The following is a 200,155-nucleotide window of genomic DNA, read 5'->3' as shown; positions in this document are numbered from 1 at the left end:
ATATTCATACACAGTAACATTTTTCAATAAAACTGTAATGCTTTCATTCTTGGTTTCAAAAGATTTAACCTCACCCAAAAATGTAAGATTGATGTTCAGATCTGTTATATATATCTTTTTTGTAATGGACTCACTCATTAGTTTAAATATTGGCGCAAAGAAAATAAAATTTTATGTCAATCTTTTTTCAGATAAAAAGAAAATGATTGTTTTTGGATATAATCTTATGTGATTGTTATTTAACGATATATAGGCTACAAATTACGTGTTCAATAGTAACCTCTGCAAAACCTGACCTGTGTGAAACTAATATTTATTGACGATGAGCCAATTCAACATTTTATCATTCAGAGAATGATCGAAACTTATTTATCATATCTGCCATTAACTAAGTTTTATTTTGATGCAACAAAAGTTCTTGAATTTTTAACTGAAAATAAAGCCAATATTGATGAGTTGCCCGATATGATTTTTGTTGATATTAACATGGATGTCATGACCGGTACAGCATTTCTTCATAAATATAGCAAGCTGAGAGGCCGTTTAGCTAAAAAAATAGATGTTTATATTATGTCATCGTCAATTGATCCGTCAGACCTGGCCCTATCAAAAAAATACGATTTTGTTTTAGATTACATAATAAAGCCCTTAACCAAAGTTACGCTCCGAAAAATACTGGAGCCTGCATAACTGAAGCCGCCGTTGTATAACAACATGGAACAATCCCGTCGATAAAGATCTTATCCTTGCTTTTCTTTAAGGTTGTCTCTTGCAAACTAAATAATGGAGTCGAAGAGGAATAATCGTAAACTTCAATATTTAGCAGGGTGGCAGTAACATTGTCGTTCACTTCTTCATACGATTTAAGGAAGCCCACATAGGTTAGGTTTAGTTCAAGATCGGTTAAGTAAATTTTCTTTTGAGAGGCTAACATCATCGCAAATAAGCTTGTGAATAAAGAATAAAATGTATTTGTGTAGCTATACGATTTTCGCCCAATAATGTTGCAACAAATATTTTATCATTTAACGTTGCTGTTCACCTATCCATACCCTGCTATCAGCTAATACCTTTTTAAAGGCGCCGGAGGAAATACTCACGGCCCATCTTTTTAAGAAATAATTAAAATCAATTATGATGAAAAATCAATTATTAACAACTTTTTTAGTTTTAATGGTGCTGCTTACGTCTTGTGCCAGCTACAAGGAGAATATTTATTTTCAGGGGCTGGAAAGAAATCCGGAGATGAGTTATAAGATCACCAACTTTTCGCCCCCGACAATACAACCTGGCGATATTTTGGCATTAACTGTTAAGAGCTTAAATTCTGATGGGTCAGCTATTTTTAACAGCGGTTCTGGAAGTACAACTTCGGCTAAAGGTAAAGATGCCGGTAGTTCTTCGCCATCAGGAAACGATGGATACCTTGTAAATAAAGACGGTGAAATCCAACTTCCTTTAGTGCATGGCGTTAAGGTTGGTCAGCTTTCACTTGAAGAAGCGGCCGCTGCTATTAAAAGTAAAATTTCGCCGTACCTGAAAGAGCCGGAAGTAATAGTTACTCTGCTGAATTTCAAAGTTTCGGTATTAGGCGACGTAGCGCATCCCGATGTGCTTGCTGTTACTGAAGAACGGTTTTCAATCACCGACGCACTCAGTCGTGCCGGCGATTTAACTTCAACAGCTAACCGTAAAAATATTCTATTGGTTAGGGAAGTAGACGGCAAACGGAAATATATAAATATTGATATCACCTCTCCAAGGTTATTCGAATCACCATATTATTATCTAAAAAGCAATGATCTTATATACGTTGAGCCTGGAAAAGAAAAGTTTGCAAACCAAAGTACTGTGTTTAAAGTACTGCCTATTGTGCTTTCAATAGCATCGTTGATATTGGTTACCTACCAGGTTAGTAAATAAGTACGCTAAAAGTTATTTAAAAATAAAATATATTATATGGAGGTTGTCAATTCTAATGATGCAGGATCGGCCAAGGTCAGGATCTTTTTTAACAAGATCTTGTTTCATTGGCCTTTATATCTAATCTTCCTGGTTTTGTGTTTAGGGCTCGCTGTTTTTTATCTTAGATATAAACGTCCTGTTTACCAGATATATGCCAAAGTGATGGTTAAAGACCAGCAAAAAGAAGCAAACAAGGCCGCCCTCGAAGCAATTAATTTAACGGAAGCTCAAACGGGTATCGATGAGCAAATGGGCTTAATGAGTTCAATTCCGGTAACGAAGCAGGTAGTAGAGGATCTGCAGTTATGGACTACTTACCTGGAGCAAACGCCATATTATTCATATAAAGATATTTATAGCACTACACCTGTTGATTTCAAATTAATCAGCCGCGGAAAAGGTTCATTAAATTCAATATTTGATATTGTTATTGAAAGTGACAGTACATTTTTAATAAAACAGCCAAAGGAAAAATCAGTCAGGTTTGCGTTTCGAAACAATTTAGTCAATAGTTTTGGAACATGGAGGCTTGATAAATCACCCAATTTTGATCACTATATAGGTAAAACTATAAGGATAAAGTTACGCGAGGTAGATGATGTGGTTGGATTTTATCAAGGTGCCATTCACGAATCGCCAATAGCTAAAAGCTCGATGGTTGCCATTAGGCTTGAAGATGAGGTGCCTGAGCGGGGCCGTGAAATTGTTGACGACCTAATAAGGGTTTATATGGCTGCTTCGGTAGAAGAAAAACGCCGTTCCACCCAAAACACCATCAAGTTTGTTGAAGAACGCTTAGGCTCCATTACCCAGGAACTGAATAACGTAGAAAACAAGTATACAGGATACAAAAGTGTACGTGGCATTACCGAAATAGCCGATCAGTCATCACAATATGTAGGTGGGGCTCAATCAAACGAAAAACAGCTTAATGATATCAAAATTCAGGTAAGTGTTTTGGATGGCGTTGATCGTTACCTCAACTCTGATGATGGCAAAGGCAACACTCCGTCAACATTAGGCATAAGCAATCCTTCAATGCAGAGCTATATTGACCGCTTAAACGATTTACAGTTGGAGCGCACTAAAATGCTATCTACATTACCAGAAAGTAATCCCTTGTTCAATCCCATAAACCAGCAGATAGCTTTAACAAGGGCTGCCCTGAGAGAAAATTTAAAAACAACGAGATCATCTTTACTGGCCACTCAAAAAAACCTTCAAAGTGTTGGCTCCTCGTACCAATCAACAATACGTAGCCTACCCGGTCAGGAAAGAGACCTGAAGGACATTGACCGTATGAAAGGAATAAAGGAAAACTTATTTGTTTACCTATTACAGAAAAAGGAAGAATTAAGCCTGGACTACGCCTCAACAATTTCTGATGCTGCTATAATTGATCAGGCGCATAATGGGTCGCAAAGCGCACCAATTCCCGGATCTGTTTATGCAATGGCACTTTTATTCGGGCTTGTTGTGCCTACAGGTATGATTTACGGAAGGGATGCTTTTAAAAATAAAATCTCAAGCAAAAGCGCCATCATCGAAGGTACAGGTTTACCTGTATTGATCGAGATCACAGACTCCGATACTACAGATCCTATTGTAGTACTAAATCAAAAAACCTTTATCGGCGAGCAATTCAGGGATTTGCGCACCAAGCTGAGTTATTTACACAATAACAATAATAACCCCGGCAAAACCACCCTTTTTACTTCAAGTATTTCGGGTGAGGGCAAAAGTTTTGTATTAAGTAATTTGGGCGCGGTTTTAGCGATTGCCGGAAGGAAAACAGTACTTGTTGAATTGGATTTGCGGAACCCAACCCTGGCTAAGCGATTTAAATTGAAAAACTCAACCGTTGGGTTAACAGATTATATCATTGGTAACGCAACTCAGGCACAAATAATCCAAACATCCGAAATTTCGGATGATCTGCATATCATTTGTGGCGGCGCTGTGCCTCCTAACCCTTCAGAGTTGCTTGAAAGCAAGCAACTTGCTGACCTGATTGCCGAATTAAAGTTGAAGTATGATCATATCCTTATTGATACTCCGCCGGTTCATATTTTAACAGATGCGATGATCATTTCTCCAATGTGTGATTTATGCCTGTACGTGATCAGGCAGGATTATACACCAAGTCAGGAACTTGGCTTCATAAATGAATTACGGGAGGAAAATAAACTGCCAAGAATGAAACTGATTTTTAACGCTGTTAAAAGCGAACTGCATGCCAATAGCTATATCTATCAAAAAAATAGCTATATCAAGGAACCAACCAGGAGCATGAAAAGCAAATTGAAAAAGTTTGCGAGCAGGTTTTAATGCTATCCTTCAATAAAAACAGCCGATATCTAACTATATGCATTTATGCATGACTTCCCTAATTTACTGCCTGCTATATGAAAAGTTTAACAAGTAACATTTCTTTGAATAGCAACCGGTTCGAAAAATTCCAGCAATGGACAAAGCTTATTGCAGTTACCTTATCGGCCCAGGCGATAATTCAACTATTAGGTCTGTTATCAGGTATATTAATAGTACGTTTATTGCCAACAACCGAGTATGCCTTTTATACCTTAGCCAACACCATGCTGGGAACAATGACCGTATTAGCCGACGGCGGTATTTCATCGGGGGTTATGGCACAGGGAGGTAAAGTATGGCAGGACAAAAACAAATTAGGTGTTGTGGTAGCAACCGGCCTTAAACTCAGACGTAAGTTTGGTATATTTAGTTTGCTAATATCACTGCCTATTCTTGTTTATCTGTTGTTGAGTCATGGTGCAAGTATTGCAACTTCCATTTTTATTGCGTTGGCAATAATACCATCGTTTTTTGCAGCGCTTAGCGATAATCTTCTTGAAACCGCCCCTAAATTACATCAGGGTATAAAACAATTGCAAAAAAATCAGTTAGCTGCCGGTATAGGTCGTTTTATTATGATGACCGGTTCTTTGTTGATATGGCCTTTCACATTTATTGCAATCCTTGGGAATGGTATTCCCAGAATTTGGGCAAATATCCGCTTGCGAAAAATATCTGCGGAGTATGCAGATCCAACGCAGAAACCTGACCCGGTTATTCAAAAGGAAATCCTTTCTATGGTAAAGCGATCGCTGCCTGGCGCGATTTACTATTGCGTAGCCGGGCAAATTCCTATTTGGCTGCTATCGTTTTTCGGATCTACCCAGTCAATTGCCCACGTTGGCGCGTTAAGCAGGTTATCCACTATTCTAACGGTTTTCACCACGTTGTTTAGCACAGTTATTGTGCCGCGTTATGCCCGGTTACCTGCTATAAACAAACTCCTTGTTTCACATTTTGTTAAAATTCAACTGGGGCTGATATTGATTTGTGTTGTAATTGTAAGTTTAGTTGGCTTTTTCCCTAAACCCTTGCTTTGGATATTGGGTAAGGATTATGCAAACTTAAATACAGAAATGATATTGGTAACTATTTCAAGCTGTATAGCATTGCTGGCCGGATTAACATACTCCATTGTAATTTCACGTGGCTGGATAATAAATCCAGTAATAAATATCTCGATAAATATCTTCTTTCTGCTGATACTCGTGTTATTGTTAGATCTTTCGAAGGTTACCAATGTATTGTTGTTTTCAATTGTAGATTGTTTACTTGCCTACATTATTTTGGTCATCTACTTCTTCTACAAAATTTATCACAAGGCAGCTAAGTCACAATTATGAAACCAAATTATTTTGCTTTGGTCAGGCATAAACTGGCCGGATTACAAGAATATTTCAGAATTGCATATTATAAGTTTTTAGGAATGCGCTTAGCAAAGGGTGTTAGCCTGGGTAAAATTGACTGCGCATGGCCAAACAAGGTTTTGGTTGGTATAGATTGTGAAATAGCAAATGGCGTGGTATTTAAAGGCGGCCAGCCATTTTTAGATAGTAACTATATAAAAATAGGTGATCGTTCATTTATTGGCAACCGTTGCTTTTTTAATTGTACTACAATGATATCAATTGGTCAGGATTGCTTAATTGCAAGCGATACTACTTTTGCTGATATCGGTCATGGTATAACCTTAGGCGAAAAAATAAATAAACAAGCAACAAATTATAGCCCAATTATCATACAAGATGATGTGTGGATAGGTACAAATTGTGTAATTCTTCAAGGTGTTACAATAGGCAGGGGGAGTGTAATAGGGGCAGGATCGATGGTAAACAAATCTATTCCTGAATATCAAATCTGGGCTGGTTCACCAGCCCGCTTTATTAAAAACAGATAACATTTTTTTCATGCAATCAGCTATTTGTACACTTTTTGAAGGGCATTATCATTATGGTGTCGCGGCATTGGTAAATTCACTTTGTAAAAAGGGCTATAAAGGAGATATATACGCGGGTTACCTGGGCAATTTGCCAGAGTGGGCCAAAACAGAACAATCGTTTAATTATGATGGAGCTGAAATAAAAGTTTTTAATGTTAACCAGGATGTAACTATCAAATTTGTTAAACTCACAACAAATTATCACCTCACAAACTATAAACCCGACTTTTTAGAGTGGCTTGTAAAGGGCCCTGCCAGTGAGGTTGAAAATATTTACTATTTCGATCCCGATATTGTAATTAAATATAGCTGGTCGTTTTTCGAAGAATGGGTTAGTTCAGGAGTTGCTGTTTGCGAAGATATCAATTCGCCCCTTCCATTGAACCACCCCCGTCGAATGGCTTGGAGCAGGTTTTTTTCAGACTTTTCAATGCCGCTTAACTTTACAGAAGGTTATTATGCAAACGGGGGATTTATAGGGTTAAATAAAAAAGATTTTGGATTTTTACCATTATGGATCACCATACAGGAAAAGTTTGCGCCACTTATTGGTGGGCTCAACAAATCATCGCTGCCGGGCAAAGGCGCACTGCTTGCGGAAGAACACATTGGTGATTATGCGCCATTTGGTAAAACTGACCAGGATGCATTGAACATAGCCGTTGGCGCATGGGAAGGCCCAACAAGTTTTATTGGGAAAGAAGCAATGGCTTTGGGCCCTGGCCCGGCACTGATGTTTCATGCTTTAGGCGTTCCAAAACCATGGAAGTTTAATTTTCTTGCGCAGTGTTTAGTAGGCTCTTGTCCAAGGCACGTCGACAAAATTTATTGGCGCTCTGTTGATAGCCCGATAAGATTGTTTTCTCCGTCATATATATTCAGAAAAAACCTGGCTATCAAGATCGCCATATTTATTGGCCGATTTTATAAAAGATAACCATCCACACAATGAAATTATTAATTGTATGCGGATCGCTGGAACAGGGTAAAGATGGAGTAGGAGACTACTCACGAAACCTGAAGCGGGAGTTTGTGAAGCAAGGACACCAAGTATTCCTTTTTGCACTAAATGATCGTCATGCGGATACTTTAATTGAGAACGCGGCAGAGAAAGAGATTTCAGAAATTCGCCTTCCTGCTTCCATGGAAGCCCGTGAGCGCTTTACAAAGTTGCAAAATATAACAGAGGTTTTTTCCCCTGATTGGATAAGCCTGCAATTTGTAGGTTATTCGTTTCACAAGCGCGCTATTGTTTTTGATTTAGCCAAACAGCTCAGGCACTTAAAGATTAACGCTAACGTACATGTCATGTTTCACGAGATCTGGCAAGGCGAATCAAAAGATAGTACATTGAAAGATAAGATCATCGGATTTTTTCAAAAGAGATCGGCTATCGCTGTTGTAAAGGCATTAAAGCCCAAATGCATCTCTACTACAAACGGATATTATCAAAAGAGCCTTCTAAAAGCAGGCATCAATACCAATAAAATACCGGTATTCAGTAATATGCCTTTGGGTGATCGTACCCGGAAAAGAATCTACGAAAAATTACCTTCCAATTTTAAGAATAACAGTACCGATTATGTTTTAGCCTGTTTTTTTGGGGGCTTTCATCAACATGATTTACTTGCCGCAAGGATAGAGCAATTGTCGGCAAGTATTAGCAATCAGCTTAATAAAAAACTGTTAATTACACATGCCGGTAAAAGTTCGGGAATAAAAGAACAGTTTGCCGAGCTACATGAAAAAACAGGTATCCCGATGCATGTATTGGGCGAATGGCCCGAGAATGATATAGCAGATTATTTGGGTACCTGCGATGTAAGCTTGTCCAACCATCCTAAAGTTTTATTCGAGAAAAGCGGCAGTATAGCCGCTGCCTTATACAATCAATGTCCGGTGATCATTTTACGCGATGGATTTGCAGATGATGATCAAAAAAGGGACGAGATAGAAGAGTTGAAATATATAAACGATATAAAAAAATTTATAAACCAGGATACTGGTTTTGCTAACAGTTACAGTCCCCATAGCGCTGCTGAACAATACAGCGCCATGTTTAAATTGAGTGTGAAATCATGACCGTTGGAATAATAACTACTAATTATAACACCATGGAGATGACATCCAGGTGCATCGATCACTGTTTACGTTATGCAGATGATAAGATCGATCAGTTCACTGTTGTTGACGATTGCTCAACCGAGTTATTTGAAAACAAGTTTAACAATGTACAATTGCTTCGAAACCCGCAAAATTTAGGTTTGGTTAAAAGCTTAAATCGGGGATTGAATGCAACTGATACCGATCTCGTGATCCTGTTTGACTCTGATGCGTGGCCGCTGGAAGAATACATCCTCAAAACAAAAGCATTTTTTGAGGCTAACCCAACCATTGGCATCGCAGCTTACAGCACGGAAAATGCCGAAGGAAACCCGGCAGTAGCCTTTGAGCCTGAGCCGGATGCCATGAGTGTAATACTTGGCCAAAAGTTACACGGTTACTATCAAAAATATTTTAACAAAACGCCAAAGCAAATAACCGTATATACCTGTGCTATGGTAATAAGAAAAGAGGTATTGCAGCAGGTTGGTGGGTTTGATGAAAATTATGACTGGTTGGAGCTTGACCATGATATCTGCATGAGCGCCATTCGTAAAGGATGGGGTATCGGTTTAATCCCCGTTCGGGCTTTTCATAAAGGTAGCGGCACACCGCAAAAAGTAGGAAGGCGTGTTATCCGTTTTTACCAAAACAGGATAAAACTTCTTAAGAAATTTGGTAAATATCCTGCAAGACCACTTTTAAATTCACTAATCGTTGGCCGTTTGGCAGTGGAGTACTTAGCTATAAACACCCTGGGCCGCATCAAAATGAGCAACGAAGTAAGGGCCGACAAATCTTATTCAAGGTCAAGTCTAATAGGTATGTTTTTTACCGGGAAAATTTAATTGCGCAAAACAATGAGTTATTCAATAGCACCTAAAAAGATAGCCGGCGGGACAAGCATTTTTATGGATAGCCTGCGCATTGTGGCCGCGCTGGTTGTTTTTTTAGGGCATGGTTATGCGCAGTGGTTTACTGCCGTCGGTTATAATTATAATGGTGTGGATTGGGGGCATATGGCAGTTGTCATATTTTTCGCACTATCCGGTTATGTTATAGCATATTCAACTACAGCAAATAACCGTGGACTTTTACAATATACCCAGGCCAGGTTAAGCAGGTTATATTCGGTTGTGATCCCAACATTGCTGATCACCGCATTGATTGAAATTGTTGTTAAGTTTTCTGACCCGGCATTATTAGCTCATTATACCAGGGGCTTTTCATGGCCGCGATATATCATATCGGGTTTGTTCCTTAATGAAGTTTGGTTCTTATCGGCTTCGCCTCCTATAAACGGGCCATTATGGTCGCTATCATACGAGTTTTGGTATTATGTAGTGTTTGGACTGTTCTTTTTCAGAACTAAAGGTTGGAAAGGGTTATTGCTACCATTAGCAGCCTGTTTAATAGCTGGGCCCAAAATTTTATTGATGATGCCGATCTGGCTTTTAGGAAATTGCGCTTACCGTTTAAGGAATCCAATAAGAAGTCATGGATTATCGTGGTTATTAATCACAGTAATGGTAGGCACAGCGATAACCTTATTTTGTATACTGCCTGGCTACCCGCTCCATTTAGGTAAAGCCCCGCTGTTTTTTGCCGGACAGTTTATAACCGATTTCGTCATTGGTGTTTTTGTAGCACTGGCATTATGGATGTTGCCACAGTATGATAACAAAGAGGTTAAAAAGCCAAGCCCGGTTGTAAATTTCATCAGGAAATTCGCCGACCTTACATTTCCATTATATGTATTGCATGACCCCATGCTGGTATTGGTGCGGTCAATATGGAAAACGAGGCTGTTTGATGTTACGCAATTTACAATAGCCATGCTGATTGTATTCACCGCTACCATGGTGATCGGTTACATCATGGAAGAAAACCGGAAACACTGGACAAGCTTTTTTAAGAAAGTATTACAAAAGGGAAAAACCTTATCACTGGCAAAAGCCAATACCTAATATGGCTCAATCTCTGAAAGTATTATTACTCACACATAAGTTTTACCCAGATTTGGGCGGAACTGAAGCGAATGCCGAGTTTTTGGCAAAAGCATTTCATAACTACGGGGTCGAAGTGCACCTGCTCACATGGACACAACAATCAGGCACCAAGGTGTTTCCCTATAAAGTTGTCCGCAATCCCGGCTTAAAACAATTATTGGCCGAACATAGCTGGGCCGATGTGGTTTTTGAAAATAGTCCTGTTTTGAGAATGTCATGGCCCGCTGTTTTTTTCAGGAAGCCATTGGTTGTTTCGCTAAATACTTGGATAAGCAATGAGGATGGTTCAAAATCCATCGCGGCAAGAACAAAGTACCTGTGGTTAAGGAAGGCTTCAAGCGTTATTGCTGTAAGCAATGCGATCAGGCAAAAATGCTGGCCAGATGCGGTTGTAATTGAAAATGCTTACAACGATGAGCTTTTTGTACAAACAATAGCTAACGACAGTAAACCTAAAAGCTTTGTTTTTTTAGGAAGGTTAGTATCCGATAAAGGAGCTGATTTAGCAATAGAAGCAATAGCGCAGTTATATAAAGAGTACAAAGAAGCAAATGATGATACCTCCGAAATTTCACTAACAGTAATTGGAGAGGGGAAGGATTTTGAAAAGCTAAAACAATATGTTATAGAGGCTGGCATCAAACAGATTATCAGGTTTGAAGGCAGCTTAACCGGCGAAAAACTGGTTGACTGTTTAAATAAGCATAAGTATATGCTTATCCCCTCAAGGTGGCAGGAGCCATTTGGAATAGTTGCTTTGGAAGGGCTTGCATGTGGTTGTATCCCGATTGTATCTGACGGCGGCGGCTTACCTGATGCCGTTGGCAAAGCAGGACTGGTATTTAAAAGAGGTGATTTGCAGGATTTGGTAAACACGATTAAAAGCCTCCTGACCGACGAATATTTACAGAAGAGGCTAAGATTTGAAGCTGATGCCCATTTGAAGGCGCACAGCAGTAAAGTGATTGCCAAACAATATTTTGACATCGTTAATGCCGCAGTGCAATAACAAAATATATGAAAGTAATTTATACTTCGCCTAACCGGAGCCATCACTACCGTTATGCGCTTGCACTTCACCAGGCAGGGATCCTTCACAAGTTTGTAAGCGGATTTTCGCGCTGGAGCCCACGTGCTGCATTTACTGAGATAGGGGACAAGTTAGTCCGCAGTGATAAAATTCAAAGCATTTATTTGGCAAGCTTGAAATTTAAAGCACCTAAATCAATCAGTACACAACTGGCTTATTTAGCCAAAATAGAACAGGATAACGCCTGCATAAAATACCTGGACGACGCGGATATTTTCATGCACTACAATGGCAGCGGGCTCAACGCCAGCAAAAAAGCCAAAAGCAAAGGGAAAATAGTTATCGTAGAAGCGGTAAACAGTCATGTAGAGTACCAGGAAAATTTAATGAAGCAAGAGTACGAATCATTAAAGCTACAATGGCAACCTTTTCATGATAAGGAAAAAGCACGCCGTATTGAAGAATACCACATTGCCGACTACATACTGATGCCCTCAAATTTTGTGAAAAGAAGCTTTATTGAAGCCGGTTTTCCTGAGCGCAAACTGATCAGGGTGCCATATGGCTTTAATCAGTTAGCCGGTAACACTGAAGTGTTAGGCAATATTGCTCATGATACGTTTACCATTCTGTATGTTGGGAGCATTTCGGTACGTAAAGGTTTAAGATATCTAATTGAAGCTTTCAGGTTATTAAATCATCCCAACAAAAAATTAATAATTGTAGGCCCTGAAAATAACCCTAACGGTTTAGTAGATGTAGTTATTCCGGATGGGGTGGTGTTTACAGGTATATTAAAAGGGGAGGAGCTGGAAGCTGCTTACAAAAGTGCCAGCGTTTTTTGCCTCCCTTCAATTGAAGAGGGCTTAGCGTTGGTTTTAGGCGAGGCATTGTCGTTCGGGGTTCCTATTATCGCTACAGAAAATACCGGGGCCGATGATATCATAACTAATGGAGAAGAAGGGTTTATAGTTCCTATCAGGAACAGTAAAAGTATTGCCGATAAGCTGCAATTATTAGCTGATGATGAGCAGCTTTACAACACAATGAAGGCAAAAGCTGTTAAAAAAGCTACAGGACTAAAGGGCTGGGATGAAACCGGCAGGTTATTGATAGCATCGCTCAACGATGTGTTTGCAGCTAAAAAATAAAATTAACCAAAGTTTAGATGGATAATCAGCAGGAGAAATTACGGGTTTATATCAAAAAGCTGCTTTATGTGTTGGTATTTGTACTCATTTTTGAGGGCCTGCTGCGTAAAGTGCTCCCTTCTGCTTTAGGGCTTTTGGTGTTCTTTTTAAAAGATATTTTATGCATCATGGGCATATTCGGTATCAGTAAGGCAAAATTGAAAGGCTTAGCATTAAAGCTCTTCAAAAACTGGAAAACAGTGATGCTGATATTTATTCCACCAATGGTATTCACTGTTTTTCATGACCCTATCTTGAGCATTTTCGGGTTAAAGCAATACCTGTTATACATGATTGTTGGTGTAATGATGCCTTTTGCATTTCCTCCCGATAAGATGGATGAGTTTAAAAAATTTGTTGTTTGTATTTGCCTGGCGCTAATACCAACAACGGGTGTTGCTGTATTACAAAATAGCTTGCCGGCCAGTCATTGGTTAAACCTAAGTGTTGATGGCGGTTCATTAGAGGGCTTTTCGGCAGCGGGCCGACTTAGGGTAAGTTCTACATTTTCCTTCACTGGTCAGTACTCGTGGTTTTTAAATATGGCATGTGCATTTTTAGCCATGAGTTTTTTCTGGCCAAAAGCGGAGGTTAAAGGAAAAGCAAAGAATTGGCAGATCATCTATTTCATTGCTACCGGGGTATCTTTAATGATAGGTGTATTTATAACAGGCGGGCGTTCGGCGGTATTAGGCTGCGGACTTTGTCTGGTAATTGGCTTTGCCTTTGCAGCGTTTAAATCTCCCGGGCAAATTATGTCAAAAGGGTTAATATGTATCGCTGTATTCATCTTATTGCTCGGAGGTGTCCGTGCCGTTAAGCCCGAGTTTTTTGCGGCATATGACGAGCGATCAAGCGATAATGATTCTGGGGCACAATCGGCAGAGATGGTGGACAGGATTCAGGGAAACTTTTTTAACTGGACTAATTGGGTTTTTGAACAGGATATTGTTGCCATCATGTTTGGAAATGGCCTGGGAGTAATGAGCAATGGCTCCGAAAAGATCAGCCAATACGCATATGATTTAAAATTTGAGGAAACCGGTACCGAAAGCGATTTTGATACCACTGTTTATGAAGGAGGATTATACCTTACAGTAGTATGGTATGCATTCAGGTTATGGATGATCATATTTTGCTTTGGTATCTGGCAAAAAATCCGGCGAAAAGAATGGGCGGTATTGCTTTCATTTTTGCTGAGTTATGTGATCCTCAACGCGTCAATAGGGGCTGTAGGTAAAAACCCGCCCATTAATATTTGGCTATGGCTGGCAATGGGCAGCGTTTTAATCATCAAAAATTATAATGATCAGCAGGATAAGTTGCTGAAAGAGTCTGCAGCCAAATCGGTTCTTGCAGCATAGATATTATCAACAAAATCTTATGTCAAACAATAATTTCAGGGTAGCCATCATTGTATCGCATCCAATCCAACACTTTTGCCCGCAGTACATCAGCTTTACAAAAATGAAAGGTGTAGATGTAAAGCTATTTTTTGCCTCGATGCTTGGCTATAAAAAATACATAGATAAAAATTTTGGCCAGGAAATATCATGGAACAATCTGCGACTGGATGAATTTGATCATAAATTTTTAAACGGTGAAGAGGTGTTACCGTCAACTAAAGAACTTGATGCCCCCTCGGTAACTGAAGAATTGGATTCGTTTAACCCGGATGCTATTATTACCTATGGGCACTTTCAAAAAGTACAGCGTAGAGCACATAAATGGGCTAAAACCAACCATGTGCCTATTGTGTACATCACTGATTCTGAAAATCGTCAGCGCCGTAAATGGTATAAACGTTTAGCCAAGTTCTTTTTGCTGAGGCAGTATTATAACAAAGTGAATTACTTTTTTACAGTTGGTGATGCAAATGAAGCGTACTTTAAGCTTTACGGTGTGCCCGAAAAGAAATTCATCAGGATGCATTATCCTATTGACGTTGATGTATATGCCGATGCTTATCAAAATAAAGCAGCATTAAGAAGCAAGATCCGTGAGCAATATGGCATCCCCGAAAGCGATTTTGCCATAGCGGTTGTTGGTAAACTGGTAACCTGGAAAAACCAGGAACACCTGATAGACTTGCTGATAGATCTGGAAAGCAAAGGACATAAAGCCCATGCCTTCATCTTAGGTTCGGGAAAAACGCTTGACGGCTTAAAGCAAAAGGCCGAACAGTTAAAAGTAAATAAAGTACACTTTACAGGTTTTGTCGATCCACTGGAGTTGCCTTCTTATTATGCTGCTATTGATGCCTATGTGCACCCGGCCAGTATCGAACCACATTCGTTAGCTATCAGCGAAGCCATATATATGGGATGCCCGGTAATTTTGAGCAGCACATGCGGCAGTTATGGCGATACTGATGATGTACAGATCAACAAAAATGGGTTTGTATACAACTTTGGAGACATTAGCGAACTCTCTGAAAAAGTTGTAAAGCTGCTTAATGATCAGCAATTGCGTCAGCAATTCAGCGATCACTCCCGTAAAATCTCTTTAAAATTTCAGCAGCGCGCCCATAGGGAATCAATGCTGGATCTGATTAATAAAGTAAATAAGCTAAAACGCAGGTCTGTATCTGTTTAATTATAACCATGCGAATTGTCTTTTTTACCCACCCTCCGTTTTTAGGCTCGCAAAGCATGCCCCGTTTTGCTGCAATGTTAGCAAAGGGTATGGAACAACGCGGGCATCAAATTGAGGTTTGGACGCCTGAAGCTTTTTTTTACAAGCTATCGGCACCAGGCAGTTTAAAAAAATGGTTGGGATATCTTGATCAGTATCTGATGTTTCCCGCTCAGGTTCGTAAACGGATAAAATCATACCCTGCTCAAACATTATTTGTATTTACTGATCATGCCTTAGGACCCTGGGTCCCCTTAGTAACTAACCGGCCGCATGTAATTCATTGTCACGATTTTTTAGCGCAGCATTCGGCCTCCGGTAAAATAAAAGAAAACCCAACAGGTTTAACCGGCCGTTTGTACCAGCAGTTTATACGCAAGGGATATTCAAAAGGGAAGAATTTTATATCAGTTTCCAATAAAACCAGTCGCGACCTTCAGGAGTTTTTGACAAAGAAGCCCCAGTTATCAGATGTAGTTTATAATGGCCTGAACCGTGATTTTAAACCGCTGGAAACTGATAGAACCCGGAAATTATTTGGCGAGGCAATTGGGGCAGACCTTTCGCAGGGATATATTTTACACATAGGCGGTAACCAATGGTATAAAAACCGGGTAGGTGTAATTGAGATCTATGAATCATGGCGGAAGCTTGATAACAGCAAATTACCCCTGCTGCTGATCGGCAAAGAACCAACAGTGGCACTGAAAGACAAGCAACAGCAATCAGCTTACGCTAATGATATTTTTTTCCTGACAGATATCAGCGATGACCAAACACTATTGGCATATACAGGCGCAACTTTACTGTTATTCCCATCCCTTGCCGAAGGGTTTGGTTGGCCAATAGCCGAAGCAATGGCGTCAGGTTGCCCGGTAGTTACTACCGATGAAGCACCGATGACAGAAGTTGCCGGAGATGCGGGTTTCCTGATTAAAAAACACGATGATCAAAATGGTAGCGTAAGTTCTTGGGCAGATGAATCGGCGTTGGTTGTTGATCGTGTTATCAGTCTATCGGCTGTCGAACGCAAAAACGTAGTTGAAAAAGGCATAAAAAACTCCAGAAGGTTCCAAACCGAAATTATGCTTAACAGCATCGAGGAGATTTATAAATATTTGACAAAAAGCTTTGATATCAGGCTTGAAAAATAGCCCTTTCACCATTAATAGGATCAGCAATCATCTATTATTTCATGCAAACAGATCTTTCAAAGTTTACAATCGGCGATTATCAAAACGGCAGCAAAATAAAAGTGACGGTTTGGTATTTTATCAACTACTTCATTTTTAATAGTGCGTTCCCCTGGCCATATAAATTCAAAGTGGCTTTACTTCGCCTTTTCGGCTCAAAAGTGGGCGATGGCGTCGTGATCAAAACAAAAGTTAAAATAAAAAATCCGTGGCGGCTCACCATCGGCGATAATACCTGGATAGGCGAGTCGGTATGGATTGATAACCTCGAGGATGTGAGTATCGGAAAAAATGTTTGTATCTCACAGGATGCCATGCTGCTTACAGGTAACCATGATTATACCAAAACAGATTTTCCGTACCGCCTCGGTAAAATCACACTTGATGATGGTACCTGGATCGGTGCAAAAAGCGTAGTATGCCCGGGAGTTGTTTGCCGCAGCCATTCTATTTTAACAGTTAACTCCGTGGCCACTAAAGACCTTGAGCAATGGAGTATTTATTCAGGAAACCCTGCCTCATTTGTACGGGTTAGAAAAGGCATAACCGATTAATACTGCAGTTCAGGGAAAATGAGTGAAAAGATCAATTTAGTTTGCCTGCCTTTTGCTGGTGGAAACAAGTATTCGTACAGGCCGTTATTTACCGAAAGCTCAACTGTATTCAATACCTCCACGCTTGAATATCCGGGCAGGGGGACGAGGATTTTTGAAGACCTTACATCAGATATTGATAAGCTTGTTAATGACCTGTTTAACCAACTGAAGCCGATAATAAGCAAAGGGAATTATGCAATTTACGGGCATAGTCTGGGTGGGTTGCTTGCTTACCTGCTTGCAGTGAAAATTCGCGAAAACAAAGCTGAGCTGCCTAAGCATATTTTTATTACAGGTGCTTCCGGGCCTTCCGCTCCATCGCGCTTAACAAAGAAGTTTCATTTATATCCTCAAAAAGAATTTATAGATGAGATCATTATACTTGGCGGGATGCCCGATGAGATTTTGCAGGATAACGCTATGCTGGAGTTTCTTGAACCAATTCTCCGTAACGATTTTAAGGTGAGCGAAACCTATGTGCATAAACCTGCTGAGCCGCTGAATGTACCTTTTACGGTGATTACAGGTATTGATGAAGATCTTACAGCCGAAGAAGTTTTATTATGGCAAAATGAAAGCATCCCAGCAGTTGATTTTATACAACTGGAAGGTGATCACTTTTTTATAATGCAACACAAGGATTTTGTTATCAATACCATTTCTGAAAAGCTGATAAAACAATTAGAAAAATTTTAGACATGAACGAGGAACAATTATATCTGAAACCCAATGTGGTAATTGAGCCACTGGTAGATAAATGGTACGCCTGGAGCCACCTGATTTCTCCGGCAACTGCCGCCATGAATATAGTTGGAAGGCATTTGGCAATTATTGAATCGTATTTGATGGCACCGGCCATTCATGCCAATGCTGTGCTTAACCCTAAAATGAAAGGCGGCCCCTTTATGGATTTTGGTGGCGGGAGAATTGACGAAGTAACAGAATTGGAGAAACAGTCGCTTGAAAAGCAAAAGAAAGTTATTGAGTTTGCCAAAGCGATAAAGGCATTGGATAAATTACTGGATAGCGAAGCAACCGGCTATGGTTTAGAAGACCTGTACACTAAAGTGCCCGAAATTTTAAGAGGTTACGTTGAGCTTTATTACGATAGGAATAATAATCCCGGATTCAGGTTTTTTGAGTCGCTTTTATACCAGAGTGAATTTTATAACAAAAGCTCCCAAAGCCTGGCTATGTGGATCACCAACAATGACGAGCGCCCTTTTTGCCTCAGTACACCACGCCTTACCGAACCTGATGTGTTAAGCCTGGATGTGCCGTTCGACCATGCCTGCATTGATGCTTTGGCTAAAATGAAGCGCACATCTAACAGCTACACTGCCATTAAAGAAATCTGCGGTATCCCTGCTGAGCAGGAGCCTCTGTTTAAAACCTTTTTTACAGAAACGCCTCCGCCTCCCTATGAAAAATATACAGGTGATAAGATCAGAATGCGGTATTTTGGCCATGCCTGTATCCTGGTTGAAACAAAGGATATCAGTATCCTTGTCGATCCGCTGATCAGTTATTATGGTTACAGCTCAGATGTTAAGCATTTTTCGGATGTTGACCTGCCGGATACTATTGATTATGTGCTGATCACTCACAATCACCAGGACCATATATTATTTGAAACCCTGCTGCCTTTAAGGCATAAGATCAAGAACCTGATTGTTCCGCGTACATCAAGCGGCAAACTGGAAGATCCTGATCTGAAATTAATGTTCAACAGCATTGGCTTTAATAATGTGATGGATATCAGCGAATTGCAAACCATTCATTTTAATGATGCCATTATTACAGGGTTGCCTTTTATTGGTGAGCATAGTGATATGAATATCCTTACAAAAGCTTGCTACCTGGTAAAAATAGGTGATTTTAAACTGCTCTTTTTAGCCGATTCAAGAATTGTTGAACCTCGCTTATATGAGCTTGTTCACAAACTTATAGGCGATGTAGATGTACTTTTTATTGGTATGGAGTGCGATGGCGCACCATTGACATGGCTATACGGGCCTTTGCTTACCAAAAAGTTGCCAAGGGATATGGATGGAAGCAGGCGCCTTGCCGGTTCTGATTGCGATAAGGGTATGGCCCTCATCGATATTTTCAATCCTAAAGAAGCTTACGTGTATGCCATGGGACAGGAACCATGGGTTGAATTTATCAGCAGCATTAAGTATACCGACGAATCAAACCCCATTGTACAATCTGACAAGTTGGTAAAGCTATGCACAGACCGGGGTATAATTGCCGAGCGCCTATATGGCGAAAAAGAACTCTTGTACAATAAGCAGGTTGATAGTCTTATTGAACAATAACTATCAAACCATTTAGCGTTTCAGAAAATAACAGCATGTCGTCAAGGCTCCAGTTTCCTCTTCATCCGGCACAACGTGAAGTTTACGTTGATCAGCTTTTACATATGAATAGCTCACAATATAATATTGGAGCCTATATCATATTAAAGGGGGATTTGGATGTGGAAAAACTTCATGCTACGATAGGTTCGCTCCCGCAGGTATTTGATGCCTTTAAAATGCGATTTGACTTAAAGTCGGCTGATCTTGTTTATCAATTGGACAGCGATTTTAATGAGGCTGAATTGATTGAAGCTGATTTTAGCAACCAAACAGATCCGCAGGCAGAAGCTAAAGTATGGATGCGCCATATTTTTAGTACTCCGTTCAAACTAGCCGGCGATGTTGCTCCATTTGAACATTACCTGGTAAAAATTGCTGAAAAAGAACATTGGCTTTTATTAAAATATCATCATTTAATTATTGATGGCTACGGTTTTATAGTAAGTATCCGGTACCTGTCCGAAAAATATAGATCACTTATTACCGGTGAGCCGCTTATTTTAAATGCACCGTCATACCGCGCCGAAACGGTAAGCGCTAACGAATATTACGATTCTGATAATTATAAAAAGGACGGCGACTATTGGAAAGGCAAATTTGCAGTTAAGCCCGAAAAGCTGCTTGCAAAAAAATATCCTCAATACAACCGGGAAAACAGTATTGGTGCTACTTATAGTATCGATCTTACGGATAACAGGAAAATACAGCTGGAACATATCCAGAGTGTTTGCGGCGCAAGTTTACAACAGCTCACTATTGCTGCTTTGCTTATTTATTTCGGGAACATTACGCCATTAAATGAGTTTATATTTGGTACCCCGGTTCACAAAAGGGGATCAAGACAGCAACGAAATACAGTAGGTGTTTTCACCGGCGCCCTGCCATTTAAAGGGAATTATAACGCTGCACAAACATTAAGTGATTTGCTTGGCGAAATTAAAAACACACAGAAACAGGATTATCGTCACTATAATTACCAGGTTGAAGATTTGGGCAGAGCCCTTAAAGTTAATTCGGCAACTGATAACTTGTATGACGTAGTTGTCAATTACGAGCCCTTTGATTTCGATTTAAATTTTGATGAAAAAATAGAATCGGATCTTTTGCGCTTGCCAAACGATAGCGAACGTACGCCTTTGCAGCTATGCTGGCGCGATTATTATAAACAGGAGCGTTTACAGCTGCAAATCCAATTTTGCTATGAATACTTCACACAGGAAGAAATTGAACTTCTGGGCGAACGTATTTTGTACATAATAGCACAATTCCCTCAATCACTCAACAAAATTATTGGTAGTATCGACATTTTACCGATAAGGGAACTTGATCAGCTATCCGCATTCAGCGCATCCGATCAGGAACTTAACGAAGATATTGCCCGAAGTAAAACGATAATTGAAGCCTTTGAAAGCCAAATAACTGTTATGCCTGAGGCTATCGCATTGACGTTTGACGACGAAAAAATAAGCTACGAAGCACTGAATCAAAGATCAAACAAAATAGCGAACTATCTGAAAGGCCTGAGCGTCGGGAATGAAACGCTGGTGGCAGTTTGCATGGAGCGCGGTACTGATATGATTGCCGGCATCCTGGGAGTCCTTAAAGCAGGCGGCGCTTATGTGCCAATTGATATCGATTACCCCAAGGAGCGGATCAATTATATTCTCAATGATACTGKCGCAAAGATCATCCTGAGCAGCAGTACAGGCAGTGCGTTATTGCGTGATTTGGATGCGATGATTGTTGAACTGGATAACGAACCGCTCATAGAATTTCAAAGCAGCGAAAATTTAAATACCGTTATAAACCAAAATCAACTCGCGTATGTAATGTACACCTCTGGCTCAACCGGTAAACCCAAAGGGGTAATGATTGAGCACGGGGGAGTTGTGAATCTTGCCGCCGGGCAGGCTGTGGCATTACGGTTAGTGCCTGGCATGCGCACGCTGCAGTTTGCATCTATTGGTTTTGATGCCTCCTGCTATGAGATTTTCAATACGCTGCTAAGCGGCGGTTGCTTGGTGTTGTGTAAAAAAGAAGCAATCCTATCAGCAGAAGAATTTAAAAGACTACTTGATAAGCAAAAGGTTGAATTAGCAGTGATCCCGCCTTCATTTCAGCAGGCCATAGCCGACTCTTTAGGAACGCTCAAAACAATAGTTTCAGCAGGCGAAGCCTTAAATGAAACAACCGGAAGGTATTTGCAATCGCAAGGGGTAAGGTTAATCAATGCTTATGGCCCAACCGAGAGCACGGTATGCGCAACCTTAACCGATGAACCTATCCGAACTGATAAATTAATAACCATCGGCAGGCCGATAGCCAATACGCAGATCCAAATCAGGACAGCGTCGGGCGAGTTAAGCCCAATCGGCGTACCGGGCGAAATCTGCATTGGCGGCGTACAGGTAGCAAGGGGATACCTTAACCAGCCTGAATTAACAAAAGAAAAGTTCATCACAGACAAGTATAGTGAAGAGCCAAACGCAAGATTGTACCGCACCGGTGATCAGGGCAGATGGCTTGCAGATGGTAACATCGAATATTTAGGCCGGATAGACGACCAGGTAAAGATCCGTGGTTACAGGATCGAATCGGGCGAGATCGAACAGGTGTTACTTCAAAACGCAAACGTAAGGCAAGCGGTAGTACTGGCGAGGCCGGACAAACAGGATGTTAAACGCCTGACTGCCTACGTGGTAATGGACGTAGCAGCCTACAATAAACAGGAACTCCAAAACTACCTTGGCGAACGTTTACCAGAATACATGGTGCCAAGGCTGTGGGTGAACTTACCAAGCTTGCCATTAACCCCAAACGGTAAAACAGATAAACGTGCATTGCCCGAAGCAGAAGCAGGTAATGAAGACATTTATACTGCGCCGCAAACAGCAACAGAAGAAAAACTGGTAAAAATCTGGGAAGATTTGCTGGGTGTTGAAAAAATCGGGACAAAGGATAATTTTTTTGAATTGGGCGGTCATTCGCTACTGGCTATGCGGGTAATCTCGCAGGTAAGGAGGGAACTGAACAAAGAACTGAAGATCCGTGACCTGTTTGTGTATTCTACCATTACGGAACTTGCAAAACAGTTGGAGAATGAAGAAACTGAGACGGCAGGCGACATAATAAAAAGCATCAATCCAAGACCTGAATATATCCCGCTATCCTACAGCCAGGAACGGTTGTGGTTTATCGACAGGCTGGAAGGCAGCGTACAATACCATATCCCTGCAGTACTGAAATTGGAAGGTGAAGTAAATATCCCCGCCCTTGAAATTGCACTGAAAACATTAGTAGAACACCATGAAGTGTTGCGCACGGTGATCAGGGAGCAGGAAGGCGAGGGCTACCAGTATATAAAAGCAAACAGCTGGAGCTTAAAACAAAGTCAATCAAGCGAGAGCGAAGCCGAACTGAAAACATATATCAGCAAAGAAGCAGGCAGACCGTTCGACCTATCACAGGATGATATGCTGCGTGCAGAGCTGATAGCGATAGGAGCAGACAGTTATGTTTTGCTGCTGGTGCTACACCATATAGCGGCCGACGGCTGGTCGATGCCTGTATTGGTATCGGGATTAAGCAAACTTTATAACAGCTTTAGTAAAAACGAAGCATCAGAACTACCAATTCCAGAAATTCAGTACGCTGATTATGCAATATGGCAACGGGAATACCTTGACGGGGCAAACCTGCAAAGCAAACTGAGCTATTGGGAGGAAAAATTGTCAGGCACAGCCACATTAGAATTGCCAACAGATCATATGCGCCCGGCTGTACAAAGCAGCAAGGGATCGGTATATGAATTTACCATAGCAAAAGTACAGGCAGACAAGCTCCAAAAGCTGAGCCTTGAACAAGGGGCAACGCTGTACATGACACTGCTTTCAGTATTCAAAGTACTGCTTTATCGCTATAGCGGCCAGGAAGATATCTGTGTAGGAACCGCCGTAGCAAATCGCGACAGGGAAGAAACGGCAGAGCTGATCGGCTTTTTTGTAAACACGCTGGCGCTAAGAACTGAGGTGAACGGCGATGACGCATTTACCGCACTATTATCTAAGGTAAAACAAACTACACTGGAGGCTTATGGCAACCAGGATGTACCGTTTGAAAAAGTAGTAGAAGCGGTAGTAAAAGAAAGGAATCTAAGCCGGAGCCCGCTGTTCCAGGTAATGTTTGTGCTGCAGAACACAGGAACTATACTGGCACTGGAACTGGGTGATCTCAAAATCACAGGAGAAAGGGCTGGCGATGTTTCGAGTAAATATGATCTGAACTTTAATGCAGAGGAAACCAAAGACGGGATCAGCTTTGTAGTAGAATACAATACCGACCTGTACGAAGCGGCAACCATCGCAAGGATGGCAGGCCATTATGCTGAGTTGATCGCTTCGGTAATAAAAAAACCGGGAACAACAGTTAATAAACTGCAGCTACTTAATAAAGCAGAAGAGCGGGAACTTAACTCGTTCAATGAAACAACGGCAGAGTATCCTAAAGAAGAAAATATTGTCAACCTTTTTGAGGCACAGGTACAAGCTACTCCGGAAGCAGCTGGTTTAATATTTGAGGGGGAAACAGTAAGTTATCAAACCCTCAATGAACAATCAAACAGGATAGCAAACTACCTAAAGACACAAGGTGTAAGCAAAGAAACACTGGTAGCGATTTGTATAGAACGTGGCATTGGAATGATGGCAGGTATCCTCGGCATCCTGAAAACGGGCGCAGCTTATGTACCTATTGATATCGACTACCCAAAAGAACGGATCAGCTTTATATTGGAAGATACAAAAGCAAGCATTGTCTTGAGCAGCAGCACAAACAAGGCGATATTACAGGATCAAAATATAAACATCGTAACACTCGATCATAACCTGGAAATACAAGCTCAAAGCAGTGGGAACTTAAATATCAGCATCCGTCCAAACCAGCTGGCGTATATCATGTATACCTCAGGTTCAACAGGTAAACCAAAAGGGGCGATGGTGGAACATGGTAATGTTGTAAGCCTGGTGAAAAATGCTGGCTACTTTGACGTTGATCATAACGATACGTTACTGGTAACCGGCTCACCATCATTTGATGCTACCACCTTTGAGTATTGGAGTATGCTGCTTAATGGCGGGCAACTGGTACTTTGCAATGATAAAGACCTTTTCAATAGCACAACGCTTAAAAACCTGATAACTCAGCATAAGGTAACCGTAATGTGGTTTACTTCAAGCTGGTTCAACCAGCTTGCAGATGATGCTCCTGAAGTGTTGAACGGATTAAAAACCATATTAGTTGGCGGCGAAAAACTTTCGGTGCCGCATATCAAAAAGATCAGGGCAACATACCCGGATTTGAAGTTAGTGAACGGCTATGGTCCAACGGAAAATACAACATTCTCACTGACTTATCCTATAGCAGAAATTAATAGTGACGGAATAATCCCTATAGGCAAGCCTTTAAATAACCGCAAAGCATATATCCTGGGTCCGGCACATCAGTTAAATCCTGTGGGGGTGTTTGGTGAAGTATGGCTTGGTGGTGATGGTGTATCGCGCGGCTACTTAAATCAGCCTGAGTTAACCAGCCAGAAATTTGTTAAAGATCCGTTTGCAGATGCCAATACACTAATGTATAAAACCGGCGACGTTGGCAGGTGGCTTGCAGATGGTAACATCGAGTACAGGGGAAGGGTAGATGACCAGGTTAAGATCAGGGGATACCGTGTTGAGCCGGGCGAAATAGAAAATGTTTTATTGCAAAGTGGCCTGGTAAGCCAGGCCATTGTACTGGCCCGTCCTGATAAAAGTGGTGTTAACCGCTTAACAGGATATTTTGTTGCCGATGCCGCCTGCGATAAGCAAAAACTACAGGACTATCTGCACAGCCAGATGCCCGATTACATGGTGCCCCGCTTATGGGTACAAATGGAAAGCTTCCCGCTTACAGCAAATGGCAAAGTAAATAAACGTGCGTTGCCTGAAGTCGAATTATCGGCCGCACAGGGTTACGTGGCTGCACGCAATGAGATAGAAAAACAGCTAACAAAGATCTGGCAGGATTTGCTCGGCGTAAACCCGATAGGGATCCATGACAACTTTTTTGAACTGGGCGGCCATTCTGTTTTAGCCATGCGGGTTGTTCATTATATCGAAAAAGAACTTTCAATAACCATCCCCATTAGTATCCTGTTTCAATTTGCCTCCATTAACGAACTAAGTAAATATATCACAGTTCGTAACAGTAATAAACAAACCAATCAAACATCATCATTTACCATAGTTGACATATAAGCACAAAAACCTATTCCAGCTCCCTCCAAACCCCTATTTTCAAAGAAAGCTTGCATGAAAGAACTGTTTACTAAAGCTATTGATATTTTATACCTGGCCGAACAAAATGATGTAAAAATCATCTTGAACGGAGATCGTCTGCAACTTCAGGTCCCTGAAAATGTTGTAGTTGATCCGCTGCTTATCGATGAAATAAGGGAAAATAAAGAAGCGATCATTAATTTTTTAAAACAGGATAGCTGGAATGCAAAAACTGAGGGAAATGATAAAATAGCTCCTTTCGACAGAAGCGCTGTTTCGGAAATTCCTGTGTCATTTAGCCAGGAGCGTTTGTGGTTTATCGACCGCCTGCAGGGCAGTTTACAATATCATTTATCCGAAGTGCTTTTATTGAAAGGACATTTGGATGTTGATGCGCTGGAAAATACTTTTAAAACCATTGTTAACCGCCATGAGGTGCTCCGCACTGTGATCAGGGAAAAAGATGGAACAGCCTACCAGGAAATAAAAGCAGCTGATGGCTGGCGTTTGGGCCGTGATCTTTTAGGTGGCTACATGAACGGTACCGAAAAGTTAAAAGCACACATCAATTCACTTATCGAAAAACCTTTCGATTTGGCTGCCGATGATATGTTGCGTGCAGATGTGATTGGTCTTGAAGACGCTACGCATATATTAGTGATCACCATGCACCACATTGCTGGCGACGCATGGTCGATGCCAATATTGGTACAGGAAATTGCTGCTTTATATCAAGCCTACACTAATAAAGAAGAGCTTGAGCTGCCTGCATTGCCGCTACAGTTTGCCGATTTTGCCCTATGGCAGCGGAATGCACTGCACGAGCAGCAGTTGGAAAACAAACTGGAGTATTGGAAAACAAAGCTTACAGATGTTGAGCAACTACAGTTGCCGGCAGATAGCATCAGATCATCAGCTGCAGTTGTTAACGGATCTACATTAACATTCAATATAGGTAATGACCTTACCTCGGCGCTGCACAAGTTAAGCCAGCGGAACGGGGCAACATTATATATGACGTTGCTTACCGCCTTTAAAGCATTACTTTACCGTTACAGCGGGCAGGAAGATCTTTGCGTTGGTACCTCGATAGCAGGTCGCCCGCAGCAGGAGCTTGAGCAGCTGATTGGCTTTTTTGTAAACACCCTTGCACTTCGTGACCAGGTAAACGGCGAAGCTACATTTAACCAGCTGCTGGCGCAGGTAAAGCAAACCGTGCTTGACGCGTTTACCCACCAGGATGTACCCTTTGAGCGCGTTGTAGAAGCAACGGTAAAAGAAAGAGAGGCCGGCGTTAGTCCGCTTTTCCAGGTAATGCTGGTTTTGGGCAACACACCCGAAATACCTGCCATAACCCTTGGTGATTTGGAATTATCAGGCTACGGGTTCGAGCATAAAACAGTAAAGTTTGATCTTACCTTTTTCGTAACAGAAACAAAGCATGGCTTAAAATGGGCTGTGCAATACAATACCGATCTTTATAACACCGCACGAATTAGGCGCATGGTTAAACATTTCGAAACTTTACTGATCTCTATCGTAATGAACCCGGATGTTGAGATCAGCAAGTTAAGATTGTTAAGCCGCAAAGAGGAGTTATGGCTGGTGAAAAACGAACGCAGCCACTGTGCATATATTACCAATGAAACCATAATTGAATTGTTCCTTGCCCAGGCATTGCACAACCCTGATGAGCAGGCGGTGGTATTTGATGGTAAGGCCTTAACCTATCGCGCATTGCATGTGCGCTCCAACCAGCTTGCCCATCATCTGCAACGCTATGGTGTAAAAGCAGGCACACTGGTGCCAATTTATATGGAACGCGGCATGGATATGATCGTAGCCATTTTAGGTATCCTAAAATCGGGTGGTGCATATGTTCCTGTCGATACCGATTTTCCATCTGATCGTGTAAAACACATCCTGGATGATACCCGTGCTGGCATCATCGTGAGCAGCAGTAAATTTGCTGATCGCGCAGCTGCCATAACTGAATTTCAGAAAGTTTTGGAGCTGGATAATATGGAGTGGGAACTTTCTATCGAACCGGAAAGTGATCCCGAAATATTCCCGTCATCAAATCATCTGGCATATGTGATTTATACTTCCGGCTCGACCGGCAAACCAAAGGGGGTATTGATAGATCATGATAGTCTGCTTGATTATGCATATGGTTTAAACGAGCGTACAGGCATCAGCGAATGTGAAACTTTTGGTTTAATGTCGACCATCGCGACAGATTTGGGCAATACCGTATTATTCAGTTCACTTGCTTATGGTGGTACACTGCATGTTTTCTCTAAAGAAATAGTGAGCAATGTGCACCAGATCCATCGCTATTTCGCTGAGCACCGGATTGATTGTATCAAAATTGTACCATCACACTGGAAAGCGCTATCTCCCGAAATCGATGCGCCCTTACTGCCAGCCAAACTGCTCATCTTCGGTGGAGAAACTTTGCCGAAGGAATTGGTAACACGGATTGCCCGTTACGGCGATTGCCGCGTGGTTAATCATTATGGCCCTACCGAAACCACTATCGGCAAGTTATTATACGAAGTATCTGATCAGGTGATTGAAGGTTCCCGTATTCCTATCGGTCGCCCGTTTTCAAATACCATCGTTTATGTTCTGGGTAAAGAAATGGAGCGTAGCCCGATAGGCATCCCCGGCGAGCTTTACATTGGTGGCCGCGGCCTGGCACAGGGATATCATCGTCTCCCTAAACTAACAAAAGAGAAATTCATTGCCGATCCATACCGCAGGGAAGGGTCGCGGATTTACCGTACTGGTGACCGTGTGGTTATGCGTGCCGATGGTAACATCGAATACCTGGGCCGCATGGACGATCAGGTAAAAATAAGAGGATACAGGGTTGAACCCGGTGAAGTTGCACTTGTACTTGAGCATAGCAAATATATCAGCCATGCCGCAGTGCTGGCTTTTGATGATAAACTGGGCAATAAACAACTGGTGGCTTATATTGTACCATCGGCAAAGTTTGACCCGGTTGGTTTGAATCTTTACCTGAAGGAGCATCTGCCCGATTATATGCTGCCCGCGCATCTTGTCCAGCTTTCGGCAATCCCGTTAACGGCTAATGGCAAGATAGACCGTAAGGCACTGCCACATCCCGAAGTACAGGCATCTGGTAAGGAATTTACAGCTCCCCGTAATAAAGTTGAAAGTAAGCTTTCAGAGATCTGGCAAAATATCCTGGAGATAGAGGAAATAGGCATCAACGATAACTTTTTTGAACTGGGCGGCCATTCGTTACTGGCGGTAAAGTTAATATCTGAAGTTAGAAAAGCCTTTGGACAGGACCTTTCTATCGGCGAGGTATTCGATTATCCAACAATCGGTTTATTGTCTTCACGTTTAGGTCGTGCAGAACAAAATATATCAGTAGGCATCATCGCAGGGCCTCGTCCTGAACTTATCCCGCTGTCATATAGCCAGGAACGTTTATGGTTTATTGACAGGATGTCGGGCAGTGTGCAATATCATGTACCTGCCGTATTTAATTTATTAGGTACGTTAAGTATCGATGCCCTGCAAAATACGTTTCGTGCAATTGTAAACCGCCATGAAGTATTGCGTACGGTGATCTTCGAACGTGACGGACAAGGATATCAGCATGTAAAATCTGCAAACACCTGGGTGTTAAAACAAACTGATGCGAAAGAATACGAGGATCAGCATTTGTCGCTTGAACAATATATCAGGCTACAGATAGCGCAGCCATTTGATTTGTCAAAAGATGACATGCTGCGTGTCGAACTGATAAAAGTTAACGAAAGCGAATCTACCCTTGCTTTAACCATGCACCACATTGCTTCAGATGGTTCTTCGTCGGCAATATTGGTAAAAGAATGGCTTGATTTATATAATGCTTTTTCAAATAACAATGAACCGGCGCTGCCTGTATTAGCAGTGCAGTATCCTGATTACGCTATCTGGCAAAGAGCCAATTTACAAGGCGACCTGCTGGCTACAAAATTGGCTTACTGGCAGCGGAAATTAGCCGGTGTTACCACACTGCAGTTACCGGCTGATCGTCAGCGCCCGGCAGAGCAAAGCACTAACGGTGCATTATATGAATTTGGTATAAGTGAAGATGTTACTAAAGGATTGCATGTGCTGAGTGTGCAAAACGGTGTGTCACTTTACATGACGCTGCTATCTACCTTCAATGTTTTATTATTCCGTTACAGCGGGCAGGAAGACCTCTGCGTAGGCAGCCCGATAGCAAACCGTAATCAGCCCGAAATAGCTGATTTGATAGGTTTCTTCGTAAATACCTTAGCCATCCGGAGCCACCTGGGTGCAGAAATGTCATTTACAGCACTTTTGGCGCAGGTAAAACAAACCATGCTGGAGGCTTATGAGCACCAGGATGTACCGTTTGAAAAAGTAGTTGAGGTTGTTGTTAAAGAGCGGGATTTGAGCCGGAGCCCGCTGTTCCAGGTAATGTTTGTATTGCAGAACACTGCGCGCATACCCGAATTGCAGCTTGGCGATTTGACCCTCCAGCAAACTCAGGATGCGCATCAAACGGCCAAATTTGATATTACGCTATTTGTAATTGAATCAGAAAATGGCTTACGTGCCGGGTTAGAGTACAATACAGATATTTATGATGAACCGACCATCAGCCGTATGGCCGGCCACTACAGCCAATTGCTGAACGCTATAGTTGATACCCCTCATGAATCGGTTAGTCGTTTGAATATGATTGGTGAGGCTGAAAATAACCAGCTTGAAATATTTAACGCTACAAACGCTGATTATGCCGGGAACGAAAACGTTATCAGCCTGTTTGAAGAGCAGGTTACAAAAAATCCCGACGCAATAGCAGTAGTTTTTGAAAACGAAGAATTAAGCTATAGGGCTTTAAATGGACGCTCAAATCAATTAGCAAGGTACCTGCAAAAGCAAGGGGTAACCAATGGAACTTTGGTGCCTGTATGCATAGAACGCGGTTTGGGAATGATTATCTCCATTCTCGGTATTTTGAAAGCCGGCGGCGTTTATGTACCAGTTGATCCGGATTTCCCGCAGGAAAGGATTGATTATATGGTAGCCGATACCGGTGCATTGGTGTTGGTGAGCAGCAGGCAAAGCAGCAAACGCATCTTAAATTCAAATGCGTTAGTAATTGAGATAGATGGAAAACAGGAACAGGATATTGCTAATAAAAATAAAGTCAACCTTGGTGTAGGCATCGATGCTGAGCAGTTAATCTATATCCTTTATACTTCGGGTTCAACTGGTAAGCCAAAAGGCGTAATGATGCCGGGGCGGGCTATGTTTAACTTATTAAATTGGCAGGAAACTCAGTTTAAAAATAAAAACCGCAGGGTTCTACAGTTTGCGGCTTACACGTTTGATGTAAGCTTCCAAGAGATATTTTCGACACTTTGTTTTGGAAATACACTTTGCCTTATTGATGGCGATAGCCGTAGGGATATGGTTGCCTTAATTGATCATATTGTTAAATATGAACTGACACACTTGTTTTTCCCGGTGATTGTACTGCAAAATTTGGCAGAGCAGATCATTTCAGATCCAAAAATTTCACTTTTGGTAGAGGAGATCATCGTTGCCGGTGAACAATTAAAGATCACGGATGAAGTAAGGACCTTGATCCGGAATACCGGCATCAAAGTGATCAATCAATATGGCCCTACAGAGGCGCATGTGGTTAGTAGTTTTACTGTTGATGGTTCAACCATTTCAGTTTTGCCATCCATCGGTGCCCCTGTATCTAACACGCAGATTTACATCAGAAGCGTATCCGGCGAATTAAGCCCAATTGGCGTACCGGGTGAGATCTGCATCGGCGGCGTACAGGTTGCAAGAGGATATCTGAACCAACCTGAACTGACGAAAGAAAAGTTCATCACCGACCCTTACAGCGAAGAAACAAATGCAAGGCTGTACAGAACTGGTGATCAGGGCAGATGGCTTGCGGATGGCAACATCGAATATTTAGGGAGGATAGACGACCAGGTAAAGATCAGGGGATACCGAATTGAACTTGGTGAGATCGAACAAGTGTTGCTGCAACATGAAAATGTAAGGCAAGACGTAATCCTTGCGAGGGCAGACAAACAAGGCACCAAACGCCTGACTGCTTACGTGGTGATGGATGAGGCAGCCTACGACAAACAGGAGTTGCAGAACTACTTAGGCGAACGTTTACCTGAATACATGGTGCCCCGGCTTTGGGTAAGATTGGAAAGCTTACCGTTAACACCTAACGGCAAAACAGATAAACGCTCACTGCCTGAAGCAGAAGCAAGCCACGAAGAAAGCTACACCGCACCACAAACAACAACAGAAAAACAATTAGCCAAAATCTGGGAAGAATTGCTGGGTGTAGAAAAGATTGGCACACAGGATAACTTTTTTGAGCTTGGTGGTCACTCACTGCTGGCCATGCGGGTGATCTCGCAGGTAAGAAGAGAGCTCAACAAAGAACTGAAAATTCGCGACCTATTTGTGTACCCAACCATTGGTGATCTTGCCAAACAACTGGAAGGCGAGGATACAGAAACAGCAGGTGGCATCGTAAAAAGTGTAAACCCGAGACCTGAATATATTCCGCTGTCCTACAGCCAGGAGAGGTTATGGTTTATTGACAGGCTGGAAGGTAGCGTGCAATATCATATCCCTGCTATACTGAAATTGAAGGGCGAAATAAATATCGCAGCTCTTGAAAACGCACTGAAAACAATTGTAGAACGCCATGAAGTGCTGCGTACGGTGATCAGGGAACATGAAGGCCAGGGTTACCAGTACATCAAAGCGAACAGCTGGGCATTAAAACAAAGCCAGTCAAACAATAACGCGGAGCTAAAAGATTACATCAGTAAAGAAGTATCAAAACCGTTTGACCTGTCACAGGACGATATGCTGCGTGCAGAACTGATCGCAACAGGAGCAACCGAGTATGTACTATTACTGGTGCTGCATCATATCGCGGCCGATGGCTGGTCGATGCCTGTATTGGTATCGGAGTTCAGCAGTCTTTACAGCAGCTTTAGCAATAACCAAACTTCAGCATTAAAAAGCCCGGAGATCCAGTATGCAGATTATGCAATCTGGCAAAGGGAATACCTTGATGCAGTAAACCTGCAAAGTAAACTGAGCTATTGGGAAGAAAAGTTAGCAGGGACAACTACGCTTGAACTGCCAACAGATCACATGCGCCCTGCGGTACAAAGCAGCAAAGGATCAGTATATGAATTTACTATAGCAAAAGAACAAGCGGAAAAACTGCAGAAGCTAAGCCTTGAACAAGGTTCAACGCTATATATGACTCTGCTATCAGTGTTCAAAGTATTGCTGTACCGGTACAGTGGCCAGGAAGATATTTGTGTAGGCACACCGGTAGCCAACCGGGACAGGGAAGAAATAGCAGAGCTAATCGGCTTTTTTGTGAACACGCTTGCGCTAAGGACAAACCTGAACGGTGAAGAAGCATTTACAACATTACTCTCCAAAGTAAAACAAACTACGCTGGAGGCTTACGGCCACCAGGAAGTACCGTTTGAAAAAGTAGTAGAAGCGGTAGTCAAAGAAAGAGATCTGAGCCGGAGCCCACTGTTCCAGGTAATGTTTGTGCTACAGAATACTGCAGTGATCCCAACCCTGGAACTGGGTAATATCCAAATCACAGGAGAAAGGGCTGGCGATCAGGCAAGCAAATATGACCTGAGCTATAATGCAGAAGAAACCAAAAACGGGATCCGGTTTGTAGTAGAATACAATACAGATTTGTATGAGGCTGAAACTATTGCAAGAATGGCAGGCCATTATGCAGAGCTTATCGTGTCGGTGACAAAAGAGCCTGCAACAACAATCAATAAACTGCAATTGCTGAGCAAATCAGAAGAAGAGGACCTAAGCTCATTCAACGAAACAGCGGCAGAATATTGGGGAACTGAAAACATTGTCAGCCTTTTCGAGGCACAGGTACAAGCTACACCAATAGCAACAGCACTGGTATTTGAGGGAGAAACAATAAGCTATCAAGCCCTTAATGAGCAATCAAATAAAATAGCACATTATCTAAAAGAACAAGGTGTAAAAACCGAGAGCTCAGTAGCAGTTTGTATAGAACGGGGTACCGCAATGATAGCAGGTATCCTGGGCATCCTGAAAGCAGGCGCAGCTTATGTACCTGTTGATATTGATTATCCCAAAGAGCGGATCAGTTATATCCTGGAGGATACTAAAGCAACCATTGTTCTGAGCAGCAGCACTGGTAAAGCGAATCTCGGGAATATAAATGCTAACGTTATCGAACTCGATAATAACCAGGAAATAGCAAATCAAAGCGCCGACAACTTAAACATCACCATTGATCCAGACCAGTTGGCGTACATCATGTACACTTCAGGCTCAACCGGTAAACCCAAAGGGGTAATGGTAGAGCACCAAAGCATCACCAACTACACTTATGGTTTTGTGAACTATTTCGGGATCACGGCAGCGGATACAGTTCTTCAGCAATCATCCGTATCATTTGATACCATGTGCGAAGAGGTTTATCCTGCACTGACCAGTGGTGCAAAAGTGGTGATCGTAAAAGAAGGCGGTAAAGATGTGGATAATATCAAATACCTGCTGGCTACTGAAGCAATAACAATATTAAGTGCCACGCCAACGATAATCGCTTACCTGAATAAAGAAGCAGGCAATAACAACGTCGACATTAAAAACCTGCGCTATATTATCAGTGGTGGCGAACTGCTGCAACCTGGTTTTATAGATAATCTGTATCCAACAGTAACAGTAGTTAACAGCTACGGCCCGACCGAGGGAACTGTATGCGCAAGCTATTATACAATAGACAATATCAATAAAGCATCTCTAATCGGTGCTCCAGTATCCAACACGCAAATCCATATCAGAAGTGCGGCCGGCGAATTAAGCCCAATCGGTGTACCGGGTGAGATCTGCATCGGCGGTGTACAGGTTGCCAGAGGATATCTGAACCAACCGGAATTAACGAAAGAAAAGTTCATCAACAACCCTTACAGCGAAGAAGTAAACGCCAAACTGTACAGAACCGGTGATCAGGGCAGATGGCTTGCAGATGGCAACATTGAGTATTTAGGCAGGATAGATGACCAGGTAAAGATCAGGGGATACCGTATCGAACTTGGTGAGATTGAACAAGTGTTGCTGCAAAACGAAAATGTAAGGCAAGCCGTAGTATTAGCAAGAGCTGATAAACAGGGCACCAAACGCCTGACCGCCTACGTGGTGATGGAAGAAGCTGCTTACGATAAACAGGAATTGCAAAATTATCTTGGCGAACGGCTGCCGGAATACATGGTGCCTCGGCTTTGGGTGAGATTGGACAGCCTGCTATTAACGCCAAACGGCAAGATAGATAAACGCGCCTTGTCCGAAGCAGAAGCAAGCCACGAAGAAAGCTACACCGCACCGCAAACTCAAATGGAAAAGCAATTAGCCAAAATCTGGGAAGAGCTGCTGGGTGTAGAAAAGATTGGTACAAAAGATAATTTCTTTGAGCTTGGCGGTCATTCACTGCTGGCCATGCGGGTAATTTCGCAGGTAAGAAGGGAACTGAATAAAGAACTAAAAATTCGTGACCTGTTTGTGTACCCAACTATTGGGAATCTTGCCAAACAACTGGAGGATGAAAAAACAGAAACAGTAGGCAGCACGATAAAAAGGATAGCGCCAAGACCTGAATATATCCCGTTGTCTTACAGTCAGGAGAGGCTTTGGTTTATCGACAGGCTGGAGGGCAGCGTACAATACCATATCCCTGCAATATTGAACCTAAAAGGCGAAGTAAATATCGCTGCATTGGAAAACGCACTGAAAACTGTAGTAGAACGACATGAAGTGTTGCGTACGGTGATCAGGGAGTATGAAGGTCAGGGCTACCAGTATATCAAACCAAACAGCTGGACTTTAAAACAAAGCCGGTTAAGTAATAACGCAGAACTAAAAGCGTACATCAGCAAAGAGATAGAGAGGCCGTTCGACCTGTCGCAGGATGATATGCTTCGTGCCGAGCTGATTGCAATAGGAGAAAACGAATACGTGCTGTTACTGGTGCTGCACCATATTGCGGCAGATGGCTGGTCGATGCCTGTACTGGTATCGGAGTTCAGCAATCTTTATAGTAGTTTTAGTAATAACCAAACTTCAGCATTAAAAAGCCCGGAGATCCAGTATGCGGACTATGCAATCTGGCAAAGGGAATATCTTGATGCAGACAAACTGCAGAGCAAGCTGAGCTATTGGGAAGAAAAATTAACAGGCACGGCCACGCTTGAGCTGCCAACAGATCACATGCGCCCTGCAATACAAAGCAGCAATGGATCAGTATATGAATTTACGATAGTAAAAGAGCAGGCAGAACAACTGCAAAAGCTAAGCCTTGAACATGGAGCAACATTGTACATGACCTTGCTATCAGTGTTCAAAGTATTGCTGTACCGCTACAGCGGACAGGAAGATATTTGTGTAGGTACACCTGTAGCCAACCGGGACAGGGAAGAGATTGCAGAGCTGATCGGTTTTTTTGTAAATACGCTGGCGTTAAGGACAACTGTAAACGGCGAAGATGCATTTACAACATTACTATCCAAAGTAAAACAAACCACGCTGGAGGCTTATAGCCACCAGGAAGTACCATTTGAAAAAGTGGTAGAAGCAGTAGTAAAAGAACGTGATCTGAGCAGGAGTCCGCTGTTTCAGGTAATGTTCGTATTGCAGAATACTGCAGTCATTCCAACACTTGAACTGGGTAATATCAAAATCACAGGAGAAAGAGCAGGCGACCAGGCAAGCAAATATGACCTGAGCTATAATGCAGAAGAAACCAAAGAGGGAATCCGATTTGTAGTAGAATACAATACCGAATTGTATGAGGCAGAAACCATTGCAAGGATGGCAGGCCATTATGCAGAACTGATCGCATCGATAATTAAAGCGCCTACAAGAACAATCAGTAAGTTGCAGTTGTTAAGCAAAGCAGAAGAAGAGGAGCTAAGCACGTTCAACGAAACAGCGGCAGAATATCCGGGAACTGAAAATATTATCAGCCTTTTCGAGGCGCATGTACAAGCTATTCCCGCCGCCACTGCACTGGTATTTGAACAAGAAACGGTAAGCTACGAAGAGCTGAACGCGAGGTCAAACAGGATAGCGAACTACCTAAAGACACAAGGTGTAAGCAAAGAAACCTTAGTGGCAATTTGTATAGAGCGAGGGATATCGATGATTGCAGGGATCCTGGGTATTCTTAAAGCAGGAGCGGCTTATGTACCCATTGATGTTGATTATCCAAAAGAGCGGATCAGTTATATCCTGGAGGACACTAAAGCAACTATTGTTTTGAGCAGCAGCACAAGCAAAGCTAATCTTGAAAACATCGATGCTACTGTTATCGAATTGGATCATAACCAGGAAATAGCCAATCAATGCGGTGGTAACTTAAACATCACCATTGATCCAAACCAACTGGCTTATGTGATCTATACTTCAGGCTCAACCGGTAAGCCAAAAGGGGTAATGGTGGAGCATGGCAACCTGATCAATTATCTCGTAAATAATAAAACAAAATATATCAGCGGCGGCAACACCCAATCAGGTACTTTTATTCATTTATCTCACACGTTTGATGCCTCTGTTACAGGTTTGTTCATGCCATTGATCAATGGCAGGTCGGTAGTGATAGCAGGTACAAAATATGATAACGTATTTGAAGATGCTAACCTGCTAAAATATGCGCCTTACGAATTTATAAAACTAACCCCGGCACACATCGGTCTGCTGCAGGAAGCAACAACCAGTGCAGACAGGAGCATCCTTACCGATAGGTTGGTAGTTGGCGGAGAGGCCCTCCGGTTAAACCATTTTGACGGTTATAACACAGGTACTTGTACTACGAAGATCATCAACGAATACGGTCCGACGGAAGCTACGGTAGGTTGCAGTGTTTACAGTTTCAAACTGTCAGGTAATCTTGAAAATATTCCTTCAAACACCCCTATTGGCAAGCCCATCTCCAACACAACACTGTATATTCTAAATGAGCAGGGTGACCGGCAACCGGTAGGTGTAAAAGGCGAACTATACATTGGTGGTGAAGGTGTGGCCCGCGGGTACTTAAACAACGCTGATCTGACTTCAGAGAAGTTCATTGCCGATCCATTCAAAACGGGCGGCCGGCTTTACCGTACAGGTGATAGCGCCCGATGGTTGCCTGACGGGAATATTGAATATCTGGGTCGTCAGGATGATCAGGTGAAAGTCCGCGGTTATAGGATAGAATTGGGCGAGATTGAAAGTGTGCTGTTGCAAAATCCTAAAGTAACCCAGGCAGTAGTGCTTGCCCGGGCCGATAAGCAGGGAACTAAACGCCTGACTGCTTACGTGGTAATGGATGAAAACGCCTACGATAAGCAGCAATTACAACAATATCTGCAGGAGCGCCTACCAGAATACATGGTTCCGCGCATTTGGGTTAGGATGGAAAGTTTACCCTTAACCATAAACGGTAAAATAAATAAGAAAGCATTACCCGAGGCAGAAGTAAGCGAACTGATATCAGAAATACAGGTTTCACCGCGCAATCAAATCGAAGAACAACTGGTAGAGATCTGGCAGGAATTATTAGGCCTGGATCAGATCGGCATCTATGATAATTTCTTTGAGCTTGGTGGCGATTCTATTTTAACAATACAGGTAGTAAGCAGGGCGCGTAAATACGGGATAGAAATTCAGCCGAGAGATATCTTTTACCACCAGGTAATTGCCCGCCTGGCCGAAGCCGCGCAGAAAGACGGTATCAATAAAATTAAAACCGAGCAGGGAACCTTAAGCGGCTATGCAGGCTTACTGCCAATTCAGCAATGGTACCTCGACAGAAACGAAACAGAGATCTCGCACTATAACCAGGCTGTATTATTAGCTATAGATAAAAATATCAGCGCAGCTACCCTGCAAAGGTGTTTTGATGTTTTAGTTTCATATCATGATGCTTTAAGATTCCAATACACCAATTTCAATGGTATCTGGGAGCAACACTATGGTAATGCCGGGGTAAAGATATTGGTTGAAGATTTGACCAATGTTCAAGATCTAAGTGCAGGCATTAGTGTATACACTAATGAATATCAGCGCAGTTTATCAATTACCGAAGGCAGGCTGATCAATGTGGTTTTGATAAAAACGCCGGACAGCGAAGCTGCAAACAGGCTTTCAATCGTGGTACATCATTTGGCTGTCGATGGCGTATCATTGAGGATCATATTAAACGATCTAAATACCCTGCTTGACAATATTGCCGCAGGCGAAGAACTTAATTTAGGTACTAAAGGAAGCTCATACAGGCAATGGCATCAGGCTTTAACCCAATATGGCGAAAGCAAAAGGCTGCTGGCACAGGAAAAATACTGGGAGCAGATCATGAAGAGCTTTGAACCATTACCGGCGGATACGGAATTTGCCGGTAAAGCGCAGATGAGCGATATGACTAATATCCGTGTAAAACTTAACGCCGAATATACTGCTCAATTGCTGCGCGAAGTGCCTAAAGTGTATCACACGGAAATAAACGATCTGTTATTGGCTGCTTTGGCTAATACCTTATGCGGTTGGGCCGAAAAACAAGAGGTTGTTATAGGGCTTGAAGGCCACGGTCGTGAGCCGATAACTGATGAAGTCGATATCAGCCGCACCATGGGTTGGTTTACCAGCCTTTACCCGGTAAAACTCAAGGCCGAAGCGGATGCAGATAAATTGATAAAAGAAGTGAAGGAAGATTTGCGGAAAGTAGCTGATAAAGGCCTGGGTTTTGGTGTTTTGAAACACATAAACAAGGCAGATACCTTGCAGGGAGGTGACCCCTGGGATCTGATGTTTAATTACCTGGGGCAGTTTGATCAGGCAGTAAATTCAGGGCCTTGGTTTAGTTACGCTAATGAAGATAGTGGCGAATCTGTAAACAAAACACAGTTTTCGCCTGTTAAGATCACAATAAATAGCTATATTATTGCCGGAGAACTAATAATAAACTGGAGTTTTAGTAACAAGCATTATATTGAAACAACGATTAATGATTTGTCGCTAAAGTATATAACCTGCCTTTCACAATTAATCGACCACTGTTTGGAACAAGCTAAATCAAAAATAATATTTACGCCCGCCGACTACGGCTTAGGGACCGAGATAAATTATCAGGAACTGGACAGATTCCTGGATGATAATGATACGGACAACATTATGAGTTTTTAAGTACCAGGTTTTATGGAAATAGGTGAATTTTTATCAAACCTTGAAAAAATGAACTTTTCACTATCGGTGGATAATGAAAAGCTGAATTTAAATGCTAATAAAAACAAGGTTACCAAAGAGCAGATAAACGCTGTTAAAAATAACAGCGAGATCATTAATTATATTAAAACTCATAAAGATGAATTAATTCAATATATCTCTACTCTTCCAAAAATATCGGCAGGTAACCAAAAAAATGTAATTTCCATTTACAGGTTGAGTGGCTTGCAGGAAGGTATGCTGTTTCATAGCCTGTACAATGAACAATTTGGTAGCTATATCGAGCAGTTCACTTGCGATATTATTGATGCAGATCTGAATGTGCTGAAGGCTGCCTGGGCTGAAATTATTGCGAAGCATACTATTTTACGCACCGGTTTTTACTACGAGTCGTTCAGTATCCCTGTTCAATGTGTTTACCGGGATGTAACCCTTCCTGTAATCGAAATAGATTACAGCGAGTTAGATTCGGCATCTCAAACAATAGCATTTGATGATTTCTTAATTGCTGACAGAGAAAGGGGCTTTGATTTTAACCTGCCTCCTTTAATGCGGGTCACTTTGGTTAAGTTAGATAATAGCCGTTACAGGATGTTATGGAGTTTCCACCATATCCTGTTCGATGGCTGGTCGCTGCCCGTATTAATGAGTGAGTTTTTAGAAGCTTATGAACTTTTATTGCAGGGTCAGATTGTAGTCCCAACACAGGAAGATAAATATGAAGATTTTATCCGTTACCTGGAACGCAGGGATAAGTGGGCCGAAGAAAGCTACTGGCGTAATTATTTGCAGGGAATAAGCGAAGGAACTTCTTTGCCCTTTGTTAAAAAAGCAAATGCAGCGCTTTTAAAAGCCAGGTTTCTTTCTGTTAACAAAGTATTTGATAAAGATGCCTCGGCGCTGATCTCTGCTTATGTAAAAAAACATCGTATCACCCTAAATACCCTTATGCAGGGCATATGGGCATTGTTACTTAACAGTTACACCGGTAATCCGGATGTATTATTTGGTGCTGTAGTATCCGGTAGGCCCGATGAATTACCCGGTGTTGAACATCGCGTAGGGCTGTTTATCAATACTATTCCATTCAAAGCCTCTTTTGATAACCAGGAAATAATTAACTGGTTGCAAAGCTTGCAGGCTGATCAGGCTACTTCAAGAAATTATCAGCATGCCACACTTCAAAGTATCAAAGAGTGGACAGGCATAAAAGCCGATTTGTTTGATACCTTGCTGGTTTTTGAAAACTATCCTGTAAATAAAGCTCTAAACGCCAAACAATGGTCGTTAAAAGTTGAGAACGCCAATACTTACGAACAAACTAATTACCCTTTAACTATTTTAATTGCCGATGCCGATGGTTTGAACTTTACTTTTAATTACAATGCCGATCTTTTAGAAACAACCTATGTACAGTCTATCGTTGATCAGTTTGCTTACGTATTATCGCAGGTAACTGAAGGGGCTGTAAAAACACTAAACGAAATTTCGATTCTTACTCCTGCCGGGGCATCGATCTTAAAAGAATTTAATAATACAACTGCGCAGTACCCGACAAATGAAAATCTGGTAAGCCTGTTTGAAAATCAGGTGAAAAAAACGCCTGATGCCACAGCTGTAAAGTTTGAAGATCGTTCACTTACCTATCTTGAACTAAACGCGCGTTCCAATCAACTGGCACGCTATCTTCAGTTGCAAGGTGTTGCTAAAGAAACACTTGTGCCCGTTTGTCTCGAGAGAAGTTTTGAAATGCTAATTGGCATATTGGGCATATTGAAAGCTGGCGGCGCTTATATTCCGGTTGATCCTGAATATCCTATTGATAGGATCACTTACATGCTTGATGATAGCACCGCAAAAATAGTATTAAGCAGTGCAGCAGGCATCTCAAAATTGCAGGGGAATAACTTGCAGGTGATTGAGTTGGATAAGGATTGGGAATTAATTTCAAAACAAGATAACAGCAATCTTGATACAGTTATCGCAGCTGATCAATTGGCTTATGTGATCTATACCTCCGGATCAACAGGCAAACCTAAAGGTGCCATGAATGAGCACGGCGGTGTGGTTAACAGGCTCAATTGGACACAAAGCTATTTTGGGTTAACTGCTGCCGATACCGTTCTGCAAAAAAATACATTTAGCTTTGACGTATCTGTATGGGAACTTTTATGGCCCATATTAACAGGTGCTAAACTGGTGTTTGCCAAACCCGGCGCCCAGGGCGATAGTCTTTACCTGAAATCAGTAATAGAAAGTCAGGACATAACCCTCCTTCATTTTGTTCCGTCGATGCTGAGCGTGTTTTTGCTCGATATTGAAAAAGGGGATTGCCCCGAATTGAAGCATATGCTGTGCAGTGGTGAAGCTTTGACCACCGCGCAAGTTAAACTATTCAGGAGCAAGCTGCCTCATGTAGCTTTACATAATTTATACGGCCCTACCGAGGCCGCTATCGACGTTACCTATTGGAGTGATTTAGAGAAAGACGCGGATCTTGAAATTGTACCTATCGGCGCACCAGTGTCGAATACGCAGATCTATATTAGAAGCACATCGGGGCAACTAAGCCCGATAGGAGTACCGGGTGAGATTTGCATCGGCGGTGTACAGGTAGCAAGAGGTTACCTGAACCAGCCGGAGTTAACCAAAGAAAAGTTCATCAACAGCCCTTACAGCGAAGATGTAAATACAAGGCTGTACAGAACCGGTGATCATGGCAGATGGCTTGCAGATGGCAACATTGAATATTTAGGCAGGATAGACGACCAGGTAAAGATTCGTGGATACCGGATCGAACTTGGCGAGATCGAACAAGTGCTGCTGCAAAACGAAAATGTAAGGCAGGCCGTAGTATTGGCGAGAGCAGATAAACAAAGCACTAAGCGTCTGACCGCTTATGTGGTGATGGAAGAAGCTGACTATGACAAACAGGAGCTTCAAAATTACTTAGGCGAAAGATTACCTGAATACATGGTGCCCCGGTTATGGGTAAGAATGGACAGTCTGCCATTAACACCAAACGGTAAAACAGATAAACGCGCACTACCAGAAGCAGAAGCAAGTCACGAAGAAAGCTATACCGCACCACAAACCCAAACAGAAAAGCAATTAGCCAAAATCTGGGAGGAGCTGCTGGGCATAGAAAAGATCGGGACAAGTGATAACTTCTTTGAATTGGGCGGTCATTCACTGCTGGCTATGCGTGTGATATCGCAGGTAAGAAGGGAATTGAACAAAGAACTAAAGATTCGCGACCTGTTTGTTTATCCAACCATCGGCGATCTTGCCAAACAACTGGAAGAGGAAGAAATAACAGCAGCAGGTGGCATAATAAAAAGTGTTAACCCAAGACCAGAATATATCCCGCTGTCCTACAGCCAGGAACGGTTATGGTTTATCGACAGGCTGGAAGGCAGCGTACAATACCATATCCCTGCAATACTGAAACTGGACGGTGAAGTAAATATCCCCGCACTGGAGAGCGCACTGAAAACAGTGGTAGAACGCCACGAAGTATTACGCACTGTGATCAGGGAACATGAAGGGCAAGGCTACCAGTATGTGAAAGCCAACAGCTGGACATTAAAACAAAGCCAGTCGAGTAATAACGCAGAGTTAAAAGATTATATCAGTAAAGAAGCAGCAAGGCCATTTGATTTGTCGCAAGATGATATGCTGCGGGCAGAGTTGATTGCAACAGGGCAAGACGAATATGTATTGCTGCTTATGCTTCACCATATCGTTGCCGACGGCTGGTCAATGCCGGTACTGGTATCGGAATTCAGCAAGCTTTACAATGATTACAACAATAACAAAACACCAGAACTAAAAGCACCGGAAATCCAGTACGCGGATTACGCGATCTGGCAAAGGGAATATCTGGATGCAGCGAAACTGCAAAACAAATTAAACTACTGGACAGGGAAATTAACGGGAACCGCGACACTGGAGTTGCCTACAGACCATATGCGTTCTGCAGTGCAAATCAGCAAAGGTGCTGTTTATACGTTTGTGATAGCGAAAGAGCAGGCGGCAAAACTGCAAAAGCTAAGCCTGGAACATGGAGCAACGCTGTATATGACGCTGCTTGCAATATTCAAAATGCTGCTGTACCGCTACAGCGGCCAGGAAGATATTTGTGTAGGTACACCTGTAGCCAACCGGGACAGGGAGGAAATAGCAGAACTGATCGGCTTTTTTGTAAATACGCTGGCGCTAAGAACAATCGTAAACGGGGAGGAAACATTCTCTGATTTATTAAACAAAGTAAAACAAACCACACTGGAGGCTTATGATCACCAGGAAGTACCGTTTGAAAAAGTAGTAGAAGCAGTAGTAAAAGAAAGGGATTTGAACCGGAGCCCGCTATTCGAGGTGATGTTTGCGCTGCAGAACACAGCAGTGATCCCGACGCTTGAACTGGGCGATATTAAAATCACGAGCGAGCGGGCAGGCGACCAGTCGGGCAAATACGATTTGGGTTATAATGTAGAAGAAACAAAGGACGGGATCCAGATCGTAGCGGAATATAATACCGACCTTTACGAACCGGATACCATTGCAAGAATGGCAGGTCATTATGTTGAACTGATCAAAGCAGTAACAGAAGAACCTGAAACTATAATCAATAAGCTGCAACTATTAAGCAAGGTAGAGGAGCGGGAGTTAAGCACGTTCAACGAAACAGCGGCAGAATATCCGAAAGAAGAAAACATTGTCAGCCTTTTTGAAAAACAAGCATCAGTAAGGCCAGAAGCCACAGCACTTGTATTTGAAGGTGAAACAGTGAGCTATCAAGCCCTTAACGAACAATCAAATAAGATTGCGCACTACCTGAAAGAACAAGGTGTAACGAAAGAAACACCTATAGCAATTTGCGTAGAACGTGGCACAGCGATGATTGCAGGGATATTGGGTATCCTGAAAGCAGGAGCAGCTTATGTACCCATTGATATCGATTATCCCAAAGAGCGGATCAGCTATATCCTGGAGGACACTAAAGCATCGATAGTGCTAAGCAGCAGCACAAGCAAAATAAACATAGCAAATGCACTGGTCATCGAACTTGATAATAACCAGGAAATAGCCAATCAAAGCAGCGATAATTTAAACATCGCCATCGAACCAAATCGGTTGGCGTACATCATGTACACCTCAGGTTCAACAGGCAAACCGAAGGGGGTAATGGTAGAGCATCAAAGCATCACCAATTACACTTATGGCTTTGTAAACTATTTCGGGATCACTGCAGCAGATATAGTTCTTCAGCAATCATCCGTATCATTTGATACCATGTGCGAAGAGGTTTATCCCGCACTGATCAGTGGTGCAAAAGTGGTGATCGTAAAAGAAGGCGGTAAAGATGTGGACGACATCAAACACCTGCTGACTACCGAAGCGATAACAATATTAAGTGCCACGCCAACGGTAATCGCTTACCTGAATAAAGAAGCAGGCAATAACAACGTCGACATTAAAAATCTGCGCTATATTATCAGCGGCGGTGAACTGCTGCAACCTGGCTTTATAGATAATTTGTATCCGACAGTAGCAATAGTGAACAGCTACGGCCCAACTGAGGGAACAGTATGCGCCTCCTATTATACGGTAGATAGTATTGACAAGGCCTCGCTTATCGGCACACCTGTGTCCAACACGCAGATTTATATCAGAAGCGTTTCAGGTGAATTAAGTCCAATCGGTGTACCGGGTGAGATTTGCATCGGCGGCGTACAAGTAGCAAGAGGGTATCTGAACCAGCCAGAGCTGACGAAAGAAAAGTTTGTTAACGACCCTTACAGCGAAGAAGCAACCGCAAAACTATACAGAACCGGCGATCAGGGTCGCTGGCTTGCAGATGGCAACATTGAATACCTGGGCAGGATAGACGACCAGGTAAAAATCCGTGGATATCGCATCGAACCTGGCGAGATCGAACAAGTATTGCTGCAAAACCAAAATGTAAGACAGGCTGTAGTATTGGCGAGGTCAGATAAACAAGGCACCAAACGCCTGACCGCTTACGTGGTAATGGACGAAGCCGCTTACGATAAACAGGAGCTTCAAAATTACCTCGGCGAACGTTTACCTGAATACATGGTGCCCCGGTTATGGGTACAAATGGACAGCCTGTCGTTAACACCAAACGGCAAAACAGATAAACGCGCACTGCCCGAAGCAGAAGCAAGCCAAGAAGAAAGCTACACCGCACCACAAACAACCACAGAAAAGCAATTAGCCAAAATCTGGGAAGAATTGCTGGGCGTAGAAAAGATTGGTACAAAGGATAACTTCTTTGAGTTGGGCGGTCATTCACTGCTGGCCATGCGTGTAATCTCGCAGGTAAGAAGGGAACTGAGCAAAGAGCTAAAAATCCGTGACCTGTTTGTGTCCCCAACCATTGGCGATCTTGCCAAACAACTGGAAGGCGATGACACAGAAGTAGCAGGCAGCACGATAAAAAGTATCAGCCCGAGACCGGAATATATCCCGTTATCATACAGTCAGGAACGGCTTTGGTTTATCGACAGACTGGAAGGCAGCGTACAATACCATATCCCCGGTGTTTTAAAACTGGAAGGTTATCTTGATGCCGTTTCTCTGGAACAGGCAATAAGGGAAGTTGTGAACCGTCATGAGATATTGCGTACAGTGATCAGGGAACACGACGGTCATGGATTTCAATTTGTGAAACCGGTAGGTCATTGGGGATTAGCACAAACCTCATCTTTAAATGAAGCGGAGTTAAAATCATATATCGGCGCACTGATAGAGCAACCGTTTGACCTGTCGGCAGATGATATGCTGCGTGCAGCGTTAATCCGCATAGCTGATAACTCACATGTGCTGGTAATGGTTATCCACCATATCGCTTCCGACGCCTGGTCGTTACCTATCATAGTTGATGAAATAGCAACTTTATATAGTGCCTACAGCAACGGCAACCAGCTTCGTTTAGCCGAACCCACATTGCAGTTTGCCGATTACGCTATATGGCAGCGCGATAACCTGCTTGAAGAAAAAGTAGAAGAAAAGCTGCAATACTGGAAATCGAAATTACAGGATGTAACTCCGTTACAATTACCTGCTGATTTTGTACGCCCCACAAACAATAGCAGCAAAGGGGCAACCTTAACATTTAATATCGATCAACAGCTTAGTAATAATTTACAACTGCTGAGCCAGCAGCAAGGCGCCACACTTTATATGACGCTGTTATCAGTATTCAATATACTGATGTACCGTTACAGCGGCCAGGATGATATTTGCGTAGGTACATCCATCGCAGGCCGGCCTAATCCTGAATTGGAAAGGTTGATCGGCTTCTTTGTGAACACACTTGCATTACGCAACCAGGTTAATAGCGACGAGTCATTTATAAAGCTGTTATCGCAAGTCAAACAAACCACGCTTGATGCTTATGAGCATCAGGAAGTGCCGTTTGAAAAAGTGGTTGAAGCTGTTGTGAAGGAAAGGACAGCAGGTATTAGTCCACTGTTCCAGGTGATGCTGGTACTTGGCAATACGCCAACTGTACCCGAATTAAAGCTGAGCGGCCTGGAACTTATCGGGTTCGATTATGAGCAATCTGCAGTAAAATTCGATCTTACATTTTTTGTGAGCGAAACTCCTGAAGGTCTTCAGTGTGCAGTACAATACAGAACCGATATCTTCAGCGCAGTTCGAATTGAAACCATGGTTGGGCATTTTTGCACCCTGCTCGCTTCGGCAGTAACAGCGCCTGAAATGCAAATAGGCAAATTGCAAATGCTCGACCAACTGCAAAAAGAGAATTTGCTAACCCAGGGCAGCAGTGTTTGCTTATATCCATCGGATAAAACTATCGCAGATGTTTTTGAAGCAGCAGTATTAAAATCTTCCGAAACAAATGCCGTTACGTTTGAGGGCCAGTCAATCAGTTTTGACGAATTGAACAAACGCTCAAACAGATTGGCGAACCACCTGCGGCGTTATGGCGTTGGGGCAGACACAATGGTGCCGCTTTATATCGAACGGGGCATTTCAATGATCGTCGGCATTATGGGCATCTTAAAAGCCGGTGCTGCTTACGTACCCGTTGATACTGATTATCCGCTGGAAAGGGTGAATTACATACTGGAAGATACCAACGCAAAGATTGCAGTAAGCAGTCCCAAATTTGCCGGCAACCTTGCTGACATCTCCGAATGGTTAAAAGTTGTTGAACTTGATGAGCAAAACTGGGAACTGGCTGCTGAGCTTGAAACTAACGCGATAAGAGCCATCTCACCTGATAACCTTGCTTATGTGATCTACACATCGGGCTCAACAGGCAAACCTAAAGGCGTACAAATAACGCAACGAAATATTGTAGACTATGTTCACGGTTTGGATGACCGTACCGATATCAGCGCCTGCAAATCTTTCGGTTTAATGTCGACCATAGCAACCGATTTGGGCAATACAGTTTTGTACAGCTCATTATTGTTCGGCGGTACGCTGCATGTTTTCTCTAAAGAAACCTTGAGCCATATCGAAGCCCTGCATACTTACTTTGAAGAGAACCGGATTGACTGTATCAAGATTGTACCCTCGCATTGGAAAGCACTATCGGCAGATGAGCCTTTGGTACCTGCGCGGATGCTGGTTTTTGGTGGGGAGTCATTATCAACCGAAATAATATCTAAAATAAGGCAGTATAGTGATTGCCGCATCATCAACCATTACGGTCCAACCGAAACCACGATTGGCAAATTATTATATGAAGTAACGGATGCAAACCATAACATAATCCCGATTGGCCGCCCGTTTTCAAATACCCAAACCTATGTATTGAATAAAGACCTGCAACAATGCCCGGTGGGCGTTCCGGGTCAATTATTTATAGGTGGTACAGGATTGGCGAAGGGATACCAAAACCAGCCTGAGTTAACACAAGATAGATTTATTGCCAATCCTTACGGCGATGAAGGAACCCTGATATACCAAACCGGTGATGCTGTACAATATAATACTGAAGGAAACATTGAATACCTGGGCCGCGTAGATGATCAGGTAAAGATCAGGGGTTACCGTGTTGAACCGGGAGAGGTTAGCCGCATCCTTGAACAAAGCAAACTGGTGAGCCAGGCTATAGTAATGGCCCGCCGCGATAAGCAGGGGAATAATCAACTGGTGGGATATGTAGTAGCTTCTGGTGAATTTGACCGCTCTGCTATTATTAGCTGGTTAAAAGAGCAGTTGCCCGAGTATATGGTACCAGCTTACCTGGTTGAACTCAAAGAAATTCCTTTAACAGCAGCCGGTAAAATAAACAGGAAGCAATTGCCTGATCCGGAAGTTGAGGTTTCGGCAAAAAATGATGAAGAACCTGTAAGCGAAACAGAATTAAAACTTGCTGCCATCTGGCAGGACATCCTGGAAATAGATTCGATAGGCGTTCATGACGATTTCTTTGAACTTGGCGGGCATTCACTGCTGGCTGTACGATTGATTTCGGCGGTACGCAAGGCATTTACGGTTGAATTGCCGATCAGTGATGTATTTGATTATCCTACAGTAAGCAAACTAAGCGCCCGTTTAAATATCAGCGAGGTCAGCGAAGAAATTACAAGTATCGGAATGCAGGCACGCCCGGAGCATATTCCGCTGTCATTTAGCCAGGAACGCATGTGGTTTATCGACAGGTTGGAAGGCAGCGTTCAATATCATGTTCCGGCGGTATTGCGTTTAAATGGTAATTTAAACATTTCGGCGTTAACTCAGGCTTTCAGACAAATTGTTAACCGTCATGAGGTTTTACGCACGGTAATAAGGGAGTATGAAGGCCGCGGTTATCAATACATAAATCCGGGCGGGGATTGGCTGTTGGAGCAAACATCACAGCAAGAAATTGAGGCTGCAGGTATCAACTTACAGGATTATGTTCAACGGCAAATAAACAGACCTTTTAATTTATCGCAGGATAACATGCTGCGCGGCGAGCTGATTCAAACAGGCAATGAAGCGTATGTTTTGTTACTAACCATGCACCATATAGCATCCGATGGCTGGTCAACCTCCATTCTTGTGAGAGAGTTGGGCGTTTTATACAGAGCATTTGCAGCAGGAGGGGAAGTTAAAACTTCAGAACTGCCAGGTTTGCCAATCCAATATGCAGACTACGCTATCTGGCAAAGAAACCATCTTCAGGGCGACCTCCTGGAACAAAAACTCAGCTATTGGAAAGATAAGCTTGAAGGTATCTCAACTATCCAACTGCCAACCGATTACCGCAGGCCTCTGATCAGAAGCAACCAGGGCTTAACTGAAGCTGTATTTGTGAACAAAGAATTGGTTGACAGGTTAAATGCCTTAAGCCGCAAACAAAGAACAACCTTGTACATGACCTTGCTTTCGGCATTTATGGTGTTGCTTCACCGCTATAGCGGGCAGGAAGATATCAGTGTAGGCACGCCGGTTTCAGGCCGCAGCCACCAGGAAATTGAAGGTTTAATAGGCTTTTTTATCAATACTTTAGTTTTACGGAACAATGTACAGGGCGGTCAGGCATTTACTAAATTACTCGAACAGGTAAAAAGTACAACACTCGAGGCGTATAACCACCAGGAAGTGCCTTTTGAAAAAGTGGTGGAAGCTGTCGTAAAGGAAAGGGACATGAGCCATAGTCCGTTGTTCCAGGTGATGTTCACGCTTCAGAATACGCCAGAGATACCCGAGCTGAAATTGGCCGATGTAACATTAAGCGCAGAAACAGCCGAGGATACTACATCTAAATTCGATATCAGCTTAAACCTTGTGGAAACTGCTGATGGCCTGGTGGGAGGGTTGACCTATAACACCGACCTCTTTAAAGCAGAGACCATGGAACGCATGATAGGTCATTTTATCTCCATTTTGCAATCTGTTGTTCAAACCCCAACCGAAATAATCGGGCGTATTAACATGCTGACTGCGGTTGAAGAGGAGAAGCAGTTAAAAATCTTTAATGCAACGGATGCAGATTATCCTATCGATAAAAGCATTTTGGATATTTTCAGGCAGCAAGTAGCGGAAACGCCCAATGCTGTAGCCGTAACGTTTGAGGATGAAACAATAACCTACAGACAGCTTAATGATAAAGCAAGTAGCCTTGCAAAATACCTGCAGGTTCAGGGCGTAAAAACAGAAACCGTAATACCAATTTGTACAGAGCGCAGCATTGAAATGATCATTGGTATACTGGGAGTGATGAAAGCCGGTGGAGTGTACGTGCCTTTTGATCCTGAATATCCGCAGGACCGTATCGACTACATGCTGAAAGACACGGCGGCCGGTTTGGTAGTTAGCAGCAGCGCTTGCAGTAACAAATTTGCAAAAGCAAATATTCAGGTAATTGAGCTTGACAAGCACTGGGCCGAAATTGAAAAGTATAGCAATGCAGAACTAAACGCGTCTGTTAATGCAGATCAGCTCGCCTATATCATTTACACATCAGGTTCAACCGGCAGGCCCAAAGGGGTAATGATTGAGCACCGCGGTGTAGTTAACCTTGTATTGGCTTATAAGCGTGATTTGAACTTGCAGCCTGGCTCACGGTTCCTTCAATTTGCATCTTTCGGTTTTGATGCCTCGTGTGTTGAGATCTTCAGTACGCTTTTGACGGGTGGCTGCCTGGTAATGTGTACCAAAGAATCGCTTTTATCTGCCGATAGCTTTGAACAGCTTTTAACCAGGCAGCAGGTTGAAATAGCCATATTACCACCGGCGTTTCAGCCGTTTATTGAAAATGTGCCCGATACGCTCAAGATCATCATATCTGCTGGCGAAGCACTAAATGAAGCAACGGGTAAGCTTATCCAATCTAAGGGGATAATACTGGTTAACGGCTATGGGCCAACCGAATGTACCGTTTGCGCGTCGCAAACACATAATCCTATAAGGCCCGATGGGATTATAACCATAGGTAAACCGATAGATAATGTAAAGATCTATATCCTGAATAAGGAAAATCAATTGGGTCCGGTTGGGGTAAGCGGAGAGATCTGCATTGGCGGTATCCAGGTGGCAAGGGGCTATTTAAATCAGCCGGCATTAACAAACGAAAAATTTATAAAAGATCCGTTTTCTGAAGATGAAGGCGCAAGGTTATACCGTACCGGCGATTTAGGACGTTTGCTGGCCGACGGTGATATTGAATATCTTGGCCGTATGGACGACCAGGTGAAAATTCGTGGTTTCCGTATCGAATTAGGTGAGATCGAAAATGTATTGCTTCAAAGCGGATTGGTATCACAGGCCATTGTATTATCCAAACCTGATGTTAATGGTGTAAACAGGCTGATAGCCTATATAACAACCGAAGGAATTTATGATAAACAGGCCCTGACATCGTACCTTACCGCTCAGTTACCTGAATATATGGTGCCCAAATTGTGGGTGCTGCTTGATAAATTCCCGGTAACAACACATGGTAAAGTTGACAAACGCGCACTGCCCGACGTTGATATGGCCGAACAATTAACCTACAACTATGTAGCGCCGCGTAATAAAACAGAAGAAGGGTTGTCGGCTATATGGCAGCGCCTTTTAGGGATCGACAAGATCAGTATCCACGATAATTTTTTTGAATTGGGTGGTCATTCGATATTGGCTATGCGGTTGATAGCAGCGGTTAAGAAGGAGATGGCAATCAGCATTACTATCAGAGATTTGTTTCTTCATCCAACGATAGCCAAACTCTACAGGAGGTCACAAAATCAAAATATTGATCTTACACAATCGCTTATCCCTATAAAAACTACCGGTAATAAAACACCACTTTATATTGTTTGCGGGGCTGGTGGTACAGCTTTTAAATTTAAGGAATTTGTAAAACTGCTTGATCCTGAGCAGCCTGTTTACGGATTGCAGCAGCCTTTGCACATTAGCAACCCTGCCGATTTTCCGGATACTATTGAAGGAATTGCTGAAAGGTATGTAGCAGAAATGTTATTAGATAACCCTTACGGCCCTTACGCCCTGGCCGGTCATTGTCTGGGCGGTATGATAGCGGTTGAAATGGCCGGTCAACTTCAGGCCATGGGCAAAAAAATATCAATGCTTGCTATGTTTGATGCGGATGCAAAGCCATTGGTGAATGCGGTTGCCGATACTGCACGCCACAACAATAACTTGCCCTCTTTAGTTAAAAGATCTGTTTCGGTAATCTCTACCAAATTGAAATTTGAGATTTTCCTGTTAATGAAGCACCCTAAACAAGCCCTAATGTATAAGGTACGGAAAATAGGTCCGCTGTTTAGCAACACCGAATCAAAGCTGGCAAATATTGATCAGGATATTTTTGACAGGATTACCCTTCAAATAAAAACAGCGGCAGACAATTACCAGATAAAACCTTACCATGGCGAGATAGTTTTATTTAACGCTACACAGCAATACTACTTTATTGATAGGGTTAACAAAATCATTTACAAGGAGCTTGAAGTTAATTCTGAAAACAAACACGCCTGGAAAAACTATGCCCAATCAATTAAAATTCATGAGGTTAAGGGCGAGCACTCTACAATTTTTGACGAGTTAAATGCGAGGGAATTTTCTGAAATATTACAGCATTATTTAGGTTAACAGATTATAAAAGCATGGGATTAACAGTTCGGGACAGATTGGTTGCATACCGTAATCTTCCAAAGTTTTTTAGCCTGGTTTGGAAAGTTAGCCCCCGGTTAACTTTAACTAACACCCTGATAAGGGTTTTACAAGCAGTTATTCCGCTTGGTTTGCTTAATGTTGGTAAGTATATAATTGATGAGGCCATCGCTATAGCTCATAACAAGGCCTTGCCGTATGATCATCTCTGGAAATTAGTTGCCATTGAGTTTGTACTGATCCTGTTGTTAATTATACTTGGGAAGATCACCTCGCTTATTGATGAACTTTTAGGCGAGCGCTTAACAAACGATACTACCAACATGATCATGCAGCACGCTGCAAAGCTGGACTTGGTGCAGTTTGAAAATTCGCAGTTTTATGATAAACTGGAAAGGGCCAGGCAACAAACCACGGGCCGGGCTATTTTACTAACCCATGTGTTTAGCCAGGTACAGGATTTGATCACTATTACCTCATATGTAGTGGTGCTGGTTGCTTTTAATCCATGGGTCATTATAATCCTTTTGTCGGTTGCCATACCTTCATTGCTTGGCGAATTTTATTATAACAACAAAAATTATACTTTACTACGCAGCCAAACCCAGGCCCGGCGCGAGCTGGATTATTTGAGCCTCGTTGCAAGTAGCGATGTTGCAGCTAAAGAAGTAAGATTGTTTGACCTCTCGCGCTTTTTTATAGATAAATTTAAAAAGATCTCCTACAACCTTTACGATGCCAAACGTAAGTTTGGTGTTAAACGGGTTATTGTAAGTTCTTTAATAAGCATTCCCGGAGTTGTTGGATTTTATGTGGTATTCTTTTACATTGTTCAACAGGTGCTGCAAGGCAGCTTAACAATTGGAGGGCTAACACTTTTATTGGGGACTATAAGGCAACTGGGTGGTTTAATGCAAAATAGTGCCAGGCGGTTTAACGCAGTTGCCCAGGGGGCTATCTACCTTACCGATTTCTTTGATTTTTTCAAGATCATGCCGGCTATCACCATCCCTAACAATCCGCGGCCGTTTCCTGATCCTATTGTTTTAGGCTTTACTTTTGAGGACGTCGGATTTAAATACACTAATTCTGATAAGTGGGCCAACAGGCACTTGAATTTTACCCTTCGCCCGGGTGAAAAACTTGCTTTAGTAGGTGAAAATGGCGCAGGTAAAACTACGCTGGTAAAATTACTGGTGAGGTTGTATGACCCAACCGAAGGCCGCATAACGCTTGATGGTTATGATTTGAAAGAGTATAACATAGACGACATCAGGAAACAAATGGGCATCATCTTTCAGGATTTTATTAAGTATCAAATGCCGGCTTCGGTAAATATTGCAGTTGGGGACATAGGCGAGGTTGATAGAGAAGATCTTATTACCAATGCTGCGAGGCAAAGCCTGGCTCATCCAATAATCGACAGGATGCCTAACAAATATCAGCAAATGCTGGGCACTCATTTCGATACCGGTGTTGAACTTTCAGGCGGCGAATGGCAGAAAGTCGCGCTGGCCAGGGCTTATATGCGAAATGCGCAGATTGTGATCCTGGATGAACCTACAGCCGCTTTGGATGCACGCGCGGAATATGAGGTATTTAAACGTTTTTCGGATATCACCGAAAAAAAGACCGCCGTGCTCATCTCTCACCGCTTTTCAACCGTACGTATGGCAGACAGGATCATTGTGCTTGATAAAGGTGAAATCCTGGAGATAGGGAGCCATGAAGAGCTTTTACAAAAAGGTGATCGCTATGCCGAATTATTTGAATTGCAGGCAGCCGGGTATAAATAAAGGCTACTTGCTAAAACCTTAAATCAATAAAGACATTTACCTAAATAAATAATATAACATTAGTAAGATGGAATTAACCTCATCAACTTTAATTACCGCGTTAATTTTAACTAAAAACGAAGAGCCTAACCTTAAGCGTGTTCTTGACAGGCTAACCTGGTTGCAAAGGGTTGTCATTTTAGATAGCTTTAGTACAGATGCTACGCTGGATATTGCAAATTCCTATACCAATGTTGAAGTTTTTCAACGCAAATTTGATACGCACGGTAATCAATGGAATCACGGGCTTTCATTACTTAAAAGTAAATGGGCGCTAACACTTGATGCCGATTACGTACTTACGCCTGAGTTTATACAGGAAACAAAAAATATAATTGCCAATCCGCAAGATGTAGCCTATGAAACCTCTTTCCGGTTTTTGGTTTTCGGTAAAAAACTTTTGGGCGATAATACAACACCTCGCCCCGTTTTATTTGACATCGATAAATGTATCTATTTTGATGACGGACATACCCAACGTTTAAAAGTGAATGGTACGACAGGCAAATACAAATCTTATATCTTGCATGACGACAGGAAATCCCTGTCACGATGGTTAAGTAACCAGGATGGTTATGCTATTAAGGAAAGTAAAAAGCTGGTTAGTGAGTCGGGCGCCGGAATGCCGATAAGTGGTAAGATCCGGAAGACGAAAGTCTTAGCACCATTTTTAGTGTTTTTTCATTGCCTGTTTGTTAAAGGGTTGATTTTTAGCGGATGGGCCGGGTGGCATTATACGCTTCAGCGCACAATGGTTGAAATATTGCTTGCTTTACGCTTGATTGAAGACGAAAAGCTTGCTGAAAAGCCCGAACCCTCACCAACTTTAACCATTGTTCAGGATGATTTAAAATCACATTTGGCTAAATAATCCATTAACGTTGCATATTTGCATCGTTACAGCTAACACTACTTTATGAAAATACTGCACATTATACCTGCTTATAAACCTGCTTACGGATACGGAGGGCCAACTGAATCGGTATCACGGCTGTGCGAGGGATTGGCGGCTAACGGGCATGATGTTGATGTTTATACTACCACAGCCAACGGTAAAACCGAATTGGATGTTACCCCCGGAGCTGTGATGAATGTAGAAGGGGTGAATGTAACTTATTTTAAACGCATCACCGGCGATCATACTCATGTTAGCCCTGCATTATGGCGAAGGCTTATGAATACAGCTAACCATTATGATGTGATCCATATCCATTCGTGGTGGAGCATTTTAAGCGTGGTAGCTGCACGGATAGCTTTATTCAGTAAAACCAAAGTGATCCTCGCACCACGTGGTATGCTAAGCGAATATGTGTTTGAAACCGGGAACAGCAGCTATAAAAAACTGATCCATAAACTTGGCGGGCGCGTAATTTTAAAGAAATGTGTGCTGCACGCTACAGCCCAGTCTGAGTATATTGAATGCCGGAAACTGATCCCGGGATGGGAAGGTTTTGTTTTACCCAATATTTTATCATTGCCCGATATTGAAGTAAAGGAAACCAACAATGAGTGCTTCACCATTATTTTTATGTCGCGTATTCATCATAAAAAAGGGCTTGAAAAACTATTTACTGCTATAAGTCAGCTTTCTTTTAACCTGAAACTCGTTATTGCCGGCGACGGCGATGATGCATATGTGCAGCAATTAAAACAACTTGCAGATGAGTTGAATATAGCTTCAAAAATTGACTGGATAGGCTGGGTAAACCGGGAGCAAAAATTTGAGCGCCTTAACCAATCAGATCTGTTTATCCTGACATCATTAAATGAAAATTTTGCAAACGTTGTGGTTGAGTCACTGCATATGGGCACTGCCGTTCTGATTTCCGAAAATGTAGGTCTTTCCGATTTTGTTAGTGAAAATAACCTGGGCTGGATCTGCACATTGGATACTGAAAGTATCATTGAAAAGTTGAACGAAGCTTATCTTGGCAAGCAAAAATTAGATTACATCCGCAAGCACGGCCGTGAAATTATCAGAACAACATTTCATGAGCAGGTTCTCATAACAAAGTATTACGAAGAGTATTTAAAATAGACCTCTTTTCTCAATAAAGTTACCATTTCGGGTAACCAGTCACCACACTTCAATTTAGGTGACTAATATATTCTTGTATCTATAAAAACTAAAAATTTAAAGTAAAAAATCATGAAACCAACCTTACTTATCCTGGCCGCAGGTATGGCCAGCCGCTACGGCAGTATGAAACAAATCGACGGTTTTGGCCCTAATGGTGAAACTATAATTGATTATTCTATCTACGATGCAATTAAAGCTGGTTTTGGGAAAGTATGCTTCATTATCCGCGAAGAATTTGCTGATAATTTTAAAGCCATATTTGAACCCAAATTGCAGGGGCTCGTCGAAACTGACTATGTTTTTCAAAGCTATGATCTTAAACCTTTTGGCATTGATAAAACCGTGGAGCGTGCAAAACCATGGGGCACCGCGCATGCTGTTTTAGCTGCACGCGATGCGGTTAAAGAACCATTTTGTGTGATCAATGCCGATGACTATTATGGTTATGATGCATTTGAAAAAATGGTTGGGTTTTTAACTACCGAGGTTGCTGAAGATCAGTATTCATTGATCGGTTATCAGATCAATAACACACTTTCTGAAAACGGGTCAGTATCGCGTGGGGTATGTAAAGTAGACGAAAACGGTAATATGGTGCAGATAAATGAGCGTGCCGAGGTCTATTTTAAAGAGAACGGTGGTATAGCCTACAAAGACGAAACAGGCGAACACGATTTACCGGTTGATACCCGTGTATCAATGAATTTCTGGGGATTTACACCAGCTGTGTTTGAACAAAGCAAGCCAATGTTTGCCAGGTTTGTACACGCAAATGAAGATAAACCCAAAGCTGAGTTTTTTATTCCACTGGTTGCCGATGAGTTAATTAAAACGGGGGCTGCAACCTTTAAGGTTATACCAACCAAATCAAAATGGTTTGGTGTAACTTACGTAAATGACAAAGCTATTGTTCAGGAAAGCATCTCCAAGCTGGTTGAAAACGGCATTTACCCATTAAACTTGTGGGCCGAAAGGTCATTGATTTCATTATAACATATAAGCTAAAAAGTAACAGATTTTATGACAGAAAGAAAAAGGATCCTGATCACCGGAGCAGCCGGCTTTTTAGGCTCGCACCTGTGCGACAGGTTTATTAAAGAAGGTTACCATGTAATAGGCATGGATAACCTGATCACAGGTGATTTGAGAAATATCGAACATTTGTTCAAGCTGGAAAACTTTGAGTTTTATAACCATGACGTATCCACGTTTGTATATGTACCCGGCGAATTGCACTACATCCTGCATTTTGCCTCGCCTGCAAGCCCGATCGATTACCTTAAAATCCCGATCCAAACATTAAAAGTAGGCTCATTGGGCACCCACAACCTGCTTGGGCTTGCCCGTAATAAAAAGGCAAGGATGCTGATCGCATCAACCTCAGAAGTATACGGCGACCCGAACATCAGTCCGCAGCCTGAAGAATATTGGGGCAATGTAAACCCTGTAGGCCCGAGAGGGGTATATGATGAAGCTAAAAGGTTCCAGGAAGCCATCACTATGGCCTACCATACTTTCCACGGGGTCGAAACGAGGATCGTAAGGATCTTCAACACTTATGGCCCAAGGATGAGGCTTAACGATGGTAGGGTATTGCCGGCCTTTATTGGCCAGGCATTGAGGGGCGAATCGCTGACAATGTTTGGCGACGGTTCACAAACCCGGTCGTTTTGTTATGTAGATGATTTGATAGAAGGCATTTACCGTTTACTGCTCAGCGATTATGCCCAGCCGGTGAACATTGGTAACCCAGATGAGATCACGATAAAGCAATTTGGTGAAGAGATCATCAAACTTACGGGCACTGATCAAAAGTTGATCAGCCTGCCGCTACCTACAGATGACCCGAAACAACGTCGTCCGGATATCACGAAGGCCAGGGCCATACTGGGCTGGGAGCCAAAGGTATCCAGAAGTGAAGGTTTGAAGATCACTTTAGAATATTTCAAATCATTACCCGAGCAGGAAATACATCATAAAGACTTTACTTATTACAATAAGTAAAGAGGCTAAATTAGACGGTATAACTACCCCTTAAATAACGAGTAAACGAGGCTGTTTTCGAAAGAGAACGGCCTTTTTTATTGCTGCTTTGCTTGTTTAGATAGAGATTTCTTTAAGTGCATAGGTTGCCGCCCTGCTGGCCGTTAACAATTGCCCCGCCTGGGATACCTTTGCCGGATCTGCAGGATATATTGGTTTTCCGATCCGTACGTGTAAGCACATCCCTTTTTTATTGAAAAGTTCGGCAGGTAGCATAGCGGTTTGCAATGATTTATGAATATACCGGAGTAAACTGAACCCGATACCATTATCGCCATAAAAGTAAACCGGTAATACTGGTACTTTTGCGCGTTCCATGATTTTCCCTACCACCGGGTGCCATTCCCTGTCGGTAATCTGCCTGGTTTTAAAGTCAAAAGCCGAAACCTCACCTGCCGGAAATATGGCCACAGGAACACCCGAGCGCAATTTATGCAATGTGGTTTTTAGCCCTGTAATGCTTGACGTATCTTTAATACTGTCAAAGGGGTTTACAGCAATAACATACTGTTGAAGGTTGGGTACTCTTTTTAGCAGGAAATTACCCATGAACAAAGTTTCGGGCCGGGCTGTAACCAGCAAGCTGAGTAATGCAAGCGATTCAATAGCACCAAACGGATGGTTAGCTACCGCAAGGAAACTGCCCGTTGCGGGAATCTGTGCAAGATCTTCAGGATCAACTTTAACGGTAATACCTAAAAAATCAAGTACGAACCGGCTGAAATCAACACCTTCCAAATCACCGGCCTCATCCATCATGCGGTTGAATTTATCTATCTTCATCAGCCGCATAATAACCGAGCCCAAAAAGGGAAAATTCCCGGTACCCGTTGCTGCCATTACATCACTTTTACTAATCACCGCCATTTGGTGAAGATAGTGTTATGGTGTGAACTTATGACTACATCCGGGTTAACCTTTAATACCCATTGTAAACATGGGCAATCTTTACTTCAGTAAGCCGGCAAAAAATGGCTTAAGCTGTTCCGCTAAGATCTGATGCTCAGCTACACTGGGGTGCCCCGAACAACCATGTGGCTCCATCGGTTCAAAAAAGAATGTAGCTGCAGGTTTATCAGCCGGATAATTTGCATCAATAGTCGTTTTTATTCTGCTCAAACATCTCTGCAATATCTCTCTTGAGTTTCCTTTGATCATCGGGCTTGAAAGCAGGGCGATCCGTGCTTTAGGATATTTTGATTTTACCAACTGTACAAACTTTACGTAATCGTTAACAAAACGTACGGTATCAAAGGCCGCCCTGGACGTACCATCGCCATTGCTCATATCATTAGTGCCTAAGGCAATACTTACAATTTTAGGTTGGTAGGTTTTAAAATCCCATTTCAGGGAATCTTTAACCTGGAAATTTGCGTTTTCGTATACCAACGGCATGGAAGGGGAATCCCTGTTCCAGGTGCGGTAAACGCCTATCCCGCTAACACTTGATAAGATGAAGTTAGCATTCAGCGCTCTTGCTACCCTTGGCCCATAAGCCATATAGGCATTGTGATGGTCCTGGTAATCACCGGTTCCGCAGGGGATCTCTGAGTCATCGGCTGCTGCCCCGCAGGTGATGCTATTACCAATAAATTCTATCAGCGGGAGTTTGGGTGCAGGTAGTGCTTTTATACTGTTTGCAGCTATCTTTGAAAAGATCAAAGCGCCGGTTTGTGCTTCCGTTGCTTTATAGATCCAGATATGGTGGGTACCAGCGCCATCGGTTTTGATGATAATAGGTTCTTTTAAGTTCCCATCTACCCTGATCCTTTTTTGATAAGCGCCGTCCAATTCGTATTGAAGATAATTATGGCCTCCAGCATCTGCAATGGATACATATATAGCACACTCACTCCCTTTAAAACTAAAACCGAAATGTGCCCCTGAAGTGATCAGTGCTAAGTTATGCTGGCTGTTTATGAGTGTGCGTCCTATTGGCCGTAGATTGGCAGAAAAAATGGTGTCAATTTTGCTTTTTGCGTTGCTTTGCAATATGCAAAAAACAGATAAGATAAAAGTAACTAATAGCCTGTTTTTCATAGTATCGCAAGATTACCGATATGGCCGCCGGAATCCAAATACATAAAAATTAATCAGTATAAAATGTTGTAAAAGTATCAGAACAACACAGGCTACAGAAATAAGCTGGTAGGTTAAAGGGCCAAACTATTGTTGGCCCTGCTGGTACTTATAATGTAAATTCTTCAGTGTTTCGATAGTTGCTTCATCTGTAGAGATCCCATAACCTGTTACTAATGTGCCTTTAACACCTTCGGCCGATGCAAGGGCATATACAATAGCTTCGTCGGCAGGGTCGGAGGGGCCTTCGTAACGGTACAAATCGACAATTTTAAATTCTTTTACGGCAAACGTTTCTTCGCCTGCCTTGAGATGATCACCTTCCAGACTAAAATCATGGGTATAGCCTTGTTCTTTTAACTTGGTTATTGCTTCGGTTACTGTTGCGTAGTGAAATTTTTGTTCTTGCATGAGGTAGGATGTTTAGTTATGTTATAGCTAATATACAATTAAAGTACGCTGCCTGTTTCAGTAATTTCTGCCGAAAATGTTTCGGGTTGTACCAAAACAAAGCGTACCAAACTAAACTCCTGCTTAATACAATCGCGGATGCGGTCGATAGCTTCATTGATCTGCTGTGTATCAAGATCTTCTTTGAAAGCCACTATCAGCATCAAAATAATCTCATCGGGAGATTGATAGGTAGAAAGCATGTGCATTACTTTCAAAACAGCGCCGTCACGTTCAACCAGAGCAGCGATCTTAGCACGCGATTCGGATGATATCCCTTCACCCATCAGCAAACTGCGGCTTTCCCTGGCTAAAATGGCAGAAACAGCAACCAGGATCAACCCAACCAATAAGGAGGCGATGCCGTCGAGAACGGGGATATTATAACGATGGTTCAGGAACATGCAAATGCCTACAATAAACAAACCTGCAACGGCGGCACTATCCTCAAACATCACCAAAAAGGTTGAGGGGTCTTTGCTTTTAACTACGGCATCCCACCAGGTTTGATTACCTCTGATTGTGTTAAATTCTTTCAGTGCGATGATGAGCGATGAGCCCTCAAATATGATCGATAAGCCCAAAACGACATAGCTCATAGTTGGATCGCCCAGTGGTTCGGGTTCGCGGATGTGTAAAATGCCCTGGTAAATGGAGAGCCCTCCGCCCAAACCAAATATCATGATAGATACAATGAACGACCAGAAATACAACTCCTTACCGTAACCAAAAGGGTGCGTTTTATCCGGTTCCTTACGTGCCCGGTGCAGGCCAAGCAATAGCAGTAATTCATTGGCTGTATCAACCAGTGAATGGATGCCCTCCGAAATCATAGACCCACTTCGCCCGATAACACCTGCGATAAACTTGGTTATCGCTATCAGCAGATTGGCAATAAGAGCGCTGTATATCGATTTTTTTGATGAGGCCATTTCGCTTAATGGGCTATTACTTCAGCATCGCCAAGTTTTTTAACGTATAGCTCGTCGACCAAAATCACAATAATAGCTACAATAGGCACAGCTAATATGATGCCCAATACACCTGAAAGTGTCCCCATAACTACCTGGCTGATAATAGTAAGAGCCGGCGGCAGGTTGATCATTCGGTTTTGTACTATAGGCACTACAATATTGCTTACAATGGTTTGTGATACTATATAAATGAGCGCTACAATAATTGCCGTATTAGTGCCCATGGTAAGCGCCAGCAAAACACCGGGAATCATCGCTATAGCAGAACCCAAATTGGGGATGATCTTTAACATACCCGCAAATAAGGCCAATATTAATGCAGCTGGAATACTCATAATGCTTAAGCCCGTAGTAAGCAGCACGCCCAGCAATACCATAGATAACAGCATCCCTTTAAGCCAGCCTTTTAGGGAAATGCTTATCCTGTCCATAATATCCTGACCTAATTGCTTTTTTTTATCGGATAGTAAAATAAGGATGCCGTTTTTATATACATCAGGATTGGCGGTAAAAAAGATAGTTAAAAATAAGATGATATAAATATCGCCAAGCACGCCAAAACTGGTACTGAAAAAGTGCTGTACCGTAACCACTACTTTATCAGGATCATTATCGCCCGAAAAATAGTCAAGGATCTGTTGCCCTGTTGGGTTTGATGCCAGTTTAGTCTTAAAATTATTAACCGTATGCGGAAGGGTATCTTTAAGTAAGGCTATTTGATGCTGTATAGTTGTCCCCATCAGATAAAACAAGCCTGCTACAATCAAAAACGAGCCAACTACCGATATAATCATGGCGTACCTTCTGCGCATTTTGGTGTTACGCTCTATAAGGTCACCCAGGCCATGAAAATACGTGGCAATGAGCGCGCCCGACAGGATCATAAGCAATACATTAAAGGCAACGCGCGCTATCAATATTACTACAACCAGCAAAGCGACAATGGCTACGGTGTGCCATACTTTTTCAATATAGGTAAGTTCTTTTTCTTTTTTTGGGGTCATACAGCAGGTGTTTGTTCCATAAACACGTTAATGTGCCCTAAATGTTTTGATTAACTGTAATTTAAGGTTAAGGAGATATTAAGAGAATGGTGATATCGATTGTTTTATGACTTCTTAAAGTATTTTAAAAAGAAAGTGTAACAATTTAAATAAGTTTGTGTAAAATTATCTCACCAACGGATTTTTAACGATATTAGTTAACACCGAACCAAAACTATAACCTTCCAGTTGATGAAAAAAAACTACTACATCGTAACGCTGATTATGCTTACGTTTTTTGTTATTTCATTTTTAACCAATATCATCGGCCCGCTATCTCCCGAGTTTATTAAAGATTTTAAACTGAGTGATGCAATGGCTGGTTTGCTACCCTTCGCTTTTTTTATTGCCTACGGGGTAATGTCAATTCCGTCGAGCATGCTGGTTCAAAAGTATAACGAGAAAACCATCATGGTAGCGGCTTTTGTGGTTGCGTTCTTTGGCTCTTTGCTATTAGCCGTTTATCCTAACTATCTCACCGCAATTTTGTCCCTATTTTTAATTGGTTGTGGTATGGCGATGTTGCAGGTGGTCATTAACCCGTTGCTTCGCACATCGGGCGGGGAGGAAAACTATGCTTTTACATCGGTGTTGGCACAATTGATATTTGGTGGGGCATCGTTTGTTAGTCCGCTGGTTTATTCTTATATGGTTAAAAACATGGGGAGCAGCAAGGGTGGCATTTTTCCATTGCTTGAGGCTCATGTACCGGTAACCATGCCCTGGATCTCGCTTTACTGGCTGTTTGCAGTGATATGTTTGGCCATGTTCGTGATCATGCTGGCCTCCAAATTTCCGAAGGTGGAGCTGGCCAGCGACGAAAAGGCCGGGCCGTGGAAAACACATGTTGATCTTTTTAAAAAGCCGGTTGTTATAGCCTACTTCATAGCGCTGTTTTGCTATGTGGGCAGCGAGCAGGGGGTATCTTACTGGATGTCGGAGTTTTTGCAGAGGTATCACAAATTTGATTCGCGAACTGTTGGAGCCGATGCGGTAGCCTACTTTTGGGGACTGATGACAGCCGGTGGTATTTTAGGTTTGTTTCTGCTTAAACTGATGGATAGCCGTAAGCTACTGGTGATCTTTACCATACTGGCACTTATCTTCCTGTCGCTGGGTTTATTTGGCGGCCCGCAAACCTCGTTGTATTCTTTTTCAATAGTTGGCTTTTTTATGTCTGTAATGTATCCCATCATATTTTCGCTGGCCTTAAGTTCAGTGAGCGAAGATCATGGCTCGTTTGCAGGCATCCTGGTTACGGGCATTATTGGCGGGGCGGTTGTTCAATTGCTGATAGGCGGACTTGGAAGCTGGCTGGGTTTACGGCAAGGGATGTGTTTCCTATACATCACTTTCGGCTATATGCTCTGTATCGGCTTTTGGGCTAAGCCGCTGGTTACCAACAAAACTATTTTTGATAATAAAGCATAAATATATACATGAGCAATATAAAAGTTATAGGTATTGATCTGGGTGCTACCAACATCCGCGGCGCTGTAGTTGATAATAATGCGATTGGAAATATCATATCGCAACGGATAAAAAGCGATGGAAGTGTTGAAGATGTGTTAAATGATATTTACACCGTTGTTGATGCCTTATTGAAAAGCGATACTGCCAATGCTATAGGTATTGGCGTGCCCAGTGTGGTTGACGTAGCCGAAGGCATTGTTTATGATGTGCAATACATCCCCTCGTGGAAGGAAGTACATCTGAAAAAGCTGATGCGGGAGCGTTATAACATTCCGGTATATGTAAATAATGATGCTAATTGCTTTGCCGTTGGCGAATTATATTTTGGAAAGGGAAAAGGTGCAGACAGTATGGTTGGGGTAACCCTGGGTACCGGACTTGGTACAGGTATTATTACCAATGGTAAATTATATGCCGGCCATAATTGCGGTGCCGGTGAGATCGGTTTTTTCCCTTACATCGATAATATCCTGGAGTACTATTGCAGTGGCTCATTCTTTAACAATGTTTATGGACTGGATGGCGTACAGGTATTTAAAGATGCGCAAACCGGCGATGAACAGGCCTTGAAGTTATATGCCGAATTGGGAACCCATGTAGGCAACGCCCTAAAAATGGTTATGTATGCCTATGATCCGGAACTGATCATTTTGGGCGGATCAGTAAGTCAAGCTTTTGACTATTTTAAAGATACCATGTGGCAACAGGTGAAAACTTTTGCGTACACAAAAACGCTTGAACGTATTAAAATTGAGATCTCGGAACTGCAAAACAGTGGCATTATCGGTGCTGCTGCCTTGTATTACGATAACCAGAAATAAACCTGATCCCATGAAAAAAATATTATTAACGTCGGCAATAATCCTGCTCAGTGCTGGAGTATTTGCGCAGGAGCGGCAGGAAAATTTTAACCTGCTATTAAAGGATGACTGGCAGATGCAGTCGGTAGTGACAGCGCCTGCTACGGCTGTCGAAATCTCTAAAGAGAAATTCGATACACAGGGCTGGTATAAGGTTAGCGTGCCTTCAACTATTTTAGCGGGTTTATTGGCTAACCACGTATATAATTTCGATCCGTTTATGGGCAAGAACCTCGAAAAGCTGGCTGATCCGAAACTGGATAAGCCATGGTGGTTCAGGAAAGAGTTCACGCTGCCCGCTGCCGAAAAAGGCAAGAATGTGATCCTTCGCCTGCATGGTATCAATTATAAAGCTAACGTTTGGTTCAATGGCGTTAAGATAGCCGATTCAACCCAAATAAAAGGCCCGTATCGCATCATTGATCTTGATCTCACTAAAAATATCAGCTATGACGGTACCAATACGGTGGCTATTGAAGTGCTCAGGCCGTTCACCCCAAACAAGCGTGATGGCGACCTTGCCATTGACTATGCCGACTGGATCCCGTACCCGCAGGATTATAACGGTGGTATCATCAATAACGTAGAGGTGAAAACTTACAACAAGGTAGGCGTAAAATTCCCGCTGGTTACTACTGATTTTGATTTACCATCACTTGCTGTAGCACATTTAACTGTAGATGCCCAGGTTACCAATTATACCAATAAACCACAGGATGCAGTGATCAAAGGGAGGATCAACGAAAATATTTCCTTCGAGAAAAAAGTGCACCTGCTGGCTAACGAATCAAAGAATGTTAATTTCTCGCCTTTAGAATTTAAGCAGCTTAACGTTAAAGATCCGTCCATTTGGTGGCCCTGGCAGTACGGCAAACCAAACCTGAACCGCATCGAAGTTTCAGCTGTGGTTGATAAAAAGCTGAGCAATTCGGTGTCCGAAAATTTCGGGATCAGGGAGTTTACGTCTAAAATTATTGATGATAACCAGTCGCGCGAGTTTATTATTAATGGCAAGCCCATTATGCTGAGAGGCGCGGCATGGTCGCCGGATATTTTTCAGCGCCGTTCGCCCGAAAGGCAGGAGCAGGAGATCCATTTGGTACGTGATATGAATATGAACATTGTGCGTTCCGAAGGTAAAATGGAAGATGATAATTTTTATGACCTATGCGATAAATATGGCCTGATGGTGATGAATGGCTGGATGTGCTGCGGTACCTGGCAGCACCCCGAAAAATGGGATGCCGCAGAACGTAAGGTTGCCATGGCATCTGACAGTAGTGTAATGTACTGGCTGCGTAATAAAGCCAGCTTGTTTGTGTGGCTCAACGGCAGCGATATGCCGCCTACCGATACTTCTGTTGAGCGTGATTACCTAAAAATTGAAAAGCAATTGAAATGGCCAAACCCGTTGCTGGCAACGGCTAACGAAAGTAAGTCAAAAGTATCAGGATATAGCGGTGTAAAAATGGCCGGCCCGTATGAGTGGGTACCGCCGATTTACTGGGAAACTGATGCTACCAAAAAGTTTGGCGGTACTTACAGCTTCGCAACCGAAATTTCACCTGGCCCCTCAATTCCACCTTATGAAAGCCTGGTGAAATTTATTCCTAAAGATTCATTAAACGTAACCTCTGCCGATTGGAATTATCATTGCGGTACAGGTTCATTCGGGACAACTAAAGTATTTACCAAAGCGCTTTATGGCCGTTACGGCGAAACTGCATCCATCAAAAATTATGTTGCCAAGGCACAGGCTCAAAACTACGAAGCCCACCGCGCCATGATGGAAGCATACGGATTAAACAAGTACCAAACCGCCACCGGTGTAGTACAATGGATGCTGAGCAACCCATGGCCGGGCATCATTTGGCATACATACGATTATTATTTGTACCCTGCAGGCACTTATTTCGGTATGAAAAAGGCCATGGAGCCGTTGCACGTGCTGTATTCGTACAAAACAAATGAGGTAGCGGTGATCAATTCATACTTGAAAACCTTCACAGGTTTAAAGGTTAAGGCAGATGTTTATAATTTGGATGGTTCAAATAAATTCAGCAAAACCGCCACAGCTGATATCGGCGCCGATGGATCAAAAAGATTATTTGTCCTGCCGGCTGTTACAGGTTTATCTGATACTTACCTCTTACGCCTTGAACTAAGCGATAAAAACGGCGAAACCAAAAGCATCAACTGGTACTGGCTGTCAAAGAAGGGTGATGAGTTGAACTGGAAAAAATCAAACTGGTTTACTACGCCGCAATCTGCCTATGCAGATTATTCAGCATTGCAATCTTTGCCTAAAACCAAATTGGCCTTTAGCCAAACCAGTAAAGCCGAAGGGGATAGTACTTCATACACCGTAACCATTAAAAACATCGGCAGCGCCGTAGCTTTCTTTGTACACCTTCGTGCTTTGAAAGGGCAGAGCGGTGATGATATTTTACCGGTGATTTTCAGTGATAATTATATCTCATTAGCCCCGGGTGAAAGCCGAGTAATTAAATCTACTTACAATAATAAAAATGCAGATGGCGCTACACCATATTTCCTAACCTCGGCCTGGAATTTGGATACAACCGGGAGCACAGGTGACAGCGGATTTGAGGATGGACTGCCGAAAGAGTAGTTTTTAGAAAGATCGTATATAAAAACGGCCAGGCAATTTGCCCGGCCGTTTGCTTTCTTAGGGGAAAGGGTTTTATTTTAATTCAAGTGTTACTACAGATTTGGCAGGCAGGCTAACCACTAACTTGTCGCCATCTTTCTTAGCACCGGTAAAAGCGTTCAGATGGATTTTGTTGGCATCTTTAAATGTATTAACATCAGTTAAATTAGCTGAGGTTAGCACCTGTCCACTAACAGTTTGCCATTTTACATCGCTGAGGGCGGTTGTAATGGTTATGCTGTTGTGAGGGTCAAGGTTCACTAAAGAGATATGTACCTTGCCAGATGCATCCTGTGAGGCAGAGGCATTTACTGCTTCAATCTTTTTACCGTCAACTTCATAATCAGGTACGCTTAGTTTAATAGGCAGGTATTTGGCATCCTGGTGCACCTTGTACATATCAAATATGTGGTAAGTAGGGGTAAGCACCATTTTCTCTTTATCGGTTAAAATCAATGCCTGTAATACGTTAATGGTTTGGGCAAGGGCAGCCATTTTAACACGGTCACTATGGTTGTTGAATATGTTAAGCGTTGTACCGGCTATCAAAGCATCGCGTAAGCTGTTTTGCTGAAAAAGGAAGCCGGGGTTTGTACCCGGTTCGGCATCTGTCCAAACACCCCACTCGTCAACAACAAGGGCTACTTTTTTCTCCGGGTCATATTTATCCATAATGGCCGAATGCTTGGTAACCAGTTCTTCCATTTTAAGGCAGTTAACCATAGTGCCAAAGTATTCTTTCTCACTAAAATCAGTTGCCGAACCTTTTTTACCCCAGTTACCTGTTGGTATCGTATAATAATGTAACGACAGGCCTGACATCATCCCGCTTGGAATATTTTTCATACAAACTTCTGTCCAGCGGTAATCATCGGCATTTGGTCCGCTGGCAATCTTATTGAGTTTAGCGCCAGGGTAATCTTTGGCAAACGAAGCATAGCGTTTAAACAAATCGGCGTAGTACTCAGGAGTCATGTTACCGCCGCAGCCCCAGCTTTCGTTACCAACACCCCAAAAAGTTACTTTATAGGGTGCCGGGTGCCCGTTTTTCTTACGCAGCTGCACTACAGTGCTGGTGCTGTTTGAGTTTAAGTATTCAATCCATTTTGACATTTCATCAACCGTACCGCTGCCTACGTTACCTGCAATGTATGGCTCGCAACCCAGCAAATCACAAAGTTCCAGGAACTCGTGTGTGCCAAAGCTGTTATCTTCGGTAATGCCACCCCAGTTCGTGTTTACCATACGCGGACGTCCGGCAGGAGCTCCAATGCCATCGCGCCAGTGATATTCGTCGGCGAAACAGCCGCCGGGCCAACGCAGGTTAGGGATTTTTATCTTTTTGAGGGCATCAACAATATCAAGCCTGATGCGATCCTGCTTTTTTACCGGCAGGGTTTTATCAACCCAAAAACCGCCATAAATGCCGTGACCGAGGTGCTCAGCAAACTGGCCATAAATGTGTTTGCTGATGGTGGTTTTTGAATCGGTACTGATATTAAGTGTACCTGTTTGCCCGAAGGATGCCGAGCTTAATAAGGACAAAGCGATAACGCCGAGGTGTAAAAACGGGTTCTTTTTCATTGAAACTTAAGTTTGCTAATTGTACAGTAAAGAAAAGAAAAATTTTATTAATAAGTGTTAAAAGAACAATAAAAAATAATGAACCATGATTAGCTTGATTTAAGGATTACCTTGAATTATAAGCATGTTGGAAATGAAAACCAATGATTAACCTCAAGATCAGCGTTATCATGAAATCCTTAAATCAAGCTAATCACGGTTCCTTATAAACTCTTCAAACTTTTTACTGCTGTAATCCGCCGCGCCGGAGTGTTTGTAAATGAGCTTGCCATCTTTACCAAATACCAGGGTAGTGGGGATGGTACCATCAAGCAAAGTAACGGGTACGTTGCTCATTTGGGTATATAAAGGCAGGTGGTAGCCATTTTTAAGCATAAAAGCTTTGGCTTTGAGGAGGTCGTTATCTACATCAACCAAAAGGAAGGCGACTCCTGGGTCGTTCCTGAACTTTTTGTAGAGGTCATTAACTTTAGGCATTTCGGCAATGCAAGGTGGACACCAGGTTGCCCAATAATTGATAAATACTACTTTAGGTTTTAAGGCGCTTAACGCTATAATACTGCCGTTGGCATCTTTAAATTGAATGTCGGGAATATTGGTAAAGCTTTCCCGGTGTTTAGCATATCCCTCAGCATCTGGCTGGAAAAAGCCAACTGACATTAAACCTCTGATCAGATAACCTTTGGCATTTGGATAAAAAATAATAAGCAGTGCCAATGCCATAATCAGCGTACTGAAAATGTTTGAAACCGATATCTTTTTCCGTTGGATCATTATAAGATATTAAAATGCTTTTTAATAGAGTATTAAATTTTCGTTTCAGGCCTTGTGTTGTTGGTATCTAAATCTAAGTGCTCCTGCTTTTGCTATTCGACATTTTTCGTTAGGCGAGGAGAATCTATATATTATCTTGTAGCACCTGGACAATTCGCAGTGCTTTCACAACAATTACTACGCGTACAACTATCTACTATGCGCATAAATTTAAATACACTGTCTTTAGTGCTATAACTTAATTTTTTCTCTGTTTCGAGATAAATCAAATCTGTTTTATATAGCCGGAATAATCTGTTCACTTTAATAAATTGACTATCACAAACCTTTAAGGCGCTCAGAAAATCCTTTTGAGCGTCATTTTGTTTCATACAATCACAATAATTTGATGCAAATTCTTCGGCATCGGTTATTTCTTTTAATCCCGTATTGTTTCTGCAAGAAACTAACATAATATATAAAATGATAACAGCTGCAGTTGCTGAATTTTTCATTAAAATAACCGTTTATTGATTTATTAAAATTGAGACATATCTATGAATCTTTTCGTCTTAGCATTGGATTAACTCACTGCGGCAATTTCTCCCTTATCGCTCCATAAACCCAGGTACCTAAAATAGCACTCAAAAGTGTAATGGAAGTAACCAAAAAACCGCTGCCTATCTGCGCAAACAGCGGACCCGGGCATGCGCCAGTAATGGCCCATCCCAAACCAAATATCAGCCCTCCATAAACATTGCCCCAGTTAAATTTTTTATCAGGAATAGCAATGGCTTCTCCCGAAAGGGCTTTAATTTTGAAACGTTTAATGATCAAAACGGAGCTCATCCCTACAACAATGGCGCTGCCAATAATACCGTACATATGAAACGATTGCAGTCTGAACATTTCCTGGATCCTGAACCAGGAGATCACCTCCGATTTTACCAGCACTATGCCAAAAAGCAGACCTGCAAACAAGTATTTGATATTACGCATATTATAAATGTAAAAGGTAAGGTAAAATAAACCAGGTCATGATAAAGCCGCCGGCCATAAAACAGCAGGTAGCCACCAATGATGGCCATTGTAGGTTCGAAATGCCCATAATAGCATGCCCGGATGTGCAGCCGCCGGCATACCTTGTTCCAAAGCCTACCAAAAATCCGCCAACCACCATAAAAATGAAGCCCCTTAAAGTAAGCAACTGATCAAAACTGAAAACATCCTTTGGTAGTAAACCATTAAAATCTTTAATACCTTGTTGTTTAAGCAGGGTATGGGATTGCGGGCTAATATTAACCTGATGATTGGCCGAAAGAAACTGAGTAGCTATAAACCCGCCCAAAACAATGCCGGCAACAAAAAACAGATTCCAGCTTTCTTTTTTCCAGTCGTATTTAAAAAATGAAATATTAGCAGGGATACATGCTGCGCAGATATGCCTCAATGACGATGAAATGCCAAAGGTTTTATTGCCGATGATGAGCAGTGCTGGCACAACGAGGCCTATCAGCGGACCAGCCACATACCAGGGCCAGGGTTGGGTTATTAAATCCATAGTCTACAGGTTAATAAATAGCAAATATATCCAATGTAAATTGGCAAATTATCAATTTCATTCCTGTTAAACTGTGATTTGTACAATTTAAATTTTTATTTGTTTTAACAATATTGTTACATATATTTACTGTTGATTATATACCCTAACAGTAATTTCTTTTGGTGAAAAAGTTTATAGCAATACTATTGTTGAATGTACATCTGTTCAATTTGGGCGGGTACAATTTGGCATTCCAGTATTTTATTCACCGGTCTGAAGTGCAAATTGTAAAAGAAATTTATGAAAACAAGGTTGATGCTACCAAGCTTGTTGAGATCAAGATCCCTGTACATCTTCCCCAAATCCACAGCTGGGCTGGCTATGTACATGATCAGGGGCAATTGCAGTTAAAAGGCGTATACTATAATTATCTGCGTTATAAGGTTACGCAGGATACGATGTCGTTCATTTGTATAGCCAACAGTGTTAAAACACGTTTGGTTAAAGCTAATCTCATTATTGCTAAAGAAATAAGCGATGTGCCCTTAAGTAAAAAGGGGCACGATCAATCGCAGAAAAAAGCAAACACCGGAAGCGAGTATAGCTTCCAGGTTATGCACTACCAATTCTTATCTTACGGAAGGATATTAAAGGTACATTCACGCCCTATAGCCTACCATGTAAATTCACCCTTCATTGAGTCACCCGGCAAACCGCCAAACTCTGTATGCTGATTGTTGCCTGTAAATTGTGAAATAAATTGATTTGTGTGCCTGTAGTTTAAGGATACAAACCGTTTTTATCATTTTGCTGTAGGAAGTAACCGGGTTCTTTTCCATGTTATATAAAACAGCTTCTGTTTACGGCTTTGATCTGCTCCTTAAAGCTGATGTATTGTCAACCATCGCCATTAAGCGGTTGTAGTTGATAATGTTGATCCGGCTTGTTAACCATTGTATTATTAATTATTACCCTTTATTTAAACGTAATGAAATTTATGTCGCTGTATTTTTACAGATGTTGTATTGTAGTTTCTTTTTTATTGGCTGTTGTGCAAAGTGCCAAAGCCCAAACCGATGCTGATGCATTGATGATCCCTAAAAATTATTTTTGTGCTGCCGCAGTATACACCCATGGGAGTTGGGACCATTACTGGGAAGGTACATTTAAACGGGATAATCAAAACTTAGGCACCGTAAGCACAAATGTTTACAGTCTGGGTGGTAACTATGGTCTTTCAAACCGGATCAACCTGCTGTTTATGGTTCCTTATGTAACCACAAACGCATCTGCTGGTACTTTACGTGGCGAAAGGTCATTTCAGGACCTTACTCTTTCGGTTAAATGGATGGCTGTGAAAGAAGAGATAGGCCGTGGCTTATTCAGTGTTCATGCTATCGCAACAGGTACTTTGCCTTTAGCCAATTATCAAGCCGACTTTCTGCCTTTATCTGTAGGTTTGCACAGCAAAAACGTAGCGTTGCGTGCTTTGCTTAACTATCAAACAGGGAGGTTCTTCGTAGCCGGTTCGGGTCAGTATATCCGTCGTGACAATATTACTATCGACAGAACTTCATACTATACTACCGAAATGCACTACACCAATGAGGTACAACTGCCAAACGCCACTAACTTTATGTTTAGCAGCGGTTACCGCAGCCTTAAATTTAATGCCGAAGCTACATTTACTAAAATTACAAGTACAAGTGGTTTTGATATCCGTAAAAACGATATGCCTTTTCCAAGTAACCGTATGAATAGTACTGCTGTTGGTTTAATACTTAAATATAGCTTACAATCGGTAAGCGGGCTTGAGTTTACTGCCGGTGGTAACTATGTTTTGGATGGACGAAACGTTGGCCAAACACGGTCGGGATATGCTGGTGTGTACTATGTATTTAGCACCAAAAAGGAGAAGTAATAAGAGGTTGGACAATCAATGATCAATGAAATGAAAAAAACTATACTTAATATATTTACAATCACAGCACTGGCCGCGGTAACTTTCAGTTCGTGCAGGAAAGATATTTTAGACCGCACTTCGCTTTATCCTGCGCTTAAGCCCTCAAATCTGGATCTTGCTGCCGATACCTGGAAACCGGTACTGATCACAGATTTTAGTACCTTAAACGTGGTTACGCCGGATGCGCTGACATCGCCTGCCTACGTGGCCGATCTGAACGAGATCAAAGCTTTGCAGAAAAACCTGAGCAGTGATCAGCAGGCAAAGATCCAATACTGGAGCGCAGGTTCCGTATTAAGATGGAACGAGATACTGCGCGAACTGGTAGCCAAACATAATGTGCCACCGTATCAAAATCCTGATGATACTTACCCGGCGCCAAACTCTGCCAATCCGTTCAGTTACCCGGAGTTTCCGTTCTCGAATCCGCCGTATGCCGCACGTGCTTACGCTTATGTAAGTGCTGCACAATATGACGCGCTGGTGGCTGCTTGGCATTTTAAAAATACCTATAAACGTACTGCGCCATATAAAAACGACTCGGGTATTAAAGCGTTGATCCCGGCATCAGAACTTCCATCATATCCAAGCGAGGACGCAGTAGTATCCGGTGCCACATCCGAAATCATGAAACTGTTATTCCCAACCGAAATAGCTTACATACAAAGCAAGGTTGATGAAGAAAGGTTGTACAGGATCGCATCAGGAGCTAATACCCGTGGCGAATTTACCGCAGGCGAATCATTAGGCAGGCAGGTAGCTACCGTATTTGCGGCCCGTGCCCGTGCCGATCGTGCAGGTAAAGCCATTGGCACACCAGCTATCTGGAAGAGCTTTGAAACTGTTACCGCAGCAAAAGGCGAACAGTTTTGGGTGAGCCTGGAAACACCCAAAAGGCCGCCAATGCTGCCGTTGTTTTCTAAAGTTCTTCCTTTTTTATTCGATACACTTACCGTAGTTGCTATCAGGCCTCCTGCACCATATGCAACCAACTCGCCTGAATTTAAAAAGGAAACCGAAGAGGTACTTTCATTTAGTAAAGACCACAGCCGTGACCACGAAGAGCTTGTTGCTTTTTGGGCAGATGGTGTTGGCACCTATACGCCTACAGGTCACTGGAACGCCATTGCTGCTGATGAATTTGTAAAACAAAATTACAGCGAAGTACGCTGGGCACGTAACTTTGCATTGTTAAACATGGCCGAAATGGACGCCGCTATTGTTTGCTGGGATACCAAGTATTTTTACTTTAACCAGCGCCCGTCGCAGGCTAACCCTAATATTAAAACTTTAACAGGGGTGCCAAATTTTCCGGCGTATACATCAGGGCACTCTAACTTTAGTGGTGCGGCTGCTACCGTGTTAACTTATTTGCTGCCTGATAGGGGAAGTAAATTTACTGATATGGCACATGCCGCGGCTATGTCAAGGCTTTACGGAGCAATCCACTACCGCAGTGATTGTGAAGTTGGCTTAACTACCGGTAATAAAGTTGGTCAGTATGCGGTTAACAAGGGTAAGGCTGATGGAGCCGACGCAAAATAACAGGGATGTAGAATTGAGGACGAATAAACAATGCGCAGTTTAACAAACGATCAAAAAATATATTATACGCTTCGCCTGGCATTGGCCATGTGTTTTATTGGCCATGGTTGCTTCGGTATTATCACCAAACAAATCTGGTGTAACTACTTTGGTGTTTTTGGTATAGGCAAAGATATGGCCTATACCCTGATGCCTTATGTTGGTACCGTTGATATATTAATGGGCATTTCCATGCTGGTTTATCCAACTCGTGCCATAGCCGCTTGGCTGGTGGTGTGGGGATTGGCTACAGCTTCCATGCGCCCATTATCTGGCGAACCTTTTGCCGAGTTCATTGAACGTGCCGGTAATTACGGTGCACCGTTTATATTGCTGTTGATGCAGGGCGGTTTCAGGATAGAGAAAAAACAATGGTTTGCCCGCATGGATGATAATGTTAGTGTCAATGCCGATACCCTGGCTAAAATTATCACATGGCTAAGGGTATTTGCATTTATGCTGCTGATAGGCCATGGTTGGCTTAACCTCATCCAAAAACAAGGCTTATTAAATCAATACCATGCGCTTGGTTTTGGTGATCCGGCTAAAACGGCTCAGTTTGTCGGCTTATTTGAACTATTAGCTGCGTTAATGGTGCTTATTCGTCCTTTTAAAAATATACTCCTCGTTTTTATCATATGGAAAATATCCAGCGAGCTCTTTTATCCCAAATACGAAATGTTTGAATGGATAGAACGCGGCGGAAGCTATGGTGTACTGATGGCCTTGTGGTTTGCAGTTAAAAGAGCGCCTGCCGGATATATGCTTTGGCCTTTTAAACAAACAACACATTTAAAAGTAAGCTAAAAATCAAAACATATAAAACCTTATTGTGCAGGGCGAAAATCACCCTACCCTGTAAATCTATTATCTAAACAGTTGCAAATGCTAAAAAATACTAACCCCAATATTATGAAAAACTTTACTTTTAAATTTCTTTGCGCTATCGCAATCGTCATATGTGCTACCTATGCAAAAGTAAATGCACAGGGCTGCGTTGCTATCAAAGCCGATGGCCCGTTCAGCAACATGGAGCATACTACGCAGGATACTACTTATAAAGGCTGGGAACTTACTGCTTCATGGCGTTATTTTAAATCGTTCCGTCACTTTAAGGGTACTGACGAGCAAAAGCAACGCCAGGTTATCGGTAACGAGGTGATCAATCATCAGCATACAATTGATATAAACCTTACCCGTAATTTTAACCAGTATTGGTCAGTATCTGTTGGTGTGCCGTATCTTGTCAATACCCGTTCGTCATTATATGAGCATGGCGGTAAAGAACGTCATAAGTCATATTCGGATGGTATAGGCGATGCCCGCATTGTTGTTAACAGGTGGTTATTTGACAGCCGTAAAACCAATGGTAATATCCAGGTTGGTTTAGGTGTGAAGCTGCCTACAGGCGATTTTAATTACAAGTCGCATTTTTATAACGTGATCCCATCCGAGCGTCCTGTTGATCAATCTATTCAGTTAGGCGACGGTGGTTTGGGCATCATTGCCGAAGCGAATGGTTACCTGGGCTTTGGCAGCGGGTTTAGCGGTTACAGCAATCTGTATTATATGAGCAATCCCCGCAACACCAATGGCACCCGTACTTACCGCGAAACATTAAGCGCTACATTAGCTAATGAGGCTATTTCAAGTGTGCCCGATCAATACCTTGCCCGTTTAGGTGTTAACTATACCATTGCGCATGTGTTTACCATATCGGCAGGTGGCCGTATAGAGGGGATCCCTGTTCATGACCTTATCGGTAAAAGTAACGGTTTCCGCCGCCCGGGTTATATCATTTCTGCCGAGCCTTCTTTAAGTTATGCGTTCAAAAGGATGAATATTTTTGCCAGTGTACCTATCGCCCTGAAACGCGATCGTACACAAAGCGTTACCGATAAAGAAAATTCGATAGCTACCGGTACCTATGTTATCGGCGATGCGGCATTTGCCGATTATGCTATCAATTTTGGCGTGTCGTTTAAATTTTGAGATAATATATTCTACTTAGTTGATTTTGGATGAAGCCGGGAGTGAGATCCCCGGCTTTTTTATTGGCACTAATTTTCGAATTGAATCTAATTACACGAAACCTGCCATTTGAGCTGCAATTTTGAATGCGAATTTTTGAATTGAACTAATTACATGAATTGTTTTAGCTATCCCAATTTGTGTAATTCGAATAAATTCTCTCGGACACACAGCATTCGTGTAAAATTATTTTTTATGATACTTTTTTGTTTAAAAACAATAGTTTTATGCCCATGAACACTCCCGAAGAAAACTTTGCAGCGCTGGGTTTAAACCTGCCGCCTGCCCCAAAGCCACTTGGCGTTTATAAACCATGTTTAGTTGATGGAAAATACCTTTACCTGTCAGGCCACGGCCCAGTGCAGGATGATGCCTCGTTGATCATCGGTCGCGTTGGTGATACGGTAAGCCAGGAAGATGGTAAGCTTGCAGCACAGCAGGTTGGTTTAACTATGCTTGCTACTATTAAAGCCAACATAGGCAGTTTTAATAAGATAAAGCGTGTTATAAAAGTGCTGGGTATGGTTAATTGCACACCCGAATTTGAAAAACATCCTTTCATCATCAACGGCGCAAGTGAACTTTTCGCCAAAATCTGGGGCGAAGAGAACGGTATCGGTGTACGCAGTGCCGTAGGTATGGGCTCATTACCCGATAATATCCCCGTTGAGATTGAAGCCTTGTTTGAATTAGAATAGGCTTATATTAATTTTTAATGTAGGCGTATCACATACGTCTTCAGTCATACGGGGCCGTATTAAAAGCGGGCGCCATGCAAACGAGAGACGCATGTGATGCGTTTCTACAAAAAATTCAGAACTTAAGACTTCCATTTTAAACCATGACCCCTAACTGGTATAATATACAGGATATTGATAAGCTGGATACACCGGCGTTGGTTATTTATCCGCAAAGGGTTAAAACAAACATTGCAACGCTTACCGGCATGATTGATGATGTTGCCCGTTTGCGCCCGCATGTTAAAACCTATAAAAATGCCGAAGTAACCGGTTTGCTGCTGGATGCCGGTATCCGTAAGTTTAAATGCGCTACCATTGCCGAAGCCGAACTGCTGGCTATGAGTAAAGCGCCTGATGTTTTGCTGGCTTATCAGCCCGAAGGCCCTAAGCTGCACCGATTCATCAGGCTTATCCATGCTTATCCGCAAACTCATTTTTCATGTTTGGTTGATAATTCGACATCAGCAACTGAGATCTCTGATGCCGCGGTAAGGTTTAAAACAAACATTGATGTATACCTGGATCTGAATGTGGGCATGAACCGTACTGGCATAGCGCCGGGTTTTGAAGCTTTGCAGCTTTATATGGACTGCGGCGTACTGCCGGGCATTAACCCGGTAGGTTTGCACGCTTATGACGGCCACATTCATGATATTGATCTGCAAAAACGAGCCGAACGCTGCGATTTTGCATTTGACCCGGTCCTTAAATTGCAGCAAACCATCAAAAGTAAAGGCTATCCCGAGCCGGTTATTGTGGCTGGTGGTTCACCAACTTTTCCAATCCACGCCAAACGTAAGTATGTTGAATGCAGCCCAGGTACATTTGTTTACTGGGATAAAGGTTACCAGACGGAGATGCCTGAGCAGGACTTTTTACCTGCCGCCCTGGTTATTACACGGGTGATCTCCCTGCCGGGACCAACAAGGCTTTGTTTGGATGTGGGGCATAAGTCGATATCTGCAGAGAACGAACTGAGCAAACGCATTTACTTTTTAAATGCGCCCGCACTTTATCCTGTTAGCCAAAGTGAGGAACATTTGGTAGTTGAGGCAGGTGCTAACCACCAATATCAGGTGGGAGATATACTCTATGGTATTCCGCACCATGTTTGCCCAACAGTCGCGCTGTATGAGCGTGTTTATACTATTGAAAACGAAAACATCAGCGGCGAATGGCTTAACAAGGCCCGCGACCGCAAGATCACCATTTAAATACCCCAACACATGTTTGTTATAGATGCTCATTTGGATTTAAGCATGAACGCCCTGGAGTGGAACCGCGACCTTACGCGTCCGCTGGCTGAGGTAAATCAACGCGAAGAAGGTTTAACCGATAAACCCGACCGCGCTAAAGCTGTTGTTACCCTGCCCGAATTGCGCAAAGGCAATATCGGCCTGGTAGTTGCCACCCAGATAGGACGTTACGTAGCCCCCAACAATCCTTTACCGGGCTGGCACTCGCCTGAGCAAGCCTGGGCACAAACCCAGGGGCAGGTAGCCTGGTACAAAGCCATGGAAGATGCCGGGGAAATGGTGCAGGTAAATGATCTGCTGTCGCTTGAAAAACATTTGAAGCTTTGGAATGATGGTACACCGACAGAAAAGAAGCCGATAGGCTATATTTTAAGTTTGGAAGGAGCTGATTCAATAGTGACTGTTCAGCATTTGGAGCGGGCATATAATTACGGGTTGAGGGCTGTTGGTCCGGCGCACTATGGTCCCGGCAGGTATGCACAGGGTACAGATGCAACAGGTTACATGGGGCCAAAGGGACATGAACTGCTTAAAGAAATGGAACGTCTGAATATTATATTAGATGCTACCCACCTTTGCGATGATAGCTTTTGGGAGGCGCTCGATCATTTTAACGGGTATGTTTGGGCAAGCCATAACAATTGCCGCGCGCTGGTGAACCACAACCGCCAGTACAGCGATGAAATGATCAAAGCCCTGATTGATCGGGGGGCTGTAATTGGTGCTGCACTTGATGCCTGGATGATGGTGCCGGGATGGGTGAGGGGTGTGTCTACTCCAAAAGGCATGAACTGCAATATGGAAGTTATGGTTGACCATATCGATCATATTTGCCAGATAGCCGGGAACGCCCTGCATGTAGGTATGGGTACCGATCTTGACGGTGCTTTCGGCAGGGAGCAATGCCCTTATGACCTGGAAACCATTGCCGATCTGCAAAAAGTTCCTGATCTGCTAAAGAAACGCGGTTATACTGATGAGGATATCCAAAATATGATGCACGGCAACTGGCTGAGGTTTTTAAGGAAGGCCTGGGCGTAAGTTCAGTTGGCAGTATCACTTTAAAAAACGTCATTGCGGGGTACGAAGCAATCGCGAGCTGTACAGAGCGGCTCTGCTCATTGGGGATTGCTTCGTGCCTCTTAAACTGGTCGAAGTTTAGCGATAGCGTAACTTCGTCCTAAAATCATAGAAGTATCCTGCTTCCGTATTAAGGTTGTAAGCTAATGGATGCAAATCGTCATCTGCTATTACGGTTAAGCTGAAAGCTTAACTCATTTTGGGACGAAGTTACGCTATCGCTAAATTTCGACCAGTATTGGGGCATGGCCTGAGTTTTTAATCTATTACTTTTCATTGATATTTTATGAAACAACTTTTCCTGCTGATCCTTGCTGTTGTATTTGTTAGCTGTAATAAGCTTACACCAGCCGGATTCTGGAAAAGTTTTGACAGCGATCATATCATTAAAAGCAGCAGCGATCAGGGGCCTTGGGGTGGGCACCGTACCATTACATGGAAAAACCAGGCAAACATTTATAATAGTGCAGATATAATCAGGTTTGCAGAGCGTAATGGCTGGAAGTTATTGGACATGAAAACCATTGATACAATTGCAAATAGAAATGTTTCTATAAAAAATGAAAGTAATAAATCGCCGGAAAATGCAGATTTGGCTATTTATGGGGGTAATACCGAAGCTAATTTAAGCTTTTCGGATTGCGTGAATGATGGTTGCACATTATATGAGTTTGATTCGGGTTGGACGAGGGTAGAGGAAGGGGAAACAATAAGTGCAAAGGGCTATATTTTGATCAATGCCAATAAAACCCGGATGACGATGTTCCATTCATGGGGTGAATAACAAAGATTAATTTTGTGTTAGGGATAATGGCGCTACTGGCTAATGTCATTAAGTTAAGGAATTGATAGGTTGCACCAGAGGTGCAAAAGTTTGTAGAAATGAAGTAAAAGAATTTCTTAGTGTGCCAGAGGTACGCAACCTATCCTGGACAAAGTTACGCTATTGCTAAACTTCGACCAGAAAGCAAAGTGTTTTAAGATGGCATTATCCTGTCGCTATTCAATAGACCATCTTCATTTTCGCTTATTCTTCATAATATGGTAAAACAAACCTTACGTTGCTGTATTTTTACCGAATTAAATCTACTTTGCGAAACGCTTACCTTAAATCGGGGATAGTGTAAATTGCCATCTATACTATGAATGCAGAACAATCAAGGTTAAAGGATACAGGTTGGAAAAAGTGGGGGCCTTACGTGAGCGACCGCCAGTGGGGTACCGTGCGTGAAGATTACAGTGCCAATGGCGATGCCTGGAATTATATAACCCATGATATGGCCCGCAGCAAAGCTTACCGCTGGGGCGAGGAAGGTATTGCCGGCATTTGCGACCGGCAGCAATACCTTTGCTTTGCAATTGCGTTGTGGAACAAAAAGGATCCTATCATTAAAGAGCGTTATTTTGGCCTTAGTAACCCGGAAGGTAATCATGGCGAGGATGTAAAGGAGATGTACTACTACCTGGATAGTACGCCTACGCACTCGTACATGAAAACGCTGTACAAATATCCTCAAAATGAATATCCCTATAGCTGGCTGGTTGATGAAAACAAACGCCGCGGCCGGCAGGACCCGGAGTTTGAACTGATGGATACCGGGATTTTTGATCATAACGAATACTTTGATGTTTTTACCGAATATGCTAAAAGCGCCCAGGAAGACATCCTTATCAAAATAACCATTCATAACCGCAGCGATAAAGATGCGCCGGTTAATGTGATGCCCACCTTATGGTTCCGCAATACATGGGGCTGGGGGTATGATTCGCGTAAACCTGATCTTTCTGCTTCTTCAGACAAAGTGATCAGCATTTTTCATAAAGACCTTGGCCAGATGTGGTTGCATACTGAGGGCAATGGCGAATTGCTGTTCTGCGATAATGAAACCAACTCGCGCAAGCTTTATAATTATGACGACGGCCGTAAATATTATAAGGATGGCATAAATGATCATATTGTTCACGGAGAGGATTCCGTCAACCCTAAGAACATGGGTACCAAGGCAGCGGTGAATTACGATTTGACTATCCCGGCAGGTAAAAGCGTGACCCTACGCCTGCGCCTGTCTGAAGACGCCAATTATAGTTTCGAAGATTTTGATGAGGTTTTTGATGTTCGTAAAACGGAGGCTGATCAGTTTTATAATGACATTCATGGCGCTACCATGAACCCTGATCGCCGCCTTATTCAGCGGCAAGCCTTTGCCGGCATGTTGTGGAACAAGCAGTTTTTCTACACCGATGTCCGTCACTGGCTTAGCGGTGATAAAGGGATGCCGCGTCCACCTGCTCAAAGGCTAAACTCCCGAAATAGTAAGTGGAAACACCTTAATACAAGGGACATTGTTTCGATGCCTGACAAGTGGGAGTATCCCTGGTTTGCTGCCTGGGATTTGGCTTTTCACTGCCTTCCCCTGGCTACAGTTGATATGGCTTTTGCCAAAAATCAGCTGATCTTGCTTACACGTGATTGGTATATGCACCCTAACGGTCAGTTGCCTGCCTACGAATGGGATTTTGGCGACGTAAACCCGCCTGTACATGCCATGGCTGTATGGAACGTTTATAAAACGGATAAGGAAAACAATAACGGCAAAGGGGATACTTATTTTTTGGAGCGTGTTTTTCATAAATTGATGCTCAATTTTACCTGGTGGGTTAACCGTAAGGACCAATCGGGCAATAATATTTTTGAGGGTGGTTTCCTGGGGATGGATAATATCGGTGTGTTTGACCGAAATATGCACTTGCCCTCGGGCCAACATCTGGAACAGGCCGATGGCACCAGTTGGATGGCCATGTATTCGCTTAACCTGCTGCGGATTGCTACTGAGCTTACTGAAACTGATAACGCCTACGCCGATATCGCTTCCAAGTTTTTTGAACACTTTATTTACATCGTGGATGCGATGTCGAACCTGGGCGAAAACAATGAAGGGCTTTGGGATGACGAGGACGGCTTTTTTTACGATCAGATCCGTTTTCCGGATAATGGTTCAGTAAAAATGAGGGTACGGAGCATAGTAGGGCTTATCCCATTGTTTGCTACCGAAGTACTGGATGAAAAAGACATTATGGAAAGCCCGGTTTTCAAAGACCGCATGAAATGGTTTGCAGAAAACCGCCCTGATCTTGCATCGCTGGTTTCGCGTTGGAACGAGAAGGGGAATAATGGTAAACACCTGATTAGTTTGCTCCGCGGTTACAGGATGAAATCATTGCTCAAATATATGCTTGATGAAAACGAATTTTTGAGTGACTACGGCATTCGTTCACTTTCAAAGTACCACCTTAAACATCCCTATCATGTTTCGGTAAATGGCGTTGAATTTGGTATTACCTATGTGCCCGGCGAGAGTGACAGCGGTCTTTTTGGAGGGAACAGTAATTGGCGTGGGCCAATCTGGATGCCGATCAATTACCTGATCATCGATAGCCTGCACCGTTTCCACATGTTTTATGGCGACGAATTTAAAATAGAATGCCCAACCGGTTCGGGTAATTTTATGAACCTGAAGGAGGTAGCCAACGAACTTTATGCCCGGGTTTCCAAACTGTTTATGAAAAATGAAAATGGTGAGCGACCGGTATATGGCAAAAATTCAAAGCTGCAAACCGATCCGCATTTTAAAGATCATATCCTGTTTTATGAGTTTTTTGACGGAGATACTGGTCTGGGCTTAGGTGCGTCCCATCAAACCGGCTGGACAGGTTTGATAGCTAATTGTTTATATTTGGAGTAGGGGCTTATGTGTAAGTGGCAATCTCGCCACTGCGCTGTGAGCTTTAACCTTAAATACCCTAAATTCATAGGGATAAAATGAGACTGATGACAGACCAGGAAACGCTGCCACAAAAAGCTACGGAAGTGGCAGATATAGATGTAGGTATTGAGACCCTGCTGAAGGTTACCGCCAGTACCGATCAGCGCCTGAGTGATATGGCCGATAACAAAGCACAGATCCTGATCACGGTTAATTCCATCATCATTTCGGCCATTATCAGTTTGTTACTGCGGAAGCTTAAGGATAATTCGTTTTTGGTATTGCCATCGTATTTGTTGCTTACTGTTAGTCTGGCAACCATGATCCTGGCTATTTTATCAACCCGGCCGTCGATACCACGAGGGAGGTTCAGCACCAAAGACGTTGAGGATAAAAAGGTTAACCTGTTATTTTTTGGTAATTTTTACCGCATGAAGCTGGACGATTTTGCAGCCGGTATGAAAAACGTACTGCACGATAAAGAGTACCTGTACGATAGTCTAATCAAAGATATTCATACACAAGGAGTAGTGCTCGGACGCAAATATCGCCTGCTCAGGGCTGCCTATAATGTTTTTATGTTCGGGCTGATCATTGCTATTATAACATTCATTGTATCGTCAATGGTGCATAACAGCTTGCCTGAAATTGTTTGATCAATGACTTTATAATAGATAATTTATTATTTTGATCTGTTTTTTGCGTTAGATAGTAGCGGATACCGGCCAAGAGCGGAATGCCTGCAGGCGTATGAGCGGATAGCCCGGCCGCAGGCAACGCCCGTAAAATCATTTTTTTGAGGGTAGTATTATAAAATCGAGCCTTTTCAATCTATTTAAGTTGTGTACCTCCGGTACACTGAAAAAATGATTTGTTTTATTTTTACGAACTTTTTGCACCTCTGGTTCAATCTATTGGGGTTTAATTAATGCTCCCGTATAGTAAACTAATTATTACGGCCCGCCAGCGAATATAACTATTCCTCACATGTTAGTCTTACCTTTCTACTTCACATCTTTGCCAGCTTTGAGCTTTGGGCATTATGCTTTGAGCTTAAAGAAATTTTATTGTGTAAAAAAGACACAATAAAATTTCTTTGCTCATCATTAATTAATTAGCTTTACTGTACCAGTTAATTATTAACCATATCAAGCATGAATTACAGCAGAAGAAATTTTATTAAAGGCACCGGTGCATTGGTGCTTGGCGGCATGGCCTTATCGGGCAAAGCTGCAAGCTTTTTGAGCAATATGGATCATCATCCTGTTGGACTACAGTTGTTTACTTTTTTCGGCATTATTGACGAAGATGTTAAAGGTACGCTCAGCAAAATCGCAGCTATCGGCTACAAGGAGATGGAGTCGGCTTTTAGCAAAAAAGGCGGTTACTATGGCATGAAACCTAAAGAGTTTAAAGCTACGGTAAACGATCTGGGCATGAGCTGGACATCGCACCACGTGCTTGGTGCTCCGTTTAAGCTACCTCCGGGAGCAAAAATGCCTGTTGGTGCCGATGGCAAACCGATGGTGCTGCCCCCTGTACTGAACCTGCGCGATAATATGCAGCAAGTAGTGGATGAAGTTGCAGAAGGGGGCGTTAAATACCTTGTTTGTGCCAATTCGCCTACGGCTACGCTTGATGAAATAAAAGCTACCATTGAAGTGCTGAACAAAACAGGAGAAGCTGCTAAAAAAGTGGGCATCCAGTTTGCATACCATAACCACGATATGGAGTTTCATGCAGTTGACGGTAAAGTGCCGTATGATCTGTTGCTAAGCGAAACCGATGTCAATAATGTGAAAATGGAGCTTGATTTGGCCTGGGCTGTTAAGGCCGGTAAAAATCCAGTTGAAATGTTTAAAGAACACCCAGGTCGGTTCCCGCTTTGGCACGTGAAGGATTTGGATGCCAGCAGGCAAAATATACAACCTGTAGGTGGCGGTACCATTGATTTTAAACCAATTTTTGCAGCTGCAAAATCAGCTGGGATGCAACACTTTTTTGTAGAGCATGATATGCCAAAAGATGCTTTCGCCAGTATAACTGCCAGCATGGGTTATTTGAAAGATAAGTTGATGGTGTAAGTTGAAACTATCTCCCTGTCATCCTGAACGATAGTGAAGGATCTTCTGCATAAGGCACAGCGAAGATGCAAAGTGAAGAAGATGTTTCACTATCGTTATCCACATAATTAAAATAGGGGTCGTGCTGAGCCTGTCGAAGCATGGCGGGCAGGCCTCTGCGCGCGAGTCTTCGACAGGCTCAGACTGACCGGCCTTTTGTTATTTATTCCCTTAACAATTCCATAACATTCGCCAATTTTGATTTAACCCCATGTTTAAGTAATTTAAGGGGCGAATCATTTTCCTTAACGGAGGCTTATGGCGGAAACATCTACAGAACATTTAAAACGGGTTTTAAAACCGATCCATTTATGGGCCATAGCCGTAGGGCTGGTCATCTCGGGCGAATATTTTGGATGGAATTTAGGCTGGGCCGTATCGGGTACCATAGGTTTACTGATAGCCACCCTGGTTATCACTTTAATGTACATTACCTTTATTTTTAGCTACACCGAGCTTACCGCATCCATACCTCACGCCGGCGGTGCTTTTGCCTACGCATACCGGGCAATGGGGCCGTTTGGGGGCTTAATTGCCGGTTATGCCACCCTTGTTGACTTCCTTGTAGCTACGCCTGCTGTAGCCGTATCTTTAGGGAGTTACCTGCATTTCCTGTATCCCGCCATTCCTATAACAGAGGCCGCAATGGGCTTTAATATCCTCTTTATTCTTCTGAATATGCTTGGCGTAAAGGAATCGGCAACTTTTTCGGTGTTTATTACCATACTTGCCGTGGTTGAGCTGATGCTTTACCTGGGTATTGTATCGCCGCATTTTAAGATGGTAAACTACCTCACCAACCCGATGCCTTTTGGCTGGGCTGGCGTATTTGCGGCCTTACCTTTTGCTGTTTGGTTTTACCTGGCTATCGAGGGTGTTGCCATGGTAGCGGAAGAAGTGGAGAACCCTAAAAGAAACATTCCACGCGGCTATATTTCGGCCATAATAACCCTGGTTGTACTGGCTTTAGGTGTAATGATCATAACCGGAGGACTTACCGACTGGCGCATTTTAAGTAAGCTTGATTATCCCTTGCCCGAAGCCATTGGGATAGTATTGGGTAAGGGTAGTGGTTTAACCAAAATATTTGCCAGCATAGGTTTGTTTGGGCTGATAGCCTCGCTGCATGGTATTATCCTTGCATCATCGCGGCAAGTGTTTGCCATGGCACGCAGCGGTTATTTACCCCGGATGCTGTCAGATATTAATCACAAGTTTAAAACACCACATTGGGCGCTTGTGGTAAGTGGTGTGGTAAGTTCCATTTTTATTTATAAGTTTAAAACTGACCAGATCATCATGCTATCGGTGCTTGGTGCTGTGGTTATGTATATCATGAGCATGCTAAGCCTCTTTATATTACGCAAAAAGGAGCCGCGCTTAAGCCGCCCGTTTTTGGCCCCGGCATACCCGGTTTTCCCGGCAATAGCTTTGATAATTTGCATAGTATGTTTAATTGCAACAATATATTTTAACCCTGATATGAGCCTCATTTTTGCTGGAGGATTGGCCATTGTATTGCTGATTTTTATAGCCATGGGCAAACATAAAGTTGCGTTAACCGAAGACATGATGAGTGCCCCTGCTGAAGAAGTCATTAATCATTAGGTCATTGAGTCATTTATTTGACCTCTATGCAATAATGACCTAATGACGCAATGAAATAATGATATAAAAGAATGTACCGCCACAACATACATCACCGGGTTTACAAGTTTCCCGATCTTAAAACATTGCTGGGGAAGGCTTCGCCTTACCGCTCGGGCGATGAACTGGCCGGGCTTTGCGCCGGCGGGTATGAAGAACGTGTGGCTGCACAAATTACACTGGCCGACGTGCCGCTCAAAAACTTTTTGAATGAGGTGGTGATCCCTTATGAGGATGACGAAATTACCCGCCTCATCATAGATGATCATGATCAGGAGGCCTTTAGTCATATCAGCCATTTAACTGTTGGTGAACTACGCGACTGGCTGCTAAGCGACGAAACCGACTGTGCAACATTGACAACCATAGCTCCCGGCTTAACACCTGAAATGGTAGCGGCAGTATCCAAACTGATGCGCAACCAGGATTTGATAGCTATGGCTAACAAATGCCAGGTAGTTACCCGCTTTCGCAATACCATTGGGTTAAAAGGTCATTTCAGTACCCGTTTGCAGCCAAACCATCCAACTGATGATCCGCGGGGAGTGGCGGCCAGTATTATTGATGGTTTGTTGTTTGGCAGCGGCGATGCGGTTATCGGCATTAATCCGGCAACTGATAGTCCGGCGGCAGTAAGCAGCTTACTTACGTTGATGGATGAGTTAAGGCTCCGGTTTGAGATCCCTACGCAAACCTGTGTGCTAAGTCACATTACTACCACATTGCAATTGGTGAACGAGGGTGCCCCGGTTGATCTTTGCTTTCAATCCATAGCAGGCACAGAAAAAGCCAATGCAAGTTTTGGGGTTAATTTAAGTTTGATTGAGGAGGCCTACCAAGCCACGCTGTCGTTAAAGCGGGGCACGATAGGTAGTAATGTAATGTATTTTGAAACAGGACAAGGCAGTGCATTATCGGCCAATGCCAATTTCGGTGTTGATCAGCAAACCTGCGAGGTGAGGGCTTATGCTGTTGCGCGTAAGTTTAATCCGCTGTTGGTAAATACAGTGGTGGGTTTTATCGGCCCCGAGTATTTATATGATGGTAAGCAGATCATCCGTGCTGCGCTCGAAGATCATTTTTGCGGTAAACTTTTGGGCTTGCCCATGGGCGTTGATGTGTGCTATACCAATCACGCCGAAGCCGACCAGGATGATATGGATAACCTGCTTACGCTGTTGGGTGTGGCAGGCTGTAATTTTGTAATGGGGATCCCCGGTTCGGATGATATCATGTTGAATTATCAGTCAACCTCGTTTCATGATGCGTTATACCTGCGCAAAGTGTTGGGATTGAAGCCTGCACCTGAATTTGAAGCCTGGCTGATAAAGCAGGGAATTGTTGATGATAAAGGGAACATGATGCCGGTTAGTGAGCATGGGTTATTGGGAGGATTTTGATTGAAGGTGAAAGGATAAAGGCGAAAGGTAAAAGGTTTTTTGAACTTGCGAAAAATAAAATAGGATGTCATCCTGAACTTGTTTCAGGAACCCACAGGACAGGCTAACACTATGCAAACGCTGGCTTAGCGTGTGAGGTGCCGAAATAAATTCGGCATGACCGAAGAAGATAACAGACTGCAAATTAATGAAACGAAACGTCCCACATGAAATTGGGCCATTGAAGGCTTTGCAGGAGTTTACTTCTGCGCGGATAGCTATTGGCAGGGTGGGGACGAGTATCCCATTAAAACAGTCGCTTGAGTTTAAATTGGCGCATGCGCACGCAAGGGATGCTGTATACTCTGAATTGGATTTGGGCAAGCTAACCGACGCTCTCAAGTATTTCGATGTTCCGGTTTTACACTTGCATAGCAGGGTAACAGACAGGCGGCAATACCTGCAACGGCCCGACCTTGGGCGTAAGCTTAATGAAACTTCGCTGAGCGAATTAAATGGTTATAGTGCAGAAAGCGATGTTGCTATCATGATAGTTGACGGACTTTCGGCGACAGCGGTAAATGAAAATGCTGTGGGGTTGCTGGACGCACTTATCCCATTATTGGTTGCCAATGGTTTAAAGCTGGCGCCGATAAGCCTGGTTGAGCAGGGAAGGGTAGCCATTGGCGATGATATTGGTCACGGACTGAATGCTAAACTCTCACTGATCCTTATCGGCGAACGCCCGGGCCTAAGCTCGGCCGATAGTTTGGGGGCTTATCTCACCTATAACCCTAAACCCGGCTTAACCGACGAATCGAGGAACTGCGTGTCGAATATTCGGCATAAGGGGCTAACCTATAAGAAAGCCGCAAAAAAGATTTTCTATTTAATCAACGAAGCTTTCAAACGGAAGTTATCAGGGGTGGAGTTGAAAGATAATGCGGGTCTTATAGCTGAAAGCTAAAAGCCGAAAGCAAAAAGCCCAAAGCGTTATGCTCCGGGCTTTTCTTATATTGCTTTTAGCCTTCGGCTTTCAGCTGTCGGCTCATCTTACTTGCTTTCGGCTTTAAGCCTTCTGCTTTCAGCTTTTCGCTCATTTCCTCCTCGCTTCAATGTATCCATTAAATGATATTGGGTCGCGATTGGAGCTGGTTACTTGTAGTGAACCATAACCATCTTGAGAGATACTCAAGTTGAATGTTTGTACATCGCGCCAGTCGGATATGTTTTTGTCCTTGGGTTTGATAGTGATATTCCATCTGCTTCCCTTCTTTACCGACGAGTAGGTGAATTTTGTAGTATTTACCTTAATGCCGCCATCAGTTGTTCCTGGAGGTGGGGCTACATAAGCCCGGCCAAAATAGGGCAGAAATGATACAATGGTATCTTTACTTATTGTAAGATCATAATCAGAAGTAAGCGATCTGCTGCCGCCCCGCATTGGTAACGCATAGTTAGCTTTAAACACAAAATTTTGATCCTCCACCATTTGTTTTATTTCAGCCTGCTTAGCTGCCTTTTTTTCGGCTTTAGTCTGTTTGGTTTGAGCATTGGTTACATTAACGCCTAAAAATATGAATGCGGCCAGTAAGGCTATTTTATTTAATATTTTCATGATATAAATGTTTAAGTGGTTAGACGATAGCAGGTTATTTAGGTTTAACTACAATCAAATTTAAGCAATCTTTTAAACAAAAAAGCCATCCGTTTTGGATGGCTTTTGAAGGGGACTTAGTCATCCTGAACTTGTTTCAGGATCCCACCAGATATTAGCGTCGCAAAGACAATCGGATGACCTTGCACGTGGGGTGCCGAAATAAATTCGGCATGACGTTGTGGAATTTATATTAAACTAACGCTACGTTTAACAAACTCAGTCAGCTCAGCGCCGGTTAATAGGCCTTGTGATAGCAAGGCCAGATCAAATGCTTGTTTTGAAAGCTGTGCTTGCACGGTTTCGTCTTCTTCCTGTAAAATGCGGCTCACCAGTTTGTGGTTGCCATTCACAATAACTTTGTAGTTATCAGGCATGTTACCATAGAAACTCATGCCGCCACCCATTGCTGCCATATCTTTCATACGGCGCATAAACTCGTCCATAGTTACAGTAACCGGTAACTCGTCTGGGTTTAGGCTTTCAATTTGAACGCTGTAAGCTGGTTTGTTAATGGCTTTATCAAAAATGCCTTTTACTTTGGTTGTTTGCTCTTCGGTCAATACAATTTCAGGGGCATCATCCTTTTTGATCAGCTTGTCAGCTACATCAGCGTCAACGCGTTTTAGGGAAGTTTTTTCTAATTTTTGCTCCAACTGGCTGATAAAGTGATTATCGATAGGTGAGTTCATCACCATTACATCATAACCCTTTTTATTGGCCGACTGGATAAACGAATCCTGTTTTGCCGGATCATTGGTGTAAATGTAAACCAGCTGACCGTCTTTATCTGTTTGGTTGGCTTCAACTTTATCTTTGTATTCAGGAAGCGTAAAGTTTTGTTTATCGGTATTGGTAACTAAAACAAAATCTTTGGCTTTGTCATAAAACTTGTCTTCGCTCACCATACCGTATTTAACAAACAGGCCAATATCAGTCCATTTTTCTTCGTAAGCTTTACGGTCGGCTTTGAAAAGTTCTGACAATTTATCAGCTACTTTTTTGGTAATATAGCTGTTGATCTTTTTAACGTTGCTGTCGGCCTGTAAAAAGCTACGCGATACGTTAAGCGGGATATCCGGTGAATCAATAACACCGTGTAATAGCATCAAAAACTCAGGAACAATATCTTTTACCTCGTCGGTAATGAATACCTGGCGGCTGAATAATTTGATCTTGTTTTTCTGGAACTCAAAGTCGTTTTTCAGTTTAGGAAAATACAGCACACCAGTAAGGTTGAAAGGATAATCAACATTAAGGTGGATCCAGAACAATGGATCTTCGCTGAATGGATAAAGCTGTTTGTAAAAGTCGAGATAATCCTCATCTTTTAATTCAGACGGTGCTTTTGTCCAAATAGGGTTGGTTGTGTTAATGATATTATCAACCTCAACTGAAGTATATTTGGGTTTACCCTCTTCGTCAACGCCATCTTCTTCAGATTCTGTTTTAGTGCCGAATTTGATTGGAACCGGTAAAAACTTGCAGTATTTATCCAGGATCTCCTGAAGCCTGTGCTCGCTTAAAAACTCAGCTGATTCATCATTGATAAACAGGGTGATCTCGGTGCCGCGTTCTTCTAAAATGCCATCCCCAATTTCAAACTCGGTACTTCCGTCACAAACCCAAAAAGCGGGCTCCGCGCCTTCCTGGTACGATAGGGTTTGAATTTCTACCTTATCGGCTACCATGAAAGCCGAGTAAAAACCTAAACCAAAACGCCCGATGATTTCATTGGCATCCTTAGCTTCCTTGAATTTCTCCATGAACTCGGTAGCACCCGAAAAGGCGATTTGGTTGATGTATTTTTTAATCTCTTCTGCGGTCATACCAAGACCGTTATCACTAATGGTGATGGTCTTTTTGTCGGCATCAAAAGCTACCTCAACACGGAGGTCACCAAGCTCGCCGTTGTATTGGCCTAATGAAGCCAAACGTTTAATTTTCTGGGTAGCATCTACCGCGTTTGATACCAGCTCGCGCAAAAATATCTCGTTATCAGAGTATAAGAACTTCTTAATGATCGGGAAAATGTTCTCGGTGTGGATCGAAATGCTGCCTTTTTCTTGCATAACTATATTTTAATATGGTTGATTTAATGTTTGTCGAAACTGTACCATCAATGTATGTTCCAATTGTTATACTATTGTCAAATTGGCAGGGGAGGGATATTAATGCGGTCAAGTATGCTGTTTGTATAAGGAGCGTGAATAAGGGAGTTGAAAAAAAACGTCGGCTATAAAGGTAATGACAAAAGAAGGTCTGTCAGTCTGAGCTTGTCAAAGACTCGCGCGCAGAGGCCTGCCCACCATGCTTCGACAGGCTCAGCAGGATACCCATTTTAAACATATCACGGGTAGGTACTAAGTAATCTGATTTACAGAACCGCGATGTATAGTTAGGATTGCTTCGTACCTTGCAATGACGGTCTTTTGATAAGACTATTCTTAACAGCCTCTGAGACAAAAAATAAGGGATAAACATTTAGCTTATCCCTCACCATATAAAAATTGATTATATCGTTAATTGGACATCATTTTAATAAATGAAGCTAGTTTTTCTTTCATTTCTCTCCTGTCTACAATAAAATCAAGGAAACCATGTTCCTGCACAAATTCGGCCGTCTGGAAACCTTTAGGAAGATCTTTTTTGATGGTTTCTTTAATTACCCTTGGGCCTGCAAAGCCTATCAGTGCGCCAGGTTCGGCAATATTGATATCGCCTAACATAGCGTATGACGCTGTTACGCCGCCTGTAGTTGGGTCGGTAAGTAAAGAAATGTACGGAACTTTTGCCTGTGCCAGTAAAGCCAGTTTGGCTGATGTTTTAGCCATCTGCATTAATGAAAACGCAGCTTCCATCATACGTGCACCGCCCGATTTGGAGATCATCAGGAACGGCACCTTGTGCTGGATAGAATAATCAATAGAACGAGCTATCTTTTCACCAACAACCGATCCCATTGATCCGCCTATGAAGTTAAAGTCCATACAGGCAATAACAAGGTCCTGGCCGTCAATTTTACCAACACCGGCCCTTATTGCGTCTTTTAAGCCTGTTTTGTTTTGAGTTTCTTTAAGTCTGTCTACATATTTTTTTGTATCCTCAAAGTGAAGCGGGTCACCCGAAGTAAGATCAGGGAAAAGTTCTGTAAACTCGTTATTATCAAATAGTACCGAAAAATATTCTTTTGAACCTATGCGCAGGTGGAAGCCACAGTAATGGCACACATATTGATTTTCTACCTGTTCTGAATAGTGTAGAGGTTTCTTACAATTAGGGCATTTATTCCAGATGCCATCGGGGGCTTCTTTCTTTTCCTCAGTGGTCGTAATTATCCCTTTCAACTCTCGTTTAAACCATGCCATATCTGTGTCTAACTCTTTCAATTGGGTACAAAGAAACAAAAAATATTAAACATGTGGTGCCGGATATAAAAAGTTATGGCAGGCTAAATTGTTTGCCGGAATCTAAAATACTTATTTAATGCTATTTTTGTAATAAAAGGATTGGATTATTAATGAATTATATCATATTCTTAAATTAAGCCTATTTTTACTACCGTTTTGATATACTTTTAAGATTGCATATCTGTTTTAAAGAAATTTTATAACTTCGAGCCCCAAATAAACGCTAATGGATTTAAAAAATTATAGAGGTGTTCTGCACGGCGATCAGGTGCAGGAACTATTTGAAGCAGCAAAAAAGCATCAGTTTGCTTTACCGGCAGTAAACGTTATTGGTACTAACACTATCAATGCAGTTATGGAAACAGCTAAAGCTGTTAATTCTCCGGTTATTATTCAGCTGTCAAATGGCGGTGCACAGTTTTACGCTGGCAAATCATTGGATAATTCAAAGCTTCAGGCCTGTATTTTAGGTGGTGTATCTGCTGCAAAGCACGTTCACCTTTTAGCTGAGCACTATGGTGTAGCAGTTATCCTGCATACCGACCATGCTGCTAAAAAATTATTACCATGGATTGATGGTCTGTTAGATCATGGCGAGAAATTTTTTGCTGAAACTGGCAAACCACTGTTCTCATCGCACATGCTTGACCTTTCGGAGGAGCCTATTGAGGAGAATATCGAAATTTCGGCCAAGTACCTTGAGCGCATGGCTAAAATGGGTATGACCCTTGAAATTGAATTAGGTGTAACCGGCGGTGAAGAAGACGGTGTTGACAATTCTGACGTTGACAGCTCACGTTTATATACCCAGCCTGAAGAAGTGTCCTATTCATATGAGCACCTGTTAAAGGTAAGCCCTCGTTTTACCGTAGCTGCTGCTTTTGGTAACGTACATGGTGTTTACAAACCGGGTAACGTTAAGTTGCAACCGGTTATTTTACATAACTCACAGGAGTATGTTAAACAAAAATTTGGTTTAACTGCCGAAAAACCAATCAACTTTGTATTCCACGGTGGTTCTGGTTCAAGCCAGGAAGAGATTCGCGAAGCTATTTCATATGGTGCTATCAAAATGAATATTGATACCGATATGCAATGGGCTTACTGGGAAGGCATTAAAGATTACTACAAATCAAAAGAAGGATACCTGCAAAGCCAGATTGGCAGCCCGGATGGCGAAGATTCTCCAAACAAAAAATATTATGACCCACGCGTTTGGTTACGCAAGGGTGAAGAAAGCTTTGTAAAAAGGCTATCTGCTGCGTTTGAAGATCTTAATTGTATCGACGTTTACAGCAAATTATAATATTCATCAAAAACTAACAAAGCGCCTGTACATTTGTTGTACAGGCGCTTTGTTGTTTATAGGCAGCGGGCAACCATACACAAAAAATACAACCTGCTACCATGGTTAAAATTAACAAAAAGAAGAAGAATTTATTTGAGCGCTTTGCCAACTGGGCTACCATAGCTACCGGCAGTTCAGGCGCATTTATCACGGCGTTTGGCGTTATTATTGTTTGGGGCATCACCGGGCCTTTATTTCATTATTCGGATACCTGGCAGCTGGTTATCAATACGGGTACTACGATAGTAACCTTCCTGATGGTTTTTTTGATCCAAAAATCGCAAAATAAAGATTCAAAAGCTATACATTTGAAACTGAATGAGCTGCTTGCATCGCACCAGGGGGCGAGTAACCGCATGGTTGATATTGAGGATATTACCGAAAAGGAGCTTGATCAGTTGCACAAATTTTACGTAGAACTGTCTGAGCTTGCCGAACAGGAAGATGATATTACCTGTACGCACTCAATAGATGCTGCAAGGGAAAACCATACTACTAAGCTTAATAATTTTAACACAAAACCGCATTACCTTAATGCCCGCAAAAACCATAGTAAAAAAAGCAACGGAACAAACTGATCTTGATGTTGTACATGCCATAAGGCGTGAAGTATTTGTTGTTGAGCAGAGTTGTCCCCCAGAACTGGAATATGAACACGAAGATGTTTCACATCATTTTCTAGCTACTGTTAATGGCGAACCCGCTGGTGCCTGCCGCTGGCGCAAAACCGAGAATGGCTACAAACTTGAGCGCTTTGCTGTATTGAAAGCTTTCAGAGGGTTTGGCATAGGAGGAGAGCTGGTGAAAGCTGTGTTAGCCGATTTGCCGGTTGATGCTGATTATATCTACCTTAACTCACAAACTCAGGCTGTTCCTTTTTATGCAAAATTAGGTTTTGAAGCATCAGGGCCGGAATTTGAAGAGGCGGGCATCAAGCATTATAGAATGGTGAAGAAGTAAAAACATTGTCATTTCGACGAGCCCGGTTGAGGTATGCGCGTTGGAGGAGAGGAGAAATCTTCTACACCATGTAAGCCGCTCTGTATAATTCGCTGAGCATGGCGTACAAGATTTCTCACTCGTTCCTCGTTTCGAAATGACATTTTCTTTTATTTGAATCAAAGGAGGCAAATATTATAGGCACGGCTACTGTTTTTTACTTTTCCTCTTTTTAGAAGCCTCGGCCAGCGGGTTAAATTCAAGGCACAGGTTAATCCAGTAGTTTAAATCTTTGCTGGTTTGCAGATTGAAGTCCTCAACATATACATAGCCTTTCATCACCCGCTCACCGCTTAGCATCTGATTGCAATTGCCTTTTTCAAGTTCAAGCTGTGCTTGCTGTTCGCCTATACGACATAAAATATCGTTGTTACGTACGCAAACGCAAAGCTTGTCATCGACCATAAAACAAACTCCCTGAAACATTTTCTTTTCTTCCACTACGGGCAGATTCATTAATGCCTCACGGATGCGATCGGCCATCTTTTCATTGTAAGCCATAGCGTATATTATTTCACGCAAAGGCGCTAAGCCGCAAAGTTTAATTGACTACGGCGCCTTTGCGTGATGTAATTATTGTTAGTTTTTATCAACGAATTTATAATTAGCCTCATTGTACCTGTCGCCGGTGTTGGGGTATTTGGCTAAAACAGTTTCAATGTCCTGTAGGTCAGTCGCTGTTAGTTCCACATCAACCGAGCCTGCGTTATCCAGCAGGTATTTTCTTCTTTTTGTTCCGGGGATGGGGATAATATTATCGCCCTGGGCCAAAACCCATGAAAGTGCTAATTGAGCTGGTGTACAATGTTTTTGAGCGGCAAGCTGTGCAAATTCATGAGCCAGGCCCATATTGTTTTCGGCATTAGCATCCTGGTAACGGGGAAGGCTTTTCCTGAAATCATTATCGGCCAGTTTAGTTACATCCAATGCATTGGTCACCAAACCGCGCACCAGCGGACTAAACGGCACAAATGAAATCCCGAGCTCTTTGCAAACAGGTAATATTTCAGCCTCAACATCGCGGGTTAATAATGAATATTCGCTTTGCAAAGCGCTGATAGGATGTACTGCATGTGCGCGGCGAACAGAGTTGGCAGAAGCCTCAGACAAACCAAGGTATTTTACCTTACCTTCTTTTACCAAATCGGCCATAGCGCCAACCATATCTTCAACGGGTACGTTCGGATCTATACGGTGGGCATAGTACAGATCGATCACATCTGTTTTTAAGCGTTTAAGACTTTTTTCAACTGCTGTTTTGATATAAGCAGGAGAGCCGTCAAATTCGGTTAACCTGCCATCGGTACCGGCCCGGAAACCAAATTTGGTAGCGATGAAGATCTTATCACGATTAGGTGCCAAAACTTTTGATATCAGTTCTTCATTACGGCCATTGGCATAAACATCGGCAGTATCCCAAAAGTTAATACCTATTTCTATCGATTTTTCGAGGGTTGCTATTGATTCATCATCATCCGGCTGGCCGTAGGCATGGTTCATACCCATACAGCCCAACCCAATGGCCGAAAGTTCAACTTCAGTGTTTCCTAATTTCCTGTATTTCATAGTTTGGTAGTGTTGTTATTATATCAAAGTACGTGAAATAACAAAAGCATATCAACCTCCATTTATAAATATTATGTAAGGTTATGCACTGCCGGCGGTAAAATATTTGTTATGCCGATTAAGTTTTTCTGAGTAATTTGAAAAAAAATCGCACGCTTGTCCAATTCAAGCAAACCTGATCGTCTTTTGGTTTTTAACCATTAAATTCAAAAAAACATGAACGAGTTCTTATTGATCTTCAGAAGAGATGTAGAAGCCAGCGCGGCACAGCGGTCGCCAGAGCAAATGCAAACCATGATGAATTACTGGCGCGAATGGATTGGCGGTATTGCCGCACAAAACAAGCTTGTTGCTGTTGGCAACAGGCTTGATACCAATGGCAGCGTGATAAAACCGGACAATGTGGTAACAGATGGCCCTTATGTTGAAGTTAAAGAAGCCATAGGTGGTTACAGTATTATCAAAGCGTCATCGCTGGAGGAAGCAACCGAGCTATCAAAAGGCTGTCCGATATTATCGGTAGGGGGCAGCGTTGAGGTACGCCCCATCATACCTATGGAAGTATAAATTATTTGCAGCCTCCCATACGCGGGAGGCTGCTTGCTTTATGATGCAGCAAGATCAGCTTTTACCACATTTGTTCCGCTCCGAATATCAAAAGATAATAGCGGTACTATGTCATTATTTCGGTTTTGAACATATAGAAGCCGCCGAAGACATCGCCAGCGATACTTTCCTCACAGCTGCCGAAACATGGGGGATCAAAGGATTGCCGGATAATCCTAAAGCATGGCTATATACCGTGGCCCGCAACAAAGCAACCGATTATGTACGGCGCGGCACAAGGTTTAACCAAAAGATAACTGAAGGATTTGTTGCCGAGGATAATTACGAAGTTGAGATCGACCTTTCCGACCAAAACATCAATGACAGCCAGTTACAAATGATGTTTGCCATTTGTAATCCGGTACTCCCGGTCGAGGCGCAGATTGGCCTTGCGTTAAGGATCCTCTGCGGTTTTGGGATCGAGGAAATTGCGGAAGCCTTTTTATCGAACAAAGAAACCATTAATAAACGCTTGTTTAGGGCTAAGGAGAAGCTGCGGGAACAAAAAGTAAAGATCGTTTTTCCGGAGCCGGTCTATATTGTTAACCGGTTGGGCATTGTATTGAAAACTCTGTACCTGTTATTTAATGAAGGTTATTATTCCAGTTGCCAGAGTACCACGTTACGTAAAGACTTGTGTTTAGAGGCTATGCGGCTCAACTATCTCCTGATTGAAAATAAGCAAACCAACCTGCCCGAAGTAAACGCTTTATTATCGTTGATGTGTTTTCATGCCTCGCGCTTTGATGCTCGGATAGATGACAATGGCGAAATGATCCGCTATGATGATCAGGACAGAATGCTTTGGAATGATGAGCTGATAGCAAAAGGAAAGCATTATCTCAACGTTGCATCTAAAGGGAACGAAGCCGGTAAATACCATATTGAAGCCGCCATTGCTTATTGGCATACGGTTAAAACAGATACTGCCGAAAAATGGGAAAATATATTAATGCTATATAACAGGTTGCTTATTACCGCTTACTCACCGGCAGCGGCATTGAACCGGGCTTACTCCTTAGCAAAGGTAAGAGGGAAGGAGAACGCCATTATTGAAGCCGAGAAATTAAAGCTGGATAGTAATCACCTGTACCACGTATTATTAGGTTATTTGTACACTGATGTCGATAATGAAAAAGCGGTGTCACATTTGCAAACCGCCTTAAAACAGGCAAAGACCCCGGCAGATAAAAGCAGGATATGGAAGGATCTGAACGGCTTGTTATCAAATGAGCATAAGTAGCCGAAGCCTTGGATTTATATTCTATTCATCAGGCGTTAAATAAAAAACGTCATTGCGAGGCACGAAGCAATCCCAAACTGTACAGGGCGGACCTGCTAATAGGTGATTGCTTCGTGCCTCGCAATGACGCTTTTTTCTTTAAAGACGCTTTCGAACAGCTTCTTAATTAACTACCTTAAAATCAGCAGTCAGCTTTTCATCTTGTGAGCTGCTGCCCAATACCAGCTTGTAGCTACCAGGATAAAGTTTCCATTTATGAGTGGCCAGATCCCATTTTTGCAGATCCTGAACAGGGATCTTTAAGGTAACTGAACCTTCTTTATCCTGCTCCAGGCTGACGCGTTTAAAGCTTTTTAACTCTTTAACCGGCATTCTGTCGATGTTGGGATACTTGATATAAGCCTGCACCACCTCATCGCCATTAAACTTGCCGGTATTTTTAACATTTACAGTCACAGCAACGGTATCAGCTTTTTTATAAGTAGTTTTCAATTTGCTGCCAAGGGTGTAGTTAAACGTTGTATAACTTAAACCAAAACCAAAAGGATACTGTACGGGGCCAGTGTAATAGCGGTAAGTACGGCCTTTCATATTATAATCGCTGTAGTCGGGCAAATCGCTCATATCTTTATAAAAAGTAAGCGGCAGGTGACCTGACGGCGAAACATCGCCAAAGATGATATCAGCCAATGCGTTACCACCTTGTTCGCCAGGATACCAGGCAAATATAATGGCATCGGCATAAGGCTCAATGGCCGATACATCAACATCGCTGCCCGCAGTAATTACGGCTACAAGTGGTTTGTTTTTTACGCTTTTGCGTAGCTCTTTCATAAATGCAATTTCGCTGGCAGGCAGGCTCAAGTTCTTTTTGTCGCCGCCGCTCTCAGATAGGAAAGCATCACCTGCTTCACCCTCTAAAACAGGGGAGAGACCTATCACCGCAATGGTAGCATCGGCGTTACCGGCTGCCCAGGTCCCACCCAAGTGGGTGGTATCTTTATAATCACAGCCCAGGTCATATTCTACGCGGGTAGCTTTGTCAACCGCGCCGGTAATGCCTTCAACAAAGTTGATCACCTTGCTGCTGGTGCCATGATAGTTGGCTATCATAGCATCAAGTGAAGCAGCGTTTGGTCCAACCACCATAATGCTTGAGTAGCTGCTTTTTTTGAATGGCAAAACATTATTGTTGTTCTTCAATAATACCATGCTTTGCTGTGCTACTTTACGGGCTAATACTAAATGCTGATCATTATGAACACTATCGGCGCCGTAACCATGATATGGGTTAGCTGCCGGATCATCATAAAAGCCCAGCTTAAATTCGGTACGTAAAATGGCACTCAGGGCCTGGTCAACATCTTTTTCAGTAAGCAGGCCCTGTTTAATTGCTTTGATGCCATCGTTTTGCAAAATAGATGAGCAATCCAGGTCAACGCCGGCTTTGATAGCGGCTGCAGCTACTTCAACTGCGGTTGGCAGTGTTTTGTGGGTAAGGTAAACATCATCCAACGCACCACAATCGGTAACAACATGGCCGTTAAAACCCCATTCTTTCCGCAGGATATCGGTAAGCAGCACTTTATTGATAGAATTTGGTACGCCGTTAACACGGTTGTATGCGCTCATTACCGATTCAACGTGGTTTTTAACTAACTCGTGAAAAGCATACAGGTAAGTTTCGCGCAGGTCTTTTTCATCAACTTTTGCGTCAAATTTATCGCGGGTGGCTTCCGGACCGCTGTGTACAGCAAAGTGTTTTGCTGTAGCTGATGCTTTCAGGTATTTAGGATCATCGCCCTGTAAGCCTTTAACAAAGGCGGAGCCCATGCGACCGGTTAGGAAAGGGTCTTCGCCGTAAGTTTCCTGTCCGCGGCCCCAGCGTGGATCACGGAAGATGTTGATGTTGGGTGTCCAGAAGGTGAGTCCCATGTATTGCAGATGCCTGTCCTGCGCAATAGCCAGGTTATATTTTGCACGTGCTTCGGTTGATATGGCAGTTGATACCTGCTTTAAAAGGTCTTCATTAAAGGTAGCCGACATGCCAATGGCCTGCGGGAATATGGTTGCCTCGCCGGCACGGGCTACGCCGTGTAAAGCTTCGTTCCACCAGTTATAGGCCGGAATGCCCAAACGGGGCACAGCCTGACTACGGTAGCCTAACAGGGAGATTTTTTCTTCAAGAGTTAATTTCGATAAAAGGTCTTTTACACGTAAATCAATCGATTGCGAAGCGTCTTTGTAAAAAGAAACCTGCGCATTTGCGGTAGAAAATTTTAGTAACGCCGCAAGCGCTACTAAACAGCATAGGAGTTTGTGTTTTATGGTGGAAGCCATCTTGTATTTATTTATTTATTTTTTGAGTTTAAAGTTAACATTTATTCCGTAAGTATGCGTTGGCGGAAGGCTTGCCCCCTCAATTCCGGCATATTTTATATCCGGAGAAAAGCCCGATTCAGGGTCGATATTATCTGATCTTTTCATGATCGTCCAAAGGTTTCGGCCTACTAATGAAAAGGTTATGCCCTCAAATGGCGTTTTATTTAAGAAGCCCTTTGAAAATGTATATCCAAAAGTAAGCTGTCGCAATTTAATGAAGCGGCCATCTAAAACATTCAATGCCGAAACACTTTGGGCAAGCGCCTGGTAATAGGTTTGCGCGGGCACAACAACCGTGTTTTTATCACCATTGGCATTTACACCATCACCAATAACACCGGTTTCCCTCCCCGGCAGGGTAAGCTTATTAAAGCCCCTGTAAATGCTGTTGTAATTTGTGGCCGAAAGTATTTTGTTCCCAAACCTGTAATCAATCAAAAACGACAGATTGAAATTTTTATAAGTGAAATTGTTATTGAACCCGCCGTAAATGTTTGGTACTGCGCTGCCCATCGGTACCCGCGGACCAGCCTGGGGTAATCCGTTACCATCAAAAATGATCTGGCCTTTATCGTTACGGAGGTATTCATTGGCCATAATTTGCGGGCCTGGTAAGCCTTTAACCAATGCTGTGGCTGCATTAAGCGGGCGGTAAGTGCCAAAACTTATGTTAGCCGATTCAGCAGTACCATCTGTTTGGAGGATCTTATTTTGTACGTAAGTGAAGTTAAACGATGGCGACCAGTTAAAATTGGGAGTTTTAAAAGGTGTGCCGTTTAGCGAAACTTCAATGCCGTTATTTTGGGTTGAGCCTGTTGGTATAAACCGCCGGGCAAAGCCCGTTGCCAGGTCAAGATCACCCTTAATAATCTCATTCCTGGTTTTACGATGGAAGTATGCCACATCAATACCCAACCGTCCGTTCAAAAATTTCAGATCGGTACCAATCTCAGTTTCTGTAAGTGTGTACGGTTTCAGGAAAAGATTTGGTAAGCTGTCGTTAAAACCACCAGAAGGTACACCATTTACAGGATTATTAATGGTGTAATATTGCGATGTGATATATACATCGGTAGGTTCACCGCTGGTTTGGGCATATGATAAGCGGAGTTTTCCAAAATCAAGTCCGGGTACGTGTACAAGATCTGAAAACAGGATACTTGCTGATACTGATGGCGTAAAAATGCTACGGTTTTCAACTGGGAGGGTTGAATAAGTATCATAGCGGCCGGTGGTGGTTAATGTCAAAAAGTCCTTTAACGAAAAATCAACCGAATAATAAGTTGAATGGGTTTCGGAACTTTTATAATCATAGCTGCTGTTTTTGGTAGACAAATTGGTATAGCTATAAAAATCGGGTACGATAAACGGGCCTCCGAAAAGACGCGTATATTCATAGCTGTTTTTACGAAGATTGGCCCCTGCAGATAAGTCAAAGCTGAGCATTTTTTTTATAATATCGTGTTTAGCACCTATCAACAGGTCGGCATTTAATTCAGAACGTACTGTAGATGATTGTTCATCCATCGAACCAGCTCCTCCGGGCGAATAGGCCGTGCCGGTAGGGGTAATCGTTAATCGTTTATCGTATAGCACATCATCGCCTAAACGTGCCTGGGCATACAGCCAATCTTTAATATTGTAGCGTGCGGTTATGGCCGATATGAGACGGTTGCGGCTTATATTATTAACAAATTTATTTACAGCAAAATAAGGATTGGTCACGAATGTATCTCCTGTCCATCGTAGTTCGTCGCCATTTGAATCATAGCCCGGCACCAGGGCTGCCTGGTTTTCGTTGGCAGCAAGGTATTGAATGTTATTGGGGTTAAGGGGGCCATCGCTCAGATTGGGTTTAAGATTTGATGACTCGTCTATATAATTAGCAATAACGCTAACATTGAATTTATTGGTAATTCCCTGTGTCGCAGTTAGGTTTACCGTTTTGCGATTAAGTCCGCTGTTGCGGATGATGGAGCCGTTTCTGAGATCGGAAACAGACAGGCGGAAAGCCCCCGTTTCATTACCGCCATTAAAAGCTACGGTATTGGTATATGTATACCCGCGACGGTAAAACATATCAATATTATCGGTAACTGCCGAGTAGGGGTAGTATTTGCCGTCAAACTGGATAGTTGGTTTGCCATCCAGTTTTTCGCCCCAGCCAAAATTACCAGATGTTATAGCGTTATTCACGCTTGCCGGTCGTATGCCATACAAACCTTGTCCGTAAACTGTTTGGTAATCAAAGGTGTTGATAGCTTTATCTGTTTGGTAGTTGGTATTAAACTCAACGCCAAACCCTGAGTTTTTTTTACTGGTTTTAGTAGTGATCAAAATAACACCGTTAGCAGCTCTTGCCCCATATAAAGCCGATGCTGCCTGGCCTTTCAATACGGTCATACTTTCAACATCATCGGGATTGATATTGCTTATGCCATCGCCAAAATCGGCGCCGCCCCACTCATTGGCCGCCCCGCGCTGAGTGTTATCAATGGGAACGCCGTTAATAATAAAAAGCGGAGCGCTTGCACCAAAGCTGGTAACCCCCCTCAGCAGGATCCGTGCTGATGACGCGGGCCCGCCATTAACACCGCTGATACTTAAACCGGCTACGCGGCCTTCCAATGAGTAAGCCACGTTTGATTCTTTGGCTTTGTCAAGTACATCGCCGCCGATGGTTGTTACCGAATATCCAACTTTTCTCTCTTCTTTTTTTATGCCAAGAGCGGTTACCACAACCTCGCTTAAAATATTGCTTGTGGTAAGTGTAATTTTAAGTGGAATTGTGCCTGATAATTTTACATCTCTGGTAACGTATCCTATAAAGCTGATTATCAGTGTTGATTGATCAGGGGCTTCAAATGAAAAGGCACCTTGCAAATCGGTAGAGGCACCCATGGTTGAACCTCGCACCCTAACCGTAGCGCCGACAAGTGGTGCCCCATTTTCATCAACAACAACACCTGTTACTTTAACTACATTAACTATTTCATCAACCGGGGCAATTACTATCAGGTGATTGGCAAGCTCGGTATAAGCAAAACCTGAGTTGGCTAAAATTTTATCCAAAACGCTTTTAACATCTTCGTTATCAACGTTTATGTCAACTTTGTTTAACGCGGGAATTTTCCTTTCACTGTAAACAAAATGATAAATGCTTTGATGTTCGATGGTTGATATTACCTTTTTAAAATCGGCTGATTTTAAATTAATAGTGACACGGGTTTGGGAATATACAGTTAATATAGCCAGTAAATTGAAGAGTAATATTAACGTAAACCGTATTTTCATTTATACCGATAACCTAAACCTGTCGCCAACATCCATTGGGGATGCCTAAATTTACATAAATTTTATAATTAGCACAGGTAATAGTGCAAAATGAACGGATTGATGTGTAACAATTATAAATATTGCAAATAATATCCGGAGGAATTGAGAAAAGACGGTACGTTTTGGCGTATTACTGTAGTAGATGATTAGTAAATGTAAATGATGGAGTTTTTAATTTTATAATGAAAATCCTCAGTAATGCGTAACGCATCAAGTGCCTGGTTAATGGTTTCCTTTTCATAAGTGCCGGTGAAACGGTACTTTTTCATTTCATCATTTTTAAATTTGATCTCAACACCATACCAGCGTTCCATGCGGGCCGCAAGATCGGTAAAGCTTTCATCTCTGAAAATGAGCTTATTCTGCGTCCATGAAGTTTCTAAAACAGCATTGTCGTCCTGGTGAAGGCGGGTAAAGCTGGTTAAAACATACTGCGTACCCGCACCACTGTCGGTAGCCGGAGTAAGCTTCGTTTCTTTTTTACGAACTGTAGTGAATGACCCCTTTTTTACAATGAGCTTTTCACTTGGCTTTAAAATTATCCTATCCGAAGGGCGATCGTCAAGTGTAACTTCAATAGCGCCCCTGATCAGGGTAGTTTCGCTCGATGGATCATTTGGATACGATCTAACATTAAAAGCAGTACCCAGTACCTTAATGTTCATTTTTTCAGTATGGATAATAAACGGATGTTCATGGTCTTTGTGTACATCAAAAAACGCTTCGCCGCTTAAAAAAACTTCGCGGGTTTTGCCTGTGAAGTTTGTGGGGTACTTTAATGAACTTTTTGAATTAAGGGTAATACGCGTACCGTCAGATAAAGTGATGGTTGATTTTTCCCGGACGAAAGTATTTTTATTTTGCCAGGCGCTGGGTGATGCATTTGCCATTTCGTGACCCGAAGCAACCATCTTTGTATAAAAAAGATAAGAACACCCTGCTATTAAGGCAACTGCCGCCGCAGCGCGCCAAAGGTAATATATAGAGCCCTTTTTAGTAGTAGTTGCTATGGTTGTTGCAGGTTCGGTAACCTCCTGGGCCTTAATTTTTGATTTTATTTTTTGAAAGGCAAGCGCATTATCTGCATATGCTGCATCGTTATGTTTCCAATAAGCAGAAAGGGCTTCGTATTGTTCACGAAGAGAAGCGTCATTAGCTAAGCAATGCAGAAGTTCGTTATTTTCATCAGAGCTGATCTCGTTTGACAGTTTTTTGCCTGCCAGCTCTATAAATTTATCATTGCCCATCGTAAAATTGCATCCTTTTTATGATAGGACAACTTATTTAGGTTAATTACCTACAAGTGTAAAAAAAATAATTGAAAAATCACAATTATAGATCCTAAAATGTTGATTACATTGGTTTTAGGCGTATTTTCGTTATGTTTATTATATTGTGTTAAAACGACACTAAGTTTCTTGATTGCTCTGAAAAGCTGGGTTTGTACCGTACGGGGCGAAATATTAAGGATTTCGGCTACCTCTTTATACTTCATTCCATCTTCTTTTATCAGCCTGAAAACAATACGGCATTGTTGCGGCAAACCAGCTATCGCCTGGTCCATCCGGAAGATAAGTTCTTTGTTTTCTATTTCCTTTTGCGGGTTATAAGTATTTACAAATTCAACCGAATTGGTTTCATCAATTTGTACGAGGTGAATGGTGGAGTATTTTTTGATGTGGTTTAGCGATTGGTTTTTTACCGCTACAAATAAATAGGTTTCGGGGTTTTGAATTTCGGTGAGGTTTTTACGGTTAAGCCAACACTTTACAAACACGTCCGAAACTATTTCTTCGGCAATCTCCCGCTGATGCACGTACAACACGCAAAATTTAATTAGCGAGTTGTTAAGGACATGGAAAARGAGCTCAAAGGCGTTCTCATCGTCATTGTTGCAAATGAGTTTCCATAATTTTAGCGTATCAACTTTTCTGTCTCTCAAAACCGAAGATTTTTAATTAATCAACTAAATTTAAAACTTAATAATGGTGTAACAATAATAACATATTAAAACCGAAAAATAAAATTTTATGATGTAAGTTGCGATGTTTTTTAAAAAATTTTAAAAAGTGTGTAGGCAATACACCATATAATATTGTCAGTAATTTATAAAATAAAAGCTTGATGAAACGATTATTTACGGTATTTCTTTTGGTTTTTGGATGCTTTGCAGTGGTTGCTCAACAACACAATATGTCAAAGCAGTATGTTCCTGCCGGCGACCCGGCGGTTGAGCAAAAAATTGCAAACTGGCAGGATCTTAAGTTCGGTTTGTTTATGCATTGGGGTACGTATAGTCAGTGGGGCGTAGTTGAAAGCTGGAGCATTTGCCCTGAGGATGAAGGCTGGACACAACGCCGCGGTCCGTATGGAGCTACTTATAATGGATATAAAGCGGCGTACGAAAATTTGCAAACCACTTTTAATCCAACCAAATTCAATCCCGAAAAATGGGTGAAGGCCGCCAAGGATGCCGGTATGAAATACGTGATCTTCACTACTAAGCACCATGATGGTTTTTGCATGTTTGATACTAAAGAAACCGATTATAAGATCACAAGCAGCAAAACGCCTTTTTCAACCAATCCAAGAAGTAACGTAACTAAGGAGATCTTCGACGCTTTCAGGAAAGATAACTTTATGATAGGGGCTTATTTCTCCAAGCCCGACTGGCATACCGAAAATTACTGGTGGCCTTATTTTCCGCCAAAAGACCGTAATGTAAACTACGATCCTAAAAAATACCCGGAACGCTGGCAAAAATTTAAAGATTTTACCTATAACCAGATAGGCGAACTAATGAGCGATTACGGTAAAGTTGATATTTTATGGCTTGATGGGGGATGGGTACGTCCTAAAAGCAGCGTTGATACAACTATCGACTGGCAGCGTGGGATAAAGTTTGACCAGGATATTGATATGCCAAAAATAGCTGCCATGGGCCGCCAAAAACAACCGGGACTTATTGTGGTTGACCGCACCGTGGCTGGCAAATATGAAAATTACACCACACCCGAGCAGGAAGTGCCCGAAGTGCCGCTTGATCATCCCTGGGAAAGCTGCATAACCATGGGTAACTCATGGAGCTACGTTCCCGGCGATCATTATAAATCGGTACAGCAAATTGTACAGTTATTAGTGAAGATCGTATCGCGCGGCGGTAACCTGTTGATGAACATCGGCCCCGGCCCTGACGGCGATTGGGATCCTGTAGCTTACGAACGTTTGCAAGGCATCAGCCGTTGGATGAAGATCAACGGCGAAGGGATTTACGCAAGTCAGTCCGTTGCGCCGTATTCAACAGGTAATATATACTATACAAAAGCTAAAAACAGCAATACGATCTATGCCTTTGCTCTGAGCGATCAGGAGAAAGTAGTTTTGCCTGCTACAGTATCTGTAAAACTAAAGGATATCAAAAAGGTAAAAAAAGTTACCCTGCTTGGCAGCACACAAAGCCTTAAATGGAAACAGGTGGCTGATGGTATTGATATCAGCATCCCTGCAAAGCTGCAACAGGCAAGCGGCCTTAATGAAGCGGCAGGTTTTAAAATAGTATATTAAATAAGTTATTTAGATACTTTGATTATAAATGTCGTTGCGAATACCTATCAGGGAAATTCTGGAAAAATCGTGATGACGTGTAAAATATATTTTAGCGATGCTGTGCGGGGGCGCGTTAGTGATAGGAGCGGATACCGGCCTTGTGGCTAATGCCTGTGCAGTATGAGCGGATAGCACGGGCCGCAGGCAACGCCCATGTTTGTAATTAATCAATTAAATGTATTTAATAATCAATGACTTATAATTACGTCATAATAAGGCACGAGGCAATTCTCGAGTACCAGGTCCGCCCCGTATAGTTCGCGATTGCTTCGTCCCTCGCAATGACGGACGTTTTAACAGACAAAATACCACACAAAATAGCCAAGTTTTTACAGCTAAATTGATTTGGCAGTTTTTAATTTTGATCATTCATCCAATCCAAATAAATGACAACAACCCGTTTTGCAGGCAGATCTGCATTGTTTAAATTTTCATTAGTGTTATCAATCATTGCTTCAGGCGTTTACCAGAACGCGGAGGCGCAAACCGGTTATGAGCTTAACAGTGGCTGGAAATGCACCTCAATGAATAGTGTTAAGGATAACGGCACAACTATATCCCAACCAAATTATGATTTGGCTGCCTGGAACCCTGCGGTTGTTCCCGGCACTGTGCTTACAACCCAGGTGGCTAATAAACAAGTGCCTGACCCTTTTTATGGGATGAACAATGAAAAGATCCCTGATATTTACAAAGTAGGCCGTGATTATTATACCTACTGGTTTGCTAAGGATTTTAAAGAAACTGCACCAACAGGCAGCAACCAAACATACCTTAACTTTCGTGGTGTAAACTACAGTTGTGATGTTTTCCTGAATGGGCACAAACTAAACAGTAAGCTACATAAAGGCATGTTTTTGCGTCAGAGCTATAACATTACCAAATGGTTGAGCAAAAACGGCAATAACCGTTTGGCGGTAGTTGTTTATCCTCCCGATGTTGTTGGTAACCCCAACGGTGGTCAGGGCGGCGATGGTACCATTGCCCGTGGCGTAGGGATTCAATACACCGCCGGTTGGGACTGGATCCAGCCTATCCGCGACCGTAACACCGGTATCTGGGATAAGGTGACCATTGAACATACAGGTGCTGTTGTCATTAAAGACCCGCATGTGGTTACGCTGGTACCAGGTGTTCGCCAGCCGGAAGGCGCACAGCAACCTGCTATTGTACAGGTATCAGCCGAGCTTGAAAATGCTACAAGCGCTGCTGTTAGCGGTACTTTACAATATAATTTAGATGGTAAGCTGGTATCTCAGCCTGTTACACTGAAAGCAAATTCAAAACAGGAAGTTAAACTGGCCGATTACAGCCTTAAAAATCCTAAGCTTTGGTGGCCAAGTGGCTACGGTCCGCAAAATTTGTATAAGCTTAATTTGCAGTTTGTAACTGGTGGTAAAGTATCCGACCAAAAAAATATTGAAGTTGGTGTACGCCAGATCACTACCGAATGGAATAGCAAAACCGAAAGCCGCCAGGTTAATGTGAATGGGCAAAAGATATTTATTAAAGGTGGTAACTGGATCATATCCGATCAGATGCTCCGCTTTACAGATGCCCGTTATGATGCCGAAGTTCGTTTTCACCGTGATATGAACCTGAATCTGATCCGTGTTTGGGGTGGTGCGCTGATTGAGCGCCCAGAGTTTTATGAGGCTTGCGATAAATACGGGATGCTGGTTTTCCAGGATATGTGGGGATCGGGAGATTGTAATGGCCGTTGGACAGATCCGATGAAATTGGACGATCAATGGACCCGCCGTAAATATCCTGATGACCATGATCTTTATTTAAAATCAGTTGCCGATCAGGTTAAACTGGTACGTAACTTCCCGTCGCTGGCTATCTGGTGTGGTGGCAATGAGATCACTCCGCCTGAAGATATTTTTGCAGCCCTGCGCGATACGATTATGCCTAAGCTGGATAACACCCGCTGGTTTATCCCTTATTCAAACTCCGAAGAAATGTCGCGCAATGTACAGGGCGGCAATGGCGATGGTCCTTACGGTATCCAAAGCCTTACAACTTTTTGGGATTATAAAACTTATCCCTTCAATTCGGAAGTGGGTTCGGTTGGTGTAAGCGATTATGAATCGTTAAAGCGCTTTATCCCTGCCGAAAACATGGTTCTTCCTCAATATGATGCCTCAACCGGGAAAACAACAATGGATCCGGTTTGGGATTATCATAAATATATTGGTTATGATGGCTCTATCGATAAATACGGTAAAGCAAAAAATGTTGAAGACTTTGCAACCAAGGCTCAGCTGGTAAACTATGATCAGTACCGTGGCCTTATGGAAGGCTTTAGCTCACATATGTGGGATTGGTACACCGGTACTATTATCTGGAAAACCCAAAACCCATGGACAGCCATGCGCGGCCAGATGTATGATTATTATCTTGACCCTAACGCCTGCCTTTACGGTTTACACAACGGCAGTGAACCTCTGCACATCATGTATAATCAAACAGATGGTATGGTGATGGTAGCCAACAACACCTTTAAAACGCATAGCAATATGCTGCTGGTAGCCAAAACCTATGATATGGATGGCAAGGAAAAGGTATTAACACAGGTTTTTGCAGATGTAACGCCGACTACCACCAAAAGATACCTGTCGCTTAAACACGAGATTGAAAAGGAAGCTAAGGACAAAGGCCTATTTCTTTGCCTGCAATTGCTTAAGTCGGACAAAGAAGTGATCAGCGAGAATATTTACTGGCTGCCTGATGCTAGAGGTGATTTTTCTGGTCTGCAAAAAATGCCTGCCGGTAATTTAGGAACCACGGCTAAATACCTGAAAAATGGTAAGGTTGAAGTAACCCTGACTAACGAAGGAAACGGCGCACTGGCATTTTTTAACCGCCTGTCATTAGTTAATGCCGAGAGCAAACAACGGATCCTTCCGGCGTTTTATAGCGATAATTATGTAACTGTATTACCGGGTCAAACCAAAAAAGTGGTTATCGACCATAATCCGGGTGCTGATAAAAACCTTGCGGTAACCATTGGCGGCTGGAACGTAACTGAAAGAACTATATCTATCGACAAATAACAAACAGAAGAGAATGAAAAGTATTTCAAAATATTTGTCGGCTGCGGCGTTGATGCTTGCCTGTGTCGGTAGTGTTGATGCCCAGGAAACAGCGGCAAAATTTCCGTTAATTCCATATCCTGCACAGTTAACTGCCGGCGAAGGCTCGTTTGTCATCAACGCACAAACCGGGATTGTAACCTCCAATGCTTTTAATACGGAAGCTTATGCCCTGAAAGATCTGCTTCGTAAAGGCTTAGGTAAACCCGTTGAAGTGAGCAAGGTAAAAAAGGCGCATGCCATTAACCTGGTTTACGATGCAAGCATAACTACCCCCGAAGCTTACCGGATGAGTGTTACTCAGGAGCAGGTTGTGATCCGTGCAAAAGACCCTGCCGGTGTATTCCACGCGGTAGAAACCATCCGCCAATTATTGCCTGTTGGTATTGAAGCTGGCGTTGTGCAAAAGCAGCTTTCGTTGCCTGTTGTGGTTATTGAAGACGCACCGGTTTATGAATGGCGCGGTATGCACCTGGATGTATCGAGGCATTTCTTTTCGGTAAGCTACCTCAAAAAATTTATCGACAGGATGGCTTTGTACAAGATGAACAAGCTACACCTGCACTTAACTGACGACCAGGGCTGGCGCATCGAAATAAAAAAATATCCGCTGCTTACTGAAGCCGGTGCATGGCGCACTTTCAACAACCAGGATTCGGCCTGTATGAAAAAGGCCAAGGACAATCCTGATTTTGTGATCGATAAAGAGCATATCATCCAAAAAAATGGTAAAACCATGTATGGTGGTTTTTATACCCAGGAGGAAATGAAAGGCGTTGTAGCTTATGCTGCTGCACGTCACATTGACATTGTTCCTGAAATTGATATGCCGGGGCACATGATGGCGGCCATTAACTCGTACCCGTTTTTAACCTGCGATGGTGAAAATAAATGGGGCGACCTGTTTACCAAACCTATCTGCCCTTGCAACGAAACAACCTTCGAATTTGCTGAGAATGTATTCAGCGAGATCATGCAGATCTTCCCGTCTAAATACATTCACATTGGCGGCGACGAAGTTGACCGTACCAACTGGGGGAAATCGGATGCCTGCAAAGCCCTGATGGCCAAAGAAGGTATCAAAGACTTGGCCGGATTGCATAGCTATTTCATTAACCGCATGGAGAAATTCTTTAACTCCAAAGGGCGTAAACTGATTGGTTGGGACGAAGTAATTGAGGGTGGCATCAGCCCAACGGCTATTATTATGTACTGGCGTACCTGGGTGCCTGATGCGCCGGTAAAGGCTGTAAAGAACGGTAACACTGTGATCATGACACCGGGCGAACCGCTTTATTTTGATAACCAGCCTGATCAGTATTCGATAAGCAAGGTTTATCATTTTAACCCTGTGCCTAAAGTGCTGAACGCCGAAGAAGCAAAATCAATTATAGGCGCCCAGGCTAATCTCTGGTCGGAAATGATCCCTTCCGAAAAACGTGCCGATTACATGTACATGCCACGTTTAACCGCTTTGTCCGAAATGCTGTGGACGCACAAGGAAGGTGAATATGATTCATATCTTAAGCGTTTGACAGAGCAATACAAAAGGATGGATGCGCTGAAGATCAACTATCGCCTGCCCGACCTGCCTAACCTGCTTAACGAGTATGTGTTTACAAATGAAGGCAAACTGAGCATAACCTCACCACTGCCAAGCCTTGCCATTCGTTATACTACAGATGGTACTTTGCCGGATGTTAAATCGCCGGTATTGCCATCGCCGTTAACTATCACGAAGTCAGAATTGGTAAGGGTTGCCGCATTTACACCGGCCGGTACCCGTGGTGATGTTTACAACCTGAACTATACGCAACAGCAAATGCTTGGCCCGGTAAAAATTGCCCCGCCAAAACCTGGGTTGAATGCCACTTACTACAAAGCGTTTTTTAAACAAACCGCTTTGATGAAGGATGCAAAAGTTGACAGCACATTTACAACCGATAAAATTGAAGTGCCAGCAACAGTAAAAGCCCCATCATTTGGTATCACTTACAAGGGTTACATAGATGTGCCAACCGATGGTATTTACAGCTTTTACCTAACCTGCGATGACGGCGGTGTGCTGTACATTGGCGATAAAGTTGTTGTAAATAACGATGGCAACCATTCGGCCCAGGAACGCAGCGGACAAGTTGCACTAAAAATGGGTGCGCATCCGTTTAAGCTTGATTTTATTGAAGGTGGCGGCGGCTTTAAGTTGTTGCTGAAATATAGTGTTAATGGCTCGGCCCCGCAGGATGTGCCGTCGTCATGGTTTAAAAACTAATAACCAATTATGAAAAAATTTACAGGCATTGCCTTATTGTTATTAACCGCCGGCTTAAATGGCTTTAGTCAAACTGCTCCTAAACCATATGGTGTATTGCCCACGCAGGGGCAGCTTAACTGGCAGGAGACGGGTATGTATTGCATTATCCACTATGGTGTTGATACGTATACCAACAAGGAATGGGGCTACGGCGACGAAGACCCCAAGATCTTTAACCCATCACAATTCAGCGCACTGCAGATCGTAGCTGCGGCAAAGGCCGGTGGCTTTAAAGGTGTTGTAGTGGTTGCTAAACACCACGATGGTTTTTGTATCTGGCCTACCAAAACTACTGAACATAATATCAGCAAAAGTCCTTACAAAAACGGTAAAGGTGATATGCTGAAAGAATATCGTGAAGCTTGCGATAAGTTAGGCATGAAACTGGGCCTTTACTGCTCGCCATGGGACAGGAACAATCCAAACTACGGCACCGCCGAATATGTAAAGATCTATCGCGAACAGCTGAAAGAATTATACACCAACTATGGCCCGCTGTTTATTTCATGGCATGATGGCGCCAACGGTGGCGATGGCTATTATGGCGGCAAACACGAAGTAAGGAAAATTGACCGCTCTACTTATTATGGTTGGGATACTACCTGGGCCATTACCCGTAAGCTGCAACCCAATGCGGTATTATTTGGCGATGTTGGCCCCGATGTGCGTTGGGTAGGCAATGAGGAAGGTCATGCAGGCGAAACTTGCTGGGCTACCTATACCCCTCATGCACCGGACGAAGGCAAGATCCCTGCTAATGGTTATGTAAAAGATTACGAAGGCACTGAAGGTACCCGTAACGGTAAATACTGGATGCCTGCGGAATGCGATGTGTCGCTGCGTCCCGGATGGTTTTATCATAAAGCACAGGATGAAGGCGTAAAATCGCCTTACACCTTGCTCGATCTTTACTACAAAAGTGTAGGTCGCGGCGCAGCGCTCGATTTGGGTTTATCGCCCGATCCGCGTGGTATTGTTAACGAGATAGATGTTAAATCATTAACTGAGTTTGGTAACCTGCTGAAACAAACCTTCGCGGTTAATTTGGCGAAAGGTGCAACCTTAACTGCAAGTAATGTACGTGGTGGTAACAAAGCCAAATTCGGTCCGCAGTTTTTACTGGATGATAGTCGTTACAGCTATTGGGCTACTGATGATAAGGTAACCACGCCAACTTTAACCATCGATCTGCATTCGCCAAAAACATTCAATGTGATCCGCCTGCGCGAAAATATCAAGCTTGGGCAGCGTATTGAAGCTGTTGTTGTGGATGCTTATGTAGATGGTAAATGGGAGCAGATCGGGGAGGCTACCAGTATTGGAGGCAACAGGCTGATCCGTTTAACACAAAATATAACTGCAAGCAAACTAAGGTTGAGGATCACCGCATCGCCGGTGGCTATTGCTTTGAGCGATTTCGGCATCTATAAAGAACCTGTTCATTTAACAGCGCCAAAAATCTCACGCAACAAAAAGGGCGAAGTAAGCATCACCACCGAAGCCCCTGTAAGTGCTATCCACTATACGCTTGACGGACATGAACCAACGCTGAGCTCACCTGTTTACAGCAAGCCATTTACGATGAATGAAGGCGGAGTGGTTAAAGCCCGCAGTTTTGAGGGTAAAGATCAGCAAAGCGAAAGTGCTTATGTTTCTTTCGGCTACGCTAAAACCGATTGGAAGGTACTGGATGCTACTGCTGCTAACGATGGCTGGGGAAAAACAGAAAACGCTTTCGACGAAAATACAGGCAGCCTTTACAGTACGCTGAAAAAAGAAGATGCGCAATTCCCGCAGCAGATCAGTGTTGATCTGGGTAAAGAGCAAAAGATAAAAGCATTCGGCTATTTACCAAGGCAGGACAAACAGGCCGACGGTATAGTGGACAGCTATGTGTTTTACGTTAGCAAAGATGGCAAAACCTGGGAAAAGGTAGCTTCGGGCGAGTTTGCCAATATTAAATCGAACCCTATTGAACAGCCTGTTGTTTTAAAGGAGGCTATCACGGCAAGGTATTTTAAATTTGAAGCCGCACATGTAATTGCAGGTAATGGAATTACCGTGGCCGAATTAAGCGTATATTAATAATCTATTAAGTATTGAGGTTTACTTTGCAGGCAATATAAACCTCAATACGTCATTTAAATAAAGAATGAAAAAACAACTCGTTTTGGCCGGCTTGCTGGCCCTGGTTAATTTAAGTTCCCAGGCACAAAGGCATCAATCGCAGCCTATGAAAAAGGCCGGCGGTTTAACACAATATGTCGACCCGTACATCGGCACCGGTTTTCACGGGCACGTTTTTGTTGGCGCAAGTGTGCCATTTGGGGCAGTGCAGTTGGGCCCAACAAATATTTCTGAAGGCTGGGACTGGTGCTCGGGCTATCATATTTCTGATTCAACCATCATCGGCTTTCAGCATACGCATTTAAGCGGTACAGGTATCGGCGATTTGGGCGATATCTCCTTTATGCCAACAACAGGACCTATCAACGTGTACAAAGGCAGCAATAAAAACCTTAAAAGCGGCTATGTATCGCTATTCAGCCATAAGGATGAGGTTGTAAAACCCGGCTACTACAAGGTAAAGCTTAAAAAATACAATATCGGCGTTGAGCTTACCGCCAGTACCCGTGTTGGGATGCATAAATATACTTTCCCTGCAACGAAAGATGCACATATCCTCATCGATTTGCAGGAGGGGATAGGCTGGGACAGGCCAATGGATACCTACATTAAACAGGTGGATAAGAATACCATTTGCGGCTATCGTTTTTCAAAAGGCTGGGCAGATGATCAGCGGATTTATTTTACCGCTGTATTTTCAAAGCCTATTAAGACGTTTGCGGTTTACGATAGCACGGCTAATGTAAAAGGTACTGAGCTTAAAGGCGTAAAAGTGAAAGGTGTTATCAGCTTTGCTACCACCAAAGGTGAGGTTGTTTATGCTAAAGTGGGGATTTCGCCGGTAAGCGCTGAGAATGCCATGCTTAATATCAAAGCTGAAATACCGGGCTGGGATTTCAATAAAGTAGTTACTGATGCAGACGCAGCCTGGAATAAACAGTTGCAAAAGATCACTATCAAGGCAGATTCATTATCACAGATGAAGAAGTTTTATACGGCCTTTTATCATACTATGATAGCGCCATCTATCTTTAATGATGTTAACGGCGAATACTGGGGAACCGATAAAAAAGTACACAAGAACGAAGGTTTTAACAACGTAACCACGTTTTCATTATGGGATACCTACAGGTCAAATAACCCGCTGTCAACTATCATCCACCCCGAGCATGTGAACGATATGATCAACTCTATGCTGGCTATTTACCAGCAGCAGGGCAGCTTACCGGTTTGGCATTTAATGGCCAATGAAACCAATTGCATGGTGGGTTACAGCGCGGTACCTGTTGTTGCCGATGCTTTGTTAAAAGGTTACAAAGGTTTTGACGCTAATTTAGCCTACGAGGCTATGAAAACCACCGCCATGGGCGATGAGCGCGGGATCAAATACGTTAAAAGATACGGCTATATCCCGGCAGACAGCAGTCGCGAATCAGTATCAATGGGCCTTGAATATGCCATTGACGACTGGAGCCTGGCGCAGGTAGCTAAAAAAATGGGCAAGGCTGAGGATTATGCTTATTTCAGCAAACGTGGTGCCTACTACAAAAACTATTATGACGCGAAATCTGGCTTTATGCGTGGCCGTTTATCGCAGGATGCATGGCGTACACCTTATAGCCCGTTCATTTCTATCCATGAAACAGGTGACTTTACCGAAGGCAACGGTTGGCAATACACTTTCCTTGTTCCGCAGGATGTGGAAGGCCTGATCAATATGCTGGGTGGGGTTGATAAGTTCAATACAAAATTGGATTCATTGTTTATCGCCCAGGGCGATATGGGTAAATTTAAATCGCCTGATGTATCAGGTTTAATTGGCCAGTACGCTCATGGCAATGAGCCAAGCCACCCGATGAGCTACTATTACGCCTACTCAGGCAAACCATGGAAAACAGCTGAAAAGGTGAGGTTTATCCTGGATGATTTTTATACCGATAAACCGGATGGCATTATTGGTAATGAAGACGTAGGGCAGATGTCGGCCTGGTATGTGTTATCAGCTGTTGGTTTTTACCCGGTTAACCCGGCTAACGGTCTGTATGTATTCGGTAGCCCGGTAGTTAATGAGGCTACATTGCAATTACAGGGTAATAAGAAATTCCATGTAGTGGTTAAAAATAATGGACCTAAAAACAAGTATATCCAAGCTATGACCCTTAATGGCGCTGATTACACCAAAACTTATATTAAACATACCGATGTGATGGCAGGCGGCGAATTAGTTATTACCATGGGCGATAAGCCTGGAACCGTTTGGGGTGTTGGGGAGGCTAATAAAGCGGTTTCGGTGCTAAAGTAAAAAGAAATACATATTCCTTCCTGTCATTTCGACGAACAGTGGGTAGGGAGATCCTTGGGGCGAGGAGAAATCTTCTACGCGTGATTTGCAAACTGCTAAGTCGCGCATAGAAGATTTCTCCTCGCCCTTTCTTTTAGCCTACGCTTCATTCGTCGAAATGACAGGGGAGTGAAATATCTTCATACTATAAATCCCTAATTAAAACTTAATCTCCTCTCCGCATGTTATCTTCCCATGAACCGTCTCCTCAAAAAGCTCGAAAAAATTGGCCGCGACCCCAAGATTACCGCAAAAGCGGTTGGCCTGCGCTATGTGTCCGACTCATCTCCGGGTTATACCCGCAAAAAATCGGGTAAAGGTTGGAGCTATTATGATGCGGACGGCGCTTTGGTAAAAGATAAAGATCTGATTACAAGGTTCAATAAACTGGTGATCCCGCCGGCGTATACCAATGTTTGGATCTCGCCCTACGACAACGGGCATCTGCAATTTACAGGTACGGATGTTGCCGGGCGCAAGCAATACCGGTACCATGCCCATTGGAACCAGATCCGGAACCAATCCAAATATCACAGGATGCAAACCTTTGCGGCGCACCTGCCTGCCATTCGCGAGCAGGTGGATAAAGATCTGGCGAGGCGTAATCTCGATCATGAAAAGGTGGTTGCGCTGGTAGTACGGCTAATGGAACTCACCAGTATCAGGGTAGGGAATGAATCGTACAAAAAGCTTTATGGTTCATTTGGTTTAACCACGTTGCAAAACAGACATGTGAAGGTTGAAGGCTCAAATCTTAGGTTTGAGTTTAAGGGTAAAAAGGGTGTTTTTCATAAAGTGCAGTTACAAAGCCGCAAGCTGGCCCGGCTGGTGAAGCAATGCAGGGATATTCCCGGGAAGGAGCTTTTTCAATATTATAATGAAGATGGTACCAAATGCAGCGTAGGCTCGGGGGATATCAATAGTTACCTGCATGAAATTACCGGTGAAGATTTTACGGCCAAGGATTTCCGTACCTGGGCTGGCAGCGTAAGTGCGCTATATGCGTTTAAAGAGGCCGGAGAGTTTGGCAGCGTTACAGAGTGTAAAAAGAAGATAGTAAGTGTTTTGGATGAGGTAGCTATTAACCTGGGGAACACGCGTACTGTTTGTAAGAAGTACTACGTGCACCCATCGGTTATTAAAAGTTATGAGGAAGGAACCATTTTTAAATATATCAGCGGGCTTGATGAACGCGAAGATGTAAAAGCCGCCGAACTTAATATTGCAGAGAAAGCTTTACTCAACCTGCTGGAAACGGAAAAACTGGCCGAGGCCAGTTGACAGTTGATTGTGTTTATGGTTGCTTAAGAGAGTGGTTATTTCTATTTAACAATTAACTGATCTTACTGAAATAAAACTACTCACATAATCCAACCTAATCAACCAATTACTTTTTACGGGTGCCTATAACAACTACACCGTCTTTAGCTTTATCGCCATATTTTTTTGTGGCATCATCGCCTTTGAGTATGGAAATGCTTTCCACTTTATCAGAATCCAACTTTTTGAGTGCATCCATTGTGCTGTTTTTGCCATCTATAATCACCAGCGGGTCTTTACCGCCATTAGTTACAATACTCAATCCATTCACCTTGATTGCCTTGACATTTGCTTTTTTGCCGTAACCGGTAACAACAACATCACCGCCTCTGGCTACTACATCATCATCGTCGGATGTTATGCTGTACGACATAGTTGTCGGTTTTGCTTTTACACCATTAATAGTTACTGTACTACTATTGCTGCTACTTGCCGTGCTGCTGAGCGCTTTCACTACAACAACGCTTTTAATATTCTTCACATCAACGTTTTTAGTAACCGGAGCAACAGTTACTACATTAATATTGTCATTAAGTACAGTATAGCCGTTTAGATTGGTACTAACTTTTTTAAAAACAATGCTGGGGACGTTTTTCTCGAGCTCATCCTTATTGGGGGCGTCTTTAGTAATTATGTAAGCCACTTTAACTGGCATGTCCTCTTCAGTTTTTGCAAACTTCCGTGCGTTATCACCTGTCAGGATATACATGTTTTCGATTTTTGTTGGGTCGAGGTTTTTACCGGTAGATACCACGCCATTTACAACAAATACCAATGAATCTTTTTTAACGTCGCTTATTATCCTGAGCTTTTTGCTGGTGTCATTTAACGCGGTTAATGCAGCAGCAGGGGTAAGCGGAGCTAATGCTACTTTTGGAAGTACTATCGGTGCAAGAGTAATTGCAGCTTTAGTAGACTTAGTTTTTAAAGCCGCTTTTGGAGTTTTGGCGGTTTTGGTGGCTTGTTTAACAACCTCGTCGGGGTTGATGTTAATGATCCTGGCCAACGGCTGCACTGCATTGGCAAGGGTGATCCTCACGGGTTTGGCAAAATCAGCTTTTGAAATGCTGAATACCAGTAACAGGGCCATTACGGCCGGCACTACGAAAGCGTAGCGGGTGAGGTTAAGTTTCGACGATCTTTTCGCGTTCATCATGATTATCCGTTTTTTTATAGTTGAAATATTGAAATGGTTTACAATGCCGGGTTGAGTGTTGCTAAAGCTCACGTTCACCAAACTGTATTGGTAAGTTTTACTGTCCACACCGTTTTTAAGGATTTTGCGGTCGGTGATAAACTCAATGTTTTCCCTTACCGCCCTTTTAATAAGCCAGATGCCGGGGTTAAACCAATAAAAGATACTGCTTAGTTCAGCTAACAAAATATCAGCAGTATGCCATTGGTTCACGTGCACCTGTTCATGCAGCAGGATTGATTTGAGATCGGCAGGTTCATGTTTGGCCGGGTTTACATAAATGCTTCGCCAAAAAGAAAATGGTGCCGCATCTTTGTCCATTACCCTAACTAAATGTTCGCCTATGTATTGAGGTTGTGAGTTTTTATACAATCGTAACAAGGATAAAAGCTGTAAAGCCAGGCGGATGAATAGCAAACCGGCACCTGTCCAGAAAATAACACTCAGCCAGTACCAATAATCAATAGCCTGGGCAGGCTGGTTAACCAGTTGTGCCGTCGATTGCCAGTTAATGGCGATCTGCTGGATAGGTTTAACAAGTTCTTCGTGCCGCTGTACAAAGGCCGAGAAATTGATTTGCGGGTAAATGCTTGCAAACAAGATGGCTGCAAGCAAATAGATCCGGTTAAGTGTATAAAAGGTGAGGGGCCTCAGCACCAGGTAATAGCCCGCACAAAACAACAACAGGGCTATGTTAACTTTTAATAAAAAAACAAATGTAGCCGGCATGATCGTGAGGTTTATTGTTTTTCAATGAGTTTAATGATCTCTTTCAGGTCGGTAGCGCTGATCTTTTTTTCGTTGGCAAAAAACGTTACCAAATCTTTATAGGAGTTTTGGAAGTAGTTGCTTACAAAACCGCTCATAAAGCGTTTTTTATATTCCTCTTCCTGTATCACTGGCAAGTAACGGAACGAGTTGCCTAATTTTTCACTTTTTAAAAATCCTTTGCGCTCCAGGTTTTTTATGGTAGAGGCAAGGGTAGTATAAGGGGGCTTCGGTTCAACCAACTGATCTAAAAAATCCTTAATGAATCCGGCACCTGATTGCCACACCGCCTGCATTGCTTCTTCCTCTTGTTGCGATAATTTTTCCATTGTATTTACGATTGTTTCGTAAATCTACGAACTATTCGTAGTAAAGCAAATTTATTTTTAGTTTTTAACAGAATTTAACATTGGAGGTTAGAGGTTGGAGATTACAGGTTAGGTTTGTCTGAACTCGAATAAAGCGAATTTTAAGAATTTATCAAATTTGCTAAGTATTCTGTTAATTCCTTAATTCCAAAAAATCGAGTTCAGACAAATAACTGCGGATAGCAATTCACGCAGAGGCGCTAAGCCGCAAAGTTTTTCTTCTTAGCGCCTCTGCGTCTTTGCGTGCTAAAAAAAAATCCAAACAACCTAACCTCTAATCACCACCATATCTTAACATAAATCCATTAGCCGCTTAAAAAATCCTGTTAATTTTATATAAACACCAATAAAAGTTGATTTTGCCTTAATATACCATTCAAAGAAAAAGTTATATTTAGGGCTGAGTTGATTGTAAAACATAAATACGCGCTTATTGAAAACTATTACCCGCAGGGACTTTTTAGGTAAAGGGGCCATGCTGGCTGGCGGGGCATATCCTGCCATGCTTGCCCTTGGCTTACTAAAACCATCGCCGGCACATGCCTTTAATCTTGAAGGCAGCGGCAAAGGCAAACACATTATTATTTTAGGAGGCGGTTTGGCCGGTATGGCCAGCGCCTATGAGCTTGGTAAACTCGGCTACCAGTGCACCATTCTGGAGGCGCGGCAGCGCACCGGTGGACGCTGCTTCAGTATCCGCAACGGCAGCACCAATACTGAAGTTGATAAGCCAACTGCTACCGCCCATTTTGATGCCGGGCAATATTTCAATGCTGGCCCTTCGCGCATTCCGCACAATCATGAACTTACGCTGCATTATTGCAAGGAACTGAGTGTGCCTATCCAGGTTTATAATAACGTAAACGAAGGCGCTTATTACTTTGCCGAAGGTAAAGGGCCTTTATCAAACAAAAAGATAAAGGTTAGGGAGGTTCATAATGATATCCGCGGTTACATGACCGAAATGCTGGCTAAAAGTATTGACCATGGTGGCCTCGACAGCAGCTTTACCAAAGAGGATGGTGAAAAGATCATCGAATACCTGCAAGCCGAAGGAGGTCTGGATATCGACAAACTTTACAAAGCATCGGCACGCCGTGGCTACACCGAAGGCCCTGGTGCCGGCGACAAACCCGGCAAAATAGCCGATCCGCATAAACTGGCCGAACTGCTGCATTCGGGTTTGATGGATCCCGATTTTTATAATGTAGCCGAATATACTTACGAGCTACAGATGACCATGTTCCAGGCCGTTGGTGGTATGGATCAGATAGCCAAAGCTTTGGAAAAAAAGGTAGCACCATCCATAAAAATGGGAGCGGAGGTGACCGCTATTAATAATGTAGCCGATGGAGTTAAGATTACTTATAAAGATGCCACAGGCGAGCATGTATTAAATGGCGATCTCTGCATCTGTACCATCCCGTTGCCAGTTTTGAGTAATATCAGCAATAATTTTAGTGGTGATGTTAGTCGCGCTATTGATTATATCAGCTATAACCAAACCGGGAAGATCGGCCTGCAGTTTAAACGCAGGTTTTGGGAAGAGGATGAGCATATATATGGTGGTATAACGCACACTAACAATGATTTAACGCAGATTTTTTATCCATCCTATGATTATTTAGGAAAAAAAGGTATCTTGATTGGATATTATAACTTTAACGAAAAAGCGCAGAAGATCGGCGCTTTAGGTTACGCCGAAAGGGAGAAGTTCGCGCTGGAAAAAGGCAGGCTCATCCACCCGCAGTATGACAAAGAGTTTGAAAACTCGTTTTCGGTAAGCTGGCATAAAACCAAATATAATTTAGGCGGATGGGCGGTGTACACTACCGAAACCCGTAAGACACAATACCCGGTACTATTAAAACCCGATAAGCAGGTATATTTTGCAGGCGAGCATTTAACATACCTCAATGCCTGGATGGCCGGGGCATTTGAATCGGCCAGGAGTACAGTTGCTGCCGTACATGCAAGGGTTACCGGGCAGCGTGAGCAATATCCTATTCAAAAATAAAGCAACGTATAGAAAAAGCATTAAATACCACCACCATGTCAAGTACAATTAACCGCAGAAACTGGATAAAATCCAGCGCATTTATGGCCGGAGGACTGGCCTTCTTTTCAGGAACAATTGGTAAGCTGGCTGCCATGCCCGCACGTGTATTTAAACCATTATCCCGCAGTATAACCGACCAGGAAGCTGTTACCAATGCCGGCTTTGACCTAAAAGCCAGGCTGCTGGCCAACGAAAACCCCTTCGGCCCATCGGCTACAGTAAAAAAAGCCATTCAGGATGCCATTGATAAAAGTTATCAGTACCCCTTTATGCAGCTATCACAGATCTACGGCAAAATTGCCGCGTATGAAGGCGTGAAATCAAATAATATACTGATGGACGCGGGTTCAACTCCGCTTTTGCTTGCCGCTGCCATGCATTTTACTAAAGGAGGTAAAAGCGTGATCACAGGCGACCCTTCATACGATGACCTACCAGGCAGGGCACAGGAGCTTGAAGGAAAATGGGTAAAAGTACCCCTTACTGCAGATTATAAGCTTGATCTTGATGCCATGGAAGCTAGGGTTGATGATAACACTGGTTTAGTTTATATCTGCAACCCTAATAACCCAACTGCTACTGTTGTTGATACCGAAAAGTTAAAGGCTTTTTGCGAGCGTGTATCAAAAAAAACAACCGTTTTTGTTGACGAGGCTTATATCGATTATCTGCCCGACCCACAGGCCGCAAGTATGATCAGCTCTATCAAAGCGGGCAATAATGTGATAGTTGCACGTACCTTTTCAAAACTCTACGGTTTTGCAGGGCTAAGGCTTGGGTATATTATATCTCAGCCTGATACCATCAAAACATTTGAAAAATATACCACCCAATCATGGAGTATCAGTGCTACCACACTCGCCGCTGCCATAGCCGGTTATCGTGAGGAGGCATTTTTGAAAGATGCTTTACAAAAAACGCTGGCTTCAAAAGAGTATTTATATGCTGTACTTAAAAAAGAAGGTTATGAATACATCCCCTCGTCGGCAAATTTTGTGATGTTCCCGCTTAAAATGGACGGCAAAAAATTTGTCGGCGAAATGATGAAGCGCGGCGTCGGCGTTCGTAACTGGCAATTTAACGGTAAAGACTGGTGCCGCGTAAGTATTGGTCGCATGGACGAAATGGAAGCCTTTGCAGACGCGTTTAAACAGTTATCTTAAGTTGAAGAAGCACGAAATCAAGAGTCAGGAGATAAGAAGGAAAGCTTCTCGCTCCTGACCTTAAAAATTGTGCTAACTTCTTGACTCTTGACTCCTGATATCTTGAATCTTTTCTAAAATGAGAAAACTCACATTAACACTACTACTAACTTCGTCTCTTTATTTTGCCAAGGGGCAAACAGTAAACCCTCGTCCGCTCACTATGGATGAGTATAAAAAGGCACAGGCTTTCACTATTGCCAATTTGGATAACGATACCTACGTTAAGTTTGAAAATGCTTATGTATTGGATCGTTACGAAAGCCGTAAGCCCTATTTTATAACCGGAGCTGACGGGTTAAAGAAACGCATCGACCTGTACAAACTGATAGCCAAAGAAGGTATGCAGGAAATAGGCCTGATGGTATTTTATACCAACGAAAAGGGCAAGCTGTATAAAGCCCTTGTTCCTGATTTTACCGCCGATGCGAAGGTTTGGGAACAGTATTTCCAGGATATTGACAACATCAATAAAGTGGAGCAGAATTTTATCCTAAAACTATCTTATGTACTGTCAAAAGAAGTCAGCTTTCAGCAGTATAAGGTACTTAATGGTGGCAAGGACCTGAAAGAGGAAGCAGCTACCTATGGCAATGATATATGTTTCCCCGGTGAAGAACTTGTAACCATGGCTAATGGCGATAACAAGATGCTGAAAGCTGTGAAAAGCGGTGATGAGGTGATTTCGGTTGATCCGGCTACTAAAAAGAATATGGTAGTTAAGGTGAAAGAATTAACCACTCATGAGGCTAAAAACTATGCTATAACCCAACTGGTGCTGGTATCAGCCAAAACGAAGAATACAAAAGAAGGTAAAGAAGTTAAACTGAATAGCAAAGTTTTACAGGCTACACCCAATCATCCTATGTTAACCAAACAGGGTAATATTAAAATAGGAGAGGTAGCAACCGGGCAGGAGGTGCTTTGCCTTAATGAACAGACAGGTAAATATGAGGCTTTTACCGTATTGCAAAAAACAGAACATGCCGGTGGTGTGCAAAAAGTATATAATATTGTTGCCGATGGCGGCAGTACATTACTGATGAATGGAGTAATGGTGATGCAGAAGTAACCTGCTTTATGATCTTCAGCTAAAACTTACGAAGTTTTTAAAACTTCGTAAGTTTGGACGAGGGCGATAAGACCAAAGTAAAAACTCCATTACCCAGGCACGTATGCAACAGAAATTGGTATCTTGCTCATCTATATCTCCTGCATAAAGATTTATGCCTATAAAAACAACAGTTATCACGGGGGCTACCTCCGGCATTGGGAAAGCAACTGCGATGGCGCTTGCTGCACAGGATCACGCGGTTTACCTGCTGGTTCGTAACATTATTAAAGGCGAAGCGGTTAAGCAGGAGATCACTACACAAACCGGCAATAAGCATATTTATGTAATCAAATGCGATCTGGCCGATTTGCAAAGTGTTAGTGAGGCTGCGGCCGAACTCTCGCAAAAGCTGATGGCTATCAATATTCTTATTAATAATGCCGGAGCTGGTTTTAGTGAAAGGCAGGTAAGTAAGGATGGGTTTGAAATGACATTCGCCACCAATCATCTCGGACATTTTTTGTTAACTACCAGTTTGATACCATTACTTGAGCGCGGACAAGCGCGTATTATCAATGTAAGTTCTGAAGGGCATAAATTAGGAAAACCCAATTTTGATGACCTGCAATCGGCACAAAAATACTCGTCTGTTAAAGCTTACGGTATGGCTAAGCTTTTCAATGTTTACTTTGCACAGGCGCTTGCACAAAAGTTTGGTGATAAGGGGATCCTGGCTTTTTCCCTGCATCCCGGCGTTGTAAACAGTGGCTTTGCTGATAAACTTAAGGGTTTTGAAAAGATAATGATGAAACTGGCCCGGCCGTTTATGATCACATCTGAACAGGGCGCTGAAACATCCATATATCTTGCAACGGCGCCCCGGCTTGATCAATTTAATGGCCGCTATTTTAAAAAGAAAAAGGTTGCTAAAACAGCTGCTATAGTACAAGACGATGCTGCGCAGGAAAAACTCTGGCGGATAAGTGAGAAACTGATCAGTAAATCAATGGTTTAAGTTTTACAGGCCATTGGGCAATTATGAATTTACCGTGAATAATTCAATCATTTGCTTAAAAATGTTGCAACATTAAAATCAATAAGTTAATTTAGATGACTTAAACATGACAATTATGCCTGTTAACAAAAAATTATTAGTTACGCTCGGCCTGCTATCCATAGTGGTATTCGGCGCCATGACCAACATTAAACCACAGGATGAGGGTTTTAAGAACCTTAAAGTATTGCCAAAAAACATTTCTGGCGAGAACTTGCATAAAGTTATGGAAGATTGGGAGCACTCATTGGGGGTACATTGCAATTTTTGCCATGCCCGTAACGAGGAAACTAAAAAGATGGATTGGGCAAGCGACGCAAAGCCTGAAAAACAGATGGCACGCRACATGTATAAAATGATGAACAAGATTAACCAGAAGTATTTTCACGCCAAAAAGGATTCTTTGGGCATGATCATGCAAAGTGGTGTTAACTGTAATACCTGTCACCGTGGCACAGCTCATCCTGAAGTGACGGTACCAGATGGAAAAGGTCCCGGAGCTCCGGGAATGGGTTCTGGTCCGGGTGGTCAGCCTGGTCCGCCGCCGGGTAGCCCTGCGCCAACCAAACCATAACTGATAAAGCAAGATATATTATAAATAAATGCCTTTGGTAAAACCAGGGGCATTTTGTTTTATAAGAGTTATTATCCAATATATTTTATCCTTTTTTATGAAAATTGCATGCTCAACCGTTGAGCGTGTATTCTTTTTGGGAATAATTTTAAACTGAGTTCATGAAAAATTCATGCTTTGTAACTATTTTTATACATACAATAATTGGTTGGTTTTCTATTAAAAAGTTTACGTGTTGAGTTACTATCGGCTCTGCAAGTTTATTTTAGGTATAAAGCTGACGAGTTAATTGTTATAACCTTATAATAATTATCATAATTAACACATGACTGCGGAGTTTAAGATCAAGCCACAGGCGCCAGCTAATACATCAACAAATTCGGGCGAATTAACTTGCCGGAATTGCAAAACCCAGCTAAGCCGGATCAAACGGAGTGATCTGGCCAAATTTTTTCTGTTTGGTTTACCTTTTAAAAAATATATCTGTTACAAATGTTCCCGCAGAACCTATAGGTGGGTTCCTAAATAATATCCTTGAGGTTTATAAACACTTGGCATGTAGTAACTTTTTGGGTAAATCAATTACATTTGTTTTATGCAGAAAATACTGGTTGCCAACCGTGGTGAAATAGCTTTGCGAATTATGCGCTCGGCGCGCGAAATGGGTATCAAAACCGTTGCTGTTTATTCAGATGCAGACCGGGATGCCTTACATGTGCGTTATGCTGACGAAGCAGTTAATATCGGCGAAGCCCCCTCCAGTAAATCTTATCTTGTCGGTGAAAAGATCATTGCTGCCTGTAAACAAACAGGAGCCGAGGGTATCCACCCTGGCTATGGATTTTTAAGCGAAAACGCTGCTTTTGCCCGGTTGGTCAGAGAGTCGGGGCTTACTCTTATTGGTCCTTCGCCGGAGGCAATGGAAGTGATGGGCAACAAGTTATCTGCTAAAGCTGCGGCACTTAAATATAATATCCCGATGGTGCCCGGAACGGAGGAAGCTATTACCGATGTTAATGAAGCTAAAAACCGGGCAATTGAAGTAGGCTTCCCAATATTGATAAAAGCCGCTGCAGGCGGTGGCGGTAAAGGGATGCGTATTGTTGACAGCCCTGAAGATTTTGAGGAGCAGATGCAGCTGGCTGTTTCTGAAGCTACATCTGCTTTTGGCGACGGTTCTGTTTTTATTGAGCGATATGTTTCATCTCCTAAGCATATTGAGATCCAGGTACTTGGTGATACACATGGTAATATAGTGCATTTGTTTGAGCGTGACTGCTCGGTGCAACGTCGTCATCAAAAAGTGATAGAGGAAGCGCCGTCTGCAATATTAACCCCGGAGATCAGGGAAAAGATGGGGCGCTGCGCGGTTGACGTGGCCCGATCTGTTAATTACACAGGTGCAGGTACTGTCGAGTTTATCATGGACGAGACGCTTAATTTTTATTTCCTGGAGATGAACACCCGTTTACAGGTTGAGCACCCTGTAACTGAGCTGATAACCGGTATTGACCTGGTAAAGGAACAGATCAAAATAGCGCGGGGCGAAGCAATCAGTTTTAAACAGGAAGATTTAAAGATGCGTGGGCACGCTGTTGAACTACGTGTTTATGCCGAAGACCCGGCCAATAATTTTTTACCGGATATCGGTACCCTGCAAACGTATATAACCCCCAAAGGGCCCGGTGTACGTGTTGACGATGGTTTTGAACAAGGCATGGAAATCCCTATTTATTATGACCCAATGATAGCCAAGCTGATAACCTACGCGGATACCCGTGCTGAAGCTATTGACCGCATGGTAAGGGCTATTGATGAATATAAGATCACCGGTATCACAACTACCCTGGGTTTCGGGCGCTTTGTAATGCGGCACGAAGCTTTTACTTCTGGCAATTTTGACACCCATTTTGTGAAAAAATATTTTACGCCCGAAGTGCTTCAGGAAAGTTATGAGGACGAAGCTATGGTAGCAGCAATAGTGATGGAAAAGCTTTTAGGTACAAAAAAGGTTTCAATAGCCACACCAGCCGAAACAACAGATAATTCAAGTAACTGGATTAAAAACAGGAAGCAGATTTAATGATTATTCATTGCAGCGAGTTCACCTATTAGCGCTGCCTGTGCCGGGTTGATCTTTCTTTTTGCTATGGCTATATCAAACCAGGCACCACGGTCAATTTCTTCAAAAGTTTGTTTTTTGCCCGAGCGCGGCGGCCATTCTATTTCAAAAGTATTGCTACTGATATTTTCCGCGTCGATATTGCCCTCAACAGCCCAGGCCTGTACCGTTTTGCCGCCTTTTTGCTTAATGGGGTTTAACGTTGTAAAATCTCCGGTTATTTCATGCCCGGTTTCTTCCTGAAACTCACGTTTGGCGGCTGTTAGAGGATCCTCGTCCAGCAGGTATTCGCCTTTGGGGATTGACCATGAGCCATCATCTCTATTTTTAAAGAAGGGGCCGCCCGGATGTACAAGAAACACTTGTAAGCCCTGAACAGTTTTTCGATACAATAGGATCCCCGCGCTTTGCTTTGGCATGTTTAAGATTTAAAGGCAAGTTAATGAAAGCCTTAATTATAATTGTTATTTTTGATATAAACACCCCAAACCTATATACAATTATTATGGCAGACGACAGATGGAGCAAGTTTAAGGTAACAGCTGATGTTGACATTGACGTACGCAGCATGTACGAAGCCTGGGCTACGCCCGAAGGCCTTGAAACCTGGTTTTTACGCAAGGCCGATTTTTTTGCCATAGCCGGCCGCCAGCGCGAACCGCAGGAGTTTATCAAAAAGGAAGATACTTATACCTGGCATTGGCATGGTTTTGACGATACCATTGTTGAGAACGGCCAGGTACTGGAAGCCAATGGATCCGATTTTGTAAAATTTACTTTCACAGGTGGTACTATCGTGAGTGTTTCCATAGCCTGTAAATTAGGCGTGGTGGTTGTTGAGCTGGTACAGGAAAATATTCCTGAAGAAGCTGATCCGGAAAAAAACCTTTACGTACAATGCCAGCTTGGGTGGACGTTTTATTTAGCCAACCTGAAATCGGTATTGGAAGGCGGTAAAGACCTTCGCAATAAGCGTAAAGATTTGTTCTCGAGTTTCAAATAATTTCATTTCCTGCTGACAAACCATACTGTAAAATATTTTAGCTTTGATGGCAATCAAAATAGCCCTTTAAATGGGCCGGAAGGTATATGTTTACAGGAATTATAGAAACTTTAGGTAAGATCACCGATCTGCAGCAGGAAAAAGGCAACCTTAATATTACTGTCGAGTCGGCTATATCGCATGAGCTCAAGATTGACCAGTCGGTTGCACACAATGGTGTTTGCCTTACAGTAGTAGCTTTAGCCGACGGTTTGCACGTAGTAACCGCCATCGAAGAAACCCTCAATAAAACAAACCTTGCTCAGCTCAAAGTTGGCCACACGGTAAACCTGGAACGCTGCATGCAAATGAACGCCCGGCTTGATGGCCATATTGTTCAGGGCCATGTTGACCAGGTGGCTGTTTGCACGGCCTTTAAAGAGCTTGACGGCAGCTGGGAATACACCTTTGAATACGATGCTGCAAGCGGCAATGTAACCGTAGAAAAAGGATCTATCTGTGTAAACGGTATCAGCCTTACTGTGGTTAACTCACACGCTAATAGTTTTTCTGTAGCTATTATTCCATACACATTTGAGCACACCAACCTGCACAATGTAAAGGTTGGCAGCCAGGTAAATCTTGAGTTTGATATTATTGGCAAATACGTGGCCCGTTTAATGCAGCGCTAAATCCCTAAGGATTTAATACGTTCTTTGGAGTAGGCTATATAAGCTTTTTGGGTATCCTTCGGTTTGCTTGCCAGGTATTTTTTATAGTATTTGATGGCTGTAGCTTTGTTTTTCAGTTCTGTGTCGTAGAGCGTAGCAAGGGCATAATAAGTAATCGGGTCCGGTTTATATAGTAAACTTTTCTGGTATGCTTCAACTGCGCTCTTAAGCTGATGCAGGCGGTCGTACGAATCACCTTTTTCACTGTAGTAGGAACTTACCCCGGTAGATATGGCTTCTTCAATAGCTTTATCTAAATAAGTGATCGCTTTGGTATTGTTATGTAAGGCTTTGTAGCTCATGGCCGTGTAGTAATATGAAGCTTCGGTGCCGGTATTGCCGTCTTCCAATGTTTTGAAGGTTTTGATACAGTCGGGATAGTTGGCGGTCATGTAATACGAAGTAGCCAGCATAGATACAATACTGCCGGCCTGTTCGCCAGCATCAATCAGCTTTTTGGTGATGGCAATGGTTACCGGGTATCTTTTTAATGCATAAGATGCCTGTGCTTTACCTTTCAGGAGCAACAAATTGGCTGTATCTGCAACAAGTGCTTTATCAATCACATTTTCGGCATTGCCATATAATTTAAGGTTGATGTAAAAGGACGATAGATCATACGCCACATCCGGGTTAAGCGGATTGATTTTGTTAGCTTTTTGCAGGTAAACGATGTTTCCCCCTATATCACCTATATTTTGTGATAGGTCTGCCAGTTGTTTATATACATCAAAGTTGGTGGTATCCTTCAGCAGGATCTTCTTTACATATGTCAACGCCTTTTTATTATTTCCCCGCCTTTTAATGATCTCACTCATATTATACAGGTTAGTAAGGCTGGTAGTATCAGTAGCATAAATGCGTTCATAATAGTTTTCAGCATCGGGCAGGCGGGAGGCCATTTTTGAAGTATAGGCCAGTTTTGACAATATCTTAAGATCGGTTACCGGTTCCGGATATGTTTTTTTGAGATAATCGGCTGCATCTGCAAAACGCTGGTTTTGATAATAATCAAGCAGAAGCGAATCGTTAGCGGTTTGCTGGGCATGTAATTTCAATACTGATAAGGTAAGGATCAGGCTTATAAACAGGCTTTTCATAACTAAATGTTTAGTTAAACTAAGTTATTAGTTATCGATGACAATTCCAAATCTGAAACAATTTTTTATTAATGGGGTTAGGCTTATATAGTAATAATTAAAACCACATATTATGGATAAGTTAAAGAAGTTTGGACTGATGGAGAAAATTGTCCATGAACTGGAAGACCTGAAAAATAGCCAGCAGGCTATAATCACCAAATTGGCTAAGATAGAAGTAGATAATATTGATCTTGGTGATAAACGCCTTGAAAAGGACCTGCCCGATATGCACCAGCGTGTATCCGATAACCTGGATACCATAGCATCCATCCTCGAAGACTTTGCCAATCAAACCGCAAGCTACAGTGATAGTAACAATATTGCTGCCCTGAAAGAGCAGGAAGCTTTAGGGAAATAAGTTAAAAAGAAAAATCCCCGGGAACGGGGATTTTTCTTTTACCGAATCGATATTCAAATCAAAGATTTTCCCTTCTTTTTTGGAATAGCTTTTCAACGTCTTCATGTTTAACAAAGTCTCCGGCCGCTATTTCATCATCGGCAAGGTCTATTTGCTCATCATAATCTATTTCTTCTTCCTGATATTCCATACTACCAATATAATAAATTAAGCAAAGCTAAGATAAGCGCTTACTATAACGCCAGTTATTCCTTCTTAGCCCTTTCCGCATTCCGGTTATACCTTTTTATTGCCTGAAGATAATTTTTCCATTGGATGCTTTCAATGGCATCAAGATCATCGCCAACCATTGCTCTCAGATTTTCCTCATTGTATTGAACAATTGGCCCATTGTTAAGCTGAATGGCAATTATGGTTTTGGGGTTGAACATTTTTCCTTCGGGCTCACTTAAAAGCGAGTAAGCATTGATATGCCCGTTTATAAACTTAAACATCCAGCAGCTATCTTTAGCAATGCCTGCATAATAGTTTGATGCCGAAAAAATTTCAGCTTGCTTTTTAGTTGACGGAGGTGTTACATTCCGGGCTATTTCAATTGTTTGTTCGGGGTAAATTACCTGTTCCCTGTTTGTATCTGCTTTGGATAATGACTGATTAATAAACAGCAGGTAACTTTTATGTGCATAGGCATCTACATAAATTCTGGACTTGACCTCCTTTTTAGTTCCGTTAAGCATGGTCACCAAAAAAGTGTATTCAGGATTATTGGTGCTCTTATTACTATTGCTCCAGAACGCCCACATGGCGAGGGGCGTTTGATTTCCCAGTTGCAGATCCATATTTTGCCTGTTAAGCGTGTTGTTAACAGCCGGCAATCCACTTTGAGCATATGAAATACTTGCTAATATAATAAGGAAAAAGGCAGGAATGAATTTATGTACAAGTTTCATGGATAAAGCGTAGTCGCGCTAAATCTATGAAACTTGTTTAATCTCAATGTTAAATATTTACTGGTACTGAATATAAATAGGAGCAGGCTTCAGGCTCAATACTTCTTTAGGGGTAAGCATCCTGTGCGGCTCATTCTTGATATCGTTTTTGTAGAATAATTTAAACCCTGTAAACTGAACAGGTTCTTCAGAAATGAAGTATTTGTAAGTACCTTTTTTAAGCTCCGGACCGCCCCAGCCATCCATATCCATTACTACCTGTACTTCGGGTCTTAGCTTAATATCCTTATAGTTGGTCACCATTCGTTTGGTAAAGCGGTGCACTACAAATATTTTGGGTGGCAAGTCATTCTTTTTTACAAGTTTAGCAAGATAGCCGGTTACATAATTGATATCATCAGCATCAAAAGTACCAATCCGTTTGCCGGGTACGCTGCCTTCTTTCATCGAAAATTCCGGGTCGATGCCGAAATGAACGTTAGGCATTTTTAAATACTTTTCCAATAAAGGCAACTCGGTTTGTACCGTACTGAAGCCAACCTGTATATCTAAAAATACAATGGCATTGATGCTTTTCGCCCAGCTTATTACCGTGTCTATCTGTTTAAAGGGCATTCGCAGGTTATGCAGACCGTTGCGTCCGGCATCAGCCTGGGCGGTTACACAGATATAATGCAAGGCCGGTACCACGCTGGTAGCTGTATCTGCCTTTTCCCAGTTTTTAACCTCTTCCTTTAATTTATTGAGCATGGTTTTACGTGGGTATTGACCAAGTACGCCCATGTTTTTCGAATAAAGGTTGCCGTAAAAAGCTACAATGCGGTTAAACGGTAAAATAGCACCGGGTAAAGGGTACTCTTTGGTTTTCACCGGCCAGCGTCCGCTTTTATCGCCATTGGCGATTTTCTTCATCAATGAATCGTACTTTAAAGTATCCAGTATTGATGCTTTTGCAGTAGTATCGCGAAAATGCTTACGGGTTGCAGCACAGGCCGTATTAGTTACAGCAATAAAAATAAGCAGGGCTAAAGCAGATATTGTCCTTTTCAAATTTTAAGATTTTTGTGTTGATGAGCAATATCTGTGCCTATTCTATACTCTTGCCCCGCATAGCTGTGCTTATAGCCTGATCCATCAATCGTTCGGCAAAGGGGCGGGTAAACTCGTTAACCTCATCAATGCTTTTCAATATCAGGTCTTTATCGCCGCTGGTTAGCGCGTCTTTTAATTTCTGAAGCAGTTTGGTTGTGTCGGCTATTTCGGTAATCGACACGTAGTCGGCATTTTTTTGCAGGAAGCGTTCAACGGTATAAACCATTTGCTCGCCTTCGGTACGTGCCTCAATAAGCATTCGCTGGCTAACATCGTCCTTGGCGTGGGTAATGCTGTCCATCAGCATTTGTTCTACCTGCTCGTCGGTAATGCCGTAGGTTGGTTTTACTTCAACCTCCTGTTTTACGCCCGAACGAAGCTCAATAGCCTGTATGGTAAGGATTCCATCGGCATTAAGCAAAAAGTTGATATCAACTTTAGGGAAACCCGCCGGCATGGAAGGGATACCTTTCAAATCAAATTCAGCCAGTTTGCGGTTTTCTTTGATCAGGTCGCGCTCGCCCTGGTAAACGGCAATTTTCATGTTCACCTGTCCATCTATGGATGTAGTATATTGCCTGCCGCCTTTAGTTGGCACTTTAGAGTTGCGGGGGATGATCACATCCATTAAACCGCCCATAGTTTCAATACCCAAGGATAGTGGGGTAACATCGAGCAATAAAATATCTTTACGGTTACCGGCCAAAATATCGGCCTGTATGGCAGCGCCTAAGGCAACTACCTCATCAGGGTTTACATCATCATGTACCGGTCTGCCAAAGAACTCAGCAACCATACGTTTAACTAAAGCTGTACGCGTTGAACCGCCAACCATTACCACCTCATCAATCTGATCGATGGTTAGTTTAGCATCTTTAAGTGCGTTTTGGCAGCTGGTGATAGTTTGCTGTACTTTGGGTAATATCAGTTCTTCAAAAGTGGTGCGGTCAAGCGTACACCAGATCTCGCCTATTTTATCATTAACCATGCTTTGGTGAGCAAAGGCTTTCTTGGCTTCTTCCGCTTTTAAGCGCAGTTGTTGAGCTAATTCATTATTGGCCAAAACTTCGGGCCTGTTTAGCTGGTTTTTCTCGATCCAGTAATCAACAATAATGCGGTCAAAATCGTCGCCGCCTAAAAAAGTATCGCCATTGGTTGATAGTACTTCAAAAATGCCGTTTTGGATCTGTAGTATAGATACATCAAAAGTACCACCGCCAAGGTCATAAACGGCTATAGTTTTTGTTTCGTCGGGGTTTAAGCCTATTCCGTAAGCCAAACTTGCGGCTGTAGGTTCGTTCACTATGCGTAAAACATCGAGTCCTGCAAGTTTACCTGCATCGCGGGTGGCCTGGCGCTGCGAATCATTGAAGTAAGCAGGTACGGTGATCACGGCACGGTTAACCGGGGTTTTAAGGGCATGTTCGGCGCGGGCCTTAAGCTCTTTCAAGATCTGTGCCGACAGCTCAATAGGGGTGTAGAATTTATCGCCTACTTTGATCTTAACGAGGCTTTCGGTATCGTCATCAATTACTTTATAGCTAAAAAAGTCTTTATAATTTTCAATATCGTGATAACTGCGGCCCAGTAAACGTTTAACCGAAAATATGGTGTTTTGCGGATCGGTTATCAGAAACTCTTTTGCCTCATTACCTACTAAAACATCACCTGCATCACCAAAATGTACTACTGAAGGTACCAGCACGCCTTTACCGGCATCATTAATTACCTGCGGATTTTTATCAGGGTTGATGAATGCTACCAGCGAATTGGTAGTACCCAGATCGATGCCTACAATGATCTCTTCTTTTTGTAATGAGCCTGTTGCCAGGTTGATAGAAACTTTAGCCATTATATTAAGTTAACAAAAGGCAAATGTACTTAGTTTTGGTTGAGGATATGTCTTCTCAATCTCTAATTTATTAAGTTTTGCCTATTTTGTAACATCATTATAGGAGAAGCCTTTATTTCAATAGGCTGACAAACAAATAAAGCTTAATGCTGCTTTATGCCTGTAATACCGTAAATAAATTATTATGGAAAAGCGTGAATTAGGCAAATCCGAACTATATACAGCGCCACTGGTTTTTGGCGGTAATGTTTTCGGCTGGACTGTTAAAGGCAATGATACCGCTGTTTTACTGGATGCGTTTTTAGATGCCGGTTTTAATACAATTGATACCGCCGATGTATATACCCGCTGGGTTGAAGGCAATAAAGGAGGAGAATCGGAAACGGAGATAGGCAATTGGTTAAAGCAAAGCGGCAAGCGCGATCAGGTCATTATTGCTACAAAAGTGGGTTCGGAGTTGGATTCGGAAAGAAAGGGTTTGAAAAAGGATTATATTATCAAAGCTGCCGAAGATTCGTTGAAAAGACTGCAGACAGATTATATCGACCTGTATCAGAGCCATTATGATGACCCTTCAACACCGGTTGAAGAAACCCTGCGCGCTTACGATCAGTTAGTGCAGGAAGGTAAAGTTCGTGCTATCGGCACATCTAATATGTCGGTTGAGCGTTTGCATGAGTCTTTAAAGGCGAGCGTTGAAAAGGGGCTCATCGCATACCAAACCCTGCAGCCGGAGTATAACCTTTTCGATAGGGAAAAATACGAAACCACCTATGAGCCTTTTCTTAAGGACAAAAATATTGGTGTGATTAACTATTTTTCATTAGCCAGCGGCTTTTTGAGTGGGAAATACCGTTCAGAAAGCGACCTGCAGGGGCGCAGCCGGGCCCGTTCGGTTAAAAAGTATCTTAATGAGCGTGGTTTTAAGATCTTAAAAGCGCTTGACGAGACTGCCGCTCAGTACAACGTAAGCCAGTCGGCAATTGCTTTGGCTTGGTTAATTGCACGGCCAAGTGTAACAGCACCTATTGTAAGTGCCACCAATCTTGATCAGCTTAAAGAGTTTGTCACAGCTGCCAATTTGAAGCTGAGCGATGAAACTATTGGAGCCCTCAATACCGCCAGCGCTTATTAAATATCCGCTAAAAATTTTAACAGCACGTTTTTCAATCGAAGGGCGTGCTGTTTGTTTTTGGCTGCCTGGTTAGGCTAAAAATTGCTTTTGCATTGCTTAATAATTATATCGTTTTTTTAATTTAATTATTAAACAACAATGCCCTTCTTTTTGCTTTTTTTAAACACTAAAGTTTTAAACATTTCCTAAAAAATACTTTATTTACTAAACAGAACTCTCTGTTTTTGAGTATAAAGGGTTCTCTCTAATTAATTTTTTATTTTAAATGGAAAAGCTGAAGCGGATTATTGGCTACGGCAAGCCTGATTTGTCGCTGGAAAACAAGCTGTTTAATGCCTTTACGTTATTCATTTGTATCAGCAGCATTTTTTCGCTGATCTGTAATTTGTTTTTAGGCTTAAGTTACAAATTGGAGCTTGTTCAGCTTTTTGTGATCCTGATGTCGGGCTGGGCTTTTTACCGGAGCCGGTTTGTAAGGTACAAGGAGGATGTTGCTGTAATTTATATCTGCTTTGGCCTGGCAGCAATTGTTCCGGGTTGGTTTTACAACGGCGGCATAGGCGGATCAACAACCCTTTCGGGAGTTTTCTTTATTGTATTGATCACCCTGCTTGTTAAGAAGAGATACCATTATATTTTTATAGGTGCTTTAATAGTTATATTCTTAGGCTGTTATTATGTTGAAAAACAGTTCCCCGGGTTAGTACAACCTTATAATAGCTCTGCAGCAAAGGAATCTGACCTGATCACATCCGCAGTAACAAATATTTTAATTGTTGGGCTTCTGGTGGGTTTTATTAAAAAAAGCCATGAAACCGACAAGCGCGACCTGATCCGTAAAAGTGAAGAGTTACAGGCCTCGCAAATTGAACTTTCGGCCTCACGTGACCAGGCCGAGGCGGCTACATTTGCCAAGTCGAACTTTTTGGCAAACATGAGCCACGAGATCCGTACGCCGCTCAACGGTATTATAGGTACTGCCCAGTTGCTTTCCCGCACCAGTTTACTGCCTGAGCAGCAGGAACTGCTTCAAACTTTGCAATCGAGCAGTAACCTGCTCATCAATATTATTAGCGATATCCTGGATATCTCAAAGATCGAAGCTGATAAGCTGATCCTTCACCCGGTGTCGACACATTTGCGTAACTGTATAAAAACAGTGATTGAAATCACCGAACCGGCAATCACCACGCTGCATAAACCATTAAAGCTAACTTACCAGGTTGATGATAGTGTAGCTGACTATGTTATAGCAGATCAGGGCCGGCTTCAGCAGATCCTGGTTAACTTAATAGGGAACGCCATTAAGTTTACAGATGAAGGTTCGGTAACCTTACGGGTTACGGCATCCGAGATCAGGAATAATATCCAGGAAATAACTTTCAGTGTGAAAGATGACGGAATTGGAATAAGTGAAGAAGCTTTAGCGCAATTATTTAAGCCATTTACGCAGGTAAATACAACCGCTTTACGTAAATATGGCGGTACTGGGCTGGGTTTATCCATCTGTAAAAAGCTTGTTGAGATGATGCAGGGCAGGATCTGGGTTGAGAGTAAGGAAGCCGAGGGCTCATTGTTTAGTTTTACCTTGCCCTTACAGGTAACTTATAGCGCCGCTGAGCTGGAGATGCAACCTGGCGAAAAAGAAGCGTTTCAATACCGGCCTTTACGCATTTTACTGGCCGAGGACAATAAAATGAACCAGTTGATAGCCAGTAAAATATTTAAAAAAGTTGGCTATAGTATTGATATTGCCGAAAATGGGCTGGCTGCTGTAAATATGGTTGAGCAGTGTAACTATGACCTGATATTTATGGATATCCAGATGCCCGAAATGGATGGTTTACAGGCCACCCGGCATATATTAAAAAAGCACGGAAATGGTGCTCCGCCTATTATTGCCATGACGGCCAACGTGCTTAGCGAAAATGAACGCGAATGCGCTCAGGCAGGTATGAAGGATTTTGTAAGCAAACCCTTTACTTTTGAGCGCGTGGAAGATATCATCCAGAAATGGACGTAATATGTCAGTAAAAAGTACTAATCGTTGATTAGTACCATACAAAATAAAAATAGTACCATTTAGGGCAGGGCTATTGTGTGTAGTTTTGCGTCATGTTACAAAGCATTCCAACAATTGATATTTGCACACTGGCTGATGATATAAAGCAGGATGATGTTTTGATTAGCAGATTTGCTGTTTATCTCGATGCCCATAAAAACCTTTTCTTCCCGCACCGCCATTCTTTTTATCACCTGGTATTGTTTACCGATGGCGGTGGTTCACATACCATTGACTTTGAGAGCTTCGGCGTAAAACCCGGGCAAATTTATTTCATGGTACCGGGACAAGTGCATTCGTGGGAATTTGAAGGCTTTGTTGATGGTTACATCATTAACTTTTCAAGTTCTTTTATCCAGTCGTTTTTATTACGGTCAGGTTATTTCGACAACTTTAACTTTTTGAATGGTAACCCGAAAGATGAAGTGATTGATTTGCCTGCCGATCAGTTGCCTGCGATAATTTCCCTTTTTGAAAGAATAGTAACCGAGGTTGAAAAGCCGGCCGCCTTAGGCAGCGATATGGTAAAGCTGCTTATGCTGCAGATCTTTATCCTCGTAAACCGCTGCCAGGGCAAGAGTGATAGCTTTGGAAAACAAGGTTATAACCAAACGCTGATCCGTAACTTTCAAAAACTGATTGAACAGCACTATATTGATGTAAAGCTCCCTAAGGATTATGCCGAGCTGCTTTACATCACCCCTAATCATTTAAATGCGGTATGTAAAGATGTGCTTGGCCTGTCGGCAGGGGAGGTGATCCGTAACAGGACGCTCCTTGAAGCCAAAAGGCTGTTGACCAATCCAAGGCTTAACATAAGCGAAATTGCCTTTAACCTTAATTTTAGTGACAATTCCTATTTCACTAAGTTCTTTAAAAAAATAGAAGGCATTACCCCCGAAGAGTTCAGAAAGAAAACCTTAAACAATAAATCATAATAATATGGAAACCCCTAAATATAAATTATCTGCATGGTCTGCTTTTGCAAACGCCAAATGTCCGCGTTGTAGGCGCGGTGATCTGTTCATTTCTGGTATGTATGAATTTAAAGGCCAGGAAATGCATAAAACATGCTCGCACTGCGGCCTGGTATATGAGCGTGAGCCGGGCTATTTTTATGTAGCTATGTTTGCCAGCTACGCGCTTAACGTTGCCGAAATGGTTACGCTGGCTGTTGCTATCAGTGTTTTAACAGGCAGCAGCAACCCATGGTTATATGTAACCATTATTTTAGGGGTGGCGGTTGCTTTGGCTCCATTTAATTACAGGTATTCAAGGGTGATGCTTTTGCACTGGCTTACACCGGGCTTACATTACCACCCGGAGATGAGCGAAGATAAAACGAAATAATTTAACTGACTGAAATACAAAACGATGCCCTTGATTGAAAAATTAAGGGCATTTTCATTTAAACCAAAAACAGCGGCCACAGTCATAATAATAACAAGCTTGATTTATATAAATTAAATAAGTATTTGAAATTAAGCTGTTTATAATTACTTAAAATCTATTATCATGAAAGCAAAACTTCAATCACTGAAAGCCGATCTATATAATGTATTTGTAGCTGGTAATGCCGATGACAGGCAATTGGCAAAAGCATATTTCTTATTAGCTATCCCGTTATTCGCTATATTTTTTGGTTTGGGTTCGTTTCCCAAATTCTGATCATAAAAAAACAGTCGGTTCATTTCTGTACCGACTGTTTACAACTGTTCCTAACTAATTAACTAACTATTAAACTAAATTATTCTTCGATTTGGTTTAGGCCAACGTAATTTGATGCAATAAGTAAACTATTAAAAGGCTGATTTTTTGCCCCGCGATTACTATTGTTGTATCTGTTTAAAACATCATGGTAATGTGAGTCTGAAAATATAAGACGGGTATTAATTTCTGAATTATATAGCGAATCCTCGTTTAAGTTAATATCGCTGCGCTGAGCGGGCTTGAGCTTTTTTTCAGGCGTTGAGGCAAACATATTGGCACATGCTATTAAAATAAGGGATGCCGCAACCAGTACAAGAAAATGGTAGAATAATTTCATAAGCAAGGTGTAAGTTTTTTAAAAATGCCTCCAGATGTTCAGAAACAAATTATATTTCAAAAATAGCCAACGCGTTATAAAAAATAATCAGGGATTTCACCGTTTTGCGTACGTAGTTTTACGCAATTTTTAATAGATATGGGTGAATAATTAAATGTAGAAAGAAAATTTGATATAATGTTATAAGATCGATAAAAAAAATATTTTGTCGCATTATGTGAAAATTGTGAGGTACATCAAATATTCAATCCTGTATAGGCTGGTTACAGGTAATAGTTGCAGTTGTATAGCTGCAAGTTGAATAAAATAATAGCCATTTGACAGATTTCGATCTTATTCCACAATGTGAAAAAAAGAACAGTAATTGTATTACAATATCTCATATTTTGCTCAATCATAAATTAACATCAATCTGATACCGGCAGGAGTAAAAAATCTTACTTTTGCCGGCGATATGAATGATTCGCTTAAAAATAAATACGACAGCATAATTTTTGATCTGGACGGTACTCTTTGGGATAGTACAGCTAATGTGGCCCTCGCCTGGCAGGCAGCTATAAGCAAGGTAGATTATATTAAGGAGGAAATGACGCAGGAACGTGTGCGTTCTATCACCGGCATGACTTACGATGCCATTTTTGATAAATTATTCCCGGATCTTAATATCGAGCAACGTAAAGAAGTGCAAGCGCTTTGTGCCGTTAGCGAACTGGAGATACTGCACACCAAAGGAGGCGAGCTTTATCCGCAATTGGAAGAAACACTTAAATACCTTGCGGCAAACTATAAGCTTTACATCGTGAGCAATTGCCAGAACGGCTACATTGAATTGTTTTTGGATTTGAATCAATTGCATGGTCATTTCCTTGGTCATCAGTGTTTCGGCACAAAGGGAAACCCGAAAGCTGATAATATTAAAGACGTAGTAAGCGATCATCAACTGAAAGCTCCTGTTTATGTGGGCGATRCCATGGGCGATTATAACGCCGCAAAACAAGCCGGAGTGCCTTTTATCTTCGCCAATTACGGTTTTGGTGTTGTGCCGGATGGCATGGTAGCAACCATCAGTAATTTTGCCGAACTTAAAGAACTGCTTTAAGCTTATAATTTTATCAAAACTGTTCAGGATAGGAGTGATTTTGCTATCCTGAATTGTAATGCGGCTTGTTGTAGTTATAATCCTATTGTAAAACAATTTTCAGCTTTTACCATTGTTCTTTCAGCTTTACAGCTAAAAATTTAATTTAGTAACATGAAGTTCATCAAGTATCTGCCCATAGCTTTAGTTTTTATTTCTTTTGTATCGTGTAAACCCAAAACCAAATCAATGCAGGTGCCTGTAGTTGGTTTTGTTGATGCTTTTGAAGATGCTACGATATCCCAGGCGCGCAAAGGTTTTACCGATGCTTTGGCTAAGAATGGCTTTAGCGAAGAAAAAAAGACTGTACAGATCGAGTACAGCAACGCGCAGGGCGATATTCCAACACTTACACAGATCGTAAACCACTTTGTTACCGATAGTGTTAACCTACTGGCAACCTGTACAACGCTATCGACCGTAACAGCGCTTCAAAAAACACAGCATATCCCGGTTTTTGCCATGGTATCCCCAACAGCCGAACGGATGAAAGTAGTTGATGCAAGCGGAAAAGCCCCGGCCAACCTTTTTGGCGCGGTAGAAGAGTTAAACTATATTGATACTTCATTCAGTATTATCCCCAAATTGCTTAAGCCAAAGGGCGCAAAGCTGGTTATCGGGATGATCTATAATCAATCAGAACCACAATCTGCCGATGCGTTGGCTCGTATCAAATCATTAGCAGCAGGCTTAAATGTTGATATTGTGGCGCTTCCTTTAAATACCTCAGCCGACGCCCAGTTGGTTACGCAATCGCTATTAAGCAAAAACATCGATGCATTTTTCGCTAACCCGGATAATACTGTTTTCGCATCGTTTGAAACCATCCTGAAAAACTGCAATCAGAAAAACATCCCTATTTTTACCAGTGAAGCAGGCCTGGTGCAGCGCGGTGCGGTAGCTGCTTTTGGTGCCGATATTTATCAGTGGGGATACCAGGCTGGCGAGCAGGCTGCTCAATTCCTTAAAACCCATAAAACTGATGGCCTACAACCCGAAATGGTGAAGATCAGGAAGAGGGTATATAACCCAGCTGCCGCTAAGAAATATAACATCACCATTCCGCCAAATTTTGAGCCTGTAAAATAAATGGATTTTTACCTTACCGCTTTACTGCAAGGCCTGTGCTTTTCGGCCATAGCGCTGGGGATCTATATATCCATGAAGATCTTTAATATTCCGGATATCACAACCGATGGCAGTTATACATTGGGCGGTGTGGTAACGGCGGTATTGCTGACCAACCATCAGCCTACCTACGTTATTTTACCTGCTGTGATTTTGGCAGGGGCAACGGCAGGGGCTATTACCGGTATTATCCATACCAAATTAAAGATCAATGCACTACTGGCCGGCATCCTGGTTATGACGGCACTTTACTCGGTTAACCTTACTATTATGGGCCGGTCGAATTTACCGCTCATCAATTTGCCTTCGCTGTTTACTATTGTAAATGTAGTAAGCGATCCCAACCAAAATACATTCTGGATCCTTGCCATTTTCGTTATCCTCATCACTTTCCTGATAGGTTATTTGCTCAAAACTGATTTTGGCATCGCTATGCGGGCTACAGGCAATAGTGAATCCATGATCCGTTCGTTAGGTGTAAATACCGACAGGATGAAGATCACCGGATTAGCTTTGGCCAACGCGCTCACAGCTTTGAGCGGCTACCTTGTGGCGCAGTTCCAGGGTTTTGCGGATATCAGTATGGGCATCGGGATTGTAATAGTCGGGTTAGGATCGGTGATCATTGCCGAAACGTTAATTAACTGGTTAAAGCTAACTTCTGTATGGTTGAGCCTTGTATTGGTATTAACCGGCGCGGTGATATTTCAGCTGGTACTGGCGTTCACCCTGTCGGTAGGTGTAGATCCTAAACTACTGAAAATAGTTACCGCCAGCTTTGTGCTGGTGATCGTAAGTCTGCCGCGTTTATCCTTATTAAAATCATCATGATAACGATAACCGACGTACATAAAATATTCAATAAAGGTAAAGCTAACCAGGTAAACGCGGTTAATGGTATTACACTGGAGATAAAGGACGGTGAGTTTTTGGTAGTAGTAGGCTCAAATGGCTCGGGTAAAACTACCCTGCTTAATTTAATTGCCGGAAGTGTATTAGCTGATAGTGGTACAATAGGCATTGACGGCAGCGACGTAACCAAACTCCCCGATTATAAACGCAGCCAGTGGATTGCGAGGGTATTCCAAAATCCATTGAGCGGTACTGCGCCTGATCTGAGTATTTTAGATAATTTTCGCCTGGCTTCGCTCCGTACCAAAACAAAGGGTTTATCTGTTGGGGTGAACGATGCTTTTAAAAAAGAAGTGCAGGAAAAAGTGGCCAGTCTTGGCATGGGTTTGCAGGATAAGATAGAGCAACCAATGGGTACCTTATCAGGCGGGCAACGGCAGGCACTAACCCTGCTGATGAGCGTGATGGACAGTTGCAAGGTTTTACTGCTGGATGAGCCTACCGCAGCCCTCGACCCGCGCTCTGCAGATATAGTAATGCGGACGGCTGATACACTGATCCGTGATTTTAACCTGACAGCTGTATTCATTACACATAATTTAAAGGACGCTTTTAATTATGGCACACGAATAATACAAATGGGCGAGGGGTTGATTATTAATGATTTATCAGGGAAAGATAAAGTTTCTTTAAAACAAAACGACCTGTTCGACTGGTTTGCCTAAAAATTGGCAGAGTAATTGTATATAACTCTGTACCATGAAAAACAATAATTTTGAAACCATATCCGACGCTTACCAGTTAGTGAGCGGCGCAAAAATAAAAGGAAAAAAACACGACGAAACATTTGAACTTGGCGCATACGATGCCCTAAAACGCGGCTATATACTTTACCCGCTTGAGCATGGCGTTAAGTTTGACGACTTTAGTGTGATGATCTCCGAAAAAGAATTAAAAAATAACTTCCTGATTGAGGCCGTTAAACAAAACGCAATAGCAGCTTAACCAACAAGCTGCTATTTTTATATGAAGCCTTTCCCAGTCATATAAAGGCAATAAACCTCATGCACAATGTATTAACCTTGTGCATGACTTTTCTTCTCTTGCTTTTCTCATTCAATAATTGTAGGTTTGCGTTAATAAAAATACAAACCGATGCTGTTTAATAGATCATTCTGCTCAACAATAATGTGGCCCATGGTGTCGCAGCAGAAGGGTTTTGCATCAATAATTCTCTTCTCAACTCCGGTATAGCGGTTTCGAAGTACCCAAACCGACCCTACATTTACTACATTAGTATAACATTAAGCACTACTTAAACGTAAGCTTAATTGAATTTGAAATTTTATATGGACAATTATTATTCAATAGAAGAAAAGTACCTCCAGGCTGTTGATGAACTATCGTTCGGCGAAACACCTAAAGGCTTGAATATATTAAACCAGATTGTTGCGGATGAACCTTTTTTTGCAAGGGCGCATTACCAGTTAGGGATGATCTACTATTACAAGATCCAGGATTACCAAACCGCAGGCTATCATTTTAAAACCTGCATGGAACTGGAACCATCATTTCCTGATAACTACACCCATTATCTCGATTTGGTGGTGTTCCTTAGCATGGAGAAATTGGTTGCAACTATTTCTGCGCAAGCTTTAACTATACCTGGAGTTGATAAATCCCGAACTTTTGAGTTAATGGGCTTGTTTTACGAAAAGCAAAAAGACTGGAACAAAGCGTTAGGTTATTACCAGGAAGCTTTTATGGAAGTAACTGAAAAAGACGAGCGTAAAGACATTGAAGATAGCTTTAAACGCGTACGCTCAAAAATGAAGCAAAAACAGGCTTACACTTATTTCATTACCGAATAACATGTATAGTTTTAGCAGGTACTTTAAACAAATAAGCCCCAAATTCTGGGGCTTATTTGTAATAAAAAATCCTAATTAATAACGTATGCATAAATGTACGTATTTAATGTAAGATGTTGTTATACAGATACAATACAATTTTTGTGAAAAATGTGTATTGGCTGTAAATTATCTTGCAATAATTAAATTACAGCTTTGATAAACGAATCATAATTATGAAGCCTAAATATTCGGCAAAGCACCTGCTTTTGCATATCACTATCATGATAATTCTTTATCTCTGCAGGGCTATAGGTTGGTAAGGGCTAAACTATTTAACCGGCAAATGCACCTCAGCCATCATGCATCTCGCGCTGCCACCCCCATTGGTTTCAATCGTATTGATATCTGCATAAACCAGCTTACCATACTTTTGTAAAGCCGAACGCTGTACTTCATTCAGGGCATTAAAAGCATTTTGCGACATCACGATCAAAGTTTCGCCAACCTTGTTTTTCACCTCAAGCATATTGCCCGCAAACTGGTTCATCTGCTCAAAGCTGATCTCAATAATTTCTTTGTGTGATGATTTTAGTGATGCGGTAACCGTTATCCTTTCGTGCGGGTTAGGGATGCTGCCCAAACAGATTACCGCAAACCGGCTGCCGATACACATCAGCACATTGGTGTGATAAATGGCTTTGCCTTTTTCATCAACGGCTTCAAAGCTGACAGGTTGATAACCCGACTGCTCACAAAAATAATTAAGTACTTCTTTATCAGTTCGGGGCGATAAGCAGGCGTACGCTATTTTATTATCCCTGTCAAGCACCATACTGCCGGTACCTTCCAAAAACCGACGCTCGTGTTCAAAGCGGCTCAAGTCAATTACATGGGCGACTTTAAATTTATCTTCCAGATTGGTTATAATATCCTCCCGGCGTTCAAGACGGCGATTTTCGGCCTGCATTGGGTACAGGAAAACACCTCCATCGTTATGGAATGATACCCAGTTGTTTGGAAATATTGAATCTGGGGTATAGGGTTGATGGGTATCATCTATAACAGTCACATCTATACCATTATGGCGCAAAATGTTAACCATCCCATTAAACTCACTTAATGCTTTTTCCTGTACGCCATTTTTTTCGGCATTAGCATTTTGAAAAGCATTGCTTGCAGCAGTTTCTTCATTAAACCCGAAATTAACCGGGCGGATCATTAATATATGTGATGTTGATTGACTCATAATGTCTGAACCTTGATTTATGGGATTAATGGATTCCCAGGATTTTTGTTTGCTTTTTGATTTTTAGATTGTTGCTGTTCTGGATATTGATTTACTAATAAAATCCCATAAATCAAACGAATCAGTTTAATCCCGGTTCAGAATATTATCCCTTAATATCGGCATGCTCATACAGTGAAAACCACCGCGGGCACGGGATAATTCGGCCGAAGGCATTAATATTAACGTATCTGTTAAGCTTTGCGGATCAAGTTCGTTATTCTCAAACTTTTGGATCAGTTCTGCTATCCTGACCACATTAAAGCCGCCTTCTTTAAATGCTTCCACGGTTTTGTCGTTACGGTCGTACCCAACAACTACGCCTTCTTTTAAGGCGAGGAGGTTGCAGGAGTCGGTCCACTGCTCTCGGGCATCAAAAGGGAAGGTATTGTTGCCTGAGTAAATGAACTTTGTTTTTACGCCGCTTTTGAGGTCGTTCTCGCTGATATCGGCTAGTAGGTCTTCAATACAGCCGAACAGCCTTGGTTTTTCGTCTTTTTTAAATTGCACGATCTCCGGACGCTCTTTCTGTTTTTTATCAGCAAACCAGGATATAGGTTCCCGTTCTTCAATCGGGGCTTCGGCAACTGCAAGTGATCTGAGCAGTACCCAGGTATCGCGTTTTACCTGCGTAAAAACAGTGTCGATATGCATGTAGTCACGTTTGTTGGGGATTTTTACGATGGTCACTTTCTTTACCACGTCATGTTCAAACAACAGCCTGATCGCTTCATTGGCACCACTAACGGATGTACGTTCACTGCAGCCAATTACCAAATGATCGGGGCTTACCATCATTACATCACCGCCTTCTAAAGTGGTGCGACCTTCTGCGTCCTCTCCGGGACGTAAAAAATGCTGGGCGGTTTCCGGGATCTCCAAAATATTATCGCGGTAGGCTTCAAACAGCGGATGGTTGAAAAAGATATATCGCATTAAAAGAGTTTCGCGGAAACGGGCCTTTTTGGCTGGTTTATTAAGCAGCATGTGGTTATTTACTGCTATACCCAGATCTCTCGAAAAAATGAGGTTAGGAATAGGGGCAAAGATCATTTCCTCGGTGGTTAATGAGCCCGAAATAAAGATCTTAGCCAGTTCCGCAGGATTGGTGTCTGTCAATTGCTGCTGCAAACGGTAATTGCAACTTTCAACGGCGCAAACAGCGGCAACCAGTTTTTTGCGGATATCCGGCTGCTGTAAAATATCAGCCAACAGGGTTTGGATCTCGATAACTTTATCTGAAGAATGGAAACCTGCATTGTCAGGTTTAAAAAACGAACGGCGCGTGCTTTCATCATCAATTTGATGCAGTTTACCTTTTATTTTACCCGGATCAAGAAAATAGAGTAACAGTTTTACGTAATAATCATATTCGTTCCTGCGCACAGTATCCAGGTGGATGATATCTTCAAAAAGCCAGTCCTGCGCCTTTGAGGGCACAACTTTACCCAACCCGCTATCCGGACTGTGAATAAGCAGTGTACGAAGTGTGCCAATTTCGGAGGTTACATCTATTTTAAAATCGGAGTTGGTTAATGTCATAAAGTACTATAATCGTAACACAAATCTATCAGAAATTAAATTACAAAACGGGCTTGGCCATCAAAATAAGCCTGCGATAATATTTGCCCGTTTCGTTTATTTTAACTCAGAACGAAAATGCAGTGATTATATGTTGCTGATTTGTTTAACCTGTTATCTCCTGGTAAGTGTTCCTTGCCATGCTAACGTTTAATCTTTGCAGCATCGCTTTCATATCAAAACCCTGTTGTTGATATAATTGTTGAACGGCTTCTTTAGCTTTTTGCAAAACAGCCTCATTTTGCCAAATGGCGGTTGTGATGCAAATGAGGTTGCCTTGGTCGTCCTGCCGTTCATAAGCTCTGTCTTCAATAAAGCCCTCAAGTTTTTTAATAAAATCCCTGTTGATCTTCATCCGTTCTTTAAATTCCTGCTGAGCAGTGGCGGGAACAATAAATTGGTCAATAAATATCTGTTTCATGATTATCCTTGTTTTTATTCAAAAATCGGGACAATGGAAAGCTAATACTTGTAAAAAATCATTGATTTACCAGGCTTGTGGTATTTTAAAGAAATTGGTAGGGCTTAACCCAGTGAACAGTTTAAATTCCTTATTGAAATGCGGCTGGTCAAAATACCCTGCTTCCAGGGCCATTTGGGTGAGCGAACCGTTTTGTGGCCTGTTATCAACTATCGACTTGATTTTAATAATAGTTGAAAACTGCTTTGGCGAAGTACCAACCACCCGCCTGAACCGTTTTTCAAACGCGTCCTGGCTTAAATAATGAGCATCGGCAAGTTCCTTGATTTTGATCTGGCCTTTTGAAAGGCGGATCTTTTGCAGGGCAGATATGATTAATTGATCCTGCTTGTAATTTTCGATATGTCTGTTCAAAAACTGTTCAATAATAGTTACCCGTTGTTGATTGTCGGCAGCTTCTGCCAGTTGTTCTTCAATTGAGATTAATTGATCCGGTGAGATAAAATTATCGAGTGGTATGCTCGCCTCAAACAATTCATGAAGCGGGTGTTTAAAAAATGCCGCCGCTCCGGCGGCTTTGAACAATACCAGCATATTGCCCGTACCCGAAGTATAATTGATTAACCTTGGCGACTTTTTTAAACCTGTTACTAAAGAGGAGGGGAGATGATCGGGATGTACCCGGGTAACGTCATTAATATGTCCGCTGTACCTGAAAGCCATTACCAGCGATGTGTCCGGCAGGATGCGGTTAACGAGGTCTTCCCTGGTTTCAACAAAAACATATTGCCGTACGAATGGCCTCAATATTTCGCCGGGTATAAAACGTTCAATATGCATTTAACTAAGATATGGAATTTGTGAATCAATAGATTACTACAATCGATTGCGATTAATTTGTCCGGTTAATTATTTTTTAATCTTTTATTAAGTTCGGCTAATTTATTTGTATCATCAATTAACCAATAAGCACGGGGTTAAACCATCCCGTTAATATAAACTTATGAATACAAAAAACGCTGGGTTGATACTCACAACGCTGTTTCTTGCCTTTACTACTACGCTTTGTTCTGCACAATTAATCAATAACCGGCAATTAGATCATTACAATGTTGAATGGGACACTCCCGGGCCAACATCGGCACAGTCAATGCCTTTGGGTAACGGTGATATTGGCCTCAACGTATGGTTCGAAAAAAATGGCGACCTGGTATTTTACATCAGCAAAACTGATGCCTGGGGTGGTGAGCTTGATGCCGAAAAAGACGACTGGATGAAACAGGGCGGCATATTGATGAAACTGGGTGCTGTAAGGGTATCGGTAAGCCCTGATCCATTAAAAAGCAATGTTCCGTTTAAACAGATTTTAAAACTCCGCAACGGGGAGATCTGGGCGCAGGCAGGCGTAGGCAAATCCTTAGTTCAGTACCGTGTTTGGGTTGATGCCAACCACCCGGTTATCAGGGTTGAAACAAAAAGCACAACAGCAGCTATAGTGAACGTAAAACTGGAAAACTGGCGTGCCGGTAAAACAGATACGGTGCTGAATGGACAAAAGAACCGGATAGCCTGGTATCATCATAATTCGCCAACAACAGATTCGCACTTGGCTAATCTTACTTTTGGCGCTGTGATTAAAGGGGCTGGCCTTTCCAACCAGGGTGATATTACGTTAAGATCGGACAAGGTAACATCGCGGATGATCTCTATTTATCCTTTAACAGCTGTTGCAGGAAGCGGCAGTCAATGGCTTGATAAACTGGAGCCAAAGGTTAAAACTATTGAACAATTAAACCTTGAGCAAAGCCGTTTGGCCCACCAAAAATGGTGGCAACAGTTCTGGAACCGGAGCAACGTGTTTGTAACCGGTGATGAGCAGGCTGAAAAAGTTACGCAGGGATATATTTTGCAACGTTTTGTTACAGCTTGTGCCGGCAGGGGAGCATACCCGATTAAATTCAACGGCTCTATTTTCGTGATAGATAACCCGGCCAAAAATGCCAATGCCGATTACCGTGCCTGGGGCGGGCAATACTGGTTTCAGAATACCCGGGCAATGTACTGGCCACGCCTTATGGCAGGCGATTTTGATATGATGCTACCGCTGTTCAGGATGTATGCCAATGTCCTGCCCGCCAATGCTAAACAGGTTAATGAGTTTTACAAGCATGGCGGCGCTTATTTTGCCGAAACAGCACCGTTTTGGGGCGGCTTAAACTATATGGGCCCCGAGGTGAAGGCCAATTACACCAATCACTATTTTACCCCTATACTTGAATTAAGCATGATGATGCTTGATTACTACGAGTACACCGGCGACACCAAATTTGCAAAAAAAACGCTATTGCCTGTTGCTTCGGCAGGATTGCAGTTTTTTGATGAGCATTTTAAGCGCGACAGTACAGGTAAGCTCCTGCTCGATCCCGATAACTCAATAGAAATGTTTTGGAAGGTGCATAACCCTGCACCCGATATTGCCGGGTTGCATGCGGTGCTAAGCCGGATGATAGCGTTACCATCAACAATTGTAGATGCACACACCCGGCAACCCTGGCAGAAATTTTATGGCGAACTGCCGCCGCTGCCAACGGCAGATCATGACGGTAAAACTGTACTGCTGCCTTATACCGGTCCGCAAACAGCCAAATCATTCAATAGTGAAAATCCCGAATTGTATGCCATATATCCATTCAGGATTTATGGTTTAGGCAAACCCAATCTTGACGTGGCCATCAATACTTTCAATACCCGTAAGCAACGTGCTAAAGGCTGCTGGGTGCAGGACCCAATCCAGGCTGCTATGATCGGCGACGCGGAAGTAGCTAAGGACTATACCAACTTTGCCCTTACCCGTAAAGATCCGGGCCTGAAGTTCCCTGCGTTTTGGGATAAGGGAAATGATTACATGCCCGACGAGGATAACGGCGGTAACGGCGAGAATGGCCTGCAACTCATGCTAATGCAAACCGAGGGCAAAAAGATCATGCTGTTACCCGCTTGGCCTGCCGGCTGGAACGCTGATTTTAAACTCAATGCCCCTTATAAAACCACTGTTGAAGGTAAGGTAATTAACGGCAAACTCACCGGTTTGAAGGTTACGCCCGCCAACCGCCTGGCAGATGTTACCGACATGAGCAAAAAGCAATAATCATGAAAAAGATCTTAAGTATACTGATAGCTTTTTGCCTCGTAAATACGGCAAATGCAATTACAAGAATAACCTGTATAGGTGCAAGCATCACTTATGGCGCTACTTTGCCCGATCCGGCTACACAATCGTACCCGGCACAGCTGCAAAAGCTTTTGGGCAAAAATTACGCGGTGAGCAACTTCGGGGTGAGCAGCGCTACACTTTTGCGTAAAGGTGATCTTTCATACTGGAGTACCAAAGCTTATCAGCAGGCGTTGCGAAGTAAGCCCGACCTTGTATTTATAGATTTGGGAGGAAATGATGCCAAACTCATCAACCGGGTACATCTTGACGAGTACGAAAAAGATTATCATGACCTGATCCAATCTTTCGCCCAATTGCCCTCGCATCCGCGCATTGTATTATTGTTGCCAATCCCTTCGTTTCTGACAGATACTAACCAGATCTATGATAAAACAATAGTTAACAGTATTATCCCTAAACTCAGGAATGTGGCCTATAATGAGCACCTTGAAGTAATTGATATGCACTCTATGTTTGTTAATCACGAAAGCTGGATGCCTGACAAGATCCACCCAAACATAGAGGGGGCAGCGATGACGGCCAAAAGATTATTCGATGTTGTTGTACAGCCACGGGATAATACTTTTGATGTTTTTAATCGTATGAACCAGCAATTTAAGGAGACTAATTTTTACGGATACCCCTGTGCCGAATTTACTTTTGATAACCGTGATTGCAAAGTGGTAAAACCAAAATGGGCAGCCAAAGGTCACCCATGGGTATGGCGAGCTCGTTTTTGGGGCCACGAACCGCAAACAGACATAGCGCTTTTGGAGCGCGGTTTCCATATTGTTTATTGTGATGTAGCCGAGCTGTTAGGCAATAGCAAAGCCATTGGCTACTGGAACGATTTTTATAAAACGCTCACCAATGCTGGGCTGGGTAAGAAGGCAGTGCTCGAAGGAATGAGCAGGGGCGGCATTTACATGTACAACTGGGCTGCCGTTAATCCTAATAAAGTTGACTGCACCTATGCCGATAATGCCCTGCTTGATCTGAAGTACTGGCCCGATTCTGCTATCCTAAAAAAAGATTTCAATTTAACCTACGCCGGGCAAATTGGTTCATTAAAGGTAAGCCCTATTGATAAGGTAGCTCAAATTGTAAAAGGCAATTTTCCCATGCTGCACCTTTCGGCCGATGACGATGAGGCGGTTGATCCTTCAAAAAACACCCTGTTGTTTGAGCTAAAGGTTAAGGAGCTGGGTGGTTCGATAACTGTAATTCATAAGCCGGGCTTTAAACATCACCCGCATAGTTTACCTAATCCGGCCCCTATAGTTGAGTTTATTTTAAAGGCGACAGGATACGCAATCCCCCTGCCAAATTAATATCAAATTATATTGTACACTAAGTATAAGTTCACTAAATGATTGAAGCTTAAACCGCTTTATAAGCCGTGGGATTATAATGTTATAATCTTTGAAACTAAACGGTATTTATTGTAATTTTAGCCAATCGAGCCAATTGAAAAACATTGAATTTGGGCCTAAATTATAAATTACAGAGCGGTACATAAGTTGTAATGCTTAAGGTGTACTTATCAACATGAGATTTTTTTTACCGGGGATAATTGTTACTGTTTTATTGAATTTCCTGTTCAAATCGCCTGTCTGTGCACAATCATACGGGTTGGGGTTTTACAGCCATGAAGTTGTACAGGATAAACGTACGGGGCTCGATCTTGACCTTAAAAACCTCGCCAGGAAAGATAAATTTGAAGTTTCTTTCGATCTTTCTTTCATACCCAACAGGGTTATTTACTTCGGTTACATTTTACGGTTGATAGGCGATGATAACCAAAATGTCGACTTAGTATATGATAACCAGGCTAATACGAAGCATTTTAAGATTATCATAGGAGAACGACTTTCAAAAATATCCTTCAATATTGATGATAAAGATCTTTTTGAACGCTGGAATAATTTTAAGATCCAACTCGACTATAAAAATGACCGGATCACGGTTGTTTCGGGTAATCAGTCTTTAAACGAAACAGGGATCCATTTAAAAGCAGGTTCAAATTATAAATTGCTTTTTGGTGCCAATGCCTATAAGCAGTTTCAAACCACGGATCTGCCTCCTTTTAAATTGCGCGATGTTCGCGTATTGCAAAATACCGAGCAAATAGCCAACTGGCCGCTCAATGAATGGCAGGGCAGTATTGCCAACGAAACCGAAAATCAAAACAACGGCTCAATTAATAACCCGCTTTGGATCAAAGCGCGACACCGTAACTGGCAACTGGAAAAGGAATTTACTGTTCCGGGAGATGCCAGCTTAGCTTTTGATGCGGCAAATGAAGATGTATTTATCATCACTGCCGACTCATTGGTTACCTATTCGGTTAACAAAACGCCTCAGTTAAAAAGTAAAGCCTACTCATCGGGGCGCCAAAGTCTGGTTCCCGGCGATGAGGCTTTGTATGCCAATAATAAGCTGTATTATCTGTATATGGATCAAACGGCTGTTGGTACGTTTGATTTTGTAACCGGCAAATGGGATAAAGGCTACAGCAATTTTGCAACCAATAACGGACACCTTAATAAGTTTTTCAGTAAAACGGATACAGCTGTTTATACTATAGGCGGCTACGGACAGCTGATTTATAAGGACAGTGTCCGCAGGTTCAGTCTTAATACCAAACAATGGGAAAAGGTTAAGTTTAAGGGCGATACTTTTACCCCGCGCTACCTGGCCGGGTTAGGGGCTAATGCCAATGGAGACACTGTGTATGTAATAGGAGGTTATGGCAGCGCATCCGGCCAGCAGATCGTGAACCCGCGTAACCTGTACGATATGGTGCGTTTTACAGTTAAAGACAAATCCTTTAAAAAGCTCTTCAATATCGATGTTAAGAATGAGGACTTTGTTTTCGCTAATTCACTTGTCATCAATTCAAAGGATAAAACCTATTATGGTTTGATCTTCCCTCAGCATAAATTTAACTCAAATTTACAGCTTATAAAAGGCTCATTGGATAAGCCTGCTTACGAAATGGTGGGGGATACTATCCCATTTCAGTTTCACGATGTGAGCGCCTTTGCCGATCTATGCTATCTCCCGCATAGTGCTAAATTTTTATCTGTAACGCTGTTTAAAGAAAATGACCGCACCAGGGTTAAGATCTATTCGCTGCTTAGTCCACCTGAACCGATTGTAACTAATATTTTGTCAAAAGGCCATATCGGTTTGCTATTATGGATGATAGTTGGCGGTTGTGTCGTATGCTTAGTAATAGCGGCGATTGTTGTTATTAACCGTCATAACAAAGCAGCTTCGCAAGTTCTGCCGGAATCTCAAATAGCTGAAGCAACGCCGCCTGTTAATCAAATGCAGGAATTGGTGGTATCCGAGGATAACGGGGAAAATGAAAGCAGGCTGCATGCCAATAAAAATGCTATATTTTTATTTGGTGACCTGCAATTGTTTACGCCTGATGGTAATGAGATCACCAAATACTTTACGCCGCTGTTAAAAGAGCTGTTTCTCGTGATCCTCATCTACTCGGTTAAATTTGACCGGGGTGTAAGTTCCGAAAAGCTGAACGAGATCCTTTGGTTTGATAAATCGGAAAAAAGCGCGCGGAATAACCGTTCGGTAAATATAGCCAAGCTTAAATCCCTGCTGGATAAGATGGGGCATTGTCACTTATCAAAAGATACAGGCTACTGGAAAATTGAGATTGACTATAACGAGATCCAGGTTGATTATCATAATTACCTCAATATCGTATCGAACAAAAGCAAACTCAACAAACAAAAGATCACACAGCTTACGCACATCACCCAGCGCGGCAATTTCCTGTCGAACATAGAGTATGAATGGTTGGACGCGTTCAAGTCAGAAGTATCCAACGAGATCACCGATTCATACATCCAGTTTGCCAATTCGATAAAAGTGACCGACGATCCGGAGTTTTTGATCAAGCTGGCAAATGATATTTTCTATTTTGACCCGGTAAATGAAGAGGCTATGATCCTTAAGTGCAAAGCGTTGGCACATATCGGCAAGCACTCGTTAGCTAAAAATACTTTCGAGAATTTCAACAAGGAATACAAGGCTATTTACGGCGAAGCTTTTGAGCGTGATTTTCATTCAATTCTCGAATAAAATCTGTTACAATTGATATTTATTGAATTAATTAATCAATTTTTAATGATTAATTAATTTGTGCGAGCAATTTTGAGGTTATAACCAGTTGATCAATTTTAATAAACACGAGGCACCTACGGAGCCTAAGTCCGGACTGTTTTTGCTATAAACACAAAACTCCCATAGAGTTAAAAAAAGAGGAGATCCAACTCCGTAGGAGTTCCGTGTTTATAGATAATATTAAGGAGACTTTAAGGCTCCGTAGGTGCCTCGTGACGACAACATTGAAAGCGATTTTTCTGAGGTTATAACCAATTAATAAGTCTGTCGCTTGTATTTTTACAGAGTCAGCATAAAACGTTAATCAGTATATCAATATAAATTAATATCCATGTTAAGCCCATTTCCCCGGTTGTTTAAACCATTGTTTTTATCCACGGTAATTGGTATCAGTAGTTTGTGTTCGGCAGCATACGCCCAAACAAAAGACGAAGGCAATCTCCAATACATCGATCCGCATATTGGTAACGTGGGAGCCTTGCTTGAGCCTACCCGGCCAACAACGCACCTGCCTAACCAGATGACCAGGATGCTGCCTGTACGTCATGATTATATTGATGATCAGATCTCCAGCTTCCCGCTAAATATAGTATCGCACCGCTTAGGGGAGGTGTTTTCGGTGAAGCCAGATAATAATGCGCTAACTCCGGCTTCATGGAACGAACGCATGACCTATGATCATGACCTGGAAGTTACGCGCCCATGGTATTATTCAACTTACTTGATTGATAAAGATATTACTGTTGAGTTTGCTCCCGGCAAAAAGGTTGGGAACTATAAATTTACCTTCCCGGCTAAAAGTACTGCTAAAAGCATTTTGTTTGGGCTATACAATGAAGGCGCGGCCAATCTTACTTTTACAGGTGGCAATGAGCTGACTGGTTTTGAAACCTATCATGATGATATCAAAGTCTATGTATATGGTAAGTTTAATGCAAAAGGAACTACGGGTATAGTAAAAGATAATGCCCTGGTTAAGCAGGCATCAGCCGATGGAAAAGATCTTAAATCATACATCACCTTTGCAGCTGGTACGCCGGATGTGATAGAGTTTAAATATGCCATATCCTACGTAAGCCCGCAGCAGGCTAAGCAAAACTTTAACGATGAGTTTGCCAGCGCCGATTTTGAAACGCTAAAAAATGCAGCCAAAGCAACGTGGGCAAAAGTAGTTGGCCAGATTGAAACCGAAGGCGGCACAGAGGCTCAGCGCCGGTCGTTTTATACAGCCTTGTACCGCTGCAATGAGCGCATGGTTGATATTAACGAAGACGGCCATTATTACAGCGGTTACGACAAAAAGGTACATGACAGTAATCGCCCGTTTTATGTAGACGATTGGGTTTGGGATACTTATTTAGCCTTACACCCGCTCCGTACCATCCTGAACCCAAAGCTGGAGTCAGACATGCTGAACTCATACGTTAACCAGTATGAGCAGAGTGGTTGGATGCCGACTTTTCCGGTTTTGTTCGGCGATAATCCTTGCATGAATGGTTTCCACTCTACGGTAATGTTTTTGGATGATTACCGCAAAGGCATCCGTGGTTTTAATGTGGATAAGGCATATGAAGGCGTCCTGAAAAATGCCAACGAGGCGACCATGCTGCCTTGGGAAAATGGCCCTAAATGCGAGCTGGATGATTTTTATCATACTAAAGGATATTTTCCGGCTTTGAAAAAGGGCGAAAAGGAAACCGTAAGCCTGGTGCATGGCTTTGAAAAACGTCAGGCCGTAGCGGTTACCCTCGGTGGTAGTTATGATGATTGGGCTGTTGGTCAGTTAGCCGGTGAATTGAAAAAGACTACTGACGAACAAACCTTCGCCAAACGGGCCCTCAACTATAAAAACCTGTGGAACGATGATAAACAGATGTTCATCCCGAAAGATAAGGACGGCAACTGGATTGATATCGACCCGAAATTTGACGGCGGTTTAGGCGGTCGCGAATTTTATGACGAAAACAACGGCTGGACTTACCTGTGGCAGGTACAGCATGATATTCCCGGTCTGTCAAACCTGATGGGCGGTCAGGATAAATTTCAGGCACGTCTGGATCAGTTATTCCGCGAAAGCCTTGACCGGAGCAAATACCAGTTTTGGGCCAAGTTTCCTGATGCTACAGGTTTAGTTGGTCAATATTCCATGGGTAACGAGCCGAGCTTCCATATCCCGTATCTGTACAACTTTGCAGGCACACCATGGAAAACACAAAAACGTGTAAGGTTCCTGCTCGATGTTTGGTATAAGGATAACATCTTCGGAATCCCGGGTGATGAAGATGGCGGCGGCATGTCGGCCTTCGTGGTGTTCTCGTCAATGGGTTTTTATCCTATTACACCTGGCAAACCTGTTTATACCATAGGCAGCCCGGTTTTCAGCAAGGTTACCATCAACCTGCAAAACGGCAAGCAATTTAAACTGGTAGCCAACAATTGTTCGGTAGTCAATAAATATATCCAAAGCGCTAAGTTTAACGGAGAGGTGCTTAATAAACCGCTGTTTACACATGGACAACTCATGGCCGGCGGCACGCTCGAACTGGAAATGGGACCTAAACCAAATAAAAACTGGGGCATCTGATCTAAGCAAAAAATCAGCACATATTAAATTTATCCTGATGAAAAAACACGTTTTTAGCATCTTGCTGCTACTGCTATGCGCTGTTGCCAACGCGCAGTTAAGGCACAGTAAAACATCGGCATTTAAAAGTTACAAAGGTTTGGTAATGGCCGGGTACCAGGGATGGTTCAACGCGGCCGGTGATGGTGGCAACCGCTGGTGGAACCACTATGTTTCGCACGGTAAGTTTGAACCGGGTTATACCAATATTGATCTGTGGCCCGATGTAAGCGAATATCCTAAAACCTATAAATCGCCATTTAAACTGGCCAATGGCAGCGATGCTTACCTGTACAGCTCATATGATGCCTCATCAACCGAAACACATTTTAAATGGATGCAGCAATACGGTGTAGACGGCGTTTTTGTACAACGTTTTATTGGCGATGTACAGCACGGGGCAGGCAAGCATCATAATGATGTGGTTTTAGGCAATGCGCTCAAATACGCGCAGAAATACCATAGGGCTATTACAGTAATGTATGACCTGTCGGGCATGAATGCAGGCGGAGATTCGTTAGTAATTAAGGACTGGAAACATCTTATTGACAGCATGAAGGTTACCAACCGGGGCAATAACCAAACCTGGCTGTATCATAACGGTAAGCCATTGGTGGCCGTATGGGGAATCGGTTTTAATGACCATCGCCGTTACGGTTTAACCGAGGGCGAAAAGATCGTCGACTTTTTAAAGAATGACCCGGTTTACGGTGGTTGCGCTATATTGCTCGGCGTGCCAACCTACTGGCGTGATTTTGGCAATGATACGGAGAATGACCCACACCTGCATGACCTGTTGCGTAAGGTGGATATCGTTCACCCCTGGTTTGTAGGCCGCTTTAACGAAGAGGCTTATCCTGTTTTTCAGCACCGCATTGCCGATGACATTGCCTGGTGTAAAACCAATAAGGTTGATTATGTGCCAACGGTGTTCCCTGGTTTTAGCTGGCATAACATGAACCCGAGGGCAAAGCAAAACCAGATCCCACGTAACCGCGGTCATTTTTACTGGAAACAGATCAACGGCGCTATCAACAGCGGCGCCGAAATGCTGTATGTAGCCATGTTTGATGAGGTTGACGAAAGTACAGCTATCCTTAAAGTATCCAAAAATCCACCGGTAGGCTTAAGTACGTTTGTTACGTTTGAGGATGATATCCCCAATGACTACTACTTATATTTAACGGGTTATGCCGCTAAAATGCTCCGTAAGCAGGTGCCTTTAACAACTGATGTACCGCCGCCGGTGAAGAAATAGTCTTCACAACATTCAGTCTGCAATTTAATTGACATTAATGGCGGATAAACTCCCGCTGTTAATGTTTTATTAATCACTTATTATTTTCCGTGCATAGTTTTAGCTTCTGATAAACCGGTGTTCCCAATTTTTTTATTGAGATAGACAATCGATTGTACCGGCATTAATAACCTTACCAATTATAAATTTATGAAGCAAAAGAACGCCTATATATCGGTTCTTTTAGTAACGATTTTTTGTTCATTTAATACCCTTAAACCCATTGTTAAGCTTCCGTATAAGGACGCGTCGCTGCCGGTTGAAAAACGTGTTGCCGATTTACTTGGCCGCATGACCACTGCCGAAAAAATCCGCCAGCTGGATATGTACTGGGGGCACGAGGTTGCCAACATGCAGGGGCATGACGCGGTTTCCATGTCGGATAGTGCCAGCATTAATATTGGCACCGAGGGCATTGGCTCTGTTCATGACCTGTATCCTTTAACTGCTGATGTAAGCAACCAGATCCAGCGCTATGCTGTTGAGAAAACGCGCTTAGGCATCCCGGTACTTTTTATTGAAGAGGGCCTGCACGGTTACGAAGGATTGGGGAGTACCACCTTCCCAAGCCCGATGGCGCTGGCCGGTGCCTGGGATACGACTAATGTTCACAAAGCCGGTCGTATTATAGCGACTGAAATGCGCGCACACGGTGTTGCCATGGTATTAGGGCCGGTGCTTTGCCTCCCGCGCGACCCACGCTGGGGCCGGGTTGAAGAAACCTACGGTGAGGATCCTTTTCTTTCGGCAGCTAACGGCGTGGCTATGGTAAAAGGATTACAGGGTAGTAAACTGAGTGACCATAACGCCGTTTTATCTGAGCCTAAACATTTTGCAGTACATGGCATTCCTGAGGCGGGTAGCAATACGGCGCCTGTTAATATGGGCGAAAGGGAAGCCCGTTCGTCTTTTCTATATGTATTTGAGAAAGCCGTTAAAGAGGGCGGTGCGATGGGCATGATGGCAGCTTACAGCGAAATCGATGGTATCCCATGTGTAGATAATAAATGGTTGTTAAAAGATGTGCTGCGCGGTGAATGGGGCTTTAAAGGCTTTGTTTTGTCTGACCTCGGCGCTATCAAGATGTCGCTTAATAACCACCAGATAGCAACAGATGCGGCGGATGCATTGGCTCAAACCTTTACTGCTGGCATGGATATGCAGTTTTATGATTTTCCGCATGTACCTTTCCATGAGGCCATGAACAAGGCGTTGGCGAGTAAGAAATTATCAATGGCAGATTTAAACCGCGCTGTATCAAATGTACTGCGGGTAAAATTCATGCTGGGACTGTTCGACCATCCTTATATAGATGCCGATCTGTTGAAAAAAGTAAATCATACAGAGGAGAGCCGCGCTGTTGCACTGAAACTGGCACAGGAAGGCATTAGTCTGCTGAAAAATGAAAATAATGTATTGCCGCTCGGGCCAAATGTGCATTCGGTGGCGGTTGTCGGGCCGTTGGCCGAAAGCACCTACCTGGGCGGCTACGCCAATAAGCAGGGCAAAGGAGTTGCTATATTAGATGCTTTGAGGCATAAGGCAGGCAATAGTCTTGATATTAAATTTGAAACCGGTTATACAGCCGATACATCAACTGCAAAGCAAACGGAATATCTTGAAAAAGCGATAAGCATAGTTAATAAATCGGACGTTGCAGTGGTTGTTTTGGGCGAGGATATCAATGAGGTAGGCGAGGGTAAAGATCGCGCCAATCTCGACCTGAATAAACAGCAAAGCCGCCTGATTGAAGCCATATATAAAACAGGGAAGCCAACGGTAGTGGTACTGTTTAATGGAAGACCGCTATGCATTAATTGGGTTGCTAAAAAGATCCCGGCTATTGTTGAATCATGGTTTTTAGGCGAAACCGGTGGGCTGGCCATTGCCGATGTGTTGTTGGGCAAAGTAAATCCATCAGGTAAATTACCTATGACTTTCCCGCGTTCGGTAGGGCAGATCCCATATTATTATGATCATAAACCAACGTCGAGGCACGTATACGTTGATCAGGATACTTCTGCATTGTTCTCATTTGGGCATGGATTGAGTTATACTACTTTTGAATATTCAAGCCTCAAAATTACTCAGTCGCAGATCCCGCTAAATGGTTCCGCAAACGTTAGCGTTACCATTAAAAATACCGGTAAAGTTGAAGGCGAAGAAGTAGTGCAGCTTTATTTGCGGGATGTTATCGCCAGCGTTACTACACCTGTAAAGTCACTTAAGGGTTTTAAAAGGATCAGCCTTAAGCCGGGGGAAAGTGGTACAGTTCAGTTTAAAATTGATAACAAGGAACTGACGCTTTGGAACCGCCAAATGAAACAGGTTGTTGAACCCGGCGAGTTTAAAGTGATGGTCGGCAGTTCGTCTGAAGATATCAGGCTGAGAGGAAGTTTTTATGTGAAATAAGTAGTCGGAATCAGAATTTACAGGATTTTAGAATTTCCAGAATGTTTGCTTCCTTATTATTCTGTTAATTCTTTAATTCTGAAAATTCTGATCAAAGATATTCCGGAGCATACCAAACATGAGTCCGGTGTTTAGTTGATGATTACCATGATATTTTGGTAACCGGTGTGCCTGGGGTGAGATACAGGCGCACCTTTTTTATTATTGTGGAAAAGGGGCTGTCAATCTGAGCCTGTCGAAGACTCCTGCGCAGAGGCCTCGCCACCATGCTTCGACGGGCTCAGCATGCCCCCCATTTTTAATTATGTCATGGGTAGGAGCGAAAGGATTTTCTTCGGCCTGCAAATTCGTTATGCTTTGCGGAGAGGATGTTTCGCTATCGTTCAACATGACAAATAAGCAGGGGCGCGACTACAACTCCTTCAAAAAGCCCAACAGCGCAATAGCTACACCTGCCAGTACCGCTATCATCTTACGCATATTAAAACGATGATCGGCGCTGGATTCAAAAAGTATGGTAGTTGAGATATGCAGGAAAATCCCGATAACAACGCCCATGATCCTGTTGAAATAGTGCTGCAGGTTGCCGATGTTCCCGCTGCTCAGCGCATCGCTGAAAAAATATCCGGCAGGGGCCATTATAGCAAATATCGCCACAAAAAATATCGTTTTGTTTTTACCCTGCTTGTTGGTAAGTAATACTGTAGCCAGCGCAAAAGCTGCCGGGATATGGTGTAGCGCTATACCGTAAACTAATTGATCCTGGTTGCCCTGGGCAAGGGGCATGCCCTCTAAAAAAGCATGCAGGCAAAGGCTCGCCATAATACCTATCGGGAAAACAGCCAGATCGTGCGGATGCTTGTGCATATGGCCGTGCTCAATCCCGTCCGAAAATTGTTCAAGCACTATCTGGAACAGGAAGCCGATCAAAATAAACACGCCCACATAGTTATCATTGCCATGATAAGCGTCGGGTATCAGGTGTAAAACGGTAATACCAAACAGGTAAGCACCGCTGAACGAGAGCACCAGTTTCAGCGTTTTATGGTTATCGCCTTTAAATAAAAAAACAGAAGTGCCGCCAAAAAAGGCAGCAAAAAAAAGCAGCAGAATTTTCCAATATCCCATTAAAAGGCAGGTTGTAATTTTTTAAACAATAATGAAAGCAGCCATCCCACAAATGCACCATATAATGCACCGCATAGTACATCTATCGGGAAATGCACACCCACGTATACCTGGGCAAAGCAAATGCTGCCAGCCCATAATATGGCCCAAAACCAGATCCATTTCCATTTACGGGCAAATACAAAACATAAAAATATCGCCATTGCAAAATGATCGGTAGCGTGAGTTGATGGAAAGCTGTACCCACTGCCGCAAGCCACTCTGCTGATATCGGTAAGTGATACCACAGGGTCACGGCAGGGACGGAGGCGTTGTACGTTGTGTTTGATGATAACCCCACTGGTAAAATCAGCAATACCTGCGGAAGCCGCCAATAGAAAAATAACAATAGCTCCCGCTTTTCTGTATCGCCATAAACAAAATGCGATGATGAAAATGTAAAGCGGGATCCAGAATTTTGGATTGCGCAGCAAGGGCATGATCCAGTCGAAGAACGAATTGGACAGGTCGTGGTTAATGAAATAAAATAAATGCCGGTCGAGATTTAGAAGATAGTCTGGCATTGGTTCTATTATAGATGTTTGTTTACTTAATTTTCAAAGTTATCAAATCGCTTAAAAAAACCTTGCGGGTTTTCATACTTAGGTTGCTAATTATCCCGTTAAGCATAAAATAATGCGGAGTAATGACAATTGAACGGCCCTTTACAGGATTAACAAATAACAGATTAACCAGTGTTTTATGTGCAACCGTTTGCGCAATTGCTTAAAACAATATCATTTGTAGCTTATATTTTTTACTTTTACCACACCAAAAACATCGCATTTTGACTTTAATAAAATCTATTTCAGGTATACGTGGCACCATAGGCGGTGCTGTTGGCGACGGTTTAACGCCGCTTGATATTGTAAAGTTTACTTCGGCCTACGGATCATGGGCAGTAAAAAAATCAGGAATTAAAAAGATAGTAGTTGGCCGTGATGCCCGTTTATCGGGTGCTATGGTAAATAACCTGGTTATTGGTACGCTACAGGGTTTGGGTATTGATGTAGTTGATCTTGGTTTATCAACCACGCCAACTGTTGAGGTTGCCGTTACCGGCGAACAGGCTGCCGGCGGTATCATCCTTACAGCAAGCCATAACCCAAAACAATGGAACGCCCTTAAGTTGCTTAATGCTGATGGCGAGTTTATCAGTGATGCCGATGGCAAAGAGGTACTTGAAATTGCTGAAAATAGTGATTTTAAATATGCCGATGTAAATGATTTGGGTAAAGTTACCCATGATGATAGCTGGCTGCAAAAACACGTTGACCTTGTACTGGCTTTGCCATTGGTTGATGTTAAAGCTATAAAGAACGCCAACTTTAAAGTAGTAATTGATTGCGTAAACTCAACGGGCGGTATTTTTGTGCCAGCCTTATTGAAAGCTTTGGGTGTTGAAACTGTTCACGAGTTGTATTGTGAACCGGATGGTAATTTTCCGCACAATCCTGAGCCTTTACCTGAAAACCTGATAGCACTATCAAAAGAGGTAGTAAGCAAGCGGGCCGATTTAGGCATTGCCGTTGATCCGGACGTTGACCGCCTTTGCTTTGTTTGTGAGGATGGTAACATGTTTGGTGAGGAATATACGCTGGTTGCCGTAGCCGATTATGTACTGAAAAATAAGGTTGGTAACACGGTTTCCAATCTTTCATCAACCCGCGCCCTGCGCGATGTTACTGAAAAAGTTGGCGGCGAATACCATGCAGCAGCGGTAGGAGAAGTGAACGTGGTTAACAAAATGAAAGAGGTTAACGCGATTATAGGCGGTGAAGGCAATGGCGGGGTTATTTACCCTGAATCACATTACGGCCGAGATGCTTTGGTAGGCATAGCCTTATTTTTGACTCATTTGGCAAAGTATGGCAAGTCGGTTTCGAGCCTGCGTGCGTCATATCCGGGTTATTTTATTTCAAAAAACAAGATCACCTTAACGCCCGAAATGGACATAGATGCCCTTTTGAGCAAAGTGGAAGAGAAATATATCAAACAGCCCCATTCAACAATTGACGGCTTGAAAATAGAATTTGATAAAGAATGGGTACATTTGCGGAGGTCAAACACCGAGCCCATTATCAGGATCTACTCCGAAGGTAATTCTGAAACTGTGGCAAACGGTTTGGCCAACAAGATCATCGCTGACATTAAGGAGATCTTACAACTAAAAGGTTAATTTACCGGTATTTAAAAATAACAGGGCAACCGGCGATAAATATCGTTGGTTGCTTGTGTATTTAATTATCCCGGGCATGTGTTTTGAAGTTACTGATCCATTAATTATAAATTTAAAAAAGAATGCGCGTTTATTTTGATAATGCCGCCACTACTCCGCTCGACCCTGATGTAATGAAGGAGATGTATAAGGTTATGGAAAACCAGTTTGGTAATCCATCATCCATACATGCCCATGGCAGGGAAGCACGTACTTTAATTGAGCGTTCGCGTAAAACCATTGCTGGTTTACTGCATACCTCACCGGCAGAGATATTTTTTACATCAAGCGGTACCGAGGCCGATAATACAGCCATCAGGTGCGGTATTGTTGACAATAAGATCACCCACGCTATCACCAGCCATATTGAGCATCACGCAGTGCTCCATACACTGGAAGCGATGGAGAAATCAGGCTTAATTAAACTAAGTTTTGTAAATGTTGACAGCAAGGGCACTGTTGATTATGATCATCTTGAAACTTTGCTGAAAGATAACGAGCGGAGTTTTGTATCGCTGATGCATGCCAATAATGAAATTGGTACGCTATCGGATATGGAGCGGGTAGGTGATCTTTGCGAAGCTTACAATGCCATTTATCATTGTGATACCGTGCAGACCATGGGCCACTATCAGCATGACTTGAGCAAGCTTAAAGCTCACTTCCTGGTATGCGCCGGTCATAAATTACATGGCCCTAAGGGAGTAGGCTTTTTGCATGTCAATCATAAAATAAAGATAAAACCTTTTATTTACGGCGGCGCACAGGAACGCAACATGCGCGGCGGCACCGAAAATATTTACGGTATAGTAGGTTTGGCCAAGTCGCTTGAACTGGCTTATGCCGAAATGGATCAGCATCAAAACCATATCCAGGGTTTAAAATCCTATATGATGGAGCAGCTAATCAGCAATGTGCCCGGTGTAAGCTTTAACGGGGAAACAGATCCTGCAAAAAGTTTATATACCGTGCTTAACGTGGCGTTCCCTGAAATGGAAATGAGCGATATGCTGTTGTTTAACCTTGATATTGCGGGTATTTCTGCTTCGGGCGGTAGTGCATGCAGTTCGGGCAGCGATATCGGTTCGCACGTGTTAACTGCTATTGGTGCCAGTTCATCAAGGCCGTCGGTGCGTTTTTCTTTCTCTAAGTATAACACCAAAGAAGAAGTCGATTTTGTAGTGGCCAAAGTTCGTGAGCTTTGTGCTGTGAGTGTATAAGTTTAGGTGCTAAAAGTAAAAAGCCTTAAGAACTTAGTTCTTAAGGCTTTTGCTTTTAATGAAAAATCGTCATTGCGAGGAACGAAGCAATCCCCAACTTGGAAGTCCGCCCTGTATAGATCGCGATTGCTTCGTGCCTCGCAATGACGGTTTAGAATGAATGTTAAAAAGGAAAAGCCTTACAAGTTTATCTCGTAAGGCTTTTCCTTTTTAAAAAATGAGCTTCTAATCACTAACCTCTAATCTCTGAAAAGCTACAATTCCTTCCTCAACCTTGCCACCGGGATATTCATTTGTTCGCGGTATTTGGCTACGGTACGGCGGGCTATGTTGTAGCCGGCATCTTTCAGGATCTCGGTCAATTTTTCATCAGCAAGGGGATGGCGTTTATCTTCCTGGCCAATATGTTCTTCCAATATCTTTTTAACCTCTTTGTTGGATACTTCCTCGCCGCTTTCAGTTTGGATAGCTTCAGAGAAGAATGATTTTAACAGGAAGGTGCCGAACTCGGTTTGTACATATTTGGAGTTGGCTACGCGAGATACTGTCGAAATATCCATGCCAATACGGTCAGCTATGTCTTTCAATATCATCGGCTTCAGATTTTTGTCATCGCCGGTAAGGAAAAACTCGTACTGGTATTGCATAATGGCATTCATGGTTTTAAGCAGCGTTTGCTGGCGCTGTTTAATAGCATCAATAAACCACTTGGCCGAATCAAGCTTTTGCTTTACAAACTGAACGGCTTCCTTCAGTTTTTTATCTTTTTGGGAAGCCTTATCATAATGCTGAAACATTTCCTGGTATGAGCGGCTCACCCTAAGCTCTGGCGCATTTTTGGAATTAAGCGTGAGGATAAGCGTACCATCGTTATTGGTGATATGAAAATCAGGGATCACCTGCATTTGTTTGGTATTGATCTCGTTCGAGTCGCCGGGTTTGGGGTTAAGTTTTAGGATCTCATTAACAACACCACGCAACTCCATCGAGTTCATGTTTAATGATTTTTCAAGCTTATCGTAATGTTTACGTGTAAACTCATCCAGGTAATGTTCAACAACCAGTATCGCTTTTTTGACGATCGGGTCGTTCGCGTCCTTTTTACGAAGCTGGATCAGCAGGCATTCCTGCAAACTGCGTGCGCCTACGCCGGGAGGGTCAAAACCCTGGATCACTTTCAGCATGTCCTCTACTTCATCATCTTCGGCCAGTACGTTTTGTGAAAAAGCAAGGTCGTCGGTAAGCGACATGATCGGGCGGCGCAGGTAGCCATCGTCATCAAGGCTACCTATAATCTGTTTGCCGATCATGAAATCTTTATCATTTAAAGGCAACAGGTCAAGCTGTAATTGCAGGCTTTCAAAAAACGAGCTTTGTACGGCAATAGGGATTTCCTTGCGTTCATCCTCGTCATCACCATTTTGGTCATAGCGCGACCCATAATCGTTTACGTTATCTTCCTGCAGGTAGTCGTCAATATTAAATTCATCCATTTCGCCCTTTTCCTCGTCGCCGTTGAAATTATCTTCGTCGGGGTCGCGGTCGGGGTATTGTTCCTCGGGCTCGTTTAGGTTGGTAAGGCTCAGATCTTCAAGTGCAGGGTTTTCTTCCAGTTCTTCTTTTATCCGGGTATCAAGCGAAACAGTAGGCACCTGCAGCAATTTTATAAATTGTATTTGCTGCGGTGAAAGTTTTTGTAAAAGTTTTTGTTGAAGGTTCTGTTTTAGCATAATTAAGATGTAGCCAAAAATACATCAAATTAATATTAACTAAAAATTACTTGAGGTATCTGCTTTAAAGTTGTTAAATGATTTAGGCATATCAATTGTTTTAGCGCCAACAAAAAAACTATATAAATAGATTGTTTGTGTAATATTACTAACTTTAAATTAACCAAACTTAAATTTTATGGCTATAGTAAAAGAGTTCAAAGAATTTGCAATGCGCGGAAACGTGGTTGACCTTGCGGTTGGTGTTATCATCGGTGCTGCATTTGGTAAAATTGTTACTTCGCTTGTTGCAGACATTATTATGCCGCCCATAGGCATGGCCACCGGCGGTATTGATTTTAAAGATCTTAAGTATGTACTTAAGCCGGCGGTTGACAAAACTCCGGAAACAGCTATCAATTATGGTTTGTTTATCAACAATGTGATCGACTTTGTTATAGTTGCTTTTTGTATCTTTTTAATTGTAAAAGGTATTAACTCGCTGAAGAAAAAAGAGGAAGCAGCCCCCGCGGCACCTCCCGAGCCTACCAAAGAAGAAATCTTGTTAACCGAGATCCGCGATTTGCTGGCTAAAAAGGCTTAAAGTAATTTAGTTGATGGTTCATGCATTATAAACCATGAACCATCAACTATTAACTAAAATGTTTTTGGCAGTTTAGGGTCGGTTAAAATGATATAATCGGCCATGCCGGTAAATTTGCTCCAGTCGGGGTTGTCAAAACTATCGTCGGCATAAGTTACTATATTAAGCACACGTAATTTTGCTGCGTATTTTTTAAGCTGGGCTACTGCACCCAGTTTTTCTTCGCTATGAAAGCCGCCATTTACTTGCAGCACTTTAAAACCGGGATGGCTTTTCATGAATTTTGCTATAGACCAGCCGATGGTAGCGTCCCAAAGATTTTGCGACTGGTAGATCTGCATGCCCGGCATTGATGCGTGGCCTCCCATTATTTTAGCGAATTTATCATAATAGGCCCCTGTAGCAGTATCTATGGGCAAAGGTGCAAGGTAGCTTTTGGCTTGGGGATCAAGTTGTTTTAAAATATCGAGGCCACCGCGTGTAACCATATTGGTGTAGCGGGTAGGGGCATTGGCTGCTATTACCGGCAGGTGATTAGTTTTAGCCAGTTCAATCATCGGCTTATAATCCTTATAGTTTGGCCAGGTGCGGGCATCGGTCACCAGATTTTTTTCGCGGATGAGTCCGGCAAGGTATTCGTTTAAAACAAGCTGACAGTCAGTTTGGAACATCTCCATGGAAAGCGCCGTTTTTTGCGGGTATTTTTCTGATAGCTTTTTAAATAAGGTAAACTCAAGATAATGAGCTGTTGAATCATTGTGTTCTTCACCAAAGAAAAGTACATCGGCATTGGCTATGTCATTAATAATATCATCCGGCGTGATTAGTTTTTGTGATGATGTGCTGTATATTTTATAATGGCTTGCGGGTAACTCCTGGGCCATGGTAATAGTAGATAAGAATGTTAAAAGTATTGCGAGGGCTAATTTCATTTGTCGGTATAAAAACGTTGAATTTACATTTTGTAAGTAGTTCAGAGCTATTCTGTTTAATGTTTTTTAGTTTTTATTGTCATAGCAATGTCAGCTAATATTCCTTAATGGTTTATGGAGATAAACTAATAATTAACCTTTGATTTAACTGCTCGTTTATTCCGTGAAATACACTGCAAGTTGCTTAGTTCATTCCGTTCATTTTTTCCGAAAATTATGATATTATAATTTAAATGCTAAGAAAATACAACTTTTTCTGTGCGTGTTTTGCGTCTTAACCGGCATGTTCCTGTTAAAATCAAGGTAATGTTTTTTTCGTTAATTGCGATAATTTATTAACCGGCTCCGGCCACTAAACAATTGATTATTAATGAAAAAGAAACTTACCCTGTTGTTCCTGATGTCTGTATGTTCAATGCCGATCTTCGCTCAAAACATTTTTACAGCTATCCAGGCCAATGATACCCCCGGGGTTAAATTTTTGCTGAACAAGAGTGCTAACGTAAATGTAAAAGACGAAAATGGCGATACGCCTTTACTTGTTGCAGTTAAAAACAACCAAAGCAGGATCATGAACCTGATATTGCAAGCTGATGTTAAAGTAGATTATAAAGATAAGGAAGGAAATACTGCCTTAATGATCGCCAGCAAAAATGGCGATGCCGAAATAGTTGATCAGTTGCTGCATTATTATCCAAATATCAACAACCGTAATAACAGTGGTGCTACGGCCCTGATGCTGGCAGTGAGCGAAGGTAATACAGGTTTAGTAAAAGGTTTACTTGAGCATGGTGCAAGCACCAAAATCAAGGACAAGCAGAATAAAACCGCAGCGGATTACGCTAAAGATGCAGGGAAAACCGAAATGGTATCCTTGCTTAACAATACTTATCCTGTTACTGCCAGCCTGAAAAATAGCGGATCGTACGCTATCCCTTTTCAATAACAGTGCTTCAACGGGCTACCTTTGATAGTTTGTAGAATCCAGGCTTATGAAGTTTGAAAAACTTCGTAAGCCTCTCTGCTTTATCATTTCACGCTGGGCTTTAACTTGGCCCATGACAACTTAAAAAAGGGTGTCATGCTGAGCTTGTCGAGGTATGGTGGGTAGGGCCTCTACGCACGAGTTTCGACAAGCACAGATTAACGGGCCGTGTAGTTAGCCGGAATTTGGTTACCGGTCGAAAATATCGCAGATCAATTAGTTATTATCAATAAAAAGCTGCTAATTTGCTGTTATTGGGCAGGTGCACTCATGTTATAATAAATAAGAAAAATAGTGTTTGACTTATTAAATAAAATAACTACATTTGCGCTCTTGTTTCAAAAAGACGAATAGAATAAAATATAGCCATGAAAAGAACGTTTCAGCCTTCTCAAAGAAAAAGAAGAAATAAACACGGTTTCCGTGAACGCATGTCAACTGCTAACGGTAGGAGAATATTAGCAGCCAGAAGAGCTAAAGGCAGAAAAAGGTTAACTGTTTCTGACGAAGGCAGACACAAAGCATAATTGAGGTTGCCCTGCCCTTATTTATAAGGGTTTGGAACCGCTTATTTGCTTTATCCTTCGGTTCAAAAATGGCAACTATGTATACTTTTAAAAAAGAAGAACGGTTATGTAACAAGAGGCTTATTGATAAGCTTTTTCATAACGGTTCTTCTTTTTTATGTTATCCCTTCCGGGTATCCTGGCTTGTTAATCCTGAGCCTCAGCCTCATCCTGCGCAAATTCTTTTTTCCGTTCCCAAAAGGCGTTATAAGCACGCTGTTGACCGTAATTTACTAAAGAGATTAATGCGTGAGGCCTACAGGCTTCATAAACAACAACAGCTTTATAATATCCTGCAGCAAAACGATAAAAGAGTCCTTATTTCGGTTGGTTATGTTGGTAAAGAGGTTGAGCCATACCTTTTCATTGAGAAAAAAATGCTGAAGCTACTTGCTCAGCTTGGCAATGAGTTATCAGCTGCTACAGTACAGGTTACGACCAGTTAACAAAAAGCGTATGGATGCAATTGCCCGGTTTTTAAAAGCAATAGTAGGTGGGATCTTTATCATCCTGATCAAGTTTTACCAATATTTTATATCACCGCTTTCAGCTGCATCGTGCCGGTATACGCCAACCTGTTCGCAATACGGTGTAGAAGCCATCAAAAAGCATGGCGCTTTCAAGGGCGGTTGGTTAACCATAAAGCGCATTGCCAGTTGTAACCCCTGGGGCGGTCATGGGCATGATCCCGTACCATAAATTTGTAATATGAGCCTGATACTTCAAATAGAAACAGCAACAACATCCTGCTCGGTAGCCCTTGCCCGTTATGGCGAGGTTTTGGGTTTTAAGGAAATAAATGCCCGTAATATTCATGCCGAAGTTATTACATTGTATATCGACGAACTGCTGAATAACGCCGGAATAAGTTATAATGATCTTGATGCTATTGCGGTAAGTAGTGGCCCTGGTTCATACACCGGCTTAAGGATAGGTGTATCTACAGCTAAAGGATTGTGTTTCGCCCTTGATAAGCCCTTGATAGGTATAGAAACCCTTGAGGCTATGGCTTACGGTGTTATTAATAATCCCGGCTTTTTTGAAGAAAGCAACACGCTGTTGTGCCCAATGATAGATGCGCGGCGAATGGAAGTTTACACTGCCTTATTTGATAGCGAAGGCAATAGGGTACGTGAAACTGCTGCTGATATTATTGATGAGAATAGCTTTATCGATTATTTAAAAAATAACAAGATCATCTTTTTTGGTGACGGTGCTGAAAAGTGCAAAAGCGTTTTAAGCAGTAATCCCAATGCTAAGTTTTTAGATGATTTTGTAAATTCAGCAACTTATCTCAGCCAAAAGGCAACGCAAAAATTTGCTGATGGCGCTTTTGAAGATGTGGCTTACTATGAACCTTATTACCTTAAGGATTTTATAGCCGGTAAAAAAGCGCTATAATTAATTATTAGTTTTAAAGATACGACCGAATAAACGCCCGAAAAATCCTTTTTCACCCATAGGGATGTAGCTGGAGTTCATGGGGTGCTCAATTACCCGTCCAAATTTTAGTGAAAAGCCCAGGAAAATATCTGCTCCTGTATAGTTGCCTATGTGGTTTATTTGGGTGGTATTATTTAACGCGGCTAAAGTAAAGCGGCCTGTATTGGTTAAGCGCTCAGAGCCGATGAAAAATTCGGCATTTGCTGATTTTACCATGATCTGCGCACCGAGATTAAATAGTTTATAATCATCATAGGTTGCTGTTAAGGTGGCTATAAGATTGTTTTTTTGCACCGAGTTAACTAATGCGCCCGTAAAGCCAGAATAGAACATTTCCTTTTGAGCTATAACGGTTGGAAAATATCTGAATGTTTTATCATCATCAAGCCAATAACTTTTAGATACGCTTAACTCGGCTTTTGCATTGGTTTTTGTATTGAAGGATGTGACTTGGCCGTTACCTCTGAATAAGTCATATACCGCGTTATAAATGTTCTTTTCGCGGTGCTCGGATGTGATATCCTCTATATTTGTTGTATTATCAAAATCTGTAATGGTTGAGCGCTTGTTCCAGTGAATAAAACCAAGGTCTTTAATGTTACCTTGTATAAGTATCCCATCCTCCGTTCGGAAGGTTGCACCCATTGATATTGAGGCTCCCGGATTGCGGAACGTTGGTAAAAAATCACGGCCATTTAGCCTGCCCGGTACATAACTCCTGTAATACCTGCCTTTCATGTAAACGTCGGCATTGTCATTGTTTGGATCTGCCAGATCGCGGTTAATTTGAAGGCTTGACTGATCTACATCTATTTTATTGTATTGAATACCTGAAAGGTAGCTCAGCTTAAAGCCTATCGATAGTTGTTTGGCAGCCTGTTCCCGATAAGTAAAACTCAACTGATCATACATCTGCACCATGTAATGATTGTTGAATATATTATCATAATTGTTGTAAGCAAAATTTGAGGGGCCATCAAGAAAAGCAACAGATTCATCGCTAACCAGGCCTTTGCTCTCTATTCTTGTTTGCGCTGCAAATCCCATTTCAACATTGCCGTTCAGGCTGCTGAAAAACTTAAGCATTACCGCATAAGCATTACCGTTAACATTAAAATGGTTTAAAGCGTTTTGGCCTATCCGGAGTGATGCAGTGTTATAAAACGGCGGTTCGTTAAACGCGCGGCTTTTGAGTGGCTGTTGTATGTGCCCTGTTATATAAAAATTGGCATCGAAATTAGGAACAAAAAAATTAAATGCTATCTGCCTGCTCGAGTCAGGAATGAAGGCCCTCTGGGATGGGTTTTCAAACGAATCATAGAGGGTACCGGTGTTGTATTGCGAAAATTGTTGAGCCGATACGGATAAAGAACAAAGTGTTAAAAAAAGAATAGTAAAGATCTTATTCATATTATAGCTCATACCTCATGCCTTGCTCTGAATTTTCTTAAAGATAATTCAAAGTTGATAGCCGGTAAAATTTATTACAAATTTCAATTTGTATTGTTCTACGAAATCGGGCGGTTATTGTTGTGTAAACACACAATAAAATTATTTTTTTACCGCGCTTGTATCCGGGGTATTTAAGCGCATACAAAAATTGGTATAGAAATTTTTGTCAGATGCCGTGAGTTGGAACGCTGCCCCGTAATAATTTTTCCAGCCAGGTTCGCTGTTTTCAAAGGCATCGTAAAAAGGCTTTTTTAAATCGCGCTTTAATAAGGGCTCGGTGTTTTTAAAGTTAATAAAGAAAGCCACATTGCTTCTTTCGGCCAGTAAATTGTCAAACTGTGTGTACTGATCGGTTTTACCAATGAATTTGCGGTTGAAATAGGTGTCATTATAACTTTCCAGTTCCGATACTGATGTGGCGAGTATAAGATAATTATCGATGATCATAAAGTAGGGCTTTTTGAAAATGCTGAATGCATCACCCAATAAAAAGAAAGGCAGTTTTTCATAATTAAACTGACCTACTTTATCTGTAACCATATTACTGATGTTCATCATCAACGGAAACAGCCTTGAACCATCCTTAACGGATATAATGGCAAATTTTTCAAAATAGCGTGTGGTAACTATTGCGAATTCGTTCCCGAGCAATTTTTCAAACTCTGGTTTTATAAACAGGCCAGCCTCTGATTTTACTTTGTTTAGGAGCTCATTTTTTTCGTTACCCACTCCGGCTTTATTATGCCATTGCGAAAGATCGGCTTCAAACTTTTTAGGATCTGAAACAGCGAAGCTTGTGCTGTAGGCTGTTGTAGCCGGGAAAATATCCTTTAGATGATTTTCGACCGGTTGCTGGGCAGCAAAAATGTTTAAATAACTGGTAGCGTTATTTTGCTTAGTGGTAAACCCGTTAAACATCAGCGCATCGCTTTTGTAATTTAGATTTAATGCCGCATAGGCCGGTAACATCCTGAAGCTCTTGAAAAGATCGGTAGTTTTATTCAGGAACAGCTGATCAAAAAGCGGGTTGAGCTGGTTGTAATTAATGTAAAGATTGGCAAGCGAATTGGCATTTTGCTGCTCGGGCAGTGGTACGAAACCATTATGGCCTTTATCCTGTTGGTATATGGCGCTATGATCAACTAGGTCTTTTGAAAAACTACCCGAAAATATATTGTCGCCAGTTTTAATGATGTAAAAATGTTTGTTGAGCGGCTTCACAAAAATATTATATCCCTGGCTCGCGGCAATTTGCATCGGCGCTATCTGTAAAGCATTTTTAGCATCCCCTGTCAAATGATCAAGCGTAGCCGCCGAAAATGTTTTTGATGCCGAAGTGGTGACGAGCAGACTGATATCGTCATTATTGGTTGGATGAAGGGAAATGAAAATATTCTGACCGTTGAAAAACTGGTCAAGCTGTGGCGAGGCGATGAATAGTTTGCGAAGAGTGTCAAGCTCATTCAGCTTGTCGTGACCAACAAAAGCACCTAATAACTGGTTGCCTGCAAAAATTTCGTAGAAGCCCTTTTCATTGGTAAACTCAAATACTGCTATGGCATTATCAGGTATGGCATGCATAACCTGCCCTGTACGCACTCCCGGCGGACTCAGATTTTTAAAATATAATACCGTTATAAGAACGGTAGCTATAATTAAAAATATAGTGGTTACTATCAGTCGTTTCATAGCAGGGGCGTGCAGCAAATATAGAATTTTACCCCACGGCGTTAAAGTAATACTTTCAATTGGTTAACTTAGCTTTTTATATCTGCATGAACAAACAAATAATTATTACCGCTTCGTTTTTAGGTATGCTGGCCGTTATTACCGGCGCTTTTGGTGCACACGGACTAAAGGCTGTACTAACACCTGCGCAACTTGAGGTTTGGCATACCGCTGTTCAATACAACTTTTACCATGTTTTTGCATTATTGTTCCTTGCTGCGTTTGCAGGTAAAAGGGACGGGGGGCTGATATCTGCCGCACATTACCTTTTTACTTTTGGCATCATTCTTTTTTCAGGGTCACTGTACCTGCTTTCCTGCCGCGACTTGCTTGGCTGGAACTGGCTGATTAAGCTTGGCCCGGTTACTCCAATTGGCGGTTTATTGTTCATATTAGGCTGGCTGATGCTGGCACTGGCTGCCATTCGCAACAAATAATCAAACATGTTAGAGTTTGCCGATATTGAACATACCGACCGTGAAACACTTTTTGCTGAAGTGATTTTGCCCCTGGCTATTTCAAAAAACTACACTTACCGGGTACCCTATGACCAAAACAATGCCATTGCTATAGGCAAAAGGGTAGTGGTGCAGTTTGGCAAAAGCAAGCTTTATACTGCTATTGTTAAAGAGATCAGTAAACTGGCCCCCGAAAAGTATGAGGCCAAATACATCATCGAGATCCTGGATGACCGACCCGTTGTAACGCCTAAGCAGCTGGAGTTTTGGCAATGGCTGGCCGATTACTATATGTGTAATATTGGCGAGGTTATGAATGCCTCGCTGCCATCGGCACTGAAACTGGCCAGCGAAACCCGTATTGTGCTTAACAGGGAGTATGAGATAGATAAAACTACGCTTCACGATAAGGAGTTTCTAATTGTTGAGGCCCTGGAAATTCAGCCGGAGCTTACGATAAGCGATATTACCAAGCTGCTTGGGCAGAAGACGGTAATGCCGATATTGAAACTGATGTTTGAGAAAAACATCATCAATATATCTGAAGAGGTAAACGAGCGCTATAAGCCTCGTAAACGAACTTTCATTACGCTTAACCCGGTTTACAACAACCAGGATAATTTGCGGGAGCTGTTCCCAATACTGGAAAAACGAGCGCCTAAACAGGCAGATGCTTTACTGGCTTATATTAAGCTGTCCCGTCATTCAAAAAATATCACCAAAAACGAACTTATTGAGGAAAGCGGGGCGGGGGAGTCAAGCATTAAATCGCTCATTGAAAAAGAGATCTTTTTTTCGGAAGACAGGAGCGTTAGCCGCCTGCATTTTGAAGAAGAGGATGAAGCCGGCGATAACTTTGACCTAAGCGAACAGCAAACGTCTGTACTGCAAAGTATCCGGGAGCAGTTTAAGGAAAAAGATGTAACGCTGTTGCATGGCGTAACCTCGTCTGGCAAAACACAGTTGTATGTAAGGCTGATTGAAGAGATCATACAGAGCGGTAAACAGGTGCTTTACCTGCTGCCCGAAATAGCACTAACAACCCATATTATCGAACGGCTGCGGTTGTATTTTGGTGGCGATATCGGCGTTTACCATTCGCGTTTTAATGATAACGAAAGGGTGGAGGTTTGGCAGAAGGTTTTAAGCGGCGAATACAAAATTGTACTTGGCGCACGTTCATCGGTGTTTTTGCCTTTTGCCGATCTGGGCTTGATCATTGTTGATGAAGAGCACGAAACATCATACAAACAATTTGAACCTGCACCACGCTATAATGCCCGCGATGCGGCTATTTTTTTAGCAAATATGCACCAGGGTAAAGTGCTTTTGGGCTCGGCCACGCCATCATTTGAAAGCTACTATAATGCCCGTACACATAAATACGGCTTTGCCGAGCTAACCGAACGCTTTGGCGGAGTTGAGCTGCCCGATGTGCAACTGGTGAGCATTGCACATGAAACCAAACAAAAAACTATCCAGTCGCACTTTACCAGTGTGTTGATGGATAGTATAAAACAGGCGCTTGAGAATAAGGAGCAGGTTATTTTATTTCAGAACAGGCGCGGCTATGCACCTATCCTGATGTGCAAAATATGTGCTTATACTCCAAAATGTATCAATTGCGATGTAAGCCTTACCTATCATAAAAGCAGCGGCAAGCTGCATTGCCATTATTGCGGCTATAAAGAGGATACGCCATCCATTTGTCCGGCATGCGGATCTACCCATTTGGAGTATAAAGGTTTTGGTACCGAAAAAATTGAGGATGAGCTGAGTGTTTTATTGCCCGAAGCCCGCATCGCCCGGATGGACCTGGATACCACGCGGTCAAGAAATTCACTGCAAACTATCCTTAGTGACCTGGAAGAAAAAAGAATTGACATCCTGGTTGGCACCCAGATGGTAGCCAAGGGACTTGATTTTTCGGATGTAACGTTGATAGGTATTATCAACGCCGATAGTTTATTGAAATTTCCTGATTACAGGGCCAATGAACGAAGCTACCAATTGCTGGCGCAGGTAAGCGGCAGGGCTGGTCGCCGGGGAAAACAGGGCAAGGTAGTAGTACAAACCTATGATATTTATCACCGGGTATTAAAACAGGTGATTGATAACAACTATGCCGATCTGTATTTTACTGAGATGGAGGAGCGCAAAAGTTTCAAATACCCGCCGTTCTATCGCATTATCAACCTTGATATCAAACATAAAAATCCAGATGTGCTCTATACTCAGGCCGAGTATCTCGGCGCACGTCTCAGGGAACATTTTGGTGAACGTGTGATAGGGCCGGAGCAGCCGCTCATCAGCAGGATCCGTAATTACTATATCAAAAGTATCATGCTAAAGTTTGAGAAGGATGGCATCTCTATAGTAAAAGCAAAGTCTGTTTTAAAAGATGTGATCACGCAGTATTATACAACCAAGCTTAGCACAGGCAGTATTGTACAGCCGGATGTTGATCCATATTGATGTTGTTAGCCCTAAGTGGAAAGCCCTAAGTTAGATGTCGGAAAAATAAGAGATTTGACATACCACCGCTAAGAAATACACTTGAAGTACGAGGCACCTACGGAGCCTGAAATTATCCTGAAACTTTACTATAAACACGTTACTCCTACGGAGTGTTTTGCTGTGTTTCAATACTCCATAGGAGTAACGTGTTTATAGAATTTGCTTTTTATCTTATTGGGCTCCGTAGGTGCCTCGTATTTTTAATTCGGTTTCCCAACCTCAAATTTATTTTTTCAACTCCAATCCCCAATCTTTTCCTTTATCAACCGCGGGTACACCTTTATCCATCCAAACAGGCAATGGTGCGCCCTTTAAAAAGTGATCAAAGAATTGCTGCTCACGTATGGTGATGTCTTTGCGGTTTTGGCGCAGCGCCAGGTTATGAGCTTCACCATTATATTGCAGCAGCCAAACGGGTTTGCCCAATCTGCGTAAAGCAGTAAACATTTCAATACCCTGATACCATGGCACGGCCCCATCCGCATCATTACTCATGATCATTACCGGGGTTTTTACTTTAGGTAACTGGAACAAGGGTGAGTTTTCGATATACAATTCCGGTTTTTCCCAAAGCGTGGCGCCGATACGGCTTTGTGATTTTTCGTACTGAAACTGCCTGTTTAGTCCCGATTCCCAGCGAATACCGCCATAAGCCGAAGTCATGTTGGCGACAGGTGCACCAGCCCAGGCCGCCGCATACATATTGGTTTGCGTAATAAGATAGGCTACCTGGTAACCGCCCCAGCTTTGGCCCTGTATACCAATATGCGCAGCATCAACCCAGGTGTTTTTCTTCAATGCTTCAACCCCCGAGTTAATAAATTCAACCGCCGAAGCACCCGGGTGACCGGTTTGATAGCTGATATCAGGCGCAAAAACAAGATAACCGTTACTTACAAAAAAAGAGATAGGCAGACGGGAAGGTGTTGGCGCAGGCGCCAAATAATTATAAAGGCCGTCCGAAAGTTTCTCGTAAAAGTAAACTACCATCGGGTACTTTTTGGCCGGGTCAAAATCTTCAGGTTTATAGAGGATTCCTTTCGATTGATAACCTTTAGGAGTTGTCCACCTTACAAGCTCGGCAGTGCCCCAGTTGTATTCACTTTGCTGCGGGTTGATGCTGCTTAGTTTGCTCTCTTTTTTCAGATCAGCTGACAGGTATAGATCTGGCGATTGCTTATAGTTTGCCTTGGTGTAAATATAAACGTCTGCGTTTTTAGCTTTTAAGAGGTTGTCATAGCTCACCGGAGCCATGATAATTTTTTCGGGCTGGTTGTTAGCTTCTGGAAACTTCCGGAAATACCCCCATTGCTTGGTTTCTTCATTTTGGGTCAGGAGCCACATCGGTTCTTTTAGCGGGATGAATTTTTGCTCCGGATCGGTTTGATCATACCTGATAATGAGCTTATTTTTTCTTCCGATGCCTTTCGTAAAATTAAAAGTATCGCCGGTTGCCGGGTCAAAACGCCAGATATCGTACCGGTCATAAATAAATACGGACTTGTCGCCCGCTGTCCAGCCTGCAACACCGTAAGGTGAAGCATAGCCGGGAACGTCATTCAGCTCGTCGCCCATTTTTGTTCCGGTTGATTTACTGAGGTTTATTTTTTGTCCGGTTGTAATAGTATAGCAGTACCAGGCCTGATCTTTTACATCAAACCACAACACATAATTGCCATGAGGAGAGATATAGTAACGCCCCATAGAAGCATTGATTAACCTATGATTACCGCTTTTGGTGTCAATCAAAATAGCCTGCTGTTTGGTGCTGCCTTCCCACTGGGCGGATACACGTGCACCGGTATCGGTAACCCCTAAAACATAGCGGGCATCTTTATTTTCGGCAGTCAATATTTCTGGAATAGCCTTGCTGCCTAACTGGACAATTTTGCTGTTTGTTTCTTCGGGTTTTATGACGGCCAGATAGCTTCGTTTTAATTCGGTTTGCAGGTTTTTGAGTTGCTGCGGCTGCAGGTAATCATCTTTGTAATTCCAGATATCCAGTTTGGCTATTTCAAAATCAACCAGTGTTGTATCTGCGGGTTTCGGGATGGGAGCCGTTCCAAAGAAAAGGTTATTGCCGCTTTTACTAAAGCTTACTTTGCCGTCGCCGCTTACTGCCCAATTATTAGGTATACCCACAGATCCGGCAGCAGCGATAACTTCCGCGCTGTCCTTCGTAGCGTTGTAATAATAAAGCTTAAAGGGTTTTACCAATGCCTTTTCCGGGTTCTTTTCGGCAGTGAATGCTACCTGACGCCCGGCATCGTCAATGCTGATGTTATGGTAATTCCCCCTGCCGGTGCTTAAGCGTTTAAGGGTGTTTTTCTCTGAATCAAATAAATACAGGCCTGACGTAGTTTCCTTTTGTTTTGCAGGCGCTGTAACAGCAAAAGCTATCCATTTGCCGTTTTTACTTACCTGGTATTCGGTAACATATTTAAAAGTTCGTACAGTGCCGGTTTTTAGTTTTCTAACCGACAGATCAGCACCATCATGCGTAGCCGGAGCAACAGTTTCAGCTACTGCTTTTTTTGAAGTATCGCTTGTCGAAGTTTTTTTAAGTGTATCAGCCGCAGCGAGGTAAGCGATAACAGGTGCATCTTCAGCTATCTTAAAGGAGCGGATAGCCGGAACTTTGACCACAGACGATGACCCTAATGTAATTATACCCAAAGTATCTTTAGGGAAATCCGATTGTTTTTTCTTCTTTATTTTGGCCTGCCTGGTATCCTTATAAAATGGACGGATAAGGCATATAGCAAATTTTGAATCGCTGCTTATCTTAATGGTATCGGCTCTTGGAATTTTTAGCGAAGTAGTGTTTTTTGAGCCTTTTATGATCAGATCTGCATCACCCTGCTGTGGTTTTATTATATAGCCTATCCATTTACCATCGTTACTGATGCGCTGCCCGGCTACGCTTTGCCATCCGTCAAAAACAGAATGATCTAAAGGTTTTTTACCCGGGCTTTGAGCAAATACATGAAAACCAGTAGCCAGTAAGCGAAAGGCGAAAGGCGAAAGGCGAAAGGCGAAAGGCGAAAGGCGAAAGGCGAAAGGCGAAAGGCGAAAGGCGAAAGGCGAAAGGCGAAAGGCGAAAGGCGAAAGGCGAAAGGCGAAAGGCGAAAGGCGAAAGGCGAAAGGCATTATGTTAAATAGGAATATAAAACAACCTTTAACCTTTTACCTTTCGCCTTTTACCTCAAACTAACACATCGCTTTATTCAAGGCGCGGATGGCTTCGTTAAAATCTTCGCGGGCTACTAAAAACTGGATATTTACCATTCTTAAAGCAAAGCCGCAGCTTTTGATATTGATGCCGTTTTGAGCCAATGCTGTAGCTGATTTAGCAAGTAAGCCCGGCTGATCCATATTGGAGCCTATCAAACAAACCATAGCTATTTTCTCAACAGCAACCTTTTCGTAATTATCCTCTAATTCGCTGATTAGTTTTTTATTGTAGTCTTTTTCCCATATCACTATCGAGATGCTATTAGCGCTGGTAGCCTTAAAGCTGTAACTAACACCAAATTTGTAAAACAGCTGCATGATATGAAAATCCGTACCAACATTACCCACCATAGATGGATCATAAATGTCGATCATGATCACCCTATCGGTACCGGTTATCACCTCAACGCGTTTTTTATCGCAGATATATTCGCGCGTGATCAATGTTCCCGGGTGCTCCGGCTGAAAGGTGTTCTTGATCCGCAGGTCGATGTCGTTTATCTCCAGCGGCTTCGATGCCTTGGGGTGGATGGCCTCCATGCCCACATCAGCCAGCTGATCGGCAACATCATAATTGGTATTACCTACCGGGGAACAGTTTTCAACACCAACCAGTTGCGGATCGGCAGTACAAAGGTGGTATTCTTTGTGGATGATGGCTTCCTGCGGTTTTACAGCAACGGCAATTTTGCTGAAGGTAACTTCAGAGTAGCCACGGTCAAACTCGCGCATAATACCTTCGGTACCTTTGGCATAGCCGGTAACAATGGTAATTGTTTTTTCAAAATCAATATGGGCAAGGTCTTTTTTAATACGCTGATCAATGGTTAATGCACGATGATCATGAAAGCCGCTCAGATCGACCAAGGTAGCATTGATCCCCATATTTTGCAGGATATTGGTAAAGTTAAAAGCCGAATGACTTTCACCTATCGATGCCAGTATCTCGCGGGCGGCCTGTAAAATGCCTTCTTTACCTACATAACCCGAAGCCAGGATATTAGCCAGGTTTTCAAGGTAGGTTTGCGCATCTTTGATCCTTGTTTCAATGTACTTATCAGCTTCGGCTATGTTTAAACCAAGGCCATCGTAAGTTTTGTTGATCTGCTTTAAACGGGTAATAAGTTGTTTAAGCGGTGTATGGAAATCCTTGTAATTAGCAAGCTTATGATATACCCCCGGTGCGCCGGTCTTTTTGTTTTCGAGCAGGAGGTTGGTTACCCCCGAAAATGCCGATACTACAAATATGCGGTTATAAAGTTGCTCCCCGCTGCGTTCAAACAGGATGATGTTTTTGATCACATCACCCAAAGCGGTCATGGATGTACCGCCAATTTTTTCTACTGTTAACATTTTATATTGAAAGATCAGCAACCAGATACCATAACTGTACCAATTGTTATAACTATTTGTAATTGGTTGAATGCAAATAGCTTGTATCCGAGTTGCTTTTAAAAAAATAACTCATTTTGATATACACTATCAAAACGATTGAAATATAATGATTATTTGCTTTCTGCTTTTAGCTTAATTAACTGATAATGCTTTCCGCTTTAAGCATTTGGCTTTTAGCTTCAATTGTCCTTTTTGTATAAATCACCTGCTTTCTCAGCCGAAAGACGGATGCCCTTGATCATAGCCGAGCTAAAACCGTGGTGCTCCATTTCATTTAAACCGGCAATGGTACAGCCGCTTGGCGAAGTTACCTTATCAATTTCCTGCTCAGGGTGCGAGGCCAGTTGCAGCAGCAGATCAGCCGCTCCTTTGGCAGTTTGTGCTGCCATTTTCAGGGCGTCATGTGCATGGAAACCGATCTCGGTGCCGCCCTGTGAAGCCGCACGGATAGATCTCAGGAAGAAAGCGATGCCGCATGCACACAAAGCAGTAGCCGAGGTCATTAATTCTTCATTGATCTGTATGGTTACACCAACCGTATCAAAAAGAGATTTGGTCATGTTGATATTCTTATTGGTGCCATTATCGGTAGCAATACAGGTCATGGAGTGGCCTATGGCTATCGCGGTATTTGGCATAGCCCTGATCACCTGTACATTAAGATCAAGGTGCTGGCGGATATCTGCACAGCTAACGCCGGAAATAACAGATATCAATAATTGCTTATCCGGCTTTAACGAAGGTTTAATTTCGTCTAACAGTTTATTGAGTTGTTGCGGCAGCACGGCCAGCACAATGATGTCGGCTTTGCGTACGGCACGCAGGTTATTGTCAGATACATGATACCCCTCATCGGCATATTGGGCCAGCGCGGCTACGTTGCGGCGGGTTAACGATATTTGCTGGGGCTTACAAATACCTGATTTAACTAAACCTTTGGCTAATGACAGGCCTATGTTACCGGAGCCTAATATTGAAATGTGCTGTTGTGAGTTCATGCGTTTTGAGTTAAACGTGTTCCAAATGGTTTGTTATCTTTCAATTGACCAAGATCATCTGATTTGCCGATAATTACCGCCTTTACACCGCAGGCAATTGCGGTAAAAGCGTTATCAAGTTTAGGTAGCATTCCACTGTGTATAATCCTTTCCACTTTAAGTTCCTCGTAATGCTGCGGGTTAATTTCCCTGATCAGCGATTCTTCGTCATTGATATCTTTTAACACACCTTTTTTCTCAAAACAATATATTAGGGTGGTTTCATATAGTCCCGATAACGATACCGCCAGTGCCGAAGCAATGGTATCTGCATTGGTATTTAGCAACTGGCCTTCGCCGTCGTGCGTTATAGCGCAGAAAACAGGAGTGAAGCCCGCTTCCATCAACCGGCTTATATTTTCCGGGTTGATAGAGTCTTTAACAATATCGCCCACAAAACCGTAATCAATAGTTTTTACCGGTCGCTTCACCGCTTTAATAAAATTACCGTCGGCGCCGGTTAAACCTATGGCGTTGTTGCCAAAACGTTGCAACTGTGCCACTATATTTTTGTTAATGAGGCCACCATAAACCATGGTAACCACTCTTAGCGTCTCAATATCTGTGATGCGCCTGCCGTCAACCATTTTCGACTCGATGCCTAAATCTTCGGCCATTTGTGTGGCAACTTTGCCACCTCCGTGTACCAGGATCTTGAACCCGTCAAGCGCTTCAAAGTCCTTTAAAAAATGATATAGGTTTTCAGAGTTATCAATAACGTTTCCACCTATTTTGATTATATAAAGACCCTTATTAGGCGATAATTTACCCGTTTTGATATGATCTGTATCAATTTTATTCATTCCAGCTGTTAATATAACTCTTTTAATGCCAAATTTCTACTTTTTTGAGTAGAAAACCGTTAAAATTACGAAAATATAGTGTGTTTTTTAAAAAATTGATTTGAAAATGAATAATTGAATTTGCAGCCTAAGTTTACAATTTGATTATGAAAGAATTAGTATTATTGGAAAACTTTAAGGCATCATCCTTGCTTATACCTATCTATGGAGCAAAAAAAGAATACCAGGCCGCGGGTGGCAATTATTGGGGGAGGATTTGGCGGGATACATTTAGCTAAAAAATTGAAAGATGCACCCGTTGATGTGCTGATGATCGATAAGCATAATTATCACACCTTTCAACCTTTGCTATACCAGGTGGCGGGCGGCTCCATAGCTGCAGATTCAATCGGCTTTCCATTACGACGGATCTTTACGAGGCAAAAGAATTTTCGCTTTGCGCTTGCCCAGGTGGAGAAGATCAACGCCGAAAGTAATACGCTTGATACTGATATCGGAACCATTTATTACGATTACCTCGCGATAGCAACAGGCTCTAACACCAACTTTTTCGGCAATAAAGAGATAGAGCATTTTGCCATGCCGATGAAGAATATCCCGGAGGCATTAAATTTAAGGAGCCTGATCCTGCAAAACCTGGAGATGTCGCTGGTATCTAAAGACCCGGAAGAAAAAGCCGCGTTAATGACCTTTGTGGTTGTAGGCGGTGGCCCAACCGGTGTGGAACTTTCCGGCGCCCTTGCCGAAATGCGCGAGCTGATATTAATGAAGGATTACCACGGCTTGCGTAAACATAGCATGAAGGTTTACCTGGTTGAAGGTAAAGCAGAGCTGCTGGCAGCGTTTTCGCAAGGGGCCAGAACTAAGGCCAAGAAGTTTCTGGAAGATATGGACGTAACCATTTATAACAGTGCGCATGTACAAAGTTATAACGGTTATGAGCTAAAGATAGATAACGGGACATCGCTGTTAACCCGCAACGTGCTTTGGGCAGCTGGGGTAAAGGGCGAGTTTCCTGAAGGCATTTCTGCGGATAATATAGTGCGCGGCAACAGGATCCTGGTTGATGAATTTAACAAAGTAAAAGGCTACGAAAATATTTATGCCATTGGCGATGTAGCAGCGATGATCACTAATGAATATCCCAACGGGCATCCCGGAGTAGCGCCTGTGGCTATTCAGCAGGGGCAAAACCTTGGCGAAAACGTTTACCGCATGTTTGATCGTAAGCCGCTGAAACCTTTTAAATACAGGGATAAAGGCTCGCTGGCAACCATAGGGCGTAATAAGGCTGTGGCTGATTTGGGGAAGATCCATTTACAGGGATTTTTTGCCTGGCTAATTTGGGGATTTGTACACATTATGTCCTTAGCCGGTTTTACCAACAAGGGCATTATATTTTTTAGCTGGGCCATAAACTATTTTACTAAAAACAGCGATAACCGCCTTATTGTGCGGCATTTTGATACCGAAACACGAATGACCGATCCTGAAACGAGATAGTTACAAACAATAGGCCTTTTAAATCCTTACTTGTAAGTATTTATGGATCTGTTTGTTGTAATTGCTTTATTGGTTATTATCAGTGCGGTGTTCTCGTACCTGAACGCGCGTTTTATTAAGTTGCCGGGTACCATTGGTATCGTGTTGCTGGCAACTATTACTTCTATAGCCATACTCGTCCTCGATAAAGTCGATTCGTCGATAGCAGATTACCTCAGCAAACTTGCCAAAAATATTAATTTCTCCAAAGCAGTATTGAATATCCTGCTTGGCTTCCTGCTTTTTTCAAGCTCATTTAATTTGGATGGCCGGAAACTGAAGAAAGAAATGCGCCCGGTATTTGTATTGAGCACATTGGGCGTTATTATCTCAACCGCAGTGTTCGGTTTTCTGTTGTTTTACGTCGCCCCGGTTTTCCATATCCATATGCCGCTGATCTATTGCCTGTTGTTCGGCGCATTAATCTCGCCTACGGACCCTGTGGCTGTTTCGGCTATCATCCGCAATTCAAAACTACCGGTCAATCTCGAAACCATTATTTCGGGCGAGTCACTGTTTAACGATGGCATAGGACTTATCCTGTTTGTGATCATTTTGGAAATTGCCCGGGTGGGCGAGGAAAAGATTGAATTGGCAAAAGTGGTTTTACTTATAATAAAGGAAATAATTGGGGGGATGTTAGCCGGTGCTGTTTTGGGTTATGTAACTCACCGTTTGATGCGCTCCGTTAAAGATTTTCAGACCATTGTACTGATCTCGCTGGCTTTGGTGATGGGCTTGTCGGTATTGGCCGTATTGCTCGGTTTTTCGCTCCCTTTATCAGTTGTTATAGCCGGACTGTTTGCCGGAGGCCAATCCATTAACCAGGATAACAAAGAAAAATCGCACGAGGCATTAGAGAAGTTCTGGAAGCTGATTGATGAGATCCTGAACACCATTTTGTTTGTGATGATCGGTCTGCAACTGGTTAACCTGCCCTTTGTAAATAATTACTGGGTTACGGGAAGTATCTCTATTGCTACCGTTTTAATAGCCCGGTGGCTGAGTATCATGCTGCCGCTAACCTTTTTACGGCGTACACTTAAGGTAAATTACAGTAATATCAATATCATGACCTGGGCTGGCTTGCGCGGGGGAATTTCTATTGCGTTGGCCTTATCGTTGCCCAATACACCATACCGGCACCTAATCTTGTCAGGAAGTTATTTTATTGTGATATTTTCGGTGATTGTACAAGGGCTAACCTTAAACAGAATGATCAATAGTGTTTCTAAAAAGATAGAAGAATAAAACATCTATAATTCTGCCGCGGGTTTAGCGATAGCGTAACCCGTGGTAAACGATCTTTGAAGTTTTTAACTTCATCGGTTAAGTTGAAAACTTACGGGTGACGCTTAGCTAGCCCGCGGTAGTTAATTATTTAAGGCGCGACATATATTTAGCAATCTCTGCCTCGGTGGTATCTGCGCTCTTATCCAGCGCTTCAATAATATTTCCCTGTTCCACTTCAGTACGGTTTTGACTAAGTTTCTGTTTGCCCTGCAAATCGTTAACAATGATCTCAAAAGCCACAATGCCTTTCATCATCCGTTGCTTATACTCATCGGGTAGGTTATTCCATTGCGTTAGGTAATCAGCCTCATAATTGCTGATCATCTGTGCTAACAGATTAGCTGTTTGTTCGCCATCGGATAACATCGTGGCTTTACCGTAAGCATGCACAGCAATGTAGTTCCAGGTAGGCACGTTGGTCTCTTTTTCGTAATGCTTAGGGGAGATATAGGCGTGCGGCTCAGTAAAGATCACTAATATTTCCTTTGCAATAATTTCAGCAGCCTGCGGATTGGCTTTGGCGAAATGTGATGACAGAACAATTTTATCATCGCGCTTACTTACCAAAAACGGGATGTGGGTAGCAAAAGGAATATTGTCAGTAGCGGTAACGATAGTTGCAAAACTATAGCGCTGCATAAAATCAATCGCTTCCTGCTCGTTAGTTAACTGAAAATGTTTTGGCGTGTACATTGGGAAAAGAATTAAGAGGGGAAGAAGCAAGAGTCAAGATGTATGAAGTTTCGACTCTTACTTTTATAAAAATAGTAATTACTTACAAGCTCTCCAGCATCTGTTTCAATACTGCCTGGGCAGCCCAAACGCGGTTTCCTGCTTCATGCACTACAATGGAGTTCGGGCCATCTAATATTTCATCAGAGAGCTCCAGGTTACGGCGTACAGGTAGGCAATGCATTACTTTGGCATCGTTGGTTTGCTCCAGTTTTTTATTGGTCAGCATCCACTCTTCGTGTTTGCCCAATATATTGCCATACGGCTCATAAGCCGACCAGTTTTTTACGTAGATAAAATCCGCACCGGCCAAAGCTTCATCCTGGTTGTAACTAATGTTGGCACCCTGAGTAAAATCGGTACAAAGCTCATAACCCTTAGGCTGAACAATGGTAAAGTCAACATCGGCCTTGCACATCCACTCCGAAAAAGAGTTTGGTACGGCCTGCGGCAATGGTTTTATATGCGGAGCCCAGGTTAATACCACTTTTGGACGCGCTGTTGTTTTCAACTCTTCAATGGTAACTAAATCAGCCAGACTTTGCAGCGGGTGACGTGTAGCCGATTCCAAACTAACAACCGGTACTTTGCAAAACTCAACGAATTTGTTGAAAATCATTTCGCTATAATCCTCTTCACGGTTGCGCAAACCCGGGAATGAGCGTACACCAATGATATCGGCATATTGACCCATAACGCCGGCAGCTTCGCGGATATGCTCAACTGTGGTGCCGTCCATGATCACGCCGTCGCGCAGTTCAAGCGCCCAGCCTTCTTTATCAATATTAAGCACCATCACATTCATCCCCAGGTTAAGGGCTGCTTTTTGAGTGCTCATACGGGTACGCAAACTTGGGTTCAAAAACACTAATGCAAGCGTTTTATTTTTACCAAGCTGCTGATGGGCAAACGGGTCCTGCTTAAGCGCCAATGCCTCTTTTACAAGCGCATTAACATCGTCAACATCATTAACAGAAGAGAATAGTTTCATTAGTTTGGGTATTATAGCGAGTTATTGATTCAATACATTTACAAAAGCTTCCAGGAACCTATCGGCGTGAGCCTTAGTTAAATTAAGTGCCGGAAGTAACCTAATTACGTTAGGTTTAGCTTCGCCGGTAAATATGTGATGCTTGTTTAGCAGCTCCTTACGTGCATGGGCCAATTCTTCAGGCAGTTCGATGCCGATCATCAAGCCGCGACCACGAACCTCTTTAACCTGCTCCAACTTTTTCAATTCTTTGATCAGGTAACCGCCAATTTCGGCAGCGTTTTGCATCAGGTTGTCCTGCTCCATAGTTTCAAGTACGGCCAAACCAGCAGCACAAGCCAAGTGATTGCCACCGAAAGTGGTGCCCAGCATGCCGTAAGCAGGCTGTATTTTCGGCGAAATAATGATGCCGCCAACCGGGAAGCCATTACCCATGCCTTTAGCCATGCTGTAGATATCAGCATCAACACCGGCAAAATCATGCGAGAAGAATTTACCTGTACGGCCATAACCGCACTGTACCGAATCGGCAATGAAAACGGCATTATATTCATCGCACAATGAACGGATCTTCTGCAGGAAGCTTTCGGAAGCAACCTGGATACCGCCAACACCCTGGATACCTTCAATAATCACGGAAGAGATCTCGTTGTCTTTAAACGCCTGTTCTAACGCAGCCTCATCTGCCCATGGCAAAAAGATAACGTTATCAGTTTCGTTGATAGGGGCGACGATCTTTGGATTATCAGTAACCGCAACCGCTAATGAGGTACGACCGTGGAACGATTTGCTGAAAGCAATTACTTTCTTTTTTCCATTATAAAAAGAAGCCAGTTTTAAAGCATTCTCATTAGCCTCGGCACCTGAATTACACAAGAATAACTGGTAATCTTCCTTACCCGAAACTTTACCCAATTTTTGAGCCAGTTCTTTTTGAATAGGAATCTCGATAGAGTTAGAATAAAAACCAAGCTTGTGTAATTGGTCTTCTAAACGTTTTACGTAGTGCGGATGGGTATGACCAATAGAAATCACAGCATGACCGCCGTACATATCTAAATACTCGGTGTCTTGGGCGTCATAAACCAAACTGCCCTGGCCTCTAACTATATTTATGGGGTTGATTGGATAAACGTCGAATAATTTCATATCGTGTTAAGCTTAAAGCTGAAGGCTTAAGGCCGAAAGCTTTTATTTTCTTAGTGTCTTGATCAGGCTAATAAGCATAGCCTTCACTTCATTAATTAATTTATCTGTCTCCTGATAAAGTACATCCTCAACATAGAACAAGTCTTTACACATCAACAGGCAATACTCCAATTCGTGTGCTGAACCTAAAGCCTGATCTAAGAAATGAGCGAAGTCGCGTTCTGTATGCCTTCCGCATCCTTCAACTATGTTAAGCGGAATTGAGTATGATGCTCTTTTTGTTTGGCTCATTAGGTCGAATTGCTCACTTCTTGGAAATTTCGGAAGTACAGATTTGTAAATGAACATGTTAAGCGCATGTGCTTTTTTCCAGACCTCGTATTTTTTATAATCCCTCATAATTAGTTGCTTTAAGCTTTCAGCCTTCGGCTTTCAGCTCACCTAAAAAGCTATTCCCTTAAGTCGTAAGCCTGCGCGCTCGTCCAGTCCAAACAATAGGTTCATGTTCTGTACTGCCTGGCCGGATGCGCCTTTAAGTAAGTTATCCATTATGCTTATAATGAATATTTTGTTATCGTGTTTTTTTACCTGGATAAAGCATTTGTTGGTGTTCACAATCTGCTTCAGATCGATATTACGGTTAGTTACATGCGTAAACGGATGACCATCGTAGTAGCTTTGGTAAAGTGCTAAAGCTTCTTCTTCGGTTAAATCGCTTTCAGTGTAAATTGAAGCGATAATACCGCGGGTAAAGTCGCCACGATAAGGGATGAAGTTTATAGCCTTGTCAAAGTTACCTTGTAGTCGTCTTAATGATTGACCGATCTCATTCAAATGCTGGTGACTAAATGCTTTATAAACTGAAAGGTTATCGTTACGCCATGTGAAGTGAGAGGTTGGCGACAAGCTTTGGCCTGCACCCGTTGAACCGGTGGTTGCTGTAACATGCACTTCGTTATCCAGCAAGCCTTTTGATGCCAGTGGAAGCAGTCCCAATTGTAAACAGGTAGCAAAACAGCCTGGGTTAGCAATGTTTGATGCTGTTTTGATAGCTTCGCGGTTTAACTCGGGTAAGCCATAAACGAAACTTTTACCATTCAGGGTTGAGTTTTCGCTCAGTCTGAAATCCTGGCTCAGGTCAATGATCTTAACTGAATCGGGGATAGCATTTGCTTCCAAAAACTTTTTCGCATCGCCATGACCAACACAAAGGAAAAGCACATCAATATCAATAGATAATTCAGATGCAAATTTCAGGTCGGTATCACCAAACAGGTCGGTATGTACTTCGTAAACATAGTTGCCTGCATTGCTGTTGCTATGCACAAAAGCGATATCAACATTAGGGTGATTGATCAGGATGCGGAGCATTTCGCCGCCGGTGTATCCTGCTCCGCCAACTATGCCTGCACGTACCGCCACCGGGACCCCTGAAGGGGGAATATTGGAGGCGACTTTTATATTTATAAATTCGGTCATAATTTTAACAATTATTCCCCCCTTAGGGGGTTAGGGGGCCACATTTATCCGATCATTATTTGTAGATGGATATGAATATAAAATAAATTCAAGATCGCTCCGGTCGTTGTTGCTGATAAAATGCTTTTGACCGGGATGGATCTCGATACCCTGTTCGGGTTTCAATACTGTAACTTCACCGTCTATTGAAAATGTAGCCCGTCCTTTTAAAATAAAAAATACCTGTGTGGCTTTTTCGTGATAATGCAATTGCTCTGCAGTATCCGGCGGCATCAGTTCCTGTTTAACAGATAGGGCTTCGGTATCAATGAAGGTCCATCCATGGCAGTCGTCGCCCCAGTTGTAATGCTTTAGGCAGTCACTTTTTGAAAAAGCCGTATTAATCATTGCTTTGGCCGTTAACCTTATGATAGATCATTACCTGGTTGCCAAATATTTTAGAGAACCCTTTAACGTCTTCGCCGCTCCATGCATTGTTCATTTCGCCGTAGCTGCCAAACTTGTTCGACATCAGGTCATGATCTGACTCAATACCTATTACCTGGAAACGGTAGGGATGTAATTGTACAAATACTTTACCACTTACATTTAATTGCGTATCATTCAGGAATGCTTCGATATTGCGCATGATAGGGTCATGGAACTGACCTTCATGCAGCCAGTTGCCGTAGAAAGATGATAACTGATCTTTCCATGAAAGCTGCCATTTGGTCAACACGTGTTTCTCTAAAGTGTGGTGAGCCTTGATGATCACCATAGGAGCTGCAGCCTCAAAGCCTACGCGACCTTTAATACCGATGATAGTATCACCAACGTGAATATCCCTGCCGATACCATAAGGCTGGGCGATAGCCTGCAACGCCTGGATAGCTTTGGTTGGATGATCATATTTTTCATCACCAATGGCTACCAATTCGCCTTTTTCAAAAGTAAGCACAAGGTCTTTTACTTCAGATGCAGTAACCTGTGTTGGCCATGCTTCTTCAGGTAAGCCAAGGTTTGAAGTTAAAGTTTCCTTGCCGCCAACTGATGTACCCCAAATACCTTTATTGATGGAGTATTTGGCTTTCTCGAAGTTCATATCAACACCATGTTTTTTCAGGTATTCGATCTCTTCCTCGCGGCTCAGTTTCAGGTCGCGGATAGGGGTGATGATCTTTACTTCCGGAACAAGGATGTTGAAGATCATATCAAAACGTACCTGGTCGTTACCGGCACCTGTACTACCATGGGCAACAAATTCGGCACCAATTTCTTTAGCGTAGTTAGCAATAGCAGTAGCCTGGCTTACGCGCTCGGCACTTACTGATAGCGGGTAGGTGTTGTTTTTTAATACGTTACCGTAAATTAAAAAGCGTACGCAGGTATTGTAAAAGTTTTCGGTTTCATCAACCACATGGTGCGAAGTAACGCCCATTTTATAAGCGCGTTCCTCAACGCCTTTTAACTCTTCCTCGCTGAAACCGCCGGTATTTACAATAACCGAATGCACCTCGTAACCAAGGTCCTGTGTTAAATAAATACAGCAAAATGAGGTATCTAAACCTCCGCTATAAGCTAATACTACTTTTTTCATTTTTTAAGGTTAAAGGCAAAAGGTTAAAGGTAAAAGGTTTCGCCTTGCATGTTTTTTAATTATCGTTTCTTAAAAATTTTATAAACCCAATTAACATCGCTTTTATCTCGTTAATTGAGGTGTTTGTTTTATCATAAATCTCCTGTGGGATAAATCCCAGGTCATAAATCAAAAAGCAAGTATATTCTACTTCGTGTGCCGAACCTAATGCATTATCTAAATAATGAGCAAAATCTTTATCCGTATTTTTACCACATCCCTCAACTATATTTAAGGGGATGGAATAAGTGGACCTTCGCAGTTGGTTTGTTAAGGCAAATTGTTCTTCGCGCGGCATAATCGGTAGTATATCGGCATAAACCTGCTTTGTAAGCATGTGCGCTTTTTTCCAAACATCAAGTTTTTTATAATCTCTCATTGTTCAATGCAGACATTTTTAGTGCAGCTACCTTTAACCTTTCGCCTTTGACCTTTCACCTAAACATCGTGGCCGATGCGCTTTTTTATCGCATTCTCGATACGTTCGAGCAAAGTTGCCTTGTGTGTAATGCGCTGCATCTTTTCTTCGTATTCTTTCTGTTTTTCGGCAGGATCAAACAGCATGGCGGTGCACATGCAGTTTTTGCGGCCTTTGCTGGTTAAAATATCAAAGTTTACGCAGCTTTTGCAGCCTGCCCAAAAGTTCTCGTCCTGGGTAAGTTCGGAGTAGGTAACAGGTTCATAGCCAAGCTCCGAATTGATCTTCATTACAGCTAAACCAGTTGTTAATCCGAATATTTTGGCATCGGGGTATTTGGTACGCGATAGCTGGAAAATACGGTGCTTAATGGCCTTTGCCAATCCCGCCTTACGGAACTGTGGATTAACAATAAGGCCCGAGTTGGCAACGAAATCGCCATGGCTCCAGGTTTCAATATAGCAGAAGCCGGCCCAGGTGCCGTCTTTATGGAGGGCTATAACAGCCTTGCCTTCCAGCATTTTATTAGCAACATATTCGGGTGAGCGTGTAGCTATACCAGTTCCGCGTGCCTTAGCCGATTCGGCCATTTCATCGCAAATCATTGGTGCATAATCAACATGCTGTGCAGTAGCAACCTGAATATCAAAATCTTGTATTGTCATTTAAATAGATAATTACCGTGAAATTAATTGGCTTTATCAGCCTTAAATAATTAGATGGTTTTTTTAAAAAGAAGTTTAAAAAACTCTTTTTGTGTGGGCAGGAGGAAAATTAATTCAAACCCGTGGCATGTAGGTCCTTCGTCGGAG

Annotated in this window: 144 protein-coding genes; 92 read left to right on the top strand and 52 right to left on the bottom strand. The window is 42.6% G+C overall.

Annotation, left to right across the window (positions count from 1 at the left end):
- Positions 1-300 precede the first annotated feature (300 nt).
- The 25 genes from AC1DUD_RS25610 to AC1DUD_RS25490 all read left to right on the top strand — a co-directional run bounded on the left by AC1DUD_RS25610 (position 301) and on the right by AC1DUD_RS25490 (position 59,564).
- A complete protein-coding gene (locus AC1DUD_RS25610) occupies positions 301-690 on the top strand; it encodes a response regulator (protein ID WP_477379770.1) in 390 nt (129 codons plus the stop codon).
- A 447-nt stretch (positions 691-1,137) separates the two neighbouring features.
- Positions 1,138-1,923, top strand: coding sequence for a polysaccharide biosynthesis/export family protein (locus tag AC1DUD_RS25605; protein ID WP_477379768.1), 786 nt, complete (start codon positions 1,138-1,140; stop codon positions 1,921-1,923).
- A 36-nt stretch (positions 1,924-1,959) separates the two neighbouring features.
- Positions 1,960-4,293 carry a GumC family protein gene (locus tag AC1DUD_RS25600; RefSeq protein ID WP_477379766.1) on the top strand — a complete coding sequence of 778 codons (2,334 nt, stop codon included), beginning with the start codon at positions 1,960-1,962 and terminating at the stop codon, positions 4,291-4,293.
- 77 nt (positions 4,294-4,370) lie between these two features.
- Complete coding sequence (locus AC1DUD_RS25595; RefSeq protein WP_477379764.1) at positions 4,371-5,678, top strand: MATE family efflux transporter; 1,308 nt, start codon at positions 4,371-4,373, stop codon at positions 5,676-5,678.
- On the top strand, positions 5,675-6,232 hold the full coding sequence (locus AC1DUD_RS25590) for an acyltransferase (protein WP_477379762.1): 558 nt from the start codon (positions 5,675-5,677) through the stop codon (positions 6,230-6,232). The genes AC1DUD_RS25595 and AC1DUD_RS25590 overlap by 4 nt, the downstream gene beginning before the upstream one ends.
- A 10-nt stretch (positions 6,233-6,242) precedes the next feature.
- Positions 6,243-7,211 carry a hypothetical protein gene (locus AC1DUD_RS25585; protein ID WP_477379760.1) on the top strand — a complete coding sequence of 323 codons (969 nt, stop codon included), beginning with the start codon at positions 6,243-6,245 and terminating at the stop codon, positions 7,209-7,211.
- 11 nt (positions 7,212-7,222) lie between these two features.
- Positions 7,223-8,356: a glycosyltransferase family protein gene (locus tag AC1DUD_RS25580; RefSeq protein ID WP_477379758.1), complete on the top strand. Its 1,134-nt coding sequence runs from the start codon at positions 7,223-7,225 to the stop codon at positions 8,354-8,356.
- Positions 8,353-9,225 carry a glycosyltransferase family 2 protein gene (locus AC1DUD_RS25575; RefSeq protein ID WP_477379756.1) on the top strand — a complete coding sequence of 291 codons (873 nt, stop codon included), beginning with the start codon at positions 8,353-8,355 and terminating at the stop codon, positions 9,223-9,225. Before AC1DUD_RS25580 ends, AC1DUD_RS25575 begins: the two co-directional genes overlap by 4 nt.
- Before the next feature lie 12 nt (positions 9,226-9,237).
- A complete protein-coding gene (locus AC1DUD_RS25570) occupies positions 9,238-10,344 on the top strand; it encodes an acyltransferase family protein (RefSeq protein WP_477379754.1) in 1,107 nt (368 codons plus the stop codon).
- A gap of 1 nt (position 10,345) precedes the next feature.
- Positions 10,346-11,395, top strand: coding sequence for a glycosyltransferase family 4 protein (locus tag AC1DUD_RS25565; protein ID WP_477379752.1), 1,050 nt, complete (start codon positions 10,346-10,348; stop codon positions 11,393-11,395).
- A gap of 8 nt (positions 11,396-11,403) precedes the next feature.
- Complete coding sequence (locus AC1DUD_RS25560) at positions 11,404-12,567, top strand: glycosyltransferase family 4 protein (RefSeq protein WP_477379749.1); 1,164 nt, start codon at positions 11,404-11,406, stop codon at positions 12,565-12,567.
- A gap of 17 nt (positions 12,568-12,584) precedes the next feature.
- The gene (locus AC1DUD_RS25555) at positions 12,585-13,970 is read left to right on the top strand and encodes a hypothetical protein (protein WP_477379747.1); all 1,386 of its coding nucleotides are present in this window, start codon (positions 12,585-12,587) and stop codon (positions 13,968-13,970) included.
- A 19-nt stretch (positions 13,971-13,989) separates the two neighbouring features.
- Positions 13,990-15,201, top strand: a complete 1,212-nt coding sequence (locus AC1DUD_RS25550; RefSeq protein WP_477379745.1) for a glycosyltransferase family 4 protein — start codon at positions 13,990-13,992, stop codon at positions 15,199-15,201.
- 8 nt (positions 15,202-15,209) lie between these two features.
- Positions 15,210-16,394, top strand: coding sequence for a glycosyltransferase (locus AC1DUD_RS25545; protein ID WP_477379743.1), 1,185 nt, complete (start codon positions 15,210-15,212; stop codon positions 16,392-16,394).
- 41 nt (positions 16,395-16,435) lie between these two features.
- On the top strand, positions 16,436-16,987 hold the full coding sequence (locus AC1DUD_RS25540; RefSeq protein ID WP_477379741.1) for a WcaF family extracellular polysaccharide biosynthesis acetyltransferase: 552 nt from the start codon (positions 16,436-16,438) through the stop codon (positions 16,985-16,987).
- Between the two features lie 18 nt (positions 16,988-17,005).
- Positions 17,006-17,725, top strand: coding sequence for a thioesterase II family protein (locus tag AC1DUD_RS25535; RefSeq protein WP_477379739.1), 720 nt, complete (start codon positions 17,006-17,008; stop codon positions 17,723-17,725).
- A 2-nt stretch (positions 17,726-17,727) separates the two neighbouring features.
- Positions 17,728-19,350, top strand: a complete 1,623-nt coding sequence (locus AC1DUD_RS25530; RefSeq protein ID WP_477379737.1) for an MBL fold metallo-hydrolase — start codon at positions 17,728-17,730, stop codon at positions 19,348-19,350.
- Positions 19,351-19,385: 35 nt separating this feature from the next.
- The gene (locus AC1DUD_RS25525; RefSeq protein ID WP_477379735.1) at positions 19,386-25,685 is read left to right on the top strand and encodes an amino acid adenylation domain-containing protein; all 6,300 of its coding nucleotides are present in this window, start codon (positions 19,386-19,388) and stop codon (positions 25,683-25,685) included.
- Positions 25,686-25,739: 54 nt separating this feature from the next.
- The gene (locus AC1DUD_RS25520) at positions 25,740-39,998 is read left to right on the top strand and encodes an amino acid adenylation domain-containing protein (RefSeq protein ID WP_477379733.1); all 14,259 of its coding nucleotides are present in this window, start codon (positions 25,740-25,742) and stop codon (positions 39,996-39,998) included.
- Between the two features lie 48 nt (positions 39,999-40,046).
- Entirely contained in the window at positions 40,047-53,624 is a 13,578-nt protein-coding gene (locus tag AC1DUD_RS25515; protein ID WP_477379731.1) for an amino acid adenylation domain-containing protein, read from the top strand.
- A gap of 14 nt (positions 53,625-53,638) precedes the next feature.
- Positions 53,639-55,441, top strand: coding sequence for an ABC transporter ATP-binding protein (locus tag AC1DUD_RS25510; protein WP_477379729.1), 1,803 nt, complete (start codon positions 53,639-53,641; stop codon positions 55,439-55,441).
- 67 nt (positions 55,442-55,508) lie between these two features.
- On the top strand, positions 55,509-56,351 hold the full coding sequence (locus AC1DUD_RS25505) for a glycosyltransferase family 2 protein (protein ID WP_477379727.1): 843 nt from the start codon (positions 55,509-55,511) through the stop codon (positions 56,349-56,351).
- Positions 56,352-56,396: 45 nt separating this feature from the next.
- Positions 56,397-57,518 carry an XrtY-associated glycosyltransferase XYAG1 gene (locus AC1DUD_RS25500; RefSeq protein WP_477379725.1) on the top strand — a complete coding sequence of 374 codons (1,122 nt, stop codon included), beginning with the start codon at positions 56,397-56,399 and terminating at the stop codon, positions 57,516-57,518.
- Between the two features lie 111 nt (positions 57,519-57,629).
- Positions 57,630-58,553, top strand: a complete 924-nt coding sequence (locus AC1DUD_RS25495; protein ID WP_477379723.1) for a sugar phosphate nucleotidyltransferase — start codon at positions 57,630-57,632, stop codon at positions 58,551-58,553.
- Positions 58,554-58,580: 27 nt separating this feature from the next.
- On the top strand, positions 58,581-59,564 hold the full coding sequence (locus AC1DUD_RS25490; RefSeq protein WP_477379721.1) for a UDP-glucuronic acid decarboxylase family protein: 984 nt from the start codon (positions 58,581-58,583) through the stop codon (positions 59,562-59,564).
- 96 nt (positions 59,565-59,660) lie between these two features.
- Here AC1DUD_RS25490 and AC1DUD_RS25485 read toward each other — a convergent pair whose 3' ends face one another.
- From AC1DUD_RS25485 to AC1DUD_RS25465, 5 genes are all read right to left on the bottom strand, one after another.
- Positions 59,661-60,470: a lysophospholipid acyltransferase family protein gene (locus tag AC1DUD_RS25485; RefSeq protein WP_477379719.1), complete on the bottom strand. Its 810-nt coding sequence runs from the start codon at positions 60,468-60,470 to the stop codon at positions 59,661-59,663.
- Between the two features lie 81 nt (positions 60,471-60,551).
- Complete coding sequence (locus AC1DUD_RS25480; protein WP_477379717.1) at positions 60,552-61,643, bottom strand: SGNH/GDSL hydrolase family protein; 1,092 nt, start codon at positions 61,641-61,643, stop codon at positions 60,552-60,554.
- 126 nt (positions 61,644-61,769) lie between these two features.
- Positions 61,770-62,093 carry a phosphoribosylpyrophosphate synthetase gene (locus tag AC1DUD_RS25475; protein WP_477379715.1) on the bottom strand — a complete coding sequence of 108 codons (324 nt, stop codon included), beginning with the start codon at positions 62,091-62,093 and terminating at the stop codon, positions 61,770-61,772.
- A gap of 38 nt (positions 62,094-62,131) precedes the next feature.
- Positions 62,132-63,064, bottom strand: coding sequence for a cation diffusion facilitator family transporter (locus AC1DUD_RS25470; RefSeq protein ID WP_477379713.1), 933 nt, complete (start codon positions 63,062-63,064; stop codon positions 62,132-62,134).
- Between the two features lie 5 nt (positions 63,065-63,069).
- The gene (locus AC1DUD_RS25465; protein WP_477379711.1) at positions 63,070-64,110 is read right to left on the bottom strand and encodes an AI-2E family transporter; all 1,041 of its coding nucleotides are present in this window, start codon (positions 64,108-64,110) and stop codon (positions 63,070-63,072) included.
- Between the two features lie 231 nt (positions 64,111-64,341).
- On the opposite strand from AC1DUD_RS25465, the gene AC1DUD_RS25460 reads away from it, so the two are divergent.
- From AC1DUD_RS25460 to AC1DUD_RS25450, 3 genes are read left to right on the top strand one after another with little or no spacing between them, the layout of a single operon-like run.
- Entirely contained in the window at positions 64,342-65,580 is a 1,239-nt protein-coding gene (locus AC1DUD_RS25460) for an MFS transporter (protein WP_477379709.1), read from the top strand.
- 8 nt (positions 65,581-65,588) lie between these two features.
- A complete protein-coding gene (locus AC1DUD_RS25455) occupies positions 65,589-66,443 on the top strand; it encodes an ROK family protein (RefSeq protein WP_477379707.1) in 855 nt (284 codons plus the stop codon).
- A 10-nt stretch (positions 66,444-66,453) separates the two neighbouring features.
- Positions 66,454-69,114 carry a glycoside hydrolase family 2 protein gene (locus AC1DUD_RS25450; RefSeq protein ID WP_477379705.1) on the top strand — a complete coding sequence of 887 codons (2,661 nt, stop codon included), beginning with the start codon at positions 66,454-66,456 and terminating at the stop codon, positions 69,112-69,114.
- 72 nt (positions 69,115-69,186) lie between these two features.
- Here AC1DUD_RS25450 and AC1DUD_RS25445 read toward each other — a convergent pair whose 3' ends face one another.
- The 5 genes from AC1DUD_RS25445 to AC1DUD_RS25425 form a co-directional block, all read right to left on the bottom strand.
- Entirely contained in the window at positions 69,187-70,737 is a 1,551-nt protein-coding gene (locus AC1DUD_RS25445) for an alpha-N-arabinofuranosidase (protein ID WP_477379703.1), read from the bottom strand.
- A gap of 189 nt (positions 70,738-70,926) precedes the next feature.
- On the bottom strand, positions 70,927-71,511 hold the full coding sequence (locus tag AC1DUD_RS25440) for a TlpA family protein disulfide reductase (protein ID WP_477379701.1): 585 nt from the start codon (positions 71,509-71,511) through the stop codon (positions 70,927-70,929).
- A gap of 131 nt (positions 71,512-71,642) precedes the next feature.
- Positions 71,643-72,005 carry a hypothetical protein gene (locus AC1DUD_RS25435; RefSeq protein WP_477379699.1) on the bottom strand — a complete coding sequence of 121 codons (363 nt, stop codon included), beginning with the start codon at positions 72,003-72,005 and terminating at the stop codon, positions 71,643-71,645.
- A gap of 73 nt (positions 72,006-72,078) precedes the next feature.
- A complete protein-coding gene (locus tag AC1DUD_RS25430) occupies positions 72,079-72,489 on the bottom strand; it encodes a DUF6691 family protein (RefSeq protein WP_477379697.1) in 411 nt (136 codons plus the stop codon).
- Between the two features lies 1 nt (position 72,490).
- Entirely contained in the window at positions 72,491-73,051 is a 561-nt protein-coding gene (locus AC1DUD_RS25425) for a YeeE/YedE family protein (protein ID WP_477379695.1), read from the bottom strand.
- Between the two features lie 164 nt (positions 73,052-73,215).
- On the opposite strand from AC1DUD_RS25425, the gene AC1DUD_RS25420 reads away from it, so the two are divergent.
- From AC1DUD_RS25420 to eutC, 15 genes are all read left to right on the top strand, one after another.
- Positions 73,216-73,767: a hypothetical protein gene (locus AC1DUD_RS25420; RefSeq protein ID WP_477379693.1), complete on the top strand. Its 552-nt coding sequence runs from the start codon at positions 73,216-73,218 to the stop codon at positions 73,765-73,767.
- A 263-nt stretch (positions 73,768-74,030) separates the two neighbouring features.
- On the top strand, positions 74,031-74,954 hold the full coding sequence (locus AC1DUD_RS25415; protein WP_477379691.1) for a hypothetical protein: 924 nt from the start codon (positions 74,031-74,033) through the stop codon (positions 74,952-74,954).
- 30 nt (positions 74,955-74,984) lie between these two features.
- Positions 74,985-76,541, top strand: a complete 1,557-nt coding sequence (locus AC1DUD_RS25410; RefSeq protein WP_477379689.1) for a vanadium-dependent haloperoxidase — start codon at positions 74,985-74,987, stop codon at positions 76,539-76,541.
- A 30-nt stretch (positions 76,542-76,571) separates the two neighbouring features.
- On the top strand, positions 76,572-77,387 hold the full coding sequence (locus AC1DUD_RS25405) for a hypothetical protein (RefSeq protein ID WP_477379687.1): 816 nt from the start codon (positions 76,572-76,574) through the stop codon (positions 77,385-77,387).
- 105 nt (positions 77,388-77,492) lie between these two features.
- Entirely contained in the window at positions 77,493-78,572 is a 1,080-nt protein-coding gene (locus AC1DUD_RS25400; protein WP_477379685.1) for a hypothetical protein, read from the top strand.
- A 272-nt stretch (positions 78,573-78,844) separates the two neighbouring features.
- Positions 78,845-79,309: a RidA family protein gene (locus AC1DUD_RS25395; protein ID WP_112572265.1), complete on the top strand. Its 465-nt coding sequence runs from the start codon at positions 78,845-78,847 to the stop codon at positions 79,307-79,309.
- A gap of 143 nt (positions 79,310-79,452) precedes the next feature.
- Positions 79,453-80,565 (top strand): D-TA family PLP-dependent enzyme, encoded by a 1,113-nt coding sequence (locus AC1DUD_RS25390; RefSeq protein WP_477379682.1) that lies wholly within the window; start codon positions 79,453-79,455, stop codon positions 80,563-80,565.
- Positions 80,566-80,577: 12 nt separating this feature from the next.
- Positions 80,578-81,648 (top strand): dipeptidase, encoded by a 1,071-nt coding sequence (locus AC1DUD_RS25385; protein WP_477379680.1) that lies wholly within the window; start codon positions 80,578-80,580, stop codon positions 81,646-81,648.
- Between the two features lie 325 nt (positions 81,649-81,973).
- The gene (locus AC1DUD_RS25380; protein ID WP_477379678.1) at positions 81,974-82,471 is read left to right on the top strand and encodes a hypothetical protein; all 498 of its coding nucleotides are present in this window, start codon (positions 81,974-81,976) and stop codon (positions 82,469-82,471) included.
- A gap of 358 nt (positions 82,472-82,829) precedes the next feature.
- Positions 82,830-85,430, top strand: coding sequence for an MGH1-like glycoside hydrolase domain-containing protein (locus AC1DUD_RS25375; protein ID WP_477379676.1), 2,601 nt, complete (start codon positions 82,830-82,832; stop codon positions 85,428-85,430).
- Between the two features lie 77 nt (positions 85,431-85,507).
- Positions 85,508-86,107, top strand: coding sequence for a Pycsar system effector family protein (locus tag AC1DUD_RS25370; protein ID WP_477379674.1), 600 nt, complete (start codon positions 85,508-85,510; stop codon positions 86,105-86,107).
- A gap of 498 nt (positions 86,108-86,605) precedes the next feature.
- Positions 86,606-87,535, top strand: coding sequence for a sugar phosphate isomerase/epimerase family protein (locus tag AC1DUD_RS25365; RefSeq protein ID WP_477379672.1), 930 nt, complete (start codon positions 86,606-86,608; stop codon positions 87,533-87,535).
- A gap of 297 nt (positions 87,536-87,832) precedes the next feature.
- Positions 87,833-89,182: an ethanolamine permease gene (eat, locus tag AC1DUD_RS25360; protein WP_477379670.1), complete on the top strand. Its 1,350-nt coding sequence runs from the start codon at positions 87,833-87,835 to the stop codon at positions 89,180-89,182.
- 71 nt (positions 89,183-89,253) lie between these two features.
- Entirely contained in the window at positions 89,254-90,621 is a 1,368-nt protein-coding gene (locus AC1DUD_RS25355) for an ethanolamine ammonia-lyase subunit EutB (RefSeq protein ID WP_477379668.1), read from the top strand.
- 187 nt (positions 90,622-90,808) lie between these two features.
- Positions 90,809-91,567, top strand: coding sequence for an ethanolamine ammonia-lyase subunit EutC (eutC, locus tag AC1DUD_RS25350; protein ID WP_477379666.1), 759 nt, complete (start codon positions 90,809-90,811; stop codon positions 91,565-91,567).
- A 129-nt stretch (positions 91,568-91,696) separates the two neighbouring features.
- Here the strand turns inward: eutC and AC1DUD_RS25345 are convergent, their stop codons facing one another.
- The 3 genes from AC1DUD_RS25345 to accD all read right to left on the bottom strand — a co-directional run bounded on the left by AC1DUD_RS25345 (position 91,697) and on the right by accD (position 95,625).
- The gene (locus AC1DUD_RS25345; protein ID WP_477379664.1) at positions 91,697-92,218 is read right to left on the bottom strand and encodes a DUF4251 domain-containing protein; all 522 of its coding nucleotides are present in this window, start codon (positions 92,216-92,218) and stop codon (positions 91,697-91,699) included.
- 227 nt (positions 92,219-92,445) lie between these two features.
- On the bottom strand, positions 92,446-94,329 hold the full coding sequence (gene htpG / locus AC1DUD_RS25340) for a molecular chaperone HtpG (RefSeq protein WP_477379662.1): 1,884 nt from the start codon (positions 94,327-94,329) through the stop codon (positions 92,446-92,448).
- Between the two features lie 450 nt (positions 94,330-94,779).
- Complete coding sequence (gene accD, locus AC1DUD_RS25335; RefSeq protein WP_477379772.1) at positions 94,780-95,625, bottom strand: acetyl-CoA carboxylase, carboxyltransferase subunit beta; 846 nt, start codon at positions 95,623-95,625, stop codon at positions 94,780-94,782.
- 268 nt (positions 95,626-95,893) lie between these two features.
- On the opposite strand from accD, the gene fbaA reads away from it, so the two are divergent.
- Positions 95,894-96,973 (top strand): class II fructose-bisphosphate aldolase, encoded by a 1,080-nt coding sequence (gene fbaA / locus AC1DUD_RS25330; RefSeq protein ID WP_477379660.1) that lies wholly within the window; start codon positions 95,894-95,896, stop codon positions 96,971-96,973.
- 13 nt (positions 96,974-96,986) lie between these two features.
- On the opposite strand, the gene AC1DUD_RS25325 is transcribed toward fbaA, so the two are convergent.
- Complete coding sequence (locus AC1DUD_RS25325) at positions 96,987-97,136, bottom strand: lipoprotein (RefSeq protein WP_477379658.1); 150 nt, start codon at positions 97,134-97,136, stop codon at positions 96,987-96,989.
- On the opposite strand from AC1DUD_RS25325, the gene AC1DUD_RS25320 reads away from it, so the two are divergent.
- Both AC1DUD_RS25320 and AC1DUD_RS25315 read left to right on the top strand, forming a co-directional pair.
- Entirely contained in the window at positions 97,075-97,593 is a 519-nt protein-coding gene (locus AC1DUD_RS25320; RefSeq protein ID WP_477379656.1) for a low affinity iron permease family protein, read from the top strand. The two genes, AC1DUD_RS25325 and AC1DUD_RS25320, sit on opposite strands and share 62 nt — an antisense overlap.
- Positions 97,550-97,975, top strand: coding sequence for a GNAT family N-acetyltransferase (locus AC1DUD_RS25315; protein WP_477379654.1), 426 nt, complete (start codon positions 97,550-97,552; stop codon positions 97,973-97,975). Before AC1DUD_RS25320 ends, AC1DUD_RS25315 begins: the two co-directional genes overlap by 44 nt.
- Before the next feature lie 186 nt (positions 97,976-98,161).
- Here AC1DUD_RS25315 and AC1DUD_RS25310 read toward each other — a convergent pair whose 3' ends face one another.
- Positions 98,162-98,515: a TfoX/Sxy family protein gene (locus tag AC1DUD_RS25310; RefSeq protein ID WP_477379652.1), complete on the bottom strand. Its 354-nt coding sequence runs from the start codon at positions 98,513-98,515 to the stop codon at positions 98,162-98,164.
- A 78-nt stretch (positions 98,516-98,593) separates the two neighbouring features.
- Positions 98,594-99,580: an aldo/keto reductase gene (locus tag AC1DUD_RS25305; protein WP_477379650.1), complete on the bottom strand. Its 987-nt coding sequence runs from the start codon at positions 99,578-99,580 to the stop codon at positions 98,594-98,596.
- A gap of 216 nt (positions 99,581-99,796) precedes the next feature.
- On the opposite strand from AC1DUD_RS25305, the gene AC1DUD_RS25300 reads away from it, so the two are divergent.
- Positions 99,797-100,147 carry a YciI family protein gene (locus AC1DUD_RS25300; RefSeq protein ID WP_330859252.1) on the top strand — a complete coding sequence of 117 codons (351 nt, stop codon included), beginning with the start codon at positions 99,797-99,799 and terminating at the stop codon, positions 100,145-100,147.
- A gap of 40 nt (positions 100,148-100,187) precedes the next feature.
- A complete protein-coding gene (locus AC1DUD_RS25295) occupies positions 100,188-101,429 on the top strand; it encodes an RNA polymerase sigma factor (RefSeq protein WP_477379647.1) in 1,242 nt (413 codons plus the stop codon).
- A 162-nt stretch (positions 101,430-101,591) separates the two neighbouring features.
- Here AC1DUD_RS25295 and AC1DUD_RS25290 read toward each other — a convergent pair whose 3' ends face one another.
- The 4 genes from AC1DUD_RS25290 to AC1DUD_RS25275 all read right to left on the bottom strand — a co-directional run bounded on the left by AC1DUD_RS25290 (position 101,592) and on the right by AC1DUD_RS25275 (position 109,089).
- The gene (locus AC1DUD_RS25290; protein ID WP_477379645.1) at positions 101,592-103,769 is read right to left on the bottom strand and encodes a glycoside hydrolase family 3 N-terminal domain-containing protein; all 2,178 of its coding nucleotides are present in this window, start codon (positions 103,767-103,769) and stop codon (positions 101,592-101,594) included.
- 15 nt (positions 103,770-103,784) lie between these two features.
- Positions 103,785-107,105: a SusC/RagA family TonB-linked outer membrane protein gene (locus AC1DUD_RS25285; protein ID WP_477379643.1), complete on the bottom strand. Its 3,321-nt coding sequence runs from the start codon at positions 107,103-107,105 to the stop codon at positions 103,785-103,787.
- A 188-nt stretch (positions 107,106-107,293) separates the two neighbouring features.
- Positions 107,294-108,394, bottom strand: a complete 1,101-nt coding sequence (locus AC1DUD_RS25280) for a FecR family protein (protein ID WP_477379641.1) — start codon at positions 108,392-108,394, stop codon at positions 107,294-107,296.
- A 50-nt stretch (positions 108,395-108,444) separates the two neighbouring features.
- On the bottom strand, positions 108,445-109,089 hold the full coding sequence (locus tag AC1DUD_RS25275) for an RNA polymerase sigma-70 factor (RefSeq protein WP_477379639.1): 645 nt from the start codon (positions 109,087-109,089) through the stop codon (positions 108,445-108,447).
- Positions 109,090-109,271: 182 nt separating this feature from the next.
- Here AC1DUD_RS25275 and AC1DUD_RS25270 point away from each other — a divergent pair, with 182 nt between their 5' ends.
- The 6 genes from AC1DUD_RS25270 (at position 109,272) to AC1DUD_RS25245 (ending at position 121,911) form a co-directional block, all read left to right on the top strand.
- Entirely contained in the window at positions 109,272-110,711 is a 1,440-nt protein-coding gene (locus tag AC1DUD_RS25270; protein ID WP_477379637.1) for an alpha-L-fucosidase, read from the top strand.
- Between the two features lie 428 nt (positions 110,712-111,139).
- Positions 111,140-113,812, top strand: coding sequence for a glycoside hydrolase family 2 protein (locus AC1DUD_RS25265; protein WP_477379634.1), 2,673 nt, complete (start codon positions 111,140-111,142; stop codon positions 113,810-113,812).
- 13 nt (positions 113,813-113,825) lie between these two features.
- Positions 113,826-116,120 carry a family 20 glycosylhydrolase gene (locus AC1DUD_RS25260; RefSeq protein WP_477379632.1) on the top strand — a complete coding sequence of 765 codons (2,295 nt, stop codon included), beginning with the start codon at positions 113,826-113,828 and terminating at the stop codon, positions 116,118-116,120.
- Between the two features lie 9 nt (positions 116,121-116,129).
- Positions 116,130-118,247: an alpha-L-fucosidase gene (locus AC1DUD_RS25255; RefSeq protein WP_477379630.1), complete on the top strand. Its 2,118-nt coding sequence runs from the start codon at positions 116,130-116,132 to the stop codon at positions 118,245-118,247.
- Between the two features lie 67 nt (positions 118,248-118,314).
- Positions 118,315-120,591 carry a GH92 family glycosyl hydrolase gene (locus AC1DUD_RS25250; RefSeq protein WP_477379628.1) on the top strand — a complete coding sequence of 759 codons (2,277 nt, stop codon included), beginning with the start codon at positions 118,315-118,317 and terminating at the stop codon, positions 120,589-120,591.
- A gap of 234 nt (positions 120,592-120,825) precedes the next feature.
- Positions 120,826-121,911, top strand: coding sequence for a DNA topoisomerase IB (locus AC1DUD_RS25245; protein ID WP_477379626.1), 1,086 nt, complete (start codon positions 120,826-120,828; stop codon positions 121,909-121,911).
- A gap of 106 nt (positions 121,912-122,017) precedes the next feature.
- On the opposite strand, the gene AC1DUD_RS25240 is transcribed toward AC1DUD_RS25245, so the two are convergent.
- Both AC1DUD_RS25240 and AC1DUD_RS25235 read right to left on the bottom strand, forming a co-directional pair.
- Positions 122,018-123,874 (bottom strand): M56 family metallopeptidase, encoded by a 1,857-nt coding sequence (locus AC1DUD_RS25240; RefSeq protein ID WP_477379624.1) that lies wholly within the window; start codon positions 123,872-123,874, stop codon positions 122,018-122,020.
- A gap of 11 nt (positions 123,875-123,885) precedes the next feature.
- Complete coding sequence (locus tag AC1DUD_RS25235; RefSeq protein WP_477379622.1) at positions 123,886-124,242, bottom strand: BlaI/MecI/CopY family transcriptional regulator; 357 nt, start codon at positions 124,240-124,242, stop codon at positions 123,886-123,888.
- A gap of 472 nt (positions 124,243-124,714) precedes the next feature.
- Here AC1DUD_RS25235 and AC1DUD_RS25230 point away from each other — a divergent pair, with 472 nt between their 5' ends.
- From AC1DUD_RS25230 to accC, 6 genes are all read left to right on the top strand, one after another.
- Complete coding sequence (locus AC1DUD_RS25230; RefSeq protein WP_477379620.1) at positions 124,715-126,298, top strand: flavin monoamine oxidase family protein; 1,584 nt, start codon at positions 124,715-124,717, stop codon at positions 126,296-126,298.
- Positions 126,299-126,333: 35 nt separating this feature from the next.
- Positions 126,334-127,503, top strand: coding sequence for a pyridoxal phosphate-dependent aminotransferase (locus AC1DUD_RS25225; protein WP_477379618.1), 1,170 nt, complete (start codon positions 126,334-126,336; stop codon positions 127,501-127,503).
- A 118-nt stretch (positions 127,504-127,621) separates the two neighbouring features.
- Positions 127,622-128,614, top strand: a complete 993-nt coding sequence (locus tag AC1DUD_RS25220) for a Hint domain-containing protein (RefSeq protein ID WP_477379616.1) — start codon at positions 127,622-127,624, stop codon at positions 128,612-128,614.
- 154 nt (positions 128,615-128,768) lie between these two features.
- Complete coding sequence (locus AC1DUD_RS25215; RefSeq protein WP_477379614.1) at positions 128,769-129,611, top strand: SDR family oxidoreductase; 843 nt, start codon at positions 128,769-128,771, stop codon at positions 129,609-129,611.
- Positions 129,612-129,726: 115 nt separating this feature from the next.
- Positions 129,727-130,224 carry a c-type cytochrome gene (locus AC1DUD_RS25210; RefSeq protein WP_477379612.1) on the top strand — a complete coding sequence of 166 codons (498 nt, stop codon included), beginning with the start codon at positions 129,727-129,729 and terminating at the stop codon, positions 130,222-130,224.
- Positions 130,225-130,819: 595 nt separating this feature from the next.
- Positions 130,820-132,307, top strand: coding sequence for an acetyl-CoA carboxylase biotin carboxylase subunit (gene accC / locus AC1DUD_RS25205; protein WP_477379610.1), 1,488 nt, complete (start codon positions 130,820-130,822; stop codon positions 132,305-132,307).
- On the opposite strand, the gene AC1DUD_RS25200 is transcribed toward accC, so the two are convergent.
- Positions 132,304-132,765 carry an NUDIX hydrolase gene (locus AC1DUD_RS25200; protein ID WP_477379608.1) on the bottom strand — a complete coding sequence of 154 codons (462 nt, stop codon included), beginning with the start codon at positions 132,763-132,765 and terminating at the stop codon, positions 132,304-132,306. The two genes, accC and AC1DUD_RS25200, sit on opposite strands and share 4 nt — an antisense overlap.
- 86 nt (positions 132,766-132,851) lie before the next feature.
- Between AC1DUD_RS25200 and AC1DUD_RS25195 the strand changes: the two genes are divergently transcribed.
- Entirely contained in the window at positions 132,852-133,349 is a 498-nt protein-coding gene (locus AC1DUD_RS25195; RefSeq protein ID WP_477379606.1) for an SRPBCC family protein, read from the top strand.
- A gap of 86 nt (positions 133,350-133,435) precedes the next feature.
- The gene (locus tag AC1DUD_RS25190) at positions 133,436-134,020 is read left to right on the top strand and encodes a riboflavin synthase (RefSeq protein WP_477379604.1); all 585 of its coding nucleotides are present in this window, start codon (positions 133,436-133,438) and stop codon (positions 134,018-134,020) included.
- On the opposite strand, the gene AC1DUD_RS25185 is transcribed toward AC1DUD_RS25190, so the two are convergent.
- The gene (locus tag AC1DUD_RS25185) at positions 134,017-135,159 is read right to left on the bottom strand and encodes a tetratricopeptide repeat protein (RefSeq protein ID WP_477379602.1); all 1,143 of its coding nucleotides are present in this window, start codon (positions 135,157-135,159) and stop codon (positions 134,017-134,019) included. The genes AC1DUD_RS25190 and AC1DUD_RS25185 overlap by 4 nt on opposite strands.
- Positions 135,160-135,271: 112 nt before the next feature.
- Here AC1DUD_RS25185 and AC1DUD_RS25180 point away from each other — a divergent pair, with 112 nt between their 5' ends.
- Positions 135,272-135,559 (top strand): hypothetical protein, encoded by a 288-nt coding sequence (locus AC1DUD_RS25180; RefSeq protein ID WP_477379600.1) that lies wholly within the window; start codon positions 135,272-135,274, stop codon positions 135,557-135,559.
- A gap of 58 nt (positions 135,560-135,617) precedes the next feature.
- Here the strand turns inward: AC1DUD_RS25180 and AC1DUD_RS25175 are convergent, their stop codons facing one another.
- The 4 genes from AC1DUD_RS25175 to hscA are packed head-to-tail and all read right to left on the bottom strand — an operon-like array spanning position 135,618 to position 139,453.
- Positions 135,618-135,749 (bottom strand): hypothetical protein, encoded by a 132-nt coding sequence (locus AC1DUD_RS25175; RefSeq protein ID WP_477379598.1) that lies wholly within the window; start codon positions 135,747-135,749, stop codon positions 135,618-135,620.
- Positions 135,750-135,804: 55 nt separating this feature from the next.
- Positions 135,805-136,509: a hypothetical protein gene (locus AC1DUD_RS25170; protein ID WP_477379596.1), complete on the bottom strand. Its 705-nt coding sequence runs from the start codon at positions 136,507-136,509 to the stop codon at positions 135,805-135,807.
- A gap of 57 nt (positions 136,510-136,566) precedes the next feature.
- Positions 136,567-137,559: a hypothetical protein gene (locus AC1DUD_RS25165; protein ID WP_477379594.1), complete on the bottom strand. Its 993-nt coding sequence runs from the start codon at positions 137,557-137,559 to the stop codon at positions 136,567-136,569.
- Between the two features lie 37 nt (positions 137,560-137,596).
- Entirely contained in the window at positions 137,597-139,453 is a 1,857-nt protein-coding gene (gene hscA, locus AC1DUD_RS25160; RefSeq protein ID WP_477379592.1) for a Fe-S protein assembly chaperone HscA, read from the bottom strand.
- 184 nt (positions 139,454-139,637) lie between these two features.
- Between hscA and AC1DUD_RS25155 the strand changes: the two genes are divergently transcribed.
- The 5 genes from AC1DUD_RS25155 (at position 139,638) to AC1DUD_RS25135 (ending at position 144,318) form a co-directional block, all read left to right on the top strand.
- Positions 139,638-140,588, top strand: a complete 951-nt coding sequence (locus tag AC1DUD_RS25155) for an aldo/keto reductase (protein ID WP_477379590.1) — start codon at positions 139,638-139,640, stop codon at positions 140,586-140,588.
- A gap of 265 nt (positions 140,589-140,853) precedes the next feature.
- A complete protein-coding gene (locus AC1DUD_RS25150; RefSeq protein ID WP_477379588.1) occupies positions 140,854-142,611 on the top strand; it encodes an ATP-binding protein in 1,758 nt (585 codons plus the stop codon).
- 92 nt (positions 142,612-142,703) lie between these two features.
- Positions 142,704-143,588 (top strand): AraC family transcriptional regulator, encoded by an 885-nt coding sequence (locus tag AC1DUD_RS25145; RefSeq protein ID WP_477379586.1) that lies wholly within the window; start codon positions 142,704-142,706, stop codon positions 143,586-143,588.
- Positions 143,589-143,592: 4 nt separating this feature from the next.
- Positions 143,593-144,000 (top strand): DUF983 domain-containing protein, encoded by a 408-nt coding sequence (locus AC1DUD_RS25140; RefSeq protein ID WP_330858398.1) that lies wholly within the window; start codon positions 143,593-143,595, stop codon positions 143,998-144,000.
- A gap of 165 nt (positions 144,001-144,165) precedes the next feature.
- Positions 144,166-144,318, top strand: coding sequence for a hypothetical protein (locus AC1DUD_RS25135; RefSeq protein WP_158603985.1), 153 nt, complete (start codon positions 144,166-144,168; stop codon positions 144,316-144,318).
- A 79-nt stretch (positions 144,319-144,397) separates the two neighbouring features.
- On the opposite strand, the gene AC1DUD_RS25130 is transcribed toward AC1DUD_RS25135, so the two are convergent.
- A complete protein-coding gene (locus tag AC1DUD_RS25130; protein ID WP_477379583.1) occupies positions 144,398-144,697 on the bottom strand; it encodes a hypothetical protein in 300 nt (99 codons plus the stop codon).
- Positions 144,698-145,151: 454 nt separating this feature from the next.
- Here AC1DUD_RS25130 and AC1DUD_RS25125 point away from each other — a divergent pair, with 454 nt between their 5' ends.
- The 6 genes from AC1DUD_RS25125 (at position 145,152) to AC1DUD_RS25100 (ending at position 149,686) form a co-directional block, all read left to right on the top strand.
- Positions 145,152-145,796, top strand: a complete 645-nt coding sequence (locus AC1DUD_RS25125; RefSeq protein WP_477379581.1) for an HAD family hydrolase — start codon at positions 145,152-145,154, stop codon at positions 145,794-145,796.
- Between the two features lie 153 nt (positions 145,797-145,949).
- A complete protein-coding gene (locus AC1DUD_RS25120; RefSeq protein ID WP_477379579.1) occupies positions 145,950-146,924 on the top strand; it encodes an ABC transporter substrate-binding protein in 975 nt (324 codons plus the stop codon).
- Positions 146,925-147,794, top strand: a complete 870-nt coding sequence (locus AC1DUD_RS25115; protein WP_477379577.1) for an ABC transporter permease — start codon at positions 146,925-146,927, stop codon at positions 147,792-147,794. It abuts the gene before it with no gap.
- Positions 147,791-148,540, top strand: a complete 750-nt coding sequence (locus tag AC1DUD_RS25110) for an ABC transporter ATP-binding protein (protein ID WP_477379575.1) — start codon at positions 147,791-147,793, stop codon at positions 148,538-148,540. The genes AC1DUD_RS25115 and AC1DUD_RS25110 overlap by 4 nt, the downstream gene beginning before the upstream one ends.
- 34 nt (positions 148,541-148,574) lie before the next feature.
- A complete protein-coding gene (locus tag AC1DUD_RS25105) occupies positions 148,575-148,820 on the top strand; it encodes a hypothetical protein (protein WP_477379573.1) in 246 nt (81 codons plus the stop codon).
- Between the two features lie 344 nt (positions 148,821-149,164).
- The gene (locus AC1DUD_RS25100) at positions 149,165-149,686 is read left to right on the top strand and encodes a tetratricopeptide repeat protein (RefSeq protein ID WP_477379571.1); all 522 of its coding nucleotides are present in this window, start codon (positions 149,165-149,167) and stop codon (positions 149,684-149,686) included.
- A 310-nt stretch (positions 149,687-149,996) separates the two neighbouring features.
- Here AC1DUD_RS25100 and ctlX read toward each other — a convergent pair whose 3' ends face one another.
- The 4 genes from ctlX to AC1DUD_RS25080 all read right to left on the bottom strand — a co-directional run bounded on the left by ctlX (position 149,997) and on the right by AC1DUD_RS25080 (position 153,795).
- Positions 149,997-150,914: a citrulline utilization hydrolase CtlX gene (gene ctlX, locus AC1DUD_RS25095; protein ID WP_477379569.1), complete on the bottom strand. Its 918-nt coding sequence runs from the start codon at positions 150,912-150,914 to the stop codon at positions 149,997-149,999.
- Between the two features lie 126 nt (positions 150,915-151,040).
- Entirely contained in the window at positions 151,041-152,495 is a 1,455-nt protein-coding gene (locus AC1DUD_RS25090; protein ID WP_477379567.1) for an arginine deiminase family protein, read from the bottom strand.
- 145 nt (positions 152,496-152,640) lie between these two features.
- Positions 152,641-152,955, bottom strand: a complete 315-nt coding sequence (locus AC1DUD_RS25085) for a hypothetical protein (protein ID WP_477379565.1) — start codon at positions 152,953-152,955, stop codon at positions 152,641-152,643.
- Between the two features lie 66 nt (positions 152,956-153,021).
- Positions 153,022-153,795: a helix-turn-helix domain-containing protein gene (locus tag AC1DUD_RS25080; RefSeq protein WP_477379563.1), complete on the bottom strand. Its 774-nt coding sequence runs from the start codon at positions 153,793-153,795 to the stop codon at positions 153,022-153,024.
- A 163-nt stretch (positions 153,796-153,958) separates the two neighbouring features.
- Here AC1DUD_RS25080 and AC1DUD_RS25075 point away from each other — a divergent pair, with 163 nt between their 5' ends.
- The 6 genes from AC1DUD_RS25075 (at position 153,959) to AC1DUD_RS25050 (ending at position 166,656) form a co-directional block, all read left to right on the top strand.
- Complete coding sequence (locus tag AC1DUD_RS25075; RefSeq protein WP_477379561.1) at positions 153,959-156,103, top strand: DUF5703 domain-containing protein; 2,145 nt, start codon at positions 153,959-153,961, stop codon at positions 156,101-156,103.
- Positions 156,104-156,105: 2 nt separating this feature from the next.
- On the top strand, positions 156,106-157,500 hold the full coding sequence (locus tag AC1DUD_RS25070) for a GDSL-type esterase/lipase family protein (protein ID WP_477379559.1): 1,395 nt from the start codon (positions 156,106-156,108) through the stop codon (positions 157,498-157,500).
- Positions 157,501-157,717: 217 nt separating this feature from the next.
- Positions 157,718-160,282, top strand: coding sequence for a galactose oxidase (locus AC1DUD_RS25065; protein WP_477379557.1), 2,565 nt, complete (start codon positions 157,718-157,720; stop codon positions 160,280-160,282).
- 373 nt (positions 160,283-160,655) lie between these two features.
- Complete coding sequence (locus AC1DUD_RS25060) at positions 160,656-162,908, top strand: GH92 family glycosyl hydrolase (protein ID WP_477379555.1); 2,253 nt, start codon at positions 160,656-160,658, stop codon at positions 162,906-162,908.
- 37 nt (positions 162,909-162,945) lie between these two features.
- Positions 162,946-164,205, top strand: coding sequence for a glycoside hydrolase family 99 protein (locus AC1DUD_RS25055; RefSeq protein WP_477379553.1), 1,260 nt, complete (start codon positions 162,946-162,948; stop codon positions 164,203-164,205).
- Positions 164,206-164,394: 189 nt separating this feature from the next.
- A complete protein-coding gene (locus tag AC1DUD_RS25050) occupies positions 164,395-166,656 on the top strand; it encodes a glycoside hydrolase family 3 N-terminal domain-containing protein (RefSeq protein WP_477379551.1) in 2,262 nt (753 codons plus the stop codon).
- A 411-nt stretch (positions 166,657-167,067) separates the two neighbouring features.
- On the opposite strand, the gene AC1DUD_RS25045 is transcribed toward AC1DUD_RS25050, so the two are convergent.
- A complete protein-coding gene (locus AC1DUD_RS25045; RefSeq protein ID WP_114938205.1) occupies positions 167,068-167,784 on the bottom strand; it encodes a ZIP family metal transporter in 717 nt (238 codons plus the stop codon).
- Positions 167,784-168,347, bottom strand: a complete 564-nt coding sequence (locus AC1DUD_RS25040; protein ID WP_477379549.1) for a phosphatase PAP2 family protein — start codon at positions 168,345-168,347, stop codon at positions 167,784-167,786. The genes AC1DUD_RS25045 and AC1DUD_RS25040 overlap by 1 nt, the downstream gene beginning before the upstream one ends.
- Positions 168,348-168,610: 263 nt before the next feature.
- Here AC1DUD_RS25040 and glmM point away from each other — a divergent pair, with 263 nt between their 5' ends.
- Together glmM and AC1DUD_RS25030 are read left to right on the top strand one after the other, a co-directional pair.
- The gene (gene glmM, locus AC1DUD_RS25035) at positions 168,611-170,002 is read left to right on the top strand and encodes a phosphoglucosamine mutase (protein ID WP_477379547.1); all 1,392 of its coding nucleotides are present in this window, start codon (positions 168,611-168,613) and stop codon (positions 170,000-170,002) included.
- Positions 170,003-170,124: 122 nt separating this feature from the next.
- The gene (locus AC1DUD_RS25030; RefSeq protein WP_477379545.1) at positions 170,125-171,261 is read left to right on the top strand and encodes a cysteine desulfurase family protein; all 1,137 of its coding nucleotides are present in this window, start codon (positions 170,125-170,127) and stop codon (positions 171,259-171,261) included.
- Between the two features lie 254 nt (positions 171,262-171,515).
- Here the strand turns inward: AC1DUD_RS25030 and rpoN are convergent, their stop codons facing one another.
- Positions 171,516-172,991 (bottom strand): RNA polymerase factor sigma-54, encoded by a 1,476-nt coding sequence (gene rpoN, locus AC1DUD_RS25025; protein WP_477379543.1) that lies wholly within the window; start codon positions 172,989-172,991, stop codon positions 171,516-171,518.
- Positions 172,992-173,169: 178 nt separating this feature from the next.
- Here rpoN and mscL point away from each other — a divergent pair, with 178 nt between their 5' ends.
- The gene (gene mscL, locus AC1DUD_RS25020) at positions 173,170-173,574 is read left to right on the top strand and encodes a large-conductance mechanosensitive channel protein MscL (RefSeq protein WP_477379541.1); all 405 of its coding nucleotides are present in this window, start codon (positions 173,170-173,172) and stop codon (positions 173,572-173,574) included.
- 53 nt (positions 173,575-173,627) lie between these two features.
- Here mscL and AC1DUD_RS25015 read toward each other — a convergent pair whose 3' ends face one another.
- Complete coding sequence (locus tag AC1DUD_RS25015; RefSeq protein ID WP_477379539.1) at positions 173,628-174,506, bottom strand: ChaN family lipoprotein; 879 nt, start codon at positions 174,504-174,506, stop codon at positions 173,628-173,630.
- Between the two features lie 370 nt (positions 174,507-174,876).
- Here AC1DUD_RS25015 and AC1DUD_RS25010 point away from each other — a divergent pair, with 370 nt between their 5' ends.
- The 5 genes from AC1DUD_RS25010 to tsaB all read left to right on the top strand — a co-directional run bounded on the left by AC1DUD_RS25010 (position 174,877) and on the right by tsaB (position 177,458).
- Complete coding sequence (locus tag AC1DUD_RS25010; RefSeq protein WP_477379537.1) at positions 174,877-175,452, top strand: ankyrin repeat domain-containing protein; 576 nt, start codon at positions 174,877-174,879, stop codon at positions 175,450-175,452.
- Between the two features lie 407 nt (positions 175,453-175,859).
- Positions 175,860-176,018 (top strand): 50S ribosomal protein L34, encoded by a 159-nt coding sequence (rpmH, locus tag AC1DUD_RS25005; RefSeq protein ID WP_110583460.1) that lies wholly within the window; start codon positions 175,860-175,862, stop codon positions 176,016-176,018.
- Between the two features lie 68 nt (positions 176,019-176,086).
- Positions 176,087-176,503, top strand: coding sequence for a ribonuclease P protein component (locus AC1DUD_RS25000; RefSeq protein WP_477379535.1), 417 nt, complete (start codon positions 176,087-176,089; stop codon positions 176,501-176,503).
- Between the two features lie 10 nt (positions 176,504-176,513).
- Entirely contained in the window at positions 176,514-176,756 is a 243-nt protein-coding gene (gene yidD / locus AC1DUD_RS24995) for a membrane protein insertion efficiency factor YidD (protein ID WP_477379533.1), read from the top strand.
- Between the two features lie 9 nt (positions 176,757-176,765).
- The gene (gene tsaB, locus AC1DUD_RS24990) at positions 176,766-177,458 is read left to right on the top strand and encodes a tRNA (adenosine(37)-N6)-threonylcarbamoyltransferase complex dimerization subunit type 1 TsaB (protein ID WP_477379531.1); all 693 of its coding nucleotides are present in this window, start codon (positions 176,766-176,768) and stop codon (positions 177,456-177,458) included.
- On the opposite strand, the gene AC1DUD_RS24985 is transcribed toward tsaB, so the two are convergent.
- Both AC1DUD_RS24985 and AC1DUD_RS24980 read right to left on the bottom strand, forming a co-directional pair.
- Positions 177,459-178,910 (bottom strand): DUF5723 family protein, encoded by a 1,452-nt coding sequence (locus AC1DUD_RS24985; protein ID WP_477379529.1) that lies wholly within the window; start codon positions 178,908-178,910, stop codon positions 177,459-177,461.
- Between the two features lie 141 nt (positions 178,911-179,051).
- Complete coding sequence (locus tag AC1DUD_RS24980) at positions 179,052-180,641, bottom strand: hypothetical protein (RefSeq protein WP_477379527.1); 1,590 nt, start codon at positions 180,639-180,641, stop codon at positions 179,052-179,054.
- An 86-nt stretch (positions 180,642-180,727) separates the two neighbouring features.
- Between AC1DUD_RS24980 and AC1DUD_RS24975 the strand changes: the two genes are divergently transcribed.
- Both AC1DUD_RS24975 and priA read left to right on the top strand, forming a co-directional pair.
- A complete protein-coding gene (locus tag AC1DUD_RS24975; protein ID WP_330860420.1) occupies positions 180,728-181,117 on the top strand; it encodes a DUF423 domain-containing protein in 390 nt (129 codons plus the stop codon).
- Between the two features lie 6 nt (positions 181,118-181,123).
- Complete coding sequence (gene priA / locus AC1DUD_RS24970; protein ID WP_477379525.1) at positions 181,124-183,613, top strand: replication restart helicase PriA; 2,490 nt, start codon at positions 181,124-181,126, stop codon at positions 183,611-183,613.
- 267 nt (positions 183,614-183,880) lie between these two features.
- On the opposite strand, the gene AC1DUD_RS24965 is transcribed toward priA, so the two are convergent.
- The 4 genes from AC1DUD_RS24965 to argB form a co-directional block, all read right to left on the bottom strand.
- Positions 183,881-186,805 (bottom strand): S9 family peptidase, encoded by a 2,925-nt coding sequence (locus AC1DUD_RS24965; protein ID WP_477379523.1) that lies wholly within the window; start codon positions 186,803-186,805, stop codon positions 183,881-183,883.
- Between the two features lie 60 nt (positions 186,806-186,865).
- Positions 186,866-188,242 (bottom strand): aspartate kinase, encoded by a 1,377-nt coding sequence (locus AC1DUD_RS24960; RefSeq protein ID WP_477379521.1) that lies wholly within the window; start codon positions 188,240-188,242, stop codon positions 186,866-186,868.
- A 221-nt stretch (positions 188,243-188,463) separates the two neighbouring features.
- Complete coding sequence (gene proC / locus AC1DUD_RS24955; protein WP_477379519.1) at positions 188,464-189,282, bottom strand: pyrroline-5-carboxylate reductase; 819 nt, start codon at positions 189,280-189,282, stop codon at positions 188,464-188,466.
- A complete protein-coding gene (gene argB / locus AC1DUD_RS24950; protein WP_477379517.1) occupies positions 189,279-190,124 on the bottom strand; it encodes an acetylglutamate kinase in 846 nt (281 codons plus the stop codon). Before argB ends, proC begins: the two co-directional genes overlap by 4 nt.
- Before the next feature lie 204 nt (positions 190,125-190,328).
- On the opposite strand from argB, the gene AC1DUD_RS24945 reads away from it, so the two are divergent.
- Entirely contained in the window at positions 190,329-191,627 is a 1,299-nt protein-coding gene (locus AC1DUD_RS24945) for an NAD(P)/FAD-dependent oxidoreductase (RefSeq protein WP_477379515.1), read from the top strand.
- 42 nt (positions 191,628-191,669) lie between these two features.
- Positions 191,670-192,917, top strand: a complete 1,248-nt coding sequence (locus AC1DUD_RS24940; RefSeq protein ID WP_477379513.1) for a cation:proton antiporter — start codon at positions 191,670-191,672, stop codon at positions 192,915-192,917.
- 126 nt (positions 192,918-193,043) lie between these two features.
- Here AC1DUD_RS24940 and AC1DUD_RS24935 read toward each other — a convergent pair whose 3' ends face one another.
- The 9 genes from AC1DUD_RS24935 to AC1DUD_RS24895 all read right to left on the bottom strand — a co-directional run bounded on the left by AC1DUD_RS24935 (position 193,044) and on the right by AC1DUD_RS24895 (position 200,008).
- A complete protein-coding gene (locus AC1DUD_RS24935) occupies positions 193,044-193,652 on the bottom strand; it encodes an FMN-binding negative transcriptional regulator (RefSeq protein WP_477379511.1) in 609 nt (202 codons plus the stop codon).
- 82 nt (positions 193,653-193,734) lie between these two features.
- Positions 193,735-194,682 carry an N-acetylornithine carbamoyltransferase gene (locus tag AC1DUD_RS24930; RefSeq protein WP_477379509.1) on the bottom strand — a complete coding sequence of 316 codons (948 nt, stop codon included), beginning with the start codon at positions 194,680-194,682 and terminating at the stop codon, positions 193,735-193,737.
- A 21-nt stretch (positions 194,683-194,703) separates the two neighbouring features.
- A complete protein-coding gene (locus AC1DUD_RS24925) occupies positions 194,704-195,831 on the bottom strand; it encodes an aspartate aminotransferase family protein (RefSeq protein ID WP_477379507.1) in 1,128 nt (375 codons plus the stop codon).
- Between the two features lie 42 nt (positions 195,832-195,873).
- On the bottom strand, positions 195,874-196,230 hold the full coding sequence (locus AC1DUD_RS24920) for a four helix bundle protein (RefSeq protein ID WP_477379505.1): 357 nt from the start codon (positions 196,228-196,230) through the stop codon (positions 195,874-195,876).
- Positions 196,231-196,272: 42 nt separating this feature from the next.
- A complete protein-coding gene (gene argC, locus AC1DUD_RS24915) occupies positions 196,273-197,310 on the bottom strand; it encodes an N-acetyl-gamma-glutamyl-phosphate reductase (protein WP_477379503.1) in 1,038 nt (345 codons plus the stop codon).
- Positions 197,311-197,340: 30 nt separating this feature from the next.
- Positions 197,341-197,697, bottom strand: coding sequence for a cupin domain-containing protein (locus AC1DUD_RS24910; RefSeq protein ID WP_477379501.1), 357 nt, complete (start codon positions 197,695-197,697; stop codon positions 197,341-197,343).
- Positions 197,690-198,886 carry an argininosuccinate synthase gene (gene argG / locus AC1DUD_RS24905; RefSeq protein ID WP_477379499.1) on the bottom strand — a complete coding sequence of 399 codons (1,197 nt, stop codon included), beginning with the start codon at positions 198,884-198,886 and terminating at the stop codon, positions 197,690-197,692. The genes AC1DUD_RS24910 and argG overlap by 8 nt, the downstream gene beginning before the upstream one ends.
- Before the next feature lie 55 nt (positions 198,887-198,941).
- Positions 198,942-199,304 (bottom strand): four helix bundle protein, encoded by a 363-nt coding sequence (locus AC1DUD_RS24900; RefSeq protein WP_477379497.1) that lies wholly within the window; start codon positions 199,302-199,304, stop codon positions 198,942-198,944.
- A 59-nt stretch (positions 199,305-199,363) separates the two neighbouring features.
- Positions 199,364-200,008: a GNAT family N-acetyltransferase gene (locus AC1DUD_RS24895; protein WP_477379495.1), complete on the bottom strand. Its 645-nt coding sequence runs from the start codon at positions 200,006-200,008 to the stop codon at positions 199,364-199,366.
- Between the last annotated feature and the right edge of the window lie 147 nt (positions 200,009-200,155).

It is taken from the genome of Mucilaginibacter sp. P4_A11 (assembly GCF_056402535.1).
This window is presented reverse-complemented; position numbering and strand designations above follow the sequence as displayed.

What these genes read in the sequence shown, in the direction of transcription:
- AC1DUD_RS25355 (WP_477379668.1), top strand. Translation starts at nt 89,254, where the DNA reads ATGTACCGCCACAACATACATCACCGGGTTTACAAGTTTCCCGATCTT.
- AC1DUD_RS25295 (WP_477379647.1), top strand. Translation starts at nt 100,188, where the DNA reads ATGATGCAGCAAGATCAGCTTTTACCACATTTGTTCCGCTCCGAATAT.
- AC1DUD_RS25265 (WP_477379634.1), top strand. Translation starts at nt 111,140, where the DNA reads ATGACAACAACCCGTTTTGCAGGCAGATCTGCATTGTTTAAATTTTCA.
- AC1DUD_RS25085 (WP_477379565.1), bottom strand. Translation starts at nt 152,955, where the DNA reads ATGAAACAGATATTTATTGACCAATTTATTGTTCCCGCCACTGCTCAG.
- AC1DUD_RS24895 (WP_477379495.1), bottom strand. Translation starts at nt 200,008, where the DNA reads ATGACAATACAAGATTTTGATATTCAGGTTGCTACTGCACAGCATGTT.
- AC1DUD_RS25270 (WP_477379637.1), top strand. Translation starts at nt 109,272, where the DNA reads ATGAAACGATTATTTACGGTATTTCTTTTGGTTTTTGGATGCTTTGCA.
- AC1DUD_RS25565 (WP_477379752.1), top strand. Translation starts at nt 10,346, where the DNA reads ATGGCTCAATCTCTGAAAGTATTATTACTCACACATAAGTTTTACCCA.
- AC1DUD_RS25415 (WP_477379691.1), top strand. Translation starts at nt 74,031, where the DNA reads ATGTCGCTGTATTTTTACAGATGTTGTATTGTAGTTTCTTTTTTATTG.
- AC1DUD_RS25325 (WP_477379658.1), bottom strand. Translation starts at nt 97,136, where the DNA reads ATGGTAGCCCAGTTGGCAAAGCGCTCAAATAAATTCTTCTTCTTTTTG.
- AC1DUD_RS25060 (WP_477379555.1), top strand. Translation starts at nt 160,656, where the DNA reads ATGTTAAGCCCATTTCCCCGGTTGTTTAAACCATTGTTTTTATCCACG.
- eat (WP_477379670.1), top strand. Translation starts at nt 87,833, where the DNA reads ATGGCGGAAACATCTACAGAACATTTAAAACGGGTTTTAAAACCGATC.
- AC1DUD_RS25000 (WP_477379535.1), top strand. Translation starts at nt 176,087, where the DNA reads ATGGCAACTATGTATACTTTTAAAAAAGAAGAACGGTTATGTAACAAG.
- AC1DUD_RS25425 (WP_477379695.1), bottom strand. Translation starts at nt 73,051, where the DNA reads ATGGATTTAATAACCCAACCCTGGCCCTGGTATGTGGCTGGTCCGCTG.
- argB (WP_477379517.1), bottom strand. Translation starts at nt 190,124, where the DNA reads ATGAATAAAATTGATACAGATCATATCAAAACGGGTAAATTATCGCCT.
- AC1DUD_RS24975 (WP_330860420.1), top strand. Translation starts at nt 180,728, where the DNA reads ATGAACAAACAAATAATTATTACCGCTTCGTTTTTAGGTATGCTGGCC.
- AC1DUD_RS25480 (WP_477379717.1), bottom strand. Translation starts at nt 61,643, where the DNA reads ATGAAAAACAGGCTATTAGTTACTTTTATCTTATCTGTTTTTTGCATA.
- accD (WP_477379772.1), bottom strand. Translation starts at nt 95,625, where the DNA reads ATGGCATGGTTTAAACGAGAGTTGAAAGGGATAATTACGACCACTGAG.
- AC1DUD_RS25120 (WP_477379579.1), top strand. Translation starts at nt 145,950, where the DNA reads ATGAAGTTCATCAAGTATCTGCCCATAGCTTTAGTTTTTATTTCTTTT.
- AC1DUD_RS25220 (WP_477379616.1), top strand. Translation starts at nt 127,622, where the DNA reads ATGAGAAAACTCACATTAACACTACTACTAACTTCGTCTCTTTATTTT.
- AC1DUD_RS25170 (WP_477379596.1), bottom strand. Translation starts at nt 136,509, where the DNA reads ATGAAACTTGTACATAAATTCATTCCTGCCTTTTTCCTTATTATATTA.
- AC1DUD_RS25225 (WP_477379618.1), top strand. Translation starts at nt 126,334, where the DNA reads ATGTCAAGTACAATTAACCGCAGAAACTGGATAAAATCCAGCGCATTT.
- AC1DUD_RS24960 (WP_477379521.1), bottom strand. Translation starts at nt 188,242, where the DNA reads ATGTTAACAGTAGAAAAAATTGGCGGTACATCCATGACCGCTTTGGGT.
- AC1DUD_RS25515 (WP_477379731.1), top strand. Translation starts at nt 40,047, where the DNA reads ATGAACTTTTCACTATCGGTGGATAATGAAAAGCTGAATTTAAATGCT.
- AC1DUD_RS25485 (WP_477379719.1), bottom strand. Translation starts at nt 60,470, where the DNA reads ATGGCGGTGATTAGTAAAAGTGATGTAATGGCAGCAACGGGTACCGGG.
- AC1DUD_RS25430 (WP_477379697.1), bottom strand. Translation starts at nt 72,489, where the DNA reads ATGCGTAATATCAAATACTTGTTTGCAGGTCTGCTTTTTGGCATAGTG.
- AC1DUD_RS25080 (WP_477379563.1), bottom strand. Translation starts at nt 153,795, where the DNA reads ATGCATATTGAACGTTTTATACCCGGCGAAATATTGAGGCCATTCGTA.
- AC1DUD_RS25560 (WP_477379749.1), top strand. Translation starts at nt 11,404, where the DNA reads ATGAAAGTAATTTATACTTCGCCTAACCGGAGCCATCACTACCGTTAT.
- AC1DUD_RS24945 (WP_477379515.1), top strand. Translation starts at nt 190,329, where the DNA reads ATGGAGCAAAAAAAGAATACCAGGCCGCGGGTGGCAATTATTGGGGGA.
- htpG (WP_477379662.1), bottom strand. Translation starts at nt 94,329, where the DNA reads ATGCAAGAAAAAGGCAGCATTTCGATCCACACCGAGAACATTTTCCCG.
- AC1DUD_RS24940 (WP_477379513.1), top strand. Translation starts at nt 191,670, where the DNA reads ATGGATCTGTTTGTTGTAATTGCTTTATTGGTTATTATCAGTGCGGTG.
- AC1DUD_RS25065 (WP_477379557.1), top strand. Translation starts at nt 157,718, where the DNA reads ATGAGATTTTTTTTACCGGGGATAATTGTTACTGTTTTATTGAATTTC.
- AC1DUD_RS25590 (WP_477379762.1), top strand. Translation starts at nt 5,675, where the DNA reads ATGAAACCAAATTATTTTGCTTTGGTCAGGCATAAACTGGCCGGATTA.
- AC1DUD_RS25545 (WP_477379743.1), top strand. Translation starts at nt 15,210, where the DNA reads ATGCGAATTGTCTTTTTTACCCACCCTCCGTTTTTAGGCTCGCAAAGC.
- AC1DUD_RS25185 (WP_477379602.1), bottom strand. Translation starts at nt 135,159, where the DNA reads ATGAAAAGCCTGTTTATAAGCCTGATCCTTACCTTATCAGTATTGAAA.
- AC1DUD_RS24985 (WP_477379529.1), bottom strand. Translation starts at nt 178,910, where the DNA reads ATGAATAAGATCTTTACTATTCTTTTTTTAACACTTTGTTCTTTATCC.
- AC1DUD_RS25500 (WP_477379725.1), top strand. Translation starts at nt 56,397, where the DNA reads ATGAAAATACTGCACATTATACCTGCTTATAAACCTGCTTACGGATAC.
- AC1DUD_RS25385 (WP_477379680.1), top strand. Translation starts at nt 80,578, where the DNA reads ATGTTTGTTATAGATGCTCATTTGGATTTAAGCATGAACGCCCTGGAG.
- AC1DUD_RS25200 (WP_477379608.1), bottom strand. Translation starts at nt 132,765, where the DNA reads ATGCCAAAGCAAAGCGCGGGGATCCTATTGTATCGAAAAACTGTTCAG.
- AC1DUD_RS25400 (WP_477379685.1), top strand. Translation starts at nt 77,493, where the DNA reads ATGAAAAACTTTACTTTTAAATTTCTTTGCGCTATCGCAATCGTCATA.
- AC1DUD_RS25510 (WP_477379729.1), top strand. Translation starts at nt 53,639, where the DNA reads ATGGGATTAACAGTTCGGGACAGATTGGTTGCATACCGTAATCTTCCA.
- AC1DUD_RS25145 (WP_477379586.1), top strand. Translation starts at nt 142,704, where the DNA reads ATGTTACAAAGCATTCCAACAATTGATATTTGCACACTGGCTGATGAT.
- AC1DUD_RS25380 (WP_477379678.1), top strand. Translation starts at nt 81,974, where the DNA reads ATGAAACAACTTTTCCTGCTGATCCTTGCTGTTGTATTTGTTAGCTGT.
- AC1DUD_RS25605 (WP_477379768.1), top strand. Translation starts at nt 1,138, where the DNA reads ATGAAAAATCAATTATTAACAACTTTTTTAGTTTTAATGGTGCTGCTT.
- AC1DUD_RS24925 (WP_477379507.1), bottom strand. Translation starts at nt 195,831, where the DNA reads ATGAAATTATTCGACGTTTATCCAATCAACCCCATAAATATAGTTAGA.
- AC1DUD_RS24920 (WP_477379505.1), bottom strand. Translation starts at nt 196,230, where the DNA reads ATGAGGGATTATAAAAAATACGAGGTCTGGAAAAAAGCACATGCGCTT.
- AC1DUD_RS25040 (WP_477379549.1), bottom strand. Translation starts at nt 168,347, where the DNA reads ATGCCAGACTATCTTCTAAATCTCGACCGGCATTTATTTTATTTCATT.
- AC1DUD_RS25535 (WP_477379739.1), top strand. Translation starts at nt 17,006, where the DNA reads ATGAGTGAAAAGATCAATTTAGTTTGCCTGCCTTTTGCTGGTGGAAAC.
- AC1DUD_RS25530 (WP_477379737.1), top strand. Translation starts at nt 17,728, where the DNA reads ATGAACGAGGAACAATTATATCTGAAACCCAATGTGGTAATTGAGCCA.
- AC1DUD_RS25255 (WP_477379630.1), top strand. Translation starts at nt 116,130, where the DNA reads ATGAAAAAATTTACAGGCATTGCCTTATTGTTATTAACCGCCGGCTTA.
- AC1DUD_RS25260 (WP_477379632.1), top strand. Translation starts at nt 113,826, where the DNA reads ATGAAAAGTATTTCAAAATATTTGTCGGCTGCGGCGTTGATGCTTGCC.
- AC1DUD_RS25370 (WP_477379674.1), top strand. Translation starts at nt 85,508, where the DNA reads ATGAGACTGATGACAGACCAGGAAACGCTGCCACAAAAAGCTACGGAA.
- AC1DUD_RS25045 (WP_114938205.1), bottom strand. Translation starts at nt 167,784, where the DNA reads ATGGGATATTGGAAAATTCTGCTGCTTTTTTTTGCTGCCTTTTTTGGC.
- AC1DUD_RS25135 (WP_158603985.1), top strand. Translation starts at nt 144,166, where the DNA reads ATGAAAGCAAAACTTCAATCACTGAAAGCCGATCTATATAATGTATTT.
- AC1DUD_RS25235 (WP_477379622.1), bottom strand. Translation starts at nt 124,242, where the DNA reads ATGGAAAAATTATCGCAACAAGAGGAAGAAGCAATGCAGGCGGTGTGG.
- AC1DUD_RS25100 (WP_477379571.1), top strand. Translation starts at nt 149,165, where the DNA reads ATGGACAATTATTATTCAATAGAAGAAAAGTACCTCCAGGCTGTTGAT.
- AC1DUD_RS25070 (WP_477379559.1), top strand. Translation starts at nt 156,106, where the DNA reads ATGAAAAAGATCTTAAGTATACTGATAGCTTTTTGCCTCGTAAATACG.
- ctlX (WP_477379569.1), bottom strand. Translation starts at nt 150,914, where the DNA reads ATGAGTCAATCAACATCACATATATTAATGATCCGCCCGGTTAATTTC.
- AC1DUD_RS24910 (WP_477379501.1), bottom strand. Translation starts at nt 197,697, where the DNA reads ATGATTAATACGGCTTTTTCAAAAAGTGACTGCCTAAAGCATTACAAC.
- AC1DUD_RS25320 (WP_477379656.1), top strand. Translation starts at nt 97,075, where the DNA reads ATGGTTAAAATTAACAAAAAGAAGAAGAATTTATTTGAGCGCTTTGCC.
- AC1DUD_RS25075 (WP_477379561.1), top strand. Translation starts at nt 153,959, where the DNA reads ATGAATACAAAAAACGCTGGGTTGATACTCACAACGCTGTTTCTTGCC.
- accC (WP_477379610.1), top strand. Translation starts at nt 130,820, where the DNA reads ATGCAGAAAATACTGGTTGCCAACCGTGGTGAAATAGCTTTGCGAATT.
- AC1DUD_RS25405 (WP_477379687.1), top strand. Translation starts at nt 76,572, where the DNA reads ATGCGCAGTTTAACAAACGATCAAAAAATATATTATACGCTTCGCCTG.
- AC1DUD_RS25550 (WP_477379745.1), top strand. Translation starts at nt 13,990, where the DNA reads ATGTCAAACAATAATTTCAGGGTAGCCATCATTGTATCGCATCCAATC.
- argC (WP_477379503.1), bottom strand. Translation starts at nt 197,310, where the DNA reads ATGACCGAATTTATAAATATAAAAGTCGCCTCCAATATTCCCCCTTCA.
- yidD (WP_477379533.1), top strand. Translation starts at nt 176,514, where the DNA reads ATGGATGCAATTGCCCGGTTTTTAAAAGCAATAGTAGGTGGGATCTTT.
- AC1DUD_RS25115 (WP_477379577.1), top strand. Translation starts at nt 146,925, where the DNA reads ATGGATTTTTACCTTACCGCTTTACTGCAAGGCCTGTGCTTTTCGGCC.
- fbaA (WP_477379660.1), top strand. Translation starts at nt 95,894, where the DNA reads ATGGATTTAAAAAATTATAGAGGTGTTCTGCACGGCGATCAGGTGCAG.
- AC1DUD_RS25585 (WP_477379760.1), top strand. Translation starts at nt 6,243, where the DNA reads ATGCAATCAGCTATTTGTACACTTTTTGAAGGGCATTATCATTATGGT.
- AC1DUD_RS25465 (WP_477379711.1), bottom strand. Translation starts at nt 64,110, where the DNA reads ATGACCCCAAAAAAAGAAAAAGAACTTACCTATATTGAAAAAGTATGG.
- AC1DUD_RS25130 (WP_477379583.1), bottom strand. Translation starts at nt 144,697, where the DNA reads ATGAAATTATTCTACCATTTTCTTGTACTGGTTGCGGCATCCCTTATT.
- AC1DUD_RS25575 (WP_477379756.1), top strand. Translation starts at nt 8,353, where the DNA reads ATGACCGTTGGAATAATAACTACTAATTATAACACCATGGAGATGACA.
- AC1DUD_RS25305 (WP_477379650.1), bottom strand. Translation starts at nt 99,580, where the DNA reads ATGAAATACAGGAAATTAGGAAACACTGAAGTTGAACTTTCGGCCATT.
- AC1DUD_RS25215 (WP_477379614.1), top strand. Translation starts at nt 128,769, where the DNA reads ATGCCTATAAAAACAACAGTTATCACGGGGGCTACCTCCGGCATTGGG.
- AC1DUD_RS25540 (WP_477379741.1), top strand. Translation starts at nt 16,436, where the DNA reads ATGCAAACAGATCTTTCAAAGTTTACAATCGGCGATTATCAAAACGGC.
- AC1DUD_RS25285 (WP_477379643.1), bottom strand. Translation starts at nt 107,105, where the DNA reads ATGAAAATACGGTTTACGTTAATATTACTCTTCAATTTACTGGCTATA.
- AC1DUD_RS25190 (WP_477379604.1), top strand. Translation starts at nt 133,436, where the DNA reads ATGTTTACAGGAATTATAGAAACTTTAGGTAAGATCACCGATCTGCAG.
- AC1DUD_RS24900 (WP_477379497.1), bottom strand. Translation starts at nt 199,304, where the DNA reads ATGAGAGATTATAAAAAACTTGATGTTTGGAAAAAAGCGCACATGCTT.
- argG (WP_477379499.1), bottom strand. Translation starts at nt 198,886, where the DNA reads ATGAAAAAAGTAGTATTAGCTTATAGCGGAGGTTTAGATACCTCATTT.
- AC1DUD_RS25280 (WP_477379641.1), bottom strand. Translation starts at nt 108,394, where the DNA reads ATGGGCAATGATAAATTTATAGAGCTGGCAGGCAAAAAACTGTCAAAC.
- AC1DUD_RS25155 (WP_477379590.1), top strand. Translation starts at nt 139,638, where the DNA reads ATGGAAAAGCGTGAATTAGGCAAATCCGAACTATATACAGCGCCACTG.
- AC1DUD_RS25010 (WP_477379537.1), top strand. Translation starts at nt 174,877, where the DNA reads ATGAAAAAGAAACTTACCCTGTTGTTCCTGATGTCTGTATGTTCAATG.
- AC1DUD_RS25600 (WP_477379766.1), top strand. Translation starts at nt 1,960, where the DNA reads ATGGAGGTTGTCAATTCTAATGATGCAGGATCGGCCAAGGTCAGGATC.
- AC1DUD_RS25505 (WP_477379727.1), top strand. Translation starts at nt 55,509, where the DNA reads ATGGAATTAACCTCATCAACTTTAATTACCGCGTTAATTTTAACTAAA.
- rpoN (WP_477379543.1), bottom strand. Translation starts at nt 172,991, where the DNA reads ATGCTAAAACAGAACCTTCAACAAAAACTTTTACAAAAACTTTCACCG.
- AC1DUD_RS25455 (WP_477379707.1), top strand. Translation starts at nt 65,589, where the DNA reads ATGAGCAATATAAAAGTTATAGGTATTGATCTGGGTGCTACCAACATC.
- AC1DUD_RS25460 (WP_477379709.1), top strand. Translation starts at nt 64,342, where the DNA reads ATGAAAAAAAACTACTACATCGTAACGCTGATTATGCTTACGTTTTTT.
- AC1DUD_RS25030 (WP_477379545.1), top strand. Translation starts at nt 170,125, where the DNA reads ATGCGCGTTTATTTTGATAATGCCGCCACTACTCCGCTCGACCCTGAT.
- AC1DUD_RS25520 (WP_477379733.1), top strand. Translation starts at nt 25,740, where the DNA reads ATGAAAGAACTGTTTACTAAAGCTATTGATATTTTATACCTGGCCGAA.
- AC1DUD_RS25395 (WP_112572265.1), top strand. Translation starts at nt 78,845, where the DNA reads ATGAACACTCCCGAAGAAAACTTTGCAGCGCTGGGTTTAAACCTGCCG.
- AC1DUD_RS25595 (WP_477379764.1), top strand. Translation starts at nt 4,371, where the DNA reads ATGAAAAGTTTAACAAGTAACATTTCTTTGAATAGCAACCGGTTCGAA.
- AC1DUD_RS25140 (WP_330858398.1), top strand. Translation starts at nt 143,593, where the DNA reads ATGGAAACCCCTAAATATAAATTATCTGCATGGTCTGCTTTTGCAAAC.
- hscA (WP_477379592.1), bottom strand. Translation starts at nt 139,453, where the DNA reads ATGGCTAAAGTTTCTATCAACCTGGCAACAGGCTCATTACAAAAAGAA.
- eutC (WP_477379666.1), top strand. Translation starts at nt 90,809, where the DNA reads ATGAAACGAAACGTCCCACATGAAATTGGGCCATTGAAGGCTTTGCAG.
- AC1DUD_RS25180 (WP_477379600.1), top strand. Translation starts at nt 135,272, where the DNA reads ATGGATAAGTTAAAGAAGTTTGGACTGATGGAGAAAATTGTCCATGAA.
- AC1DUD_RS25015 (WP_477379539.1), bottom strand. Translation starts at nt 174,506, where the DNA reads ATGAAATTAGCCCTCGCAATACTTTTAACATTCTTATCTACTATTACC.
- priA (WP_477379525.1), top strand. Translation starts at nt 181,124, where the DNA reads ATGTTAGAGTTTGCCGATATTGAACATACCGACCGTGAAACACTTTTT.
- AC1DUD_RS25240 (WP_477379624.1), bottom strand. Translation starts at nt 123,874, where the DNA reads ATGCCGGCTACATTTGTTTTTTTATTAAAAGTTAACATAGCCCTGTTG.
- AC1DUD_RS25450 (WP_477379705.1), top strand. Translation starts at nt 66,454, where the DNA reads ATGAAAAAAATATTATTAACGTCGGCAATAATCCTGCTCAGTGCTGGA.
- AC1DUD_RS25470 (WP_477379713.1), bottom strand. Translation starts at nt 63,064, where the DNA reads ATGGCCTCATCAAAAAAATCGATATACAGCGCTCTTATTGCCAATCTG.
- AC1DUD_RS25345 (WP_477379664.1), bottom strand. Translation starts at nt 92,218, where the DNA reads ATGAAAATATTAAATAAAATAGCCTTACTGGCCGCATTCATATTTTTA.
- AC1DUD_RS25175 (WP_477379598.1), bottom strand. Translation starts at nt 135,749, where the DNA reads ATGGAATATCAGGAAGAAGAAATAGATTATGATGAGCAAATAGACCTT.
- AC1DUD_RS25055 (WP_477379553.1), top strand. Translation starts at nt 162,946, where the DNA reads ATGAAAAAACACGTTTTTAGCATCTTGCTGCTACTGCTATGCGCTGTT.
- AC1DUD_RS24930 (WP_477379509.1), bottom strand. Translation starts at nt 194,682, where the DNA reads ATGAAACTATTCTCTTCTGTTAATGATGTTGACGATGTTAATGCGCTT.
- AC1DUD_RS25410 (WP_477379689.1), top strand. Translation starts at nt 74,985, where the DNA reads ATGAAAAAAACTATACTTAATATATTTACAATCACAGCACTGGCCGCG.
- AC1DUD_RS25310 (WP_477379652.1), bottom strand. Translation starts at nt 98,515, where the DNA reads ATGGCTTACAATGAAAAGATGGCCGATCGCATCCGTGAGGCATTAATG.
- AC1DUD_RS25495 (WP_477379723.1), top strand. Translation starts at nt 57,630, where the DNA reads ATGAAACCAACCTTACTTATCCTGGCCGCAGGTATGGCCAGCCGCTAC.
- rpmH (WP_110583460.1), top strand. Translation starts at nt 175,860, where the DNA reads ATGAAAAGAACGTTTCAGCCTTCTCAAAGAAAAAGAAGAAATAAACAC.
- AC1DUD_RS25150 (WP_477379588.1), top strand. Translation starts at nt 140,854, where the DNA reads ATGGAAAAGCTGAAGCGGATTATTGGCTACGGCAAGCCTGATTTGTCG.
- AC1DUD_RS25490 (WP_477379721.1), top strand. Translation starts at nt 58,581, where the DNA reads ATGACAGAAAGAAAAAGGATCCTGATCACCGGAGCAGCCGGCTTTTTA.
- mscL (WP_477379541.1), top strand. Translation starts at nt 173,170, where the DNA reads ATGGCTATAGTAAAAGAGTTCAAAGAATTTGCAATGCGCGGAAACGTG.
- AC1DUD_RS25475 (WP_477379715.1), bottom strand. Translation starts at nt 62,093, where the DNA reads ATGCAAGAACAAAAATTTCACTACGCAACAGTAACCGAAGCAATAACC.
- AC1DUD_RS25245 (WP_477379626.1), top strand. Translation starts at nt 120,826, where the DNA reads ATGAACCGTCTCCTCAAAAAGCTCGAAAAAATTGGCCGCGACCCCAAG.
- AC1DUD_RS24935 (WP_477379511.1), bottom strand. Translation starts at nt 193,652, where the DNA reads ATGTACACGCCAAAACATTTTCAGTTAACTAACGAGCAGGAAGCGATT.
- AC1DUD_RS25445 (WP_477379703.1), bottom strand. Translation starts at nt 70,737, where the DNA reads ATGAAAAAGAACCCGTTTTTACACCTCGGCGTTATCGCTTTGTCCTTA.
- AC1DUD_RS25440 (WP_477379701.1), bottom strand. Translation starts at nt 71,511, where the DNA reads ATGATCCAACGGAAAAAGATATCGGTTTCAAACATTTTCAGTACGCTG.
- AC1DUD_RS25390 (WP_477379682.1), top strand. Translation starts at nt 79,453, where the DNA reads ATGACCCCTAACTGGTATAATATACAGGATATTGATAAGCTGGATACA.
- AC1DUD_RS25290 (WP_477379645.1), bottom strand. Translation starts at nt 103,769, where the DNA reads ATGGCTTCCACCATAAAACACAAACTCCTATGCTGTTTAGTAGCGCTT.
- AC1DUD_RS25090 (WP_477379567.1), bottom strand. Translation starts at nt 152,495, where the DNA reads ATGACATTAACCAACTCCGATTTTAAAATAGATGTAACCTCCGAAATT.
- AC1DUD_RS25050 (WP_477379551.1), top strand. Translation starts at nt 164,395, where the DNA reads ATGAAGCAAAAGAACGCCTATATATCGGTTCTTTTAGTAACGATTTTT.
- AC1DUD_RS25110 (WP_477379575.1), top strand. Translation starts at nt 147,791, where the DNA reads ATGATAACGATAACCGACGTACATAAAATATTCAATAAAGGTAAAGCT.
- AC1DUD_RS25435 (WP_477379699.1), bottom strand. Translation starts at nt 72,005, where the DNA reads ATGAAAAATTCAGCAACTGCAGCTGTTATCATTTTATATATTATGTTA.
- AC1DUD_RS25105 (WP_477379573.1), top strand. Translation starts at nt 148,575, where the DNA reads ATGAAAAACAATAATTTTGAAACCATATCCGACGCTTACCAGTTAGTG.
- AC1DUD_RS25580 (WP_477379758.1), top strand. Translation starts at nt 7,223, where the DNA reads ATGAAATTATTAATTGTATGCGGATCGCTGGAACAGGGTAAAGATGGA.
- AC1DUD_RS25375 (WP_477379676.1), top strand. Translation starts at nt 82,830, where the DNA reads ATGAATGCAGAACAATCAAGGTTAAAGGATACAGGTTGGAAAAAGTGG.
- AC1DUD_RS25365 (WP_477379672.1), top strand. Translation starts at nt 86,606, where the DNA reads ATGAATTACAGCAGAAGAAATTTTATTAAAGGCACCGGTGCATTGGTG.
- AC1DUD_RS24980 (WP_477379527.1), bottom strand. Translation starts at nt 180,641, where the DNA reads ATGAAACGACTGATAGTAACCACTATATTTTTAATTATAGCTACCGTT.
- AC1DUD_RS25315 (WP_477379654.1), top strand. Translation starts at nt 97,550, where the DNA reads ATGCCCGCAAAAACCATAGTAAAAAAAGCAACGGAACAAACTGATCTT.
- AC1DUD_RS25555 (WP_477379747.1), top strand. Translation starts at nt 12,585, where the DNA reads ATGGATAATCAGCAGGAGAAATTACGGGTTTATATCAAAAAGCTGCTT.
- AC1DUD_RS25195 (WP_477379606.1), top strand. Translation starts at nt 132,852, where the DNA reads ATGGCAGACGACAGATGGAGCAAGTTTAAGGTAACAGCTGATGTTGAC.
- proC (WP_477379519.1), bottom strand. Translation starts at nt 189,282, where the DNA reads ATGAACTCACAACAGCACATTTCAATATTAGGCTCCGGTAACATAGGC.
- AC1DUD_RS25300 (WP_330859252.1), top strand. Translation starts at nt 99,797, where the DNA reads ATGAACGAGTTCTTATTGATCTTCAGAAGAGATGTAGAAGCCAGCGCG.
- AC1DUD_RS25570 (WP_477379754.1), top strand. Translation starts at nt 9,238, where the DNA reads ATGAGTTATTCAATAGCACCTAAAAAGATAGCCGGCGGGACAAGCATT.
- AC1DUD_RS24965 (WP_477379523.1), bottom strand. Translation starts at nt 186,805, where the DNA reads ATGCCTTTCGCCTTTCGCCTTTCGCCTTTCGCCTTTCGCCTTTCGCCT.
- AC1DUD_RS25250 (WP_477379628.1), top strand. Translation starts at nt 118,315, where the DNA reads ATGAAAAAACAACTCGTTTTGGCCGGCTTGCTGGCCCTGGTTAATTTA.
- tsaB (WP_477379531.1), top strand. Translation starts at nt 176,766, where the DNA reads ATGAGCCTGATACTTCAAATAGAAACAGCAACAACATCCTGCTCGGTA.